The 224,863-nt window shown below is 65.8% G+C and carries 210 protein-coding genes and 3 tRNA genes (1 of these 213 running past the window's edge); 114 read left to right on the top strand and 99 right to left on the bottom strand.

Annotated elements, in window-relative coordinates; translation table 11 throughout:
• Positions 1-188: 188 nt before the first annotated feature.
• From EYB42_RS01315 to EYB42_RS01305, 3 genes are all read left to right on the top strand, one after another.
• The gene (locus EYB42_RS01315) at positions 189-1,283 is read left to right on the top strand and encodes a hypothetical protein (RefSeq protein WP_135447328.1); all 1,095 of its coding nucleotides are present in this window, start codon (positions 189-191) and stop codon (positions 1,281-1,283) included.
• An 83-nt stretch (positions 1,284-1,366) separates the two neighbouring features.
• Positions 1,367-2,878, top strand: a complete 1,512-nt coding sequence (gatB, locus tag EYB42_RS01310; protein ID WP_135447326.1) for an Asp-tRNA(Asn)/Glu-tRNA(Gln) amidotransferase subunit GatB — start codon at positions 1,367-1,369, stop codon at positions 2,876-2,878.
• Positions 2,879-2,989: 111 nt separating this feature from the next.
• Complete coding sequence (locus EYB42_RS01305) at positions 2,990-3,376, top strand: DUF4177 domain-containing protein (protein WP_135447324.1); 387 nt, start codon at positions 2,990-2,992, stop codon at positions 3,374-3,376.
• On the opposite strand, the gene EYB42_RS01300 is transcribed toward EYB42_RS01305, so the two are convergent.
• The 4 genes from EYB42_RS01300 to EYB42_RS01280 all read right to left on the bottom strand — a co-directional run bounded on the left by EYB42_RS01300 (position 3,377) and on the right by EYB42_RS01280 (position 9,786).
• Entirely contained in the window at positions 3,377-4,477 is a 1,101-nt protein-coding gene (locus tag EYB42_RS01300; RefSeq protein ID WP_135447321.1) for a pyridoxal phosphate-dependent aminotransferase, read from the bottom strand.
• 40 nt (positions 4,478-4,517) lie between these two features.
• Positions 4,518-4,847, bottom strand: coding sequence for a DnaJ family domain-containing protein (locus EYB42_RS01295; protein ID WP_135447319.1), 330 nt, complete (start codon positions 4,845-4,847; stop codon positions 4,518-4,520).
• A 126-nt stretch (positions 4,848-4,973) separates the two neighbouring features.
• Positions 4,974-8,090, bottom strand: coding sequence for a valine--tRNA ligase (locus EYB42_RS01290; protein ID WP_135447317.1), 3,117 nt, complete (start codon positions 8,088-8,090; stop codon positions 4,974-4,976).
• A gap of 1,264 nt (positions 8,091-9,354) precedes the next feature.
• On the bottom strand, positions 9,355-9,786 hold the full coding sequence (locus tag EYB42_RS01280; RefSeq protein WP_135447315.1) for an Lrp/AsnC family transcriptional regulator: 432 nt from the start codon (positions 9,784-9,786) through the stop codon (positions 9,355-9,357).
• 214 nt (positions 9,787-10,000) lie between these two features.
• Between EYB42_RS01280 and EYB42_RS01275 the strand changes: the two genes are divergently transcribed.
• The 4 genes from EYB42_RS01275 (at position 10,001) to aguB (ending at position 15,514) form a co-directional block, all read left to right on the top strand.
• Positions 10,001-11,146, top strand: coding sequence for a type III PLP-dependent enzyme (locus EYB42_RS01275; RefSeq protein ID WP_135447313.1), 1,146 nt, complete (start codon positions 10,001-10,003; stop codon positions 11,144-11,146).
• An 83-nt stretch (positions 11,147-11,229) separates the two neighbouring features.
• Positions 11,230-13,515: a xanthine dehydrogenase family protein molybdopterin-binding subunit gene (locus EYB42_RS01270; protein WP_135447311.1), complete on the top strand. Its 2,286-nt coding sequence runs from the start codon at positions 11,230-11,232 to the stop codon at positions 13,513-13,515.
• Positions 13,487-14,605 carry a DUF2235 domain-containing protein gene (locus EYB42_RS01265; protein ID WP_135447309.1) on the top strand — a complete coding sequence of 373 codons (1,119 nt, stop codon included), beginning with the start codon at positions 13,487-13,489 and terminating at the stop codon, positions 14,603-14,605. The genes EYB42_RS01270 and EYB42_RS01265 overlap by 29 nt, the downstream gene beginning before the upstream one ends.
• Before the next feature lie 36 nt (positions 14,606-14,641).
• The gene (gene aguB / locus EYB42_RS01260; RefSeq protein ID WP_135447307.1) at positions 14,642-15,514 is read left to right on the top strand and encodes an N-carbamoylputrescine amidase; all 873 of its coding nucleotides are present in this window, start codon (positions 14,642-14,644) and stop codon (positions 15,512-15,514) included.
• A 54-nt stretch (positions 15,515-15,568) separates the two neighbouring features.
• Here aguB and EYB42_RS01255 read toward each other — a convergent pair whose 3' ends face one another.
• Together EYB42_RS01255 and gltX are read right to left on the bottom strand one after the other, a co-directional pair.
• Positions 15,569-16,858 carry a citrate synthase gene (locus tag EYB42_RS01255; protein ID WP_135447305.1) on the bottom strand — a complete coding sequence of 430 codons (1,290 nt, stop codon included), beginning with the start codon at positions 16,856-16,858 and terminating at the stop codon, positions 15,569-15,571.
• Between the two features lie 96 nt (positions 16,859-16,954).
• Positions 16,955-18,355, bottom strand: coding sequence for a glutamate--tRNA ligase (gltX, locus tag EYB42_RS01250; protein ID WP_135447303.1), 1,401 nt, complete (start codon positions 18,353-18,355; stop codon positions 16,955-16,957).
• A gap of 77 nt (positions 18,356-18,432) precedes the next feature.
• Between gltX and EYB42_RS01245 the strand changes: the two genes are divergently transcribed.
• Positions 18,433-20,508: a ComEC/Rec2 family competence protein gene (locus EYB42_RS01245; protein ID WP_346763294.1), complete on the top strand. Its 2,076-nt coding sequence runs from the start codon at positions 18,433-18,435 to the stop codon at positions 20,506-20,508.
• Here the strand turns inward: EYB42_RS01245 and lexA are convergent.
• The 12 genes from lexA to fabI all read right to left on the bottom strand — a co-directional run bounded on the left by lexA (position 20,502) and on the right by fabI (position 31,791).
• Entirely contained in the window at positions 20,502-21,188 is a 687-nt protein-coding gene (lexA, locus tag EYB42_RS01240) for a transcriptional repressor LexA (RefSeq protein ID WP_135447300.1), read from the bottom strand. The genes EYB42_RS01245 and lexA overlap by 7 nt on opposite strands.
• Positions 21,189-21,266: 78 nt before the next feature.
• Positions 21,267-22,433 (bottom strand): molybdopterin molybdotransferase MoeA, encoded by a 1,167-nt coding sequence (locus EYB42_RS01235; RefSeq protein WP_135447298.1) that lies wholly within the window; start codon positions 22,431-22,433, stop codon positions 21,267-21,269.
• Positions 22,430-22,909, bottom strand: coding sequence for a cyclic pyranopterin monophosphate synthase MoaC (moaC, locus tag EYB42_RS01230; RefSeq protein ID WP_135447296.1), 480 nt, complete (start codon positions 22,907-22,909; stop codon positions 22,430-22,432). The genes EYB42_RS01235 and moaC overlap by 4 nt, the downstream gene beginning before the upstream one ends.
• Positions 22,906-23,718 carry an indole-3-glycerol phosphate synthase TrpC gene (gene trpC / locus EYB42_RS01225; RefSeq protein WP_135447294.1) on the bottom strand — a complete coding sequence of 271 codons (813 nt, stop codon included), beginning with the start codon at positions 23,716-23,718 and terminating at the stop codon, positions 22,906-22,908. The genes moaC and trpC overlap by 4 nt, the downstream gene beginning before the upstream one ends.
• Before the next feature lie 13 nt (positions 23,719-23,731).
• Positions 23,732-24,745 (bottom strand): anthranilate phosphoribosyltransferase, encoded by a 1,014-nt coding sequence (gene trpD / locus EYB42_RS01220; RefSeq protein ID WP_135447292.1) that lies wholly within the window; start codon positions 24,743-24,745, stop codon positions 23,732-23,734.
• Positions 24,742-25,329, bottom strand: coding sequence for an anthranilate synthase component II (locus EYB42_RS01215; RefSeq protein ID WP_135447290.1), 588 nt, complete (start codon positions 25,327-25,329; stop codon positions 24,742-24,744). Before EYB42_RS01215 ends, trpD begins: the two co-directional genes overlap by 4 nt.
• A 193-nt stretch (positions 25,330-25,522) precedes the next feature.
• Entirely contained in the window at positions 25,523-27,031 is a 1,509-nt protein-coding gene (gene trpE, locus EYB42_RS01210) for an anthranilate synthase component I (RefSeq protein WP_135447288.1), read from the bottom strand.
• On the bottom strand, positions 27,031-28,902 hold the full coding sequence (locus EYB42_RS01205; RefSeq protein WP_135447286.1) for a peptidylprolyl isomerase: 1,872 nt from the start codon (positions 28,900-28,902) through the stop codon (positions 27,031-27,033). Before EYB42_RS01205 ends, trpE begins: the two co-directional genes overlap by 1 nt.
• Before the next feature lie 66 nt (positions 28,903-28,968).
• The gene (locus EYB42_RS01200; protein ID WP_135447284.1) at positions 28,969-30,162 is read right to left on the bottom strand and encodes an aminotransferase; all 1,194 of its coding nucleotides are present in this window, start codon (positions 30,160-30,162) and stop codon (positions 28,969-28,971) included.
• A 79-nt stretch (positions 30,163-30,241) separates the two neighbouring features.
• The gene (gene gpt, locus EYB42_RS01195; RefSeq protein ID WP_135447281.1) at positions 30,242-30,766 is read right to left on the bottom strand and encodes a xanthine phosphoribosyltransferase; all 525 of its coding nucleotides are present in this window, start codon (positions 30,764-30,766) and stop codon (positions 30,242-30,244) included.
• Positions 30,767-30,775: 9 nt separating this feature from the next.
• The gene (locus EYB42_RS01190; RefSeq protein ID WP_135447279.1) at positions 30,776-30,964 is read right to left on the bottom strand and encodes a hypothetical protein; all 189 of its coding nucleotides are present in this window, start codon (positions 30,962-30,964) and stop codon (positions 30,776-30,778) included.
• Complete coding sequence (gene fabI / locus EYB42_RS01185; protein ID WP_135447277.1) at positions 30,961-31,791, bottom strand: enoyl-ACP reductase FabI; 831 nt, start codon at positions 31,789-31,791, stop codon at positions 30,961-30,963. Before fabI ends, EYB42_RS01190 begins: the two co-directional genes overlap by 4 nt.
• 96 nt (positions 31,792-31,887) lie before the next feature.
• Here fabI and pdxH point away from each other — a divergent pair, with 96 nt between their 5' ends.
• The 9 genes from pdxH to EYB42_RS01140 all read left to right on the top strand — a co-directional run bounded on the left by pdxH (position 31,888) and on the right by EYB42_RS01140 (position 39,935).
• On the top strand, positions 31,888-32,490 hold the full coding sequence (gene pdxH / locus EYB42_RS01180; RefSeq protein ID WP_135447275.1) for a pyridoxamine 5'-phosphate oxidase: 603 nt from the start codon (positions 31,888-31,890) through the stop codon (positions 32,488-32,490).
• A 116-nt stretch (positions 32,491-32,606) separates the two neighbouring features.
• Positions 32,607-33,140: a cold-shock protein gene (locus EYB42_RS01175; RefSeq protein WP_135447273.1), complete on the top strand. Its 534-nt coding sequence runs from the start codon at positions 32,607-32,609 to the stop codon at positions 33,138-33,140.
• A complete protein-coding gene (locus EYB42_RS01170) occupies positions 33,137-33,622 on the top strand; it encodes a DUF192 domain-containing protein (protein WP_135447270.1) in 486 nt (161 codons plus the stop codon). Before EYB42_RS01175 ends, EYB42_RS01170 begins: the two co-directional genes overlap by 4 nt.
• Positions 33,623-33,664: 42 nt before the next feature.
• A tRNA-Pro gene (locus tag EYB42_RS01165) sits at positions 33,665-33,741 on the top strand.
• A gap of 83 nt (positions 33,742-33,824) precedes the next feature.
• The gene (locus tag EYB42_RS01160; protein WP_135447268.1) at positions 33,825-35,231 is read left to right on the top strand and encodes a protein adenylyltransferase SelO; all 1,407 of its coding nucleotides are present in this window, start codon (positions 33,825-33,827) and stop codon (positions 35,229-35,231) included.
• 99 nt (positions 35,232-35,330) lie between these two features.
• The gene (locus EYB42_RS01155; protein WP_240783914.1) at positions 35,331-35,888 is read left to right on the top strand and encodes a helix-turn-helix domain-containing protein; all 558 of its coding nucleotides are present in this window, start codon (positions 35,331-35,333) and stop codon (positions 35,886-35,888) included.
• Between the two features lie 151 nt (positions 35,889-36,039).
• Positions 36,040-37,233: a glycine C-acetyltransferase gene (locus EYB42_RS01150; RefSeq protein ID WP_135447265.1), complete on the top strand. Its 1,194-nt coding sequence runs from the start codon at positions 36,040-36,042 to the stop codon at positions 37,231-37,233.
• Between the two features lie 8 nt (positions 37,234-37,241).
• A complete protein-coding gene (gene tdh, locus EYB42_RS01145; RefSeq protein WP_135447468.1) occupies positions 37,242-38,273 on the top strand; it encodes an L-threonine 3-dehydrogenase in 1,032 nt (343 codons plus the stop codon).
• A gap of 249 nt (positions 38,274-38,522) precedes the next feature.
• Positions 38,523-39,935 carry a mannose-1-phosphate guanylyltransferase/mannose-6-phosphate isomerase gene (locus EYB42_RS01140; RefSeq protein WP_135447466.1) on the top strand — a complete coding sequence of 471 codons (1,413 nt, stop codon included), beginning with the start codon at positions 38,523-38,525 and terminating at the stop codon, positions 39,933-39,935.
• A gap of 56 nt (positions 39,936-39,991) precedes the next feature.
• Here the strand turns inward: EYB42_RS01140 and EYB42_RS01135 are convergent, their stop codons facing one another.
• Positions 39,992-41,590: a divergent polysaccharide deacetylase family protein gene (locus tag EYB42_RS01135; RefSeq protein ID WP_205909938.1), complete on the bottom strand. Its 1,599-nt coding sequence runs from the start codon at positions 41,588-41,590 to the stop codon at positions 39,992-39,994.
• Positions 41,591-42,107: 517 nt separating this feature from the next.
• Between EYB42_RS01135 and EYB42_RS01130 the strand changes: the two genes are divergently transcribed.
• Complete coding sequence (locus tag EYB42_RS01130) at positions 42,108-42,647, top strand: hypothetical protein (protein WP_135447261.1); 540 nt, start codon at positions 42,108-42,110, stop codon at positions 42,645-42,647.
• A 15-nt stretch (positions 42,648-42,662) separates the two neighbouring features.
• Here the strand turns inward: EYB42_RS01130 and EYB42_RS01125 are convergent, their stop codons facing one another.
• The 14 genes from EYB42_RS01125 to EYB42_RS01060 all read right to left on the bottom strand — a co-directional run bounded on the left by EYB42_RS01125 (position 42,663) and on the right by EYB42_RS01060 (position 60,681).
• Entirely contained in the window at positions 42,663-46,001 is a 3,339-nt protein-coding gene (locus EYB42_RS01125) for a glycosyltransferase (protein WP_135447259.1), read from the bottom strand.
• 128 nt (positions 46,002-46,129) lie between these two features.
• Positions 46,130-48,640, bottom strand: coding sequence for a DUF3131 domain-containing protein (locus tag EYB42_RS01120; RefSeq protein ID WP_135447257.1), 2,511 nt, complete (start codon positions 48,638-48,640; stop codon positions 46,130-46,132).
• A 37-nt stretch (positions 48,641-48,677) separates the two neighbouring features.
• On the bottom strand, positions 48,678-49,436 hold the full coding sequence (locus EYB42_RS01115; protein ID WP_167850873.1) for a polysaccharide deacetylase family protein: 759 nt from the start codon (positions 49,434-49,436) through the stop codon (positions 48,678-48,680).
• The gene (locus tag EYB42_RS01110; RefSeq protein WP_135447252.1) at positions 49,433-52,966 is read right to left on the bottom strand and encodes a sulfatase-like hydrolase/transferase; all 3,534 of its coding nucleotides are present in this window, start codon (positions 52,964-52,966) and stop codon (positions 49,433-49,435) included. Before EYB42_RS01110 ends, EYB42_RS01115 begins: the two co-directional genes overlap by 4 nt.
• A gap of 147 nt (positions 52,967-53,113) precedes the next feature.
• Positions 53,114-53,851 (bottom strand): polysaccharide deacetylase family protein, encoded by a 738-nt coding sequence (locus EYB42_RS01105; RefSeq protein ID WP_240783927.1) that lies wholly within the window; start codon positions 53,849-53,851, stop codon positions 53,114-53,116.
• Between the two features lie 56 nt (positions 53,852-53,907).
• On the bottom strand, positions 53,908-54,699 hold the full coding sequence (locus EYB42_RS01100) for a polysaccharide deacetylase family protein (RefSeq protein ID WP_205909937.1): 792 nt from the start codon (positions 54,697-54,699) through the stop codon (positions 53,908-53,910).
• The gene (locus EYB42_RS01095; protein WP_135447246.1) at positions 54,696-55,712 is read right to left on the bottom strand and encodes an ABC transporter ATP-binding protein; all 1,017 of its coding nucleotides are present in this window, start codon (positions 55,710-55,712) and stop codon (positions 54,696-54,698) included. Before EYB42_RS01095 ends, EYB42_RS01100 begins: the two co-directional genes overlap by 4 nt.
• Positions 55,713-55,815: 103 nt before the next feature.
• Positions 55,816-56,439, bottom strand: a complete 624-nt coding sequence (locus EYB42_RS01090) for a hypothetical protein (protein ID WP_135447244.1) — start codon at positions 56,437-56,439, stop codon at positions 55,816-55,818.
• A 216-nt stretch (positions 56,440-56,655) separates the two neighbouring features.
• A tRNA-Cys gene (locus EYB42_RS01085) sits at positions 56,656-56,729 on the bottom strand.
• Positions 56,730-56,779: 50 nt separating this feature from the next.
• Positions 56,780-57,394 (bottom strand): NAD(P)H-dependent oxidoreductase, encoded by a 615-nt coding sequence (locus tag EYB42_RS01080; RefSeq protein ID WP_135447242.1) that lies wholly within the window; start codon positions 57,392-57,394, stop codon positions 56,780-56,782.
• Positions 57,391-57,972, bottom strand: coding sequence for an NAD(P)H-dependent oxidoreductase (locus EYB42_RS01075; protein ID WP_135447240.1), 582 nt, complete (start codon positions 57,970-57,972; stop codon positions 57,391-57,393). Before EYB42_RS01075 ends, EYB42_RS01080 begins: the two co-directional genes overlap by 4 nt.
• Complete coding sequence (locus EYB42_RS01070; protein ID WP_135447238.1) at positions 57,972-58,826, bottom strand: ABC transporter permease; 855 nt, start codon at positions 58,824-58,826, stop codon at positions 57,972-57,974. The genes EYB42_RS01075 and EYB42_RS01070 overlap by 1 nt, the downstream gene beginning before the upstream one ends.
• Positions 58,823-59,620, bottom strand: a complete 798-nt coding sequence (locus EYB42_RS01065; RefSeq protein ID WP_135447236.1) for an ABC transporter ATP-binding protein — start codon at positions 59,618-59,620, stop codon at positions 58,823-58,825. The genes EYB42_RS01070 and EYB42_RS01065 overlap by 4 nt, the downstream gene beginning before the upstream one ends.
• A gap of 44 nt (positions 59,621-59,664) precedes the next feature.
• A complete protein-coding gene (locus EYB42_RS01060) occupies positions 59,665-60,681 on the bottom strand; it encodes an ABC transporter substrate-binding protein (RefSeq protein ID WP_240783913.1) in 1,017 nt (338 codons plus the stop codon).
• Positions 60,682-60,785: 104 nt separating this feature from the next.
• On the opposite strand from EYB42_RS01060, the gene EYB42_RS01055 reads away from it, so the two are divergent.
• Positions 60,786-61,298 carry a RidA family protein gene (locus EYB42_RS01055; RefSeq protein WP_394346477.1) on the top strand — a complete coding sequence of 171 codons (513 nt, stop codon included), beginning with the start codon at positions 60,786-60,788 and terminating at the stop codon, positions 61,296-61,298.
• A gap of 268 nt (positions 61,299-61,566) precedes the next feature.
• Here EYB42_RS01055 and EYB42_RS01050 read toward each other — a convergent pair whose 3' ends face one another.
• The 3 genes from EYB42_RS01050 to EYB42_RS01040 form a co-directional block, all read right to left on the bottom strand.
• Entirely contained in the window at positions 61,567-62,553 is a 987-nt protein-coding gene (locus tag EYB42_RS01050; RefSeq protein ID WP_240783912.1) for a lipocalin-like domain-containing protein, read from the bottom strand.
• 157 nt (positions 62,554-62,710) lie between these two features.
• Positions 62,711-65,098, bottom strand: a complete 2,388-nt coding sequence (locus EYB42_RS01045) for an ABC transporter permease (RefSeq protein ID WP_135447232.1) — start codon at positions 65,096-65,098, stop codon at positions 62,711-62,713.
• Entirely contained in the window at positions 65,095-65,751 is a 657-nt protein-coding gene (locus EYB42_RS01040) for an ABC transporter ATP-binding protein (protein WP_240783911.1), read from the bottom strand. The genes EYB42_RS01045 and EYB42_RS01040 overlap by 4 nt, the downstream gene beginning before the upstream one ends.
• A 166-nt stretch (positions 65,752-65,917) precedes the next feature.
• Between EYB42_RS01040 and tpa the strand changes: the two genes are divergently transcribed.
• From tpa to ureC, 13 genes are all read left to right on the top strand, one after another.
• Complete coding sequence (gene tpa / locus EYB42_RS01035) at positions 65,918-67,297, top strand: hypotaurine--pyruvate aminotransferase Tpa (RefSeq protein WP_135447228.1); 1,380 nt, start codon at positions 65,918-65,920, stop codon at positions 67,295-67,297.
• A gap of 356 nt (positions 67,298-67,653) precedes the next feature.
• Positions 67,654-69,108, top strand: coding sequence for a MocR-like pyridoxine biosynthesis transcription factor PdxR (gene pdxR, locus EYB42_RS01030; protein WP_135447226.1), 1,455 nt, complete (start codon positions 67,654-67,656; stop codon positions 69,106-69,108).
• 164 nt (positions 69,109-69,272) lie between these two features.
• A complete protein-coding gene (xsc, locus tag EYB42_RS01025; RefSeq protein WP_135447224.1) occupies positions 69,273-71,048 on the top strand; it encodes a sulfoacetaldehyde acetyltransferase in 1,776 nt (591 codons plus the stop codon).
• Entirely contained in the window at positions 71,048-71,788 is a 741-nt protein-coding gene (locus tag EYB42_RS01020) for a sulfite exporter TauE/SafE family protein (protein WP_135447222.1), read from the top strand. Before xsc ends, EYB42_RS01020 begins: the two co-directional genes overlap by 1 nt.
• Complete coding sequence (locus EYB42_RS01015; RefSeq protein WP_135447220.1) at positions 71,788-72,864, top strand: acetate/propionate family kinase; 1,077 nt, start codon at positions 71,788-71,790, stop codon at positions 72,862-72,864. Before EYB42_RS01020 ends, EYB42_RS01015 begins: the two co-directional genes overlap by 1 nt.
• Positions 72,861-75,716, top strand: coding sequence for a molybdopterin-dependent oxidoreductase (locus tag EYB42_RS01010; RefSeq protein ID WP_240783910.1), 2,856 nt, complete (start codon positions 72,861-72,863; stop codon positions 75,714-75,716). Before EYB42_RS01015 ends, EYB42_RS01010 begins: the two co-directional genes overlap by 4 nt.
• Entirely contained in the window at positions 75,713-76,441 is a 729-nt protein-coding gene (locus EYB42_RS01005; protein ID WP_135447218.1) for a 4Fe-4S dicluster domain-containing protein, read from the top strand. The genes EYB42_RS01010 and EYB42_RS01005 overlap by 4 nt, the downstream gene beginning before the upstream one ends.
• Position 76,442: 1 nt before the next feature.
• On the top strand, positions 76,443-77,315 hold the full coding sequence (locus EYB42_RS01000; protein WP_135447216.1) for a dimethyl sulfoxide reductase anchor subunit family protein: 873 nt from the start codon (positions 76,443-76,445) through the stop codon (positions 77,313-77,315).
• A gap of 12 nt (positions 77,316-77,327) precedes the next feature.
• Complete coding sequence (locus EYB42_RS00995; protein WP_135447214.1) at positions 77,328-78,671, top strand: phosphohexomutase domain-containing protein; 1,344 nt, start codon at positions 77,328-77,330, stop codon at positions 78,669-78,671.
• A gap of 146 nt (positions 78,672-78,817) precedes the next feature.
• A complete protein-coding gene (locus EYB42_RS00990; RefSeq protein WP_135447212.1) occupies positions 78,818-79,618 on the top strand; it encodes an urease accessory protein UreD in 801 nt (266 codons plus the stop codon).
• Positions 79,615-79,917 carry an urease subunit gamma gene (locus EYB42_RS00985; protein WP_135447210.1) on the top strand — a complete coding sequence of 101 codons (303 nt, stop codon included), beginning with the start codon at positions 79,615-79,617 and terminating at the stop codon, positions 79,915-79,917. Before EYB42_RS00990 ends, EYB42_RS00985 begins: the two co-directional genes overlap by 4 nt.
• A gap of 123 nt (positions 79,918-80,040) precedes the next feature.
• Positions 80,041-80,346, top strand: a complete 306-nt coding sequence (locus tag EYB42_RS00980) for an urease subunit beta (RefSeq protein WP_135447208.1) — start codon at positions 80,041-80,043, stop codon at positions 80,344-80,346.
• 21 nt (positions 80,347-80,367) lie between these two features.
• A complete protein-coding gene (gene ureC, locus EYB42_RS00975; protein WP_135447206.1) occupies positions 80,368-82,089 on the top strand; it encodes an urease subunit alpha in 1,722 nt (573 codons plus the stop codon).
• A gap of 4 nt (positions 82,090-82,093) precedes the next feature.
• Here the strand turns inward: ureC and EYB42_RS00970 are convergent, their stop codons facing one another.
• Positions 82,094-82,285: a hypothetical protein gene (locus tag EYB42_RS00970; RefSeq protein WP_135447204.1), complete on the bottom strand. Its 192-nt coding sequence runs from the start codon at positions 82,283-82,285 to the stop codon at positions 82,094-82,096.
• Between the two features lie 65 nt (positions 82,286-82,350).
• Between EYB42_RS00970 and EYB42_RS00965 the strand changes: the two genes are divergently transcribed.
• From EYB42_RS00965 to EYB42_RS00950, 4 genes are all read left to right on the top strand, one after another.
• Positions 82,351-82,803, top strand: a complete 453-nt coding sequence (locus tag EYB42_RS00965) for an urease accessory protein UreE (protein WP_135447202.1) — start codon at positions 82,351-82,353, stop codon at positions 82,801-82,803.
• The gene (locus tag EYB42_RS00960; RefSeq protein WP_135447199.1) at positions 82,793-83,422 is read left to right on the top strand and encodes an urease accessory protein UreF; all 630 of its coding nucleotides are present in this window, start codon (positions 82,793-82,795) and stop codon (positions 83,420-83,422) included. The genes EYB42_RS00965 and EYB42_RS00960 overlap by 11 nt, the downstream gene beginning before the upstream one ends.
• Positions 83,419-84,030, top strand: coding sequence for an urease accessory protein UreG (gene ureG, locus EYB42_RS00955; RefSeq protein WP_135447197.1), 612 nt, complete (start codon positions 83,419-83,421; stop codon positions 84,028-84,030). Before EYB42_RS00960 ends, ureG begins: the two co-directional genes overlap by 4 nt.
• 100 nt (positions 84,031-84,130) lie before the next feature.
• The gene (locus tag EYB42_RS00950; RefSeq protein WP_135447195.1) at positions 84,131-85,240 is read left to right on the top strand and encodes a hypothetical protein; all 1,110 of its coding nucleotides are present in this window, start codon (positions 84,131-84,133) and stop codon (positions 85,238-85,240) included.
• Between the two features lie 61 nt (positions 85,241-85,301).
• On the opposite strand, the gene EYB42_RS00945 is transcribed toward EYB42_RS00950, so the two are convergent.
• From EYB42_RS00945 to bchF, 15 genes are all read right to left on the bottom strand, one after another.
• On the bottom strand, positions 85,302-85,775 hold the full coding sequence (locus tag EYB42_RS00945) for a c-type cytochrome (protein ID WP_135447193.1): 474 nt from the start codon (positions 85,773-85,775) through the stop codon (positions 85,302-85,304).
• Positions 85,776-85,849: 74 nt separating this feature from the next.
• Positions 85,850-87,058, bottom strand: coding sequence for a 5-aminolevulinate synthase (hemA, locus tag EYB42_RS00940; RefSeq protein ID WP_135447190.1), 1,209 nt, complete (start codon positions 87,056-87,058; stop codon positions 85,850-85,852).
• A gap of 5 nt (positions 87,059-87,063) precedes the next feature.
• Positions 87,064-87,864, bottom strand: a complete 801-nt coding sequence (gene puhE, locus EYB42_RS00935; protein WP_135447188.1) for a putative photosynthetic complex assembly protein PuhE — start codon at positions 87,862-87,864, stop codon at positions 87,064-87,066.
• Between the two features lie 97 nt (positions 87,865-87,961).
• Positions 87,962-89,056, bottom strand: a complete 1,095-nt coding sequence (gene acsF / locus EYB42_RS00930; RefSeq protein ID WP_394346476.1) for a magnesium-protoporphyrin IX monomethyl ester (oxidative) cyclase — start codon at positions 89,054-89,056, stop codon at positions 87,962-87,964.
• Complete coding sequence (locus EYB42_RS00925; protein WP_135447186.1) at positions 89,053-89,349, bottom strand: hypothetical protein; 297 nt, start codon at positions 89,347-89,349, stop codon at positions 89,053-89,055. The genes acsF and EYB42_RS00925 overlap by 4 nt, the downstream gene beginning before the upstream one ends.
• A 12-nt stretch (positions 89,350-89,361) precedes the next feature.
• Positions 89,362-89,823: a photosynthetic complex assembly protein PuhC gene (gene puhC / locus EYB42_RS00920; protein ID WP_135447184.1), complete on the bottom strand. Its 462-nt coding sequence runs from the start codon at positions 89,821-89,823 to the stop codon at positions 89,362-89,364.
• 13 nt (positions 89,824-89,836) lie between these two features.
• Positions 89,837-90,472, bottom strand: a complete 636-nt coding sequence (puhB, locus tag EYB42_RS00915; RefSeq protein ID WP_135447182.1) for a photosynthetic complex putative assembly protein PuhB — start codon at positions 90,470-90,472, stop codon at positions 89,837-89,839.
• Positions 90,473-90,537: 65 nt separating this feature from the next.
• On the bottom strand, positions 90,538-91,308 hold the full coding sequence (gene puhA / locus EYB42_RS00910; protein WP_135447180.1) for a photosynthetic reaction center subunit H: 771 nt from the start codon (positions 91,306-91,308) through the stop codon (positions 90,538-90,540).
• Positions 91,309-91,326: 18 nt separating this feature from the next.
• Positions 91,327-92,760 (bottom strand): PucC family protein, encoded by a 1,434-nt coding sequence (locus EYB42_RS00905; protein WP_135447178.1) that lies wholly within the window; start codon positions 92,758-92,760, stop codon positions 91,327-91,329.
• The gene (gene bchM, locus EYB42_RS00900; protein WP_135447176.1) at positions 92,757-93,422 is read right to left on the bottom strand and encodes a magnesium protoporphyrin IX methyltransferase; all 666 of its coding nucleotides are present in this window, start codon (positions 93,420-93,422) and stop codon (positions 92,757-92,759) included. Before bchM ends, EYB42_RS00905 begins: the two co-directional genes overlap by 4 nt.
• Positions 93,422-94,324 carry a ferredoxin:protochlorophyllide reductase (ATP-dependent) iron-sulfur ATP-binding protein gene (gene bchL / locus EYB42_RS00895; RefSeq protein ID WP_135447174.1) on the bottom strand — a complete coding sequence of 301 codons (903 nt, stop codon included), beginning with the start codon at positions 94,322-94,324 and terminating at the stop codon, positions 93,422-93,424. The genes bchM and bchL overlap by 1 nt, the downstream gene beginning before the upstream one ends.
• A 79-nt stretch (positions 94,325-94,403) precedes the next feature.
• The gene (locus EYB42_RS00890) at positions 94,404-97,982 is read right to left on the bottom strand and encodes a magnesium chelatase subunit H (RefSeq protein WP_135447172.1); all 3,579 of its coding nucleotides are present in this window, start codon (positions 97,980-97,982) and stop codon (positions 94,404-94,406) included.
• Positions 97,972-99,510: a ferredoxin:protochlorophyllide reductase (ATP-dependent) subunit B gene (gene bchB / locus EYB42_RS00885; protein ID WP_135447170.1), complete on the bottom strand. Its 1,539-nt coding sequence runs from the start codon at positions 99,508-99,510 to the stop codon at positions 97,972-97,974. The genes EYB42_RS00890 and bchB overlap by 11 nt, the downstream gene beginning before the upstream one ends.
• Complete coding sequence (locus EYB42_RS00880; RefSeq protein WP_135447168.1) at positions 99,507-100,784, bottom strand: ferredoxin:protochlorophyllide reductase (ATP-dependent) subunit N; 1,278 nt, start codon at positions 100,782-100,784, stop codon at positions 99,507-99,509. Before EYB42_RS00880 ends, bchB begins: the two co-directional genes overlap by 4 nt.
• Positions 100,781-101,278 carry a 2-vinyl bacteriochlorophyllide hydratase gene (gene bchF / locus EYB42_RS00875; RefSeq protein ID WP_135447166.1) on the bottom strand — a complete coding sequence of 166 codons (498 nt, stop codon included), beginning with the start codon at positions 101,276-101,278 and terminating at the stop codon, positions 100,781-100,783. Before bchF ends, EYB42_RS00880 begins: the two co-directional genes overlap by 4 nt.
• Positions 101,279-101,609: 331 nt before the next feature.
• On the opposite strand from bchF, the gene EYB42_RS00870 reads away from it, so the two are divergent.
• From EYB42_RS00870 to idi, 8 genes are all read left to right on the top strand, one after another.
• A complete protein-coding gene (locus EYB42_RS00870; RefSeq protein WP_167850871.1) occupies positions 101,610-102,389 on the top strand; it encodes a cobalamin B12-binding domain-containing protein in 780 nt (259 codons plus the stop codon).
• Between the two features lie 70 nt (positions 102,390-102,459).
• Positions 102,460-103,851 (top strand): transcriptional regulator PpsR, encoded by a 1,392-nt coding sequence (gene ppsR / locus EYB42_RS00865; protein WP_135447456.1) that lies wholly within the window; start codon positions 102,460-102,462, stop codon positions 103,849-103,851.
• A gap of 83 nt (positions 103,852-103,934) precedes the next feature.
• Positions 103,935-105,605 carry a magnesium-protoporphyrin IX monomethyl ester anaerobic oxidative cyclase gene (gene bchE / locus EYB42_RS00860; RefSeq protein ID WP_135447162.1) on the top strand — a complete coding sequence of 557 codons (1,671 nt, stop codon included), beginning with the start codon at positions 103,935-103,937 and terminating at the stop codon, positions 105,603-105,605.
• Entirely contained in the window at positions 105,606-106,184 is a 579-nt protein-coding gene (bchJ, locus tag EYB42_RS00855) for a bacteriochlorophyll 4-vinyl reductase (RefSeq protein ID WP_135447160.1), read from the top strand.
• Between the two features lie 118 nt (positions 106,185-106,302).
• Entirely contained in the window at positions 106,303-107,202 is a 900-nt protein-coding gene (gene chlG, locus EYB42_RS00850) for a chlorophyll synthase ChlG (protein WP_135447158.1), read from the top strand.
• Complete coding sequence (locus tag EYB42_RS00845) at positions 107,199-108,485, top strand: BCD family MFS transporter (protein WP_135447156.1); 1,287 nt, start codon at positions 107,199-107,201, stop codon at positions 108,483-108,485. Before chlG ends, EYB42_RS00845 begins: the two co-directional genes overlap by 4 nt.
• A 2-nt stretch (positions 108,486-108,487) precedes the next feature.
• Complete coding sequence (locus EYB42_RS00840) at positions 108,488-109,669, top strand: geranylgeranyl diphosphate reductase (protein ID WP_135447154.1); 1,182 nt, start codon at positions 108,488-108,490, stop codon at positions 109,667-109,669.
• Positions 109,669-110,217 (top strand): isopentenyl-diphosphate delta-isomerase, encoded by a 549-nt coding sequence (gene idi / locus EYB42_RS00835; protein ID WP_135447152.1) that lies wholly within the window; start codon positions 109,669-109,671, stop codon positions 110,215-110,217. Before EYB42_RS00840 ends, idi begins: the two co-directional genes overlap by 1 nt.
• Here the strand turns inward: idi and tspO are convergent.
• The 3 genes from tspO to EYB42_RS00820 are packed head-to-tail and all read right to left on the bottom strand — an operon-like array spanning position 110,214 to position 113,281.
• Complete coding sequence (tspO, locus tag EYB42_RS00830; RefSeq protein WP_135447454.1) at positions 110,214-110,681, bottom strand: tryptophan-rich sensory protein TspO; 468 nt, start codon at positions 110,679-110,681, stop codon at positions 110,214-110,216. The two genes, idi and tspO, sit on opposite strands and share 4 nt — an antisense overlap.
• Positions 110,682-110,732: 51 nt before the next feature.
• Complete coding sequence (gene crtB, locus EYB42_RS00825) at positions 110,733-111,740, bottom strand: 15-cis-phytoene synthase (RefSeq protein ID WP_135447150.1); 1,008 nt, start codon at positions 111,738-111,740, stop codon at positions 110,733-110,735.
• A complete protein-coding gene (locus EYB42_RS00820; protein ID WP_135447149.1) occupies positions 111,737-113,281 on the bottom strand; it encodes a phytoene desaturase in 1,545 nt (514 codons plus the stop codon). The genes crtB and EYB42_RS00820 overlap by 4 nt, the downstream gene beginning before the upstream one ends.
• A 121-nt stretch (positions 113,282-113,402) precedes the next feature.
• Here EYB42_RS00820 and crtA point away from each other — a divergent pair, with 121 nt between their 5' ends.
• The 4 genes from crtA (at position 113,403) to bchO (ending at position 118,062) form a co-directional block, all read left to right on the top strand.
• Positions 113,403-114,167: a spheroidene monooxygenase gene (gene crtA, locus EYB42_RS00815; protein ID WP_135447147.1), complete on the top strand. Its 765-nt coding sequence runs from the start codon at positions 113,403-113,405 to the stop codon at positions 114,165-114,167.
• 8 nt (positions 114,168-114,175) lie between these two features.
• Complete coding sequence (gene bchI, locus EYB42_RS00810; protein WP_135447145.1) at positions 114,176-115,192, top strand: magnesium chelatase ATPase subunit I; 1,017 nt, start codon at positions 114,176-114,178, stop codon at positions 115,190-115,192.
• A 185-nt stretch (positions 115,193-115,377) separates the two neighbouring features.
• The gene (locus EYB42_RS00805; RefSeq protein WP_276605840.1) at positions 115,378-117,210 is read left to right on the top strand and encodes a magnesium chelatase subunit D; all 1,833 of its coding nucleotides are present in this window, start codon (positions 115,378-115,380) and stop codon (positions 117,208-117,210) included.
• Positions 117,211-118,062 carry an alpha/beta fold hydrolase BchO gene (gene bchO, locus EYB42_RS00800; protein ID WP_135447140.1) on the top strand — a complete coding sequence of 284 codons (852 nt, stop codon included), beginning with the start codon at positions 117,211-117,213 and terminating at the stop codon, positions 118,060-118,062. It begins immediately after the preceding gene.
• A 60-nt stretch (positions 118,063-118,122) separates the two neighbouring features.
• Here bchO and crtC read toward each other — a convergent pair whose 3' ends face one another.
• Positions 118,123-118,962, bottom strand: a complete 840-nt coding sequence (crtC, locus tag EYB42_RS00795) for a carotenoid 1,2-hydratase (protein ID WP_135447452.1) — start codon at positions 118,960-118,962, stop codon at positions 118,123-118,125.
• 2 nt (positions 118,963-118,964) lie between these two features.
• Positions 118,965-120,521 carry a 1-hydroxycarotenoid 3,4-desaturase CrtD gene (gene crtD / locus EYB42_RS00790; protein ID WP_135447138.1) on the bottom strand — a complete coding sequence of 519 codons (1,557 nt, stop codon included), beginning with the start codon at positions 120,519-120,521 and terminating at the stop codon, positions 118,965-118,967.
• A 140-nt stretch (positions 120,522-120,661) separates the two neighbouring features.
• Here crtD and EYB42_RS00785 point away from each other — a divergent pair, with 140 nt between their 5' ends.
• The 17 genes from EYB42_RS00785 to EYB42_RS00705 all read left to right on the top strand — a co-directional run bounded on the left by EYB42_RS00785 (position 120,662) and on the right by EYB42_RS00705 (position 137,045).
• Positions 120,662-121,555: a polyprenyl synthetase family protein gene (locus tag EYB42_RS00785; RefSeq protein WP_135447136.1), complete on the top strand. Its 894-nt coding sequence runs from the start codon at positions 120,662-120,664 to the stop codon at positions 121,553-121,555.
• Positions 121,552-122,670: a methyltransferase gene (locus EYB42_RS00780; protein ID WP_135447134.1), complete on the top strand. Its 1,119-nt coding sequence runs from the start codon at positions 121,552-121,554 to the stop codon at positions 122,668-122,670. Before EYB42_RS00785 ends, EYB42_RS00780 begins: the two co-directional genes overlap by 4 nt.
• A gap of 116 nt (positions 122,671-122,786) precedes the next feature.
• The gene (bchC, locus tag EYB42_RS00775; RefSeq protein WP_135447450.1) at positions 122,787-123,731 is read left to right on the top strand and encodes a chlorophyll synthesis pathway protein BchC; all 945 of its coding nucleotides are present in this window, start codon (positions 122,787-122,789) and stop codon (positions 123,729-123,731) included.
• Positions 123,728-124,729: a chlorophyllide a reductase iron protein subunit X gene (locus tag EYB42_RS00770; RefSeq protein WP_135447132.1), complete on the top strand. Its 1,002-nt coding sequence runs from the start codon at positions 123,728-123,730 to the stop codon at positions 124,727-124,729. The genes bchC and EYB42_RS00770 overlap by 4 nt, the downstream gene beginning before the upstream one ends.
• A 144-nt stretch (positions 124,730-124,873) precedes the next feature.
• The gene (bchY, locus tag EYB42_RS00765; protein WP_205909936.1) at positions 124,874-126,391 is read left to right on the top strand and encodes a chlorophyllide a reductase subunit Y; all 1,518 of its coding nucleotides are present in this window, start codon (positions 124,874-124,876) and stop codon (positions 126,389-126,391) included.
• Complete coding sequence (bchZ, locus tag EYB42_RS00760) at positions 126,391-127,866, top strand: chlorophyllide a reductase subunit Z (RefSeq protein WP_135447130.1); 1,476 nt, start codon at positions 126,391-126,393, stop codon at positions 127,864-127,866. The genes bchY and bchZ overlap by 1 nt, the downstream gene beginning before the upstream one ends.
• Complete coding sequence (gene pufQ, locus EYB42_RS00755; RefSeq protein ID WP_135447127.1) at positions 127,863-128,096, top strand: cytochrome PufQ; 234 nt, start codon at positions 127,863-127,865, stop codon at positions 128,094-128,096. Before bchZ ends, pufQ begins: the two co-directional genes overlap by 4 nt.
• Positions 128,097-128,327: 231 nt before the next feature.
• On the top strand, positions 128,328-128,477 hold the full coding sequence (gene pufB / locus EYB42_RS00750) for a light-harvesting antenna LH1, beta subunit (protein ID WP_135447125.1): 150 nt from the start codon (positions 128,328-128,330) through the stop codon (positions 128,475-128,477).
• A 13-nt stretch (positions 128,478-128,490) separates the two neighbouring features.
• Positions 128,491-128,664, top strand: a complete 174-nt coding sequence (gene pufA, locus EYB42_RS00745) for a light-harvesting antenna LH1, alpha subunit (protein ID WP_135447123.1) — start codon at positions 128,491-128,493, stop codon at positions 128,662-128,664.
• 122 nt (positions 128,665-128,786) lie between these two features.
• On the top strand, positions 128,787-129,635 hold the full coding sequence (pufL, locus tag EYB42_RS00740; protein ID WP_135447121.1) for a photosynthetic reaction center subunit L: 849 nt from the start codon (positions 128,787-128,789) through the stop codon (positions 129,633-129,635).
• Positions 129,628-130,551 carry a photosynthetic reaction center subunit M gene (gene pufM, locus EYB42_RS00735; RefSeq protein WP_135447119.1) on the top strand — a complete coding sequence of 308 codons (924 nt, stop codon included), beginning with the start codon at positions 129,628-129,630 and terminating at the stop codon, positions 130,549-130,551. Before pufL ends, pufM begins: the two co-directional genes overlap by 8 nt.
• A 15-nt stretch (positions 130,552-130,566) precedes the next feature.
• A complete protein-coding gene (gene pufX / locus EYB42_RS00730; protein ID WP_167850870.1) occupies positions 130,567-130,794 on the top strand; it encodes an RC-LH1 core complex protein PufX in 228 nt (75 codons plus the stop codon).
• Positions 130,795-130,961: 167 nt separating this feature from the next.
• The gene (gene dxs / locus EYB42_RS00725) at positions 130,962-132,896 is read left to right on the top strand and encodes a 1-deoxy-D-xylulose-5-phosphate synthase (protein ID WP_135447115.1); all 1,935 of its coding nucleotides are present in this window, start codon (positions 130,962-130,964) and stop codon (positions 132,894-132,896) included.
• Between the two features lie 59 nt (positions 132,897-132,955).
• Positions 132,956-133,933: a hypothetical protein gene (locus tag EYB42_RS00720; RefSeq protein ID WP_135447446.1), complete on the top strand. Its 978-nt coding sequence runs from the start codon at positions 132,956-132,958 to the stop codon at positions 133,931-133,933.
• A 115-nt stretch (positions 133,934-134,048) separates the two neighbouring features.
• Positions 134,049-134,702: a protein-L-isoaspartate O-methyltransferase family protein gene (locus tag EYB42_RS00715; protein ID WP_135447113.1), complete on the top strand. Its 654-nt coding sequence runs from the start codon at positions 134,049-134,051 to the stop codon at positions 134,700-134,702.
• A 93-nt stretch (positions 134,703-134,795) separates the two neighbouring features.
• On the top strand, positions 134,796-136,157 hold the full coding sequence (locus EYB42_RS00710; protein WP_135447444.1) for a TolC family outer membrane protein: 1,362 nt from the start codon (positions 134,796-134,798) through the stop codon (positions 136,155-136,157).
• 99 nt (positions 136,158-136,256) lie between these two features.
• On the top strand, positions 136,257-137,045 hold the full coding sequence (locus EYB42_RS00705) for a hypothetical protein (RefSeq protein WP_135447111.1): 789 nt from the start codon (positions 136,257-136,259) through the stop codon (positions 137,043-137,045).
• A gap of 65 nt (positions 137,046-137,110) precedes the next feature.
• Here EYB42_RS00705 and EYB42_RS00700 read toward each other — a convergent pair whose 3' ends face one another.
• From EYB42_RS00700 to EYB42_RS00690, 3 genes are all read right to left on the bottom strand, one after another.
• Positions 137,111-137,437, bottom strand: a complete 327-nt coding sequence (locus EYB42_RS00700; RefSeq protein ID WP_135447109.1) for a DUF6280 family protein — start codon at positions 137,435-137,437, stop codon at positions 137,111-137,113.
• A 237-nt stretch (positions 137,438-137,674) separates the two neighbouring features.
• Positions 137,675-138,442, bottom strand: a complete 768-nt coding sequence (gene ygfZ / locus EYB42_RS00695) for a CAF17-like 4Fe-4S cluster assembly/insertion protein YgfZ (RefSeq protein ID WP_135447107.1) — start codon at positions 138,440-138,442, stop codon at positions 137,675-137,677.
• A 144-nt stretch (positions 138,443-138,586) separates the two neighbouring features.
• Positions 138,587-140,257 (bottom strand): ABC transporter ATP-binding protein, encoded by a 1,671-nt coding sequence (locus EYB42_RS00690; RefSeq protein ID WP_240783924.1) that lies wholly within the window; start codon positions 140,255-140,257, stop codon positions 138,587-138,589.
• Positions 140,258-140,466: 209 nt separating this feature from the next.
• Here EYB42_RS00690 and EYB42_RS00685 point away from each other — a divergent pair, with 209 nt between their 5' ends.
• From EYB42_RS00685 to EYB42_RS00675, 3 genes are all read left to right on the top strand, one after another.
• Positions 140,467-141,669: a pyridoxal-phosphate-dependent aminotransferase family protein gene (locus EYB42_RS00685; RefSeq protein ID WP_135447103.1), complete on the top strand. Its 1,203-nt coding sequence runs from the start codon at positions 140,467-140,469 to the stop codon at positions 141,667-141,669.
• Positions 141,670-141,799: 130 nt separating this feature from the next.
• The gene (locus EYB42_RS00680; protein ID WP_240783907.1) at positions 141,800-142,597 is read left to right on the top strand and encodes a gamma-glutamyl-gamma-aminobutyrate hydrolase family protein; all 798 of its coding nucleotides are present in this window, start codon (positions 141,800-141,802) and stop codon (positions 142,595-142,597) included.
• 67 nt (positions 142,598-142,664) lie between these two features.
• On the top strand, positions 142,665-143,216 hold the full coding sequence (locus EYB42_RS00675) for a flavodoxin domain-containing protein (RefSeq protein ID WP_135447098.1): 552 nt from the start codon (positions 142,665-142,667) through the stop codon (positions 143,214-143,216).
• Here EYB42_RS00675 and EYB42_RS00670 read toward each other — a convergent pair.
• Genes EYB42_RS00670 through EYB42_RS17240 form a run of 4 tightly spaced genes read right to left on the bottom strand, consistent with a single transcriptional unit; the run spans position 143,203 to position 147,144 of the window.
• Complete coding sequence (locus EYB42_RS00670) at positions 143,203-144,507, bottom strand: HlyC/CorC family transporter (protein ID WP_135447097.1); 1,305 nt, start codon at positions 144,505-144,507, stop codon at positions 143,203-143,205. The genes EYB42_RS00675 and EYB42_RS00670 overlap by 14 nt on opposite strands.
• A gap of 18 nt (positions 144,508-144,525) precedes the next feature.
• Positions 144,526-145,464 (bottom strand): site-specific tyrosine recombinase XerD, encoded by a 939-nt coding sequence (locus tag EYB42_RS00665; RefSeq protein WP_135447095.1) that lies wholly within the window; start codon positions 145,462-145,464, stop codon positions 144,526-144,528.
• 2 nt (positions 145,465-145,466) lie between these two features.
• Positions 145,467-147,020, bottom strand: a complete 1,554-nt coding sequence (locus tag EYB42_RS00660; RefSeq protein ID WP_135447093.1) for a hypothetical protein — start codon at positions 147,018-147,020, stop codon at positions 145,467-145,469.
• A complete protein-coding gene (locus tag EYB42_RS17240) occupies positions 147,007-147,144 on the bottom strand; it encodes a hypothetical protein (protein WP_167850869.1) in 138 nt (45 codons plus the stop codon). The genes EYB42_RS00660 and EYB42_RS17240 overlap by 14 nt, the downstream gene beginning before the upstream one ends.
• A gap of 189 nt (positions 147,145-147,333) precedes the next feature.
• Between EYB42_RS17240 and EYB42_RS00655 the strand changes: the two genes are divergently transcribed.
• Both EYB42_RS00655 and aroB read left to right on the top strand, forming a co-directional pair.
• Complete coding sequence (locus tag EYB42_RS00655; RefSeq protein WP_135447090.1) at positions 147,334-147,882, top strand: shikimate kinase; 549 nt, start codon at positions 147,334-147,336, stop codon at positions 147,880-147,882.
• On the top strand, positions 147,879-148,988 hold the full coding sequence (gene aroB / locus EYB42_RS00650) for a 3-dehydroquinate synthase (RefSeq protein ID WP_135447088.1): 1,110 nt from the start codon (positions 147,879-147,881) through the stop codon (positions 148,986-148,988). Before EYB42_RS00655 ends, aroB begins: the two co-directional genes overlap by 4 nt.
• Here aroB and EYB42_RS00645 read toward each other — a convergent pair.
• The 3 genes from EYB42_RS00645 to EYB42_RS00635 all read right to left on the bottom strand — a co-directional run bounded on the left by EYB42_RS00645 (position 148,985) and on the right by EYB42_RS00635 (position 150,557).
• Positions 148,985-149,911 (bottom strand): alpha/beta fold hydrolase, encoded by a 927-nt coding sequence (locus EYB42_RS00645; RefSeq protein ID WP_240783905.1) that lies wholly within the window; start codon positions 149,909-149,911, stop codon positions 148,985-148,987. The genes aroB and EYB42_RS00645 overlap by 4 nt on opposite strands.
• Positions 149,912-149,992: 81 nt before the next feature.
• A complete protein-coding gene (locus EYB42_RS00640; RefSeq protein WP_135447084.1) occupies positions 149,993-150,445 on the bottom strand; it encodes a hypothetical protein in 453 nt (150 codons plus the stop codon).
• Positions 150,446-150,482: 37 nt separating this feature from the next.
• A tRNA-Gln gene (locus EYB42_RS00635) sits at positions 150,483-150,557 on the bottom strand.
• A gap of 112 nt (positions 150,558-150,669) precedes the next feature.
• On the opposite strand from EYB42_RS00635, the gene EYB42_RS00630 reads away from it, so the two are divergent.
• Both EYB42_RS00630 and EYB42_RS00625 read left to right on the top strand, forming a co-directional pair.
• Positions 150,670-151,845 carry a BaiN/RdsA family NAD(P)/FAD-dependent oxidoreductase gene (locus EYB42_RS00630; RefSeq protein WP_135447082.1) on the top strand — a complete coding sequence of 392 codons (1,176 nt, stop codon included), beginning with the start codon at positions 150,670-150,672 and terminating at the stop codon, positions 151,843-151,845.
• A 66-nt stretch (positions 151,846-151,911) separates the two neighbouring features.
• Positions 151,912-152,238: a DMT family transporter gene (locus EYB42_RS00625; RefSeq protein ID WP_135447080.1), complete on the top strand. Its 327-nt coding sequence runs from the start codon at positions 151,912-151,914 to the stop codon at positions 152,236-152,238.
• A gap of 3 nt (positions 152,239-152,241) precedes the next feature.
• Here EYB42_RS00625 and kdsA read toward each other — a convergent pair whose 3' ends face one another.
• The 4 genes from kdsA to EYB42_RS00605 form a co-directional block, all read right to left on the bottom strand.
• Positions 152,242-153,072, bottom strand: coding sequence for a 3-deoxy-8-phosphooctulonate synthase (kdsA, locus tag EYB42_RS00620; protein ID WP_135447078.1), 831 nt, complete (start codon positions 153,070-153,072; stop codon positions 152,242-152,244).
• Between the two features lie 16 nt (positions 153,073-153,088).
• Positions 153,089-154,726, bottom strand: coding sequence for a capsule biosynthesis protein (locus EYB42_RS00615; protein ID WP_135447076.1), 1,638 nt, complete (start codon positions 154,724-154,726; stop codon positions 153,089-153,091).
• Positions 154,710-155,363: an ABC transporter ATP-binding protein gene (locus EYB42_RS00610; RefSeq protein WP_135447074.1), complete on the bottom strand. Its 654-nt coding sequence runs from the start codon at positions 155,361-155,363 to the stop codon at positions 154,710-154,712. Before EYB42_RS00610 ends, EYB42_RS00615 begins: the two co-directional genes overlap by 17 nt.
• 133 nt (positions 155,364-155,496) lie before the next feature.
• Positions 155,497-156,723, bottom strand: coding sequence for a Na+/H+ antiporter NhaA (locus EYB42_RS00605; protein ID WP_135447072.1), 1,227 nt, complete (start codon positions 156,721-156,723; stop codon positions 155,497-155,499).
• Between the two features lie 98 nt (positions 156,724-156,821).
• Here EYB42_RS00605 and EYB42_RS00600 point away from each other — a divergent pair, with 98 nt between their 5' ends.
• From EYB42_RS00600 to rpsI, 4 genes are all read left to right on the top strand, one after another.
• Positions 156,822-157,406 carry a uracil-DNA glycosylase family protein gene (locus EYB42_RS00600; protein ID WP_135447070.1) on the top strand — a complete coding sequence of 195 codons (585 nt, stop codon included), beginning with the start codon at positions 156,822-156,824 and terminating at the stop codon, positions 157,404-157,406.
• A gap of 4 nt (positions 157,407-157,410) precedes the next feature.
• On the top strand, positions 157,411-158,184 hold the full coding sequence (locus EYB42_RS00595) for an SseB family protein (protein ID WP_167850885.1): 774 nt from the start codon (positions 157,411-157,413) through the stop codon (positions 158,182-158,184).
• 275 nt (positions 158,185-158,459) lie between these two features.
• The gene (gene rplM / locus EYB42_RS00590; RefSeq protein ID WP_135447066.1) at positions 158,460-158,924 is read left to right on the top strand and encodes a 50S ribosomal protein L13; all 465 of its coding nucleotides are present in this window, start codon (positions 158,460-158,462) and stop codon (positions 158,922-158,924) included.
• A gap of 2 nt (positions 158,925-158,926) precedes the next feature.
• Positions 158,927-159,409: a 30S ribosomal protein S9 gene (gene rpsI, locus EYB42_RS00585; protein WP_135447064.1), complete on the top strand. Its 483-nt coding sequence runs from the start codon at positions 158,927-158,929 to the stop codon at positions 159,407-159,409.
• A gap of 231 nt (positions 159,410-159,640) precedes the next feature.
• Here the strand turns inward: rpsI and EYB42_RS00580 are convergent, their stop codons facing one another.
• Both EYB42_RS00580 and EYB42_RS00575 read right to left on the bottom strand, forming a co-directional pair.
• Positions 159,641-160,615 (bottom strand): glycosyltransferase, encoded by a 975-nt coding sequence (locus EYB42_RS00580; protein ID WP_135447062.1) that lies wholly within the window; start codon positions 160,613-160,615, stop codon positions 159,641-159,643.
• 184 nt (positions 160,616-160,799) lie between these two features.
• Positions 160,800-161,003 (bottom strand): DUF1127 domain-containing protein, encoded by a 204-nt coding sequence (locus EYB42_RS00575; protein WP_135447059.1) that lies wholly within the window; start codon positions 161,001-161,003, stop codon positions 160,800-160,802.
• Between the two features lie 70 nt (positions 161,004-161,073).
• On the opposite strand from EYB42_RS00575, the gene EYB42_RS00570 reads away from it, so the two are divergent.
• The 5 genes from EYB42_RS00570 (at position 161,074) to EYB42_RS00550 (ending at position 165,830) form a co-directional block, all read left to right on the top strand.
• Positions 161,074-162,498 carry an aminotransferase-like domain-containing protein gene (locus EYB42_RS00570; RefSeq protein ID WP_240783903.1) on the top strand — a complete coding sequence of 475 codons (1,425 nt, stop codon included), beginning with the start codon at positions 161,074-161,076 and terminating at the stop codon, positions 162,496-162,498.
• A 126-nt stretch (positions 162,499-162,624) separates the two neighbouring features.
• Positions 162,625-162,885 (top strand): hypothetical protein, encoded by a 261-nt coding sequence (locus EYB42_RS00565; RefSeq protein ID WP_135447055.1) that lies wholly within the window; start codon positions 162,625-162,627, stop codon positions 162,883-162,885.
• A 172-nt stretch (positions 162,886-163,057) separates the two neighbouring features.
• Positions 163,058-163,927 carry an ABC transporter permease gene (locus EYB42_RS00560; RefSeq protein WP_135447053.1) on the top strand — a complete coding sequence of 290 codons (870 nt, stop codon included), beginning with the start codon at positions 163,058-163,060 and terminating at the stop codon, positions 163,925-163,927.
• The gene (locus EYB42_RS00555) at positions 163,924-164,733 is read left to right on the top strand and encodes an ABC transporter permease (protein ID WP_135447051.1); all 810 of its coding nucleotides are present in this window, start codon (positions 163,924-163,926) and stop codon (positions 164,731-164,733) included. Before EYB42_RS00560 ends, EYB42_RS00555 begins: the two co-directional genes overlap by 4 nt.
• Positions 164,734-164,756: 23 nt before the next feature.
• On the top strand, positions 164,757-165,830 hold the full coding sequence (locus tag EYB42_RS00550) for an ABC transporter ATP-binding protein (RefSeq protein ID WP_205909942.1): 1,074 nt from the start codon (positions 164,757-164,759) through the stop codon (positions 165,828-165,830).
• A 225-nt stretch (positions 165,831-166,055) separates the two neighbouring features.
• Here EYB42_RS00550 and EYB42_RS00545 read toward each other — a convergent pair whose 3' ends face one another.
• From EYB42_RS00545 to EYB42_RS00515, 7 genes are all read right to left on the bottom strand, one after another.
• Positions 166,056-166,703 carry a TetR/AcrR family transcriptional regulator gene (locus EYB42_RS00545; RefSeq protein WP_135447047.1) on the bottom strand — a complete coding sequence of 216 codons (648 nt, stop codon included), beginning with the start codon at positions 166,701-166,703 and terminating at the stop codon, positions 166,056-166,058.
• On the bottom strand, positions 166,670-167,542 hold the full coding sequence (gene ppk2 / locus EYB42_RS00540; RefSeq protein WP_135447045.1) for a polyphosphate kinase 2: 873 nt from the start codon (positions 167,540-167,542) through the stop codon (positions 166,670-166,672). The genes EYB42_RS00545 and ppk2 overlap by 34 nt, the downstream gene beginning before the upstream one ends.
• Before the next feature lie 41 nt (positions 167,543-167,583).
• Entirely contained in the window at positions 167,584-168,501 is a 918-nt protein-coding gene (locus EYB42_RS00535) for an alpha/beta fold hydrolase (RefSeq protein ID WP_135447043.1), read from the bottom strand.
• Positions 168,491-169,408, bottom strand: coding sequence for a homoserine O-acetyltransferase MetA (metA, locus tag EYB42_RS00530; protein ID WP_135447041.1), 918 nt, complete (start codon positions 169,406-169,408; stop codon positions 168,491-168,493). Before metA ends, EYB42_RS00535 begins: the two co-directional genes overlap by 11 nt.
• 36 nt (positions 169,409-169,444) lie before the next feature.
• The gene (locus EYB42_RS00525) at positions 169,445-170,305 is read right to left on the bottom strand and encodes an ATPase (protein ID WP_135447039.1); all 861 of its coding nucleotides are present in this window, start codon (positions 170,303-170,305) and stop codon (positions 169,445-169,447) included.
• A gap of 98 nt (positions 170,306-170,403) precedes the next feature.
• Positions 170,404-171,501, bottom strand: a complete 1,098-nt coding sequence (locus EYB42_RS00520; RefSeq protein ID WP_135447037.1) for an outer membrane beta-barrel protein — start codon at positions 171,499-171,501, stop codon at positions 170,404-170,406.
• Positions 171,502-171,581: 80 nt separating this feature from the next.
• Entirely contained in the window at positions 171,582-172,478 is an 897-nt protein-coding gene (locus EYB42_RS00515; protein ID WP_135447035.1) for a DMT family transporter, read from the bottom strand.
• A gap of 162 nt (positions 172,479-172,640) precedes the next feature.
• Here EYB42_RS00515 and EYB42_RS00510 point away from each other — a divergent pair, with 162 nt between their 5' ends.
• Both EYB42_RS00510 and EYB42_RS00505 read left to right on the top strand, forming a co-directional pair.
• Positions 172,641-172,874 (top strand): hypothetical protein, encoded by a 234-nt coding sequence (locus EYB42_RS00510; RefSeq protein ID WP_135447032.1) that lies wholly within the window; start codon positions 172,641-172,643, stop codon positions 172,872-172,874.
• On the top strand, positions 172,861-173,235 hold the full coding sequence (locus EYB42_RS00505) for an outer membrane protein (protein WP_240783901.1): 375 nt from the start codon (positions 172,861-172,863) through the stop codon (positions 173,233-173,235). The genes EYB42_RS00510 and EYB42_RS00505 overlap by 14 nt, the downstream gene beginning before the upstream one ends.
• Positions 173,236-173,358: 123 nt before the next feature.
• On the opposite strand, the gene guaA is transcribed toward EYB42_RS00505, so the two are convergent.
• Positions 173,359-174,933, bottom strand: a complete 1,575-nt coding sequence (gene guaA / locus EYB42_RS00500; RefSeq protein WP_135447028.1) for a glutamine-hydrolyzing GMP synthase — start codon at positions 174,931-174,933, stop codon at positions 173,359-173,361.
• Between the two features lie 216 nt (positions 174,934-175,149).
• On the opposite strand from guaA, the gene EYB42_RS00495 reads away from it, so the two are divergent.
• Positions 175,150-176,691, top strand: a complete 1,542-nt coding sequence (locus tag EYB42_RS00495) for a trimethylamine methyltransferase family protein (protein WP_135447026.1) — start codon at positions 175,150-175,152, stop codon at positions 176,689-176,691.
• 62 nt (positions 176,692-176,753) lie between these two features.
• Here the strand turns inward: EYB42_RS00495 and EYB42_RS00490 are convergent, their stop codons facing one another.
• Positions 176,754-177,038 carry a DUF6477 family protein gene (locus EYB42_RS00490; RefSeq protein ID WP_135447023.1) on the bottom strand — a complete coding sequence of 95 codons (285 nt, stop codon included), beginning with the start codon at positions 177,036-177,038 and terminating at the stop codon, positions 176,754-176,756.
• A gap of 193 nt (positions 177,039-177,231) precedes the next feature.
• Here EYB42_RS00490 and EYB42_RS00485 point away from each other — a divergent pair, with 193 nt between their 5' ends.
• The gene (locus EYB42_RS00485) at positions 177,232-178,383 is read left to right on the top strand and encodes a DUF6456 domain-containing protein (RefSeq protein ID WP_135447021.1); all 1,152 of its coding nucleotides are present in this window, start codon (positions 177,232-177,234) and stop codon (positions 178,381-178,383) included.
• A 6-nt stretch (positions 178,384-178,389) separates the two neighbouring features.
• On the opposite strand, the gene EYB42_RS00480 is transcribed toward EYB42_RS00485, so the two are convergent.
• The gene (locus tag EYB42_RS00480; protein ID WP_240783899.1) at positions 178,390-178,962 is read right to left on the bottom strand and encodes a hypothetical protein; all 573 of its coding nucleotides are present in this window, start codon (positions 178,960-178,962) and stop codon (positions 178,390-178,392) included.
• A gap of 172 nt (positions 178,963-179,134) precedes the next feature.
• Here EYB42_RS00480 and lipA point away from each other — a divergent pair, with 172 nt between their 5' ends.
• Positions 179,135-180,079: a lipoyl synthase gene (gene lipA / locus EYB42_RS00475; RefSeq protein ID WP_135447020.1), complete on the top strand. Its 945-nt coding sequence runs from the start codon at positions 179,135-179,137 to the stop codon at positions 180,077-180,079.
• Between the two features lie 300 nt (positions 180,080-180,379).
• Here lipA and EYB42_RS00470 read toward each other — a convergent pair whose 3' ends face one another.
• From EYB42_RS00470 to hpt, 3 genes are all read right to left on the bottom strand, one after another.
• On the bottom strand, positions 180,380-181,267 hold the full coding sequence (locus EYB42_RS00470) for a c-type cytochrome (protein WP_135447018.1): 888 nt from the start codon (positions 181,265-181,267) through the stop codon (positions 180,380-180,382).
• A gap of 66 nt (positions 181,268-181,333) precedes the next feature.
• A complete protein-coding gene (locus tag EYB42_RS17235; protein ID WP_167850868.1) occupies positions 181,334-181,510 on the bottom strand; it encodes a hypothetical protein in 177 nt (58 codons plus the stop codon).
• Positions 181,507-182,046 carry a hypoxanthine phosphoribosyltransferase gene (gene hpt / locus EYB42_RS00465; protein ID WP_135447016.1) on the bottom strand — a complete coding sequence of 180 codons (540 nt, stop codon included), beginning with the start codon at positions 182,044-182,046 and terminating at the stop codon, positions 181,507-181,509. The genes EYB42_RS17235 and hpt overlap by 4 nt, the downstream gene beginning before the upstream one ends.
• Before the next feature lie 152 nt (positions 182,047-182,198).
• Between hpt and EYB42_RS17790 the strand changes: the two genes are divergently transcribed.
• From EYB42_RS17790 to EYB42_RS00440, 5 genes are all read left to right on the top strand, one after another.
• Positions 182,199-182,594 carry a tetratricopeptide repeat protein gene (locus tag EYB42_RS17790; RefSeq protein ID WP_135447014.1) on the top strand — a complete coding sequence of 132 codons (396 nt, stop codon included), beginning with the start codon at positions 182,199-182,201 and terminating at the stop codon, positions 182,592-182,594.
• Between the two features lie 108 nt (positions 182,595-182,702).
• Positions 182,703-182,948, top strand: a complete 246-nt coding sequence (locus tag EYB42_RS00455; RefSeq protein WP_135447012.1) for a hypothetical protein — start codon at positions 182,703-182,705, stop codon at positions 182,946-182,948.
• 172 nt (positions 182,949-183,120) lie between these two features.
• On the top strand, positions 183,121-183,603 hold the full coding sequence (locus tag EYB42_RS00450) for a type II toxin-antitoxin system RatA family toxin (RefSeq protein WP_135447009.1): 483 nt from the start codon (positions 183,121-183,123) through the stop codon (positions 183,601-183,603).
• Positions 183,600-184,682 (top strand): AI-2E family transporter, encoded by a 1,083-nt coding sequence (locus tag EYB42_RS00445; RefSeq protein ID WP_135447007.1) that lies wholly within the window; start codon positions 183,600-183,602, stop codon positions 184,680-184,682. The genes EYB42_RS00450 and EYB42_RS00445 overlap by 4 nt, the downstream gene beginning before the upstream one ends.
• Before the next feature lie 61 nt (positions 184,683-184,743).
• The gene (locus EYB42_RS00440; RefSeq protein WP_167850866.1) at positions 184,744-185,622 is read left to right on the top strand and encodes an alpha/beta hydrolase family esterase; all 879 of its coding nucleotides are present in this window, start codon (positions 184,744-184,746) and stop codon (positions 185,620-185,622) included.
• 85 nt (positions 185,623-185,707) lie between these two features.
• Here EYB42_RS00440 and EYB42_RS00435 read toward each other — a convergent pair whose 3' ends face one another.
• Genes EYB42_RS00435 through EYB42_RS00425 form a run of 3 tightly spaced genes read right to left on the bottom strand, consistent with a single transcriptional unit; the run spans position 185,708 to position 187,805 of the window.
• Positions 185,708-186,175, bottom strand: a complete 468-nt coding sequence (locus tag EYB42_RS00435; protein WP_135447440.1) for a CinA family protein — start codon at positions 186,173-186,175, stop codon at positions 185,708-185,710.
• Positions 186,172-186,678: a phosphatidylglycerophosphatase A family protein gene (locus EYB42_RS00430; protein ID WP_135447003.1), complete on the bottom strand. Its 507-nt coding sequence runs from the start codon at positions 186,676-186,678 to the stop codon at positions 186,172-186,174. The genes EYB42_RS00435 and EYB42_RS00430 overlap by 4 nt, the downstream gene beginning before the upstream one ends.
• Entirely contained in the window at positions 186,675-187,805 is a 1,131-nt protein-coding gene (locus EYB42_RS00425) for a bifunctional 2-C-methyl-D-erythritol 4-phosphate cytidylyltransferase/2-C-methyl-D-erythritol 2,4-cyclodiphosphate synthase (RefSeq protein WP_135447001.1), read from the bottom strand. Before EYB42_RS00425 ends, EYB42_RS00430 begins: the two co-directional genes overlap by 4 nt.
• A gap of 184 nt (positions 187,806-187,989) precedes the next feature.
• Here EYB42_RS00425 and dusB point away from each other — a divergent pair, with 184 nt between their 5' ends.
• From dusB to hflX, 9 genes are all read left to right on the top strand, one after another.
• Complete coding sequence (gene dusB, locus EYB42_RS00420) at positions 187,990-188,967, top strand: tRNA dihydrouridine synthase DusB (RefSeq protein WP_371685707.1); 978 nt, start codon at positions 187,990-187,992, stop codon at positions 188,965-188,967.
• Positions 188,964-190,064 carry a two-component system sensor histidine kinase NtrB gene (locus EYB42_RS00415; RefSeq protein ID WP_240783898.1) on the top strand — a complete coding sequence of 367 codons (1,101 nt, stop codon included), beginning with the start codon at positions 188,964-188,966 and terminating at the stop codon, positions 190,062-190,064. Before dusB ends, EYB42_RS00415 begins: the two co-directional genes overlap by 4 nt.
• Complete coding sequence (locus tag EYB42_RS00410; RefSeq protein WP_135446998.1) at positions 190,065-191,429, top strand: response regulator; 1,365 nt, start codon at positions 190,065-190,067, stop codon at positions 191,427-191,429.
• Positions 191,430-191,527: 98 nt separating this feature from the next.
• The gene (locus EYB42_RS00405) at positions 191,528-193,801 is read left to right on the top strand and encodes a sensor histidine kinase NtrY-like (protein WP_135446996.1); all 2,274 of its coding nucleotides are present in this window, start codon (positions 191,528-191,530) and stop codon (positions 193,799-193,801) included.
• 4 nt (positions 193,802-193,805) lie between these two features.
• Positions 193,806-195,197: a nitrogen assimilation response regulator NtrX gene (ntrX, locus tag EYB42_RS00400; protein ID WP_135446994.1), complete on the top strand. Its 1,392-nt coding sequence runs from the start codon at positions 193,806-193,808 to the stop codon at positions 195,195-195,197.
• Between the two features lie 87 nt (positions 195,198-195,284).
• On the top strand, positions 195,285-196,661 hold the full coding sequence (gene trkA / locus EYB42_RS00395) for a Trk system potassium transporter TrkA (protein ID WP_135446992.1): 1,377 nt from the start codon (positions 195,285-195,287) through the stop codon (positions 196,659-196,661).
• On the top strand, positions 196,661-198,175 hold the full coding sequence (locus EYB42_RS00390; protein WP_135446990.1) for a TrkH family potassium uptake protein: 1,515 nt from the start codon (positions 196,661-196,663) through the stop codon (positions 198,173-198,175). The genes trkA and EYB42_RS00390 overlap by 1 nt, the downstream gene beginning before the upstream one ends.
• 155 nt (positions 198,176-198,330) lie before the next feature.
• On the top strand, positions 198,331-198,564 hold the full coding sequence (hfq, locus tag EYB42_RS00385) for an RNA chaperone Hfq (RefSeq protein WP_008028786.1): 234 nt from the start codon (positions 198,331-198,333) through the stop codon (positions 198,562-198,564).
• A 56-nt stretch (positions 198,565-198,620) separates the two neighbouring features.
• On the top strand, positions 198,621-199,895 hold the full coding sequence (gene hflX / locus EYB42_RS00380; RefSeq protein WP_240783897.1) for a GTPase HflX: 1,275 nt from the start codon (positions 198,621-198,623) through the stop codon (positions 199,893-199,895).
• Between the two features lie 19 nt (positions 199,896-199,914).
• Here the strand turns inward: hflX and EYB42_RS00375 are convergent, their stop codons facing one another.
• A complete protein-coding gene (locus tag EYB42_RS00375) occupies positions 199,915-202,377 on the bottom strand; it encodes a penicillin acylase family protein (protein WP_135446988.1) in 2,463 nt (820 codons plus the stop codon).
• Positions 202,378-202,439: 62 nt separating this feature from the next.
• On the opposite strand from EYB42_RS00375, the gene EYB42_RS00370 reads away from it, so the two are divergent.
• Entirely contained in the window at positions 202,440-203,321 is an 882-nt protein-coding gene (locus tag EYB42_RS00370) for an NAD(P)-dependent oxidoreductase (protein ID WP_276605841.1), read from the top strand.
• A 34-nt stretch (positions 203,322-203,355) separates the two neighbouring features.
• Here EYB42_RS00370 and EYB42_RS00365 read toward each other — a convergent pair whose 3' ends face one another.
• Both EYB42_RS00365 and EYB42_RS00360 read right to left on the bottom strand, forming a co-directional pair.
• On the bottom strand, positions 203,356-203,916 hold the full coding sequence (locus tag EYB42_RS00365) for a lipid-binding SYLF domain-containing protein (RefSeq protein ID WP_135446983.1): 561 nt from the start codon (positions 203,914-203,916) through the stop codon (positions 203,356-203,358).
• A 119-nt stretch (positions 203,917-204,035) separates the two neighbouring features.
• The gene (locus EYB42_RS00360) at positions 204,036-204,626 is read right to left on the bottom strand and encodes a sulfotransferase family 2 domain-containing protein (protein WP_135446981.1); all 591 of its coding nucleotides are present in this window, start codon (positions 204,624-204,626) and stop codon (positions 204,036-204,038) included.
• Between the two features lie 203 nt (positions 204,627-204,829).
• Here EYB42_RS00360 and recA point away from each other — a divergent pair, with 203 nt between their 5' ends.
• From recA to EYB42_RS00340, 4 genes are all read left to right on the top strand, one after another.
• Complete coding sequence (recA, locus tag EYB42_RS00355; RefSeq protein WP_135446979.1) at positions 204,830-205,900, top strand: recombinase RecA; 1,071 nt, start codon at positions 204,830-204,832, stop codon at positions 205,898-205,900.
• Positions 205,901-206,122: 222 nt separating this feature from the next.
• A complete protein-coding gene (gene alaS / locus EYB42_RS00350) occupies positions 206,123-208,777 on the top strand; it encodes an alanine--tRNA ligase (RefSeq protein WP_135446977.1) in 2,655 nt (884 codons plus the stop codon).
• A 3-nt stretch (positions 208,778-208,780) separates the two neighbouring features.
• Positions 208,781-209,071, top strand: a complete 291-nt coding sequence (locus tag EYB42_RS00345; protein WP_135446975.1) for a DUF1330 domain-containing protein — start codon at positions 208,781-208,783, stop codon at positions 209,069-209,071.
• A 111-nt stretch (positions 209,072-209,182) separates the two neighbouring features.
• Positions 209,183-209,977 carry a class II glutamine amidotransferase gene (locus EYB42_RS00340; RefSeq protein ID WP_135446973.1) on the top strand — a complete coding sequence of 265 codons (795 nt, stop codon included), beginning with the start codon at positions 209,183-209,185 and terminating at the stop codon, positions 209,975-209,977.
• A gap of 42 nt (positions 209,978-210,019) precedes the next feature.
• Here EYB42_RS00340 and typA read toward each other — a convergent pair whose 3' ends face one another.
• The 6 genes from typA to EYB42_RS00310 all read right to left on the bottom strand — a co-directional run bounded on the left by typA (position 210,020) and on the right by EYB42_RS00310 (position 215,579).
• The gene (gene typA, locus EYB42_RS00335; RefSeq protein WP_135447432.1) at positions 210,020-211,837 is read right to left on the bottom strand and encodes a translational GTPase TypA; all 1,818 of its coding nucleotides are present in this window, start codon (positions 211,835-211,837) and stop codon (positions 210,020-210,022) included.
• 72 nt (positions 211,838-211,909) lie between these two features.
• The gene (locus EYB42_RS00330) at positions 211,910-212,533 is read right to left on the bottom strand and encodes a YitT family protein (RefSeq protein ID WP_240783896.1); all 624 of its coding nucleotides are present in this window, start codon (positions 212,531-212,533) and stop codon (positions 211,910-211,912) included.
• A 169-nt stretch (positions 212,534-212,702) separates the two neighbouring features.
• A complete protein-coding gene (locus tag EYB42_RS00325) occupies positions 212,703-213,917 on the bottom strand; it encodes an NADP-dependent isocitrate dehydrogenase (RefSeq protein WP_135446971.1) in 1,215 nt (404 codons plus the stop codon).
• Positions 213,918-214,067: 150 nt separating this feature from the next.
• Positions 214,068-214,652: an HD domain-containing protein gene (locus EYB42_RS00320; RefSeq protein ID WP_135446969.1), complete on the bottom strand. Its 585-nt coding sequence runs from the start codon at positions 214,650-214,652 to the stop codon at positions 214,068-214,070.
• Positions 214,649-214,918, bottom strand: coding sequence for a dynein light chain family protein (locus tag EYB42_RS00315; protein ID WP_135446966.1), 270 nt, complete (start codon positions 214,916-214,918; stop codon positions 214,649-214,651). Before EYB42_RS00315 ends, EYB42_RS00320 begins: the two co-directional genes overlap by 4 nt.
• 1 nt (position 214,919) lies before the next feature.
• Positions 214,920-215,579 carry an alpha/beta hydrolase gene (locus EYB42_RS00310; protein ID WP_135446964.1) on the bottom strand — a complete coding sequence of 220 codons (660 nt, stop codon included), beginning with the start codon at positions 215,577-215,579 and terminating at the stop codon, positions 214,920-214,922.
• A 172-nt stretch (positions 215,580-215,751) separates the two neighbouring features.
• Between EYB42_RS00310 and EYB42_RS00305 the strand changes: the two genes are divergently transcribed.
• The 9 genes from EYB42_RS00305 (at position 215,752) to EYB42_RS00270 (ending at position 224,311) form a co-directional block, all read left to right on the top strand.
• Positions 215,752-216,225: a Fe-S cluster assembly transcriptional regulator IscR gene (locus tag EYB42_RS00305; RefSeq protein ID WP_135446962.1), complete on the top strand. Its 474-nt coding sequence runs from the start codon at positions 215,752-215,754 to the stop codon at positions 216,223-216,225.
• Between the two features lie 84 nt (positions 216,226-216,309).
• The gene (locus EYB42_RS00300; protein WP_135446960.1) at positions 216,310-217,353 is read left to right on the top strand and encodes a cysteine desulfurase family protein; all 1,044 of its coding nucleotides are present in this window, start codon (positions 216,310-216,312) and stop codon (positions 217,351-217,353) included.
• A gap of 15 nt (positions 217,354-217,368) precedes the next feature.
• Complete coding sequence (gene sufB, locus EYB42_RS00295; RefSeq protein WP_135446958.1) at positions 217,369-218,889, top strand: Fe-S cluster assembly protein SufB; 1,521 nt, start codon at positions 217,369-217,371, stop codon at positions 218,887-218,889.
• The gene (locus tag EYB42_RS00290; RefSeq protein ID WP_135446955.1) at positions 218,886-219,617 is read left to right on the top strand and encodes an FkbM family methyltransferase; all 732 of its coding nucleotides are present in this window, start codon (positions 218,886-218,888) and stop codon (positions 219,615-219,617) included. The genes sufB and EYB42_RS00290 overlap by 4 nt, the downstream gene beginning before the upstream one ends.
• 352 nt (positions 219,618-219,969) lie before the next feature.
• Positions 219,970-220,725, top strand: a complete 756-nt coding sequence (sufC, locus tag EYB42_RS00285) for a Fe-S cluster assembly ATPase SufC (RefSeq protein WP_135446953.1) — start codon at positions 219,970-219,972, stop codon at positions 220,723-220,725.
• A complete protein-coding gene (gene sufD / locus EYB42_RS00280; protein WP_135446950.1) occupies positions 220,725-222,026 on the top strand; it encodes a Fe-S cluster assembly protein SufD in 1,302 nt (433 codons plus the stop codon). The genes sufC and sufD overlap by 1 nt, the downstream gene beginning before the upstream one ends.
• The gene (locus tag EYB42_RS17230) at positions 222,023-222,502 is read left to right on the top strand and encodes a YIP1 family protein (RefSeq protein WP_167850865.1); all 480 of its coding nucleotides are present in this window, start codon (positions 222,023-222,025) and stop codon (positions 222,500-222,502) included. The genes sufD and EYB42_RS17230 overlap by 4 nt, the downstream gene beginning before the upstream one ends.
• Entirely contained in the window at positions 222,499-223,098 is a 600-nt protein-coding gene (locus tag EYB42_RS00275) for a YIP1 family protein (protein WP_167850864.1), read from the top strand. Before EYB42_RS17230 ends, EYB42_RS00275 begins: the two co-directional genes overlap by 4 nt.
• Positions 223,091-224,311: a cysteine desulfurase gene (locus EYB42_RS00270; RefSeq protein WP_135447428.1), complete on the top strand. Its 1,221-nt coding sequence runs from the start codon at positions 223,091-223,093 to the stop codon at positions 224,309-224,311. Before EYB42_RS00275 ends, EYB42_RS00270 begins: the two co-directional genes overlap by 8 nt.
• 48 nt (positions 224,312-224,359) lie before the next feature.
• On the opposite strand, the gene EYB42_RS00265 is transcribed toward EYB42_RS00270, so the two are convergent.
• Positions 224,360-224,863, bottom strand: partial view of a S8 family serine peptidase gene (locus EYB42_RS00265; protein WP_167850863.1) — the 3' portion only. 1,710 nt of this gene lie beyond the right edge of the window; the window shows 504 of its 2,214 coding nt (coding positions 1,711-2,214); the start codon falls outside the window, past its right edge; it ends in the stop codon at positions 224,360-224,362.

Here is a 224,863-nt window from a genome sequence, read left to right as displayed (position 1 = left end):
TTCATCATTCCGCCCTGATCTGGGACAAACCTGCGACAAATGCGACCGCACCGGGTCGCCCCGGAAACGAGTCGATGCTGATTACACCGTCACTTCTGCACGTGAAAACTCGGTCCGGCCGGCATCAGCAGGATCCTGCCAACCTGCTGCGGCCACGCGGCAAGGCTGCCGGGTTCGCGCCGGACGGAATGACCGCGGTCGAGATTCTGGCCCGACTTGATGTCGAGGTGATGGGACAAGGCCCGGAAGCGACCGAATGGCAATGTGTCCGCAACGACCACGCTGCGATGGCGGACGCAGGGGAATGGCATGATCTTCTAGACGCGCTGCGCTTTGCCGATCAGGACCGCACCATGGCCTCGGGCGGGCAGCGTGTTGCGCCGCTGATCAGCGAAGGCGTCAGGTCAACCCTGACCGCGGCGCTGGCGCGGAACGATTTTGCCCGTGCCGGTGACGAACTGGCCCGCTTCCAGGCGGTATTCGAACTTTCGCCGGGCGACCATGCCGCAGCTCATCTGCTGGCGCAGGCCCTTATCGACATTGGCGCCGCCAAGCGCGATGCCGCCGGTCGCGGGCAGATGTCGCAGGATCTCTGGGCCGAAAGCGCCGCTCACTATGCCGCGGCCGAGGAGATCCTGGATGACTTCGACCCGATCGAGCAGATGTCGCCCCTGCTGGCAGCGACCCGCTATCAGCTCATTGGCGGGATCGAGGCGGGTGTCGGACTTTGCCGCGACTGGTTCGAGGACTGGTGCGACCTTGACCCAGAGGACGCCCGCGCCCATGCCACGCATGCGATCCACATGCTGCCGGGCTGGCATGGCTCGCTGACCATGTTCGAGAAGGAGGCACGCCGCGCAGCCCACATCACCCACGGCGTCACCGGCAAGGCGGCCTATGCGATCTTCCATCTTTCGGCGCTGGACAGGCTGGGCGATCTTCTGCCGTCGCTGGATCTTGAATTCTTCATCGAAGCCCTCGCGGACTATCAGGCCGCGACCGGGTGCCAGCACCGCGCGAATGTCGCCGCCAACATCCTGACCGAACTGGTGCGCGACTACCGGTTGGCCGGGCCCGCGGCCAACTATCAGCTGACCAAGGCCCGCACGGCGCTGTCCGACATCTTCTGGAACCGGCTTCACGAGGTGCATCTGAATCGCTGGGAACACCGGGCCGATAGCCTGGCCTTTGCCCTGTGGGAGGTGTTCGGGCCGGCGCTGAAACGCGGGGCACGCATTGCGCGGCGCGGCCAAGGCCTTTACACGCGCGTGCCCCGCAGCTGACGGTCTTACCTTCCCGAACGCCCTTGCCCAGAAGCCGCGCGCGGCCTAAGACCGGCGCGCGACGATAGCCGTGAGGATGCGCCATGCTTGACCTGACCTATACCGCGCCTGCGCCCAAGGTGATCGCCGGGGCCAAGGCCGACTGGGAACTGGTGATCGGGATGGAAATCCACGCCCAGGTGTCCTCGAACGCCAAGCTGTTTTCCGGCGCTTCCACCGCCTTCGGGGCAGAGCCGAATTCCAACGTCTCCTTCGTCGATGCGGCGATGCCGGGCATGCTGCCCGTTATCAACGAATTCTGCGTCGAACAGGCGGTGCGCACCGGGCTGGGGCTGAAGGCGAAGATCAACCTGGTCTCGGCCTTCGACCGCAAGAACTATTTCTACCCCGATCTGCCGCAGGGCTACCAGATCAGCCAGCTCTACCACCCGATCGTGGGCGAGGGCGAGGTGATCGTCGAGATGGGCCCCGGCATCGCCCGCCGCGTGCGGATCGAGCGCATCCACCTGGAACAGGACGCGGGCAAGTCGATTCACGACATGGACCCGAACCTTTCGTTCGTCGATTTCAACCGGACCGGCGTCGCGCTGATGGAGATCGTCAGCCGCCCCGACATCCGCGGCCCCGAGGAGGCGGCGGCCTATGTGACCAAGCTGCGCCAGATCCTGCGATATCTCGGCACCTGTGACGGCAACATGCAGAACGGCAACCTGCGGGCGGACGTGAACGTCTCGGTCTGCCGGCCGGGGGCCTACGAAAAATATCAGGAAACCGGCGACCACCGTCATCTCGGCACCCGCTGCGAGATCAAGAACATGAACTCGATGCGCTTCATCCAGCAGGCGATCGAGTACGAGGCGCGTCGCCAGATTGCCATTCTTGAGGACGGCGGCGCGGTGGTGCAGGAGACCCGGCTCTATGACCCCGACAAGGGCGAGACCCGGTCGATGCGGTCGAAGGAAGAGGCGCATGACTACCGCTATTTCCCCGACCCCGACCTGCTGCCGCTGGAACTGGATCAGGTCTGGGTCGATGACATCGCCGCGCGGATGCCGGAACTGCCGGACGCCAAGAAGGCGCGGTTCATGGCGGATTACGGCCTGACCGACTATGACGCGAACGTGCTGACGGCCGAACTCGACGCGGCGAACTATTTCGACGCGGTGGCTCGTGGCCGCGACGGCAAGATGGCAGCGAACTGGGTCATCAACGAGCTGTTCGGCCGGCTGAAGAAGGAAGGCCACGAGATCGCGGAAAGCCCGGTCTCGGCCGCGCAGCTGGGCGGGATCATCGACCTGATCGCCGCCGGCACGATCAGCGGCAAGATTGCCAAGGATCTGTTCGAGATAGTCTATACCGAAGGCGGCGACCCGGCCGAGATCGTCGAGGCGCGCGGGATGAAGCAGGTCACCGACACCGCTGCCATCGAGAAGGCGGTAGACGAAATCATCGCTGCCAACCCTGACCAGGTGGCCAAGGCGAAGGTGAACCCCAAGCTTGCCGGTTGGTTCGTGGGCCAGGTGATCAAGGCTAGTGGCGGCAAGGCGAACCCGGCCACGGTCAATGCGCTGGTGTCGGCAAAGCTGGGGCTCTGACCGGCGGGCTGTTGCCCACAGGGCGCGGTCAGGCGGGAAAGATGGCCGTCGCGGTTTGCGGGACGGGGAGCAATCCCGTATCACTTCCGCGACAGAGGCGGGAGAAAGCCGATGCAACGTTACGAGTACAAGGTCATACCGGCGCCGAAACGGGGCGAAAAGGCGCGCGGGCTGAAAAGCACCGAAGAACGCTTTGCCCATGCGCTGACCCGGCTGATGAACGAGATGGGGGCAGAGGGGTGGGACTATGTGCGCGCCGACGCGCTGCCCTGCGAAGAGCGGGTAGGTCTGACCGGGACAAAGACCACCTTCCAGAATGTGCTGGTCTTCCGGCGCGTGTCGGCCGGTCTGGCAACCGAGCCGGGCCCGCTTGCGCCGCTGCGCCTGACCGCAGAGCAGCCGCCTGCCGCGCCGCCCCGTCTGGGCCCGGCCGAGGCGCCGCTGCCTGGCGCTGCTCCGGCCGTCGGTCCTGCGAAATCCGGCCTGGCTGCCGAGTGATCAGCCCGCGGCCTTCAGGGCCAGGGGCAGGGTTTCGGCAAGCATATCCAGCGCCGGTTCGTCGCCCAGGCTGATGCGGATGCAGCGGTCAAGCGGGGCCACGCCCGGCATTCGGATGAAGACGCCAAGCGCCCCAAGCTCGGCCAGCACCCGACGGGCAAAGTCGCCGTCGCGGCCGCAGTCGATGGTGACGAAATTGGTGGCCGAGGGCAGGGGCACAAGCCCGTTGTCGCAGGCAATGGCCGACAGGCGGGCGCGGGCGGCCAATGTCCTTTCCTGAACGCTGCGCAGCCAATCCTGGTCGGCCAGCGCGGCAAGCGCGCCGGCCTGGCTGATCCGGCTTATCCCGAAATGGTCGCGCACCTTGTCGAAGGCCAAAGCCAGGCCGGGACTGGTGATCGCATAGCCGACCCGCGCGCCCGCCAAGCCATAACCTTTTGAAAACGTGCGCAGCCGGATCACCTGCGGATGATCTGCCGGGATGGCGGGCACGCTGCCGGGCGGGGCGAGGTCGGCATAGGCCTCGTCCAGGATCAGAAGGCTGTGTCCGGGCAGGTTCGCCACCATGTCCTCGATCACGGCGGCGGGGTGGTGGCTGCCCATCGGATTGTCCGGGTTGGCCAGATAGATCAGCCGCGCCGCAGTGGACCGGGCGGCAGTCAGCAGGGCATCTGGATCTTCATGATCGCCCCGGTAGGGCACGCGCGTCAGCACCCCGCCGTAGCCAGCGACATGGAAGTTGAAGGTGGGATAGGCGCCAAGGCTGGTCACGACCGCAGTGCCCGGGGCCAGCGTAAGACGGCAGATCAGGCCCAGCAGGCCGTCGATGCCGGGGCCGACGGCAACGTGCGCGGGCGTAATGCCGTGATGCGCGGCAATAGCCTGTTTCAGATCGTGGTTTTCAGGATCGCCATACATCCAGGCGTCGCGCGCCGCTGCCTGCATTGCCGCGACGGCCCGGGGCGAAGGGCCGAAGAGGCTCTCGTTCGCCCCAAGCCGCGCGCGGAAGGAGATGCCGCTTCGCCGCTCCAGCGCCTCGGGACCGGTGAAGGGGACGGTAGAGGGCAGGGCGGCGGCATGGGGGGTGAGAAAGCGGTTCATGGCGCAGAGGCTGACACGGCTCGGGTGCCGCGCGCAAGCCTCAGCGCAGGAACTTCCGTCGCGACTCTTCCGCGATTGCTTGCAACATCTCCAGCCGGGCAAGCTCTGCCATTGAAGCCTTGCGCGCTGTTTCGTCGGTCAGTCCTGCCAGCAGTGCGCGCTGGGCGGCGACGTGCTTCTTCAGCACGATCTCCTCGGGCAGGACGCCGGTCTGTGCCATGATGCGGAAGCCCGCCGCGTCGCCAGGCGAGACGTAGACATCGCCCGGCCGGTCGGGCAGCGGCTTGCCTTCGCCTTCGAGGTTCCGAAGCTGGCCCTGCAAGCGGGCCTTCTGGATCTGGCGTTCGGCCAGGCGAGAGAGCCAGGACATGACTGCACGTCTTTCTACCTGAAGATGCGTCCGGCTGATGCTGCAGACAAGGGGGCTTTGCGCCCCCTTTGCCCCGGAGCAAGTCCGGGGCTCACCCCCCGCAGGATATTTTTCCAGAGAGGAAGATCAGGACAGGTCAGCGAGCCGTTTCAGCGCTTCAGTGATCTTCCGGGCTTCGTCTTGCCGGGCCTCGAGGTTCGCCTGTGCCTCCATCACCACGTCCTCGGGGGCGGACTTGACGAAGTTCGGGTTGTCGAGCCTGCCCTTCAGCCCGGCGATTTCCTTTGTCAGCTTGTCCAGCGCCTTCTGCAGGCGGGATTTTTCTTCGGTGATGTCGATAAGGCCTTCCAGCGGAATGGCGAAGGCCGCGCCTTCCGCCGTCACGGCGATCGACCCCTTCGGCGCTGCGCCCTCTGTGATGCTGTCCACACGGGCGAGGCGCTTGATCAGCGCCTCGTTCCGCTGGAAGGCGGCCCGCGCCTCGTCGGTCAGCGAAGTGGCCACGAGATCGGCCTTCAGTCCCACCGGCACATGCACCTGCGCCCGGGCCGAGCGGATGTCGTCGATCAGCGTGGTTACGAAGGTCATTTCGCGTTCGGCGTCGCGGTCGATCAGGGTTACGGGAAGGTCCGGCCAATCGGTGTGGACAAGGAGTTTCTCCCGTTTGCCGGTGGTGCCCCAGAGCTCTTCGGTGATGAAGGGCATGAAGGGGTGCAGCAGGATCATCGACTGGTCCAGCACCCAGGCCATGGTGGCACGGGTTTCGGCGGCATCAGGACCGTCGAACAGCGGCTTCGCGAATTCGACGTACCAGTCGCAGACCTTGCCCCAGACGAACTTGTAAAGCGCGTCCGCCGCCTGGTCGAAGCGGAAGTTTTCCAGCGCCTCGTTCACCTCGGTCAGGGTGCGGGCGGTTTCGCCGATGATCCAGCGGTTGGCGGTGGCCTTCGGTTGCGGAGCGGGGCCGGTCTCGTGGCCTTCCCAGACCCCGTTCATCTCGGCAAAGCGGCAGGCGTTCCAGAGCTTGGTGCCGAAGTTGCGGTAGCCGGCGATGCGCTGGGTATCGAGCTTCAGCACGCCCCCAAGGCTGGCCATCGCCGCATTGGCGAACCGCAGTGCGTCGGCGCCGTATTCGTCGATGATCTCGAGCGGGTCGATGACGTTGCCCAGCGACTTCGACATCTTCTTGCCCTTGGCGTCGCGGACAAGGCCATGCAGATAGACGGTGCGGAACGGGATGTCGTTCACCACCGCAAGCTGCATCATCATCATCCGGGCGACCCAGAAGAACAGGATGTCCTGGCCCGTCACCAGGACCGAGGTGGGGAAGTATTTCTTCAGCTCCGGCGTGTCTTCCGGCCAGCCCAGCGTGCCGATCGGCCAGAGGCCCGAAGAAAACCAGGTGTCCAGCACGTCCGGGTCGCGCCACACGGGATAGATCAGCCGGGTCGGATCCTGCGTCGTCTCGTATTCGGCAAGCGCGGCGGCCAGCATGTCCACCGCGGCGGCGCGGTCGGCGACTTCCACGACGCGGGCGGCATTCAGCGGCACCGGCAGGGCGGCAAGGTCGTCGCGGAAGCGTTCCGCGACCCCGGCGAAGTCGGCGGCGCAATGGAAGCGTGCGTCGCGCGTGACATAGCCGCCATCGCCCAGCAGGCGCAGCATCTCGACCGGGTCGAGCGCGCCGTCGCCTTCGTCGTCGGCAAAATCCGGGGCGGCAAGGTCGAGCCCGTACCAGACCGGGATCTGGTGACCCCACCAGAGCTGGCGCGAAATGCACCACGGCTCGATGTTCTCCAGCCAGTGGTAATAGGTCTTTTCGCCGCTTTGCGGGATGATCTTGGTCCGGCCCGTCCGCACCGCATCCAGCGCGGGCCCGACGATCTGCGCGGTATCGACAAACCACTGGTCGGTCAGCATGGGCTCGATCACCACCTTCGAGCGGTCGCCGAAGGGCTGCATGATCGGTTTGGACTCCACATAGGGCACCCGCTCCAGGTGTTCGGCGCCGGTTTCCTTGTCGATGCTCTTCCTCACCACGGTGACGGCAAGGCCCTCGGCCGTGATCTGTTCGACCAAGCGCTTGCGGGCCTCATACCGGTCAAGGCCGCGGAGGTCGTCGGGGACAAGGTTGATTGTGTCAACTTCCGCTTCGGTCAGGGTGGTCTCGCCCCTGGCGACGGCCATGGCGATGGCGGCCGCCTCGGCATAGGGCATGCCGTCGTCGCGCATCCGGGCGCGGGTGTCCATCAGTCGGTAGCAGGGGATGCCCGCGCGCCTTGCCACGGCATAGTCGTTGAAATCGTGCGCGCCGGTGATCTTTACGGCGCCTGACCCGAAGGTGGGGTCGGGGTATTCGTCGGCGATGATGGGGATCAGGCGGCGATGTTCCTTCGGACCGACAGGAATTTCACAGAACTTACCGATAATTGGCGCATAGCGTTCATCCGATGGGTGAACCGCAACCGCGCCATCACCAAGCATCGTTTCCGGCCGGGTGGTCGCGATGGAAATGTAATCCCGGACCTCACGGAAGGTCACGTTGCCTTCGGCGTCCTTCTCGACATATTCATAGGTTTCGCCCCCGGCCAGCGGGTACTTGAAGTGCCACATGTGGCCGGGCACCTCGATGTTCTCGACCTCGAGATCGGAAATCGCCGTCTCGAAATGCGGATCCCAGTTCACCAGCCGCTTGCCGCGGTAGATCAGGCCCTTGCGATACATGTCCACGAACACCTTGATGACGGCATCGTGGAAGTTGCCTTCCTCGCCCTCAGGCGCGCCGGGGGCGCCTGACATGGTGAAGGCTTCGCGATCCCAGTCGCAGGAACAGCCCAGACGCTGCAACTGACCGATGATGGTCCCGCGAGATTTCTTCTTCTGTTCCCAGACCCTTGCAACGAATTTCTCGCGTCCCATCTCGCGGCGGGTTGGTTCGCCGTTCGCGGCCATTTCGCGCTCGGTGACCATCTGGGTTGCGATGCCGGCATGGTCGGTCCCCGGCTGCCAGAGCGTGTCGAACCCGCGCATACGGTGCCAGCGGGTCAGGATGTCCTGCAGGGTGTTGTTGAACGCATGGCCCATGTGCAACGAGCCGGTCACGTTCGGCGGCGGGATCATGACGGAAAACGCGGGCGCGCCGGGTTTCGCATTGGCCCCCGCGCGGAAGGCGCCGGCATCGAGCCAGAGTTTCGAGATACGGGCTTCGGCCTCGGCGGCGTTGAAGGTCTTTTCCATCGGCATGCGCGTTCCCCCTGATCCGCGCGGGTTCTAGCGTGCCCCGCGCCGAAGGGAAAGACACAAGGGCGGTTGACCGGGGCGGGGCTGCACCCGACCGCTGAGGTCAAGGGGGCATCTGCCGGATGCCCCTTCCGAGGCCTCCCCGTCAGCCACTTGTTGCTGCCAGCCTTCCTGTGACGCGGCGGCAGACGGCTTTTACCAGCACGGAATGACTGCCACCTCCGAACCTTCCCAAGCTTGCCGCGCGGGATATCATCACGGTGCTCTGCGGGCTGCGCTTATGGCTGCCGGTGGGGCAGAGCTGACCTCGAAAGCTTCTCGCCGTGCTCGGTGGCCAAGCGGGCCGGCGTCAACCGTGCGGTCCCCGCGCACCACTTCGGCGATGTTCGGGGGCTTTTGACGGCGCTGGCGGCGGAAGGATTCCGGCGGTTACAGGCGACCCTTGACGATGCAGATGCAGGCGCCAGCGATCCGCGCGACCGGGCGATCCGCGCGGGCCTTGTCTGCATGCGATTTGCCGTCACGCGCCCGGCGCCTCTGCGCCATCGAAAGGCGTTCGTCGCCATACTGCCGGCCATGGCCGGTTTCCGGGGCGATGGCGGCCTGGTGACGACGACCCGCAAGGGGCTGGTGTTTCTGCGGGCGATCTGGTCAGGGGCGTTCGGGCCGGTGGGCGGACTCACCCGCACGCCCTTCCGGCCGGTCTTCTTTCCGGTGACGTGCGGCGAGGCAGGCATGCGCCTTGCCCGGCCGCGCGGGCTGCCCCTTTCCGCCGCTTTGCCGCGCTTTACGGCCATTCCGGCCAACCGGCGCCACGCTTTTCCATGCGCCCGAGGCGGGGCTAACTATTGTCGCCACGGTCAATCGGGTGGACCGGGCGGGTACGGATTGCGGCTGATGCTGCGGTAATTTGAAGAGGCGTCTGCCCCTGAACGTCATTGCAGGGGGCGGTGCCGGGCGCTACGTTCCCCATGCCTTGGCTGTTACCCTCGCCATGCGCAATGCCTTGATACGAAAGCAGAGCTGGCCGGTCTGGTGCAATTTCGGGTGCGGACCGGTTCCTGTTTCTCGACATGGACATGGTGATGATGCGGCCCGCCCTGATCCTGGCTGAAGCCGAGGACGGAAAGGTTGCGATGTGCCTTGATACCATCAATGGCTGGAGCGAGCGGCACTCGCATTGGCAAGTGCTGTTCGGTGCGTTCGTGCCGGACGAGGTGACAAGCTATCCGCACGAAAATACCGGGCCTCCCCGGTTCCTGGCGGCTCACACCGCACGGTCGATCTTGGTGGACAGGTGGATCAGGCTTTCGGATGCGCGGACCCCGGTCATTGCGCCGATCTGGTCGAGGACCTGATCCAGTACCTGGGTGTTGGGGCAGGCGACCTGCACGAGAAAGTCGAAGCGTCCGCTGGTGGTGAAGACCCGCTCGATCTCGGGGATGGACTTGAGGCGGGTCAGCACGGCGGCCTGGCTGCGCGGCTCGATCGTCAAGAGGACAGAAGCTCGCAGCCGCTCCTCGCGCGTGCCTTCCCCCAGTTTCAGCGTATAGCCTGCAATGACCCCGCTGGTCTCCAGCCGCTCCAGCCGGGCCTGGATGGTCGATCGCGCGACCTTCAGCCGGCGCGAGAGTGTGGCCACCGACATGCGCGCGTCGGCCCCCAGCAGTGCGATGATATTGCGATCGAGTTCGTCCATTCAATCTGCCGTCGTTTTCGTCATTATAACGAAGTTTCGCCGCATTTATACAGTTTTGTTCGGTGAGATTGTAACCCATATGCGGCATCCTCGATTGCAGGAAAAGGGCGGCTCATACGCACCTGGCCTGGTTCACTTGAAACCACGCTGGTGCCCGGTCCCACTGCTGCAATGGGAAGGGCGAAGCGTCTTGTTGGCAAAGGGAAATACGCCGATGGGACTCTCCAAGACGATCTGGACCAACCCCACTGAGTATCTGCGCACCCAGCAGCCGGAAAACCCGGTGCTGTTCTTCGCGCCGTCGGCCGCGCAGGCCGCGGCGCGCCGCTTCATCGACGGCTTTCCGGGAATGGTGACCTATGCGGTCAAGTCCAACCCCGGCGAGGCGATGATCGAGAATCTGGCCGCCGCCGGCATCCGCGGCTATGACTGCGCCAGCCCCTTCGAGATCGACCTGATCCGGCGCCTGGCCCCGGACGCGGCGATCCATTACAACAACCCGGTGCGCTCGCGCGCCGAGATCGCCCATGCGGTCGAACGTGGCGTCAAGTCCTACAGCGTTGATTCCAAATCAGAACTGGCCAAGCTGATCGAGATGGTCCCGACCGAGGGCACGGAAATCTCGGTCCGCTACAAGTTGCCGGTCGCGGGCGCGGCATACAACTTCGGGGCCAAGTTCGGCGCCACGGTGGAACTGGCGGTGGAGCTGCTGAAAGAAGTGGCGGCGGCGGGGTTCATCCCCTCGCTGACCTTCCACCCCGGCACGCAATGCACCGACCCCCACGCCTGGGAGGCCTACATTCGCGAAGGCGCCAACATTGCGCGGGCGGCCGGCGTGACGATTGCCCGGCTGAATGTCGGCGGCGGCTTTCCCAGCCACAGGCTGAATGCTGTCGTGCCGCAGCTTGAGGAAACCTTCCGGCTGATCGACCGGGTCACGACCGAAGCGTTCGGCACCGACCGCCCGCTTCTGGTCTGCGAACCTGGCCGGGCGCTGTGTGGCGATGCCTACGCGCTGGCCGCGCGCGTCAAGGCGCTGCGCGACGGGACGCATGTGTTCCTGAACGACGGTGTCTATGGCTCGCTGACCGAACTGCCGATGATCGGCGTGATCGACCGGATCGAGGTGCTGTCGCCTGAAGGCGACAAGCGCAAGGGCGAACCGGTTCCGCGCATCGTCTTCGGTCCGACCTGCGATTCGGTCGATCGGCTGCCCGGTGAGATCCCGCTGCCAGCTGATCTGGCGGAAGGCGACTTCATCATTTGGCAGGGGATGGGTTCCTATTCCACCGTCACCAACACCCGGTTCAACGGGTTCGGTGACGTGCAGATGGCCACTGTCCTGTCGCTGAAAGTCTGACCAACGGAAATTGCAGGAAAATCGGGCGCCCGGCTGGACAAATCCGGTCGGGCGTTCAAGCATGTGGGCGGAGGTGCCTGCCCATGGAACAGCTCAAGTTCGGTCTCGCCCAGCCCCTGAAGCGGCGCGAGGATCTGCGGTTTCTGACAGGAAATGGCCGCTATGTCTCTGACATCGTGCCTGCCGGTGCGCTCTGGGCGGTGTTCCTGCGGTCGGACCATGCGCATGGCGAGATCGCCTCGCTGGACGTGTCAGAGGCCAGGGCGATGCCCGGTGTTCATCTGGTCCTGACGGCGGATGATCTGCTGGCCCGTGGCGTGAAGCTGGGCATGAAGGGCGAGCGGATCGACACCCGTGACGGGGGGAAAGGCGCCGGGCCGGAACGCCCGGTTCTGGCGCACGGCCGGGTGCGCTTCGTTGGCGAGGCGCTGGCCGTGGTGGTGGCCGAAACGCCCGATCAGGCGCGTGACGCGCTTGAGGTGATTTCCATTGATATCAATTCCCTGGAACCTGCACTTCAACTGGACTGCAAAGAGCCGTCAATCCACCCCGAGGCACCAGCAAACCGCGCTTTCGACTTTCTGTTCGGCGACCAGCCGGGGACCGACGCGGCATTGGCCGCCTCGGCCCACCGCATCGCGCTGGAGGTGATCCACAACCGCGTCACCGCCGCGCCCATGGAGCCCCGCGCGTGCTTTGCCGAATGGGACGGCGAACGGCTGCATTTCTGCGTCAACGGCCAGGGCGTGTGGGTGCAGCGCAACGAGCTTTCCCGCATGCTGGGCCTGCCGCGCGAACGCATCCGGGTGACGAACCCCGACGTCGGCGGCGGCTTCGGAATGAAGGCGATGACCTATCCCGAATATGTGGCCATTGCCGAGGCCGCCCGGGCCCTGGGTCGCCCGGTTGCCTGGGTCTCGACCCGGACCGAAGGGATGCTGACCGACAATGCCGGGCGCGATCTTGTGGCGCGGGTCGATCTGGGGTTCGATACCGATCATCGGATCACTGGCTACAAGGTCAATCTGGTGACGAACCTTGGCGCCTACAACAGCCAGTATGGCCAGGCGATCCAGACAGAGCTTTTCGCCAAGGTGTTGACCGGGGTGTACAAGGTGCCGAGGGCTGCCCTGTTTGCAACCGGTGTATACACGAACAGCGTGCCGATTGACGCCTACCGCGGTGCGGGTCGGCCCGAGGCGATCCTGACCATCGAACGTGCGCTGGACCACGCCGCCAGGATTCTGGGCGTTGATCCGGTCGAGCTGCGGCTGAAGAATGTGATCCGCGACTTTCCCCATACCACGATTGAAGGGGAAATCATCGATGCAGGAGATTTTGCCGGCCTGCTGGAAACGGTGGCTGGGCGCTCTGCGGGCTATGCCGAGCGTCTGGCTTCCAGCCGGGCGAAAGGACTGCTGCGCGGGATGGGCGTGGCCGCCTATATCGAGGCGATCCTTGGCGACCCGGACGAGATCGCGCGCCTGGTGCTGGATGAAGACGGGGGCGCGACGCTTTTCGTCGGCACCCAGTCGAACGGCCAAGGGCATGAAAGCGTCTATTCCCGGATGGTGGCCGAGGCGACCGGCATCCCGCAGGACATGGTGCGTATTGTCGAAGGTGACAGCGACCGCATTGCCAAGGGTGGCGGCACGGGCGGATCGCGCTCGGTCACTGTGCAGGGCACGGCGACGCGGGCGACGGTCATGGGCATGATTTCCGCCTTCGAAAGCTTTCTGGCCGCAGAATGGGGGGTAGAGGCGGTCAACTTCGCCGACCATCGTTTTGGTGCCCCGGGGACCAACCACCGCCTGACCCTGGCCGAGGCGGCGGCGCTGGCGCGGGCGCGGGGGCGGCTGGATCTGGTCGACCGCAGCGAAAAGATCGTGCTGGACGGGCGATCTTTCCCGAACGGAGTGCATCTGGCCGAGGTCGAGATCGACCCCGAAACCGGCGCCCTGCGGCTGGACCGCTATTCGGTGGTCGATGACTTCGGTGTGCTGGTGGCACCGAACCTGGTCGAGGGGCAGGTGCATGGGGGCGTGGCGCAGGGCTTTGGCCAGGCGGTAACCGAATGGCTGGTGCAGGATGAAGGCGGGCAGGTGCTGACCGCCAGCTTCATGGATTACGCCCTGCCGCGCGCCACGGACCTGCCGTTCATCTCTTTCGCCGAACGGGGCGTGCCTACCCGAACCAACCCCCTCGGCATGAAGGGCTGCGGCGAGGCCGGTACGGTCGGGGCCCTTGGCGCGATCTCGAACGCCGTCCGCGATGCGCTGGCGCCGCTGGGCGTGACGCGGGTCGATATGCCCTTCACCCCCTGCAGGATCTGGACCTGGATTGAGGAGGCCCGCCACGCGACTGCTTGAGCGCCTGCGCAGCTTTTTCCGCCGGCCCCCCGAGGTCACGGCAGAACCGGCTCCCGCGCCCGAACCGGGACGGGTGCGGGGACGGGTCGATCATGTCGTGATCCTTGACGGCACCATGTCCAGTCTGGAACCGGGGCACCGCGGCAATTGCGGGATACTTTTCCAGCTGCTGCGCGAGATGGGCCATCACGCGAACCGGCGGCTTTATTACGAGCCGGGGATGCAATGGGAAGGATGGCTGCGAAGCCTGGCCATTCTGGAAGGACGCGGAATTGCGCCGCAGATCCGCCGGGCTTATGGCTGGCTGGCCTCGGGCTACCGCGAGGGCGACCGGATCTTCCTGTTCGGCTTTTCGCGTGGTGCCTATGCGGTGCGATCCCTGGGCGGGATGATCGACCGGGTCGGGCTGTTGCGGCGGGAACATGCGACTGAGCGTGCAGTCACGCTGGCCTGGCGGCATTACGAACGCGGGGGCGAAAGTGGGCCTGCCCGTGCCTTCACGCAGCGATTCTGCCATGATCGCGCCCCGATCGAGATGGTCGGGGTGTGGGACACGGTGAAAGCCCTTGGCCTGCGGCTGCCGTTCTTCTGGATGTTCACGCCTGACCGTCACGCCTTTCACAGTCACCAGCTTGGCCCCTCGATCCGGCACGGCTTTCACGCGCTGGCGCTGGACGAGACACGGATGGCCTTTGCCCCCGTGATGTGGGAATGCCCGCCGGGCTGGGAAGGGAACGTGGAACAGGTGTGGTTCCGCGGGGCGCATGGTGACATCGGCGGTCAGATCGGCGGGTTCCGCCTGGCGCGGCCCTTGGCCAACATTCCCCTTGTCTGGATGCTGGAACGGGCCGAGACGCTGGGCCTGGCCCTGCCGGAAGGCTGGCGCGCGCGCTTCCCCTGCGACCCCGACGCCCCCATGGTTGGCACTTGGCGCAGCTGGGGCAAGGCCTTCCTCTGGCGCCGCCGCCGCGTCGTCGGGCACGACCGGTCGGAACGCTTGCACGCCACGGCCGTCAAGGCTGCGGCAGGGCGCTGGCCGAACGCGCTGTCGGCTGAACAGGGCTTTTCGTCGTCCGGCCCGCGCGTATAACCTTCTGCCCGACCCGCAATCTGCCCGAGGCCAGCCATGAGACATCTCACCGTTGCCGCAACCCAATTCGCATGCACCTGGGATCTGCCCGCCAATGCCGACCGTGCCGAGGCGCTGGTGCGCCAGGCCGCAGGGCAGGGGGCGCAGGTGGTGCTGATCCAGGAACTTTTCGCAGCGCCGTATTTCTGCATCGAGCAGCACGCCCGCTATTTCGACCTCGCGCAACCTGCCGAGGGGCACCCGCTGATCGCGCAGTTCCAGTCCCTCGCGCGTGAACTGGGTGTGGTCATCCCGGTCAGTTTCTTCGAACGCGCGGGGCCTGCCTTCTTCAACTCGGTCGCCATGGTCGATGCCGATGGACGGATGCTTGGGATCTATCGCAAGAGCCACATTCCACAGGGCCCGGGTTATGAAGAGAAATACTACTTCTCGCCTGGTGATACCGGCTTTCGCGCCTGGGACACGGCCTACGGCCGGATCGGTGTCGGCATCTGCTGGGACCAGTGGTTCCCGGAATGCGCGCGCGCCATGGCGCTGCTGGGGGCAGAGGTGCTGCTTTATCCCACCGCCATCGGGTCGGAACCCCAGGCGCCCGGCTATGACAGTCAGCCACACTGGGAAATGGTAATGCGCGGGCATGCCGCGGCAAACATCGTGCCGGTCGTGGCCTCGAACCGGATCGGCACGGAAGTCGCGCCCGAGGGGCGCGAGGTTACCTTCTACGGGTCCAGCTTCATCGCCGATCACACCGGGCAGTTGCTGGCAAAGGCGGACAGGACGACAGAGGCCGTGCTGCTGCACCGCTTCGATCTTGACACCATCGCCGCATTGCGGGCGAGCTGGGGCCTTTTCCGCGACCGGCGGGTGGATCTTTATGGTCCGGTCGCCACACTCGACGGCCGCGGCTGACCTGCTTTCCGTGCGCGGCGTGTGCCGGGCTCTGCCCAGAGCCCGGCGCCGGTGTCAGCGGTGGCGCAGGTCGACGTAGTCGCGTTTCTGCGGACCGATGTAAAGCTGCCGTGGACGGCCGATCTTCTGGTTCTTGTCGGCGATCATCTCCTTCCACTGGCTGATCCAGCCAACGGTGCGCGAAATCGCGAAGATCGGCGTGAACATCGAAGTCGGGAAGCCCATCGCCTCGAGGATGATGCCCGAATAGAAATCGACGTTCGGATAAAGCTTCTTAGAGACGAAATAATCGTCTTCAAGCGCGATGCGCTCCAGCTCCTTGGCGACCTGAAGGGTTGGGTTGTCCTCGATGCCGAGAAGGCCCAGCACCTCGTCGGCCGATTCCTTCATCACCTTGGCGCGCGGGTCGAAATTCTTGTAGACCCGGTGGCCGAAGCCCATTAGCCGGAAGCCGGAATTCTTGTCCTTTGCCTTGGCGATGTATTCCGGGATACGGTCGACGGTGCCGATTTCCTTCAGCATTTCCAGGCAGGCCTGGTTCGCCCCGCCATGGGCCGGCCCCCAAAGGCAGGCGATGCCGGCGGCGATGCAGGCGAAGGGGTTGGCGCCCGAAGAGCCCGCCAGCCGCACCGTGGAGGTCGAGGCGTTCTGTTCGTGGTCCGCATGCAGCATCATGATGCGGTCCATCGCCTTTTCCAGGATCGGCGAGACGACATATTCCTCGGCCGGAACGGCAAAGCACATGTGCAGGAAATTGCCTGCATAGCTGAGCGCGTTCTTCGGATAGACGAAGGGCTGGCCCAACGAATACTTGTAGGCCATAGCGGCGATGGTCGGCAGCTTGGCGATCATGCGGATCGCGGCAACCTCGCGCTGCCAGGGATCATTGATGTCGAGGCTGTCGTGATAGAAGGCCGACATCGCGCCGACCACGCCGACCATTGTCGCCATCGGGTGGCTGTCGCGCCGGAAGCCGCGGAAGAAATAGTGCATCTGTTCATGCACCATCGTGTGCCGCGTCACGCGCTGGGTGAAATCGGCCAACTGGGAAGCGGTCGGCAGTTCGCCGTAAAGCAGCAGATAGCAGACCTCGAGATGGGTCGATTTCTCGGCCAGCTGCTCGATCGGATAGCCGCGATACAGCAGTTCACCCTTGTCGCCGTCGATGTAGGTGATCGCGCTTTCGCAGGAAGCGGTCGAGGTGAACCCGGGGTCGAAGGTGAAGACATCCGCCTCGGTGTAGAGCTTGCGGATGTCTACAACTTCGGGGCCGATGGTGGGTTTCAGGACGGGAAGCGCATAGGTCTTTCCATCCAGTTCAAGCTTGGCGACTTTGTCCGACATGGTTCTCCCCGGTCATGGCGGTCGCACCCCGGGTGGGGCGCGGCCATTTGCTATCCTGCACCCCGGTCGGGGCGGCTTCAAGGCCGGGGGCGGGGGTCAGCCCGCCGCATCTTCCAGCCGTCGAACGGTTTCATCGCGACCGATGACCAGCATCATGTCGTAAACCGAAGGTGTAACAGTCCTGCCCGCGAGCGCGGCCCTCAGAGGTGCGGCCAGTTTCCCGAAACCGATGCCGGCTTCGGCGGCTACCTCGTTGAGGATCGGCTCCAGCGAGTCCTTTGTCCAGCTAGCATTTCGCAGGCGCGGCGTCAACGATTTCAGTATACCACGGGATACCGAATCCAGCGCCTCGGCAGCTTTCGCCTCGGGCGCTATGGGCCTGTCAATCAGCAGAAAATGCGCCTTTTCCATCAGTTCCGGGAAAGTCTTCACAGACTTTTTCAGGAAGGGCAGGGCGGCCTTCATCCGCGTTTCCTGCACATCGGTCAAGGGTTCGCGCCCCGCCGCCGCAAGGAAGGCCTTCAGTTCTTGCAGCAGTGCGGCGTCGTCTGCCATGGCCATGTGATGGCCGCAGGTATTTTCCAGCTTCTTGAAATCCAGCCGCGCCGGGGCCCGCCCGATGCCGGAGAGGTCGAACATCTTCATCGCCTCCTCGCTGGTGAATATCTCGGCATCGCCATGCGCCCAGCCCAGCCGGGTCAGATAGTTACGCATCCCCGCCGCCGGATAGCCCATGGCCTGGTATTCCTCGACCCCCGTGGCCCCGTGGCGCTTCGACAGCTTCTTGCCGTCCGGGCCATGGATCAGCGGGATATGCGCCCAGACTGGCACCTGCCAGCCCATCGCATCATAGACCATCTGCTGGCGCGCCGCGTTGTTCAGGTGGTCGTCGCCGCGGATGACGTGGGTCACGCCCATGTCGTGATCGTCCACCACCACCGCCAGCATGTAGGTGGGGGTTCCGTCACTGCGCAGCACGATCATGTCGTCCAGCGTTTCATTGCGGATCACGACGCGGCCCTGCACCTTGTCGTCGATCACGGTTTCGCCGGTCCTCGGCGCCTTCATGCGGATGACATAGGGCGCGTCTGGGTGGGTTGCGGGGTCTGCGTCGCGCCAGGGCGACAGGAAAACGGGATAACGCCCCTCGGCCTCTTCCGCGGCGCGGAAGGCAGCGATTTCTTCCTGCGTGGAAAAGCACTTGTAGGCCGTTCCTCTTGCAAGCATCTGATGCGCAACCTCTGCATGACGGTCGCGCCGGGCGAACTGGCTGACCACCTCGCCGTCCCAGTCCAGCCCCAGCCATGTCAGGCCCCGCAGGATCGCCGCCGTCGCCTCGGGTGTCGATCGTTCGCGGTCGGTGTCCTCGATCCGCAGCAGGAACTTGCCCCCGCGTCCCCGCGCGTAAAGCCAGTTGAACAGCGCCGTCCGCCCGCCGCCGATATGCAGATACCCGGTAGGTGAGGGTGCGAAGCGGGTGACGACCTGAGTGGACATCTGAAGTTAACCTTTCGGAAACCATGGCGGGCTTAGGCTTGGGGCAGGGTTTAGGCAATCGCGGGGCGGGAAACAAGGTGGCGGCGCGGGCGGTCCATGCGGCGCTGGCGGGGTTGCAGGCAGAACCGGGGGCGCTGTTTCCCTGGATACCGGTGATGATAGGCTGCGGCATCGGCGCCTGGTTCTCGTTGACCGAAGAGCCGGTGGCGGGCAGCTACGCGCTGGCCGCGATGCTGCTGGCCGGGGGGGCTGCACTGGCCTTGGTGCATGATCTTGCACGGCCGGTCGGGGTGGCGGTGGCGGCACTGGCAGCGGGATGGCTTGCCGCAGGCATCCGCGCGCACATCCTTGACGCGCCAATGCTGGAATTCCGCTATCACGGCCCTGTCGAAGGGCGCATCGTGGGCATCGACCGGTCGCAGTCCGATGCGCTGCGCCTGACGCTGGACCGGGTGGTGCTGCGCGATCTGCCGCCCGCCCGGACCCCCGCGCGGGTCCGTGTTTCGCTGCAAGGGGACCAGCCCTGGTTGCAGCCGGCCCCCGGCCAGGTAGTCATCCTGACGGCTAGCCTTGCCGCGCCCGACGGCCCGGTGGAACCCGGCGCCTTCGATTTCCGGCGAATGGCCTATTTCGACCAGCTTGGTGCCGTGGGCTACACGCGCACGCCCGTCCTGCTGCTGGCGGAACCAGAGGGCGGCGCGCTGCCGATCGACCGGCTGCGTCGCAATCTGACGCAGGCCATGCTGGCGCGGATGGACGGGCAGGCCGGCGCCTTTGCCGCCGGCGCGATGACCGGTGACCGGTCCGCCATCACGGAAGAGACGGTCAGGGCGCTGCGCGACTCTTCCCTGGCGCATCTGCTGGCGATCTCGGGGATGAACATGGCCTTCCTCACCGGCTTCGTCTTTGCGCTGATCCGCTACGGGCTGGCCTTGGTGCCGTTCGTGGCGCTGCGGCTGAATTCGAAGAAGGCGGCTGCGCTGGCCAGCCTCGGGGTGGCCTTCTTCTACCTGCTGCTGTCCGGGGCCAATGTCGCGACCGAGCGCGCCTTCATCATGATTTCCGTCTTTCTGGGCGCGATCCTGCTGGACCGTCGCGCGCTGACGCTGCGTTCTGTGGCCGTGGCGGGTGCGATCCTGCTGCTGCTGAAGCCGGAAAGCCTGCTTGAGCCGGGGTTCCAGATGTCCTTCGCAGCGACTGTGGCGCTGATCGCGGGATTTGCCGCGATCGACCGCGGCCTCTATCGCGAAGCGCTGCCGGGCTGGGTGCGGCCCGTCTTTGCGCTGGTCCTGTCCTCGCTGATCGGCGGGTTGGCGACTGCGCCCTACGCAGCAGCCCATTTCAACCGGTTCGCCGACTTGGGCCTCTTGGCCAACCTGCTGACCGTGCCGGTCATGGGGGCGGTGGTGATGCCGGCCGGTGCCGTCGCCGCATTGCTCGCGCCCTTCGGACTGTCGGGCGTCGCACTGCATGTGATGGAACTGGGCGCGCGCTGGATTCTGATCGTGGCTCACTGGATCGCAGGGCTGGAGGGATCGGTGACGGCGGTTCCCGCACCCGGGCCCTGGGTGCTACCAGTATTCACGCTGGGGGCGATCTGGCTGATCCTTTGGCGGGGGCCCATCCGCTGGGCAGGGTCGGCAGCGATTCTGGTGGCCCTGGTGCTTTGGGCCATGGCGGATCGGCCGGATCTGCTGATCTCGGCCGACGGCAAGCTGGCGGGGCTGGTCGGGCCCGGTGGGCGGGCCTTGTCGGCAGCGACGGGCGGCGGGTTTGCCGCTGAAAGCTGGCTGGAGAATGATGGCGATCTGGTCAGTCAGGCGCAGGCGGCGGCCCGGCCAGGCTTTACCGGGCCCAAAGGCGAACGCTGGTTCGATCTGGGCGGTGTGAAAGGGGTGATCCTGTCGGGAGGGGCGGCAGAAAGCAGGCTGGCGCCAGCCTGCGCAGGGGCCGGGCTGGTCGTTCTGGCCGCGAAGGCCACAGATCCGCCCCAAGGGTGCCCGCTGATCGACGCAACGGTTCTTTCGGTGACTGGTGCCTTGGCCGTCTGGGCCGGGAAGGAAGGGCTTCGACTGGTGCCGGCACGCGGCACCCGCAGGCTCTGGTCGCCGCCCCAGCGCGCAATGGCCCTGCCGAACCTGTCGCCTCAGTAGCTGCGGATCAGGCCAACAAGCCGACCCTGCACCTTGACCAGATGCTCGGGGAACACCCGCGTCTCGTAGGCAGGGTTCGCGGCTTCCAGTGCAATCATGTTGCCACGGCGGCGGAAGCGTTTCAGCGTGGCCTCGTGATCCTCGACCAGAGCCACGACAATATCGCCATTCTCGGCAGTGGACTGTTCGCGGATCACCACGATGTCGCCATCGTTGATCCCGGCCTCGATCATGGAATCGCCTTTGACTTCAAGCGCGTAGTGTTGACCTTTGCCCGACAGCATCGAGCCGGGCACGGCCACATGATGCGAGACCTCGGAAATCGCCTCGATCGGGACGCCAGCGGCGATCCGGCCCATTACGGGAAGTTCAAGCGCGTGAACCGGTGAAACCGCCATTGCGCCTCTGGGCGGATCGGTCCGGTCGCCCCGGATGAGCTTTGGCGAGAAACCTGGCTTTTCCATCGCCTCGGGCAACTTGACGATTTCCAGAGCGCGGGCTCGGTGCGCAAGGCGGCGGATGAAGCCGCGTTCCTCCAGCGCCGTGATGAGGCGATGGATCCCCGACTTCGACCGCAGGTCCAACGCATCCTTCATCTCGTCGAACGAGGGGGGCACGCCGTCCCGGTCCATCCGCATCTTGATGAAGTCGAGGAGTTCCAACTGTTTGCGCGTCAGCACGTGCCCGCCCCCACATCATGAGTTAGCATAATGTTCTGCCCGTGTTCCCTTTTTGTGTCAAGGCTTATCCACAGGGCGTCACAGTGGCAGATAGGGCACCGTGTCCCCGACGCGACAGGGCGGGGCATCCACCGGTCGGATCAGCAGCGCGTCGGCCTGGCCGAGGATCGAAAGAAGTGCAGAATCCTGCCGGTCGAAGGGGGTGATGCCGGGGGGCTCGCCAGGGGTCAGCCTCGCGCGCATGTAATGTGCACGGGGTCCGTTTGCGGGCAGGTCCACCGCCAGCCGGGCCTGCCGCGGCTGCGGCGCTGGCGCGGGCTGCCCTAGCATGGCCCGCACCATCGGCAACAGGAACAGGTGACCGCAGACGATGGCCGAAACCGGATTGCCCGGCAGACCGAGAAGCGGCACCCCGTTCAGCCTGCCCGCCATCAGCGGTTTGCCTGGGCGAAGGGCCAGCTTCCAGAAGCTGTGTTCCAGCCCCGCGACGCGGCCGACAAGATCGTGGTCGCCGACCGAGGCACCGCCGATGGTCACGATAAGATCGGCATCCGCCGCAAGGTCCAGCACGGTTTGCAGCTCTGCGGCATCATCCCGCGCGATGGGTAACATCCTTGCCACCCCGCCCTCGGCCTCGATCATCGCCTTCAGGGCAAAACCATTCGAGGCGATGATCTGGTCGGGGCGCGGGTTCTCGCCAGGCATCACCAGCTCGTCGCCGGTCGCAACCAGGGCAACCACGGGCCTGCGGGTCGCCTGAACGGCAGGAATGTTCATCGCGGCAAGCAGCGCCAGATCGGCAGGGCGCAGGCGGCGCGGGCCAAGGCTGTCGCCGGCGCGGAAGTCCTGACCCTGCGGGCGGATGTTGGTGCCGTCCTCGGCGCTGCACTTCAGGGTGATCCGGTCACCGTCGCGGATCACGTCTTCCTGGATCACCACGCGGGTCGCACCTTCCGGCACCGGCGCGCCGGTGAAGATGCGCACCGCCTGGCCGGGGCAGATCTGGCCGGAAAACGCATGGCCGGCCCCGGCCTCGCCGATCACGCGGAAGCTTTCGCCTGCAAGGGGGGCGCCCTGAATGGCATAGCCATCCATCGCCGAGGCATCGAAGGGCGGCTGGTCGCGGGTTGCCAGCGCCGGCACGCACATCCAGCGGCCCGCAGCTTGCGCCAAGGCAACGCTTTCCGGCGGAAGCGGCGCGACCAAAGCCAGGCAGCGGGCAAGCGCTTCTTCGACCGAAATCATCGCTTCGCCTCGTAAAGTCTGGATTTTCCGCCATCTTTCAGGATCAAGCGGATCCCGTCGATCACCATGGCCTTTTCGACTGCCTTCACCATGTCGTAGACGGTCAGCGCCGCGACGGAGACGGCGGTCAGCGCCTCCATCTCGACCCCGGTCTGGCCCGAGGTCTTGACCGTGGCCTCGATCCGCACACCGGGAAGCGCAGGGTCGGGGGTCAGCTCCAGCGCGACCCTGGTGATCGGCAGCGGGTGGCAGAGCGGGATCAGATCGGCGGTCTTCTTCGCCGCCATGATCCCGGCAAGTCGTGCCACCGAAAGGACGTCGCCTTTCTTCGCCCGGCCCTCGGTGATCAGAGCCAGCGTCTCGGCCGTCATGCGCACCAGGCCTTCGGCCACCGCCACGCGGTCGGTCACGGGCTTGTCCGAGACATCGACCATGTGGGCCTGGCCCCGGTCGTCGAAGTGCGAAAGGCCGCTCACAGCCCGCCCTGTGCGGTGAAGGGGCGCGAAAGGATCGCCCGTGTCGCGGCGGCCACGTCAGCCTGCCGCATCAGGCTTTCGCCGATCAGGAAGCAGCGCGCTCCGTATTGCGCCAGGTCTGCCAAGTCGTCGGGCGTGTACAGCCCGCTTTCGGCGACGATCAGGCGGTCCTCGGGCACACGACGTGCAAGCTGTCGGGTCGTGTCCAGCGTCACCTCGAATGTGTGCAGGTTGCGGTTGTTGATGCCGATCAGCGGCGATTTCAGCCGGGCAGCGCGGTCAAGCTCGGCCTGGTCATGCACCTCGATCAGCACATCCATCCCCAGGTCGAAGGCTGCCGCCTCTAGTTCGGCCGCCTGCACATCGTCAAGCGAGGCCATGATCAGAAGGATGCAGTCTGCCTTCAGCGCGCGCGACTGCACCACTTGCCAGGGATCATAAAGGAAATCCTTGCGCAGGCAGGGCAGGTCTACCGCGTCATGCGCCGCCACCAGATAGTCATCTGCGCCTTGAAAGCTCGGCCCGTCGGTCAGGACCGAAAGGCAGGTGGCGCCACCTGCCGCATAGGCGCGGGCCAGCGCCGGCGGGTCGAAATCGGCGCGGATCAGGCCTTTTGAGGGGCTGGCCTTCTTGATCTCGGCAATCAGGCCATAGCCGGTGGAGGCGGCTTCGTGCAGCGCGCGGGCAAAGCCGCGCGGGGCAGGGGCGGCGCGGGCGGCGGCTTCCAGATCGGCCAGCGGCGTGGCGGCCTTGGCCCTGGCCACCTCTTCCAGCTTGTAGGCCTTGATGCGGTCGAGGATCGTGGTCATGGTGCCCCCCTGCTCAGGCATTGGTCAGGCGGGCCAGCGCCTGGACCTTGGCGCGCGCCGCGCCGGAATCGATCGATTCGCGGGCCAGTGCAACGCCCTCTGCCAGGCTATTCGCGCGATCGGCAACCATCAGCGCGGCGGCGGCATTCAGCAGAACTGCATCGCGGTAGGCGCCCGTAGCCCCGTCAAGAAGCGCGCGGAAGGCGGCGGCATTATCGGCCGGGCTGCCGCCGAGGATCGCCTCGAACGGTTGGGGGGAAAGGCCGGCATCCTCGGGGTGGATGGTGAAGTCGCGCACGGCGCCGTTCTCGACCGCGGAAACCGAGGTCGCCCCGCAAATGCTGATTTCGTCGGTGCCGTCTGCGCCGTGGACCAGCCAGGCCTTTTCGGTACCCAGCGTCAGCAGCGTTTCCGCCATCGGGCGGATCAGGGCATCCGAGAAGGCGCCGGTCAGCTGACGCCTGACCCCGGCGGGGTTGGTCAGGGGGCCGAGGATGTTGAAGATCGTGCGCGTTCCCAGTTCGGCCCGCACCGGCATGACGTGCCGGATCGCAGGGTGGTGCATTGGCGCCATCATGAAGCCGATCCCGGCCTCGGCCAGGCAGCGTTCCACCACCTCGGGCCCGATCATGACATTCAGGCCCAGTTCGGTCAGCGCATCCGCCGCGCCGGATTTCGACGACAGATTGCGGTTGCCGTGCTTGGCCACGGTCACGCCGGCACCTGCGACGACGAAGGCCGTGGCGGTAGAGATGTTGAGCGTGCCCTTGCCGTCTCCCCCCGTGCCCACGATGTCCATGGCACCCTCGGGGGCCTTCACCGGGTTGCACTTGGCGCGCATGACGCTGGCTGCGGCGGCGTATTCATCCACAGTCTCGCCGCGGGTGCGAAGCGCCATCAGGAAGCCACCCATCTGCGCAGGCGTGCCTTCCCCCTCGAACAGGGCCTCGAAGGCGGTCTCGGCTTCTGCGCGGGTCAGCGGGCGGGCGGCTGCGATGCCGATCAGGGGTTTCAGCCGGTCGCTCATGCGGGAACCCTTGCGCGGGCTTCGTCAAGGAAGTTCCGCAGAAGCTGGTGGCCGTGTTCGCTGGCGATGGATTCCGGGTGGAACTGGACGCCCTCGATCAGGTGTTGCCTGTGCCGCAGACCCATGATTGTTCCGTCTTCCAGCCAGGCGGTGACTTCCAGCTCGGTGGGAAGGGTGTCGCGCTCAACCACAAGCGAATGATAGCGCGTTGCCTGGAAGGGCGAAGGAAGTCCGCGGAACACACCCTTTCCGGCATGGTGCATCGTGCCCATCTTGCCGTGCACGATCTCGTGGCAGCGCACGACCCTGCCGCCGAAGGCCTCGCCGATGGTCTGGTGGCCAAGACAGACGCCCAACAGGGGAATGCCGGCAGTGGCCGCAGCGCGTGTCAGGGGTAGGCATATCCCGGCGGCGGCGGGATCGCAGGGGCCGGGCGAAAGGACGATGACCTCGGGTGCCATGGCAATCACATCCTGCACCTCTAGCGCGTCGTTGCGTTTCACGACCACATCGGCGCCAAGCTCGCCCAGATAATGGACAAGGTTGTAGGTAAAGCTGTCGTAGTTGTCGATCAGAAGCAGCATGACGGCGGGTTCCAGGGGCGGTTGCAGTGGTTATCGCCGATGCTTCGGGCGGTGTAAACCGGGGGATATGCGGCGCGGCCGTGCCCCGGTGGCTGCGGCTGCTGCAAAATCAACAAGTTGGCTGTTGACCCGCTTACGATGCCTTTCGTTGGCCGACGGCAGGCCGCGCCGGTCCAGACGCTGCCGCCGCAGGTTAGCCGTTGCTGCGGCGGACGAAGAGGCCCGCATCCTCGGCCGCGCGGCGCAGAGCGTTGGATTTGTTGACTGTTTCCTGATATTCCGCCTCGGGGTCGCTGTCGTAGACCACACCGCCGCCGGCCTGGATGTACAGGGTGTTGTCCTTGACCACTGCCGTGCGCAGCGCGATGCAGAAATCCATCTCTCCGTTCGCGGCAAAATAGCCCACACCGCCGCCATAGATGCCGCGCTTTTCGGGCTCCAGCTCGTCGATGATCTCCATGGCACGGACCTTGGGTGCCCCGGAAACGGTGCCTGCCGGCAACCCCGCAAGCAGCGCTGAAAGCGCATCCTCGCCTTCGGCCAGTTCGCCCACTACGTTCGAGACGATGTGCATGACGTGGCTGTAGCGTTCGATGACGAAGGTTTCGGTCGGCCGCACGGTGCCGACCTTTGCGACCCGGCCCACATCGTTGCGGCCCAGATCCAGCAGCATCAGGTGTTCGGCCCGTTCCTTCGGGTCGGCCAGAAGGTCGGCTTCCAGCGCGCGATCCTCTTCCGGTGTCGCGCCGCGCTTGCGGGTGCCGGCGATGGGGCGGACGGTGACCTCGCCTTCGCGCAGACGAACAAGGATTTCGGGGCTGGCCCCGACAACCTGGAAGCCGCCGAAATTGAAGAAGAACATGAAAGGCGACGGATTGGTGCGCCGCAACGAGCGGTAAAGCGCGAAGGGCGGCAGGGGGAAATCCATCGCCCAGCGCTGCGAGGGCACGACCTGAAAGATGTCGCCCGCGCGGATGTATTCCTTCGCCTTCTCGACCGCGGCCTTGTAGCCGGCATGCGTGAAATTCGACCGTGGCTCGCCCACGCTTGCCACCTCGCCCAGATCGCGCGGGGCAGAGGGTGCGCGGTCAAGATCGCGCAGCGCGTCCATCACACGTTCCGCCGCTTGCGCATAGGCTGCCCGTGCCGTGAGACCCGAGCCGACCCAGGCCGGCGCCACCAGCGTGACATCGCCCTTTACACCATCCAGCACCGCCACGACCGAAGGCCGCATGAGAACCGCATCCGGCACGCCGATCGGGTCGGGGTTTCCACCCGGCAGCCGTTCGACCAGTCGGATCATGTCGTAGCCGAGATAGCCGAACAGCCCCGCCGATACCGCGGGAAGCCCCTCGGGCATGTCGATGCGGCATTCGGCCAGAAGTTCACGCAGCGTTTGCAGCGGGTGGCCGGAAAGGGCCCTGAAGGCCTGCGGGTCGAAGCGCGCCTCGCGGTTGATCTCGCTTTCGGTGCCGCGGCAGCGCCAGATCAGGTCGGGCTTCATGCCGACAATGGAATAGCGGCCCCGCACTTCGCCCCCGGTCACCGATTCCAGCATGAAGGTGTCGGCCCGCGCGTCGCCCAGCTTCAGCATCAGACTGACCGGCGTATCCAGGTCGGCCGCCAGGCGTGCCCAGACAAGCTGGTTCTCGCCCCGGTTCCAGGCGGCCTCGAAGGCCTCGAAGGACGGCAAAAGCTGCATCAGGGCAGGCTCGCGTGGACGGCGTTGATGGCAGACTGGTCCAGCGTGATCCCGGCCTCGGCAGTCAGCGCGTTGGTATAGGCGGTGAAGGCGTCGGTCGAGATCGCCTGAACCGCCTGCGCGTCGATCGCGGCCTTCAGGGCCTCGGCCTCCGGGCCTTCGGTCTTGGCGGGCTGGATGCGGTCCAGCCGGACAACGGCGACGAAATCGCCATCCTCGATCACGCGGACATCGCCTTCGGCCATCTCGAATACGGCTGGCAGAAGCGACTGCGGCGTGTCCGCAATGAAACCGTCGCGCGCAATTTCCGGCGTCACATCGACGATTCCGAAGCTGCCGATGCCGGCTCCACCCTCGATGGCGGCCTTGATCTCCATCGCCCGGTCCGACAGCGCCTTGCGCAGGGCATCGGCTCGCCACGCGGTCTCGACGGCGTCGCGCGCCTCTTCGAACGGAATGGGGGCAGCGGGTACCACCTCGTCAAGGCGCAGGGTGACAAGGCCGCCATCCTCCAGCACGATCGCCTCGGGGAAGTCGTCGGCCTTCGCTGCATCCGCTGCGTTGCGGAAGGCGGGATATCCTTCGATCACGGCTTCGCCCTGCTGGCCCTGCACATGGTCCACCGTGCCAAGTTCAAGTCCCGCCTCCTTCGCAACATCCTCGAGGGTGGCGCCGCCGGCCAGCAGGTCGTCGACCAGTTCCACCTTGTCCGCGATCATCCGGCGCGCGGCATCGGTCTGGATCTCGACAGCCAGTGTCTCGCGCGCCTCGTCGAAGGTGGTCTCTTCCGCGGCCAGAACCGTGACCACCCGGAAGAGCGCAGGTCCAAGGTCGGTGTCCAGCGGGCCGACGACCTCTCCCTCGTTCGCCGCGAACACGGGCCCTGCCGCCGTGCCCAGGTCTCTGGCGGTCACATCCCCCAGATCGACTGCATCCAGCGTCAGCCCGCGCGCAGCGACCAAAGCCTCGAACGTGGTGCCGGCGTCCAGCTCGGCCCGTGCAGCATCTGCAGCCGCCTGGTCGGGATAGACCAGCCGCTCGACGATCCGGCGTTCGGGGATCACGAATTCGTCGATCCGTGCCTGATACAGATCGCGCAGCACCTTTTCGTCCACCGGCTGGTCCTTGGCGATGGCGTCGGGCAGAAGGGCAGCATAGGTGATGCGCTTCGCCTCGGGCCGGGTGAAGCGGGCAATGTTGCCCTCGTAGTAGGCGCGCAGCTCCTCCTCGGTCGGGTCGGGAACGGGCGTGACAAGATCGGCCTCGCCCAGCCGCAGCATCGAAAAACCGCGGCGTTCGGCAATCCAGGCATAGAGCGTATCGGTCAGCGCCTTCGGCGCGACAAAACCGCCCGCGACCATGCCCTGCAGCAGTTCCCGGGTGATGTCGCCGCGCAGGGCTTCTTCGAATTCGGCCTCGGTCTGGCGATTGCGGTCAAGCACGAAGCGATAGGCTTCGCGGTCGAACGCGCCGGAGATGCCCTTGAAGGCATCGATCTTCAGGATCTCGGAGGCCACCGTCTCATCCCCGACCGACAGTCCGATCCGCGCAGCCTCGTTGTCCAGGGCAGCGCGGGTGACCAGGCCCTGAAGCACCTGCCGATCAAGGCCGAAGGCCAGCGCCTCTTGCGCGGTCACCTGGCGGCCAAGCTGCTGCGACAGCGCATTCTGCTGGGCCCGGAAGGCCCGGGCGTAGGCATCGGTGGTGATCTCGGTCGAACCCACCTTGCCGATCGTGGTCACCCCGCCGCCGAAGTTCGTGACGCCGAAGCCGCCAAGACCCAGGATCAGCATCCCCATCATCACCCAGACTGCGGCTTCCTTCGCCTTGCTTTTCGGGCGCTTCACGTCGTCGTCCGGGGTCTTGGCCATGGGTCCGCCTTCGGGTTGATCTGGCAAGGGTGAATAGTGGCTGGCGCCGGGGCCGGCAAGACCGGATCAGGGGCGGAAAGCGGCCAGCCTGCGGAACATTTCCGCGATTCCCCGTGCATCGACATTGGCAAAGGCGATGCGGATCTGGCGCTTGCCGGCTTCCGAGCCCGCGGGCTGGAACATCGTGCCGGGCAACATCAGAAGCGAGGCCTCTGTTACCAGCCGCTTGCACAACGTGTCGCTGGCCATGTCGAACGGGTGTTCGACATAGGCGAAATAGGCGCCGCAGCCGAGCAGTTTCCATCCCGCAAGCGCACCGAACCCATCGACCATGGCGCGGCGGCGGGCAAGGATCTCGTCGCGTTCGCCTGCCACCCATTGCGTCAGGTTCTGCATCCCCCACAGCGCGCCGATCTGGCCCAGTTGCGACGGGCAGATGGCCACGGTATCGAGGAATTTCTCCACCTCGGCCAGCCGCGCGGCCCCTGCGACGATGGAGCCGACGCGATGCCCGGTCAGCCGATAGGCCTTGGAAAAGCTGTAAAGCTGGATCACCGTTTCCGCCCAGTCAGGATCGGTGAAAAGGTCATGCGGGCGCCCGCCCAGTTCGACGGAATGACGGCTGTCAAAGTCGCGGTAGGTCTCGTCGATGATCAAGGCAAGACCGTGCGCGCGGGCCAGGTCGCGGAAGGCGGCGACGGTTTCGGCCGGATATTCCACACCGCCGGGATTGTTCGGCGTGACAAGGACAATGGCGCGGGTGCGGGCGGTGATCAGTGCCTCGGCGGCCTTGGCGTCGGGGATCAGCGTCGGTCCGGTATCCAGGGGCACCGTGCGCACTCCGGTCATGTCCAGCCACATCCTGTGGTTGAAATACCAGGGTGTCGGCAGGATCACCTCATCCCCCGCGCCTGCCAGCGTGGCCATGACGGCGCAGAAGGCCTGGTTGCAACCTTGCGTGATGGCGACCTGGGTCGGCGCGATGGCCCCGCCATAGGCGGCCGAGAACTGGAGGGCGATCTCCCCGCGCAGCGCGGGCATGCCGAGGACTGGGCCGTAAAGATGGGCGTCGGGGTTGTTCAGTGCGGCATCGGCCAGCGCCTCGCGCAGGCCAAGTGGCGGGCTGTCCACTGGCGCGGCTTGGCTGACGTTGATCAGCGGACGGTCGGCGGGGAAGGTCACGCCCTGGATCCAGCGCCGGGCCTCCATCACGGGCGGCGGTTCGGTCGCGGCGAAGGCGGGGTTCAGGGGCAGGGTCAAGGCAAAACTCCTCGTGCGCTTCGCATCTGGCCGTTGGCCGTGGGCCCGACGACGGGCACAGGAAGACGGCCGGAAGCGTTCAGTCCGCCCCGCGCATGGGCTGGACATATTGCAGCGCCATGTCCCAGGGAAAGAAGATCCAGGTGTCCTGGCTGACCTCGGTGATGTAGCTGTCGACCTGCGGCTTGCCATGCGGCTTGGCGTAGACGGTCGCGAAATGCGCCTTGGGGTAAAGGCTGCGGATCAGTTCCAGCGTCTTGCCGCTGTCCACCAGATCGTCGATGACCAGGATGCCGCTGCCGTCGCCCATCAGCTCGGCGTTCGGCGCCTTGATCACCTGCGCCTCGCGCCGTTGGTCGGCCTTGCCGCCGCCGGAATGATAGGACTTGACGCTGATCGTATCCACGACACGGATATCCAGTTCGCGGCTGACGATCATCGCCGGCACCAGCCCGCCCCGCGTGATTCCGACGATGGCACGCCATGTGCCGCCCTCGCCCGGGCCCTTGCCGTCCAGCCGCCAGGCCAGCGCCCGCGCGTCGCGGTGGATCTGGTCCCAGCTGACATGAAACCCTTTTTCGTATGGCAGACGTTCGGCGGACATGGCGACCTCTCAGGTGGCGATGATCTTCACGCCCGACAGGGCCGGCCCGGCCCCGAAACGGCGATGGATCGCGGGTTTCCAGCTGGAAAGCAGCTCCCGCCCGTAGGCGGGCAGGCAGATATGGCTGGTGGCAATGGCGCGGGCGGTCGGTGCAAGGGGCACCGTTCCGGCACAGGCGGGAAGGGCCACAGGCGTCACTGCCCGCCGTCCTTCCTGCCGGTCACGATGTCGATGTCGGGCGCGTCGATCGCCTTCATGCCGACGACATGATAGCCCGCATCGACATGCAGGTTCTCGCCAGTCGTGCCCGAGCCGAGGTCCGACAGAAGGTAAAGCGCGGCCTTGCCGACCTCTTCCTGCGTCACGTTCCGCCGCAGGGGCGAGTTCAGCTCGTTCCAGCGCATGATGTAGCGGAAGTCGCCGATGCCGCTGGCGGCCAGCGTCTTTATCGGCCCCGCGCTGATCGCATTCACCCGGATGCCGTCCTTGCCCAGATCCTCGGCCAGGTACTTGACCGAAGCCTCGAGTCCGGCCTTTGCCACGCCCATCACGTTGTAATGCGGCATGACCTTTTCGGCACCGTAGTAGGTCAGCGTCAGAAGGCTGCCGCCCGGCCCCATCATCGCGCTGGCCCGCTGGCAGACTGCGGTGAAGGAATAGACCGAAATGTCCATCGCCAGCAGAAAGCCGGCACGCGAGGTGTCGACATAGCGGCCGCGCAACTCGTTCTTGTCGGCGAAGCCGATGGCGTGGACCACGAAATCCAGTTGCCCCCATTCGGCCTTGAGCGCGGTGAACAGGGCATCGATGCTTTCGTCACTGGCCACATCGCATTCGTAAAGCAGCGGCTTGCCCAACGAGGCCGCCAGCGGCTCGACCCGTTTCTTCAGGGCCTCGCCCTGATAGGAAAAAGCCAGGTCTGCCCCCTGGGCCGCGACGGCCTGGGCGATGCCCCAGGCTATGGACTTGTCGTTCGCAAGCCCCATGATCAGCCCGCGCTTGCCCTGCATCAGTCCGGTTGACATTCCCGTCCCCTTGGCCACCTTTTCGTTGACCAAGACGTGTAGGCGAAGAGGCGCGGCCCTTCAAGGCGCGTCCTTCCGCCGGGGCAAGGAGACATCATGGACCGCAGCGGCATCTTCGCGGGCGATGACCCGTTCCAGCTGGCGCGCGACTGGCTGAGCGAGGCCGAGCCGAAGGAACCTAACGATCCGAACGCCATCGCGCTGGCCACCGTCGATGCCGATGGCATGCCGAATGTCCGCATGGTGCTGTTGAAGGAGATCGAGGCGGATGCCTTCGTCTTCTACACCAACTACGGCTCGAAGAAGGCGCAGGAGATTGCAGCCTCGGGCAAGGCTGCCTTCGTGCTGCACTGGAAGTCGCTGCGCCGCCAGATCAGGGTCCGGGGCTTCACCGAGCGCGAGGAAGGCCCCCAGGCCGATGCCTATTTTGCAAGCCGCAGCCTGAAATCGCGCCTTGGCGCCTGGGCAAGTCGGCAGTCTCAACCCCTGTCCTCGCGCGAAGCGCTGATGGCCGAGGCGGCGAAGGTCGGGCTGACCAAGGGGCCGAATCCACCCCGCCCGCCCTTCTGGGGCGGCATCCGCATCAGGCCGGTCGAGATCGAATTCTGGGCCGACGGGGCCTTCCGGTTGCATGACCGCTTCCGCTGGTCGCGCGACCGGGTGGACGGGGCCTGGAAAATTCAGCGCCTTTATCCCTAGTTTTGACACAGTTCGACCCGAGGGTGCCGCCGCGCTGCGGATTCGTACTTGAACCCGGCACAATATTGGCGGCATCTGGTCGCCTAGGGGCTCATTCTGGGGAGAAGGCTCTGCTTATGACTGACGAAGATGAGGTCATGCAGCTCGTGCATGGTCGCGTTAAGTGGTTTGATCCTTCCAAGGGTTTCGGTTTCATCGTCTCGGAAGAGACGAATGCGGATATCCTGCTGCATGCCAATGTTCTGCGGAACTTTGGTCAGGGATCGGTGGCCGATGGCGCCGGCATCGTGGTGAAGGTCCAGAAGACCCAGCGCGGCGTCCAGGCGACCGAGGTGATGCGAATCGACCCGCCCGAAGGTGTGGTCTTTCCGCTGTCCGACGAGGCGGGCCAGCTGGTGGGCGACGACATCCTTGCCCTGCCGCTGGAGCCGTCGCGGGTCAAATGGTTCGACAAGGGCAAGGGGTTCGGTTTCGCCAATGTCTTCGGCCGCTGCGAGGACGTGTTCATCCATGCCGAGGTGCTGCGCGTGTCTGGCTTTGCCGACCTTGCCGCGGGCGAGGCCGTGGCCCTGCGGATCATCCGGGGGCGGCGTGGGCGGATGGCGGTCCAGGTCGTGTCGTGGGAAACTGCAGCGCGCGGGGTGGCATGAGGTCTGTTCTTCTGATCGCCCTTGCCCTGTCGGCGGGGCCGGTTGCATCGGCGCCGGCCCTTGCCGAGGCGGCCTGTGCCCCCGATCGGGTCGATCTGCGCTGGGCAGGTGGCAGCGCAAGCTTCACGGTAGAGCTTGCCGATGACCCGGCCGAACGCGCACGGGGCCTGATGTTCCGCGAAAGGCTTGATCCCGCGGCGGGGATGCTGTTCGTCTATGAAACCCCGCTGCGGGCGCAGTTCTGGATGAAGAACACGCTGATCCCGCTGGACATGATCTTTGCCGATGCAGCCGGGCGCGTGACCCGCGTTCACGCCAACGCCATTCCGGGCGACCTGACGCCGATCGACGGTGGCGAGGGCGTGGTCTATGTGCTGGAGATCAACGGCGGCCTGGCCGCGCGTCTTGGTATCGCTCCCGGCGCCGAGTTGCGCCATCCGGCTATTGCGGCGGCAACCGCCGCCTGGCGCTGCGACGGATAACGGCTTTTCAACCCGCGGCGTTCCCGCTAAGGAAGGTCGCGTCGGGGCGTAGCGCAGCCTGGTAGCGCGACGGTTTTGGGTACCGTAGGTCGCGAGTTCGAATCCCGCCGCCCCGACCATCCCTTCGCTCCCTGCAGACCGAGCGGCCGGAAGTTGCGCATCCGCCATTGCCGCGCCCGCCTGCGGGGCGCATATCTTCGGCATGACCATAATCTTCGACCATTCCTATGCACGAGACCTGCCCGGAACCTATCTGCGGGTCACGCCGGACCCTGCGCCCGCGCCACGCCTGCTGATCCTGAACGAGGCCCTTGCCCGTGATCTTGGTCTCGACCTCGATCCGGGGCAGGCAGAAGCCTGGTTTTCCGGCGCGGCGCTGCCGCCCGGTGCAGATCCCATCGCCCAGGCCTACGCGGGCCACCAGTTCGGCGGCTTTTCCCCCCAGCTTGGCGATGGTCGCGCGCACCTTCTTGGCGAAGTCATCTCTCCCGACGGTCGCCGATTCGACATCCAGCTGAAGGGATCCGGCCGCACCCCGTTTTCCCGCGGCGGCGACGGCAAGGCTGCGGTCGGGCCAATGCTGCGCGAATACCTGATTTCGGAATTCATGGCCGCCGTGGGTGTGCCCACCACCCGGTCGCTGGCCGTGGTTGCCACGGGCGAAGAGATCTGGCGCGAGACGAAGCTGCCTGGCGCCGTCCTTGCCCGGGTGGCAGCCAGCCATCTGCGCGTCGGCACGTTCCAGTTCTTCGCCGCACGCGGTGACCAGGCACGGGTCAGGGCCTTGGCCGATCATGCCACGGCCCGACACTATCCCGACATTGCGCAGGCCGACCGGCCGGCGCTTGCTCTGCTGGATGCGGTGATCGCGGCCCAGGCAAGGCTGGTCGCGGAATGGATGGGCCTGGGCTTCGTGCATGGGGTGATGAACACCGACAACATGGCGATTTCCGGCGAAACCATCGACTATGGCCCCTGCGCCTTCATGGAAGGGTATGCGCCGGGCACGGTATTCTCGTCCATCGACCATCAGGGCCGCTATGCCTATGCCAATCAGCCTCTGATCCTGGGCTGGAACCTCGCACGCCTGGCCGAGACGCTGGTGCCGTTGATCGACCCCGATCAGGATCGCGCGATCGAGATCGCCAATGACCGGTTGTCCGGCATAGCCGGCCGCTACCGGGCGGAATGGCTTTCCGTGATGCGGCGGAAGCTGGGTCTGGTCGGCGAGGAAGCCGGGGATGCCGCACTGGCGGACGACCTGTTGGCCGCACTGGTGGGGGCTGACTGGACGCTGACCTTTCGCCGCCTCGCCGACGAAGCGGCACTGCGCCCGCTGTTCGATGATTTCCGAACGATGGAGGCCTGGCTGCCGCGCTGGCGCGCCCGGGCGGGCGAGGGGGCAGCCGAGCGGCTTGCAAGGGCCAACCCTGCGGTCATACCGCGCAACCACAAGGTCGAAGAGGCGCTGGCTGCGGCCACGGCCGGAGACATGGCGCCGTTCCATGCGCTGCTGGCCGCCGTGCAGCACCCCTTCGTCGAGGCCGAGCCCTACATGCTGCCCGCGCCCTCGGGTTTCGGCAGCTACATCACCTATTGCGGCACCTGAGCCCGCCGGTTGGCCGCGTCTGTGCGGCGCTGGAAGGGATCCTCTGGGATGCGGCGGCCCGGTGATTGACGCCCGCGCCAAGGCCCGCCACCATGGATCATGATGGCTGACCGCTCCGACATCCACGACCGACTGGCTGCATCCCTGCGCGCCGCGCGCAAGGCGCGAGGCCTGTCGCTGGATGCCATCGCGAAGCTTTCGGGCGTCAGCCGGTCGATGGTCAGCCAGATCGAGCGGGGCGAATCCTCGCCCACTGTTGCCACGCTTTGGGCGCTCACCCAAGCCTTGCAGCTGGATTTTGCCGGTCTGCTGGAAGGGCGCCCCGCACCGGGGATCGAAGTCACCCGCGCAGGCACCACCCCGGTGATCCAGCGCAGCGGCGTCACGATCCGCATCCTGTCGGCGCCGGAAAGCGTCGGCCGCCACGAAGTCTATGATCTGACCTTCGCACCGGCTGCGCGTCTGCTATCGGAGGCCCATTCTCCCGGATGCCGGGAACACCTGACGGTTCTGGAGGGTCGGCTCTCGGTGCGGTCGGGCGATGCGGTCGAAACGATGGGTGCCGGCGATGTGGCCCGCTATCCGGCCGACCGACCGCACGAGATCGCGGCGGAGGACGCAGCGGCCCGCGCCATCCTGATCGTGCAGGACAGTTGACCCGCAGGAGCGGGGGTCATACCCCCGCGCCCCCGCGGGATATTTGGGCAGAGAGGAAGACGGAATATTCCGTCATTACGGATATGGTTCCGGCATGTTGACATGGGCCGGGCGCCCTGTCAGCATCCGGCAAGTTGGAAGGGGATCTGGCATGACGGACAAGGCCGCCTTTCTTGCCCATATCACGGCGACGCTGGCCGGGATCGAGGCCGAGGGTCTGATGAAACATGAGAGGCCGATCTCGGGCGCGCAGGGCACGCGCGTGATGATGGAGGGGCGCGAGGTGCTGAACCTCTGTGCCAACAACTATCTGGGTCTTGCCGACGATCCCCGTCTGATCGCTGCGGCAAAGGCCGCGATGGACAGCCACGGCTACGGCATGGCCTCGGTCCGCTTCATCTGCGGCACCCAGGATCTGCATCGCAGGCTGGAGGCCCGGCTTGCCGGTTATCTGGGGCAGGAGGATGCCATTCTTTTCGCCGCCTGTTTCGATGCGAACGGCGGGCTGTTCGAGCCGCTTCTCGGCCCAGAGGACGCGGTCATCTCCGACGCGCTCAACCATGCTTCGATCATCGACGGCATCCGGCTCTGCAAGGCGAAACGTTACCGCTATGCCAACAGCGACATGGCCGATCTGGAAGCCCAGCTGAAGGCGGCGAAGGCCGAGGGCGCACGGTTCATCCTGATCGCGACGGACGGCGTCTTCTCGATGGACGGCTACTACGCGAAACTGCCGGAAATCCGTGCCCTGGCAGACGCTTATGGGGCACTGGTCATGGTCGATGACTGCCATGCCACCGGCGTCACCGGCCCGAAGGGCGCCGGCACGCCGGCCCGGGCGGGGGTTCGCGTCGATATCGTGACCGGCACGCTCGGCAAGGCGCTTGGCGGCGCGCTCGGCGGCTATATCGCCGGGCCGCAGCCCGTGATCGACCTCCTCCGCCAGCGGGCGCGGCCCTATCTCTTCTCGAACGCCCTGCCCCCCGCAGTGGTCGGCGCGGCGCTTGCCGCGCTCGACATCGTGGAGCAGGCGGACGACCTGCGCGCGCGCCTTGCCGAGAACGCCCGCTACTGGCGCGCCGGCCTCACCGCCGCCGGTTTCTCCCTTCTCCCCGGCGACCACCCGATCATCCCCGTCATGCTGGGCGAGGCCAGTCTCGCCCAGGCCATGGCCGCCGACCTCAACACCCGCGGCGTCCATGTCGCGCCCTTCTTCTTCCCCGTCGTCCCGAAAGGCGCCGCCCGCATCCGCACCCAGATGAATGCGGCCCTCACCCGCGAGGATCTCGACTTCGCACTGGACGCCTTCACCGCCGCCGGAAAAGCCACGGGAGTGCTGAAATGACCAATGAAATGAAAGCCCTCGTCAAGGCCCGCCCCGAACCTGGCCTCTGGATGGAAACCCGGCCCGTGCCCGAGATCGGCCCCGAAGATGTGCTCATCAGGATCCACAAGACCGGGATCTGCGGCACCGACATCCATATCTGGAACTGGGACGACTGGGCGCAAAGGACCGTCGCGGTGCCGCTGGTGACGGGCCACGAATTCGCCGGCGTCATCGTGGACAAGGGCCGCAACGTCGAAGGGCTGGAGATCGGGCAGCGCTGCTCGGGCGAGGGGCACCTGATCGGCAGGACCTCGCGGCAAAGCCGCTCGGGGCGATTTCACCTCGACCCCGAGACGCGCGGGATCGGCGTCAACGAGCCGGGCGCCTTCGCGCAATACCTGCGGCTTCCGGCCTTCAACGTCGTGCCCCTCCCCGACACGATCGACGACGAGATCGGCGCGATCCTCGATCCCCTGGGCAATGCCGTGCACACCGCGCTGAGCTTCGACCTGATCGGCGAGGATGTGCTGATAACCGGCGCAGGCCCCATCGGCATCATGGCCGCCGCCGTCGCCCGGCATGTGGGCGCGCGGCATGTGGTGATCACCGACATCAACCAGGCCCGCCTGGACCTTGCCGCACAGGTCGCCGACGTGGTGCCGGTCAACGTCGCCACCACCGAGCTGAAATCGGTCTATGCCAGCCTGCACATGACGCAGGGCTTCGATGTGGGGATGGAGATGTCGGGCAGCCAGCAGGCCCTCGACCAGATGGTCGAGCACATGGTGATGGGCGGGCGCATCGCCATGCTGGGCATCCCGCCCGGCAAATCCCCGGTGGACTGGTCGCGGATCGTATTCAAGGCCATCACCATCAAGGGCGTCTATGGCCGCGAGATCTTCGAGACCTGGTACAAGATGATCGCCATGCTGGAGAACGGGCTGGACATCCGTCGCGTCATCACCCACCGCTTTCCGGTTGACCGCTTCGAGGAAGGTTTCGCAGCCATGCGGTCAGGCCTGTCGGGCAAGGTGGTGCTGGACTGGGACTGGGGCTGATGCGCCCCGTCAGCGGCATCGACCAAGGCGCCGGCGATCGGGACGTTGACCTTCAGGGCCGCGCCATGGTGAAGGGCCGGTGACAGACACGGACAGGCCTTTGAAAGACCGCGGAAAGATCGCCGCGTCTTTACCATTTGGTAACCGTCTCGTCACCAGTCTGGGACATGGCAGACGGATGAGGCTGACGTGGACGGAAGCATCAGCGAAGTGCGTGCGGCGCCGGCGGGCGGCAGGTTGGGGGCCGGACTGATCACGCCGGTGCTGCTGGCTGGCGGGTCGGGAACGCGGCTCTGGCCGGTCTCTCGCGCGCGGTTTCCCAAGCAGTTTGCCGCCCTTGTCGGCGAGGAAAGCCTGTTCCAGGCTGCGGCTCGGCGTTTCGATGCGCCGGGGTTCACCGCGCCTTTGGTCGTCACGGCAGAAGAGTTCCGCTTCATCGCCGCCGAACAGCTGGATCGGGCGGGCGTTCCCGCCCAGGGCCTGATCCTGGAACCCTTCCCCAGGAATACCGCAGGGGCCGCGCTGGCCGCGGCCCTGTATCTTTCGCGGGGCGGGCCTGAGGGCCTGATCCTTGTGGTACCGTCCGACCAGCTGATCCCCGACGCGGCAGCCTTTCGTGCGGCCGTCGAACTGGGCATTCCCGCCGCGAGCGATGGCAGGATCGTCACCTTCGGCATCACTCCGACGCGGGCCGAAACCGGCTATGGCTGGCTGGAATGCGGCGAGCCAAGCCATCCGGGGGTGGAGACCCTCGTCCGTTTCATCGAAAAGCCGGCGGCCGATCTTGCCGGCCGCCTGCTGGCCAATCCCCGATGCCTTTGGAATTCGGGGCTGTTTCTGGTGCGCGCCGATGTGCTGCTGGGCGCGGCAGCGCGGCATGTGCCCGAGTTGCTCGCCGCGGCACGGGAGGCTGTCACCGAGGCCTCGGCCGACCTTGGCTTCATCCGTCTGTCTGCGGGACCCTGGTCACGTGTTGCGGACATCTCCATCGATCATGCGATCATGGAAAGGGTGTCGAACCTGTCGGTGGTGCGCCATGACGGCGTATGGGCCGACCTGGGCTCGTGGGCGGCGGTCCTTGAACAGGCGCCTCGCGACCGCACGGGAACGGCGCTGCAGGGTCATGCGACTGCGGTGGAGTGCGAGAATACCCTGCTGCGTTCCGACAGCGACGGGATAGAGCTTGTCGGGATCGGCCTGAAGAACGTGGTCGCCGTGGCCACCCGCGACGCGGTTCTTGTGGCCGATATCGGGTGTTCCCAGGCGGTCAGGCTTGCCGTCGAGACACTGCGTGCGCGCGCAGTCCCGCAGGCAACTGCCTTTGCCCGCGAGCTGCGGCCTTGGGGCTGGTATGAAACGATCGGTGCGGGCGAACGCTTTCAGGTCAAGCGGATCCATGTCCATCCGGGCGCCGCGCTGTCGCTGCAATCCCATCTGCACCGGTCGGAACACTGGGTCGTGGTGCAGGGCACCGCACGGGTGACTGTAGGCGACAGGGTCTGCCTGGTCAGTGAGAACCAGTCGATCTACGTCCCCCTGGGCGAAGTTCACCGGCTGGAAAATCCCGGACGGGTGCCGATGGTCCTGATCGAGGTACAGACCGGCAGCTATCTGGGCGAAGACGACATCGTTCGCTACGAGGACCGCTACGCCCGTGAGTGAACGGCTGGGCAGGACAGATCGGGCAGGGCCGGAAGCCAGGCCGCCGTCCGACCCTGTCAGTCCACCGCAAGTACAGCCGTCAGGGGCGCCATCGCCACGGTTGCGCCACGCCCTTCGACCGACCATTCCAGCAATGCCGCGACCGTCTCGGGCAATGCCTCGCCTGCGACGACGACGCGGCCATCCTGCCCCGCCTTGAACACGGCCCGGTCGAGAATTCGGCGGATCGCGGTCCGGTCGTTCCCCGCAGATGTCAGGTCGCGGAACACGACTGCGGCGGGAACATCGTCGCGCCGGGCGACCTGATCGGCGGCGTTCAGCCCGTGGTCCCAAGTCAGAAGGCCGCGCCCTTGCGCCCCGATCACGGGCACGACCAGGCTTGCCAGCGGGCGCCGCTGCTGGAACACCGGCTGCGCCAGATCCATCACGGCGACGGCTTCCGGCAGACCCTGCTCCATCGACTGGAACGCCACCTCGATGTCCGCGGCGGTGGCCCCCTCGGCTATGCCGGTGGCCAGCATCACCACCTCCTTGCCCGCCGCACGATAGATCGCGGCACGTTCGGGCGTTCGCGGGTCGAGCGGGTCGAGCGCGAAGGTCAGCGGCATGGGCAGAGCGGCCAGCGCGGCGCGGTCCAGATCGTCGCGGCCCGAGTCGATCAGCACCACCGACATCAGCGGCCGGCCGTCCGGGTTCTCGAACGTGGCAGCAAAGCGCATGATCGGCCGGTCGTCGCCAGGGTTTTCTGCCATACCGGCTGCACCCGCCCCCGCTTCGCCCGCACCTGCTTCGACGGGCGGGGGATCGCCAACCTGCGGCAGGCGGCGCACGATCACGCCCTCGGCCCCGCTGCCAAGGCCCGGCGCAGGCCTGAGCGTCGGGGCCTCGGGCTCTTCGGGCGCGGCCTCGGGCAGTTCGGCCACCTCCGGCAAGGGGGCGTCCTGTTTTGGCTCGATCAGCCTTTCGGGCTGCTCGCCGGGCATTTCGGCCATCTCGTCCTGATCCGAAGCGGGAATCGGCGCGGCCGAGGCCGCGGGGGGTACGGTTTCCGCAGGAGTGTCCGCAGTGGCCGCTTCAGAGGTGGCTCCGGCATCGGGCAGGGGCTCGGCCACCTTGTCCTGCGCGGCAATCACGGTGTCGGTGTCCAGTTGGGGCAGCCCCAGCGGTGCCGATGGCAGCGTCGGCTGAACGACCTCTGCCAGGCCTTTGGCCTGCGGGCCGGGCTCAAGCTGGTTTTCCTCGGTGTTCGGCACCCCCGGCGCAATATCGGCGCCGGACAGGGAGGGCCAGGCATCGGCCTGCGGCTGGGGGGCAGCAGGCGGCTTGGCTTCGGCTGCCGTGTCCTGACCCGTCGGCTCGGGGGCCACTGCGGCGGCAACGGCGGTGTCGGTCGTCACCGGCGCTGCCACGGCATCGGTCTTGGTTCTGGCTTCCGGCAGCGGAGCGGCTGCGGGCGCGGGTTCGGGGGCGGGTTCCGGCGTGGGCTTCGGCGCAGGTTCCTGGGCCGACTGGGCGGGTGTTTCCGGGGCCGGTTCGGGCACGGCAGGCTGTGACGCGGGCGCGGGCTCTGTTGGGGCGGGTGTCTGCGGCGGAAACAGGACGGATCCCACCATCAGCCCGCCGACCACCAGCACCCCGCCGGTGAATGCGCCCATTAGGAACCTGCCGTTCACTGCCGCCTCCGTCGTTGCGCCTCTGCCGTCCGGGAACCGGGCTGCTCCGAAGCCGGCTTGCGGAAGCCTGGCCGCCGGTTGGCCGGCCGACGCTCTTGCATCTGTCTGTGGCACTATAACGTGCCTCCTGGCAGGCGACACCCGGTTTTTGCGCCACTGTCAACAAGTTGGCCGGAAGTTGCGCCCGGGCCATCCCCGCGCACCGAGGTGCGATCCGCCCGATCGGCAACAAGAGGCCGACTGCCCGCGCAGGGATTTGTCCTGCCTTGCTGTGTCGGCTAGGGCTGATGCACCCGCGAAGAACAAGGGGCAGTCGGGCAGTACCGAACCACGTCGGCCCTTGGGCCAATCCTGACGCCATGCGGGCATGGAAAGGCCACAATTCTCGCGCAGATTGCGCGCGAGCGTTGTGGTCAGGCGCGGGGTTTCGACCATCGATCCCCGGAAGATACGGGTTTCAAAGGCCTGTCCGCGCAATGCCCGGACGGAAGGAGGCAAGGTGCAGACTCTCAACGCGTTCCTCGTCGCCCTGCGGATGATGGAATCCGGCGGTGACTATCAGGCCGTAAACACGCTGAATTTTCTGGGGGCTTACCAGTTCGGCGAAGCGGCGCTGATCGACCTTGGCTATGTCCGCCACGACGGCGACCCCTATGACAACAATTTCTCTGGTGGATGGACCGGAAAGAACGGCATCGACTCGAAGCAGGAATTCCTGTCCAACCGGGCCGTGCAGGACAAGGCGGCCGAGGCTTGGGTCAAGCTGATGTGGCACTATATCGAGGCGGAGAACCTGCACCGCCATGCCTGGACAGAGGTAGGCGGGGTCGAGCTGACCCCCAGCGGCATGCTGGCGGCAACACACCTTCTGGGGACCTATGCGCTTCAGGAATACATCCAGACCGGTGGAAAGGCCGATCTGCGCGATCCCTATGGCATGCCGATCACCAGCTACATGAAGCGGATGGCCCACGTCGAGGTGCCCTTCGGGCCGAAACAGCGGCGCACGGCTTCATCCAGTGCGGGGTCGGGCGGCTGATCTGCCGACGCGGTCTCAGTCGGCGCTTTCCGTTGCCCGCTGACCAGCGGCCCGCAGGCGGGTGCCAGTCCGGTCGATCTTGTACCAGCCGGTCGGATGACCGGTGACTGCGCGGAACAGGCCGCGGATCGCGGTGATGTATAGCAGCTGCCGGTAGCCAAAGCGCAGCAGCGGGATCAGGAACAGCGTCTTCCATTCCCAGCGTCGTTCGAACCAGAAGGCGGTCAGCGTGCGCAGAACCTCGATCCCGGTCATGATGAAATAACTGGTGAACAGAAGGATCGGTAACGACCCGCCCGGCAGAGCCTCGCGCAGGACGATGGAATATACGGCAGTGCCGACAACGGTGACCAGCAGGATGTCATCGAGCAGGGCCAAGAGCAGCGACACCGGGCCGAACCAGATCGAATCGACCACCGAAAAGCCCACCGGCAGGCCCGAGGGGATGACTCCGCGATGTTTCCAGCTGACTTGCAGCATTCCGAGCTGCCAGCGCAGCCGCTGGCGCAGGAAGGCACGCACGGTGACCGGGACTTCGGTGATCGAGCGGGCACGCTCTTCGAAGCGGACGCGATAGCCCGCGCGATGGACGGCCACGGTCAGGTCGGCATCTTCGGTGATCGTCTCGCCGGAAAAGCCGCCGCCGGCGCGCACCGCCTGCGTCCGCCAGGCCCCGACCGCACCGGGCACCACCAGGATGCCGTCGAAGAACTCGTGTGCCCGGCGCAGCACATTCTGCGTTACCATGTATTCCTGGTGCTGGAAGTCGGTGAGCAGGTTCACGCGGTTGCCGACCTCGACCAGCCCGGCAACTGCGCCGACACGTGCATCCTTGAAAGGCTGCACCAGCCAGCGGATCGTATCGGGCAGGAAGATCGAGTCGGCGTCGGCCGCAATGAAGATCGGCGTGTCGATGTGGGCAAGCGCCAGATTGGCCGCGTGCCATTTTCCGGCATTCTCTTCGCGCAGAAGATGCAGGCGCGGATGATCGGCCACCAGCTGCCGCACAACGTCGAATGTATGGTCGGTCGATCCGTCATCCACGATGAAGACCTGGAAATCCGGGTAGTCGGACCGCATGACCGATGCGACGCAGGCGGCAATGACCTTTTCCTCGTTGAAGGCGGGAATGATGACAGCGACGGGGGGCGTGAAGTCCGGGTCGATTCCGGGGTTCCGCCGACGGATCAGCGACAGGAAGATGTAGATCAGCGAGAACGCGGCCGAAATCACCAGCATAACGAAGAACAGGACCGTCACCCCGTTCATCAGAAAGTTGGCCAGCGAGAAGGCAAGGCCGTCGCCCGGCTTCGGTTCGGGCAGGGCTGCGGCCGTAGGGAGCGTGCCATCTGCCCGTGCGGCCATGTCCGGGGCGAGAAACCGGAATCCGTCGGCGATCAGCCGTGACAGAAGTTTCGGCAGCGCAGCCAGCTGGTCGGGGCCGGATTCGCGCAGGTCCAGGGTCACGACCTGGGTCTGATCGAAGCCACCCTCACGCAGGATGCGGTCGGTGAATTCGTCCGGGTCGATCGGGCCAAAGGGCGCATCGAAACTGGAGCGGATGGGGATGAGCCCGCGCTCCAGCAGATCCGCTTCGGCCACAAAGGCATCGCGGCTGAAGTGTGGCGGGCCGGCGCCGGGGCGCAGCAGCACCAGCCGCGCGGGCTGACCGAATGTTTCCGTAAGGTAGAGCTGGGCGAAGTTCAGCAACATCCGCGCCGCGATACGGGATTCCTCGCGGTCGGGCAGGGGGGGCAGAAGGCGCAGGCCAAGAACATGCCCTGCAGCCACAAGCTTGCGGGCCGAGGCCCCGCGCAACAGCAACATTCGTAGGTCGGCAAAGAAGGCAGCCTTCACCCCGCTTTGCGAAAGTGTTTTCAGAAGCCCATCAACATCGCCCAGGCTTGGCAGGCCGTCGAAGGCCAGGACCAGTCCGCCCTGCACCTGGACCCCGCGTCGAAGCACGCGGTTGGGCAGGGGCAGGGGGGCGTAATCCTGCGCCGTGATCCGCAAGGCTGAGGCATCCGCCGCGACCCGCCGCTCGCCCGGCACGGCGGGTAGGATGGCACCGACGGCCGGGCCACCGGTTTCCGTCAGGACCTGATGCGACAGATCCACCGGGCCTGTCAGACGCTCGGCAGGTCCGCGCCCCGCAGGGTCAGGCTGAAGCAGTGACCACAGGGCCGGATCCTCATAGCCCAAGGGCCAGATTGCAACGCTCTGGTCCTGGGCCAACCCGGCCAGCTGGTTGGCGGCAGTGGCCGCGTCGAGAAGCCAGATGTCGTTGACCCGGCGGCCGGAATCAAGGTAGCGGATCGCCGTTGCCCCCCGGGCCGGGTCGAAGCGTGGAGAGAGGTCCGCACGGTCGGCACGGGCGAGGGCCTCGGCATAGCTGATCCGCTGGCTTCGCGCCTGCCCGCTTTGCCAGGACTGTCCGAAGCTTCCCAGCGCCACAACCAGTTTCGGCCCGGGAACCAGCGCCTTAACCTCAGCCATTTTCACGTTGAACCAATCCGGCGGGGCTGGCGCCACCAGAGGCGAGGACGTTTCGCGGAAGGCCTTTACCACCGCAAGGTCCAGCAGATTGACAAGCCGGGCGTCGCGCCAGAACCCCGCTTCGGGCCCCGCGATCAGGCACAGCGCGGGCGGCAATTGCCCCGGTCGCCCGGCGGCCAGCGACAGACGCGACAGGGCCTCGCGCAGAAGGCGCGGGTCCAGATCGGGATGCGCGGTCAGGTCGATGCAAAGGCCTGGCAGCGGCTGTTCGCGCAGGAAGCCGGCCAGTTCCTCTGTCATCCGATCCAGCGCCGGTCCGTCTGACAGCAGGTGCGCCAGTTCGTCCGTGCGGGTGCTGGCGGTGATCTGCGCCACGGTCAGGGCCGACCCGCCGGGCATCCCCATCTGATCGGCAAGGTCTTGCAGCGCGCGGTTGCGCCCAGCCCATAGCGGCACCACCGCGCCATTCGGTGCGCCCAGCAGGAAGGCATCAGCCAGAACCCGGTCCAGCCGGTCGCACCGGCTGCGCAGCCCGGTCAGCGCGGTGTTGTCGGCCGCAGGCAGATAGCCCAGGACCAGCCGCTGCCGCCCCCCTACTGTCTCGGGTCTGCGTTCGCAGGGTCGGGCGGCATTCGCTTGCAGGGTAATGAAGGCATCGGGGGGGCGGGCCGTTCCCTCGGGCTGGGCTGCCGCGGTGTTCAGAGGCAGGTCGATCAGCAGACGGCGCCCCAGATCCCAAAGCCAGACCACCGTCATAACGGCCAGCACGGCAAGCAGCACGACCACCACCTTGCCGCGGATGCCGCTTCGATCCTCGAATACGTGATCCGGTTCTTCTTCTTCCGGGATCCTTGTCAAACGCCTGCTTCTTTCGCTTTGTCGCCCAGCGGGCCCCGGGTCGTCATAACCGGCGGCAGCGGCATGACAAGGGCCGAACCGTGCCGAGCCTGCCGCAGTCGGGGCAGGTATGTGGCCCGGTCAGGATCCTATGCATGGCGCAACGCATGCCCGATCGCCGTCAGGATCACGCCGTTGGTGTTCAGATCGGTGTAGTCCCGCATGGCCTCCATCGTCCGGGTGAATACCCCGACCGAAAAGCCCAGGCCTTCGATCCGTGTCCTGTCCCGCATTACCTCAAGCAGCCGGTCGCACCAGTCATGCGCGCGCACCGCGCCCCAGAGATAGGCGGACTTGGTGCTGAGAAGCTCGGCCTTCGCGCGGAATTCCGGCGTGTCGTATTGTGCGGCGCCGCCGAGGCCACGCACGACCCAGGCTGCATCGCCCAGATGCCCTAACCGAAGGCCCTGATAGGAAAACCAGGGTGGAAAGTTCAATGGTGCCTCGGAGGCGCATTTGAACTGGCCGGTCGTCTCCCACCAGTCGAGTTGCGCGTCGAACAGCACCTCTGCGATCAGGGCGGAATCGCGGTCGGCCCCAAGCTCGATGATCTCCAGCAGCACCGGCTCGATGCCGACCTGACCGATGGCGGCCACGTCGTAAAGGAAGGCGATGTCGCGATCGGACTGCGTGCCGCCCGCAAGCCCCGGATAGGGCGAGACGAGGGTAAAGCCCCAGGCCGCCATGCCGCGGCGGCTGTAGGGGGTGCAATGCGACTGGGTGGTGTCGATCCACCGGCCCTGAAGGTGGCTGCGCGGTCGACCCTCCGGCAGGGCCACTGCAAGATCCCAACCCGCAACCACCGCTTCTGCGGCCGTGCGATCCAGCAACCCCGCTTCGACCACGTGGTCGAGCGCGATCAGGAAACGGCCCGCGTCGCAGACATCGAAGCCGGGCGCGACCACGCTGCCGGTGTCGGTGCGGAACATGGCGGGCGGCAGGCGCGCGCCCTCGACCTCGCCGATGGGCAGGTTCGCCACAAGCAGGCGGATGCGGTCCCTTGCGTCGTCACGGCCGATCAGACCCAGTTCATGCGCAGCACGGATGCCGTGCAACTGGCTGGCCAGATCCCACAGCGTTGCCTCGCGGTTGATGACCATCATGGAACCGCCCCGCACCGTACCGGCGCACATGCCGGTCCTGGCATCGGTGAACCGCTCGATGTAGGTCCAGGCGAGGCGTGCGTCTGCCAGAAGGCCGGAGCGCGCGGCAGCATCGGGGGAGGGCGGGCGCAGCGGGTCGGTCACCTTGCGTCGGCGCACGGACCACAGTCGTGCCAGCACCGGCTCGGTTTCGACCAGGTGGGCGGCAAGGCCCGGGATGGTGTGGAAATAGGCCTCGCCCGACAGCGCCGCATCGACAAGGCGCTGGACAATCTGCGTGCGGCGCACCGGCTGAGCCACATCCTCTGGTCGGATGAGGATGACATGGTCTTCCAGCGGCGAAAGGTCCAGCACCCCGTCCAGCCCGGGTGCCGATAACTGGCGCGGGGTCAGCCGCAGCCGGCCATCGGGGTCGATGCCCTGCACGGGCCAGACGGCGGGAGCGGAACCCACATGCACGGCGACGGGATCCGCACCGCCCGGTGCGGGCAGGTCGCCGTCGCGCTGGCAGGCGGGCGGTGGCAGGGTGGGCGACGCGGCGGCCGGGGCGCAGAACAGCACGGTCCCGGGAAGTTCACCGTAGGTCTCGGCCTGGCCGGTCAGCGTCAGCGGCACGCCCTGGCCGGCCAGCTCGCGGACAAAGGCAAGGATTGCATCGTCTTCCTCGAGGGTGGTCCCCGCTTCGACCAGCAGCGCCAGGTCGATCGGCAGAGGCCGGCCTTGGTATAGCCGAAGCTGCGCCGGGCTGGCCATGTGGATGCGTCCCGCAGCATTGGAAGCCGCCAGGAGTGCGGCCACCTCGCTGGCCCGCGCCACCGGATCTGCGGCCCCCTCAAGCGACAGCGACAGCAGCAGATCGCCGCCCCCGGACAGGGCCTGCGCCAGCCGGGTCGGCAGGCCGGGCGCATCAAGCGCCGTCCACAGCCCGCCCGTTCCGACCAGTTCCCCGCGCCCGGCCACAACCATCGACACCGGGCCGTCTGCGGCCCGCAGGTGGATGCGGAACCCCGCCCCGCGAAAGGCGGTGTGGTCGATGTTCGGATCCTCTCCGCGGTCGATCAAGGTGACCACAGGGAAGGCGCGGTCGCCTGCCGGACCATCGCGGAACGCACGCACCACCGCCTCACGCAGCTGTCCGGCCCGGCGCAATTGGAAATAGCGCTCAGTCCGCGGAAGCTTGCCGATGGGCAGGGCCAGGTCGAACAGCCCGGGATCGCGCAGCGCAAGGCGCGCCAGCAGGTCGCAGAGCTGCCGACCACCGGCCTCGAGAGCGGTCAGTGCGACCAGATCGGCCACGCAGGTCACGGGCAGACCAGCCGACAGGAAGGTGGCAACGGTTGATTCCAGCCTGTCCGGGTCCGTCCCTGGCCCGATCCCGTCCAGCAGCAGCGACACCTGCGCGGCGCGGGCCTGACCACGCAGCACGCCGGGCAGGGCAAGACCCGGCAACGCGGCAGCGCCGCCCTGCATGACGTGACGACGGGTCAGCCGCATCATCGGCAGCCCCCGTTTCCGCCCCTGTTCCGACCGGTCCTCATGGCGCGGTCTCCAGACTGGCCAAGGCGTCGCGGACGGTGGCGACCTCGATCACGCCACGGTCGCGCAGGAAGGCTGCGCAGGAAAATATCTCGTCCATCATCGCTGCCGACACCTCGTAATCGCCGGGCGGGCCTTCGGTGATGCCGTGGAACAACAGCACCAGCCAGGTTCCATCCCGGGCGCTGGCGACCATTTCGCCGCAGACCTGGGCCGCTGTCATGGTGTTGACCACCTCCAGCCGCCCGATGAACCGCGGCTCGATGGCGTCCCGTGGATTGCGACCGCCGTGGCCTTTCCAGGACAGATGCGCCCGGTAGCTGGCCATGATCCGGTCAACCGTGGCATCGGTGAAGGCACCGAAGGGCGAGGAGAACGACACCGGTGCCACGCCGACCTTTTCGGCAATTTCGTCCACCGGATCGTCGATCTCGGCCGACAGCGCCGCGGGCGGAAGGTCGGGCAGGCGGACGTGGGTCCGGCCATGCGCGCCGATTTCCCAGCCTGCGGCGTTGAAGGCGCGGACCTCGTCCCAGGTCATGGTCCAGGCGGCAGGGTCAGGCGTGTCGCCGACCAGTCCCGTCGGCACGAAAAGCGTCCCCGGCAGCCCGTGCGCACGGGCCAGTCGTAGCCCGTGGTCGAACTGCGCGCGCGAGGCATCGTCGAAAGTGATGGTCAAGAGGCCTTTCGTGGGTTCGGCGGTGCCGGGGCCCGCAAGCAGAACGGCTAGGATGACAAGCAGCGCTCGGACGGTCACGGCGCAGCCTCCACGGCAAGGGTCTCGCGCAGGCGCCCCCCCTCGGGGCCGAGGAATTCCATGATGCGGCCATCGGCGCGGATCAGGCCGATGTAGGGCTGCCGGAACCCGATTTCCGGCGCCGCGGTCAGCGGGCTGCCATCGAAAAGTGGTGCGATGGCGGTATCTTCGCAGAAGGCGCTGTCGTGAACGATCACAGCCACCGGGCGTCGGTCGGCCAGGGCCGTCGTCAGGGCGACTTTGAAGGGGGCGGGGTCCGGGGGCGTGCCGGTATCCAGTGCCGCGCATCCGTCGAAGCGGGCGATCAGGGCGGGTTCCGGGGTCAGGCCAACCAGATTGACCCCGCGCGCAAGCGGCAGGGAAGGTCCTCCCACGGGACCGAGGCCGGATTCACCCTGATCGAAGCCCGCGACCGAGACTGCCTCGAACCGCTGCATCGGGGTTGGGGTCAGCGTGTCGGTGAAGATCTCGGCAGCGCCCGCCTTGAGGGCTGCGTCCAGCTCTGCCACGGTGTTGATCGTATGCACCCACGACAGGACGCCGGTCGCCGCCCGCGCCTCGCGGGCCAGGCCAGTGGCCAGGCGTTCCGGCGGCATGGCCAGTCCGAACAGATCCATCCCCCGCAGCGCCGCCAGCACCGAGGCATCGTCGCCGGAATACTGGTAAAGTGTCCAGATCAGGTCATCATAGCCCATGTCGCGCAGGCGGCCGTATTGATCGGGCTGGTAGAACTGCGGGATCAGCCGGGCACGAAGCTCGGGGTAGGTTTCGGCGATGTAGCGATAGGCATCCATGGCGCCGGACTTTAGGTCCAGCACAACCCGCACACCCGGCGTCGCGGCAAGCCAGCCGATCAGGGTCTGAAGCGTGCAGGGCGTGAAGCCCGCCTGTGCCTTTGCCCGGGCCATGACCTCGTCAAAGGGCAGTGGGCCGGGGGGTGGGACACCATCCACCGCAAGGAAGGGCGCGTCCCAGTCGTGCAGGCAGACCAAGCGTTCGTCGGCGGTCCAGGCAAGATCGATCTCGACCAGTTCATAGGATGCGCCGTTCGCCTCCAGCGCCTCCATCGCATTGGTATAGGTCTGACCCTGCCAGGCACCCCCGGAATGGGCGATGCGCGGCAGCCAGTCCAGCCGGCGCTGGGCATCGTTGCGCACGGGACGCATGATGTTGGTCAGGTTCAACCCCAGCGCAGTCTGGCGCGGCCCGGTGAATTCCTGCACCTCCCCATTTCCGGCGATAAGCGCGACATAGGGTTCCTCGTACCACAGGTCGCGCCATTTCGTCAGCCCGGTGCCGGCAAACAGCGGTTCAAGACCCGGATCGACCTCGTAGCAGACCACGCTGTTATGCGCGACGATCACGAATGCGCCGAATCGGTCGGCATTGGCCTTGATCGCGTCCTGGAACCCGGTTTCCAGAGGCACCCGGTCGGGCTGGCGTCCGCCATAACCGCAGGTGTCCACATGCCCCAGCTTCTGTGGCGTGCCGTCCGGCGTCAGCCCCAGCAGCGTCAGTCCGCGCATCAGACTTACCTTGTCGCCCGTGGCCGGGTTCTTCACCCATGACTCTCCGGTCAGGTATCCGGCCGACCGGATTGCGACCGCCCCGGTCAATCCGTTGGGCGGGGTGTAGTCGATCACGTTTGCCGTGGCGAACTGGCGGCGGCGGGCAAGGTCGGCCATCAGGGCATCATGGAAGGCAACCTCTTCCCTGCCAAGGGTGAAGGGGGCCTTCAGAACCTCGGGCGCAACGGTGACCCCGTCCTCGACCACGATCTGTCGCAGGTCGGGGCTGGCAAGGCTGCCCACCAGCAGGCAGAGTTCGGCCCCCCCGGGTGGCGGTGCGGCGGCAAAGGCGGCGGTGCGGGCGCACCGATCCAGCCAGACGAAGCGCCGGTCAAGCGCCAGGTTCGACACACGCTCGATCAGGGTGATGTCGTCGCTGGCGTCGAAGTCGATTCCGGTGACGGCCAGAGCCTCGTCCAGCAAGAGAAGCACAGGGAATTTCAGCCGCCGGTCGCCCAGCGCCACCTCGCCCGCCGCGGCATCCACCGTCAGCCCGCGGTCGATCTGCGGGTAGGACCACATCGCCGCCAGCCAGGCGCGCCCTTCGGAGATCAGCGCTTCCAGCCCGGGCTCGCTCGTGCGCAGGGTGGGTGCGGCCGCAAGAAGATCGCGGCCATAGCCCAGCGCCGGGGTTGGCGCGCCGATCAGGCCCAGAAGCGTGGGGCCGATGTCCAGCGTGGTGCCAGGCTTGTCGATCCGGGCGGGGGGCAGGTCGGGTGCGAAGATCATCAGCAGGTTTCGTCGCGGGCCCGCCTGAAGCCGGTCTTCGGCAAGGTTCGGCATTGCCAGATGGTCCGAGGCGACGACCAGCACCGTGTCGGCAAAGGCCGGGCTGGACCGGATCTTGCGGATGAAGTCGGCTGCCAGCCAATCGGCGCAATGCACGGCGTTCAGGAACTGGTTCGTTCCGTCGCCATACGGCCGATCCGCGCAGGACCGCGAGGCGAATCCGAAGGGATGGTGTGTGTCCAGCGTCAGCGTTACCAGGCCAAATGGCCGACCGCCGGCCGCCAGCGCGTTGAAGCGTGCCATTACCTCGGGATACAGGCTGTCATCAAAAAGGCCCCATTCGTTGACGTAGCTCGGATCGGGAAGTCGAGGCTCCAGCTGGGTCCGCCCCTCTACCAGGTCAAAGCCGTGGCTGTCATAGAAAGTGCCCTTGCCGGCAAAGTCCAGGTCCGCCCCGCCCAGATAGGCCAGATCATAGCCTTCGCGGGCAAGAAGGTCGCCAAGGCAGGTGGCGCCGGGCAGGAAGCGGTCCACCCCCGCGCCAGAACCGACCAGCGGCATACCGCACTGGCTGGCCACCATGCCTGCGATGGTCCATCCGGCTTCTTCGACCTCGGTCAGGTCTGTGAAGCTGACCGCCTCGGCCTCGAGCGCGGAAAGGTTCGGCATCAGGCCGGGAAAGCGGGTTTCATCCAGATAGCTGCGTTCAACCGATTCCAGATAGAGCAGGACCAGGTTCCTTTTCGGCCCGGTGAACCTGGCCTGCTCTACCGGCACGAAGCCGGCCGGGACGGGGCCGACCGGGGCGGCGGACTGCCGGGTGCTTGCAGCCAGACGGGTCAGGTCGTCCGTGGCGGGGTTTACCCAGACGGCAGCGGCCAGCAGCGCAAGGCCTGCGATCAGGCGCGGGCGGGCATACGGCAGGGGACTGTCGCTGCGGATCAGCCGGTAAGCCAGGCCGGCCGCAGCAAGGCAGGCCAGCACTGCCGCTGCCGACCAGGCGGCCAGCCCGGCGAATGCGCGCAGTCCTGCCCCCTCGAAGCCCGCGCGCAGGTGATAGATGACCGAGGCATCGATCCCCGATCCGGTCAGCTGGTCGATGCCCACATAGGCCGGAGAAAGCAGAAGTACTGCCAGCAGACCCACCGCTGCCAGAACCGCCAACGGCCGCGAGGTCGCCGCCTTTCGCCACAAGACCAGCGCGCCGACGACAAGTGCAAGGCTAGTCCACATGGCTGCCCCCTCTTCCGCGACGCCGCACGCGCACCCGTCCCATCTTCCCCGGGCCCATCCCCGACCTTCCGGGTCCGGCGAAGCCGCCGAAAGCCCGCCTTCAGACCTAAGCGTTCCAAGCCGACCGGGCAAGCGCGGTCGCCCGCATCACCTCGGTTGATGCGGAACCACTTTCAGCGCTTCGCCCGCCGTCATCAGCCGGACGAGCCCCGCGTCCCGCAGCCGATCGGCACAGTCCAGCACACCCAGGAACTGCTCGACTGAATTCTGGTAGGGGGTCGCCGGGGTTTCTCGTATCTCATGCCAGATGTAGACCAGCCAGTACCCCTCGCGCCCGGCCCGTTCGATCTCGGCGCAGACCATTTCGACGGGCATGCTGCTTCTTACCTGACTGCGATTGACACGGAAATGATCAGTCGCGCCGGGCTGGTGCACCCCCTCGTTGCCCCAGGCACGGAAGTTCGCGTCGTAATAGATGCGTGCCCGGTCCAGAACCCGGTCGTCATAGGCGCCATAGGGCGAGGCCAACATGATCGGATAGACCCCGGTTTCGCGATAGATCCGGGCCGCGGGCAGGCCCAGTTCGGCCTCAAGTTCGTCGTCCGTGGCCTCGGTCAGGCGCAGATGCCTGTGGCCATGCGCGCCGAAATCCCAGCCATGCCCCGGAAGGCTTTGCAGGTCGTCCCAGGAAATTCGGTTTGGCGCGCTGCCGATAGCGCCGGTCTGGGCAAAGAGCGTGCCGGGAATGTCGCGCCGAAAGAATTCGGGCATGTAGCGGTTGAAGAAATCCGCATAGGCGGTGTCCACGGTGAAGGTTACTATCCCGACTTCGGGCTCCGCCCGGGCAGGGTGCGCAAGCGTCAGAAGATCGGCAACCAGAAGCACCAATGCAGAACCCAGGACTGCCGAGGCCCGTATTCGCGTGCAAGGGCGTCGGGTCCTCATGGTTGAACCGGAAACGGCTCGGGCGAACGGGGCGTGTGCGGCACCACCTCCAGCGCGTCGCGGGCGGTCACCAGGCGGATGATGCCCTCGTCCCGCAGGCGGTCGGCGCAGTCAAGCACGCCCTCGAATTGCGCGACCGAGTTTTCGTATTCGTAGGTCGGCTCGTCCACGACCCGGTGCCACATGTAAACCAGCCAGTAGCCCTCGCGCCCGGCACGTTCAATGTCGGCGCAGACCTCCTCGACCGATTTCGTGTTCGGAACCTGTTCGCGGTAGATGTGCCAGTGGTCTGTCTGGTCGAACCGGTTTATCCCGTCGTTTCCCCAGCCCCGGAAATGCGCCTTGTAATAGAACCGCGCCCGTTCCAGCACCCGGGCGTCATAGTCGCCATTGGGCGAAGCGAAGGTGATTGGGTAGATGCCGGTCTGCACATAAATCTGCGCGGCCGGAACGCCCAGTTCCATTTCCAGAACCTCGTCGCTGGCCTTGGACAGGGCATAGGCATGGGTATAGCCGTGCGCACCGAATTCCCAGCCGTGGGCGGCAAGGTTGCGCACATCGTCCCAGGTCATGTCGCCGGGTGCACCGGTGATCGGCTGGGTCTGGCCGAAGATCGTTCCGGGGATTTCGCGCGCGAAGAAGGCTGGCATCCTTTGGTCGAAGAAGGCTTCGGTAACGTTGTCCACGGTGAACGTGACGATCCCGACCTGCGGTTCGGCACCGGCCGCCGCCGCCATGAAGGCAAGCAGGCAGGCCCCTTCTGCGATGCGCTTCATGTGGTGGTTCAAGATCCCCTCCCTGGCTGTCTGATGCGCCTGCCCGCAGTGTCGAAGAACAGTTCCCGGCTCCGGTCGAAGTCCAGGAACACCACCTCGTCCGTCCTGAAAACCTGATGTCCGAAAAGTCTGGCGACCACAGGGCCCAGCCCTTCCGTGCGCAGGATCAGGTTCGTCTCGCAACCCAGCGTCTCGACATGCTCGACGATTGCGCGCAAGGCGCCCTCTGCGCGGCTTACCGTGATGTGCTCGGGCCGGATGCCCAGCATATGACCGGGCCGGCCAAGAGGTCCGGCGGCAAGAAAGTTCATCTTCGGCGAGCCGATGAAGCCTGCGACGAACAGGTTGTCCGGGTCGTGGTACAGGTCCATCGGGCGGCCCTGCTGTTCGATCCGACCCTGATTCATTACCACGATCCGGTCTGCCAGCGTCATCGCCTCGACCTGGTCATGCGTGACATAGATCGTCGTCGTGCCAAGGCGGCGGTGCAGGTCCGCCATCTCGATCCGCATGTGGACGCGCAGCGCCGCGTCCAGGTTCGACAGCGGCTCGTCGAAAAGGAACAGGCTCGGCTTGCGCGAGATCGCCCGACCGATAGCCACCCGCTGCCGTTCGCCCCCCGACAGTTCCTGCGGCAGACGGTGCAGAAGCGGCGTCAGGCCCAAGATGGCGGCTACGCGATCGACCTCTCGCCGGGTATCGGCGCGCGACATGCCGGCCTGGCGCAGGCCGATGCCCAGGTTGCCCGCCACGGACAGATGCGGATATAGCGCGTAGCTCTGGAACACCATGGCGATGTCGCGCTGGGCCGGCTGCAGGGCGGTGATGTCGCGTCCTCCCAGGTGGATCGTGCCGCTTTCGGGGCGCAGAAGCCCCGCGATGGTCCGCAGAAGCACCGACTTGCCGCAACCGGAAGGTCCGACCAACGCCCAGAATTCGCCCGAGCTCACGGCCAGATCCAGCCCGTGCAGCACTTCTTGGCCGTCGAAGCTTTTGGTCAGTCCGGCGATGTCGAGGGATGCCATGTCGCTCTGGGCCTTGTCTTGCTTTGATCTAGGCCCGGATTACGCAAGCGTGCAACAGTCTTTTGCGCCGCGCCTCATGCGCAAGCGATGCCCCCGAGAGATATCAGTCGGCTGTCGCAACGCCCTTGACGATCGAGACGGGCTCTGCAGCGGCAATCGGCGTGTCCCATTCGTTTTCGCCTATGTAAACGGCCGCGTCGAGGTCGGGGATGAACATGTAGACCTGGGCGCGGCCGTCATCGCTGCCGAAGATGCTTACCTCGACCGGCAGCACGCGGTAGGTGCAGCCGCCCCAGCTTCGTTCAGCATATTCGCGAGTCCTGAACATCACGCGTTCCTCCGTGCTGAAGCCGTCGCCATAGGTGACGGTGCGCTCTACGCTGTATCTTCTTGTCTCGCCTTCCGGCCTTTCGATGAACGACAATCCGGCGCCGCCATATTCATAGACGGCATGGCGCTCACGGATGACCTCGCCGTTTTGGGTGTCAGAGGCTTCGACATGGGCAAAGCCGAATCTGGATCGTGAAACAAAGCCCCACTGGTCCTGGTCGTTATATTCGGTGCGCTCGATGATCATGCCGTCAGCATCCCGGCTGAGCTGGGTGACCGAGCCATCGTCGAAGGTGATGGTAACGCCTGTTTCCAGATCCTCTGGTGTGGACGGGCAGTCGGCAAGAGCGTGGGGCGCAGAGGCGGCAAGAAAGGCGGCGGCAACAGTCAGTTTCATCGCAAACACCTCGGCGGAAAGAAAGGAAGGCTGCCTTCAAGGATTGCGATCAAAGGCCCGCAAAGCAAGAGTTTCGTCGGCCCTGGCGCGACGTCACGCATTGTCCCGGGCGCAAAGGACCGGCGTTTGCCACTGCCGCGCAGATTGCGCGGAACGGGCGCAACCGTTTCTGCCACCGCCGTATGGCCGCGCAAAGTGTCTCTGAAACGGAAAAGCTGGAGGCGGGTACCGGAATCGAACCGGTCTACACGGATTTGCAATCCGCTGCGTAACCTCTCCGCCAACCCGCCGCAGAAGGTGGCATGGGGATAGCGGATCGGGTGCGGGGCTGCAAGGGGCCTCAGCGCAGAAGGCGGTCCATCTGCCTGGCGACCTTCGCCAGATGGCGGGCACGGGTTTGAGGGGTAGAGCTGTCCATCAGGTAGTGCGCGGCAAAGACCTTTCGGGTGCGCGGCGCGCAGAGCAGTCCGATCCCGCGCAGAAGTATCCGCTTGCCGGGGCTGCCTACGAAGGCGGTCAGCCACCAACTGGCGCCGCAGGTGGTGAAGACGCCAAGGCGGCGGATGTTGGTCAGGCCGGGGCGGATGGTCTGGTTCTCTCCCGCCGGCATCAGAAAGGCGACATCGGGCAGGAACACCCGGTCGAGCCAGCCTTTCAGCACGGCAGGCAGCGCATACCACCAGGTCGGATAGACGAAGATCAGCGTATCCGCCCATTGCAGCGCCTGGACATCCCCGGCCACCGGCTCCCGGTTCGCGGGTGTGTCGAGATAGCCCTCCCAGTCGGCCAGGCGAAGGGCGGGGTCGAAGCCGCGGGCGTAAAGGTCGATCAGGCGGACCGCGGCGCCCCTTGCCGCCAGCCGCTCCAGCACCACGTCGCGCACCGCGCCGGTGAAGCTGTCGGGCTTCGGGTGGCAGAAGACGACAAGGGCTTTTGCGGCGGGGGCGTGGGTCACAGGCGGTCCATCTCTCGGGCGATGCGGGTCAGGAAGGCGCGGCGCTGCGCTTCCGTCGCGCGGTTCATGTCGTAAAGTGCCAGATAGCGCAGCCGCGCGGGCCGGCAGATATAGCGCAGGACGCGGGTGACGAACCGCTTCGGCGGGTTCCCGGCGAGAAAGGCGCGCAAAGGAGTGGCGCCATAGCTCGTGACCACGGCCAGCTTGCGGACATGGGTCAGGCCGGGGGCGACGAGACCGTCCTTCAGCACGAAGGACACGCCGGGCAGGAAGACCCGGTCGATATAGCCCTTGAGGATCGCGGGCATCCCGAAATTCCAGGTCGGATAGACCAGGACCAGCGCCTCGGCCGCGCGCAGCCTCTCGACATGGGCCCGGACGGGCGCGGTGTTGCGGCCGGTGTCGAGATAGGCTCGGCGTTCCTCGGCCGTCAGCACCGGGTCGAACCCCTCGGCGTAAAGGTCGCAGAGGTCCACCTCCCAGCCGCGCCCGCGCAGCCGGTCCACCACCACGCCGCAGAGCGCGGCGGAATAGCTGTCCGCGCAGGGGTGGGCGTAAAGGACAAGCGCGCGGGGCATCAGCTGTCCCGCTTCAGGGCACTTTCGTGCCACTTGCGCAGAAGCATGTGCGACAGGAACGACAGGCCCGCGAAGACCACCACCCCCGTCACCGCGATCAGGAGAAGGGCCGCGAACATCCGGGGGATGTTCAGCCGATAGCCCGCTTCCAGGATGCGGAAGGCAAGACCCGACCCGATCCCCCCGGTGCCGGCCACATATTCCGCCACGATGGCGCCGATCAGCGACAGCCCCCCCGCGATGCGCAGACCGCCGAGGAAATAGGGCAGGGCAGAGGGCAGTTGCAGATAGCGCAGCCGTTGCCAGCGGCTGGCACCATAGATGCGGAACAGGTCGCGCAGGTTGTGGTCAGTGGAGTTGAGGCCAAGGGTCGTGTTCGACAGGATCGGGAAGAAGGCCACGATCCAGGCACAGAGCAGCAGGCCCACAGTGCGGTTGTCGACATAGATGAAGATCAGCGGCGCTATGGCCACAACCGGGGTGACCTGAAGGATCACCGCGTAGGGGTAGAAGGACATCTCGGCAAAGCGGCTCTGGTTGAACAGGACCGCGAGGCCCACGCCACCGATCACCGCCACGGCCAGCGCCAGCAGCGTGATTTGCAGCGTGACGAGGAAAGCCTCGAACAGCATCGGCCAGTCCTTGACCAGTGTCTCAAGCACCTTGGCCGGGCCGGGCAGCAGATAGGGCGGGATGTCATTCCAGACGATCACCCGGTCCCACAGGACAAGCAGGATCACCAGCACTACCCCCGGCAGCGCCCATTTGGCCACGGCTTCGACGCGCTTCATCCGGGCGCGCCGGGCCTCTTCGGGGTCGAGCACCCCGGCCTGAGTCTGCGGCAGGTCGGTCATGCGGCTTCTCCCATCGCGCGGTGCAGCGCCTGGCTGGCTACCTTGCAATGAGCCGCATAGCCGGCCGAGGTGCGGAAGGCCTCGTCACGTGGGTAGGGGGCGGTGACCAGAACCTCCTCGATCACCCGGCCGGGGCGGGCGGCCATCACCACTATGCGGTCGGACAGGAACACGCTTTCAAAGACCGAATGGGTCACGAAGATCACCGTGCAGCCGATCTTTTCGCGCAAGGCCAGGAGGTCGGTGTTCAGCCGGTGCCGGGTGATCTCGTCCAGCGCGGCAAAGGGCTCGTCCATCAGGATCAGGCGCGGGTTGGTCACCAGCGCCCGCGCGATCGAGACGCGCATCTTCATGCCGCCCGACAACTCGCGCGGATATGCCCCGGCAAAGGCCGAAAGGCCGACCAGCGCAAGTGCCTCGTCGATCTCGCCCTTGACGGAGGCCAGGGACTGCCCGCGCAGCCGGAAGGGCAGGTAGACATTCTGCACCACCGTCGCCCAGGGCATCAGCGTGGGTTCCTGGAACACCACGCCCAGATCGCCCGCCTTCTGACCGCCTTCCCAGCGGATGCGGCCCTGCGTGGGCGTGGACAGGCCCGCGATCAGCCGCAGCGCCGTGGACTTGCCGCAACCCGACGGGCCGAGGAGCGAGATGAAATCGCCTTCGTGCACGGTCAGCGACATGCCGCGAAGCGCGGTGACCTGGCCGTTGAAGACCTTGCCGACCTCGGCAAGCTCCAGAAGGGGGGCGCGCTGGCCCAGCGGCAGGATGGGGCGGTGGAGGAGATCGGTCATGTTATCGCGGAGGGTGGGCACTGGTGCCCACCCTGCCTGTCCAGTCACATCTTCGGCTTCAGCTCCATCCCCACGCCCTTGTTGACGAAGCTGGTGTTGATCGTCTTGGTCCAGTCCACATCTGCCGAAACGACCCCCGCCGCGACCATCTTGTCGAAGAAATCCTTCACATGCGCCTCGGTCATCGCCCCGATCCCCATGGTCTCGGCATCGCCCGAATCGACGATCCCTGCCTCCTTCATCTTCTCGATGGCGTAGGCGATGGCCTCGTCGGTCATCTCGGGATTATCCTTCTTGATCAGCTCGTTGGCGGCGGTGTTGTCGTTGTAGAGATAGTTGTACCAGCCCTTGATCGAGCCCTCGACGAAACACTGCACCTGCTCGGGCTTGCTGGCGATGGTGTCTGCCATCGTCTCGATCAGCGTCGAATAGGTCGAATAGCCCGCATCCGCGATCAGGAAGACGTCCGGCTCCCATCCGGTTTCCTTGGCGACGAAATAGGGTTCGGAGGAAAGATAGCCCTGCATGCCCCAGTTCTCGTTGGCGATGAACGGTGCGGGGTTGAAGGTGTAGACCTCGCGCTGCTCGTCGGTGAAGCCATAGGCCGCCTTCATCCACTGGTAGAAGCTGGCATATCCCTGGTCGCCGATCAGGATCTTCTCGAGGTTCTTCAGATCCTCGAAGGTCTTGGCCTTGCCGGGATGGGTGACGATGACCTGCGGTTCCTTCTGGAAGGCGGCGGCGACAGCCACGATCGGGATGCCTTCCTGCGCGGCGCTGAAGGCTTCCAGGAGGTTCCCGCCCATGTGGAAGTCGACCTTGCCCGCGATCATCAGTGCGCGGTTGTTCACCTGGGGGCCGCCCGGCTGGATCGTCACGTCCAGGCCGCAGGCGGCATAGGTTCCATCGGCGACCGCCTGATAGAAGCCACCGTGTTCGGCCTGGGCAAGCCAGTTCGTCCCGAAGACGACCTTGGCGTTCTTTGCCAGTGCCGGGGCGGCAAGCCCGAGCACGGCAGCCAGCACGGCCATGCCGGAGATGGGGGCGTTGGCAGACATCATGCGATCCTCCTGTCGGGTGTGATGACTTCCCACAGCCTGGGCTGCAGGCAACGCTAGACAAGGGGGCTGGGAAGGCTGCCCCTGAATTCCGGTGGAAAAGCCGCATGATCGTGCAGATACTGGCCTTCCCTGCCGAAAGCTTATGCAGAAGCTTCGGCAAGGCAAGGAAATCCTCGGGGCACCACCTGCGACCGCTGCCCCTGCCACCGGAACGCCAGGAGAACGAGATGCGCAGCCTGAATCCCCCCTCCATCGCGCGGCCTTTCGCGGCCTATGCCCATGGCGTGGAGCTGCCCGCGGGCGCACGGTTGGTGGTGACATCGGGGCAACTCGCTCTTGCGCCGGATGGCAGCGTGCCCGAGGGCGCCGAGGCGCAGGCGCGGCTCTGCTTCGCGAATTGCGCCGCGATCCTTGCCGAGGCTGGGATGGGACCGGCGGATGTAGTTCGCATCAACGCCTTTGTCACCGACCGAGCGCATATGGCAGGCTACATGGCCGCGCGTGATGCATGGCTTTCCGGCGTGACGCGCCTGCCGGCCTCCACCCTCGTGATTGTCGCGGGTTTCACCCGGCCGGAATTCCTTGTTGAGGTCGAGGTCACCGCCGCCAGACCCTGACCCAGGCGAATCTAGCGGCCAGGGCCGCACACCTTTCCTCTTGTCGTCGGCCCTCGCCTCTTCCTCGGCGATGGGGGCATCCTGCCGCCGGAACGCCGGGGAGTAATCGGGAAGAAGCAAGTAGATTTGCTCCTTCCCAGATACTCTGGGGGTGCGGAGGTGAAAACCCCGCGGCTTAAGCAGGTTGCGCCGCTGGCACAGAGGCGAAACACGGGCTTGCGCCTTGGGCGCTGGCTTTTCCGACGACCGACCGGCACGCGTGGCCGTGTCAGTAGCCGGTCATCTCAAGATACCCCCTGCCACGGTGGCTGCCCTCGATCCGGACCGGACCTTCCCAGTAGGGGACCGAGGTCGTCATCCAGGCCTTCGGGTTCAGGGCCCGCAGGGTGATGTCGAGGCCGCGCTCGGGCAGGGTCAGCCGCCAGGTCGTGGGCACCGCCCGGCCCGCCACCCGGGTGCGTTGCTGTGGCTCGGCCCGCAATGCGTCGGGGGAAAGCGGAAGGCGGGTGCCGTCGGCCATGATCCAGGTGCCCGAGGTGAACCCCGCACCCCCGTCGCGCAGCATGAAACCCATCAGTTTCTCGCCCGTATCGAACGACAGCGAGAACCAGTCCCACCCCGTCTGATCCGGCGCCAGGGGCTGGGAGGACCATTCGCGGTCAAGCCAGGCCTGGCCCGTCACCGCGATCGCACCTTCGGGCAGGTCGAGCTGTCCCGTCACCCGGTAGAAGGGCTGCGAATAGTAATGGCTTGCCTGGCCTTCTCGAGATTTCACCGAATAGCCGCCCGCGCCGTGGGCCACCAGCGGGCCTTCGGCGATCAGGTCAAGGACATAGCCGAAATCCGCGCCTCGCGCCGCAAGAAACAGGCGGGACAGCGCGTCCTCGTCCGGGCCGGACAGGGACCGCATCTGCCAGTCGTCGATCCAGGCCCCGAAGCCGCCCTCCAGCGACACGCCGGCCTGCCCGATCCCGCCACGCGCAAGCCGTTCGGCGACATGATGCGCCGCTGGCGTGGTGACTGCTGCATGACCCATCCACAGTTGCGGACTTTGCCAGCCCGCGCCTTCCTGCGGTGCAAGGGCCGAGCGGAACAGCGTCCATTGCGCGCCGTAGTCGGTGCCGTCCGGTCCGGTCAACGTCGCCGTCAGATACCACCATTCGATGCGGAAGGCCGGATGTGCCCCGTGGTCGGCGGGAAACTGCAGCGTATGGGCGGGGTCGGGCAGGGCGAAGCCATCGGCCGGGGCCCCCATGCCGGCGAAACCCTGCGCCTGGGCGGGGGCGGTCAGGACGGTCAGCAGCGCTGCAAGCCAGGCCAGGGCACGGAAGGAGCGGGGCGGCTCTCTTACCCCTCCGTTTGGGAGAGACGGAGTCGGGGGGCGCGGGCTGGGAAGGGGCGGAGAAGGTGGACTAGCGTTCATGGGCAAAGATCCGCAACAGATCGGACGGTTGCCGCCGCATCAGGCGCAGCGCGGGCAGCAAGCCCGCGAGAACTGCCGCCATGAAGGCAGCCGCAGCAAGCCACAGCCAGTCGACCGGAAAGACCTGCATCGGCAGGCGCCAGCCGAAGGCCTCGACGTTGACCACCGCCAGCAGCACCCAGGCCAGCGCCAGACCGAGCGGCAGGGAAAGGATAGCCGTCATCAGAGCCAGCAGCAGTGTCCGGCCCAGATCGAGCCGCGCAAGCCGCGCCTGGGTCAGGCCCAGCGCCCACACGGGTGCCAGCTGCACCAGTCGCTGGTCGGCCAGGGTCAGCAGGCTTGCCAGCATGGCGATCGCCGCCACCCCGAGGGTCAGCGTGTTCAGCGCCCCGGTCACCGCAAAGGTGCGCTCGAAGATGCGCAGCGAGAAGGCCTTGAGGCCCGCCTGATCGACCAGCGCGGTTTCCACCAACCCGAATTCCGCCCGCAACGCGGCCGACAGCGCCGCGACATCTTCCGGCGGAAGCCGCAGGGCGAATCGGCGGGTTTCGGCCTGCGGGAAGCGGGTCTGGAAGCTTGTCAGCCCGAGGATCGCCTGCGGCGAGGGGTTGCCATAGTCCGAGTAGACACCGACTACCGGAAGGTCGCCCCCCGGCAGGGGCAGGGGATCACCAAGCGCCAGCCTCGCACGGCGGTAAAGCTGTTCGTTGACCAGCACGCCCTCGCCGCGTGCCACCTGGTCCCAGACCTCTGGAATGGCGGTCAGCAGGGGCCAGTGGTCGCGGTAGGTGGCATGGTCAGCCACGCCGTAGATCTCTCCCGGCTGGCCGGCCAGCCGTGCTTCGGCGTCGACGATGGGCAGCATCGCATCGACCTGCGGTTCCAGCCAGGCGCGTATCTCGACTGCCTGGGCCGGGGTTTCGACGGTCAGGTAAAGCTCGGACGCAAGGCGCTGGTCCAGCCAGCCCGTGAAGGTGGCGCGAAAGCTTGCCACCATCGTGCCTACGCCCACGTTGGCTGAAAGCGCCAGCAACAGCGCCATCAGCGCAAGCGACAGGCCGGGCAGCTGGTGGCGCGTATCGGCCCAGAACCATTCGGCCAGCGGACCCCGTGCCAGGCGCACCCCCAGCCGCAGCAGCCCTGCCAGCGCAGCGGGCAACAGCAGCGCCGCACCCAGAAGCAACGCGGCCAGCACCGCAAACCCCGCCCACAGACCCTGACCAGCCATCAGCATCACACCTGCTGTCGCCAACAGGGCCATCCCGGCCAGCGCCTGTGCCCGTCGCAAGGCGGTCGCCGATCCGGCATGGGCCTGAGACTGAGCCGTGGCCAGCGGTGGCAGCCGGAAGGTCTGCCAGGTGCCCCCTGCACCGGCGGCCAGCGTGCCGGCTACGGCCATCGCCAGCCCGCCCGCCACCCAGCCGGGGCGCAGGGCCAGTGCTCCGGGAACCGTCGCGCCGTAAAGACCGCCCAGCGTTGCCGCAACATCCGGCAGCAGCGCCGCCGCCAGCAGATAGCCCAGTGCAATGCCGACGCCCCCGGCGATCAGTGCCAGTGTCAGCAGCTCTGTCAGGATCAGCGCCCCCAGCGCCCGCGCCGGCACTCCCAGCGCCCGCAAGGTGCGCAGCATCGGGCGGCGCTGTTCGAAGGCAAGGCCGATCGCGGAATGGACGATGAAGATGCCGACCGCGAAGGCCAGCACACCGAAGGCTGTCAGGTTCAGGTGGAAACTGTCGGTCAGCCGGGCAAGGCCATCGTCCGGGGCCGCCGTGCGCAACTCCAGCCCGGCGGGGATCGGGCCGGGCAGGGGACGGGCGGGGTCGATCAGCAGGGCCGTTATCTCGCCCGGCCGTTCCAGCAGGCGCTCGGCAAGGCCGATATCTGCCAGGACGGTCATCGGCGGCAGGTCGGGGGCGGGTAGGGGCTCAAGGCCCCGCAGCGCCGCCGCGACCCCAGGACGATCCAGCGTTTCTGGCGCGGCCACTACCACCTGCCCGGTCAGAAAGTCCTGAAAATCGCCTTCGGCGGGGCCGGGCAGCCCCCGGATTGCGGCCTCGCGCGGCAGGGTCAGCGGTTCGATGCCCAGAACGCGCAATCCTTGGCGCGTACGCCCTTCCAGCACCGGTGAGACTGGCCATCCGCCCCGGCGCAGCCCGGCGTAATCGGCCGGCGCCAACACGCCGGAGACAGGCACCAGCCGGTCCATCCGGTCCTGTCCCAGCACCGCCGCCGCCTTGGCATAGGCCGCCCGCGCTTCGGCGTTTATCGCCTGCACGCCCGACCAAAGCGCCGTCGCCACCGCCAGACCGATCACCAGCATCGCCAGCTGCAGGGGATGCCGTCGCCAGTGCGACAGAAGTGCGACCAGCACCGTCATGCCAACTTGCCTGCCCGCAGACGCAGCCGCCGGTCCAGCCGCGCCGCCAGACGTTCCGAATGGGTGACCATCAACAGCGCTGCGCCCGTCTGGGCCACCAGATCCAGCATCAGCCCCATGACAGCATCGCCTGTCGCCTCGTCCAGGTTCCCCGTCGGCTCATCGGCAAGGATCAGCGAGGGCCGGACCGCCAGGGCCCGGCCGATCGCCACCCGCTGCTGCTGCCCGCCCGAGAGTTGGTCGGGATAACGGCCGAGCAGGCCCGTCAGCCCAAGCACCCGGGCCAGATGCACACACCAGTCCCGATCGTGCCGCGCGGCCAGCCGCGCCTGAAAGGCCAGATTCGTGCTGACATCCAGCGAGGGGATCAGGTTGAACTGCTGAAACACAAGGCCGACCCGGTCGCGCCGCAGCCGCGCGCGGCCGGCGTCGTCCAGCCCCGACAGCGCGGTGCCGCAGACCTCGATCTCGCCCGCGTCTGGTCTGTCCAGGCCGCCTGCCAGATGCAGGAGCGTGGACTTGCCCGAGCCCGACTCTCCCGTCAGCGCCAGGCTTTCCCCGGCAGACAGCGCAAGGCTGACGCCTTCCAGCACCGCCACGCGCCCCTCGGCCGAGGGGTAGGACTTGACCACATTCTTGACCTTCAGAACCACGACCGTCCCGCCTGCCGCACCTTTCCCAGCATCTAGCGCGCGCACCGCAGGCTCAACCCGCAATCTGCCGCAGGCTGGCCCTAGCGGGCGGTCGGTTCTGGACATAAGGTGATGCGGCAAACTGCCGGATGATACCGCGCAATTCTGAATCGAAAGGACGCCCCTCATGGAAGGCTTTGCAGGCTTGAACGACATCGGCGCAGTGGTCGAGGCCGACCGCGCCCATGTCTGGCACCATCTGTCGCAGCACAAGCAGTATGAAACCGTCGATCCCCGCGTCATCGTGGAAGGCAAGGGGATGCGCGTGTGGGATGCCAAGGGCAAGGAACACATCGACGCGGTATCGGGCGGGGTCTGGACGGTGAACGTAGGCTACGGCCGCACCTCGATTGCCGATGCCGTACGCGACCAGCTGGTGCGCATGAACTATTTCGCCGGCGCCGCGGGGTCGATCCCCGGCTCGGTCTTCGCCAAGCGGCTGATCGAAAAGATGCCGGGCATGTCCCGCGTCTATTACTCGAACTCCGGCTCCGAGGCTAACGAGAAGGTCTACAAGATGGTGCGCCAGATCGCGCACCGGCACCACGGCGGCAGGAAGTGGAAGATCCTGTATCGCGACCGCGACTATCACGGCACCACCATTGCCGCGCTGGCCAGCGCCGGGCAGGACCAGCGCGCGATGCAGTACGGGCCGTTCCCGGATGGCTTCGTGCGCGTGCCGCACTGCCTGGAATACCGCAAGCAGTGGGATGTGGAAAATTATGGCGAACGCGCGGCTGACGCCATCGAGGAAGTCATCCTGCGCGAAGGGCCCGACACCGTGGGCTGCCTGATCCTGGAACCCGTCACTGCCGGCGGCGGCGTGATCGTTCCGCCCAAGGGCTATTGGGAGCGGGTGCAGGAAATCTGCAAGAAATACGACATCCTGCTGGCCATCGACGAGGTCGTCTGCGGTGTGGGCCGCACCGGCACCTGGTTCGGCTATCAGCACTACGGCATCAAGCCCGACTTCGTGACGATGGCGAAGGGCGTGGCCTCGGGCTATGCCGCGATCAGCTGCACGGTGACGACGGAAGCCGTCTTCGAGATGTTCAAGGACGATCCGAATGACCCGCTGAGCTATTTCCGCGACATCTCGACCTTCGGTGGCTGCACCTCGGGCCCGGCCGCTGCGCTGGAGAACATGCGGATCATCGAGGACGAGGGTCTTCTTGAGAACACGCTGAAGATGGGCGACTACTGCCTGTCGCGTCTGCACGAGCTGATGGACAAGCACAAGGTCATCGGCGATGTGCGCGGAAAGGGCCTGTTCCTCGGCGCCGAACTGGTGGCGGATCGGGTGACCAAGGAACCGATGGACGAAAAGAAGGTCCAGGCCGTCGTCGCCGACTGCATGGCACAGGGGGTGATCATCGGCGCGACCAACCGCAGCCTGCCGGGCCTGAACAACACGCTGTGCCTGTCGCCGGCGCTGATCGCGACGAAGGATGACATCGACGAGATCATCACGGCCATCGACGGCGCGCTGGGCCGGGTGTTCGGGTAAGCTGCCCGCTGCTTGCACAGGAAAAGCCTTTGCCCGGGTCTGCGGTGACCAAGGGCAGCAAGGGACCGGGCAGCACAGCCCGGTCCGTCATGTCGTGTTGCATCACATGGTGCAGTCCGGCGCACCATTCTGCCTGTGCTGTCTTGTGATCAACCCTGTCGCCGTTTCCAGTGGTCACAGACGCAAGACGCAGATCCTCGGAACACGCCAAATCTTGCAGTGAGGCCCACGTTGCCGATGGTATTAACCGCCCCGCCCCCGTGCCTTGGTCTCCTGTTTCGTGCAGAGATCCCCGATCATATCCATGTCGACGGCTGGCTTGACTTGGCCGCCCCAAAGTCCCCTCATCTGGACTCATGGCCACCATTCCGCCCGAAGCCTTCTACCTGACCCCCGGCGCGACCGGCTCGCTGCAACAGCAGATCCGTGCCATGGTCACGCAAGGCATCCTTTCCGGCCGCTTCCGCCCCGGTGCGCGGATGCCGTCTTCCCGCGGTCTGGCCGAACACCTCGGCGTCAGCCGGATCACCGTGACGCTGGCCTATGCGGACCTTGTCTCTTCTGACTACCTCATGGCGCGGGGGCGGTCTGGCTATTTCGTTTCGGAAAATGCACCCCTTGCCCCCGAATTCCCGGCGGGCCCGCCGCGGGCCGAAGCCGTTGATTTCAGGGCGCTGACCCGTGGCCGCTTCACCCGGACACCCAGGGTCGAACGGCCTGAGGATTGGGACCGTTACCCGTGGCCCTTCATCTACGGTCAGGCAGACCCCACGCTGTTCGACCACCAGAACTGGCGACAGTGCGCGCTGCGCGCGCTTGGCAAGCGCGACTTTGCAGCCCTCACGACAGACTACTATGAACGTGACGACCCGCTGCTCATTCAGGAGCTTCTGCGCACGATCCTTCCCCGCCGCGGCATTGCCGCGCGCGAGGATGAGGTGCTTCTGACCGTCGGCGCCCAGAACGCGCTGTTCATTGCTGCCTCGGTCGTGCTGGGGCCGGGCCGCCGCGCCGTGGTAGAGAACCCGGGCTATCCTGCCTGGCGTGCAATCGTCGCCGCGACCGGGGCCGAGGCTGTGCCGGTTGATGTGGATTCAGATGGCCTTCCGACGCAAACCCTTGAGGGTGAAGTGGTTTTCACCACCCCTTCGCACCAGTGCCCCACGAACGCAACAATGCCGGTGGATCGTCGCGTGGCGCTGCTGGAGGCGGCCGAAGCCCGCGGTTTCGTCATCATCGAAGACGATTACGAATTCGAGATGTCCTTTCTGAAACCCGTCGCCCCGGCGCTGAAGTCGCTCGACCGCGGCGGCAGGGTGATCTACGCCGGCAGCTTCTCGAAATCCGTCTTTCCCGGCCTGCGCCTTGGTTACCTTGTTGGTCCGCCGGGCTTCATCGCCGAGGCACGGGCACTGCGCGGGCTGATGCTGAAACATCCGCCTGGCCATATTCAGCGGACCATGGCCTATTTCCTGGGTCTGGGGCATTACGACGCGCTTGTGAACCGGATGAAGAACGCCTACCGCCGCCGCCGTCAGGTCATGGCCGAGGCCATCGCCGTCGAGGGGCTTGCCGTCGCCGGGCAGGGCGGCTTTGGCGGATCCAGCTTCTGGATGCGTGCGCCCGACGGGGTTGACACCGAGGTGCTCGCCCTGTCCTTGCGTGCGGACGGGGTTCTCATCGAACCCGGGCGGGCCTTCTTTGCCGGTGACGGCCCCCGCAACTTCTATCGTCTCGCCTATTCCTCCATCGCCCCGCAGCGTATCCCCGAGGGCATTGCCCGCATCGCCCGGGCCCTGGGTCGTAGATGACTGCCATAATGCGTTGCGGCCGGCGTGGCGACGCAGAGACGCAGCGGAAAGAGAAGCAGCCTCTGGCCATAGCGGGCCGCCAAAACTGGCCCTAAGGCTGGACTCATCCTGGCGCTAAGGTGCAGCAAAGGGCGGCTGTGCCCGGCAAGTCATGGGGTGATGCGATGAGGATGACGACCGAGGAAGCCTTCGTAAAGGTTCTGCAGATGCATGGGATCGAGCATGCCTTCGGGATCATCGGCTCGGCCTTCATGCCGATCTCGGACCTCTTTCCCAAGGCGGGCATCACCTTCTGGGACTGCGCGCATGAAGGCTCGGGCGGGATGATGGCCGATGGCTTCACCCGGGCTTCGGGCAGGATGTGCATGATGATCGCCCAGAACGGTCCGGGCATCACCAACTTCGTCACTGCCGTCAAGACCGCCTACTGGAACCACACGCCGCTGCTGCTGGTCACGCCGCAGGCTGCCAACAAGACCATCGGGCAGGGCGGCTTCCAGGAAGTCGAGCAGATGGCGCTGTTCCGCGACATGGTCTGCTATCAGGAAGAGGTCCGCGACCCTTCTCGCATGGCTGAGGTGCTGAACCGGGTGATCCTGCAGGCGAAACGCCAGTCTGCCCCGGCGCAGATCAATGTGCCGCGCGATTACTGGACCCAGGTCATCGACATCGCCCTGCCAGCGATCGTGGAGTTCGAGCGCCCCTCGGGCGGCGAGGAGGCGATCGCCCAGGCGGCGCAGCTTCTGTCCAGCGCGAAGTTCCCGGTGATCCTGAACGGCGCCGGCGTGGTGATCGGCGGCGCGATCCCGGCCTCGATGGTGCTGGCCGAACGGCTGAGCGCGCCGGTCTGCGTCGGCTACCAGCACAACGATGCCTTTCCCGGCAGCCATCCCCTGTTCGCGGGGCCGCTCGGCTACAACGGGTCGAAGGCGGCGATGGAGCTGATTGCCCATGCCGATGTGGTGCTGGCGCTGGGGACGCGGCTGAACCCGTTCTCGACCCTACCGGGCTATGGCATCGACTATTGGCCGAAGGCGGCCAAGGTGATCCAGGTCGACATCAACCCGAACCGGATCGGGCTGACGAAGCCGGTGACCGTGGGGATCGTGGGCGATGCGAAGAAGGTGGCCGAGGGGATCCTCGCGCGTCTATCCAAGACCGCCGGAGATGCAGGGCGGGAAGAGCGCAAGGCCCTGATCGCGCAAAAGAAATCGGCTTGGGCCCAGGAGCTTGCCTCGATGGATCACGAACAGGACGATCCCGGCACCACCTGGAACGAACGCGCCCGCAAGGCCAAGCCCGACTGCATGAGCCCCCGCATGGCTTGGCGCGCGATCCAGGCCGCGCTGCCGAAAGAGGCGATCATCTCGTCCGACATCGGCAACAACTGCGCCATCGGCAATGCCTATCCGTCCTTCGAGGCGGGGCGGAAATACCTGGCGCCGGGCCTGTTCGGCCCCTGCGGTTACGGGCTGCCCTCGATCGTCGGGGCCAAGATTGCTTGCCCGGATACTCCCGTGGTGGGCTTTGCCGGCGACGGCGCCTTCGGTATCGCGGTCACGGAACTGACGGCCATCGGCCGCCCGGAATGGCCCGCAATCACCATGGTCGTCTTCCGCAACTACCAGTGGGGGGCGGAAAAGCGCAACTCGACGCTGTGGTATGACGACAATTTCGTCGGCACCGAACTGGACACCGATGTCAGCTATGCCGGGATCGCGCGCGCCTGCGGATTGCAGGGCGTGGTCGCGCGGACGATGGAGGAGCTGACGGCCGCCCTGCGCAAGGCGATCGAGGATCAGATGCAGAACGGCAAGACCACCCTGATCGAGGCCATGATCAACCAGGAACTGGGCGAGCCCTTCCGTCGCGACGCGATGAAGAAGCCGGTCGAGGTCGCTGGCATCCGACGCGAGGACATGCGGCCGCAGGTTGTCTGATGCCTTATGACCTTGGCCCCGGCGCGCTGGCCTGGCTGGCGGTTGCCTGTCTGGTTGCCGGCTTCGTGCGCGGCTATTCGGGGTTCGGCTTCTCGGCTCTGCTGATTGCAGCATCCAGTCTGGTGACCAATCCTCTGAACTTCGTGGCGGTTGTGGTCATTCTGGAAACGGTCATGTCGCTGCAACATGCCCGCGGGGCCGGGCCGGATGTTGACTGGCACCGGGTCGGCTGGCTGCTGGGCGGGGCGGCGATCGGCCTGCCACTGGGCCTGTGGATCCTGACCGGAGTTTCCGAGGATACGGCGCGGGCAGTGATTTCGGCCTATGTCCTTCTGATGTGCGTGGTGCTGCTGGCGGGCTGGCGGCTGAGGTCCGAGGTCCGCGGCGCGCCGAACGGGCTGGCCGGGGTAATCTCGGGGCTGGCCAATGCGCCCGGCATGGGGGGGCTGCCGGTTGCGGCCTTCTTCGCGGCGCAACCGATGCCCGCGGCGGTGTTCCGGGCCACGCTTATCGCCTATTTCCCGCTGCTCGACCTTTACTCCGCGCCGCTCTATTGGCTGGCGGGGCTGGTGACGTGGGACACGCTCTGGGCCTCGCTGATCGCGCTACCGGTCACGCTGTTCGGCAACTGGCTGGGCGGGCGGCATTTCTTCGGCACTGACCCGCAGGAGTTCCGCCGCTTTGCCATCGTGCTTCTCGCCGGTCTTGCCACCCTTGGGTTGGGGAAGGCGCTGCTCTGATGTGGTTGATTGTGAACGCGGGTTCGTCTTCGCTGAAGCTGAAGCTTTTTGAAGGCGAGCGCGAGGTTGCCCGGTCGGCGGTCACCGAGATCGGCCCGGACGGCCATCGGGCGGCGATGATCGACGCCCTGGCTCAGGCCGGGGTGGCGGTGGACCGGCTAACTGCGGCAGCGCATCGGGTGGTTCACGGCGGGGCCTACCTGACCGCGACCTGCCGGGTGACGCCCGAGGTGCTGCGCGGGATCGAGGCCTGCGTGCCGCTCGCGCCCTTGCATAATCCGGCAAATCTGGTGGGAATCCAAGCGGTTCACGACATCGCGCCCGATCTGCCGCAATATGCCGCCTTCGACACGGCCTTTCATGCGACCAACCCCGATGTGGCCGTGACCTATGCCCTGCCGGCGTCTGAACGCGCCCGGGGATTGCGCCGCTATGGCTTTCACGGGCTGAGCTATGCCGCGCTGGTGCGCATCCTGCGTGACCGCGGCGAGCTGCCGGAGCGTCTGCTTGCCTGCCACCTCGGCAACGGTTGCTCGATGGCTGCGATTGTGAACGGATGTTCCGTTGCAACGACCATGGGCTATTCGCCGCTGGACGGGCTGACCATGGGCACGCGGACGGGCAACATCGACGGCAATGCAGTGTTGCGGCTGGCCCAGCTGCACGGGATCGACGGCGCGACCCGCATCCTGAACCGGGAAAGCGGGCTTCTGGGCCTTGGCGGTCACAGCGATCTGCGCGCGCTCCATGCGGCGGGGACGGCCGAGGCACGGTTCGCGCTGGAGCATTTCGCCTATTGGGCGGTCCGCCATGCCGGGTCGATGGTGGCCGCCATGGGCGGGCTCGACGGGGTGGTCTTCACCGGCGGCATCGGCGAGAATGACCCCTGGATGCGGAAGGAAATCCTGTCTGGTCTCGCCTATCTGGAAGTATCTCCCGACCTTGCCGCGAACGAGCGGAACGAAAGCGTCCTGCACACTGCGACATCGCGTGCCGTCATCCTTCTTGTGCCAGCCGACGAGGAACGGCAGATTGCACTGGAAGCGCAGGCCGTCATGGCCGGGGAGGGGGCGTGAACCAGCCGAGGGTCGAGACGCAGCGCGTGGTCGGCGACGAGGTCCGCAAGACCACCTGCTACATGTGCGCCTGCCGCTGCGGGATCAACGTGCATCTGAAATCGGGTAAGGTCGTCTATATCGAGGGCAACCGGAACCATCCGATCAACAAGGGCGTCCTTTGCGCCAAGGGGGCAAGCGGGATCATGCAGGTCACCGCCCCCAGCCGCCTGCGCGCTCCCCTGCGTCGGGTTGGCCCGCGGGGATCGGGGGCCTTCGAGGAGATTTCCTGGGAAGAGGCGCTGCAAACCGCCGTCGCCTGGATGAAACCCCTGCGGGAGAACGCGCCCGAGAAGCTGGCCTTCTTCACCGGCCGTGACCAGTCGCAAAGCCTGACCGGCTGGTGGGCGCAACAGTTCGGCACGCCGAACTATGCGGCCCACGGCGGTTTCTGTTCGGTCAACATGGCGGCGGGCGGCATCTACACCATCGGCGGGGCCTTCTGGGAGTTCGGCCAGCCGGACTGGGACCGCACGAAGCTGTTCGTCATGTTCGGGGTGGCCGAGGACCATGACTCGAACCCCATCAAGATCGGTATCGGCAAGCTGAAGGCCCGCGGCGCGCGGGTCATCAGCGTGAACCCGGTCCGCACCGGCTATTCGGCAGTGGCCGACGACTGGATCGGGATCACCCCCGGCACCGATGGCCTGCTGATCCTGTCGCTGATCCACTGCCTTCTGGAAGCGGGGAAGATCGACCTCGATTACCTTGCGCAATGGACCAACGCGCCCCTTCTGGTGACCGAGGCAGAGGGGCCGGAGAAGGGCCTGTTCGTCAGGAATGCCGAAAGTCAGCCCTTCGTGATCGACCGCCGCACCGGCCAGCCCGCGCCCTGGGACGGCAAGGACGTGCAGCCCGACCTCGGCGCCGAATGGCAGGGCAACCGCACCGTCTTTCGCCACATGGTCGAGGAATACCTCAAGCCCGATTACGCGCCCGAGGCGGTGGCCGCGCGCTGCGGCGTCCCGGCAGCCCGCATCCGGCAGCTGGCCGCCGAACTCGCCGACGTGGCCTTCAACCAGGCCATCAAGCTGGATCGCCCATGGACCGACTTCCGCGGCAACGAACATGCCGCCATGCCCGGCCGCCCGGTCAGCTTTCATGCCATGCGCGGGATATCGGCCCATTCCAACGGCTTCCAGACCGCCCGGGCGCTGCATCTTCTCCAGATCCTGCTGGGCGCGGTGGAAACCCCCGGCGGCTACCGGCTGAAGCCGCCATACCCCAAGCCGGTGGAGGCGCATCCGACCCCGCATTTCGTGACCTCGCCCGGCAAGCCGCTGACCGGCCCGCATCTGGGCTATGTCCGCAGCCCCGACGACCTGTGCCTGCTGCCCAACGGCCAGCCCGCGCGGATCGACAAGGGGTTCTCCTGGGAAAACCCGTTCTCGGCCCATGGGCTGATGCACATGGTCATCCCCAATGCCCATGCCGGGGATCCCTACAAGATCGACACCCTGTTCCTCTACATGGCGAACATGTCGTGGAACTCCAGCATGAACTCCGCCCGCGTGATGGAGATGCTGACGGAACAGAGGGACGGCGAGTATGTGATCCCCCGGATCATCTATTCCGACGCCTATGCCAGCGAGATGGTGGCCTATGCCGACCTGATCCTGCCCGACACGACCTACCTCGAACGCCACGACTGCATCAGCCTGCTCGACCGCCCCATCAGCGAACCGGATGCCGCAGGCGACGCGATCCGCTGGCCGGTGCTGGAGCCCGACCGCGAGGTGCGCTGCTTCCAGTCGGTGCTTCTGGACCTCGGCGCGCGGCTTGGCCTGCCCGGAATGGTGAACGAGGACGGCAGCCCGAAGTTCAGGGACTATGCCGACTATATCGTCCACCATCAGCGCCGCCCCGATATCGGGCCGCTGATGGGCTTCCGCGGCAATGGCGAGGCCGAGGGGCGCGGCGCGCCGAACCCCGACCAGCTGAACCGCTATATCGAGAACGGCGCCTTCTACCAGGCGCATGTGCCGGAAGAGGCCGCCTTTTATAAACCCTGGAACGCGGCCTACCAGGACTGGGCGGTGCGTCTTGGCCTTTACGAGACGCCGCAGCCCTACCTCTTCAACATCTGGTCCGAACCCATGCGCCGCTTCCAGCTTGCGGCCGAGGGCTTCGGCCCGCGCCAGCCGCCCGACCATCTGCGCGCGCGCCTTAAACAGGCCATGCACCCGCTGCCCGTCTGGTATCCGCCCTATGGAGACGAGGACGCGGCCTTCGGCTATCCGGTCCACGCGCTGACCCAGCGCCCGATGGACATGTATCACTCCTGGGGCAGCCAGAACGCCTGGCTGCGGCAGATCAAGGGGCACAACTACCTGTATCTGCCGACGAAACTCTGGGAGGCGCAGGGGTTCCGGGACGGCGACTGGGCGCGGGTCTCCTCCCGCGCCGGGACCATCGTCGTGCCGGTCGCGCACATGGCCGCGCTGAACGAGAACACGGTCTGGACCTGGAATGCCATCGGCAAGCGCCGGGGCGCCTGGGCGCTGCACGAGGACGCGCCCGAAGCGACGACCGGCTTCCTGCTCAATCACCTGATCTCGGAACTGCTGCCCGACCGCGACGGGGTGCGGCTGTCGAACTCCGACCCGGTGACCGGCCAGGCGGCCTGGTTCGATCAGCGCGTGCGGGTGGAACGGGTTGCCGCCGAAGACCATCCGCGCGGCACGGTGGAGCCGCTGTTCGAGCGCCTGCCAGACCCCCCGCGCGCCGGTGGCGGGCGGGCGCAAAATTCTTCGAAGAATTTTGCCAAAAGCTTTCGAAAACTTTTGGTTCCCGGTGGGGAGGCGGAGCGATGACGGCCCTGCCGCAGAGCACCGAAAAACGCCTGGGCCTGGTGATCGACCTTGACACCTGCGTCGGTTGCCAGGCCTGCGTCACCGCCTGCAAGGGTTGGAATGACGCCGGCATCGGCCTTTCCGACCAGGATCCCTACGGCGCCAACCCCTCGGGCACCTTCCTGAACCGGGTCCATTCCTATCAGGTCGCCATCCCGGACGGCCCGGCCCAGGTGGTGACCTTCCCGCGCTCCTGCCTGCACTGCGACAACGCGCCCTGCGTCACCGTCTGCCCCACGGGGGCCAGCTACAAGCGGGCCGAGGACGGGATCGTGCTGGTCAACGAGGACGCCTGCATCGGTTGCGGCCTCTGCGCCTGGGCCTGCCCCTACGGCGCACGCGAGATGGACGCCGCGCAAGGCGTGATGAAGAAATGCACGCTCTGCGTCGACCGGATCTACAACGAGACCCTGCCCGAGGAGGACCGCGAGCCCGCCTGCGTCCGCACCTGCCCGACCAACGCCCGCCACTTCGGCGACCTCGCCGACCCCGACAGCGCGGTGTCCCGGCTGGTCGCCGAACGCGGCGGCTATGACCTGATGCCCGACATGGGGACGCGGCCCACCAACAAGTATCTCCCTCCGCGCAGGAAGGGGCCGGGGGCCGCCAGCCCCTTGGAGCCCCTGCTGGACGTACAGGCCAGCGGCATCGCGGGCTGGCTCGACCGGATGCTGGGGAAGCTCTGAGATGCATCCCGCGCCGTCGGTCATCCTGTTTTCCGTGCTGTCGGGGCTTGGCTTCGGCTTCCTCGCCTTCCTTGGCTGGGGGGCGCTCATGCCCTCGGGCTGGCTGGCCTTCCTGCTCTGGGGCCTCGGCTACGGGCTGGCGGTGGCGGGGCTTCTGGCCGCGACCTTCCACCTCGGTAATCCGAAGAACGCGCTGAAGGCCTTTACCCAGTGGCGCACCAGCTGGCTCAGCCGTGAGGCCTGGGCCTCGGTCGCCACGCTGATCCTGCTGGCGCCGGTGGCGCTGTCCGACATCTTTGGCCTCGGCCTGCCGCGCATCCTGGGCCAGGTCGGCGGCGCGCTTGCGATCCTCACCGTCTTCACCACCGCGATGATCTACACCCAGATCAAGGCGGTCCCGCGCTGGCACCACTGGCTGACGCCAGTGATGTTCTTGACCTTCGCGCTGGCCGGGGGCGCGATGCTCTCCGGCCGCGCCTGGGCGCCGGTGCTGCTCCTCGCCGTGGGTGCGGTCCTGCTGGCCGTCTGGCGGGTTGGCGACGGGGCTTTCGCCGCGGCTGGGCAGAGCCTCGGCACCGCGACCGGCCTCGACCGCCTTGGCGTACCGTCCGTCCTCGACCCCGCGCATACGGCGGGGAACTACCTCAAACGCGAGATGATCTTCGTCGTCGGCCGCAAGCATGCCGCCAGGCTGCGCAAGATTGCGCTGGTGCTGGCGTCGGTCGCCCCGGCGCTGGTCCTCCTCCTGCCGCTTGGCCTATTCGGCATTGCGCTGGCCACCGTCCTGCACCTGGCCGGGGCGCTGGCCGCCCGCTGGCTGTTCTTCGCCGAGGCCGAGCACGTCGTAGGCCTTTACTACGGCGCGCGGGGGTGATCCCCTGCCGAGATGAGCCCGTTCAAGCGCTATGACATCCGCGGCCGGCTGGGGATTGACCTCGACGAAGCTGTCGCCCATCGCATCGCCCGCGCCTTTGCCCGGGTTACCGGGGCCGATTCCGTGGTGCTGGCGCGCGACTGCCGCGAAAGCTCTCCCGCGCTGGCCGATGCGGTGGCGGCGGGGCTGATGGCCCATGGGGTGCGGGTGCTGGACCTGGGCCTTGCCGGAACCGAAGAGATGTATTTCGCCACCGCCCATCTGGGCACGGGCGGCGGGATCATGGTCACCGCCTCGCACAATCCCCGCGATTACAACGGGATGAAGCTGGTCGGGCGCGGAGCGGTGCCTCTGACCGATGCGGCCTTTGCCCAGGTCAGGGCGTTGGCTGACGCGAACCCCGACCCTCTGCCAGGCGGCAGCCGAGAGGATGCAAGTGCCGTCCGCCAGGCCTATGTCGCCCATGTCGCCGGGCTTGTCGGTCCGGTCGGGCGGCTGCGGGTGCTGGTCAATTCCGGCAACGGGGCGGCCGGGCCGACACTGGATGCCCTGGCCGACGGCCTGGAAAGTCGGGGCGCGCATCTTGACCTGTTGCGGATGCATCATCACCCCGATGGACGTTTCCCGCACGGCGTTCCGAACCCGCTTCTGCCGGAAAACCGCCCGCAGACCGAGGCCGCCGTGCGCGCCGCCGGGGCCGATATGGCTGTTGCTTTCGATGGCGACTTCGACCGTTGCTTTCTGTTTGACGGGTCGGGCCGGTTCCTTGACGGCGAACATGTGGTGGCGCTGCTGGCCCGTGCGCGGTTGGCCCGGCACCCTGGGGCGGCCATCGTGCATGATCCGCGCGTGCTCTGGGCAGTGCAGGACACCATTGCGCAGGCGGGGGGGCGGTCGGTGCTGGCACCCACTGGGCATGTGTTCCTCAAGGCCGCGATGCGGGCAGAGGGTGCCGTCTATGGCGGCGAGATGTCGGCCCATCATTACTTCCGTGATTTCATGTGTTGCGACAGCGGCATGATCCCCTGGCTTCTGATCGCGGGTCTGATCGACCGGACGGGTCAGAGCCTGGCCGAGATGGCCTCGGCGCTGCGCCGCAACTATCCGTCCTCGGGCGAGATCAACTTTGCCGTCCCGGATCCCGGGGCCATCGTCGCGCGGGTGCAGGCGGCGCTGGCTTCGCAGGCGCTGGGTCTGGACCGGACGGACGGTCTGTCGCTGGATTTCGGCGACTGGCGGCTGAACCTGCGCGCCTCGAACACCGAACCCCTCTTGCGCCTGAATGTCGAGGCAAGGGGCGATGCCGGGTTGGTTGCCGCGGGCGTGGCCAGGGTTCGGGCGCTGATCGAGGGCTGATTTCATCACCTGCCCGGAAATGGGGCGATTTGCCTGGAAAATGGGCGAAAGTGATCGCGGATCCCCCCACCGCAGGTTTGCCGCCGGCTGCGGCGTTGCCATCGGCGATTTGGCCATCCGACAGTGCCGCGCAACGGGGGGACCGGATGACGGCATTACAGGCCATCGAGACCATGCAGCGCGCCAGGGGCGAGGCGCTGGTCAGGCTTGGCCCGGAGCGGCTGATGAGGCTGCGCACCGAGGGCAGTGCCAAGGCGATCCTGCCTGGTGGGCACATGGGCCGCGAGGTTGTTTTCCTGAATACCGCCGGCGGGTTGACCTCGGGCGATTATCTGTGCTTCGGGCTTGAGATCGCTGGTCGGGCCGTCGCAACGACCCAGACTGCCGAACGTGCCTATCGCGCCAATTACGGCCCGGCGCGCATGGATGTGCGTCTGTCGGTTGGACCCGGCGGCTGGCTTGACTGGCTGCCGCAGGAGACCATCCTGTTCGATCGCGCCGCGCTGGACCGCCGCACCGTCATCGAACTGGCCCCCGGTGCCGGATGCCTTGCGCTGGAGGCGGTCGTGCTGGGCCGCGCCGCGATGGGGGAAACGGTGCGCGACATCCGTTTCCGCGACCGGCGCGAGATCAGGCGCCAGGGTGTGCCGCTCTGGCTGGACCCGCTGGCGATTGATGCATCGGCCCTTTCGGGGGCGGCGACGCTGAACGCGGCGCGGGCGCTGGCAAGTATCGTGATTACCGAAGAGGTTGCTCTGACCCCGCTGCGTGCCGTGCTGGATGAACCCGGTGTCGCGGCCGGGTCCAGTGCCTTCGCCGGGCGGACAGTGGTGCGGCTGCTTGCCGCCGACGGCTTGCCGCTGCGGCGCCAGATCGCCCGCGTCCTGCACATCCTGCGGCGGGGCCAGCCCCTGCCGCGCGTCTGGCAACATCAGGGACCGCCATGAACCTGACACCCCGCGAAAAGGACAAGCTTCTGGTCAGCCTTGCCGCAATGGTCGCCCGGGCGCGCCTGGCCCGGGGTGTCAAGCTGAACCACCCCGAGGCGGTAGCCCTGATCACCGATTTCGTCATCGAGGGTGCGCGCGACGGGCGTAGCGTGGCCGATCTGATGGAAGCCGGCGCCCATGTCGTCTCTGCCGGGCAATGCATGGCTGGCGTGCCCGAGATGATCCACTCCGTCCAGGTCGAGGCGACCTTCCCCGATGGCACCAAGCTTGTCACTGTCCACCATCCGATCCGATAGGAGGCCATGATGAACCCGGACCACGTCGCTGTCATTGCCCTGCCGTTGCCCCGCAGCTGCGGCGCCGAGTGGCTGGTCGCCCTGGCGATCCTTGCCGCGCTGCCTGTCCTGCCGGTGTAGAAGATGATCCCGGGCGAGATCATCCCCGCGCCGGGCGATCTGGTGCTGAACGCCGGTGCCGAGGTCACCGTATTGACCGTGGCAAATACCGGCGACAGGCCGGTGCAGGTCGGCAGCCATTACCATTTCGCCGAAACCAATGCGGGACTTGCCTTCGACCGCGCCGCCGCGCGGGGCAGGCGGCTGGACATTCCCGCCGGAACGGCGGTGCGCTTCGAACCAGGCCAGACCCGCGAGGTGCGCCTTGTGCCCCTGTCGGGCGCGCGGGTGGTTCATGGATTCAATCAGCAGGTGATGGGGCCCTTGTGACCGCCCCGCCAAGGATTTGACATGCCCTTCACGATCAGCCGCCGAACCTATGCCGACATGTATGGCCCCACTCTGGGCGACAGGGTGCGGCTGGGCGACACCGAGCTTGTCATCGAAGTCGAACGCGATCTGATCGCCGAACGCGGCGGGTACGGTGAAGAGGTCAAGTTTGGCGGCGGCAAGGTGATCCGCGATGGTATGGGACAGTCGCAGCTGACGCGGGCGCAGGGGGCGATGGACACGGTCATCACCAATGCCCTGATCGTGGACTGGACGGGCATCCTGAAGGCCGACGTCGGCCTGCGTGACGGCCGGATTGCCAGGATCGGCAAGGCCGGCAACCCCGATACCCAGCCCGGCGTCGATGTCATCATCGGACCGGGGACCGAGATCATCGCGGGCGAGGGCCGCATCCTGACGGCAGGCGGTATCGACGTGCATGTCCACTTCATCGCGCCACAGCAGATCGACGATGCGCTGCATTCCGTCATCACCACCATGCTGGGCGGCGGCACGGGCCCGGCGCATGGCACGTTGGCCACGACCTGCACGCCGGGGCCCTGGCACATCACGCGCATGTTGCAGGCCGCGGATGCCTTTCCGATGAACCTGGCCTTTGCGGGAAAGGGCAATGCCTCGCTTCCCGCCGCACTGGAGGAACAGGTGCGGGCGGGCGCATCCTGCCTGAAGCTGCACGAGGACTGGGGCACCACCCCCGGCGCCATCGACTGCTGCCTGACCGTGGTCGATGCGATGGACGTCCAGGTGATGATCCATACCGACACGCTGAACGAAAGCGGCTTCGTGGAAAACACGCTCAAGGCCATTGCGGGCCGCACGATCCATGCCTTCCACACAGAAGGTGCGGGCGGTGGTCATGCGCCCGACATCATCAAGGTGGTGGGGTCGCAGAACATCCTGCCCAGTTCCACAAACCCGACGATGCCCTACACGGTCAACACGATCGAGGAACATCTCGACATGCTGATGGTCTGTCACCATCTGGACCGCCGGGTGCCCGAGGATGTGGCCTTTGCCGAAAGCCGCATCCGTCGCGAGACGATTGCGGCCGAGGACATCCTGCACGACATGGGCGCCTTTTCCGTCATGGCATCGGACAGCCAGGCCATGGGCCGGGTGGGCGAGGTCATCACCCGCACCTGGCAGACAGCGCACAAGATGAAGGTCCAGCGCGGGCGTCTGGAAGGTGAGACGGGCGACAACGACAACCTGCGCGTCAGGCGCTATGTGGCGAAATACACGATCAATCCGGCCATCGTGCATGGGCTGTCGGCTCATATAGGCAGCGTCGAGGCAGGCAAGCGCGCCGATCTGGTCCTCTGGTCGCCGGCCTTCTTCGGGGCCAAACCCGAGATGGTGCTGATCGGCGGCTGCATCGTCGTGGCCCAGATGGGCGATCCAAATGCCTCGATCCCCACGCCGCAGCCTGTACACACCCGCCCCATGTTCGGGGCCTTTGGCGGCAGCCTGGCCCGTAACGCGGTGACCTTCGTCAGCCGGGCCGCCCAGCAGGCGGATGTCCGCTCGACCTATGGCCTTGTCAAGGAAACCCTGGCCGTCGAACATACCCGGGGCATCGGCAAGCGCGACATGAAGCTGAACGATGCGACGCCTACAATCGAGGTGGACCCCGAAACCTATGAGGTCCGGGCGGATGGCGTCCTTCTGACCTGTGAACCAGCACGGGAGTTGCCCCTTGCGCAGCGCTACTTCCTGTATTGATCTGTCAGGCATGCGCCGATGCAGCGCAATTCGCCCCTTGCAGGGTGCGCTCCGCCGACCGTTGCCGACGGAAGACGGGCACCTTGGGAAAACAGTGTTCCAGCGAGGCAAGCGCGGTTTCCCGCTGCTTCAGGCGGGCGATTTCGGCCCGGATTTCGGCCAGTTCGTCAGCAAGTGCAAGCCGGGAAGCGGTCATGCGATCCTCCTTCGTTATGTGGGCCGCAGACTGCACCCCGAATCTGAAGGAATCGCTAAGGACAGATGATGACCCTTCCCGTTGCCCGGACCCTGCACCGTTCAGGCCACTGGCCGCGTCTGGCCACGGAGCGCGTTGTGCTGGACTATGACAACCGCTTCCTGCGGCGCAGGCGGCTGCTGACGGCAGCAGGCGAGCCGTTTCTTGTGGATCTGCCTGAAACGATGAACCTGCTGGCCGGCGATGCCTTCGAGCTGTTGGACGGTCGTCTGGTGGAGATCGCTGCGGCGGCAGAGCCGGTGCTGGTCATCCGGGGCGACCTGGTGCGCCTGGCCTGGCACATCGGCAACCGGCACACCCCCTGCCAGATCGAGCCCGACCGCCTCGTGATCCGTGCCGATCATATGCTTTCCGACATGCTGCGCGGCCTGGATGCCACCGTGACCGAGGCGCTCGAGCCCTTCAGCCCGGAAGGCGGGGCCTACGGGATGGGCCGCACGATGGGACATGCGCACTGACCTCCTGGTCATTCTGCAATGGCTGTCCCCGGCGTTCCCGACCGGCAGCTTCGCTTATTCGCATGGGCTGGAGGCAGTGATCGGCGTCGGAGAACGCTCTGCCTCGGGGATCGGGGCCTGGATCGAGGGGGTGCTGCGGCATGGAGCCGGGCAGTCTGATGCGGTGCTGCTGGCGGCGGTTCTGCGCGGCGGCGACGCAGCGGGGATCGACATGCTGGCGCGCGCCATGGCCGGAACGAAAGAGCGTCTTGCCGAGACGGTCGAGCAGGGCGCGGCTTTCGCGCGGACCGTCGCGGCCCTGACTGGACGCGACCTTCCTCCGCGCTGCCTGCCGGTGGCGGTGGGCGAGGCGGCCTGCGTGCTGAAGCTGCCTGTGGAGCAGGTGGTTGGGGTGTACCTGCACGCCTTCGCGGCAAATCTGGTGACCTGCGCGACGCGCTTTGCCCCCCTAGGCCAGACCGAAGGGCAGGCGGTGCTGGCCAGGTTGCATCCGGCCGTAGCCGAACTTGCAGCCTGGGCTTCGGTTTCGGAAGTTGACGATATCGGGACGGCTGCGCTGGCGGCAGAGATGTCGGCCATCCGGCACGAGGAAATGGACGTAAGGATTTTCAAGACATGAACGGACCGCTCAAGGTGGGCATCGGTGGACCGGTCGGTGTGGGCAAGACCAGCCTGACCGAGGCCCTTTGCCGCGCACTGGCGCAGCGCTGCTCCATGGCGGTGATCACCAACGACATCTACACCCGGGAAGATGCCGAATACCTGATGCGGGCCCAGGTGCTGCCCCTGGACCGGATCCGGGGGGTGGAAACCGGCGGCTGCCCGCATACCGCGATCCGCGAGGACGCCAGCATCAACCTGGCCGCAGTCGCCGATCTGCGCGCGGCACATCCTGACCTCGACCTGATCCTGATCGAAAGCGGCGGCGACAACCTTGCGGCCACCTTCAGCCCCGAACTGGCGGACCTGTCGATCTATGTGATCGATGCTGCTGCGGGCCAGGATATTCCACGCAAGCGCGGCCCCGGTGTCACGCGGTCGGACCTGCTGGTGGTGAACAAGACCGACCTTGCCCCGCATGTCGGCGTGGACCTAGCCCTGCTCGAGGCTGACACCAGGCGCGCCCGGGGCGACCGGCCCTATGTCATGGCCCGTGTCCGCCAGGGCGTGGGGATCGATGCTGTCGTGCAGTTCCTGCAAACCGAGGGCGGCCTGACGCTGCGCTGAACGGACACGAGGGCGTTGACATGGCCCGGCGCTGCCCTAGCATCGAAGGCATTTTTCAGCGGCGCCCCGGCGCCGATGTCTTTGCCGAAAGGAATTGCCGATGCTGCACAGGCCCATTTTCGCCCCGCTTGCCTTTCTTGTCGCAAACCTGATGGTCGCGGTTCCGGCGCTGGCCGGTCCACCCGCCTGTACCTGCACGCATCTGGAAAGTCTTCAACAGGAATACCGGAACGCAATCTACCTGGAAGGGTTCATGCGCCAGATGGCCGAAGTGCTGAAGGCAGAAGAACAGCGCCTGCGCAACCTGAAGCTTACGTCCAACGCCGATCCGGACGGCAATCTGGATATCCAGAGCACGGTTCTGGCAATGCGGGACCGCTATGTGGCGCAGAAGATGAGACTGCCCTTTCCCAAGGTCAAAGGCTACATGGGCCCTGACGAGGTTACCATGCCTCACGGCAGCTGCCAGCAGCCGGAGACCCAGCTCAAAGCAATGGTGGCAGGAGCGCCCTGCGACGCCATTGCCGACGCCACGGCTGCGCACGAGTTGATGCATCGTGACCTGTGCAGGGCCATGGGTGCTCATGCCTATTGGAGCCGGCTGCCCAGCGTCATGACCCTGGAAGAGGCAGAGCGCTACCGGGCGCAGGCGGCCAACCTGAAAAGCGAGATCGGCCGGGTGCTGGAAAGGTCCGAACTACGGCTGCACGGGGAATGGCATTACACCATCACCGGTCCCGACGTGGAGATTTCCTATAGCAACATCTTCGAAAGCGATAATCTCTCAAGGCTTCTGCAAGGGTCGGAAATCCTCAGCTTCTTCGGCCAGGGCAAGCATACGGCGGCCCTGGAACGCATGAAGGCCGCCGACATGACCTGCACAAGCGACAGCGTCATAAGCAACGACTTCCGCGTGACGGTCCAAACGGATGGTCTCAGTTTCGATCTGGACTACGAGGCCGGGGACCAGAAGTTTGGAATGACTGTCCAATGCAAATCGCCCTATGGCGAAGGCTTCGGCATGTCGCTGCCAATCGAGGGGGCTGGCATCGGCTCGGGGCGGCTGGCCTCGTCGCAACCTCTGGTCGTCGGCGACAACGTGGTTGCGAACGACTGGGTGGATGGCGTTCGGGCAATTATCGAGGGTGGCGGCATGCGGCTGACAGGCGATCCCAGGACGGTGCTCAGCCTGACCTGCAATCGCAGCTGAAAACCCAAAGGCCCCCGCCCCGGCTGGGGACGGGGGCCTGGTCCGCGCGGGGCGGATCAGATCATTCGGTTGCCGGGGCCGCCTCTCCTTCGGCCGGAGCAGCCTCGGTCGGCGCCGGGGCCGGCGACAGCGATGCGATGAAGGCCCAGACATTCGCCGCGTCTTCCGGCTTCTTCAGCTGGAAGGCCATCTTCGACTTGGCCTTGTCGTCGCCCAGCCGCTCTTTCAGGAACTTGGCCGGGTTCTGGACGTATTCGACGAAGCTCGCCTCGTCCCAGACCGCGCCGGTCTGGCCCAGAGCGACAATGGAGTCTCCGTACTTGAACCCCTCATAGCTGCCGATCACGCGGCCGGGCAGTCCGTAGAGGTTCGGCCCGGTCTTGGCATTCTTGCCCGCCAGCGTTTCGCCCGCCTCGTTCTGGATGACGTGGCATGTCTGGCACTGGTTGAAGGTCTTGGCCCCGGCCTCGATGTCCTGGGCCAAGGCTGGAACGGACAGGCTGGCGAAGACAAGGGCAGTCATAGTGAAACGCATGGGATCCTCCCGTTTCGGTTTCGGCTGCATTGTGATCCGCCCATCAGGCTTGACAAGGGGCCATCCACCCAAATTCACGCAACTGCGTGTGATATTGCGCAACGGCTCCACAGCGCGGTAAGCGCGGCGATCAGGTGATCGATGTCGGCATCGGTGTGATGGGGCCCCGGCGTGATGCGCAGACGTTCGGTGCCCTTCGGGACCGTGGGGTAGTTGATCGGCTGGACGTAGATTCCCCAGTCGGCCATCAGGATGTCGGAAATCATCCTGCATTTCACCGGATCGCCGATCATCACCGGAATGATGTGGCTTTCGTTGGCCATGTGCGGGATGCCCGCGCGGTCCAGCCGGGCGCGGACCTTGGCGACATTCGCCTTCTGGCGCGCGCGTTCCTCGCCCGACACTTTCAGGTGGCGGATCGAGGTGGTGGCCGCAGCGGCGACGGCCGGGGGAAGTGCTGTGGTGAAGATGAAGCCGCTGGCGAAGCTGCGGACGAAATCGACCAGGGCGGCGGTTCCGGTGATGTAGCCGCCGACGCAGCCAAAGGCCTTGCCGAGCGTGCCCTCGATAACGTCGATCCGGTGCGCGAGCCCCTCGCGTTCCGAGACCCCGCCGCCATGGTCGCCATACATGCCGACGGCGTGCACCTCGTCGATGTAGGACAGTGCGCCATGCGCTTCGCATACCTCGACGATTTCGCGGATGGGGGCGATGTCGCCGTCCATGGAATAGACGCTCTCGAAGGCCACGATCTTGGGCCGGTCGCCCACGGCGTTCAGCTTGCGGTCCAGATCGCGCCAGTCGTTGTGCTTCCAGATCACCTTGTCGGCGCGGGAATGGCGCACGCCCTCGATCATGCTCGCGTGGTTCTTCTCGTCAGACAGGATGACCGCGTTCGGGATGCGCGCCCCAAGCGTGGACAACGCCGCCCAGTTCGAGACATAGCCCGAAGTGAACAAAAGCGCCGCCTCCTTGCCGTGCAGATCGGCCAATTCCGCCTCGAGCGCACGGTGTTGCACCGAATTGCCGCCGATGTTGCGCGTGCCGCCGGCCCCTGTGCCGCAGGCCCGGACCGTCTCGATCATGCTGGCCACCACCTCCGGATGCTGGCCCATGCCGAGATAGTCGTTCGAGCACCAGACGGTGACCTCTTCCACCGTGTCGCCATGGCGGTTCGCGCGGGGGAATGCGCCGCAGCGGCGTTCCAGATCGGCGAAGGTGCGATAGTTGCCTTCGGCTTTCAGGGCGTCGAGCTGGCTTTGGAAGTGGCTGGCGAAATCCATGGGCGTCACTTTCTTGCAGGGATCGAGGTGTCGGTGCCGGGGCTGTCGGGCAGCATCCAGCGCCAGAGCTTCTGGTCGGGCAAGGGCAGGACCATGAACCAGTGTTCCAGAAGGGCGAGGGCGGTCAGGACGGCCAGCAGGATGTGGCCGATCATGATGGCATCGGTCGGGGCGGCGTAAGCGCGCTCCAGCCAGCAGCCGGTGGCGAAGGTCAGCCCGGTGACCGAGAACGGGAACAGCCAGTTCATCCGGGCATGGCAGAAGTGGCTGGCAAGATGTGCCAGCGGGCGCGGCAGGAATTCGACGTTGATCCGGGGCACCCCGAGGTAAAGGTTCAGCTTGGCCGAGGCGCGGGCGAAGAACAGCAGCGCGAAGGTGTACAGGCCGAATGGATTTGCAGCGTTCCAGGCGGCGTAGGTCAGAAGGGCAAGGGCGGCCACCAGCGTCGCCTCATGCCAGATCAGCGTGAGGGTCGCGCGCCAGAACCGGTCCCAGCCGCGCGCGAAGGGGGGGCAGGGGTCGGTGTTCGGGCCGGTGATGACGCCGGACAGGAAGGCAAGCTCGATCCAGCCCCAGACGGCCAAGGCCGACAGGAAGGCGATGTAGGTGCCGATGGAACTGTCTTCGTCCAGCGACGTGCCAAGACCCCAGATTCCGCCGAGCAGCAGCGGCAGGCCCAGCAGGACAGAGGTCTGGTGAGCAGTGCCGCCCGCGCGGTCGGCATGGCGCACCCGCCACAGGATCACGCCGGTGGAGAACCACCACAGGAACAGAGTCACCAGCGCGGCGATCCAGGGATTTGTCATGTGCGGCCCCCCCGCAAGGAGGGGCCGCACAGGCCTGCGGACCGCGCCCAGTCCGCAAGGCCACCCGCTGCCGGAACAGCGGTATGGGGGGTGGCAGTCAATAGCTTGGCTCCAGCCGCACGCTGGCAGGCAGCGCGTGACGCTTGACCGGGATCGTATAAAGCGCGGCAAAGGCCAGCGTCGCCCGTGCACCCGCGGCCCAGCCCTTCAGCCTGCCCACGATGCCACCCTGCCGTTTGGCCGCATCCATGTCGCGGAAGGCGGCCTCCATCGCCCTCAGGCGGGGCTTCCAGCGCGGGTGGTCAATGTCCAGTTCGATCGGGAAAATCTGGCGGCTGATCGTCGAGGTCTTGCGGAACACCTCCTGGTCATACCATTCGATGTCCACCCCCAGCGCCTTGTGGAATTCGGGCCGGGCATGGTCGCGGACCCACATGGTGGAATAGACCGCGGTCAGGAAGAACTTGATCCACAGCTTGTTGACGAAGCTTTGCGTCAGCTTCGGGTCGGTCTTCATCAGCAGGGCGAAGGCCTCGCCATGGCTGAACTCGTCGTTGCACCATTCCTTGAACCACTTGAAGATCGGGTGGAACCGATGCTCGGGGTGCGCTTCGAGGTGGCGGTAGATCGTGATGTAACGGGCGTAGCCGATCTTTTCCGACAGATAGGTGGCGTAGTAGATGAACTTCGGCCGGAAGTAGGTGTATTTCTTGGCCTTAGTCAGGAAGCCGAGGTTCACCGCCACCCCGGCCTCGCGCAGCGCGTCGTTGATGAAGCCCGCATGCCGTGCCTCATCCCGCGACATGTAGCTGAACAGCTCGCAGATGTCGGGGTTGTTACCGCGGCGCTTCATCTCCTTGTAAAGGACGCAGCCCGAAAACTCGGCGGTGCAGGAACTGACCAGAAAATCGATGAACTCGCGCTTCAGGCCCGGTTCCATCCCCTCCCAGTCGATCTGGTTCCAGTCGGCTGTCTTCTTGAAATGGCCCTTGTTCGGGTCGGACTTCATCTGTGCCAGAAGCGCGTCCCATTCCTTGCGGACCGGGGTCACGTCGATGCGGTCTATTTCATCGAAATCCGTGGTGTAAAAGCGCGGGTTCAATAGCGTGGTTTCCGTCGCCATCGCGGTGGTGTCGAACTGGCCCGCCACCTCGGCATGCAGTTCGTCATGTGCGCTGTTGTGCATGTTCATAGCCGGATCTCCTCGGAGAAGGAAAACTCGCACAGTTCCATGAAGCCGAAATCGCCGGTCAGCCGGGTCCACAGGCGTTCGATCGGCGTGGCGCGGGTGATGGTGGCGGTGCGGTCCTCGACGATGACCTCGCCGAAGGCGGCCATGATCGGTGCCCCGTGTACCAGCACCTCATCCCCCGGATGGACGACGGCGCCATTGTTGAAACGGACGTGGGCGTGCAGGCTTTCGAAACGGTGGCTGACCTCGACGGTGCAGGGCACCCTTTCCTTGGTTCGCGTAAAAAGTCCCATGAGCGTGGTTCCCTATTTCTGATCCAGAAGCCGTTCGAACGCGGCCTTGTTGTCGGCCCCGAAGGCGTAAAGCTCGATGCTCCAGCCGGTCAGGGGGTCTTCGGCGGCAAGTCTGCCGTTGGCGTATTCCACGATCCGCAAGGGAGAGAGCGGGTCGAGCCTGTGCTTGCGCCTTTCGGTCGCAAGCCCGTTCTGGATGACCGTGACGAATCCGCCGTGCGCCAGGTCCAGAAGCACCGAACCATCGGGGTTGCGCACGGTGACAGCCTGGGCATCGCGGCCTTCAAGCACGATCCAGCGTTCGCGGATGACCTCGGCCTGGGCAGGCTTGGCGACGGGCTCGCGCCCGGTGACGACCGCGAAGGTGGTGATGGCAAGAGAGGCCATGGCAAGCCCGAACATCGCCCAAAGAAGCGTGCGCGGGACCATTTCCTTGTCACTGTTGCGGAATGAGGGGCTGGGGGATTGCGTCATGATCCGCCTCTCTCTATTCCGCTGCGACCGGCGACAGCGCCGGTTCGCGGACGATTGCCGGCTGGGTCAGACGTGCCTCAGCGGCCTCGGCCAGCATGCGCGCAACATTCCCCGCATCGGGGATGGAACGCAGCGCAGGCTGGGTCTTCTTCCAGTGTCCAGGGCGAAGGTGCGGCCAGGCTACCAGAACGGAGATCCGCGTCTCGCCAATGGTTTCGAGCGCGATGGTCCCGGTGCCGTCGCGACGCAGATCGAGGCTGGCTGTGCCCACCTGCCTGAAGGGGATGTTGAAGGTCACGGGCAGGGCCGCGCCGATCCGCATCACCACGCGAGCGGTCGTCAGCGTGTAGGTTGTCGCCCGCGCCTGAGCCCATGCGAGGGCATAGATCACTGCGAGGCCCAGAAGGCCGAGCGCCAGATAGGGCAGCCCGACGGCAACTGAAAGCGACAGCCCGCCATCGGCCCACGCCGCGCCTGCGCGCCAGATCACGATCAGCGCGAAATAGACGGCGAACCAGCGGATCTTGTAGGCGTCCCGCGCCAGTGCCCAGGGGTCGGGGCGCCCTTGCCACAGGATCAGCTCGCCTCGCGGAGGCCGTTCCGGCAGCCCTGGTAGCGCGTCGAAGGCGAAATCGTCATGGCCTGACATGTCAGACCCTCCGTATCTGGGGTGAAAGCCGGGGGCCCGGGCGCGGGTCCCCGGCTGTCAGCGTGTCAGAAGCCCCGCTTGCGCTTGGGGGCGTCATACATCCAGCCGCCGGCAATGAAGCCCGATATCTTGTCTTCCTCGAGCTTGGTCACCTCGGTCGAGGACCGGGTGGCGGGAATGTTCTCGAAGCTGTCCGATGCGATGAAGTTGATGCGCACCCGGTCTTCCCAGATGCGGGCCATCGTCATCGGCACCAGCCGCTTCTTGCCGGAGTTCAGTTCGATCTCCAGATAGCGGACCAGCTGTTCCGGCGCGTCGACCCAAAGGTCGGAGACGCGGCCCACCACCTCCAGGTCGGCGGCCTGCACCGGCAGCCCGCGCGGGTCGCGCCCGGCGCTGATGGCAAAGCCTTCCAGCCTCGACATGGGCACGATCTTGTTGTGGCCGTGGCCGTCCAGTTCCGGTTCGTCCCGGCGCGGCACCCACGAGGCGGGGCCCACGCCATCCAGCATCGGGTTGCCGGTCGGTGCATGTGGGAAACCTTCGCTGATGGCGGTGCGGGCCAGCGCCAGGTTCTCGCGGCGGTGGGCGGCTTCGTTTTCGGCCGACGGCACGGTGACCTCGCCGCGTCCGTGTGGCAGGCGGAAGGTCTTGGGTTTGGGCACGGGGAAGGGGCCCTGGTTCGGGGCGGGCGAGCCATCCTCAAGTTCCAGCGGATAGCCTTCGCGCATGTTCTCGGTCTGCAGGTAATAGATCAGCAGGGCGAAGAAGCCCCAGAACAGCCAGATTGCCAGACTGGCCAGGTCGAAGTTGCCGAAGAAGTTGACACCTACCATTGGGTGGTCCTCCGTGGGTCAGGTGGGAAATTCGGCGATGCCGAAGCGGTCGCCGGAGTTCGGGGTTGCGGTCAGGGGCTGCACGCGGACCAGCGGGCCGAGTGCGACGAGGGTCAGGAACAGAAGGGCTATCTCGGCGTGATACACGAAACTGTAGCCGAGGGTCGGGTCGGTCAGGGCGGGGCCGAGATAGCCATTCTCGGCCAGATGGCCGACGATGTCGCGCATGGCGCCACCAAGGAAGATCGAAAGCCCCGCCGCCGTCGCCTGCGCCGCGCCCCAGGCGCCCAGCGCAATACCCGCGCCCGTGCCCGAGGTTTGCAGCGTCATGGCGGCGGTCAGGGTAGAGACGGCGAAAAGCCCGGCACCCAGGCCGATCAGGAAGGCCCCGCCATAAAACAGCGCCGTGCTGCCCAGAGGCCCCGCGAAAATGACGGCCGAAAAGGCCGCCAGCCCGACCAGCAGACCGCGCGCCGCAGTACGGTGCGGATCGCGGCCCTGCGCCAGCCAGCGCGCGGCCAGCAGGAAGCCGACCAGGGCGCCGAAGGCATAGGTGCCTGTCAGCAGCGTGGTCATGCCGACCGAAAGGCCCAGCACCTCGCCGCCATAAGGCTCCAGCAGCACGTCCTGCATGTTGAAGGCAAGCGTGCCCAGCACCACAACCGCAAGAAGCCGCCCGGCCCGCCCACCCGCCATCAGGTCGGCCCAGGCATCGCGGAAGCGGGGCCGGGGGGCCTCGCGTTCCTCGCGGGTCATCGGGCGGACCTTCTCCTGCTTCCACAATGCGATCAGGTTCAGCGCCAGTGTGGCCAGGGCGCAGCCCTGAACAACCCGGATCAGACGGATCGGTTCATAATCCCGCAGAAGCCAGCCGACGATGATTGCCGACAGACCCATGCCCAACAGGAACATGACGTAAAGCAGCGCGACGACGCGGGGGCGTGTCTCGTCCGTGGCACGATCGCTGGCCAGCGCCAGACCCGCGGTCTGGGTCATGTGCAGGCCAAGGCCGGTCATCAGGAAGGCCAGGGCTGCCAGAACCTCGCCAGCCCAGGCGGGGCCGTGGAACTGGTCACCCGACAGCACGATCAGTGCGAAGGGCATGACCGCAAGGCCCCCCATCTGCCATAGCGATCCGAACCACAGATAGGGAATCCGTTTCCAGCCGATCGCCGACCTGTGGGTGTCGCTGCGGTGACCCAAGAGCGCGCGGAACGGGGCCACAAGCACGGGAATCGCGATCATCAGTGCCACGACGATGGCGGGCACCGACAGTTCGACGATCATCACCCGGTTCAGCGTGCCCAGAAGCAGCACGGTGGCCATCCCGACCGAGACCTGGAACAGCGACAGCCGCAAGAGCTGGCCCAGGCGAAGCCCCTCGGACGTGGCCTCGGCAAAGGGCATCCAGGCAGGCGACAGGGCCTTGATATGCTTCTGCCGAAGGATCATGGCACATACTCCAGGCAGTCCGAGATGTAGAAGCCGCGTGCCACGCGGCCGACGCGCGACAGGCCGGGGCCGGCGGCACGGGTCAGATCCTTCAACCCGTGCGGGATCATCACGGGCGATCGGTCCGATCGCGGGAAAAGCTTGCCTGCTTGCCACATGATCATCAGCAGGGGTGTGCGCGGCGCGACGGTGAAGACCACCTGATCGGCCCGTTTGCCCAGCGATCCAAGCGTGCTGGCGATGTCGTGGGCGGTGTAATAGATCAGGCTGTCCATCGCCATCACGGCATCGAAGACCCCGAGCGCCGGATCGGTCATGTCGCCGGCGTGGAAGGTCACCTGCTGCCTCAGGGCCGCAGCCAGCCGGTCATGAGCGATCTGCACCAGCCTGGGCGAGATGTCAGCCGCGACCACTTTTGCGCCGCGTCTGGCCAGCTCTTCGGTCATCGTCCCCGTGCCGCAGCCGGCATCCAGCACCCTAGCGCCGCGCAGGTCGGCCGGCAGGCGCGACAGCATCAGCGCGCGCATCCGGTCGCGCCCCTCGCGCACCGTCTGGCGGATGCGGGACACGGGCGCGTCCGAGGTCAGCCGCTCCCATGCCTTGGTGGCGGTGCGGTCGAAATAGGTTTCGACCCGGTCGCGCGTGGTGGCGTAGTCGGCCATCAGTCGAACCCCAGCAGTTCAAAGATCTCGCGGTCGGGCAGCGGTTCGGGGAAGGTCTCGGGCAGGTTGACCGAGGCCCACAGCGTTTCCGCAAGCCGCAGGTATTCGGCGCGGGCGATCAGGATGTCTTCCTCGTCCGGCATTTCGAAAAGCGTCTTCTTCTTCAGGCGCGAGCGGCGGATCGCGTCGATGTCGGGCATATGGGCCAGGCGGTTGAAGCCGACCCTTTCGCAATAGCGGTCCACCTCGTCGGTGGCGCGGCTGCGGTTGGCCACACAGCCCGCAAGCCTGACCTTGTAGTTCGACGATTTCGCCTGCACGGCGGCGATGATGCGGTTCATCGCGTAGATCGAGTCGAAGTCGTTCGCGGTCACGATCACCGCGCGGTCGGCATGTTGCAGGGGCGCGGCAAACCCGCCGCAGACCACGTCGCCGAGGACGTCGAATATCACCACGTCGGTGTCATCCAGCAGGTGATGCTGCTTCAGAAGCTTGACCGTCTGCCCCACGACATAGCCGCCGCAGCCGGTGCCGGCCGGGGGCCCGCCGGCCTCGACGCATTTCACGCCGCCGAAGCCTTCGGTCACGAAATCCTCGGGCCGCAATTCCTCGGCGTGGAAATCGACCTCTTTCAGGATGTCGATCACCGTGGGCTGCAACCGCCCCGTCAGGGTGAAGGTGCTGTCGTGCTTCGGGTCGCAGCCGATCTGCAACACGCGCTTGCCCAGCATGGCAAAGGCCGCCGACAGGTTCGACGAGGTGGTCGATTTCCCGATGCCCCCCTTGCCGTAGACTGAAAACACCTTGGCCCCCTCGATCCTCTGCGTCGGGTCCAGATGCACCTGCACCGACCCCTCGCCGTCCAGGCCCCGAAGGCTGGGAATGTCGTCTCTCGGGCTCATGGCGCGATCCTTTGCGATAGGGGATCCCCGCCCCGGATCAGGTCCGGGACGCAGAGGGCAAATGGGAAACGGACCTGCATCATTCCGCCGCGATCCCTTCCATTCGATCCTCAAGCTCGTCGGCAGCGCGTTGCAGTGCGGCGAGGGTCGCGGGATCGGGTTGCCAGTAGTTGCGGTTCGAGGCTTCCAGAAGCTTCGACGCCATGCGGCTGGAGGCTTCGGGGTTCAGCGCCGCAAGGCGCCGGCGCATTGCCTCGTCCAGCACGAAGGTCTCTGACAGGCGCTGATAGACCCAGGGGTCCACATGTCCCGTGGTGGCCGACCAGCCCAGAGTGTTGGACACCTGCGCCTCGATCTGGCGGACGCCTTCCGCCCCGTGGCGCAGAAGGCCCTCGTAGAACCTGGGGTTCAGGCTGCGCGAGCGTGTTTCCAGCGCGATCTGGTCCTGAAGCGTGCGCACCTTGCCGCCGCCCCGCGTCTGGTCGCCGATGTAGACCGGGGTCGCCTGTCCGCCGCGCGCGCGCTTCACCGCGCGGGCGATGCCGCCCAGAGTGTCGAAATAGTGGTCGACCGTGGTCACGCCGAGTTCGACCGACTCGAGGTTCTGATAGGCCAGGTCCACATCGCGCAGCGCCTTTTGCAACAGCGCGGGCTGCTTCCCGGGCTTGCCGTTCACGCCATAGGCAAAGCTCTTGCGCGCCTCGTAGGCGTCGGCCAGCTCGTCCTCGTCGCCGAAGGCGGACGAGCCGACCAGCACATTCACGTTCGCCCCGTAGGCGCCTTCGGCGTTCGAGAACACCCGCAACGCGGCGGTTTGCAGATCAACGCCCATCTCCTCGGCATAGGCCAGCGAATGAGCGCGGATGAAGTTCTGCGCCGGCGGCTCGTCGGCGCTGGCGCATTTCCATGCGGCTTCGGCCAGCATCCGGGTCTGCAGGGGCAGAAGGTCGCGGAAGATGCCCGACAGCGTCATCACCACGTCGATCCTCGGGCGGCCAAGCTGGGCCAGGGGGATCAGGTCGGCACCCGACAGGCGACCGTAATGGTCGAAGCGCGGCCTTGCCCCCATCAGCGCCAGTGCCTGGGCGATCGGCCCACCGTCCGACTTGATGTTGTCCGATCCCCAGAGGACCAGAGCCACGGTTTGCGGCAGGCGGTCATGCGCATCGAGCAGACGCTGCGCCTGCGCCGCGCCATCGGCCAGCGCAAAGGCCGTGGGCATGCGGAAAGGGTCGAAGGCGTGGATGTTGCGGCCCGTGGGCAGGATCGCCGGGCTGCGGATCAGGTCGCCGCCGGGGACGGGCGGGATGTAGTGCCCGCCAAGCGCGCGCATCAGCGCGGGGATTTCCGTGTCCTGCGTCAGATCCCGCGCGGCCTCGGCCCGGGCCTCCTCTGGGATCAGCGACAGAAGCTCTTCCAGCGCCGCCGGATCGGGCTTCTTGCCCAGGACATGCAGCCCGTCGGTGATCAGCGCGCCTTCGGTTTCCAGCACCTTCAGCCACAGCGTCTCGGGGTCGCCCGACAGGTCGACCACGGCCGCCTGTTCGGCTGCCAGTAGGGCCAGCTCCTCGCGCTCGGGCGCATCGGGGGCCACAGCGCGCAGTCGGGTCAGCGTGTCCTTGAGGTCGGCGAGCCCCTTGTACAGGCCGGCGCGGGCCAAGGGCGGGGTCAGATGCGTGACCGTGATCGCATTCGACCGGCGCTTGGCCAGCGTCGCCTCGGACGGGTTGTTGGCCGCATAAAGATAGACGTTGGGCAGGTTGCCGATCAGCCGGTCAGGCCAGCAGGAACCGCCGACCCCCGCCTGTTTGCCTGGCATGAACTCCAGCGCGCCATGCATCCCGAAGTGCAAAAGCGCATCGGCCCCGAAATCCTCGCGCAGCCAGCGGTAGAAGGTGGTGAAGGCATGGGTCGGCGCGAAACCCTTCTCGAACAGAAGGCGCATCGGGTCGCCCTCGTAGCCGAAGACAGGCTGCAACCCGACAAAGACCTTGCCGAACTGCGCCCCCAGAACGTGCACACCGCGCCCGTCGGTCTGGATACGGCCGGGGGCGGGGCCCCAGGCAGCTTCGGTTTCCTGCAGCCAGCGGCTGCGGGCGACGATCTCGGAGGCCGGGATCGTGACATGCACGTTCGCTGGCTGGCCGTAACGGGCGGCGTTGCCGTGCAGTACGGCCTCGCGCAGCGCCTCGACGCTGGCAGGCGGGGTCAGATCGTAGCCCTCCCGCGCCATGGCGTGCAGGACGTTGTAAAGGCTTTCGAAGACCCCAAGATAGGCGGCGGTTCCGGCAGCCCCGGCATTTGGCGGAAAGCCGTACAGGATGACGGCGATCCTGCGGTCCCTGGCTTGTGATGCCCGCAGCCGCGCCAGCCGGGCCACCTTGTCGGCAAGCGCATCTACCCGTTCAGGGCAGGCCGCCATGACGCGCGTTTCCAGCGCCTCGGCGCTGACGGCACGACAGGTCCGGCCGCAGCCGTTGCACCCCTCGGCCCCGTGGCGGCCGGCAAAGACGGTTGGATTCGACGCCCCGTCGATTTCCGGCAGGGCCACAAGCATGGTGGTTTCCACCGGGCCGAGGCCGCCCGAGGAGGCCTGCCACTGCCCAAGCGTCTGGAACTCCAGCGGATGCGCGGCGATATAAGGCACATCAAGCGCCGTCAGGGCCGCGACTGCCGCCGGACTGTCGTTGTAGGCCGGGCCACCGACCAGGCTGAAGCCGGTCAGCGACACCAGCGCTTCGACGCGGCCCTGAAGGTAGGCGTCAATCGCGGGGCGGCCATCCAGTCCCCCGGCGAAGGCGGGCAGGCAGGCGATGCCCTTCGCCTCGAAGGCACGGATCACGGCGTCATAGTGCGCGGTGTCGCCCGCCAGGATGTAGGAGCGCAGCATCAGAAGGCCGACCGTGGCCGTCGCCCCCTTGGGTTGGGGCAGATCGCGCGGGTCGGTGGTGATGCGGGCCTTGAGGTCCGGATGGTAAAGTCCGACCTCCGGGTAGTCGATGGGCTCTGCCGCCTTGACTTTGCGCCACTCCGGGTTCGCGGCATAGCGCGAGACGAGAAAGCGGATCATTGCCTCCAGATTGTCGTCCGAGCCGCCCAGCCAGTATTGCATCGACAGGAACCAGGCGCGCATGTCCTGTGCCTTGCCCGGGATCCAGCGCAGGATCTTCGGCAGGCGGCGCAAGAGCGCCATCTGCTTCTGCCCGGACGAGGCGGAGGGGGCCGAGTTCCCGCGCAGCTTCTTCAGAAAGGCCATGGCGCCGGAGGCGGGCCTGGACATGTCCAGATCGCCCATCCTCGTCAGCTTGACGATCTGCGGATCGGCGATCACGCCCACCATGGCATCGAGGCGCGGCCGCGCCTCCTGCAAGGCAGGCAGGATTGCAGTGATGTGCTCCTCGATGAACAGAAGGTTCGCGACGACGATGTTCGCCTCGGCCACGGCGGCGCGCGCCCGGGCGAGGGCCGAGGGGTTTTCGGCCCATTCGGCGGCCGCGTGGACGCTGACCTCGATCCCGGGAAAGACCTTCGTAAGTCGTGGGGCGATGCGGGCGGCGGGGCCGGCGGCATGGGCATCAAGCGTCAGGATCACGAAGCGATAGGACACCCGTTCCTTCGCCGTAACCCTTTCGGCCTGGATGTGCCGGTCATCGCGCATAATGGGCCTTCGCCTCGTAGAGAGTGTCGATCGAAATCGCAGTGACCCCGCGCTCGACAGCGAATTTCTCGGTGTTGCGCTTGGCCTTGCCCCGCACGAAGAAGGGGATCTTCTTCAACTCGCGTTCGGCATCGGCCAGCCAGATGACCTCGCCCGAAGCGGCCTCGACAGGCGCTTCGCGCTCCAGAATCTCAACCTCGGCCTCTGCTTCGCGAGCCACGGCCTTGGCCCCGTGGTGGCTGGGGCCGGCGGCGTCGTGGAATTCGAAATCCTCGCGGAACATGGTCAGGAGGTGTTCCTCCAGCCCCATGACCAGGGGGTGAACCCAGGTGTCGAAGATCACGTTCGCGCCCTCGAACCCCATCTGGGGGCTGTAGCGGGCCGGGAAGTCCTGCACATGCACCGGCGCGCTGATCACGGCGCAGGGGATGCCCAGCCGCTTGGCGATGTGACGCTCCATCTGCGTGCCGAGGATGAGTTCTGGTTGCAGGCGGGCGATCTCGGCCTCGACCTCCAGATAGTCGTCGGTGATCAGCGCCTCCAGGCCATAGGTCTTGGCGGCGGCGCGGACCGGGCGGGCCTGTTCGCGGTTGTAGCAGCCAAGGCCGACAACCTCGAACCCGATTTCGCGCGCGGCAATGCGGGCGGCGGCGATGGCGTGGGTGCCGTCGCCGAAGATGAAGACGCGCTTGCCGGTGAGGTAGGTCGAGTCCACGCTGGCCGCATACCAGGGCTGGCTGAGGCCGGTCTCTGGCGGCAGCGGCAGGCCGGAAAGCTGGGCGACCTCGGCCAGGAAGTCGCGGGTGGCATGGGTGCCGATCGGGACTAGCCGCGTGAAGGGTTGGTTCAGCGTCTTTTCCAGATGACGGGCGGCGGTCTCGGCGGTCTCGGGATACATCAGCACGTTGAAATGCGCCGCGCCGAGGCGCGTGATGGCGGCGGGCGTGGCATCCAGCGGCGCGCAGACGTTGACCGCGATGCCCATGGAGCCGAGGAGTTTCGTCAGTTCCGCCACATCGTCACGGTGGCGGAAGCCAAGCGCGGTTGGCCCAAGAAGGTTGCAGGTCACGGCCTCGGTCCGCTCCACCGGCCGGGCCAGCGCCTTGACGATCTGGAAGAAGGTCTCGTCCGCGCCGAAGTTTTCCTTGCGGCTGTAGGAGGGCAGCTCCAACGTGATGACCGGGACGGGCAGGGCCAGCGCCTCGGCGAGGCCGCCGGGGTCGTCCTGGATCAGTTCGGCCGTGCAGGAGGCTCCGACGATCATCGCCTGCGGGGCAAAGCGCTGGAAAGCATCGCGCGCCGCATCCTTGAACAGGTTCGCGGTATCGGCGCCAAGGTCGCGGGCCTGAAAGGTGGTGTAGGTGACCGGCGGGCGATGATTGCGCCGCTCGATCATCGTGAACAGAAGGTCGGCGTAGGTATCGCCCTGCGGCGCGTGCAGGACATAGTGCAGGCCCTTCATCGCCGTGGCGACGCGCATCGCGCCAACATGGGGCGGGCCTTCATATGTCCAGAGCGTCAGCTTCATACCGCGACCTCCGGCGCAAGCAGCGCGCGACGGCGCAGCGGGCGGGCGAAAAGGCCGGCAAGATCGGCGGCCTGTTCGTAGAAGTGGACCGGGGTGAACACCAGTTCGATGGCCCATTTCGTGGCCAGCCCCTCGGCCTCAAGCGGGTTGGCAAGGCCAAGGCCGCAGACCGTGAGGTTCGGCCGCGCCGCACGGACCCGGTCGAGCTGGCGTTCGACGTCCTGGCCTTCCGACAGGACCGGCCCTTCCGGCAAGAGGTCCAGCTCTGGTTCCATCAGCTCGCGGTGCAGGTAGGGCGTGCCGACCTCGACCGGGACCATGCCGCATTCGCGGGCGAGGAACCGGGCCAGCGGAATTTCCAGCTGGCTGTCGGGGAAGAAGAAGATGCGTTTGCCGCGCAGGGTCTCGCTGACCGAGGCGAGTGCCCGTTCCGCCCTGGCACGCGGGGCGGCGATCACCGCCTCCACCCGCGCGCGCGGGATGCCGAAGGCGGCGGCCACGGCATGAAGCCAGAGCGTCGTGCCCTCGGCGCCGAAGGGGAAGGGGGCCGAGATATGCTGCGCCCCGCGCTTCACCAGCGCCGCATGGGTCGCGCCAAGGAAGGGCTGAACCAACGCGACACGGGTATTCGGACCGACTGCCGGCAGATCGGCCGAACGGCGCGCAGGCAGGCAGCGGACGTTCGGTACGCCGATTGCGGTCAAAAGGCCAAGCATCTGGTCTTCAACCACATCCGGCAGGGCGCCCACCACCAGAAGCCCCTGATCCTGCGTGGCGGGCAGGCCGGGCACCATCGCCTCCAGACAGGCATCCTCGCCTTCGGTGAAGGTCGTCTCGATGCCCGAGCCGGAGTAGTTCAGCACCCGCACATGCGGGGCATGCGTCGCGTTCAGCCGTTCCGCCGCGCGGGCCAGATCCAGCTTGATGACCTCGGAGGGGCAGGAGCCGACCAGGAACAGCTGCCGGATGTCAGGGCGGCGTGACAGAAGGCGGGCAACCTCGCGGTCAAGCTCGGCATTGGCGTCCGCAAGACCGGCAAGATCCTTCTCTTCGAGAATCGCCGTGCCGAAGCGCGGCTCGGCAAAGATCATCACCCCTGCGGCCGCCTGCAGGAGATGCGCGCAGGTGCGCGACCCCACGACCAGGAAGAAGGCGTCCTGCATCTTGCGATGCAGCCAGACGATCCCGGTCAGCCCGCAGAACACCTCGCGCTGGCCCCTTTCCTTCAGGACGGGGGTGTCGCGGCAGGACCGGATCGGGGTGTCGAGGCTCATGCCCGCGCCCCCTCTGCCGGGGCCATGTCCAGCCGGGCGCGGCGCAGCTTCCACAGGAACTGCCCGGCATTGACGACATAGGCAAGATAGGCGGCAAGGGCGATGAACATCAGCCCGTGCGGCGTGAAGCGTTCGCCCAGCAGTGCGTAAAGATACAGCGTGTGCAGGGCGATGACGGCAAAGCTGAACACGTCTTCCCAGAAAAAGGCTGGGGCAAAGAGATACTGGCCGAAGACCTCCTTCTCCCATATCGCGCCGGTCACCATGATCAGATACAGGAACCCGGTCTTGACCAGGATCGAGACTGTCGCCGCGCCATAGCCTTCGCCGGTCCAGAGAAACCGCAGCACCAGCGCCAGCGAAATCAGGAAGACCAGAAACTGCGCCGGAGCGAGGATTGCCTGCACCACTGTCCAGCGCGAGGCATCGCGGCGCGCGCGCTCTTCGGGCGTGTAGAGCAGTTGCCTTGAGCCGTTGACTTGGGTCGTCCGCATCGCCTGCATGCCCCTCCCCAGGGCCGGTTCCGATACTGAGCCTAGATCAGCAGGACAGTGTGTCAACTAAAACTTACATAGATGACCCTGACATGTCGTGCAGCATTTTGGTGGCGCGGGGAAAGACAGATGTAAACATACTCAATTAAAAACAAGCAGTTGATGCAATAACTTGCAGTGATTTCGCAAAATGCGGCTGTCAGTGTCAATTTGCTTTGACAATACGAGCGCCATGCATGACAGTGAAAGGCAGAGTGCGGGATGCAGAACTGCCCGCACACAACCCCGCATCAGGGCCGACCGGGCACTTGCGGCAGGCGAGGGTGGCGAAATGCGCGACAGCCAGCATGGCAGGCAAGGCGATCGCAACGGTGACGGTTTGTCGGCCCTAGCAAGGACTGTGGTGGCGCGGCTGGTGTCCCGCGAGGCTGATGGGGCAAAATCGCCGGACCCGGCAATGGTTGCCGCGCTGGCACGCGCTGTCGCCTCGCCCGACTTTTCCCTTTTCGAGGCGCTGCGCCCCGAATTGCGCCGTGCCCGGATCGGCGAGACCGAACTTGTGGACAGCTACTTTCCGGCCGTGGCCCGCCATCTTGGCTGCGAATGGTCCGAGGACCGCGCGGCATTCACCGACGTAAGCATGGGCCTTGCCCGGATGCAGTCTATCCTGCGCCAGGTTGGCCGGGACTGGGCCAGCAATGCAACCGCGGGCCCCGACAGCGCGACCGTGCTGATGGTTCTGCCAGAGGGCGAACAGCACAGTTTCGGCATTATGCTGCTGACAGGGCAGTTGCGCCGGAAGGGAATCTCGGTCCAGTTGCAGATCGGGGCAAGCGCCGACTTTCTGTTCTCTCTGGTCCGCAATAGCGATTTCGATTGTGCAATGATTTCGATCGCCTGCGAAGAGAGGCTTGAACTTTGTCGCAGAGTGGTGAAAGCACTCAAGGACGGTTCGGCTGGACGGCTTTGGGTGGCGGTTGGCGGGGCGGTGCTCGCGCGGGCGGTCGATGTGCAGGCTGCAACCGGTGCAGATATCGCCACGAACGACCCGATGGTCGCTATTCAGGGTGCGCGCGTCCGTAACGGGCTTCCGGTCCGCGAATTCGGTTGAAGCGATGGTGGGCCGCGATGATGGCCGAACGAATATGGTTGGAAAAGACGTGACCACGGATGGACGCCATCTGCTGAACTCGGGCAAGTTGCCCGTCATTGCTCCGGATCTCATGACCGAGATCCTTGCAACGGCGGCCGATATCACCCTGCTGGTCACGCCGGGACAGCGCATCGTATCCGTCCTGGTCAATCCGGCGCATCGTTCCTTCGGCCAACTGACCGACTGGGAGGGGCTGCAGCTTTCAGAGATCCTAACCGAAGAGAGCCGTCGCAAGCTGGAGGCCCGCCTTGCCGATCTGCACCGTGGTCGGTCGGGGGTGGCGGTTGAACTGAACCACGTCAGCCAGCAGGCATGGGATTTCCCGGTGCGCTATTCGCTGCACCTCTTGGGGCCGGACGGGTCGCTGCTGATGCTGGGCCGCGATCTGCGGCCGCTTGCAGAGGTGCAGCAGCAGTTGGTCGCGGCGCAGCTCGCCCTTGAGCGCGATTATGAAACCCAGCGCGAGCTTGATACCCGTTATCGCGTGCTGATGGAGATGACCCGGGATCCCGTAATGCTTGTCTCCATGGCGACCGGGCGGATTGCCGATCTTAACCCTGCGGCTGCGCTGCTTCTGGGGGGTACGCGGGCCGAGCTGCTGGGCAGTGCGGTCGCGCAGGAATTCGACGGTCGCCGGCGGGGTGAGTTCCTGGATGCGCTGTCCAACGTGGCGGCGATGGATTCCTCGGCGCCGCTTGAGGTCACGGCGCGCCGGTCGCAGCGGCGGGTGCTGGTCACCCCGCGCCTGTTCCGCGCGGCCGGAGAGCGCCTGCTGCTATGCCTGATCGATCCGGGCGACCGGTTGACCCAGGCCTCTGACGAGCTGTCGGAAAACCTGCAGCGGCTTTACCACGAAGGGGTGGATGGCATCGTCTTTGCCGATGGCGAAGGTGTGATCCGCGCTGCGAACGAGGCGTTTCTGAACCTGACCGATGCCAGCGGAATCGCGGCCGTTCGCGGCCGTTCGATCGCCGACTATCTGGCGCGCGGGCAGGTGGATCTACGTGTCCTGCTGGACAATGTAAAGCGGACTGGACAGCTTCGGCTTTATGCCACCCGCCTGACCACGGACTTTTCCGGCCAGATCGCCGTGGAACTTTCGGCCAGCTGGCTGAACGACAGGCCAAACCCGGTTCTGGTGCTTGTGGTGCGCGATGCAAGCCGGGCCGATGCCCTGCGACGGTCCGGGGCGGTCATCCCGGACGAGGGCACGCGTTCGGTGATGGAACTGGTGGGGTCGTCCACGCTGAAGGATATCGTTGCCGAAACCACCGATGTCATTGAAAAGATGTGCATCGAAACCGCGCTGGAACTGACGCGCAACAACCGCGTGGCCGCAGCCGAGATGCTGGGCCTGTCGCGCCAGTCGCTTTATGTGAAGCTGCGCAAGTACGGGCTGCTTAACCGCGACGGCGAGTAGCGTCCTGCCGCAGGCTTGATCTGGATCAAGGAAGACCGGCCTTCGTGACTGTCAACATAAGTTGACATAAGGGGGGCTGTTCCATGCGCATCGTCTTCGTCCATCCGAACTATCATTCCGGAGGCGCCGAGATCGCGGGGAACTGGCCACCCGCCTGGGTGGCCTATCTGACCGGCTCTCTGAGGGCGGCGGGGTTCGACGACATCCATTTCATCGACGCGATGACGCATCACATCGACCATGTTGCGTTGCGGGCGCGGCTTGCGGCGTTGAAGCCCGATCTGGTGGGCGTGACCGCGATCACGCCGTCGATCTACGAGGCGGAAGAGGTTTTGAGGATCGCGCAAGAGGTCGCACCCAACGCCCTGCGCGTCCTGGGTGGCATTCATGCAACCTTCATGTTCCGGCAGGTGTTGTCCGAGGCCCCCTGGATCGACGTGATCGTTCGCGGCGAGGGCGAAGAGATCATGGTCACTCTTGCAGAAGCGCTCCGCGATGGCCGCTGGCCTGACGACAGGCGCCGCATCAAGGGTCTGGCTTTCCGCGACGGGGAGGAAATCGTCGCCACGCCGGCCGCCAGCACGGTGAAGAACCTGGACGGCATCAAACCCGACTGGTCGATCCTGGAATGGGACCGGTATATCTACATCCCCCTTGGCGTGAAGGTCGCGATCCCGAACATGGCGCGGGGCTGCCCGTTCACCTGTTCCTTCTGCAGTCAGTGGAAGTTTTGGCGCGACTACCGGGTGCGCGACCCGAAGAAGGTGGCCGACGAGATCGAGAATCTGGTGTCGAACCACGGCGTCGGCTTCTTCATCCTCGCCGACGAGGAGCCCACCATCAACCGAAAGAAGTTCGTCGAGTTCTGTCAGGAACTCATCGATCGCGGCCTCAACAAGCGGGTGAAATGGGGTATCAACACCCGCGTCACCGACATCTGGCGCGACCGGGACCTGTTGAAGTTCTACCGCAAGGCGGGGCTGGTGCATGTCAGCCTCGGCACCGAAGCGGCGGCGCAGCTCAAGCTCGATCTTTTCAACAAGGAAACCACCGTCGCGCAGAACAAGGAGGCGATCCGGCTTCTGCGCGAGGCGGACATCTTCACCGAGGCGCAGTTCATCGTCGGCCTCGACAACGAGACGCCGGAAACGCTGGAAGAAACCTATCGTATGGCCTGGGACTGGCAGCCGGACCTGGCCAACTGGTCGATGTATACGCCTTGGCCCTTCACGCCCCTGTTTCAGGAAATCCGCGATCAGGTGGAGGTGTTCGACTATTCGAAATATAATTTCGTGACCCCGATCATGAAACCCGCCGCGATGACGCGCGGGGCACTGCTGGAAGGGGTTCTGAAGAATTATCGCCCTTTCTACATGAAGAAGGCGCTGTTCCATTACCCTTGGCGGGGCACGGGTTTCCGGCGGCGCTATCTGCTGGGCTGTCTGAAGGCATTCCTCAAGGCCGGTGTACAGCGCAGCTTCTATGACCTTGGAAAGCATGGCTATTTCAAGCCCGTAAAGCGGGACAACCTGGAGTTCGGCTTCGATACTTCGCGGACCATCGCCGAGGCGCAGATGGCCGACTGGGAGGCCGCGGCTGACCGGGTCGTCCGGGCGGCCGAGCGGCGCGCCGCCGTCAGGGCCCAGATGAAGGAACGGGCGGCGGAACGGGCCGACGGGTTCCAGATGCCCGATGGTGCCCAGGTCATGGCCTGCGGCGGGGGGCGGGAACAGATGCAGGAACCGGCAGACTAGATGGACGGCGATGGTAAAGGGCAAGACACGGGCGCAAGGATCGGCCCCAACGCAATCCTGCAACTGGTGCCCGTTCTGGACCGGCTTCAGGGGCGGGCGGGGCGCGACCGTGTGCTGGGCGCCGCGGGCGTTGCGGTTCCGCCTGATGATGCCGGCATGTGGCCCGAGAGCCAGTGCCGCGCGGCCCATCTGGCGGTCTGGCAGGGCTGTGGCGACCGCGCGGCAGAGATCCTCGCCGCGGCGGGGCAGGGCACGGCGGACTATATCCTCGCCCACCGCATCCCCGGGGCTGCCAGGGCGGTGATCCGTGCCCTTCCGGCCCCCATGGGTGCGCGCCTGCTGAGCGCGGCCATTGCGCGCCATGCCTGGACCTTCGCCGGATCGGGCCGCTTCGGCATCGTCTCGCGCCGACCGCTGACCTTCCAGATCGAAGGCAACCCGCTGGCCTTTCCGGGCCTGCCCTGCCCCTGGCATGCGGCGGTGTTCGCGAGGCTTTTCCGCGCCCTGGTCTGGCCCTGCGCCCGGGTGGAAGACTGTCACAACGGTGCCGCCAGCCGTTTCATCATTCTTCCGCACTAGCGGCGGCTGATCCTCTGGCTGAGCTTGCTTTTGTGGGCGGCTGAAGAACGGACCGGGAATTGCGCGCCGCGATAAATGCGCACTTGCTCGACTCCCAAGTGTAATGTTTACTTGACACATGACTGTCAGCACCGCTTACCCCTCCCGCCAGTATCCCGAGCCGCGCGCCATGGTGCGGCTGATCAAGCCGATCACCTGGTTCCCGCCGATCTGGGCCTTTCTCTGCGGCGCCGTCTCGTCAGCCGTGCCGCTGGGCGAAAACTGGCCCATCGTCCTGCTGGGCATGATCCTTGCCGGCCCGATCGTCTGCGGGATGAGCCAGGCTGCGAACGACTGGTGTGACCGGCATGTGGATGCAATCAACGAGCCAGACCGCCCGATCCCCTCGGGCCGCATTCCGGGCCGCTGGGGCCTTTGGATTGCGCTGGCCATGACCGCGCTTTCGCTTGCTGTCGGCTGGTTGCTGGGCCCCTGGGGGTTCGCCGCGACCCTAGTGGGCGTGATTGCCGCCTGGGCCTACAGTGCCGAACCCGTCCGACTGAAGCGCTCGGGCTGGTGGGGTCCGGGCCTTGTGGGGCTGTCCTACGAAGGGTTGCCCTGGTTCACCGGTGCCGCTGTCCTGCTGAACGCAAGCCCCAAGTTCGAGGTCGTCACCATGGCCGCGCTTTACGCCTTCGGCGCGCACGGGATCATGACGCTGAACGATTTCAAGGCGCTGGAGGGCGACCGGCAGCATGGCGTGCGGTCGCTGCCGGTGGTTCTGGGGCCCGAGGTTGCGGCGAAGATCGCCTGCACGGTAATGGGCATGGCGCAGGCGCTGGTGATCGCCTTCCTTCTGGTCCTTGGCAAACCTTGGCACGCGCTGGCTGTCGCAGCACTGCTTGCCGCGCAGATCGCCGCGATGCGCGTTCTGTTCCGCGACCCGAAAGGCAAGGCGCCCTGGTATAACGGCACCGGCGTCGTGCTTTACGTAAGCGGCATGATGGTCACGGCCTTTGCCATGCGGGGGCTGGCGTGACGCTGTCCTGGCTCCAGATCGTCCGGCTGGGGCTGGTGCAGCTGTGTCTTGGCGCGGTGGTGGTGCTGACCACCTCGACGCTGAACCGGCTGATGGTGGTGGAACTGGCACTGCCTGCGATGCTGTCGGGCGCGCTGGTCGCGCTGCATTCCTTCGTCCAGATCACCCGGCCCAGCTGGGGCTTCTGGTCCGACGCCCAGGGCAAGCGGACGCGATTCATCATCGGCGGCATGGCGGTGCTATCCTGCGGGGCGGCGCTGGCCTCGCTTATGGTCGCGCTGGCGGTGGCGGGGCAGGGCTGGGGTCTTGCGGTATCGGTCCTTGCCTATGTCCTGATCGGGGTCGGGGCGGGGGCGTCGGGCACCTCGCTCTTGGCGCTTCTCGCAAGCGGCTGTGCGCCTGACCGCCGGGCCGCAGCGGCCACGATCACCTGGCTGATGATGATCTTCGGCATCGCCGTCACCAGCGGCGCGATCGGCACGCTGCTGGATCCCTATTCACCCCGGCGGCTGATGGTCATCGTTGCCATCGTCACCCTGGGCGCGGTGCTGATCACCGCCGCCGCCGTTGCCGGTATCGAGCGGAAGGTGATGCCGGCCCGCCTGCCAGACGAGACCCCGCTGCGCAAGGGTCTGGCCGAGGTCTGGGCAGAACGCCGCACGCGGATCTTCACGCTGTTCATCTTCCTGTCGATGACAGCTTTCTTTCTTCAGGAGTTGATCCTGGAACCTTACGCCGGCCTGGTTTTCCAATTTACCCCCGGCCAGTCCACCAGCCTGTCGGGGGCGCAACATGCGGGAATGTTCGTGGGCATGCTGGCGGTCGGCATCGCCGTGTCGGGGCTCAAGATCGGCTCGCTGCGCGGATGGGCGGCGGCCGGCTGCTTCGGTTCGGCCGCGATGCTGACGGTGATTGCAGGGCTTGGGCAGGTCGGCATCGGGCTTCTGACCCCGGCGGTCACGCTTCTGGGGGTGTTCTCGGGCATGTTCGCCATTGCCTCGATCGGGGCGATGATGCAACTGGCAGGGCAGGGCCGGGCGGGGCGCGAGGGCACGCGCATGGGGGTCTGGGGCGCAAGCCAGGCCATTGCGCAGGGCCTGGGCGGCTTTGCCGGGGCGGCCCTCGTCGATCTGCTCCGCCTGTCGCGCGACAGCGCCGATGCCTTCGGGATGGTGTTCCTGATCGAGGCTTTCCTCTTCGTTGCCGCTGGCCTGATGGCCTTGCGGATCATTGGCGGCGCCCGACTGCGGGCCGCCGCACCGCAACTGCTTCCGGGAGAATGAGCATGGCCTACGATGTCTTCGTTGTCGGGGGCGGTCCGGCAGGCGCGACTGCGGCCGAGGATCTGGCGCGCGCCGGCAAGCGCGTGGCGATGCTGGACCGCGCCGGCCGGATCAAGCCCTGCGGCGGCGCGATCCCGCCCCGCGCGATCGGCGACTTCGCCATTCCCGATGACCAGATCGTCGCCCGGATCGAGACCGCGCGCATGATCTCGCCCAGCGGGCGGTCGGTCGACATCCATATCGAGAACGGCTTCGTCGGCATGGTGGACCGCGAGCATTTTGACGAGTTCCTGCGGGTGCGCGCCGCGCAGGCCGGGGCCGATCGGCTTACCGGCACCTACCTGCGGATCGAGCGGGACGCGGAAGGGGCGCATGTCGTCTGGCGGGAAAAGGCCAGCGGGCAGGAACGCCGCAGCCTGACCAGGATCATCATCGGGGCCGACGGGGCGCGGTCGGATGTTGCGCGCGACGAGGTGCCGGGCGGCGACCGCATTCCCTACGTCATCGCCTATCACGAGATCATCAGGGCCCCCGCCGCCAATGCCGCCTATGACCCGAAGCGCTGCGATGTCGTCTATGACGGCCGCATTTCGCCAGACTTCTACGGCTGGGTCTTCCCGCACGGCGCGCAGGCAAGCGTGGGCATGGGCACCGGAAAGGACGGTGTGGACCTGAAGCGCGCCACGGCCGACCTGCGCGCGGCCAGCGGCCTTGCAGAATGCGAGACGATCCGCAAGGAGGGCGCACCGATCCCGCTGCAACCGCTTGACCGCTGGGACAACGGCCACGATGTGGTGTTGGCGGGCGATGCGGCCGGGGTGGTGGCGCCGTCCTCGGGTGAGGGGATCTATTACGCCATGCTTGGCGGTCGGGTCGCCGCGACGGCTGCACAGGCGGCGCTGGCCTCGGGCAAGACCGCCGACCTGAAGCTGGCGCGCAAGCTTTTCATGCGCGACAACAAGACCGTCTTCAAGGTCTTGCGGACGATGCAGGACGCCTACTACAAGTCCGACGAACGGCGAGAGCGCTTTGTCAGCCTCTGCCACGACATCGACGTGCAGAAGTTGACGTTCGAGGCCTACATGAACAAGAAACTGGTGGCCGCGCGGCCGTTGGCGCATCTGAAGATCGGCGTGAAAAACGTCGCGCATCTGCTGGGGCTGGTGAAGCCCGGGTGGGTGTGATGGACGGCGCCCTTGACGAGATGATCCCCGCCTGGGTCGAGGGGCGCCTGGCGCCAGTCGGCAAGCTGGAGGTGCATCAGCTCGGGCTGCGCCACAAGGCCGTTTCGGTCTTCGTGATGGAAGGCGCGCGCGTCCTGATCCAGAAACGCGCGGCAGGAAAGTATCATACGCCGGGCCTGTGGGCGAACACCTGCTGCACCCACCCCCGCTGGAACGAAGATGCCGCGACCTGCGCCGTCCGCCGGCTGCGCGAGGAACTGGGGATCACCGGGCTGTATCCGCATTATGCGGGCCGGGTGGAATACCGCGCCGAGGTGGGCGGCGGGCTGATCGAACACGAGCTTGTCGATATTTTCGTGGCCGAGGCCGCGCCAGGACTGATCGTGGTGCCAGCCCTCTCGGAAGTGGAAGATGTGCGCTGGGTCGATCTTTATGACCTGAAAGCCGAAGTCCTGCGCCAGCCCGAACGGTTCACGCCGTGGCTGCGCATCTATCTGACCGATCACATGGACCGCATCTTCGGCGCGCGGATGATGGGCACCCGCTAGGACGGCCGTGCCGCGTCCGGGTTCAGCCGGACCAGCGAAAGGTTCAGCGCGGCGGCGATGCTGACCCATACGAGGTACGGAACGAACATCAGCCCCGCCCAAAGGTCCAGCGTGAAGAACACGACCGTGGTCGCGGCAACCGACAGCCACAACCCCGCCATCGGCACCAGCGCAGCCTTCATGCGTCTGAGTCCGAAGAAGACCGGCGTCCATAGCGTGTTGAAGGCGATCTGCACCGACCAGAGCGCCAGCCCCAGCGACGAACCTTCGACCGTGGCAGCCCTGGCAGCGGCGGCCGACATCATCAGGTAAAGCGAAAACCACACCACCGGAAACATCCAGTTTGGCGGGGTCCAGTCCGGTTTGCGCAGCGCCGCATACCAGGGTCCGGTCGGAAACAGGGCCCCCGTGGCTGCGGCGGCACCGCAGGCAGCGAGATAGATGAGAAACAGGCCGAAATCCATGCAATCACCCCCCTTGCCGACATAGGCCAGATCGTCGGAAGTCACAACCGGTCAGGCCTTCAGCCCGCGGTCGCGAGCCTCCAGCTGGGCCAGAACGGCAAGAAGCGCTTCGCTGCGGGCTTTCTGAGGTGCAAGGCGCGCCGCGGCCTGGACCAGGAAGGCAACCTCGGGTTCCGGCGGGGCGTGCAGTGTGGCGGGGCGCGGCATCAGCACTGTGGCAATCGCGCGGATCATGGCCAGGGCCAGCCAACCCAGTTTCTGCGCCCGGCTGGTGCGGGCGCGCCATGCGATGTTGTCATGGCCGTTCCGCGCCACGACCCCGCCAATCCCTGCATAGATCGTGCGGGCAGCCAGTATGCCGGGGCGGCAGCCGAAGGGCAGGGCGGGAACCCCGGCTTCGGCCCGCACGTAAAGGCGGTCGGCACAGGCCAGGATACGTTCCGTGGCCATCCGGATCGCAGGGGCCGGTTTCGGGGCGGCAAGGAAGGTCTCCGGGTCCTGCCCGGCCTCGATCAGCCAGCCGGTCGGCAGATATAGCCGCCCCGCACGGGCATCCTCGCCCACATCGCGGGCGATGTTTGTCAGTTGCATTGCCAGGCCCAAGTCGCAGGCGCGGGCCAGCGCGTCGGCCTCGCGCACCCGCATCAGGACGCACATCATCGCCCCGACCGCCGCCGCAACCCGGGCGGAATAGGCCAGGACACCGGACAGATCCTCATACCGCCGACCAGCCGCGTCCCAGGCCATTCCTTCCAGCAGGGCATCCGGCAGCGCACGGGGCATCTCGAACGTCTCGACCACGCAGGCAAAGGCCCGGTCGGGCGCAGCATCGATCGGGCGGCCTTGATACAGCCGGTCCAGCCGGTCGCGCAGGCGCAGGACAGCCGCCGTCTTGTCGGTGCCATCGTCCACTGCATCGTCTGCCAGCCGGCAGAAGGCATACAGCGCCAGCGCCGGGTCGCGCACCCGCGCGGGCAAGAGCCGCGAGGCCGCATGGAACGACAGACTGCCTGTGCGGATCGCGGCCCGGCATGCCTCCATGTCGTCGGGGCGCATCATTCTGCGGCCAGGGGCAGGCGTGCCGGGCCTGCCCGAACGGCCGGCGGCGGCACCAGTTGATCCACGATCTCAGCCGTGCCGAGCACGCCCGGAACGCCGGCACCGGGATGCGTGCCCGCGCCGGCAAGATACAGGCCAGGCAGTTCCTCTGACACGTTGTGCGGACGGAACCAGGCCGATTGCAGGATGCGCGGCTCCAGCGAGAAGCCCGCGCCAAAGGGGGACAGATATCGCGTCCGGAAGGTTTCGGGGGTAAAGACACGCTCCACGGTGATCCTTTCGCGAAAGCCGGGCAACACGGGTTCCAGCATTCGTGCCACCCTTGCCTTGTAGCTGTCGGCCAGGCTTGCCCAGTCGGCGGCCCCGTGCCCCAGGTGCGGGACGGGGCTGAGCGCATAGAACGTGTCGTCGCCTTCCGGTGCCGCCGAGGGGTCGGTGACCGTCGGGCGGTGCACGTAAAGGCTCATGTCCTCGTCGATCCTGCCCGCGCGGAAGATGTCGCGGATATGCTCGCAGTAGCGGGGGCCGACAAGGATGGTGTGGTGCCCCGCATCGGGCCACATCCGGCGCGTGCCCTTCGTGCCGAAATACCAGACGAACAGGCCCATCGACCAGCGCGAGCGCGCCAGCCTCCGGTCTGTCCAGCGCCGTTTCGGATGGTTGCGCAAAAGCTGGCCGTAGGTAAAGCCCGGGTCGGCATTCGAGACGGTGACTTCCGCGGCGATTTCCTCGCCCGTTGCCAGCCGTGCGCCCGCGACACGGCCATTGCGTACCAGAATCTCGTCCGCCTCGGTCTCAAGCCGGACGGTGCCGCCCTGATCGCGGATCACACGCACCATGGCATCAGCAATCGCCTGCACGCCGCCCATCGCGTAGTGGACGCCGAATGCCGCCTCAAGATGGCTGACCAGCGCGTACATGCTGGTCACCCGGAACGGGTCTCCGCCAATGAACAGGGGATGGAACGACAAAGCAAAGCGCAGGGCCGGGTCCCGCACGCGGCGGGCGGCGTGGGCGTGAACGCTGCGATCGGCGCGCATCATGGCGAATTTCGGCAGAACCTTGATCAGATCGATCAGCCGGTGCATCGGGCGGCGGCCCAGGCCCTCGAACCCGAAAAGATAGCGGGCGGTCGCATCCTTCAGGAACCGCTCGAACCCCGGCAGGTCAGCCGGCGCGATCCGTGCGACCTCTTCTCGCATGGCCTTTGCGCCGGGCCGCATGGTGAAACGGCGGCCATCGTGGAAGCGGATTTCGTAGAATGGGTCCAGCGGGCGCAGGTCCACGTCGTGATCGAAGTCGCGGCCGCAGGCGGACCACAGGTCGCGCAAGGTCTGCGGCACGGTGACGATGGTGGGGCCAAGGTCGAAACGGTGGCCTTGTTCGGTGATCGACGATCCTCTCCCGCCGGGCCGGTCAAGCCGGTCGATCACCGTGACGCGCCAGCCCTTGGCGCCCAGGCGCATGGCGCTGGCAAGTCCCCCAAGCCCCGCACCGATGACGAGGGCCTGGCCTTGAGCGTTGGTGGTTATCCGGGTCATGCCATGGATGATAGGATGTCTAGCCAAATTTACAACTACGCATATACTGCGGCAAATGAACCCCTTCACGGGCCGCCATTTTGCGCTAGACTGTCAAGGTAAAGTTACATCGGAGGGGTCGATGCCCACCGCCACCCTGTCCCTTTTCCGCTTTCAGGGCCTGATGGCCAGGCTCTGGGTGATCGGGCAGATGGGGGCGGCGCGCCTTACTCTGCGACAAGAGCCGCATCTGATGTTCTGGAAGCTCTGCGGCTCTGGCACGGGCGAGGGGTTCACGCCGAAACCGAACTGGGGTGTCTGGGCGATTCTTGCCGTCTGGCCGAACGAGGCCGCAGCACGGCAAGGCGTGGCGCAAGGCCCGGTCTGGCGCCACTGGCGGGCAAGGGCGACAGAAAGCAGCACTGTCTACCTCTCGCCCCTGTCGGCGCGCGGCGTCTGGTCGGGCGTCAATCCCTTCGTTCCCGAACCGCGCCCGGCCGACCTGGACGGTCCCCTGGCCGTTCTCACCCGCGCCAGCGTCAAGCCGGCAATGGCCCTGCGCTTCTGGCGCCGGGTGCCCGACATCTCGGCGGTGATAGGGGCCGATCCCGACGTTCTGTTCAAGATCGGGATCGGCGAGGTACCGCTACTGCACCAGGTCACCTTCTCGATCTGGCCTGACATGACCAGCATGTCCCGCTTCGCCCGAGGGGACGGCCCGCATGGCCGCGCCATCAGGGCCGTGCGCGACGAGGGCTGGTTCATCGACGAGCTTTACGCACGCTTTCGCGTGCTGGGCGTGGAAGGCCAGTGGAACGGCGCGCCGCTTCTGCGTAGCCGTGCCCTGCCGGACAGGCCATCACGCGCCGCCGACCACCCCGCGCCCCACCCGACCCAAGCCGCATGAGGCCAGCGATGACCAGAACAGCCCGTCAGCCCTTCCCCTTCTCGGCCATCGTCGGTCAGGAAGACATGAAGACCGCGATGATCCTGACGGCCATCGACCCCGGGATCGGCGGGGTTCTGGTCTTCGGCGATCGGGGGACAGGCAAATCCACCGCCGTCCGCGCGCTTGCCGCGCTGCTGCCGTCGATCGACGTGGTCGAAGGGTGCCCCGTGAACTCTCCTCGCCGCGACCTGTGCCCGGACTGGGCGCAAGGTGTCGCCGACCGGATCGTGACCCGACCGACCCCGGTCGTGGATCTGCCTCTTGGCGTGACCGAGGACCGGGTCGTGGGTGCGCTGGACATTGAAAGGGCCCTGACCCGGGGCGAAAAGGCGTTCGAGCCCGGCCTGCTGGCCCGCGCCAACCGCGGATACCTGTACATCGACGAGGTCAACCTGCTGGAGGACCACATCGTCGATCTTCTTCTTGACGTTGCGCAATCTGGCGAGAACGTGGTCGAACGCGAGGGCCTGTCGATCCGCCACCCGGCGCGCTTCGTGCTGGTGGGTTCAGGCAACCCGGAAGAGGGCGAACTGCGTCCGCAACTGCTGGACCGTTTCGGCCTGTCGGTCGAGGTTGCCAGCCCGAAGGACATCGAAACGCGGGTCGAGGTGATCCGGCGGCGCGACGCCTATGAGAACCAGCATGACCGCTTCATGAAGACCTGGCGGCCGATGGATGCGGGGCTGCGCAACCAGATCCTCGCCGCTCGCGAGGCGCTGCAGAAACTGAAGACCCCGGGTGCGGTCCTGCACGACTGCGCGGCCCTGTGCCTGGCGCTTGGGTCTGACGGCCTTCGTGGCGAATTGACCCTGCTGCGCGCCGCCCGCGCCCTGGCTGCCTTCGAGGGTGAAGCCGCCGTTCACCGCCGCCACCTGAAGCGCGTGGCGCCGATGGCGCTGTCGCACCGTCTGCGCCGCGACCCGCTGGATGAGGCAGGGTCCGCCGCCCGCGTTGACCGCTCGCTTGCCGAGGTGCTGCCCTGACCGAGACGCTCTCATACGCGCCGCTATTCCGGTCCGAACCGGAGGCTGGTCCCGGTGGCCCCCTTCCCCCGCGCGGGGGAGGGACGGAGAGGGGCATGGTGCCGCCTTCCCCATCTGGGGTGGGAGCTGCGACAGTGCCTCGGTGCCAGATCACCCGTCCCGAACATGCAGGCGGGCGCGGGGACGTGCCTGACCGTCAGATCGCCCCTCTGGCGCCGTGGCAGCGCGTCGAGCTGGCGCTCATGGCGCTGGCGGTGGACCCGGCGGGGCTGAAGGGGCTTTGGCTGCGGTCCCGGGTCGGCCCGGTGCTCGACAGGGTCACGGCCGCCCTGTCCGCGCTGCCGCTGCCCCTGCGCCGTCTGCATCCCTTGATAGGGGACGAGGCGCTGTTCGGCGGGCTGGACCTGACGGCCACGCTTGCGGTGGGACGCCCCGTGCAGGCCGAGGGGCTGCTGGCACGGCCGGCGACGCTGGTCCTGACCATGGCGGAGCGCTGCCCGGCAGGGCTGGCCGCGCGGCTGGGCCAGGCGCTGGATGGCCCGGGCCATTGTCTGATCGCGCTTGACGAGGGTGCCGAAGCCGACGAAGCGTTGCCCCCTGCGCTTGCCGACCGGCTGGCCCTGTTCCTGACCCTTGATGGGATCGCCGACAGCGACAGCGCGCCCTTGCGCCTTGACGCCGAGGCGCTGTCTGCCGCCCGCGACCGCCTGCCCCGTGTGCGCATCCCGGCCAGGGCGGGCGAGCACCTGACCGCCGTCGCGCTGGCCCTTGGCATCCCGGGGCTGCGTGCTCCGCTTCTGGCGTTGCGGCTGGCCCGTGTGATCGCAGCGTTGCGTGGCCATCCCGGCGTGCGGCGCGGGGATGTGCTGACGGCGGCCGAACTTGCCTTTGCCCATCGTGCCCGGACCTGGCCCGAGGCCGCAGCACCCAATGTCCCCCCGCCGCTTCCTCCCGACCCCGGTGCAGATGCGGAGCAGGCCGACAGCCTGGATCTGCCGGAAGACCTGATCCTCGAGGCCGTCAGGGCTGCGCTGCCCGGCGATCTGCTTGAGCACCTGGCAGCCGCGCGCGCCGCCCGCGCGCTGACGGGGGGCACTGGCGCGGGCGAGGCGCGTTCCGGGCACCGGCGCGGACGCCCGCTGCCATCGCGCCCTGGCAAACCCGACGCAAACCACCGGCTCGACCTGATCGCCACGCTTCGCGCCGCCGCGCCCTGGCAGGCGGTGCGCCGACGGCAGGCGGCGCCGCCCATCCCCATCTCCTCTCCACCGGGGGAAGGGGAGCCTCCCCTGTTCGCGCGAACCGCGATTCCCCATTTGGCAACGCTTGCACAACCCGCGTCTCTCTCCCCCCTCGTGGGGGAGGGTGGGGGTGGGGCGGTATTCCAGAACCGCAGCCTGCATATTCGGCGGTCCGACCTGCGCATCCGCCGCCACCTGGAAAGGTCCGAACGGGTGCTCATCTTCGCCGTCGATGCGTCCGGTTCCGCTGCTCTTGCCAGGTTGGCCGAGGCGAAAGGTGCGGTGGAGCTGCTGCTTGCGCGCGCCTATGCCCGGCGCGACCATGTGGCGCTTATCGCCTTCCGGGGATCGGGGGCAGAACTTGTGCTGCCGCCCACACGGTCGCTGGTACAGGCGAAGCGCCGTCTTTCCGGTTTGCCTGGCGGCGGGGGCACGCCGCTGGCGGCAGCCCTGCGCCTTGCGGGCGAGACGGCTCTGCGTGTGCGCGCGCGCGGTCTGACGCCGGTTCTGGCACTTCTGACTGATGGGCGCGCCAATGTGGCGCTTGACGGTGCGCCGGGCCGCGACCGGGCCGAGGCCGAGGCCGTGCAGATGGCCCAGTCCTGGGCCGCGACCGGGTCCGCGTCTGTCGTGATCGACACGGCCAGCCGGCCAGAGGCCGGGCTGAAACGGCTTTCGCATTCGCTTGGTGGGGTCTATCTGCCATTGCCGCGGGCCGATGCGGCGCGGATGTCCCAGGCTCTTGAGGCGGCGTTGGCTCCGCTGAAGTCTGACTGAATGATCACCACGGCACATGACCCGCCAGCCGGCTGGCCCTTCCGCGCGCATGGCCGCCGCGTCCGGGCGCGGCACGACTGGTGGGTGGTCGAGACGGGTGAAGGGCCCGATATCCTGCTGCTGCATGGCGCCGGTGCCTCGGGCCATTCGTTCCGGCATCTGGCGCCAATTCTTTCAGGTTTCCGGTGCCTTATCCCCGATCTGCCCGGTCAGGGGTTCACGCGCGCCGGCACGCGGGGGCGGTTCGGGATCCCACCCATGGCTCAGGATCTGGAACAGCTTTGTCTGGTGGCGGGCTGGCGACCACGGCTGGTGATCGGCCATTCCGCCGGTGTGCCGCTTGCCTTGCAGTTGTCCACGCTGATGCCGCTGCGCTCGGTGATCGGTCTGAACGCTGCGCTGGGCCAGTTCGAAGGGGCGGCGGGCTTTCTGTTTCCGCTTCTGGCGCGGGCGCTGGCGGCCACGCCCTTCGTGCCTTCGGTCGTCAGCCACCTCTGGGGCAACGAGGCGAAGGTGCGCCAGCTGATCGAGGGCACGGGGTCGCACCTCGATGCCGCCGGGATCGCCCAGTATGTGACGCTGGTGCGCCGCCCGTCGCATGTCGATGGAACTCTGGGCATGATGGCGGCCTGGCGGGTTGACCGGCTGATGGCGGCAGCGGCGGGACTGTCGGTGCCGACCCTGCTGGTGACCAATGCGGGCGACCGGGTGGTGCCGCCGCAGGTCTCGCGCGAGGCGGCCGGGATGCTGCCCCGGGCCGAGGTACGCCAGATGCCGGCACTCGGGCATCTGGCGCATGAAGAGGACGCGGCCGCTGTCCTTGCAGAATTTTCGGACTGGTTGCGCGGCTGACCCCTTGTTCGGGGTCTGGATGGCCGTGCAACTGGCTGTCGAAGGACGCCTTGATTGCAGTCAGTCGAACCGCCAGCCGCTGCGTCTTGGCACCCGGACGGCGATCATCGGTTTCAGCCAGGGCTGGCGATAGCGCGTCAGGTCCAGCGCCTCGTGCACACCGATGCTGGATTCACCCATGATCCGGGTTTCCACCAGGCTGCGCGAATAGAAGGGCGCGTCCAGCAGGTTCATCCGCTGGCGCGGGACCACGCCGGGATCTGCCCGCGTTTCGCGTCTGACCGCCCATAGACTGCGGCGGAAGCGCACAAGAGGGGGCGGGGCGATTTCGCGCACCTCACCCTGCCGGGTCACCTCGACGCCAAGGGCAAGGGTGGTGCCGTCGCGTCGTGTGGCATCGTAGAAGCAGACCGTGCGATCACGCAACGGAAAGCGCCCCCAGGTCCAGAAGCGGAAGTCGGTCTCCAGCGCGGCAGTCCCGAAATTCGCGTCCCAGTAGCCGTGCCCTTCCCAGATGTGGCCCTGGCTGAGATCGACCTTCACCCGCGCGATGGGGGCGAAGGGGCGCCAGAGATGCGACCCGTCCGTGGTTAGCCGCGCCTCGACCCCGGTCATCACCTCGGGCGTCAGCGTGATGGTGCCCCGGACGCGGCAGATGACGGGCGGCGCCGATATCTCGTCAACCTCCACCACCAGCTCGCCGCCAGTCCAGTGCATGGCGGAGGGGCCGATCTGCAATCGTTCAGGACTTTGGCGCAGTGCGGAACGGCCGCGGTCGGTCATGGTGAAGCGACCGCCCGGGCCGTAGGTGGCCACGTTCAGGCAGACGTGGTTCTGCGGCTCGCGCCGCCCCGACCAGCGATACCAGGGTGAAAAGACCGAGCCAATGAAGCCGATCACGCTCAACGCGCGGGCCCCGTCGTCGGCGACGGCGTCGAGATACCACCAGGCATAGCCGTCCGGCCCGACATCGACGGAAAAGTCAGGTCTGCCATCACCGCCTCGGCCGCGTGCCTGCCGGAGAGCGCCGCCATCGGCACTCCAGCCCCCGGATGCGCCCCCCCGCCCGCCAGGTAGAGCCCCGGCACCTTCGTTCGCGCCGGCGGCCGGGCGAAGGCTGCGAAAGCTCCCTCCGGGCTGCGGCCATAGATCGCCCCGCCCGATCCCGGGAATAGCCGGTCCAGCATCGCCGGCGTCGTCAACGCCTGCGGTCCGGGTTCGGGCAGGAAGCGCAGGCCGAGCATCCGAAGTGTCTGGAAGGTGCGGGCGTGACATCGGGCGAAATCCTCTGGCTGGTCGGTGCGGCCGGGCGGGGCATTCACGATGATCTCGAACCGTTCGGGGCCCTGCGGGCGTCCGGTCGAACGATCCTCGGCACAGACGTAAAGCGTTGGTGTCTCGGGCATGTCGCCCCGGCCCAGCGGGCCGAACTCGCCGCTGGTGTCGGCGGGGAAGAAGACGTTGTGGTGAACCAGGTCGGGGGCAAGCGGGCCTTCGGGAATGGCTGCAAAGGACCAGACCCAGGCCGAAAGGCTGCGGGGCTGCGTGGCTGATGGGGGAAGGGCGTCGCCCAGCCCCGGACCCAGATGACCCGCGACCAGTGCGGCCGGATCGCCGGCAAAGATGCAGGCCGCGCAGGGTAGGGTGGCCCCGCTGGCCAGCTGCACCCCGCAAATGCGCCCGCCCTGCCGCACGACGCGCAGCGCCGGTGTCGAAAGGCGCAGGTCAACCCCCAGACGCCGCGCCAGATCGGCCAGGGCCAGGGCCAACCGGTGCATCCCGCCCTCTACCGCCCACACGCCTGCAGCCTCCGCCCGCCAGATCAGCGCCAGCACGCCGGGCACATGGGCGGGCCGGCCGCCGACATAAGTGGCATAGCGGGCGAAAAGCTGCACAAGCCGACGGTCCCGGAACTGGCGGGCAAGCAGGCCGTGCAGCGACTGTCCCGGCAGAAGTGCGCGCCATAGCACGGGGCGGGTCAGCGTAGCCTTCAGGATCGCCGCCAGATCCGGGTGCGGGGCCTGCATCACCGGACCCTCAAAGGCGTCATGCAGGGCGCGCGCCAGCCGGTCGAAGCGGCGGAAGGCCAGCGCCTCGCCCGGGCCGGAAAAGGCGGCGACCGCGGCAGCGTCGGTCTCGGGGTCTCCGGTCAGGTCCAGCCGGCTGCCGTCCGGCCACCAGTGCCGGGCAAGAATCCGTTGCGGAAGAAGGGTAAGGTGATCCTCAAGCCGCGCGCCGGCCAGGGCGAACAGGTCGTCGAAGACCGCGCGCAGGGTCAGAACCGTAGGCCCGGCATCGAGTGGCCCTGCGGACGATGGCAGCGTGCGCATCTTGCCGCCGGGCATGTCCTGCGCTTCGACAAGGGTCACCGCGCAGCCCCGCGCCGCCAGGCGGATTGCCGCCGCGAGGCCCCCCATTCCGGCACCGATCACCACGACCCTGGTTGCGTTCCCGTCCATGGCGCCAGTCTAGCCGGGTGCGGCGAGTTGTAAACAATGACGAACGATCGACTGTAAATTTTGATTTACACAATCGGACGGCGGTGCCAGACTTGCTTAAGGGAGCCCACGGCGGCCGCGGCCAACAGAGAGGGTGTGCGATGGATCTTTTCCCCAGAATCGATGCCGCCCTGCGCGAGGCTGTGCGGCTGGCCCAGGGCCCGGACGGCGAAACGCCGCAACGCCTTGCCGCTGCGCTGGATCATGCCACCATGTCGGGGGGCGCGCGGGTCCGGCCGACGATCCTGCTTTCGGTTGCGCTGGCCTGCGGCGACGATCGGCCGGGTCTGTCCGATGCGGCGGCGGCGGCGCTGGAGCTTATCCACTGTGCAAGCCTCGTCCATGACGACCTTCCCGCCTTCGACAATGCCGACCTGCGGCGCGGCAAACCCTCGGTTCACCGCGCCTATGGCGAGCCCGTGGCCATTCTTGCCGGCGACAGCCTGATCGTCCTCGCATTCGAGGTGCTGGCCCGTGCGGGCATCATCGCGCCCGACCGGGGGCTGCGGCTGGTGTGCAACCTGGCACAGCGGACGGGCATGCCTGGCGGCATCTGTGCCGGCCAGGGCTGGGAATCCGAGCCGCTGGTCAACCTGGGCGCCTATCATCGGGCCAAGACCGGGTCGCTGTTCGTGGCTGCAACCCAGATGGGTGCCATAGCCGCAGGCCAGGAGCCCGAACCCTGGGAGGAGCTGGGCGCCCGCATCGGCGAGGCCTTCCAGGTCGCGGATGATCTGAAGGATGCTCTGCTGACCGAGGCCGAGACCGGCAAGCCCGCAGGGCAGGATGCCGTGCATGGCCGACCGAATGCCGTGGCGCTCATGGGCGTGCAGGGTGCGGTGCGGCACCTGAAGGACATCCTGGGCGGGGCGATCGCCTCGATTCCGGCCTGTCCGGGCGAGGCGCGGCTTGCCGGCATGGTGCGCGCCTATGCCGAACGGATGACGCCCGTCAATCTGGGCGCGCAGGCGGCGCGGGCCACGGGCGCGAAATGACAGAAACCGGCCTTGGCAGCGGACTGCCGCGGCGCCGCGGCGGTCCGGGCTGGGCGGCGCGGCTGGCAATGCAGCCGTGGTTCCACCGGTTCTGCGCCCGCATGCCCGGACTGCGCGGCATCGCCAGGGCCGAGGGAGAGGCGCTGTTTTCGGTCGTGTCGGGCTTTGTCCAGTCGCAGGCCCTGCTGGCGCTGGTCGAGTTGCGCGTGCTGCACCGTTTGGCCGAAGGGCCGCTGTCCACCGCCAGGCTTGCACATCTGTGCGGCCTGCCGCCCGAACGCATGGCGGTGCTGCTCCAGGCGGGGGCGGCCCTGCGCCTGCTGCGGCGCAGGGGCGAAGGTTGGGGCCTTGCGACCCGTGGTGCGGCCTTCCTGACCGTGCCGGGGCTGGAGGCGATGGTGCGCCACCATCCCGTTCTCTACCGTGACCTCAGCGATCCCCTGGCCTTCTTCAAGGGCGAGACGCAGCCAGAACTGGCAGGCTTCTGGCCCTATGTCTTTGGCGCAGGCGGTGCGGCCGATCCCGCACTGGCCGCGCGCTATTCACAGCTGATGGCCGACAGCCAGGCCCTGGTGGCCGAGGATACGCTGCGTCTGGTCGATTTCCGGGGAATCGGCACGCTGATGGACGTTGGGGGCGGCACAGGGGCCTTCCTGCAGGCGGTAGGCCGCGCGCATCCGCGCATCCGCCGCCGTCTTTTCGACCTGCCCGCGGTCGTCGCCGGGGCCGGCGCGCGGTTGGGTGCGGGGGTGCAGATCATTCCGGGTAGCTTCCGGGACGATCCGCTGCCGCAGGGTGCCGACGCGATCAGCCTGATCCGCGTGCTTTATGACCATGCCGATGCCACAGTCATGGCCCTGTTGCGCGCCTGCTTCGATGCCCTGCCGCCGGGTGGCCGCCTTGTCATCTCTGAGCCGATGTCGGGCGGTTTGCACCCCGATGCTGCGACCGACATCTATTTCGCGATCTACACGCTTGCCATGCAGACCGGCCGCACACGTTCGGGCCAGGAAATCGCCGCCATGGCCCGCGCAGCCGGCTTTGAGGTGCTCAAGCCGGCGAGATCGTTGAGACCTTTCGTGACCTCTGCCCTTGTCCTGGCCCGCAGCGCCTAGATTCTGCACCAGGACTGTCTAAGTTAATTGACAGGTAGCAATGTCACTCTAGACTTACATACAGGAAGGCAGGAGTGGCCGGACGGGTCGCTCGGCATGACCGGGGGGAATGGGGCGTGCAGACGACGGCGGTGATCCTCCATGGGGCAAGGGATCTAGGGCTGGAAAGCCTGGGCCTGACCGCGCCGGGACCAGAGGATCTGGTGGTCGAGGTTACGCATTCCGGCATTTCCACCGGCACGGAAAAGCTGTTCTGGACTGGCACGATGCCGCCCTTTCCGGGCATGGGTTATCCGCTGGTTCCGGGCTACGAGGCTGCAGGCCATGTGGTAGAGGCCGGTGCGCACAGCGGGTTTCGCGTTGGTGAGGCGGTCTTTGTGCCGGGCGCCAATTGCTTTGCCGGCAATGTGCGGGGTCTTTTCGGCGGGGCTGCGCGGCATCTGGTGACCAGGGCTGCGCGCGTGTCCCGGATCGACGCCGGGATGGGGCCCGAAGGTGCGCTTCTGGCCTTGGCCGCCACGGCCCGACATGCTCTGGCCGGATTCAATATCGCGCTGCCCGACCTGATCGTGGGGCACGGCACGCTGGGGCGTCTTCTGGCCCGGTTGACCATCGCCGCCGGCGGCAAGCCTCCGACCGTGTGGGAGACGAACCCGCAGCGCCGTTCCGGGGCGACGGGCTATGTTGTCATCTCACCCGAGGACGACCCCCGCCGCGACTATCGCGCCATCTATGACGCTTCGGGCGCCAAGGGCCTTCTGGACCAGCTTGTCATGCGGCTGGCCAAAGGCGGTGAGGTGGTGCTGGCCGGCTTCTACACCGAACCGGTGGCCTTTGCCTTCCCGCCCGCCTTCATGAAGGAGGCGCGCATCCGCATCGCTTCCGAATGGGCGCCCGAGGATCTGGTGGCCACCCGCGCGCTGATCGAAAGCGGGGCCCTATCGCTGGCGGGTCTCATCACCCACACCCGGCCCGCCGCTGACGCGGCACAGGCCTATCGGACGGCATTCACCGATGCGGGCTGTCTGAAAATGATCCTCGACTGGAAAGGTCAGGCATGAACGACGTTCCGAACCTCAAGGATTTCAACGCCCGCTTGCGGCGCGAAGCGGCCGAGGAACCATCCCTCGAAATTCCGCAGGATCCGCCGTCGAAAAAGACCCAGATCATCGCGATCTACGGCAAGGGGGGCATCGGCAAGTCCTTCACGCTGGCCAATCTCAGCCACATGATGGCCGAGATGGGCAAGCGCGTGCTGCTGATCGGCTGCGACCCGAAGTCGGACACGACGAGCCTGCTGTTCGGCGGCAAGGCATGTCCCACGATCATCGAGACCTCAACCCGCAAGAAGCTGGCGGGGGAAGAGGTCAAGATCGGCGATGTCTGCTTCAAGCGCGGCGGCGTCTTTGCGATGGAGCTGGGCGGGCCGGAAGTGGGGCGCGGCTGCGGCGGGCGCGGTATCATCCACGGCTTCGAACTCCTTGAAAAGCTTGGCTTCCATGATTGGGACTTCGACTATGTGCTGCTTGATTTCCTGGGCGACGTGGTCTGCGGCGGCTTTGGCCTGCCGATCGCGCGGGACATGGCGCAGAAGGTGATCCTGGTCGGGTCGAACGACCTGCAAAGCCTGTATGTCGCCAACAACGTCTGCTCGGCGGTGGAATACTTCCGCAAGCTCGGCGGCAATGTCGGCATCGCGGGGCTGGTCATCAACAAGGATGACGGCACCGGCGAGGCTGCGGCCTTTGCCCAGGCCGTGGGCATTCCGGTTCTGGCGGCGATCCCGGCGGACGAGGATCTGCGCCGGAAGTCGGCGAATTATCAGATTGTGGGCACGAAGGCGGGGCCGTGGGGCGATATGTTCGCTGCTCTTGCTTCCAATGTGGCCGACGCGCCACCCCTTCGTCCCAGGCCCCTGTCGCAGGATGGTCTGCTGAACCTGTTCTCGGCCTCCGAGACAGGGGCCGATTTCGTTCTGGATCCGGCAACCGACGCCGACATGCGTGGCAAGAACGCCGTAGGAAAACCCTCATTGGAAGTGATCTACGACAATGCTTGATCTTGACCGCCTCGCAGCATTTGACGCCGCGCTCGGTGATCTGGCACCGCGTATCCCTGGCTTGACCCGGAACCTGCGGTTGTCCCGCGAGGCCCCCGATCAGGTCCGGGGCGGGTGCGCCGCGAAACAGGAGGCGCGCGCAGCATGAACGACCAGGGCGATGACATTCGGGCGATGGCGGCCGTGGCCGACGGCCTTGGCTGTCACGCCGGGGCCGAGATGCAGGCCGCTGCCCGCGCCGCCGGCAATGCTGAGGTGTTGGACCGCTATGCCACCGACTATCCGCAAGGCCCGCACGACAAGCCGCAGTCGATGTGCCCGGCTTTTGGCAGCCTGCGCGTCGGCCTGAGGATGCGGCGGGTGGCCACGGTTCTGTCGGGCAGTGCCTGCTGTGTCTACGGACTGACCTTCGTCAGCCATTTCTACGGCGCGCGTCGATCGGTGGGTTATGTTCCTTTCAAAAGCGAGACGCTGGTCACCGGCAAGCTGTTCGAAGATATCCGCGATGCTGTTCACGAACTGGCAGACCCCGACCGGTATGACGCCGTTGTGGTGACAAACCTTTGCGTGCCAACGGCTTCCGGGGTGCCGTTGAAGCTTCTTCCCAGCGAGATCAACGGCGTGCGCATCGTCGGCATCGACGTTCCTGGCTTCGGCGTGCCGACCCATGCCGAGGCAAAGGATGTGTTGGCGGGTGCCATGCTGCGCTACGCGCGGGAAGAAATCCTGGCTGGCCCGGTCGCTGCACCCGCGCAAAGCCGGTCCGACCGCCCGACCGTTGCGCTTCTGGGCGAGATGTTCCCGGCCGACCCGATGATGATCGGTGCGTTGCTGGCACCCATGGGCCTGGCCGCCGGACCGGTGGTGCCCTGCCGCGACTGGCGCGAGCTTTACGCGGCGCTGGACTGTGGGGTCGCGGCGGCGATCCATCCATTCTACACGGCAGCAGTCCGCGAGTTCCAGGCCGCAGGCCGCGGCATCGTCGGCAGTGCCCCGGTGGGGCATGACGGGACGATGGACTGGCTGAAAAACATCTCGGAAGCCTATGGAATCGCTTCGGAAAAAGTGGCAGCAGCGCAGAATGCTTTTGGGCCTGCGATCAAGGGGGCGCTTTCGGCGAACCCGATCAAGGGGCGGATCACGCTGTCGGGCTACGAGGGATCAGAGCTGCTGGTCGCCCGTCTTCTGATCGAAAGCGGCGCCGAGGTGCCCTATGTCGGCACTGCCTGCGCGCGGACTGACTGGTCGGCAGCGGATCGTGACTGGCTGGAAGCCAAGGGGAGCGTAGTCAAGTTCCGCGCGAGCCTGGAGGATGACCTGGCCGCGATGGAGGCATTCGGGCCGGATCTGGCCATCGGGACGACGCCGGTGGTGCAGAAGGCGAAATCGCAAGGTATTCCAGGGCTTTACTTCACGAACCTCATCTCGGCTAGACCGCTGATGGGGCCCGCCGGAGCGGGGTCTCTGGCGCAGGTGGTGAATGCCGCGATTGCGGGGCGCGAGAAGATGGCCGGGATGAAGGCCTTCTTCGAGGGTGTGGGCGAAGGCGACACCGCAGGTATCTGGGAAGGCGCGCCGAACCTGCGGCCGGACTTCCGGGCGATCCATCAGAAGAAACTCGACAAGGCCGCGAAAGCCGCCAAGGCCGAGGAGATGATCTGATGCTGATCCAGGACCACGACCGGGCGGGCGGTTACTGGGGGGCGGTCTATGCCTTCTGCGCCGTGAAGGGCCTTCAGGTCGTCATCGACGGGCCCGTGGGCTGCGAGAACCTGCCGGTGACTTCCGTCCTGCACTACACCGACGCGCTGCCGCCGCATGAGCTGCCGATTGTCGTGACGGGCCTTGGCGAGGAAGAACTTGGCCGCGACGGCACCGAAGGGGCGATGAAGCGGGCGTGGAAGACGCTCGATCCGGCGCTGCCGGCGGTCGTCGTGACCGGCAGCATCGCCGAGATGATCGGCGGCGGGGTCACGCCGCAGGGCACCAACATCCAGCGCTTCCTGCCGCGCACCATAGATGAGGACCAGTGGCAGGCCGCCGACCGGGCAATGACCTGGATCTTCACCGAGTTCGGGATGACCAAGGGCCGGATGCCGCCCGAGACGCCGCGCCCGGAAGGCGCAAAGCCGCGCGTCAACATCCTGGGCCCGATGTATGGCACGTTCAACATGGCGTCGGACCTGCACGAGATCCGCCGTCTGGTCGAAGGCATCGGGGCAGAGGTCAACATGGTGATGCCGCTTGGCGCCCATCTGGCCGAGATGCGGAACCTGGTGAACGCAGACGCAAACATCGTCATGTATCGCGAATTCGGACGCGGCCTGGCCGAGGTTCTGGGCAAGCCCTACCTTCAGGCGCCGATCGGGCTGGAAAGCACAACGCTGTTCCTGTGCAAGCTGGGCGAGGTGCTGGGGCTGGACCCCGAACCTTTCATCGCCCGCGAGAAGCATTCGACGCTGAAGCCGCTGTGGGACTTGTGGCGGTCGGTCACGCAGGATTTCTTCGCAACTGCAAGCTTCGCGATCGTTTCGAACGAGACCTACACACGCGGCATCCGAAACTATCTGGAAGGCGACCTAGGGCTGCCCTGTGCCTTTGCCACGCCGCGCGTGGCGGGGGCCAAGACGAACAATGAGGGGGTGCGGGCAAGCTTGCGCCAGCACCGGCCGCTGATCGTGATGGGATCGATCAACGAAAAGATCTACATGGCCGAACTCAAGGCCGGCCACGGGCCGCAGCCGGTTTTCATCCCCGCAGGCTTCCCCGGTGCGGCAATCCGCAGGGCCACGGGCACGCCCTTCATGGGCTACGCTGGCGCGGTCTATCTGCTGCAAGAGGTCTGCAACGGCCTGTTCGACGCGCTGTTTCACATCCTGCCGCTGGGGTCCGATCTGGACAGTGCCGCCGCCACGCCAACGACCCTGCGCCGCGATTTCCCCTGGGATGCCGATGCTCAGGCCGAACTGGACCGCATCGTCAGCGAACACCCCGTTCTGACACGGATTTCCGCCGCGCGCACGCTGCGCGACGCTGCAGAGAAGGCCGCGCTTGACCATGGGGCCGAGCGGGTCGTGCTGGAATTCGTCGCGGCCCTGCGGGGCCCCGGCACTGGAACACAAGGGAGGGACGCATGATTGACCATACCGCGGGCCACGGGGCCGGGCAGGGCGCAGCCCATGTCCACCGGACACCGAAGGCCGAGTTCTACGTCTATTTCGCGCTGATCTTTCTGGTCGCGATCCCCTTTGCGACGCTGGCCTGGGTCTTTGCCCTGGTCCGCGACCGCCATCTGCCGGTGCATGGGCCCATGGCCCGCGCCTGGCGCGAGGCCGGGGCCATCACCCCGGCGATCTTCCGGCCCTGACGGACCGGACGCCATTGCCCTTCCCGCAGTTGTGGGCCGGGCAGCTTTCGCCGGGGGGCCGGAAACCCCACGGCGGCTCGATCTTTCCGGTGGGCGTGCGCCCGCCCCGCCGGACCAGCATTCACCGTATCCCGCGCGATCGGGGTGCGGAGAAACTCGGGGAGGCATGCCGCCGAACCGTGAACCCAGCCGCAGGGTATGCGGCGTCAGTCTGACCATCCGGAGGATCGAATGGCTGATAAAACCGACCTGAGTTTCACAGGTCTCACCGACGAGCAGGCGCAAGAGCTGCACTCCGTCTACATGAGCGGGCTTTGGCTGTTCGTGGCCATTGCCGTCGTCGCTCATCTGGCGGTGTTCATCTGGCGTCCGTGGTTCTGAGGAGGAGTGAGAGATGTCAAAGTTCTACAAGATCTGGCTGATCTTCGACCCCCGCAGAGTCTTCGTCGCCCAGGGCGTGTTCCTGTTCCTGCTGGCGGCGATGATCCACCTCGTGCTGCTCAGCACCCCCAGCTACAACTGGTTCAACATCGCGGCAGAGAAATACAACCGCGTTGCGAGCGAGTGAGCTGATGTCTCCGTTGCGGGCGGCGGTCGGATTGTCGCCGCCCGCAACAAACCAGGGAACGTCACATTCCGGGACAAGCGTCCCGCGCCCGATGCGGCCCCGGACCTAGCGGAGATAGAAGCATGGCACTGCTCAGCTTCGAACGAAAATACCGCGTGCCGGGCGGCACGCTGGTCGGCGGGAACCTGTTCGACTTCTGGGTGGGTCCCTTCTACGTCGGTTTCTTCGGCGTAACGACCTTCTTCTTTGCCGCCCTGGGCACCATCCTGATCTTCTACGGAACCGCGCTGGAAGGCGTCTGGAACCCGTGGCTGATCTCGATCGACCCGCCGCGGGTGGAATACGGGCTGGCTTTCGCGCCGCTGCGCGAGGGCGGGCTTTGGCAGCTGATCACGATCTGCGCCATCGGCGCCTTCGTCAGCTGGGCGCTGCGCGAGGTGGAAATCTGCCGCAAGCTGGGCATGGGTTACCATGTGCCCTTCGCGTTCGGCGTGGCCATCTTCGCCTATGTCACCCTGGTCGTGATCCGGCCGGTGCTGATGGGGGCCTGGGGCTATGCCTTCCCCTATGGCATCTGGACCCACCTCGACTGGGTGTCGAACACCGGCTACACCTATGGCAACTTCCACTACAACCCGGCGCACATGATCGCGGTGAGCTTCTTCTTCACCAACGCGCTGGCGCTTGCCCTGCATGGCGGCCTGATCCTTTCGGCGGCCAACCCCGAAAAGGGCAAGGAGATGCGGACGCCCGACCACGAGGACACCTTCTTCCGCGACTTCATCGGCTATTCGGTCGGCACGCTGGGCATCCACCGTCTGGGCCTGCTTCTGGCGCTGAACGCCGGCTTCTGGAGCGCGGTCTGCATCGTGATCTCGGGCACCATCTGGTTCGACCAGTGGGTCGTGTGGTGGGACTGGTGGCTTCAGCTGCCGTGGTGGGCCGACATTCCGGGAGGCGTCAATGGCTGAGTATCAGAACATCTTCAACCAGGTGCAGGTTCGCGGCGTCCCCGAAATGGGGATGGTCGAGGGCGTGGATCTGGCCAACCGGACGCGCAGCGCCAGCTTCTCGACGCTGGCCGGCTGGTTCGGCAATGCCCAGCTCGGGCCTGTCTATCTGGGAACGATGGGGGTGATCTCGCTGTTCTCCGGGGTCGTGTGGTTCACCATGGTGGGCGCATGGTTCTGGTATCAGGCGGGCTTCAACCCGGCGGTGTTCCTGCGCGACCTGTTCTGGCTGTCGCTCGATCCGCCGGCGCCGGAATACGGACTGGGCTTCCCGCCGCTTGCCGAGGGGGGATACTGGCTGATCGCTTCGTTCTTCCTTCTGATCAGCGTGCTGGCCTGGTGGGTGCGCAGCTATCTGCGGGCCCAGGCCCTGGGCATGGGCAAGCACATCTGCTGGGCCTTTGCCAGCGCCATTTGGCTGTTCCTGGTGCTGGGGCTGATCCGGCCGATCCTGATGGGATCGTGGAGCGAGGCGGTGCCCTATGGCATCTTCACCCATCTCGACTGGACCAACACCTTCAGCCTGACCTACGGCAACCTGTTCTACAACCCATTCCACGCCCTCAGCATCGTCTTCCTTTACGGGTCGGCGCTGCTGTTCGCGATGCACGGGGCGACGATCCTTGCAGTTTCCCGCTTCGGCGGTGACCGAGAGCTGGAGCAGATCGCCGACCGCGGTACCGCCGCGGAACGCGCGGCTCTGTTCTGGCGCTGGACCATGGGGTTCAACGCCACGATGGAGGGCATTCACCGCTGGGCCTGGTGGTTCGCGATCCTGGTCACGCTGACCGGGGGCATCGGGATCCTGCTGACCGGCACGGTCGTGGACAACTGGTATGTCTGGGCACAGGAACACGGCTACGCGCCGATGAACTGAGGAAAGGAACGGATGATGTCCGACGACTATTTCCGCGAAGGGCGCTTTGCCGGGCTGGCCTACTGGGGCCTTGGCCAGATGATGAAAGGGGCCGGAATGGCGGCCATATTCGTCTTCTCGGTCGGCCTGATCCTCTGGGCGATCTATGGCGTCAGCCTTCTTCTGCCTGACGAAAGCAAGCAGGCCCCCGACCCTAACACCTGGTCTAACCTTTTCGTGATCGAGAAAACCGTCCAGGTCTGACGCGATCGGGGGGCGGGCACATGACCCGCCCCCTGCAACACATCCGGGCAACTGCCAGCCCGGATCCGGGGCGCAACCACAGCCCGGTTCCCTTCCTGTTGGCGACAGGGACCTGGTGCCGTGTGGGCCACTTCCACACGGCACCTTTTTCCCGAACGGAGGCCACGATGGACCACGAAAGCCGTACTCCGACCCTTGACCGGGTGGCCAGCCCGGTGGACCTGAAGGCCTTGAGCGATGCAGAACTGGGCACTCTTGCGCGCGAGTTGCGGCAGGAGACGATCGAGATCGTGAGCCGCACCGGTGGGCATCTGGGCTCTTCGCTGGGGGTGGTGGAATTGACGGTGGCAATTCATGCCGTGTTCAACACGCCCTTCGACAAGCTGATCTGGGACGTGGGCCACCAGTGCTATCCGCACAAGATAATCACCGGGCGGCGTGACCGGATGGGAACGCTGCGACAGAAGGGCGGGCTATCAGGCTTTACCAAGCGCAGCGAAAGCGAGTACGACCCCTTCGGTGCGGCGCACAGTTCGACCTCGATCAGTGCCGCGCTGGGCTTTGCAATGGGCCGCAGGATGGGCATGGCGGTCGGCGACACCATTGCCGTCATCGGCGACGGGGCGATCACGGCGGGCATGGCCTATGAGGCGCTGAACCATGCCGGGCATCTGAAGGAACGGCTGTTCGTCATCCTGAACGACAACGACATGTCGATTGCCCCGCCTGTGGGCGCAATGTCGGCCTATCTGAACGCCATTGCCGAAAAGGGCCCCTTCGCCATGCTCAAGGCCGCGGCCGAAGGGCTGGAGGCGGCGCTGCCCGGCCCGGTCCGTGACGGCGCGCGGCGGGCGCGGTCGCTGGTGACAGGATTGCCGGGTGGGGGCACGCTGTTCGAGGAGTTCGGTTTCGAATACATCGGCCCGATCGACGGGCATGACATGGGCCATCTTCTGACCACGTTGCGGGCAGCCAAGGCGCGCGCCTCGGGGCCCGTGCTCATTCACTGCGTCACGGTCAAGGGGAAGGGCTATGCCCCGGCCGAGGGGGCAGACGACAAGTATCACGGGGTAGCCAGGTTCGACGTGGCGACTGGCCAGCAGGTCAAGGGCAAGTCGAACGCGCCAAGCTACACCCAGGTCTTCGGCGACAAGCTGACCGAAATGGCCGCGCGCGATCCGCGCATCGTGGCGATCACCGCCGCGATGCCGGGCGGCACGGGGCTGGACATCATGCAGCGCCGCTTCCCCGCGCGCGTCTTCGACGTGGGCATCGCCGAGCAGCACGGGGTGACCTTCGCGGCAGGCCTTGCCGCAAGCGGCATGCGGCCCTTCTGCGCGATCTATTCCAGCTTCCTGCAGCGCGGCTACGACCAGATCGTGCATGATGTGGCGTTGCAGAATCTGCCCGTCCGTTTTGCGATCGACCGCGCGGGTCTGGTGGGACAGGACGGCGCGACCCACGCCGGCGCGTTTGACATCGGCTTCCTGTCCAGCCTGCCGAACATGGTGGTGATGGCCGCCGGGGACGAGGCGGAACTCGTCCACATGCTGGCCACGGCGGTGGCGCATGACGCAGGCCCCATCGCCTTCCGCTATCCGCGGGGTGAAGGTGTGGGGGTGGACCTGCCCGCCACGGGCGAGGTGCTGAAGATCGGCAAGGGCCGCATGGTGCGCGAAGGCAAGGGGGTTGCGATCCTTTCCTTCGGGGCGCACCTGTCGGAGGCGCTGGCGGCGGCCGACCTGCTGGCGGAGGAAGGCATCGACATCACGGTGGCCGATGCCCGCTTTGCCAAGCCGCTGGATACGGGGCTGATAGACCGGCTGCTCGACACTCATGAGGTGCTGATGACGCTGGAACAGGGGGCAGAGGGCGGCTTCGGCGCACAGGTGCTGCACTACCTTGCGCGAACCGGCGGGCTGGACCGGGGGAAGGTGGTCCGCACGCTGACGCTGCCCGACCGTTTCATAGATCAGGCAAGCCCGTCCGAGATGTATGCCGAGGCCGGTCTCCGCGCCGGGGACATTGCCGCAAAATGCCGAGAATTGTTTACCAGAATGGAACCAGTCGTCGTGCCCATGTCGCGGCCAAGGCTGATCTGACGCTTGCATTCCGGCTGGTCCGACGCCACGCTTTGCGCCTGTGGATTTCAGGTGTGCAGATGTGGGATTTCAGCATTTCCAAGGCCTTTCGGATCATGCTGCGCACGGCCCCATTCCTGGTGTTCCGTGTCGTCGTCTATTTCGGCATGGCTGCGGCCCTGGTCATTGTCACCGGCACGGGCGCTGGTGTCGGCTACGGATTCGGGGCCTTCGGGGACGAGGATTTTCAGGCGTCCAGCGCGTTCTGGGGCGGTGCGGCGGGGCTCGCACTGACGGCCGGGGTGATCTTCTTCCTGCGTGATTACACCCTTTACATGGTCAAGGCCGGCCACATCGCCGTGATGGTCGAGCTGCTGGATGGCAGGTCCGTTCCCGGCGGCAGGGGGCAGATCGCCCATGCTCGCGAAGTGGTGAAAGCGCGCTTTGGTCAGGCCTCGGCGCTGTTTGCACTGGATGTGCTGGTGAAGGGCGTGATCAATGCGGTGACCGGCCTGCTGGGGGGGCTGATGTCATTTCTGCCGATCCCGGGGCTTGACCGGCTGATGGGCGGGCTTCAGGCATATCTGCGCCTGGCGGTCGGCCTGATCGACGGGGTGATCCTGGGCCACGCGATCCGCACCCGTTCGGAAAACGCGTGGGAGGCCGCGCATGACGGCCTGGTGCTTTATGCGCAGAATGCCCGGCCTATGCTGGCCAACGCGGCGTGGCTTGCGCTGATGACCTGGGTTCTGGCTACCCTGGTCTTTCTGGCCGTGCTTGGTCCGGCTGCGGCCCTTGCAGGGGTGATGCCGGGCGACGACATGGCGGGCACGTTCGTCCTTGCCCTGATCTTCGCATGGGCCGTCAAGGCCGCGCTGATCGAACCTTTTGCGGTGGCCTGCATGTTGCAGGTCTTCTTGCGGGTGACCGAGGGGCAGGAACCGATGCCGGAATGGAAGGGTCGTCTGACCCGGGCATCGGACAAGTTCCGCAAGCTTGGCGAACGCGCGTTGTCCGTCGCCCATTCGGCAGGATCAGGCGTGGGCATGCAGACATGACCGGCGGACGGTGCGCCCTTGGCCAAATCCATGATCCTGCGGCTTTCGCCCGTTGCGAGGTCCGGGGTTCTGTGGCAAGACTGCCCGACAGAGCCATGAAATCATCGAGTTCAGAATGAGCGATTTCGCCTCCCGCCGAGTGATGATGGTGGATACCCAGGTCCGCCCCTCGGATGTGACCAAGTTCCCCATCATCGACGCGATGCTGTCGGTCCCGCGCGAGGTCTATGTGCCCGCAGAGCGGCGCGAGGCAGCCTATGTCGGCGAAAACCTCGACATCGGCGGGGGCCGCGTGATGCTGGAGCCGCGGACGCTGGCAAAGCTTCTTGATGCGCTGGATATCCAGCCCGGAGAGATGGTGCTCGATATCGGCTGCGGTCTTGGTTATTCGGCCGCGGTCATCGCCAGGCTGGCAGGCACCGTCGTGGCCGTGGAAGAGGACGAGACCCTTGCTGCCGAGGCTGCGCGTCTTCTGTCGGCAGAGGGTGTGGACAACGCGCATGTGTTGCCCGGCGCCTTGGTCGCCGGGGCACCGAAGCATGCACCTTATGACGTGATCACCATCGAGGGTGGGGTGGAAACGGTGCCCGATGCGCTGCTGGCACAGCTCAAGGATGGGGGACGCATCGGGGCGATCTTCATGGACGGGCCGCTGGGAACGGCGAAGGTCGGCTTCAAGAGTGAGGGTGACATGAGCTGGCGTCCGGTGTTCAACGCCGCGGCCCCGGTGCTGAACGGCTTTGCCAGGAAGCGGGGCTTTGTGCTTTAGGCCCCTAGGGCCTTGTCCGGAGAGGGCCAAGCGTCCGTTCGGATCCTTGATCATACAACCGCAGGAGTGCGCGGGCAAAGGAAAGGCAGAATGATGCGGGCATGGATGAGGACGGTCGTGGTTGCGGTGGCCGGAGCGCTGGCCGCGCCGGTTGCAGGGGCCGAAACGCTGGCCGATGCGTTGATTGCGGCCTATCGCAACTCCAACCTGCTTGATCAGAACCGCGCGGTTCTGCGCGCCGCGGACGAGGATGTGGCGCAGGCGGTCTCCTCGCTGCGGCCGGTCATCGCCTACACCGCGCAGGCCGGCTGGGGCCGGACCGATAGCGGCGCGGCGGTCGTGGACGGCACCAGTGCCTCGCTGCAGCTGACGGCAGACCTGACGCTTCTGGACTTCGGACGCTCGCAAATCGGGATCGCGATAGCGCGGGAAAGCGTTCTGGCGACGCGCCAGGCGTTGGTCGAGGTCGAGCAGCAGGTGCTTTTGGCGGCGGTTCAGGCCTATGTCGATGTGCGCCTGGCGCAGGACGTGGTAGCGCTGCGGCAGTCGAACTTGCGGCTGATCACCCAGGAACTGCGCGCCGCAGAAGCGCGTTTCGAGGTGGGAGAGAACACCCGTACCGACGTGGCCATTGCCGAGGCGCGGCTTGCCGGGTCTCGCGCGGCGTTGGCGGCGGCTGAAGGGGATCTGATGGTGGCGCGCGAGGCCTACAAGGCCGCGACCGGTGCCTATCCGGGCCGTCTGGCCCCGCTGCCGAAGGCGCCGGCCCTGCCCAAGTCGCTGGAAGAGGCGCAAGGCGTCGCTCGCTCGACCAACCCGCTGATCCGACAGGCGCAGCATCTGGTGACTGTCAGCGACCTGCAGCTGCGTCTGGCCGAGGCCGGGCGCCTGCCAACGGTCGGCGCCCGGGCCACGGTCGAGACGGATGACAGGGGAGTGGACAAGCAGACCATCGGCCTGAACATGAGCCAGACGATCTATGCCGGCGGGCGGCTGTCGTCGTTGCAGCGTCAGGCGATCGCCGGGAAGGACCGTGCCCGCGCCGCGTTGCAGCAGACGGCGGTGAACGTGATCCAGAACGTGGGTGTCGCCTGGGCGAACCTTGCCGTTTCGGCGGCCTCGATCGAGGCATCGGACCGTCAGATCCGCGCCGCACAGACCGCATTTGACGGTGTGCGCGAAGAGGCGAATGCCGGAACGCGTACGACACTGGACGTGCTGGATGCCGAGCAGGAACTTCTGAACGCGCGCAACAGCCGTCTTCAGGCCGAAGCGCAGCGCTATGTCGGGGTCTACCGCGTGCTGGCCACGATGGGGCTTTTGACGGCGGAACATCTGAAGCTCGGCATTCCGACCTACGACCCCGAGGCCTATTACGACACGGTTCGCAGGGCGCCGTCGCACAGCGTTCAGGGCAAGAAGCTGGACCGCATTCTGGAAAAGATCGGCAACTGACGCGCCCCCCCGCATGCCGCGTGTAGAAATGCGTTGCCGGCTAGAGAGTTGGCAGGGTAACCTGATGTCGAGGTCGGCAGTCGGCTACGGAAACAAGTGATGTCAGGGCCACTCAGCAGCAATGAAATCGAGGATGTGGTCTCCTCCATCCGTCGCCTGGTCTCGGCCGAGATGCGCCCAAGACCAGCACCGCGCAGCCAGGGTGAGGACAAGCTGATCCTGACCCCGGCCCTGCGTGTTGTCACCGATGACGCTGAGGCGCCGATGGCGGCTCCCCCGTCTGCGGCCAAGGCAGAGCCGGACAGGCCCGCAGAGCCTGAATCGGAAGCTGTCTCTCAGATCGTCGATGCCGACTGGCAGGATCCGATCTGGCAGGAAGAGCCGACCCCGCTTGCGGAACTGGCGCTTGGTGCAGAAGAGGCCGAACTTGTCCTTCCCGCAGAGGAAGAAGGCCCCCCCTTGGTCGAGATGGCAGCAGAGCCGGTCTGGGAGGTGCCTTCGGAGTTCGAGGAGGACTTGCCGGAAGCCGTGATCCCAGAGCCGCAGATTGCGGAATTGGCGCCCGGACCCCGCGATGCCGAGGTTTGGGCGGGGGTTCAGGAAGACATCCCGGCAGACCCTGCCACCGTCGAACCCGAGGCGTTGGTGGGCCAGGCAGAACGCGGTAGGCCGACCGCATTCAGTTCGATCCTGGACGAAACGCAGACTCTGGTCGACAAGGACGGAAATCCCCTGACGGTCCTGGACGAAGAGGCCTTGCAGGAAATCGTGCGCAGCATCATCCGCGAGGAACTACAGGGCGTTCTTGGAGAGCGCATAACCCGCAATGTCCGCAAGCTGGTCCGCGCCGAGATCAACCGCGCCCTGGCCGCGCGGGCGCTGGACTGACGCAGCCCTGAAATGAAAAGCGCGCCCCGAAGGGCGCGCTGTCGTTTGATCGGCTGGTCGCCGCCTCAGGCGGCTTCGGCCTGTTCGGCCTCAAGCGCGTGGCGGCGTTCGGATTCCTCGCGGCTAAGGGCGACGGAGGTGCGCACACCCTTGGCGACAAATTCCATCAGACCCTTCACGACACGCTCGTTCGGGTCGATCCCGGCGCAGGACAGCACTTCGCGCCCGTCGCGCGACCGCGCCCAACGGGCGATCTGGTCGGGTCCGTTGCCGTACTTCTTGTCGTCCGCAATGGCATCATCCAGCGCAGCCAGAACCACGGCGGCAAACAGCTTGCGCGCGCGCTGGCCCTGCTCGAAGTTGTAGGCGGTGCTGTCGATGGAGTCGAACATCTGACGGTCCTTATTCTTGCTCTTGTCTTTCGCGGCGTTCGCGGGTTGTAACGGTTTGATATCGATTCGGTGCTTCCGGTTTGGAATGGCGGCCATGCAACCGGTGCATGGCTTTGCCGGGGCGGCTCAGTATCTTGTGCCGATCTGCCGGAGGCGTTCGCCACATTTAGCGAAGCCGCCGCGAAATTCAACTGTTTGGTAAGAAATTCTGACAAATCCCTGTGATCGGACGCCGGGTCAGGTGTCCAGCCTGATCTTTGCTGTTCCTGCGGTCATCGGGCCATCGGCCCGGTCAAAGCGCAGATACGCCAAGGCCCGGTCGCCGGCCTGGGTGAACAGGACCCCGGCCTGTCTGTCGCCGGCATGAATTGGGGTGCCGACCGGCGCGCTGCCGTCTATCACTACGCGGACAAGGCCCTTGGCCAGCTGGGTCTTGTGCTTCATCCTCGCAGTGACCTCCTGGCCGACATAGCATCCCTTGCGGAAATCTACCCCGTGCAGGCGTTCGAACCCGTGCTCCAGGATGTAGCTTTCGTTGGGGACGAGTTCGATGCCGCTTTCCGGGATCACATGTTCCACCCGGATCGCGTCCCAATCGATTGCGGGGGGGCTGCCGGCCTGATCCCCATAGGCACGCCAGCCTAGCGCAGGGTGGCGCGGGTCGGGCAGTGCGCCTTGCGGGGCGGGGCCAAGGCCGCGGCGCACATGCAGCGTCGAGGGCGAGATCCGCGCGTCGGCGCGCAGGCGGTAAAGGGTCAGCCGGTTCAGGGTGGCCGGTGCCAGCGGGGTGGCAATGTCGATCAGCAGGTCGCCCTCGGGCCGGCGGACGATGAAGAAGTCGGCCAGATACTTGCCCTGTGGTGTCAGCAGCGCGGCCCAGACTATGCCGGGGGCACCTTCCAGCGGGCGGACGTCGTTCGAGACAAGCCCTTGCAGGAAGCCCAGCGCGTCATTGCCGCTCAGGTTCCAGAGTGTGCGTTCGGGGATGGCTTCGCCTGTATTCATGCGCAGAAGATAGGCGGCGGCATGGCCGGGGGGAAGGGGCCTGCACGTGGGGGCCTTCTCGGGCGACTGTCTCTTCTCATCGGTGGGTCGCCATACGCCAGGTTGGTGCGGCATCGGGTCAGGGGCCGCGATCAGCAACAGGGGTCAGTCGCGCAGCTGGGCCTGTTGCAGCTGGGCATATAGCCCGCCCTTCTTCATCAGTTCGTCATGCGTGCCTTGTTCGACCACGCGGCCGCGGTCCAGCACGATGATCTTGTCGGCCCCCTTCACGGTGGACAGCCGGTGCGCGATGACCAGCGTCGTGCGCCCCGCCTGTGCACGGGCCAGGGCGGCAGAAACGGCCGCCTCGGTGCGCGTATCCAGCGCCGAGGTTGCCTCGTCCAAGAGCAGCACCGGCGCATCGGCAAGCAGCGCACGGGCTATGGCGATGCGCTGGCGCTGCCCGCCGGAGAGCGCCGAGCCGCGCGGACCGGCCGGCGTGTCCAGGCCATGCGGCAGGCTGGCAGCGAAGCCGGTAACTTCGGCATCTGCCAGTGCGGCAGCCAACCGGGTGTCGGGAATATCTGACCGGCCGAGCAGCAGGTTTTCGCGCAGCGTCTCGTCAAACAGCGCCGCATCCTGCGAGACCGAGGCCAGCAGTGCACGCTGGTCGGCAAGGCTCAGGTCGGTCACATCGACCCCGCCGATCATCACCCGGCCCGACTGGGGCTCGACCAGGGCGGCGATGATCTGGAAGACGGTGGATTTCCCCGCCCCCGAGGCGCCCACCAGCGCGGTGACCTTGCCCGCCTCGGCGCTAAAGGAAAGGTTGTCCAGCACTGGGCGGTCGGGATAGGCGAAGGTCACGTTCTCGAACCGGATCTCGGGCGCGCCGGGGACGGGGCGGGCGCGGCTGACGGCGGGCCGACTGGTCGAGGGGCGAGTGTCGAACAGGGTGAAGATCCGTTCCAGGCTGGCTTCCGCTACCTGCCACTGCCCCGCCAGATCGCCCAGCCGACGGATCGGCTGGAAGGTCAGCGCCATTGCGGTGAAGAAGGACATGAACTCGCCAGTGGTTCGCGTGCCTTCGGCGACCTCGCGTCCACCCAGCATCAGCACGGCAAAGAAACCGATGCCGGTGATCACGTCGACCAGCGCTGGCATAGCGGCACGGCCGAGCGCGGTCTTGACCTCGGCCCGGACGATCGCATCGACGATGCGACGGAAGCGCGTGGCCTGATAGCTTTCCATGCGGTTCAGTTTCACCGCCTGGATGCCGTGGAATATCTCGTCCAGGCGCGTGGCGCGCAGGCCGGCCTGTTCGCGGGTGTGCAGGGCCTTGCGCCGCAGATAGCGGCGCAGGATCAGGGTGGGCAGCAGCAGAAGCGGCGCCCCGATCAGCGCGGCCAGCGTCCAGATCGGGTCGATCCACAGGGCCACGGCAAAAAGCCCCACCAGCGACACCAGATCGCGGCCGATCCCCCCAATGACCAGCGTTGCCGCGCCCTGTGCGGCCAGCGTGTCGCCCTGGACCCGCTCGATCAGCTTGCCTGGGGAATGGGTCTGGAAGAAGCCGGCATCCAGCGTGAGCAGGTGCTGCACCAGATCGGCCTGCATTGCCCCGGCGCTGGACTGGTTCACCCTGGCCAGAAGCCAGCGGCCAAGGATAGAGGTCACGGCGCGAACCAGGAACAGTGCCAGGATCGCCGCCCCCACCCAGACCAGCGCGCCCCCGCCACCCGGAACAAAGACCAGATCGAAGAGCGGCTGGATCATGTAGCTGAGCAGACCCAGCGTCGAGCCTTCGATGACCATCATGGTGAAGGCCAGCGCCATCAGCCCGGCATAGGGCCGCAGATAGCTGCGCCAGTAGCGGGCAAAGAGCGTGCGGGACGAATAGGCGCGGGCGGTGGGCACGTGGCCTCGGGCTTTGGGGCGGGTCTGGCAGGGTTTAACGGGTAAGGGCCGCCGGCTCAAGCGAGGCGGGCGCATTGACGCGGGCGCCCTGCGGGCCTAGCCATGGCGGGCTGACAGAGGAGAGACGCATGAGCCTAGCCAACGGCCGCCCCTATCTGGCGATTCCCGGCCCATCGGTCATTCCCGACAGGGTGCTGCGCGCCATGCATCGCGGATCGCCCAACATCTACGAAGGCCCGCTGATCGAAATGGTGGCAAGCCTTTTCCCCGATCTGCGCATGGTGGCGGGCACCACCGGCCATGTCGCAATCTACATCGGCAACGGCCATGCCGGGTGGGAGGCAGCGAATGCCAACCTTTTCTCTAAGGGGCAGAAGGCGCTGGTCCTGGCCACGGGACAGTTCGGGCTGAGCTGGGCGAATTCGGCCCGGGCCATGGGGGTCGAGGTCGAGGTGCTGGATTTCGGCAAATCCTCGCCCGTTGACATGGGGCGGGTCGAGGCGGTGCTGCGTGCGGACGCCGCTCACCGGATCAAGGCGGTGCTGACCACGCATGTCGATACCGCCAGTTCGATCAAGACAGACATACCGGCGCTGCGGGCGGCGATGGATGCGGCGGGGCACCCGGCGCTTCTGGTGGTGGACTGCATTGCCAGCCTTGGCTGTGACGAGTTCCACATGGACGACTGGGGTGTCGATGTGATGGTCGCGGCCTGTCAGAAGGGGTTGATGACGCCGCCGGGAATGGCCTTCGTCTGGTTTTCGGAAGAGGCCCGTCAGCGCTGCGGCAAGTCGGATCTGGCCACACCCTACTGGGCCTGGGGGCCCCGCGCGGAACCCGAGGAGTTCTGGCAGATCTGGAACGGCACGGCGCCGACCTCGCATCTTTATGGCCTGCGCGAGGCGCTGGACATGATCCGCGAAGAGGGTCTGCCGAATGTCTGGCGTCGGCACCGGGTGCTGGCGGGGGCGGTCTGGGCGGCCTTTGACGCATGGTCCGCGGGCAACCCGGCGATCGGCATGAATGTCGCGGACCCGGCCCATCGCGGCTGGTCGGTGACAGCGGCGCGCTTCGGTGCGCCGCATGCCACACGGCTGCGCGAGTGGTGCGAGAATAACGCCGGGGTGACGCTGGGCATTGGCCTCGGCATGGCACCTTCGATCGATCCGGCCTATCATGGTTTCCTGCGGGTGGCGCATATGGGGCATGTGAATGCCCACATGACGCTGGGTGTGCTTGCAGTGATGGAAGCCGGCCTGCATTCCCTTGCCATTCCCTGTGGCCCGGGGGCGCTGGATGCGGCGATCCGGGCCGTGGCCGAGGGCGCCTGAAGCTGTCCGCCGCATTTCCGGGCATTGTGCGGGCGGCATGCCGATCTGTGCGGCAAAGCCAGGTTACTCCTCTTTCCGTGTCAGTCGGGGGGCGTTATCTTTCTGTGATGGAACGTGTCAGGTGACGGAAGTGAAAGAAGAACGCTGCGGGGCCCGGCGGCCCGTGGTCGGGATCATCGGCAACAGCTATCTGCTTAACGACCACTATCCCGTGCATTCCGGTGGCACGATGAATTCCGCAGCCGTGGCCGAGGTGGCCGGCTGCCTGCCGCTGATCATCCCCTCGGACCCGAGATTTGTCTGCGTCAACGAACTGCTTGATCTGTGTGACGGTTTTCTGTTGACCGGAGGACGACCGAACATCCACCCCAGCGAATACGGCGAGGAAGAGACCCCCGCCCATGGCACCTTTGATCGGTGCCGCGATGCGATCACCCTGCCGCTGGTGCGCGCCTGCGTTGAACGCGGCCAGCCCTTCATGGGCATCTGCCGCGGCTTTCAGGAGGTCAACGTGGCGCTTGGCGGCACGCTGCACCCCGAGATCCGCGACCTGCCGGGCCGGATGAACCACCGGATGCCGCCCGACGGCACGCTGGAGGAACAGTTCGCCCTGCGCCACAAGGTTACCTTCACCGAGGGCGGGCCATTTCATCGACTGCTTGGCGCGCGCGAGGTGATGACCAATACCCTGCATGGTCAGGGCATCGCGCGCCCGGCACCCCGGATCGTGATCGACGGGTATGCGCCCGACGGCACGCCCGAGGCGATCTATGTCAAGGATGCGCCTGGGTTCACGCTATCGGTCCAGTGGCACCCGGAATGGAACGCGGCCAATGATCCGGTGTCGCGTCCGCTGTTTCAGGCCTTCGGCGCGGCGGCGGCGGAATGGGCGGCACGCAGGGCTCCGGCAGTGCGGCGGTCGGCCTGATCCGGATCAAGGCGCCGCTGCGCGGGCCGTGCTGTCCTGACCGGGTTAGCCGTGAAAGGATTCGTCCATGCTGCTGCTTGTCGCCTATGCCACCACCGATGGCCAGACCCGCAAGATCGCCCGCTTTGCCGCCGACCGGTTGGCGGGGCAGGGGCATGGCGTCGAACTCCTGAATGTCGAGGACGCCGAAGGTCTGGACCTGTCCCGCTTCGATGGCGCGATCCTGGCGGGCTCGTTGCACGCCGGGGGCTACCAGAAGGCCCTGATACGCTTCGTTTCCAGCCAGCGCGCGGCCCTTTCGGAAATACCGACGCTGTTCCTTGCCGTGTCTCTGTCGGCGGCGGGGAATGATCCCGACGACTGGGCGGGGCTCAACCGCTGCCTGGCAGAGTTCCAGTCGGAAACCGGCTGGACCCCCGGCGGCACCGAACATGTCGCCGGCGCCTTCCGCTTTTCGGAATACGACTTCTTCCGTGCCTGGGCGATGCGCCGCATCGCCGACCAGAAGGGCGAGAAGGTCGAGCCCGGCAAGGACAAGGAATACACCGACTGGTCCGCGCTTGCCCTTGCGCTGGACGGCTGGGTCAAGGGGCTGGCACCGCGCGTCAGAGGGGCTTGACCTTCAGCTTTGTGATCCGGTTCTCGCGGCGTTCCACCACCTCGAAGCGGAAGCCGTGGAAGCTGAAGATCTGGCCCGTGTTCGGTATCATCTGCGCCTCGTGGATCACCAGACCGGCCACGGTGTTGGCCTCGTCATCGGGCAGCTGCCAGTCCATCGCCCGGTTGAGGTCGCGGATCGTCATGGCACCATCGACCAGCCAGGCGCCGTCCTCGGTCTTGGTCAGGCCGGAATCCTTTTTGACCGGGTCGAATTCGTCACTGATGTCGCCGACGATTTCCTCAAGAATGTCTTCCAGGGTGATCAAGCCCAAAAGCGCGCCGTATTCGTCCACCACCAGCGCGAAATGGGTGCGCCTGGCCAGAAACTCGCGCATCTGTTCGTCCAGCGTCGTGGTGTTGGGCACGAAATAGGGTTTCATCGCGATCTTCAGGATGTCGAGATTCTCGATCCCCCTGACCGATCCCTCTTCGCCCCGGATCAGACGATGGACCTCGCGCAGAAGATCCTTCGCATGGATCACGCCCAGGATGTTGTCGTCGGTGTCACGAAAGATCGGCAGGCGGGTGTGGGGCGAGGCAAGGACCTGGCTGATGATCTCGTCGGGCGGCAGATCGGCATCGATCATCTCGACCTGGCGGCGGTGGCGCATGATCTCGTCCACCGTGCGGTGCGCAAGATCCAGTGCGCCCAGAAGGCGGTCGCGGTCTTCCTTTTCCACCGCGCCTTCGGAATGGCCGAGCGCGATGGCACCGACAATTTCCTCGCGCAGGGCCAGCAGGGGATCGGCCGTGTCGGCACGCATGCCGAACAGCCGCAGGACAGCGTTGACCAGCGTGCGCACGACAAGGATGACGGGCGAGAACACCTGCGTCACCAGCCGGATCAGCGGGGCCACGCGGGTGGCCACCGGCTCGGGGTAGGTGATGGCGACGGTCTTCGGCATCACTTCGCCGAAGATCAGGACCAGCAGCGTCATGCCCAACGTTGCCAGCGCCACGCCGCTGTCACCGAAGATTCGGGTCAGAAGCGAGGTGGCCAGCGCGGCCGACAGGATGTTGACGATGTTGTTGCCCAGAAGGATCGCCCCGATCATCCGTTCGCGGTCCTCGGTCACCTTCAGCGCGGCCTTCGCTCCGCGCGAGCCACGATCGGCCTGGGCCTTCAGCTTCGCCCGGGACGATGCGGTAAGCGCGGTTTCCGAACCGGAAAAGAAGGCAGACAGGACCAGCAGCAACAGGATTGCAACAGTGGTCAGCCAGAAGGCGGTGTCTAGGGCTGTATCAGGCATGGCGTCCAGCGGGTCTGGTCAGCCCTTGCGGGCCAGGGGGTGCTTGGTCAGGACAAGATCCTTCAGATGGTCGTCAAGCACATGCGTGTAAATCTCGGTCGTGGCAACATCTGCATGGCCCAGAAGCGTCTGTATCACCCGCAGATCGGCGCCATGCGCCAGAAGATGGGTGGCAAAGGCGTGGCGCAGCACATGTGGCGTCACCCGCGACGGAGAGATTCCGGCCAGCACGGCGACATCCTTGACAAGGCTGTGGAAATGCTGCCGCGTGAGGTGTCCGTCACGCCCCTCGCCGGGGAAAAGATGGCGCGAGGTCGCCCGCCCCGCCTGCCGCGCGGCTTCGTCCTCGGCGGTGCGGTGGTCCAGCCATTCGGCCAGCGCCGCCCTGGCAGGGGTCGACAGTGGCACCATCCGCTCCTTCCCGCCCTTGCCGCGGATCAGGATCATGCGCGGATCGCCCCGGACAGCGGCCAGGGGCAGGCTGACCAGTTCGGTCACGCGAAGGCCGGTGGCATAAAGCAGTTCGAACAGGGCGGTGTCGCGCAACCGCTCTGCCGGGCTGCGGCCGCGCCTGCGCGCCGCCTCCAACAGCCGGGTGACCTCGGCCTCGGTCAGGGTCTTCGGCAGCGCCTGTGCCTTTCCCGGACCCGAAAGCCGCAGGGCCGGATTGTCAGCGCGCCAGCCCTCGTCGAAGGCAAAGCGATAAAGCTGGCGGATCGAGGACAGGCGGCGTGCCCGGGTTGCCTTTGACAGCCCCTGCGCATCGCAGTGGACGAGGTAGGCCTCGACCGCCAAGCGGTCAGCCCCGGCAAGCGTATGCCCTTTCCGGCCCAGCCAGTCGGCGAAATCCATCAGGTCGCGTCCGTAGGCCAGCAGGGTATTGCGCGCAGCGCCCTGATCGGCGGCACAGGCATCAAGGAAGGTGGAAATCCATCGGCTGGACTCTGCGTCGGGCATCGCTAGCCCCGCCGTTCCAGAATCATCAGTTCCAGCGCCGTGCGCCGTGCCACGCTGTCCAGCCCGGCGGCGCGCAGCAGCGACAACCCTTCGGTCACTCCGCGCAGGTCGCCCTTGACGCCCCGCCCGACGCTGCGGATAGCCAGCAGGACGGCCTCTCCCTTGCGGTTGCCGTCAAGGAGCGCCTGCCCCTCGGCAGGAAGCACGGGGGCCCGGAAGGCGGCGGCAATCGCCCGGCCCATGCTGTCGGGCGGCAACACGCCCGCCAGATCGCCTGCGACCAGTCTGGCAAGAAAGGTCTCTATCGGGCCATCGGGCTGCAACCGCTGCACGGCCAGTTCGCGGTATGGCGACAGAAGCGCCACGCGGAAGGCGATTTCGGCAGCATCCCCCTCTAGCGGCAGGTCGATCAGCGCCTTGCCGAACAGGACGGCAAACGGCACTTCCAGTTCGGCTTCCTGCATCCGCGCCCAGACTTCCGGCAGGGTCTGTTCCACACGACCGGCATCCCCCGAATTCAGCGCCGCCTCGAACCGCTGGAAGGCGCCGGCCCGGTCCCACACCCCGCCCGAGGCAGCAGGCTGGCGTTCCGTGTAGAGACCAAGGATCACGTTCGGGGGAATGGTCCCGCCGCGTGTCAGTCGCTCGGCCGCCTCGATCCGCGCCTTCCAGCCGGATTTCGGGCTCATCTCGGCATAGGAAAAGGCAACCGGCAGACCTTCGGTCGGAAGCGGCTCGCCGATGGCTTCGTACATCTTCCAGTCCAGCGGCGTGACCGGGTTGGGGGCGGGAGGCGGAGGTTCGCCTTCGAAGGGATCGGGGTCAAGGAACCGGGCAAGCAGGGTCGCCTGATCCGGTCCGATCTCGCCCAGGGCTTCGGCACTGTGCAGGGTCAGGGCGGCGGTGTCCCAGTCGCCCGCGCGGGCAAGGCAGAAGATCCGCGCCGGCACGGTGGGGGCCAGAAGCGGGGCCTCGGACATGCCATCGCAGGCGCGGTCTTCGGCCCCGGTCAGCAGGGCCACGTCGAAGGCACGGCGGAAAAGTTCGGGAGAGCTGACCCCAGCTGCCTGAATCAGGGAGGCGGCCTGTTCTAGGGCCCCCAACGCCAGAAGCTTGTCGATGCGCACCTGCAGCAGTTCGCCGCGGCCGCCGGCATCCGCCGGGGGGGCAAGTTCGGCCATCAGGATCGTCAGGAAAAGCTGGCGCAGCGCCGGCAGGTCGCCGTCAGGATGGGCAATGATCGCCTCGGCGATCTCGCGCGTCAGGCCCGCGCCCCAGAAGTCGTGCGGCAGGCCCGATGCTGCCGGCGGGATCAGGCCCACGGCATCGGGCTGAGGCCCGTCAAGCGCCGTGGTGGCCACCGGCTGCGGCAGTGCGCCGCCGTCGCTGGCCACCGGCGGTTCGTCGATGGCCACGGGCAGTCCGCCGGTGTCCTGCGCCGCCGGTGTCGCCACCGATTGCGACAGCCAGTCGATCGCCGACAGGGGCCCGTCCTGGGCCACCGCCGCCGATCCGGCACAGGCAAGGACCAGACTTGCAGCCCTAATTGGTCGCATTCAGCACCACAGGCTTCGTCACCTCGCCTTGCACGGGGGTCAGATCGCCAAGATAGGCATAGATCGTCAGACCGATGAACCCGAATACCACCAGCACCACCAAAGCCTTGACGATCCGACCCATGCGCTTGCACTTCCTCGTGTTCTGCCCGGACGGCTTGATCCGCCCGATCTTCTTGGCCTCAGCTTGGGCAGGCTGCGCCCGCTGAGGCTGTTCATAATGCGAATGTATATAGCATTCGCCGGAACTTCACGCCATTGAAGGAGAAAGTTTTCCCCGGGGCGGCGGAATGCCCCATGGGACGGGGGCAAGATGGTGCATCTGGCAAAGACCGTCGTGATGGTCGGGATGATGGGGGCGGGCAAGACCGCAGTGGGAACGGCTCTGGCCCGCCAGCTGGGTGTGGAGTTCAAGGATTCCGACGAGGAAATCGTCCGCGCTGCCAACATGACCATCGCCGAGATCTTCGAACGCGACGGTGAACCCTTCTTTCGCGCCCGCGAATCCGAGGTCATTGCCCGGCTGCTGCGCGGCGTCCCCTGCGTGCTGTCCACCGGGGGCGGGGCGTTCCTGTCCGAGGCGAATCGGCGGCTTATCCACGACATCGGCGTTTCAGTCTGGCTGCGCGCGGATCTTGACCTGCTGTGGCAGCGGGTCCGGCACAAGACGACGCGGCCGCTGTTGCGCACCCCGAACCCGCGCGAGACCCTGCGTGAGCTTTACGAGGCGCGGCTGCCCCATTACGCCAAGGCCGACCTTACGGTGGATTCCTCGCCCAACCTGTCGGTTGAAGAGATGGCCACCCGCGTGCGTCAGGCGCTTCTGACGCGGCCGGATGTTCTGGTGGAGGACCAAGCTTGAACCGGGTTTCTGTCGATCTGGGCGCGCGCTCGTACGAGGTGCGCATCGGTGCGGGGTTGCTCGCGCGGGCCGGGACCGAGATCCTGCCACTTCTGCGTCGCAAGCGCGTGGCGGTGGTGACGGACGAGACGGTGGCCGCCGTTCACCTTGCTAAGCTTACAGCCGCACTGGAGGCCGAAGGTATTGCCGTATCCGCCCTTGCCCTGCCGCCGGGCGAGGCCACGAAGGGTTGGGACCATCTGGCGCACTGCACCGAATGGCTGCTGGAACAGAAGGTAGAACGGAAGGATCTGGTCCTTGCGCTTGGCGGCGGCGTGATCGGCGATCTGGTCGGCTTTTCAGCTGCGATCCTGCGCCGTGGCGTGCGCTTCGTGCAGTTGCCGACAACGCTTCTGGCGCAGGTGGACAGCTCGGTGGGCGGCAAGACGGGGATCAATACGGCGCAGGGCAAGAACCTGGTTGGCGCCTTCCACCAGCCCAGCCTTGTCCTGGCGGACATCGATGCCCTGGCGACCCTGCCCGAGCGCGACTTCCTGTCGGGATATGGCGAGGTGGTGAAATACGGGCTTCTGGGCGATGCGGCCTTCTTCGAATGGCTGGAGATGCACGGCCTGGCGCTGAAGGCTGGCGACTGTGCCGCGCGTCTGCATGCGGTCACGCGGTCTGTCGAGATGAAGGCGGGAATCGTGTCGCGGGACGAGACCGAGGAAGGCGAGCGTGCGCTGCTGAACCTTGGCCACACCTTCTGCCATGCCCTTGAAAAGGCGACCGGATATTCCGACCGTCTGCTGCATGGCGAAGGCGTGGCCATAGGTTGCGGGCTGGCCTTCGAACTCTCGGCGCGTCTTGGCCTGTGCAGCCAGGAGGATCCCAGCCGCATCCGTGCGCATCTGGCGGCGATGGGAATGAAGGTCGATCTGCGCGACATCCCGGGCGATCTGCCGGGAACCGAGGCGCTTATCGCGCTGATGGGCCAGGACAAGAAGGTGCAGGACGGGCGCCTTCGGTTCATCCTTGCGCACGGCATCGGTCGGGCCTTCGTGGCCGAGGATGTGCCGGGCGATGCCGTCCGTGCCGTGCTGGACGAGGCACTGGCGCGGCGCTAGCCGTCCAGGAACTCGATCACCGGAACCAGGCTTTCTGCGGGCGCCTCTTCCTGCGGAACATGACCGAGGCCGGGCAGCACCACCAACGGCGCGTCGGGCAATTCGGCCAGATAGTCCCGTGCATTCGCGACGGGAATCATCGCATCCTTTTCGCCCCACATGAGCAGGACCGGCACAGGGATCCGCCGCAACAGGGGCCGGGGATCTACCAGCACCGTGTGACGCATCCGGTCGAGCATCGCCTTGCGGTTGCCGGAAGCCAGCAGCAGCGCGTGGTAGCGTTCCAGCACCGGCTCGCTCAGGCGGGCGGGGTCGCCATAGGCCGCCGCAATGCTTGGGCGCAGTGCCCATCTCGGCAGGAAGCACCGGATCAGGTTCAGCATCAGCGGCAGCTCGGGGGCCGTGCCGTAGGAAAAGCCTGGGCTTGCATAGCCGTCGGGCGCGATCAGGATCAGACGGTCCACCCGGTCGGGATGCACAGCGGCAAAGCGCCAGGCCAGCCGCCCGCCGATGGAATTGCCGGCAAGCGTGGCTGATTCAAGCTCAAGCCGGTCCAGGACGGCACAGAGCAGGGCAATGGATCGTTCGTTGGTATAAAGGCTGTCAGGATCCGGCCCCGACAGACCCGCGCCCGGCAGATCGAACCGGATCACCCGGTAGCGCGCCGACAGAGCTGCCGCCCAGCCATCGAAGGTGTGCAGGCTTGATCCCAGCCCGTGCAGCAGGATGATTGCGGGTGCCGCAGGTGGTCCCTCGTCGCGCAGATGCAGGTGGGTGTCGTTGATCCAGACCAGGTCGCCGGGGTGACGCAGGTAGGTTGCCTCCAGCTTGGCGCGCGGCAGGTCCGGGGTGTAGAACCAGGTCGCCGCGCCAGCCAGCAGGACCAGCAGGATCGCGATGCCCCGGGCCAGAAACCGTATCACCGCGATCCTCCGTTCCGCCTGCCAGCACCACGTTGGCATGTCGGATGGCGCAGGGGCAGCGTGTCGGCTTCAGGCGTGTTCCTAGAACAGCAGCTTGTAGACGTTGCCCAGCGTGTCGGTCGCGCTGCCGGTGCCGCTGGCGGTGCCAGATCCGATCATGAACGTCCCCTGCACCCGCCGCCCGTCGGAACAGACGGCATAAAGTTCGCCGTCGTTCACGCGGGCCACAGTCTTGGTTTCGGCCCCGACCTCCCCCCCTGTCTTCTTCCACGTCAGCGACAACCCGCGAGAGCGCGAGACGGTCTTGGGGGTTAGCGAGGTCCAGGTGCCCTCGCAGCGCACCCGGCCGGGCAGGCGAAAGGTCAGCGGGCCAGAGGTGCCGCTGACATTCTGCATCGTGGCCTCGATGACCAGGGTCGGGTCGGCTTCGGCAATGGCGCCTTGCAGCGGGTAGAACTGCATCGTCGTCGTGCCGCCGCCGCCACAGGCAGCCAGCGGCAGGAGGGCGGCGAGGACCAGAGGGCGAAGGGTCACGGGGCGCTGTCCTTTTGCTTCCGGGCTGTCGGGGGGTTGGCTGGGGCGCTAGGATTCGAACCTAGGTATGGCGGTACCAAAAACCGCTGCCTTACCACTTGGCGACGCCCCAACCGTGCGGCGGTGTTTAGCGAAGCGTCCGGGGGCGTGCAAGGGGCCTTCGGCGAAATTTCGTCGCCTTCGCGCGACTTGTCGCGCAGGTCCTTACGGGCTAGGTGCGCGGGATGATCTGGGATGCAGTGATCCTTGGTGCCGGGGCAGCCGGCATGATGGCCGCCATCGAGGCCGGGCGCCGCGGGCGCCGGGTGCTTGTGATCGACCACGCCAGCGCGCCCGGTGAGAAAATCCGCATCTCGGGCGGGGGGCGGTGCAATTTCACGAACCTTCACATCGCGCCCGAGCGATTCCTGTCGCAGAACCCGCGCTTTGCGCTTTCGGCGCTGAAGCGGTTCACGCAATGGGATTTCATCGCCCGGATTGATGCGGCCGGAATCGCCTGGCACGAAAAGTCGCTGGGCCAGCTGTTCTGCAACGGTTCGGCCACCCAGGTCGTGGACATGCTCGTGCGCGACATGGAACGGGCCGGTGTGACGCTGTGGCTTGGCTGTGCCCTGGGCGAGGTTCGGCGCGAGGCGGCGGGATTCGCGGTTGAAACCGCGCGTGGCATGCAGCTGGCCCGGGCGGTGGTGGTGGCGACCGGGGGCAAATCGATTCCGAAAATGGGGGCGACCGGCTTTGGCTACCGGGTGGCCGAAAGCTTCGGACTGCCAGTAGTGGAAACCCGGCCCGGACTGGTTCCGCTGACCTTCGCCGAACAGGAACTGACGTGGATGCGCCCGCTGGCGGGGGTCTCGCTGCCGGGGAGGGTGTCCTGCGAAAAGATCGGCTTTGACGAAGCGCTTCTGTTCACGCATCGCGGCCTGTCCGGGCCGGCGATTCTCCAGATATCCAGCTACTGGCGCGAAGGCGAGCCAATCCACCTTGACCTGCTTCCGGGGCGCGATGTGGCGGCGGATCTGCGTGCGGCCCGGCAGACGCAGGGCAGGGCGGCGCTGCGCACGGTTCTGGGCCATTGGCTGCCCGAACGTCTGGCCAGGCATCTGGAAGAGGCCACCGGCGTGACCTTGCCGGTGGGGGCGCTGTCATCGGCGACCCTGGATCGTGTCGCCGCGCTTCTGCGCGACTGGCGCCTGGTCCCCGTGGGATCCGAGGGCTACAGGACTGCCGAAGTCACCCTTGGCGGGGTCGATACCCGCGCCCTGGACGGGCGTACAATGCAGGCCGCGGGCGTTCCCGGCCTGTATTTCGTGGGTGAGGTGGTGGATGTGACCGGCTGGCTGGGCGGCTACAATTTCCAGTGGGCCTGGTCGTCGGGCTGGGCGGCCGGGCAGGCGGTCTGAGCCGGCGCTTGCCTGCAAGCTGCGATTGCGCCATGCAATTCAGGCGGAGCAACGGGGTCAACGCACATGGGCTGGATCTACCTTCTGCTGGCCGGCACGGCCGAGATCTTCTATGCCGCGGCCATGCCGAAAACCGACGGGTTCACCCGGCTGGGGCCAAGCCTGTTTGCCATATTCTTCATCGCGGCCAGCATGTATCTGCTGTCGCTGGCCACACGGACGATCCCGATCGGCACCGCCTACGCGGTCTGGGTCGGGATCGGTGCGGTGGGCACTGCGGCCTACGGCATGATCGCCCTGGGCGAGGACCGCAGCCTGCTGCGGATGCTGTGTTTCGTCCTGATTCTGGCCGGGATCGTGGGGCTGAAACTGCTGTCCAGCCCCGGAAAGTGATCTTCAGACCCGCAGCGGATCGGCCTTGGCCAGCCGGTCGAACTGCATCAGGCTGGCCACCAGCGCCGGCATGTCCCGCAGCGGAATCATGTTCGGCCCGTCCGAGGGCGCCCGGTCCGGGTCTTCGTGCGTTTCGATGAAGACCCCGGCAATGCCAAGGCTGACGGCAGCCCGCGCCATGACGGGGGCGAACTCGCGCTGGCCACCCGAGCTGGAGCCCTGGCCGCCCGGCTGTTGCACCGAATGGGTGGCGTCCATGATCACCGGATATCCCGTCCGTGCCATGATCGGCAGGCTGCGCATGTCGGCCACCAGCGTGTTGTAGCCGAAGCTGACGCCGCGTTCGGTCAGAAGAATACGCTCGTTTCCGGTGCTGGAAACCTTGGCCGCGACATTGGCCATGTCCCAGGGCGCAAGGAACTGGCCCTTCTTGATGTTCACCACGGCACCCGTTTCCCCCGCAGCCAGAAGCAGATCGGTCTGCCGGCAGAGGAAGGCGGGAATCTGGATCACATCCACCACCGCGGCCGCCTCGCGCGCCTGGCCAGCGTCGTGAACGTCGGTAAGCACAGGAAGCCCCATTGCGCGGACCGCGGCCAGAACTTTCAGCCCCGCCTCGATCCCCAGACCCCGGCGTCCCGACAGAGAGGTGCGGTTTGCCTTGTCGTAACTGGCCTTGAACACATACTGCGCCCCGGCGGCAGCGCAGGCCTCGGCCATGCGGCCCGCGATCATCTGGGCATGGTCCAGGCTTTCCAGCTGGCACGGGCCGGCAATCACGAGAAGCGGCCGGTCGTTGCCGACGGTCAGCCCGCCGATCGTCACATCATTCATTTCAGGTTTCACTTCCCTAGGCAGAGACCTGTTCGCGCAGGATCGCTATGGTCATCGAGACCATCAGATAGATGCCAAGCATGATCAAGAGGCTGACCAGAGTGTTCTCGAAGGCGCGGGGATAGGCTGGCGCATCCGTCGGGATCGGCCGTACGGACATAGACAGGTATCGCACCTGCCGGTTCGCCTCGATCCGGGCAGTCTCCATCGATTGCAGGGACTGCGCCAGGATCATCTGGCGCGTCTGAAGATCGGCCTGTGCGACAAGCAGCTCCCCCTGCACTTCGGCCAGGCTGGTCGCATTTTCACCACCCTCGGTCATGCGGGCCCGCAGGGCGGCAATTTCGTTCTCGAGGGTGGCGATCCTGCGGATCAAGGGCTCCATCCTGGCCTGATTGGGGTTCTCGTTCGCCTGCATCTGAGCCAGCGACAGGCGATCCTGTGTCAGCTGGCCCTCGAGCGACGCAATCTGCGAGGTCAGAAGCCCGACTTCGGTTTCGGAAGAAAGAACCTTGTACTTCTCCTGCAGCTCGATCAGCCGGCGTTGCGATGCCGCCAGATTTGCCTGCGCCTCATCATAGCCGATCTGGGCATCGCGCATCTGGTCGGCCCGCAGCCGCTGGGTCAGATGGTCCACCTGTTCCTCGGCGTAGGCAACCAGCTGCTCGGCCCAGGCGGTGGCCACCTTAGGGTCTGCCGCCATGACCTCCATCCGGACGATGCCTTCCGTCGGGTCGTAGGAAATCTTCACGAAACGCTTATAGACCTTGTAGGCCTCTTCCATCGTCGCGTCGGGGCCAAGCCTTTGCAGCGGGTCGATGTTTTCCGATTGGAAATGCGCGCGAAAGCCGACATCCGCCTCTAGCCGCGCCATGGCCTCGCGCGATTGCAGATAGCCCTGAACGGCGATTGAATCCTGCGAGGTTGCAAGCGCCGTACCCGAGAACAGCCCGCCTAGCGCGCCCGAGGCGCCGCCGGCCGGTCCGGCCTGCTGAATCTGGAACTCTGCCCGTGTGGCATACATGGGCGTGGCGATCATGTAGAAATACCAGCCGGCCAGGAAGGCGGGCAACAGGACGAACACCGCCATCCGTGCCGCCAGCAGCGCGAGCCTGCGCCTGCGGCGGCGTGCGATGTCCTGCTGCATCCGCAGGATTTCTGCTGCCTGGTTGACCTGGGCCCGCTGTTCGGGCGATGGCGCCGAAATCGGCTGGGCGCGATCGGGCAGTTGAACCTCGTCGCCGGGCAGGCGGGCAAGGCTGCGCCCAGTTTCCGGGGCCGGGGCAGACCGCGGGACCACCTCCAGCATCGATGAGCGAGAGAAAGGTTCGATCCCGGCCCTGCGCAGTTGCAGGACGGCATCAAGGTCCGAACGGTGGGGGATGCCGTGCTGCTGTGCGACCATGCGGGCGCGGCGCAGCTGCCGTCCGGTCAGCCCTTCGGCCGCGATGGCAGCGATGGCGGCGTCATCAGGATCCTCGGCCTTCGGCAAAGCGGGCGTGTCCGCGCCGCTAGCCGCCGTTTCGGGGCGCCGGAAGTCCTGGGTTCCGAACCCGTCCTCGTGGTTGTCGAACGGCAGGTCCGACGCCGGCGCCGGGGCCGGCCGTTCCATGCGACGCAGGTAGAACCGTGCTGCCTTAGGCCTCGTAGTCATAGAGCCGTTTCGCTTCCTCGAGGGTCTCGAACTGGTAGAGTCTGCCATTCTTCAGGACGGCGGCAGATCGGCAGAACTTCTGAAGCGTCTGCGGTGAATGCGACACGATGACGACCGTGGCCTTCTGCAAGCGTTCCTTCAGGATGTTTCCCGCCTTTCGGTTGAATTCGGCATCCGAAGTTGCGGGCATGCCTTCGTCGATGAGATAGATGTCGAATTCGATCGAAAGGAGAAGCGCAAAGGAAAAGCGTGACCGCATCCCAGAGGAATAGGTCGCAAGCGGCATGTCGAAATATTCGCCAAGGCCGCAGACCCAGCGGCAGAAGCTTTCCACATAGTCGGGGTCCAGCCCGTAAATGCGTGCGATGTGGCGACTGTTTTCCCTTGCCGAATGCCTGGCGTTCACCCCGCCCATGAAGCCCAGCGGAAAGGACACGCGCGACGTCTTGCGGATGATCCCTTCGTCAGGTTTTTCGAGGCCCGCCATCATGTTGATGATCGTGGTCTTGCCGGCCCCGTTCTCGGCAAGAATGCCGAGGGATCTGCCAAGGTTCACCCGGAACGAGGCGCGGTCGAGGATGACCTTGCGCTGCTTGCCCGTCCAGAACGATTTCGAGACATCCTGAAACTCGATCATTCCTGCCTCTGAGTTCCGTTCTTCTGCCCCGGTGCCGGTGCGGTCCCCCGGCCGGTCTACGAGCCTAGCGTTAACATTCCGTTTGTGGCGGTAAAAGGGCCTGGGCCTGGCATCGCCGCGTGTCGTCCTGCCATCACGGAGATTTTCCTGCCTTGCGCTGCGCCCCTGCAAGCACAAGGGCCACCGGCCCCGCCAGCAGGCTGATGGCCAGGCCAAGGCGGGCTGCCTCCTGCATCACGCCGCCCGGCAGGGCGGTTTCAATTGCCACCAGCGGCACGGTGAAACCCATCGTCATGATCACTGCAATGGCCATGATGTCGCGCAGGCTGACGCCAGCGGGCAGCCGCAGCCCAAGGGCGGCAGCAAGACCAAGGCCAACGATCAGCATTCCCAACGGACGACCGAGCCAGAGCCCCGCTAGGGTTACCAATGTCGTCGGCGTGAAGGCCGCAAGATCGACCCCGCCGCGTGTCAGGCCGAACAGGAACAGCACCACGGTCAGCGGCCGGACAAGGGCATGGGCCAGCCGGTTCAGCGGGTCGTGCAGCAGCTCTTCGACTTCCGCAAGCAGCCCGAAGCTGTGGTTGGCATGGGCAATGGCAGGGACAATCGGCAGAAGCCCCAGCGCAGGCGGCAGGCCAGAGGCTGCGACCCCCAGCCACGAAACCAGCCCCGCCAGCACATAGGGCCACAGAACCTGCCGGGCCCGCAGTGCCCGTTCGAAAGATGCGGCCAGCGGCGTCCGGCCCAGTGTCGCCCAGATGCACAGCGCAGCGCCGAGCGGCAGGCCCAGCCAGATCGGTTGCAGTGCCGCAAGGGGCCGGGTCAGCCCCAGGACAAGCAGCGCAAGAATGTCGGTGGCGATCGTCAGCACCAGAAGAAGATGCAGGGCCGGATGGCCTGGCCCGAACAGGCTGCGTCCGACCAGAAAGCAGATGACCACATCCGACCCCAGCGGCACCTGCCAGCCGCTGCCGAGGCTCGCCTTTTCGGCCGTCTCGAACAGGGTGGCGGCCAGCATCCAGACGCCGCCAGCGCCGAACATCCCGCCGAGAGACAGGCCGAGCGGCAGGATTGCCTGTCTGCCGTGCAACGCCCCGCGCGGAAGGGCCAGCGCCTCCCACAGCTCCTTTCCAATGAAGAAAAAGAACATCGCCATCAGCCCGTCAGAGACAACGGACATCGGGGTCAGGGCAAGGGGCAGCGGCCGGAGCCAGGCCGGCAGCGCAATGTCGGCAAGCCGGAATTCGATCGCATCGTAATAACTGGCCGGCGACAGGTTGACCCACACCGTGGCCAATATGGCACCCCCCAGAAGGGCACGGGCGAAGCGGGTGACAAAAGGCGATACGCGATACATGGCTCTGGCCGGTTTTGCGCTATCTGAGCGCGGATCACCGGGCGCTGCAATGGCTGTCTGGGCTTGCGTCCTGCCGCGAGAGGGGGCAGGTGTCCGGGATGGGGCTTGTCGAGGACATCCGTGATTGCAGGCTGTGTTCGGGCCGGTTCGCAGCCACGGCAACGGCGCACCAGCCGCGGCCAGTGGTGTGGTTTCGCACCGGTGCGCGCCTGTTGATCGCCGGTCAGGCGCCGGGTTCGCGCGTACACGCCAGCGGACGCCCGTTCACCGACCGCTCGGGTGACCGGCTGCGCGATTGGACGGGGCTGGCGGAAGACGAATTCTATGACTTGTCGCGCGTGGCGATCGTGCCCATGGCCTTCTGCTTTCCCGGCTATGACGCGAAAGGGGCCGACCTTCCGCCTCCGCCGATCTGTGCGGCGACCTGGCGTGCACGGACCATCGCGGCGCTTGGAACGGTGTCGCTGACGCTGCTGGTTGGCGGTGCGGCAATCCGTTGGCACCTTGGACTGCAGAAGGTGACGGCGGCCGTGGCACAGTGGCGCGCCTGGGCGGAAAGGGGCGTCTTCCCCTTGCCGCATCCCTCGTGGCGGAATACCGGGTGGCTCAGGCGCAATCCCTGGTTCGAGGCTGACCTGGTTCCCGAATTGCGTGCCCAGGTGCGGAGGCTGATGGATGAGTGAGATCGTGACCCTGCTCGATGCGGCCCATGCCGCCGTCTCGGCCGATCCGGAAAACGAGGCGCTGCGTCTGCGCTTTTTCGAGCGGCTGGCTGATGGCGAACTGGTGATCCTGCTGGAGCGCGAGGCAGTCGGCGAAAGCCTTGAACCCAAGGTCTTCGAGCTGGAGGCGGGACCGGTAGTGCTGGCTTTCGATCGCGAGGAACGGCTTGCCGCCTTTACCGGCGGCATCGCGCCCTATGCCGCGCTGCCGGGGCGGGTGGTCGCAGGCCTGCTGAAAGGGCAGGGGATCGGGCTGGGGGTGAACCTGGGTGTTGCGCCGTCCTCGATGCTGCTGCCGCCCGAGGCAATGGATTGGCTGGCTGAGGCACTGGATGGCGGACCGGAAGAAGCCGAGGCGGTGCCGGAGGAATTCCTGCCCCCATCGGTGCCCGAATCTGTGCTGGCGGGCCTGGACGCCAAGCTTGCCCGAGCTGGCGGTCTTGCGGTGGCCGCAGTGCTGGCCGGGGTGCGCTACCGTGACGGTCGGTGGGGGCATCTTCTGGCGCTGCTCGATGCGGTGCCCGGAGCAGAGGAGGCATTGGCGCGCGCGATCCGCGAAGCGCTGGTCTTTTCCGGAATCGAGGCGGGCGAACTGGATGTGACCTTCCTGCCGGCATCAGACCCCGTCGCCCTGGCGATGGCACGGGTGGGCCTGCGCTTCGACCTTCCCGCACCGGAACGTGCCGAAGCGCCGCCCGCGCCCGGACTTGACCCGTCGCGCCCGCCGAAACTGCGGTAATCGAAAGGAGCGGCTGCCGCCGCAGGCCTTGCGTCTCGCCTCTGGCCGTTCCGGCCAACCGGCTCGGGATGTGGTGGTTTTCTACCCCCACGCCCCCGGAGGATATTTGGGCGGAGAGGAAGGCTATTTTGGGGTATTATATTACCCTAAATTCAAGGCATTGATTATACTGAATTAAATCTTCCACCAGGCGCTTGACGCAGAGTAGAGCTTCGGCGATAAGCCGGCATCCGAGATTCCGGGGCAGTCGTGCCCCCTATTCGTTGGGAACCACGATGAAAACCTTCACCGCTACTCCGGCGGACATCGAGAAGAAGTGGATCCTGATCGACGCCGAGGGCGTCGTTCTGGGCCGCCTCGCCACGATCGTCGCCAACATCCTGCGCGGCAAGAACAAGCCGACCTTCACCCCCCACATGGACATGGGTGACAACGTGATCGTCATCAACGCCGACAAGGTGCAGATGACCGGCAACAAGCGCAACGACAAGGTCTATTACTGGCACACCGGCCATCCGGGCGGCATCAAGCAGCGGACCGCGCGCCAGGTGCTGGAAGGCGCCCACCCCGAGCGCGTGGTGATCAAGGCGGTCGAGCGCATGATCACCCGCAATCGCCTTGGCCGTCAGCAGATGACAAATCTGCGCGTCTATGCCGGCCCGTCGCACCCGCACGAGGCGCAGCAGCCGACAGTTCTGGACGTCAAGTCCATGAACCCGAAGAACACCCGGAGCGCGTGATCATGGCCGACATCAAATCTCTCGACGACCTGAAATCGGCCGTGGGTTCGGCACCCGCCGCCGTCGAGGCCGCGCCGCGCCAGCCTGTCCGCGACAAGCTCGGCCGGTCCTATGCCACCGGCAAGCGCAAGGATGCGGTTGCCCGCGTCTGGGTCAAGCCGGGTTCGGGCAAGGTTGTGGTCAACGGCAAGGACATGGCGACCTATTTTGCCCGCCCGGTGCTGCAGATGATCCTGAAGCAGCCGTTCCAGGTGGCCAATGTCGAAGGCCAGTTCGACGTGTATGCCACCGTGGCTGGCGGCGGGCTGTCGGGCCAGGCCGGCGCCGTGAAGCACGGCATCTCGAAGGCGCTGCAGCTTTACGAACCCTCGCTGCGCCCGGCGCTGAAGGCGGCTGGCTTCCTGACCCGCGACAGCCGCGTGGTCGAACGGAAGAAGTACGGCAAGCCGAAGGCCCGCCGGTCGTTCCAGTTCTCGAAGCGCTGATCCGGTTCGTTCAGGCCGGATACACGATGCCAGCGGCCGCGGATTTCCGCGGCCGTTTCTTGTTGCTTCGCAGCAGAGGTGCGGGCGGTTTCTGCCGATGGCCGAGCCCTTCGTCACAGGCGGCAGACGCCGCCATGCGTTCGCGCTGCATCGAAGGCGTCACTGTCGCGACGGCGCTGTGGTGCAGGCAGGGTGGGACAATGACCGAATTCTGGCCGCCAGGCGCGCGCATCACCCCTGGAACAAGGTGTATTGCGGCTGCGCGGGAAGTGGCCTGACAAGGTGAAGCTTGTCCTGTGCCACCCGGGATCCGATTGTCCATACCCGCCCCGGCGGCCAAAGGGCAAAGGCTGCAGCGGCCAGCAAGCCGTTCTCCGACTTCCGGTCCAGAAAGTCGCGATACAGGAATTTTCCGCGCACTTGTCGGGCATGTCGCCGGATCATCGCAAACGCCGGGTCGGAAGGGTCGATCGCATCCAGATGTCGCCGGGATGCACGGTAGAGTTCCAGAAGATCTCTTGTCCGGTGCTGCCCGCTCAGCGATGCCGCCCGCACCTGTGCCGCATAGCCGATGCGTCGGGTCGCAAGGAACCGTGCTCCGCGCATCATCATGCGGACATAGAGATCGTAGTCTTCACCCAGTCGGATGGACTCATCGTAGCGCAGCCCTTGTCCGTCGAGGAACGCCCGCGACAGGACGGGCTTCAGAAATCCCAGCTCGCCGCGAGGACGTTTCCGGTGGGCGATGTTACCCTGCACGAATGTCGCCAGCGAAAGATCGGTAAAGTCTGCCGGCATGGTGACCGGGACAATTGGGGGCCACGGGGCGCGATCTGGGTCGACGAACAGGATGTTGTCGGCAACAAGCTCTGCCACGGGCGCAGCGGCAAGGGCGGCAAAGCGACCTGGCAGGATCAGGTCATCTGAATCCAGTATCGCGATCCGTGGGGCCCGGCTGATGGCGATTCCAAGGTTGCGGGCGGCCGAAGGCCCGGCGTTCCGTGACTGTCGGACGACCTTCAGCCGTCGTGACCCGTCATCTGCAGCCATGGCGGCCTGATCGCTGTCATCTGTGGACGCATCGTCCACGACCACGACCTCAGATACTTCCGGCTCTGCCAGGGCTGAAGCAACCGCAGAGCCGATCGTGCTTGCGGCATTGAATGCGGCAATGATGACACAGACCTCCGACCCGGAATTCTGCACCACAGTTCATCCTCGGGCTGCGAACAGCTTGCGAAAAAACGATAGATCAGTGCGGGATGCGGAACAAGGCCATAGCCGCGCCGTCAAAGACCTCTGCCTGCAACGTGGCCTTGCATCGCGGCACTTGGCAGAAAAAAAAGGCCGGGAAAGCCCGGCCCAGTCAGGGGTAGGAAGAGTGGGGACTTCAGGCTCGCCAGAACGGCTTGGCCGCCTCGATTCGCGCCTGTTCGGGCGAAAGTCCGATGTCGCGCAGCAGATGCGCATCAAGATGTCCGAGGGACTGGCGTTCGCGCTGCCGGATGATTGCTTCGGAAAGAGTACGGACCAAACGGCTGACCAGGCCGGACCGGCCGGCAAAGGGAAGGGTTCTGATGTCGCTGCGGTACATCGCAGCCTCCTGTGATTTGTATTGATACAATTGGAACATTTCTGTAGGAACACTGTAGCAAGGGTTTTCAATGAGTCGCCAGAGGATTATTGTGCCAGATACAAATTGGGTGCCGAATCTGAGTCAATTTCCCGGACCAAAGTATCTTGCCCTCTCGCGGGCCTTGCGCGAGGCGATCCGCAGCGGTGAACTTCCCCCGGATTCCCAATTGCCTACGGTGCGCGATCTGGCCTGGCGGCTGCATCTTACCCCAGGCACCGTTGCCCGGGCCTATCAGTTGGCAACCCAGGAAGGTCTGGCTGCCGCAACGGTGGGCCGCGGCACTTTTGTTGCGGCACAATCGCCACGCCTTGGGCCTACACAGCCTTTGTATACCGAACGGGTAACCGGCGGGGCGACCGGGCTTGTGGACCTGCGTCCGCCGCTGGTACCCGAGGTGGGCCAGGCCGAGGCGTTCCGCGCTGCCCTTCTGGAGATGGCGGAAGCGACGGGGCAGGGCTGGCTGGACTACACCAGCCAGCGGGGCGAGGCCGCCTTGCGGGCAGAGATCGTGGCCTGGATGGGCGACCGCATCCTGGGGCCGATCGGGCCGGATGACGTGGCGCTGACCCATGGCGGGCAGAATGCGATCTCGCTGATCTTCGACTGCTGCCTCCGCGGCGAGCGTCCGGTGGTGCTGATCGAGGAGCTGGCCTATCCCGGTTTCCGCTACGCGGCCCGCGCGGCGCGGGCCGAAGTGGTGGCTGTCGAGATAGACGAACACGGCATGGTGCCTGCCGCGCTCGAGGCTGCCTGCCGTCGGCATGGTGCCCAGGTGCTGTGTCTGACGACCGAGGCGCAGAACCCCACGACCGGACGGATGCCGGTGAGGCGGAGGCAGGAAATTGCCGATATTGCCAGAAGTTACGATCTTCAGGTGCTTGAGGATGACTGCTATTCGGTTGCCGAAAGTGATATCCCCTCGTTGCGTGCGCTGGCCCCGGAAAGGGTGTGGCTGGTGGGGTCTGTATCCAAGACCATCTCGGCCGCATTGCGCTTCGGCTATGTGATCTGTCCGTCCGGCATGGGCGAGGCCGGTCGGCTGACGGCGCAATACGGCTTCTTTGCCCTGTCTCGGCCGGTGGCCGACTTGATGCTGCATCTGTTCCGCAGTGGGGCGGCTGCGGACATCAAGTCGAAGGTTCAGGCCGAATTCGCCGCCCGCCAACAGATTCTGCTGAACCTTCTGGGCGGATATGACCTGTGCTGGCAGCCGGGTGTGCCCTTTGTCTGGCTGCGCATGCCACAGGGTTGGCGTGCTTCGACCTTCGTGCGCATGGCCGAAGCACGCGGAGTGCTGCTGCGTTCGGCCGACGAATATGCGCTGGTCCACGCGCGCGCACCGAATGCGATCCGCATCGCCATCGCCGCGAACCTGCCAAGGCATGATTTTGTCGCAGCCGTAACCACGCTGGCCGAATTGCTGGCGCGGCCCCCCGCAGATCTGACCGTCTGAGACCGGAATTTCCGACCTGTTGCAGGAATGACTCGCTCACGCCGCTGTGATTCGGCGGGGCAATTGACCGGATTGGCCTGCCTGACAGAAAGTCGGGTCACGAGCGGATATGGCGAGAGTCCGAAAATGGGCCTGCAATCGACCTTTCATGCGCCCCATGGGGGCGCAGATTTTCTTGGCTGGCGCAAGACGCGCAAGGGCACGACCGAGATTGTCTATGACGACGGCGTGGCGCGGCGCATGGTCTGGCGCGTGGCTGGCGACGACCCGTCCGAGGCACGGATTGCCGATGCGCTGCGCGTGGCGGTCAGCTCTGTCCGCGTCGTGCCGACGCTTTACGATGAGCTGAAGAAACGCGCCATTGCCATTGAACGCGTGGCAGGCTAGGTCCGCCCCCGGCCCGCGACCGGATGCCCGGAAGGCGCCCGCCTTCCGGCACCGGTTGTCGTGGCCTGCGATGGCCCTCTTGCCTTGGCGGGGTGCGTCGGGCTAGATTTGATCAAATAGCGGGGCCGGGTACCGCGCCGGGTAGAATGGCGTGGGCAGGACAGGGGGAAACATGGCTGCGACGCCTAAGTCCGAGGCCAGGGCGGGCCTCAAGCTCATCAGTCCGACGGCAATCTACGTCATCCTTCTTCTGGCTGTGCCTCTGGCGACCGTGCTGGTGTATTCGGTGATGACGGGCGGCCGCGGCGTGGTGGCGCTGCCGCTGACCATCGAGAACTATGCCCGGCTGTGGTCGCAGCCGGTCTACGGCTTCATCATGTTCAAGTCGTTGATGGTGGCGCTTACGGTGACGCTGATCACTGTCCTGCTGGCCTATCCTGTCGCCTACTACGTCAGCTTCCATGTCAGGCCGGAACGGAAAAGCCTGTGGCTGTTCCTGATCACCATTCCCTTCTGGACCAGCTACATCATCCGCGTAAGCCTGTGGTTCGTGATCCTGGGCTATGACGGTGTTCTGGACCGCGCGCTGATTTCGCTGGGGATCATGGATACCCAGTTGAACTTTGCCAGCTACGGGATCCCGGCGATCATCTTCGTTCTGGCCCACGCCTATGCGCCGTTTGCCGTTCTGCCTGTCTTCGTGAGCCTCGAGAAGGTCGATCGCAGCCTGTTGGAGGCCGGCCAGGACCTGGGCGAGACGCGCTGGCGCACCTTCCTGCGCGTGACCTTGCCGCTTTCGATGCCGGGCGTCATTGCTGCTGCGCTGATCGTCTTCATCCCGACAGTCGGCGACTATGTGACCCCGCGTCTGGTGGGCGACGGCAAGGAGCCGATGATCGCCAACTTCATCGAGACGCAGCTCCTGCGCCTGCAGAACATGCCGCAGGGGTCGGCCTTTGCCGTGGCCTCGATGACGATGGTGGGTATCGTCAGCATCGCCTTCGTCCTGTTGAACCGCCGTTTCCTGCGAGGGCAGAAATGAAGAAGGCTCCGATCCTGCGCGGCTTCACGCTGGCCTATCTGCTGTTTCTGTACAGCCCCATCATCCTGCTGCCGATCTTTGCCTTCAACGACAGCCGGGTGGTCGCCTTTCCACTCACCGGGTTCACACTGAACTGGTTTTCCGAGATGCTGGGCGACGTGAACCTGCGCAATGCGGCGAAGAACAGCCTGATCATCGCGCTTTCGGTTGCCTCCCTTTCCACCGTGCTGGGCATTTTCGCTGCCCGCGCCTCGGTTCGCTACAGCTTTCCGGGCAAGGCACCGCTGATGGGGCTGATCATGCTGCCCCTGGTGTTGCCCGAAATGATCGTGGCCATGGCGCTTCTGGTCGTGCTTCTGTCATTGAACATCACGCTGTCCCTGCTGACCGTGATCATCGGCCAGACGCTGATCTGCACTCCCTTTGCCGTGGCGATCCTGACCTCGGCCTTCCAGTCACTTGACCGCTCTCTGGAAGAGGCGGCGATGGATCTGGGCGAAACGCAGTGGTCGACCTTCCGGCTGATCATCCTGCCACTGGTCATGCCCGGGATTCTGGTCAGCTTCCTGATCTGTTTCACCATCTCGTTCGATGAGTTCATCATCGCGAACTTCCTGGGTTCGGGCCAGCCGATCCTGTCGGTCTATATCTTCGGCCAGTTCCGCTTTCCGGCCAAGGTTCCGTCCATGCTGGCGCTGGGGACGGTGCTGGTCCTGTTCTCGATCATCCTGCTCGGCGTGGCCGAGTATTTCCGTCGCCGTGGCATCGCCAAGGCCGGCGGCAAAGATACCGGAGGCTTCCTGTGACCTTTTCCGACGACCGCCCGACGATGATCGAGTTCCGGGATGTCCACAAGTACTACGGCGACTACCACGCGCTGCGGGGGATCAACGGCACGATCAAGGCCGGGGAGTTCTTCTCGCTGCTCGGGCCTTCGGGCTGTGGCAAGACCACGCTTCTGCGCACCATCGCCGGGTTCGAGGATATATCCTCGGGCGTCGTGATGATAGACGGCAAGGACATGGCCGGCGTGCCGCCGAACGTGCGCCCCACGAACATGGTGTTCCAGTCCTATGCGATCTTTCCGCACATGACGGTCGCTGAAAACGTGGGCTTCGGGCTGCGCAAGGATCCACGCTCTAAGCAGGAAAAGGCCCGCGCCGTGGCCGAGGCGCTTGAGATGGTGGGGCTGAAGGGCTTCGGCAATCGTGCGGCGCATGCGCTGTCTGGTGGGCAGCGCCAGCGGGTGGCGCTGGCGCGCGCGCTGATCCTGAAGCCCAAGGTCCTGCTTCTGGACGAGCCGCTGTCGGCACTCGACAAGAAGATGCGCGAACACATGCAGGTTGAGCTGATCAAGCTGCAACGCCAGGTCGGCATCACCTTCATCCTGGTGACGCACGACCAGGAGGAGGCGCTGGTCATGTCCGACCGCATTGCCGTCATGTTCGAAGGCGAGATTGCCCAGCTTGCCGATCCCGAAACCCTTTATCGCCGGCCCAATTCGAAGAAGGTCGCCGATTTCATCGGCACGATGAACTTCATCCCGGCCGAGGTGCTTTCGGAAAGCGGTGACAAGGTGGAGGTAGAGGCCAAGGGGCTTGGTCGGGTCACCATCGACGCTTCGGCGGCGCCAGCCGCGAAAGGGGAAAGCCCGGTCGTGGGTCTTCGACCAGAGACGATGACCTTGCTCTATGACGACCAGAAGGCGATCGAGCGCGAGACTGCCGGGGTCATCGACGAGGTGATCTATTTCGGCGACATGACCTATTACGATGTCTATCTTGGCGGCACTGATGTCGAGGTGCGTCTGTCCATGCGAAACGTTCCCGGACGTCCGGTTCTGGATGTGGGAGAGAAGGTGCGCGTGGCCTGGAGTCCCTCGGCGCTGGTGCTGTTCCGCTAGGGCTGCACCCCTGCATCACGCCTCTGGCCGTTCCGGCCAACCGGCTCGACCAAGCGGGGGTCTGATACCCCCGCGCACCCGTGGAGTGTTTCGGAAGAAGCAAGCACACTTGCTCTTTTCCAAATGCTCTCAGGGGGCTTGGGGGCAGAATGCCCCCATCGCCGAGGAGGAGCGCGCAGGCGCGACGACGAGTGGAAAGCTGTGCGGCCGCACGGCCGCGCCGCATCAGAGGTCGGGGGCCAGCAGGCCCAGGCCACGCAGATAGATGCCGATGGCCGTTTCCAGCAGATCCTCGGGCGGCCAGGGCTGCGGGCCGCCATTGCCGCGCAGGAACAGTTCCACCACCCCATGGCTGACGGCCCAGACGTGGGCCGAGATCATGCTGGCCGGCGGGCGCCGGTCTGCGGGCAGGCCGCGCGCCAGGTTGTCTGCGGCCCGGTCCATCGTTGCCCGCGCCTTGGCGGCAACCTGCGCAAGGTCGGGATGTTTTCCCGGCTGCAGCCCGCTTTCGAACATGGCCTGATAATGGCCGGGATATTTGCGTGCGAAGGCCAGATAGGCGCGACCTGTTGCCTCGAAGGCAGCAATCGGCGAGGGGCGGCCTTCGTCAAAAGCGTATTCCAGAAGTGCCGCGAAAATGTCGAAGCCTTGCCTCGCGACCTCGGCCAGAAGGTCGTCGCGCCCCGCGAAATGCCGATAGACGGCCGCCGGTGTCACGTCCGCCGCCTTTGCGGCCTCGGACAGGGTAAAGCCCTGCGGCCCCTTTGCGACGATCAGCGTCAGCGCGGCCTCGACAAGGGCCTGCCGCAGGTTTCCGTGATGATAGCCGCGCTTCAAGGTCAGTCCTTCGGCCGAAGCTTCGGCCCGCCGCATATGCTGCTATCGACCTTGCCGATGGCCTTCGCGTCCTTGCCCGCATAGTCCACCGCGCCCAGGATCGTCTGGATCGCGGCGATGCGGGCACGCTTCTTGTCGTCGGACAGGATCACCGTCCAGGGTGCATTGCTGAAATGGGTGCGCTTCATCGTCTCGTCGATGGCGGCGCAGTAGTCGTCCCACTTCGCCAGGCCGTCCACGTCGATCTTCGAGAGTTTCCACTGCTTCAGAAGATCCTGTTCCCGCGCAAGGAAGCGGCGCAGCTGCTCTGCGCGCCCGACCTCCAGCCAGAGCTTGAGGAAGATGATGCCCTCATCGACGATCATCTGTTCGAATTCCGGCAGTTGGCGGAAGAACTTTTCGCGCTGGTCCGGCGTGCAGAAGCCGAAGACATGTTCGATCATCGCTCGGTTGTACCAACTGCGGTCGTAAAGTGCGATTTCGCCCTGTGCCGGGAACCAGTCGACATAGCGCTGGAAATACCACTGCTGGCTTTCGCGTTCGGTCGGTTTCGGCAGGGCCACGACATAGGCCTGCCGCGGGTTCAGGTTCTCGGTCGCCACCTTGATGGTCCCGCCCTTGCCGGCGGCGTCGCGCCCCTCGAAGATCACGATCATCCGCTGGCCCGAGGCCTTGATACCGGCCTGCATCTTGGCCAGTTCGATCTGAAGCGCGCTCATGTGGGTGTCATAGTCCTTGCGCTTCATCTCTTCCCGATAGGGGTAGGATCTTGTCAGGATCTCGTCCTTGCCGCCCTGTTCGATGGCCTTGCGCACGGCTTCGGGTGCGCCTTCGCGGAAATAGCGGCTGATTGCACCGTCGAATGGCAGGGTCATGTTGGGCCTCCCGTTTTGCCGCAGTATGGCGAATGGTCCGGTCAGCGCAATGCGGCGCGGTCGATGGCTGTGATCACCGTTTCGGGGTGCGAATGATGTGGCATGTGGCCGGCGCCCTTGATCACGGTCAGCCGCGCGTCGGGCAGCAGCCGCGAAAGCGGGCGTGAGTGGATGTCGATCGGAACGATCCTGTCCGCGCTGCCATGGATAAGCTCGACCGGCAGGGTCAGATCCCGGTAGCGGTGCTGCATCCCGACCAGTTCGGCGCGCAGAGCATTGACTTGGGCGGCATTCGCGGCCAGGGACTGACGCCGAAGGATCAGCGGCATGCCCAGGTGTTCTTCATAACCGGGTGGAACAGGGTCCGGCGCAAAGACATCGGCAGTGGCAGACCGGATATAGGCCCGCGGCACGAAGGCCGAGGCCAGCGGGACGGCCAGCGCCCGGCCGGGTTTCGTCGCGGTGACCCTGTACCAGGGGTCAAGCGTGCCGGGCCAGGGCAGCGAGGGCGAGCCAACCAGAACCAGCGACCGCGGTCCGCCCTCCAGCGCCCAGGCCAGCGCAACCGCGCCGCCGTAGCTTTGTCCAAGAACCACGGGATTGCGGACGCCAAGCCGCGCCAGCCCCGCCGCGATGTGCCGTGCCTGCGCGCGCAGCGACACCTCGTCAAGCGGGTCGGAATGGCCAAGGCCGGGGCGGTCAACCACTGTCACGCGGAACCGGTCGGTCAGCCGGTCGCGCAAGGCATGGGTGAGGTCGCGCAGGGAACCGGAGGCCCCGTGAATCATCACCAGATCGGGGCCGCTGCCGACCATTTCGTAATGCAGCTTCCGACCTTCGACAGGGATGAAATCGCCCGACGGGGGATAGGCTGCCAGAGCCGCCGCCTCGCGTGCCGAGGCGCGCCAGTGCGTGGCGCCGGCAATGGTCAAGGCTGCGATGAGGAGGCTAGCGGCCAATCTCGTTCAGGTCATATGGCGTGGTCTGGTAGATCTCGTTGATCCAGTTGCCATATAGAAGATGGGCGTGGCTTCTCCACCGGTTCAGGGGCGGCATCGCGGGGTTGTCATCGGGGTAGTAGTTCACCGGCACGTTGATCGGCGTGCCATTGGCCACGTCGCGGTCGTATTCCTGTTTCAGCGTGTCGCTGTCGTATTCGAAGTGGTTGAAGATGTAGAGCGCCCGATGCGCTGCATCCTCGACCAGACAGGGGCCGACTTCGTCGGAGCCAAGCAGTGTCTTCAGGCCCGGAACGGCGTCGATCTCGGCCTGTTTCATCTCGGTCCAGCGGCTGACCGGGATCACGAAGTCATCCGAGAAACCGCGCAGATAGGGCGATGTCGGGCAAAGGTTCCTGTGCCGGAAGCAACCGAAGGCCTTGGCCGGCAGCATGTGTTTCTGGACCCGGTGGAAATGGTAGATCATCGCCATCCCCCCCCAGCAGACGCCGAAGGTGGAATGCACGTTGGTCTGGGTCCAGTCGAAGACTTCGCACAGTTCGCCCCAATAGGTGACTTCCTCGAAGGGCAGGTGCTCGACCGGTGCGCCGGTAATGATGAGGCCGTCGAACTTTTCTTCCTTCACCTCCTGGAAGGGTCGGTAGAAGGTTGCCATGTGTTCGGCCGCGGTGTTCTTCGTCTGATGCTCCGTCATGCGGATCAGTTGCAGGTCGATCTGCAGGGGCGTGGCGCCAATCAGGCGGGCGAACTGGTTCTCTGTCTGGATCTTCTTCGGCATCAGGTTCAGAAGCCCGATGCGCAGCGGGCGGATGTCCTGCCGCGCCGCGCGTTCGGGCGTCATGACCATGACGCCCTCGTTCCGCAGAACTTCAAAGGCGGGCAGGGTCTCGGGCAGGGTGATGGGCATCTTTCGCGTCCTTCTGGAGCGGTGGATGTAGAGGGATCAGACCTGACGATCAAGCGCGCGGGCGATCAGAGCGTCGAAGTCTGTGGCGGTGCGCACGGCTGACACCTCTTCCGCCGTCACGGTGACGCCCCAGCGCGCCATGGCGGCATAGCGCGGCTGGCGGTGTGCCAGCGCGCGGGCATAGGTCCAGCGCACGAAATGATCTGGATCGCAGGATTCTTCAGTAACATCGTGGGTTGCGCGGTATTCTTCCCACATCGCATGAAGAAAGTCCGGCTGGTAATACATCGGCTTGGGCGCGCGATCGAAGCGGCGGACCAGTTCTGCCGTATGCGCCTCGGACCCCTTGATCCAGACCAGAAGCAGCGTGTCGGACAGCTGCCGCATCACCGGGTCGCCGGGATCGTCCGGCTCCACAACCTCGCAGATCGAGCCGGAGGTGTCGCAGACGAAATTCGGATAGCCGTAGATCTCCTCGGCCCGTTCGATGAAGCGGGCGGTGTCAAGGGTAGCTGCGATTTCGGCCTGGCGGTGCTGTTCCTGCCGCTTCATGTATTCGGCAAAGGGCACGCCGCCTCGTGCCGGGTCGCCGGGCTTTCCCAGATAGGTGGACAGGGGCGCAAGGTTGTCGAAGGTGATGTTCGACGCGATGTAGACGCTGTCGGTCATCAGCAATTCCCGAAGCAGCGGCACCTTCATCGCCTCGCGCTTGAAATTGTCGGCGATGTATTCGCCCATGTAGCGGGTGCCGATCCGGTAATCGACCGAGTAGTGGAACCACGACCCCTGGTCGCGCAGCATGTTGGCAAGATGGGTCTTGCCCAGGCCCGACATGCCGAACAGCATCACCCGCTTGCGTGGGGCGGCCAGATAGTCCTTGCCGGAAGCATATATCATCGCGTCACCTCTTCGCGGCCTGTGTTAGCCGCGTGCCTTTGGCTTCACAACGAAAAACCCCGCCAGAAGGCGGGGTTTGCAGCGGCAGTACGCAAGGCTCAGAAGGTGTAGCCGACGCGGATCCCGACACCAAGCCCATGGTTTCCGCTGAAGCTTGCGCTGACCGGCGGGTTCGTCGTCGCATCACCGATATCGACATACCGGATGCCGCCGGTGATCTTGAGGCTGTCCATCGTATAGGTGACGGCAAGGCCCGCGCTTCTGAACCCGTCGGTTGGGCCGAGGTTGCCCGTCAGTTCGCCATCGGCCGGCTCATAGCCAAGGATCACCGCGCCGGACCAGTTTTCGCTGAAGCGTCTTCCGATGCCAAGATTGTAGGTCACCCGATCGTTCGGATAATCGACCAACGCTTGCCCCGAGGTGGCGAGCAGATAGGCAGGCGGTGCGATCACGAATTCCGACCAGTCCACCCAGCGGATCGAACCGAACAGCAGTGTGTCCTTGGCGATGCCCGTCTGGAATTCCAGGTTGAGAGATTGCGGCACCTCTGTCTCGAAGCCGGCGGCCACCACGCCGAATTCAAGCGACTCCAGTTGATGCGTGATCGCCGAATTGTAGGTCAGCGCCACCCGCGCGGCAATCTCGGGCTTTTCCCAAGCGACACCAACGACATAGCCGAATTCGGAATCGTCATTTGTGTCGAGCGTGTAGCCCCCCAATACCGGATGCGACACCAGCGGTATCGACACCTCGCCGTGCACGGTCTGATACCGCAGGCCGCCATAGAGCGAGACGTTGCTTTCGAACCTGTAGCGCAGCAGGGCGGTGACGGCGCTGGACGTCAGCGTCGCGGTTGTTCCGGCAAGCGGATAGGACAGCGGTCCGAATGTGCCGGGGTAGGCCACATCGGCGCCGATCGGCTGGTCCACGATGACGGCAAGGGCCATCCGGTCGCCGATGTCCATCTTGTAGCCGAGACTCCAGGAATTGAAGCTTGACGACATGTCGCCCGAAGGAAGCAGCCCGCCCAGAACCGAGCCTGTGACCGTCGGATCGAAATGCCCGAAGCTCAGTTCCGCGTAGCGGCCCTTCTCCAACAGGATCGCGACTGATTGTGTCGAACGCTCGACACCCCCGGCCTGCGCCCCGGATGCAGCGGCCGCCAGCGCGGCGGCCGAGCAGAGAATACGTTTCATTTCCCCCATCCCATTTGCGAGATTTCCCCTGACCGAAACGCTAAGCGCAGGTTGAAAACCGGTCAATTGATGACGCCGCGTCACGGATTCGTGACCTTGCGCTGTTGCCTGTCCGCACGGGTTTCGGCGTTCAGATTGATCCATATGCCCAGAAAGATCAGGCCGGCGCCCAGGAACAGGCTGGCCTCGACCGGTTCGGCGTAGAACACCGCGCCAATGGCCGCGATGATCGGCAGGCGGGCGAAATCGACCGGCACCACCACATTGGCCGGCGCCAGCGACAGGGCCGTGGTCAGGCAGAGATGCGCAGTCACGCCCGCAACTGCGATGACGCAAAGCCACGGCAGGGTGGCCAGTGATGGCAGTGCAACCCTGCCGTCCCACAGCACCATGACGCCACCCAGAACCGCCTGCATCAGCGTCAGCCAGAACAGGATCGCGATGATGGGCTCGTTCCGGGTCAGCCGCTTGGTCATCAGCGTCGTCGAGGCGAAGAAGAAGGCGGCGCCGGCGGCGGCCATGATGCCCGGGTCAAGGGCGGCGAAGTCGGGGCGGGCGACCACCAGGATGCCGGCAAAACCCAGGGCCGCCGCCAGAAGCCGCGATCGGGTAAGCCGTTCGCCAAGGACCAGCGGCGCCAGCAGCATGACCCAGATCGGCGAGGTGAACTCCAACGCGAAGACCTGGGCCAGCGGAATCAGGGTGATTGACCAGAACCACAGCGACTGGCCGGTGAAATGGAACAGGTTGCGCAGAACGTGGCTGCCCAGCCGGTCAGCCGTGATCTGACCCTGCCGCCCCAAGGCAAGCGCCGCGCCGACGACGATCAGCCAGCCGATCACCGACCGGTAGGCCAGGATTTCAAAGGTGTCATGCTCGCCCCCGATCTCGCGCGTGGCAATGGCCATCGAGGTGAAGGCCGCGATGGAACCCGTCATCCAGAGCGCGGCGGCAAGGGGGTGGTGGGTCTGAGTCATGAGGCCGGACCCTCGCTGCGCCGGGCGGCAATGTCCAGAGGCGCCGGGATCGATGTTGATTTCGCGCCACATCCCGAAAGTTGCGGTCTCTCGGGCTGATGCAAGGCCAACAGACATCTGTTAACCTGTTTTCAATTTCAAGTGAACTTGGAGGAGCGAGTAGTGCGTTATCTCATCTCTGTCGCTGCGGCGCTTGCGCTTTCATCTGCCGCGGGATCGGCGTCGGCCCAAGGCGCCGACTGGTCGGGCCTTTATGGTGGTCTGTCGATGGCCACACATGACGGGGGAAACTACTACGACGGAAGCGACACGGTAACCTACGATCTGGAGGGGCGCCGCGTTCGGCGCCTTCATCGGGTACAACTGGGGCAACGGACCGCTTGTGTACGGGGCTGAACTGGCCGCATCGAAGGGTGGGGTATACGAGGTCGAACCGGACGGTGGCACCAGCTACAAGGACGAGTATGAATATACCCGCTTCCTCGACCTGAAAGGGCGTGTCGGATACACCTTCCACAATGTTCTGCTGTACGGCACGCTTGGAGTTTCGCGTGCATCCTTCCTGTCGGATGAAACGGTGACAATCGACAAGACAGGCACGGTTTTTGGCCTGGGCGCCGATTACCAGTTCGGTGGGCGCTATTTCGTGGGCGCGGAATATCTGCGCCGGCAGTATGACTTCTACGACTTCAATCAGGGGTCTGATATCGAGGGTGATATCAATACCTTCACCCTGCGCGGCGGATTCAGGTTCTGAACGCGGGCGACGGATCCACGCTTTGACCGACGGTTTCCGGGTCACAAAGGGCCGCCCCATGGGGCGGCCCTGTCGTATTTCGGCGTTCCGACCGTGGGCAAAGCCCGGCCGGGGGCAACCGGGCTATTCCAGCTCGATCGTTCCCGGCGGCTTTGATGTGCAGTCGTAGAAGACCCGGTTGATGCCCTTGACCTCGTTGATGATCCGCGTCGCGGTTTCCGACAGGAATTCGTGGCTGAACGGGTAGTAGTCCGCGGTCATCCCGTCCACGCTGGTCACCGCGCGCAGGGCCAGCGCATAGTCATAGGTCCGCCCGTCGCCCATCACCCCCACGGTGCGCATCGGCAGGATCGCGGCGAAGGCCTGCCAGATCTCGTCGTAAAGCCCGTGGCGGCGGATCTGGTCGATATAGACCGCATCGGCCCGGCGCAGGATGTCTAGCTTTTCCCGCGTGATCTCACCCGGGCAACGGATCGCAAGGCCCGGTCCGGGGAAGGGGTGGCGGCCGATGAAGGCCTCGGGCAGGCCGAGCTCGCGGCCAAGCGCGCGCACCTCGTCCTTGAACAGTTCGCGCAGCGGTTCGACCAGCTTCAGCCCCATCTTCTCGGGCAGGCCGCCGACGTTGTGGTGGCTCTTGATCGTGACCGAGGGCCCGCCCGAGAAGCTGACCGATTCGATCACGTCCGGGTAAAGCGTGCCCTGGGCAAGGAAGGTCGCCCCGCCGACCTCGGCCGCGTGTTTCTGAAAAACGTCGATGAAGAGCTTGCCGATGGTCTTTCGCTTCACCTCGGGGTCGCTGACGCCCTCCAGCGCAGAGAGGAACAGATCGCTTTCGTCGGCATGGATCAGGCGCATGTTGTAATGGTCGCGGAACATGGAGACGACCTGTTCCGCCTCGCCCAGCCGCAGAAGCCCGTGATCGACGAAGACGCAGGTGAGCTGGTCGCCGATCGCCTCGTGAATCAGGACGGCGGCGACGGACGAATCCACCCCGCCCGACAGTCCGCAGATCACCTTGGCCTCGCCCACCTGTTCCCGGATCTTGCGGATCGCCTCTTCCCTATAGGCGCCCATGGTCCAGTCGCCCCTGAACCCGGCGAGGCGCACGAAATTCTCGAACAGCTTCGCGCCCTTGGGGGTATGGTGTACCTCGGGGTGGAACTGGACGGCGTAAAAATGGCGTTCGGGGTCGGCGGTTATGGCGAAGGGCGCGTTGGGCGAGGTGCCCAGCACCTGGAAACCGGGGGCGAGCTTCGAGACATGGTCGCCGTGGCTCATCCAGACCTGTTCGCGGGCCAGAGGGCCGTCCTCGGGCGGGAACCAGCCGGCAAGGATCGGATGGGTCAGCTCGGTGGGGCTGACATAGGCCTTGCCGAATTCGGCCGTGCCGTGCCCACCTTCGACCTGGCCGCCGAGGCAGTGCATCATCACCTGCTGGCCGTAGCAGATGCCAAGGATCGGCACGCCCAGATCAAAGAGGCCCGCAGGGGGCATTGGGGCGCTCTCCCAATACACACTGGCCGGACCGCCCGAAAGGATCACCGCCTTCGGCGCGAAGTCGCGCAGGAAGGCCTGGTCCACCCGATTGTAGGGGTGGATTTCGCAATAGACCTTCAGTTCGCGCAGGCGGCGGGCGATCAGCTGCGTCACCTGGCTACCGAAGTCGATGATCAGAAGGCGGTCATGGGCTTGGGTCATGCGCCCGCGTAGCGCGAGGTTTCGGCCGAAGCAAGGGGGTGGCGGGGCCCGGAGCCGGGGTTACGCCCCGCGGACCCGGTCGGAGGGGTCGGTCGCTGCAGGCAAAGGTCGGAATCCCCGCCGGCTCTTGTCGCTTTTGGTTGGCAGGTGACGGAAACGGGGGACGGCACGGCAAGGTTTGGCGGCATAAGGGCGGCAAACTGACGGAGGTCTTAGATGAACGAAGTGGCAGGGCGCCGGGCGCGCAGTGGGGGCGGCGCAAGCCGCCGGGCGGAACGCACCGCGATCAGCTTCGAGACCGCGCGCTTCATCCAGCGCAACATCCCGAACTTCGAGATCCTGAACGAGGAAGCGCTTCAGATCATCGAGCACAACGCCGAGACGGTGCTGGAAGAGATCGGGGTCAACTTCGTCGAAAACCCCGAGGCGCTGGAGCGTTGGCGCCAGGCGGGTGCCGACGTGAAGGGCGAACGTGTGCACATCCCGCGAGGTCTGGCCCGCAAGCTGTGCGCAACTGCGCCGTCCAGCTTCACCCAGCACGCCCGAAACCCGGAGCGCAATGTCGAGATCGGGGGACGCAATCTGGTTCTGGCGCCGGTCTATGGCCCCCCCTTCGTGCGCGACATGGAAGGCGGTCGCCGCTATGCGACGCTGGAGGACTTCCGCAATTTCGTGAAGCTGGGCTACATGTCGAAATGGCTGCACCATTCCGGCGGCACGGTCTGCGAACCTACCGACATTCCCGTGAACAAGCGGCACCTGGACATGCTGCTGGCGCACATGACGCTGTCGGACAAGCCTTACATGGGGTCCGTCACCGAACCCTCGCGTGCCGCAGATTCCGTGGCGATGTCGAAGATCCTGTTCGGAGATGACTTCGTTGACCGCAACACGGTGATGACGTCGCTTATCAACATCAACTCGCCGCTCACCTTCGACGGCATCATGATGGGCGCGCTGGAGGTCTATGCCAAGGCCAACCAGGCAGCGATCATCAGCCCGTTCATCGTCGGCGGCGCCATGGCCCCGGTGACGGTGGCGGGGACGCTGACGCAGGTGCTGGCCGAGGTGCTGGCAGGTGTGGCCTATTCGCAGCTGATCCGTCCGGGCGCACCGGTGATCTTCGGCGCCTTCGTGACCTCGATCGACATGAACTCGGGCGCGCCCACCTTCGGCACGCCCGAGGCCGCGCACATCACCTACGGCGCGGGGCAGCTGGCGCGGCGGATGAACCTGCCCTACCGGTCGGGCGGGGCATTCTGCGGCTCGAAGCTTCCGGATGCGCAGGCGGCTTACGAGACGGCGAACAGCCTGAACATGGCGCTGCTGGCTGGGGTGAACTTCATGCTGCACGCCTGCGGCTGGCTGGAGGGTGGGCTGGTATCGTCCTACGAGAAGTTCGTGATGGACGCCGACCAGCTGGGCACGCTGCACCATCTGGCACAAGGCATCAGCATGGACGAGAACGGCCAGGCCATGGACGCGATCCGCGAGGTGGGGCCGGGCGGCCATTACCTGGGATGCTCGCATACCCAGGCCAACTTCAAGACAGCCTTCTGGCGGTCGGACCTGCTGGATTACAAGCCATTCGAGACCTGGGCCGAGGAAGGCAGCCGCGACACGCAGACGCTGGCCGCCGAACGGGTGAAGAAGCTGCTTGGCGATTACCAGCCCCCGGCGCTGGACGAAGGCATCCGCGAGGCGCTGGAGGCCTTCGTGGCGACCCGCAAGGCCGAGATGCCGGACGCCTTCATCTAAGCGTCGGCTAAACCGGGCGAAGGGGCGGCGCAAGGGCCGCCCCCTTTCTATTTCAGACCATCTCAGACCATCGCGTTGCGCCGCAGCAGCTGTGCTTCAGCCAGAAGGGCAATCAGCACTTCGATGTGGCGCGCCGCCGAATAGCGCGCATCACCCTGCTGGCGCGTTGCCTCCAGTTGTGCTTCTGCCTCGATCAGGCGCGGCACGGTTTCTTCAGGTGACCCGACCGACCGGACCAGGCGGCGCAGATCGCGGTCGCGGTGGTATTCTGCCAGACCGAACCGCGCCGCGCGCATGAGAAGCCGCGGGCGACGCAGGGTGGCAAGCAGGATCCAGACATCCGACATGGGGCACTCCATCCTTTGGTGGAGGTGACTATGCAGTAGAACAACCCAGCGTTGCGCGCTGAGCCAGGCAGCGCGCGGAGGTTACCGAAAAGTTTAGGATTTCGGATCAAGGGTTAAGGCCGGCCGAACGCTTAACAAACAGGTAACCATTTCCACCCAAGGTTGCGGATGTCCCTGGCCGGACTTCGCCTGAATGCTCGGGGTGGACAAAGACGGGACGATCGACTTGCCAGACCTGGCTGCTGCCAGCCTGCCTTCCTGGCTGCCCGCTGCCGTGCGCCACTACCTTGACCATACGGAGGAGGGCACGTCCCTTCGCGCGCTTGCGCGGCGCGAGGGGATGCATGCTTCCACGATCCTGCGCCAGGTGCGCCGCTTCGAAGGCCGGCGCGAGGATCCTCTGATGGACGAGGCGCTTGATGCGATTGCCCGACTGGCCCAGCGACCGGCCGACGACCCAGCCCGAAAGGAAGACGTACCCATGTCAGCTGCCATGCGTCACACCGCAAAGACTGTCCTTTGTGACGAAGCCGCCCTTGCCCGCGAAGGCCGCCGGGTCTTGCGCCGACTGGTCGAGCCGGGAGCGGTCCTGGCCATTGCCCCGGAGATGGAGAAGGCGGCCGTGCTGCGCGAACTGCCCGATGGCCGCAGCCTGCGCACCGCAGTGCTGGACCGTGCGGTGGCGCAAGCTTTCATCCTCAAGGACTGGATCGCCTGCCGCAAGGCGGGCCGGGTTTCGGCCTACGAGATCACGGCGGCGGGCCGTGCCGCGTTGAGGCGGATGACCGAGGAGGAAGAGCGGCGGCGTCGGGGTCTGGCCGAGGCAGGCGCAGAGTTCGGCGATCAGCACCGGCATTGGGATGAGCGTGAGGTGATCGACGACGACGGGCCGCGCAAGGTGCGCTACAATGTTGCGGAAAGCCCGGTCGCGCTTCTGGGTCGCAGACTGGACCGGGACGGCAAGCCCTTTCTCGAGCCCGATCTGGTGGACGCAGCCGAACGGCTGCGCGAGGATTTCGAGCTGGCGCAGATGGGTCCGCGCGTGGCGCAGAACTGGGACAGGTTTCTGACCGGCGGTGACCGGGGCACGTTCAGGCCCGACAGCGGTCTTGCCGAGGGGCCTTCGCAGGCCAGGGCGCGGGTGGCTGCGGCACTGCGCGATCTGGGGCCTGGGCTGGGTGATGTCGCATTGCGCTGCTGCTGCTTCCTGGAAGGGCTGGAGGTCGCCGAAAGGCGTCTGGGCTGGGCAGCGCGTTCGGGCAAGATCGTCCTCAGGATCGCGCTGATGCGTCTGAGACGGCATTACGACGAAACCTATGGCAAGGCCGGCCCGCTGATAGGCTAGGGCGGATCAGGCCCCCGCGCCGCGCAGGATCAGCACAAGCGAAACCGCCCCCAGCCAGACCGAGGCCAGCCGCCGCAGCAGTTGCAGCGCGCGCGGCTGGCCGCGCGACCCGCCCCGCAGCGCGGCACCTGTTGTTGCCCAAAGCAGGGCCACTGCCACGACCAGCCCCGCGAAGATGGTCAGATTTGTGCCCAGCCGTTCGGGCGAAGGCAGGATTGCCAGCCCGAAGATCAGCGCCTTGGGATTGAGCGCCGTGGTCACGAACACTGCGCGGGCATCGACAGGGCCCACCTCTCCCGTGGCGGGCAGACCCCACAATCGAACCGCCAGCACCGCCACCCACATCCCTGCTGTCAGCGTGACGGCAGCATGCAGCCCTGGCCAGGCGGCCAGCACCGTCGCGCCGACCAGCGCCAACGGCAGGATTGTCGTCAGATAGCCCGCCAGTTCCGCCGGGATGAGCCGTGCCGCGCCGGCAAGGCCGCGTTCGGCCCCCGCGACCAGCATCAGCGTGTTTGTCGGCCCCGGTGTCACCAGCAGCGCAATCACGGCTAGGGTCAGTTCCGGCAATGTCATCATTTTCTCCTCATGGCGCCTGTCTGCCCCGTCGGCAAGTTCCGGTCCTTGACCCGGATCAAGTCTTGTCCCTTTCGCAAGGGGGGTGAGCAGCGTTGTGGGGGCTCTTCGCGTTGCCTTGGCGGCCGTTTGGCCTTATCTGGCAGGAAGGACGGTCCGTCAGGGGGGAACTTTCGTGCGCGACCTCAAGCTTTCCGAACAGCGCCACCCCGAAAAGGCGCATCGGCCGGACAATGCCCAGCCAAAGAAACCGTCCTGGATCCGGGTAAAGGCGCCGACGTCGGAAGGCTACAGGCAGACCCGCAACATCCTGCGCGAAAAGAAGCTGGTCACCGTCTGCGAAGAGGCCGGTTGCCCCAACGTGGGCGAGTGCTGGTCCCAGGGCCACGCCACCATGATGATCATGGGCGAAATCTGCACGCGCGGCTGCACCTTCTGCAATGTGGCGACCGGCAAGCCGCAGGCGCTTGATCCCTTCGAGCCAGGCCGCGTGGCCCATGCCGTGGCCGAGCTTGGCCTGAACCATGTCGTTGTCACCTCGGTCGATCGTGACGACCTGCCCGATGGCGGGGCAGAGCATTTCGCACAGACGATCCGGGCGATCCGACACCGCCGGCCCGAGACGACGATCGAGGTGCTGATTCCCGATTTCCTGCGATGCGGGCCCGAGGCGCTGGAAGTCGTGGTCGCTGCGCGACCGGACGTGCTGAACCACAACCTTGAAACAGTGCCGGGGCTTTATCCCGAGGTGCGCCCCGGTGCGCGCTATTTCCACAGCCTGCGGCTTCTGCAGCGGGTAAAGGAGCTTGACCCGCTGATGTTCACCAAGTCGGGCATCATGGTCGGTCTGGGCGAGGATCGGCAGGCCGTGCTGCAGGTGATGGATGACATGCGGTCGGCCGGTGTCGATTTCCTGACCATCGGCCAGTATCTGCAACCGACGCCAAAACACCACGCCGTGGCCCGCTTCGTCACGCCCGAGGAGTTCAAGGCCTATGAGACTGCCGCCTGGGGCAAGGGGTTCCTCATGGTCTCGGCCACGCCGCTGACGCGGTCCTCGTACCATGCGGGCGACGATTTCGCCCGCATGCGGACGGCCCGGCAGGCGGGGCGAGGCTGAGGCGATTTTTCACAAAAAATCAGAAACGCATGCGTATCGGGCCGCTGTTGCAGACCACGATGCACCAAGTGTGGGTCAGCAGCAGGTGAATCCCGCGTCTTCTGGCCTCGGCAATGAAGCGGTCATGGCCGGCTTCGGCAGCAACCCAAGCCGATGGCGCGAAGCACGAAACCCCCTTGGGCGGATCTGGCGGAGAGGACTTGATCGATCCAGGCATCAGGATCTGTGGTTCGGTGACGGCAACAGGAAACGCACATTCCGCCAGCATCGCCGCGGCAGATTGAGGACAGTTTTCCCCCGTCATGGAACCCCGGGCACGGCCATAAGGTATTCTGCGACGGCCACCCGATCGCCTTCCGGCAGGCGGGCCATGTTTTCCACCACATGCACCATGTGCCCGCCAACGCTGTCGAAGTCCGGGGTGAAGCCGGTTGTCAGGTATTGCACGATTTCTGCTGCGCTCCAGCCCAGCGCGGTGGGCGTGATGTTCGGAATGTGGCCCTGACCCGAGGGGTTCGGCGCCCCGGCCAGCCAGCGCGAGGTATCCATGCCGCCCAGCGCGTCGCGGGGCGTGTGGCATTCGCCGCAATGGGCCAGCGCCTCGACGATATAGCGGCCGCGGTCTGCGGTGGGTGTCAGGTTGCCGTCCCGTGCCCAGCCTTCGTTCAGATACAGCAGCTTCCAGATGCCCAACATCCCGCGGATCGAGAAGGGGAAGCCGATCTCGTGCGGCTTGCTGGGCGTGGGATCGGCCGGCAGTGTCCTGAGAAAGGCGTAAAGATCCGCCACGTCCTGCATCCGCATCCTGGCATAGGAGGTGTAGGGCAGTGCAGGGTAGTAATGTTCGCCGCCCGGGCTGACGCCGCGTTTCAGTGCATTGGCGAGGTCCAGAAGGCTCCAACCGCCGATGCCGTGAACCGGATCTTGGCTTATGTTCGGTGCGATGAACGTGCCGAAGTCCGATGGAAAGCGCTGCCCCCCGGAAAGCACCAGTTGCGCCTCGCCCCTGGCGCCCTCGGCCATGTGGCACGAAGCGCAGCCGGCTGCCCAGAACACCTGCTCGCCGCGCGCGGCGTCGCCGCTCAGGCCCGCCACGGCAGAGGCAGGTAGTGGCTTCGGCCGCGCCAGATACCACAAGCCCCCCGCGCCCATAACCGCAAGCACTATCAGCCAGCGCAAGACCCGCATTGCTCGCCCTTTCCTTTGTCGCTTTGCGTCGCTGTCCAGCCTAGGGGGCCGGACGGGCCTGTCCAGTCACGGTTTCGCGGACAGGCGGTTCACCGTCAGCCATTCGGGCCAGCCGAAGGCCCATTCCCAGGCGCCGATCGCGATGCACACTGCGATCACGCCGAGGACCAGCTTCACCCGGCCTTCCGAGGGTGGATTCTGTGCCCAGCGCTTGGCGCGGACCAGCCAGTGAATGATGTTCATGCCGATTCCACGAAGCGCACCTTGCCAATATAAGGCAGGTTGCGGTTCCTTTGCGCGAAGTCGATGCCGTAACCGACGACAAACTCGTCGGGAATTTCGAAGCCCGTCCAGTCGGCCCTGACCGGCACCTCCCGCCGCGAGGGTTTGTCAAGCAGTGCGCAGGTCTTTAGCCGCGCGGGTTCGCGCGCCTTCAAGAGGTGCAGGACATGGGACAGGGTAAAGCCCGTGTCGATGATGTCCTCGACCACCAGCACGTCGCGCCCTGCAATCTCTCCTCTCAGATCCTTCAGGATGCGCACCTCGCGGCTGGAATGCATAGCATCGCCGTAGCTGGAGGCTTCCAGGAAATCCACCTCTACCGGCAGGTCGATCTCGCGCACGAGATCGGCGATGAAGACGAAGGATCCGCGCAGAAGGCCCACCACCACCAGCTTGTCGGTGCCCCGGAAATGCTGGGTGATCTCGCGCGCAAGGGTCTCGACCCGGGCGGCAATGGCCTTGGCGCTGATCATCTGGTCGATGACATATTCGGACATGTGCCTTCCCCGCGCGTCATCCGGCTTTAACCCTCCCTTCCTTGCGCCAAGCTGGCACGGTTTCAAGAGGAGTATTGCGATGCAACGGTTGCTGATGGCCATCCGTGCGGTCGGGCCTGCCGCGCCGCTGCCGATTTCGGCGCAGCCGGAAGATGACATCAAGCGCTTTGGGTCCGGCTGATGTTCGCGCGCGAGGACAAGACGCGATGGTTCCGAAGCTTGAGGTTCCGGTCTCGCGTGGGCATGCGCGGGCACAGGCGGATCTCGGATACCTTCACGAAAAGGGCCCTGGTCGCCCCAGGGACAAGGTGCGTGGCCAGGAACTTGCGCTGGCATCGGCAGAGCAGGGCTTTGCCACCGCCAGGCAAGACGTGGGCAGTCGCCATCAGGATGGCTTGGCCGGCGTGCCGGTTGATGAGGTGAAGGCGCGTGAATGGTACCGGAAGGCCGTGGCAGAGGACTGTCTGCCATCGTTGACGGCGCCCGGACACATGCTGTTGAACGGGAAGGGGGGCGGCGGATCGGACCACGTTGCTGGCCTTTCTTGAGCATGCGGTCTACCTTGGAGATCCGATCGCAACCGGTGAACTGCCCTGCAAGACGAGGGCGGCCACGGTGTCGATCATTAAGAGGAACATGCCCGCAGACCGTGCGGGGTGGCGGCGGCCCACCGCCTTGACCGGGCGGAAGGCGACTGTGGCAAGATGCTGGAACAGGGCGATTCCGGGCTGTCAAACATGCTTCGGGCCGATGCCTTCCATCAGCGATCGGCCGGGCAGGAATACTCGATGGCGGGAATGGACCCTGCCGAGATGATCAGGGCCGACCCTGATGCCGACGATGACCAGCAGGTTGAGCCGCTGGCCTGGTGCCACTGGGCCGCGGTGAAACCACCCATTTAGTTTGTCACCGGTCAGGACGGCCGCTGCATCCAGTTCGAGGCCGAACAGTCAGCCGACGCCCTGGCACGCGCACACGCCCTTGCCGACTTGCCGAAACCTTCTGACCCCGCGACAGGGCGGCGCTTGATCTTCGGGGCCGGGCAGGCCACATGTCGGAAAAAGCCCGACTGCAATGCCAACCCATTCCGAGACCAAGCGCCTGCCCTACACGGCACGCCAGATGTACGATCTGGTGGCCGATGTCGCATCCTATCCGAAATTCCTGCCCTGGAACTCGGCCGCCCGCATCCGGTCGCGCCGCCCGATCCCCGGTGGCGGCGAGGTAATGGAGGCCGATCTGGTGATCAGCTTCAAGGTGTTCCGTGAACGCTTCGGCAGCCGAGTGACGCTTTGGCCGGATGCGCTGAAGATAGACACCGAATACATAGACGGCCCTTTCCGCCACATGAAATCCAACTGGGCCTTCCGCGACGTGCCCGGTGGCTGCGAGGTGGATTTCCACGTCGATTTCGAGTTCCGCAATGCTATCCTTCAGGGCATCATCGGCGTGGTGTTCAACGATGCCATGTTGCGGATCGTGCGCGCCTTCGAACGCCGCGCGGCAGAGCTTTACGGGCCTGTCGCGGCACCCGGCAAGGAACAGGGACAGGGATGAGCAACCGCACGGAAACCCGCCCGATGGGGATCATAACTGCCGCGGCGGGGATGCTGATGCTGATCCTGGTCGTCTGGGTGCTTTACGTCGCGCAGAACGTGCTGATCCCTATCGCCTTTGCCGTGGTCGTGGCCTTCGTCCTCTGGACGGTGGTCGACTGGATGGGGCGGGTGCCGGGGCTCAGGCACATGCCGCTTTTCCTGCGCCATGCGCTCGTGCTGGGGCTTTTCGTCTGGGCCATCGTGCTGCTGATCGGCACGCTGCGCAGCAACGGCGAAGTGCTGGTGCAGCGCCTGCCGCAATATACCGCGAACATTCTGGGTCTCGTTAAGCGGCTGGACGACGCCTACCGGATCGACGAATTCATTCCCGGCGGGCTGTCCTCGGTCGTCGCTTCGAACATCGACGTGACCGGGGTCGCGCGGCAGGCGCTTGGCGCGATGGGCAGCCTTGGCGGGCTGATCGTGCTGATCCTTCTCTATACCGCCTTCCTGATGATTGAATACACCGGTTTCGTGCGCAAGCTGCACCTTGCCTTTCCGACCGGCAAGAAGGCCGATCAGCTGATCGCCTTGTCATCTGACATAAACAGCAGGATCGGCGGCTTCCTTGCGGTCAAGACGCTGATCAACATCGTCCTGGGGGCGCTGAGCTATGTCGCGCTGAAATGGATGGGGGTAGAGCTTGCGGGTTTCTGGGCGATCTACATCGGGGTGCTGAACTATACGCCCTACCTGGGATCGGTGGCGGGCGTCGTGGCCCCGACGCTTATGGTCCTGGCCCAGACCGGCGAGATCAAGGCAACCCTCATCGCCATGGCGGTGCTGTCGGCGCTGCAATTCGTCATCGGCTCGCTCATCGAGCCTCAGGTCATGGGGCGCCGGATCAACCTGTCGCCGATGATGGTGCTGGTGGCGTTGGCCTCGTGGTATGCGCTCTGGGGCCTGCCGGGGGCGGTCCTGGCCGTGCCGATGACGGTGATCATCCTGGCCGTGCTGGGCGCGGTTTCCTTCACCCGGCCGATTGCGGTGCTTCTGTCGAACGACGGCAAGATCGGAGATCCGAGACGAAGCGATTGATCTGACGCAACGGAAAGCCGCCTGGCGGACGTTAATGGGAAATTCAGCGAACGAGGGTTCCATGCGTATCGTCGCCGTGTTCCTGTCCCTGCTGCTTTCCGCCTTGCCCGCCTCCGCCGAGACCGTGCGGCTTGGCGATCGCTCCTACGAAATACAGCTGCCCGCCGAGCCGCGCGGCGCACCGCTGATCCTGGCGCTGCATGGCGGGGGTGGCAATCCTGGCCAGTTCGCCCGCAGTTCCGGCTTTGGCCGGGCTGCGGTCAAGGCAGGATACGCCGTAGTCTTTCCGGCCGGCACCGGCCGGCGGGGCGACCGACTGCTGACCTGGAACGCCGGCTACTGCTGCGCGTCGGCCGCCCGGAATCGGGAGGACGACCTCGGGTTCCTGGCCCGTGTTGTCAAGGACGCACAGGGCCGCTTCGGTCTTGGCGCTTCGGTCTACCTTACGGGCATGTCTAATGGCGCGATGATGGCCGAGACCTTCGCTGCCCGGCACCCCGCGCTGGTGACGGCCGTCGCGGCCGTGTCGGGCACGATGGACACAGGCTCGATCCGGGTTCGCGAGCCGGTGCCGGCGCTGATCATCCATGGCACGGCCGACGCCATGGTGCCCTATGCTGGCGGCAAGGGCGCTTCCTCGCTGACGCGCACCGAGTTTGCCTCGGTCGCCTCGGTGGTGCGGGCATTCCTCGCCCCCTGGGGCAGCGGTCTGGAGCAAACCGACCGGCAGATCGACCGTCGCGACGACGGCACCTCGGTCACGGTGACGGACTACCAGAAGCAGGGTCGCGTGATCTTGCGGCTGATCACGATCGAGGGCGGCGGCCACAACTGGCCCGGTGGACGCAAGGCAGGGCGTTTGCCCGCCAATGACGGTGCCGTGACACAGGAAATCGACGCCAACGCAGAAATCCTGCGCTTTTTCGCGACGCATCCGTGATTTCCCGGTCAGACAGCCCGTTTCATGCAGTCATCGCCTGCGGCCCTGCTGGCGTGGTGACGCAATCGACGTGGAGGGGGGGAACCTAAGCCAAGGCCATTGCCAGCAGGCGCAGAGCATGCGCCGTCGCGGCCTCGCGCACTTTCGGGCGGCCAAGTGCCCCGAACTCCACCGTCTCGCACAATGTCGGCCGGCCACGGCGGGCCAGAGCAAAGCAGACCCGGCCCTCGGGCTTGAACTCCGATCCGCCGGGGCCCGCTATTCCGGTGATCGATACGGCCAGATCGGCGGCTGAGCGCGCCAGCGCGCCATCGGCCATTTCTCGCGCCACCGGTTCGGATACCGCGCCATGGGCCGACAGGGTCTCGGGCCGGACGCCCAGCATTTCGACCTTGGCGGCGTTGGAATAGGTGACGAAGCCGCGGTCGAAAACGTCGGATGATCCTGGAACATCGGTCAGGGCCGCCGCCACCATGCCGCCTGTGCAGCTTTCCGCCGTGGCGATCCGCAGACCCCAGTAGCGCGCCTGCGCCAGAAGCTCGGCCACCTTCACCCCAGCCATGGCTGCACCACGCCATGCCAGAGGCCAGCCAGCACGACCGAGACGATCCCGGCGAAAAGCCCCGCCCAGATGTCATCGAGCATCACCCCCGTCGTGCCCCCCATCCGGTCGGCCCGGCCCGCAAGCCACGGCTTCCAGATGTCGAACAGGCGGAACAGAAGGAAGGGCACCAGCCAGCCCGGCCATGCCCCAAGCGCCAGTCCCGCGACCCCGTGCCACCACAGGGGCAGGACGGTGAAGCACAGCGCCAGAAGCTGACCCGCCACCTCGTCGATCACCACTTCCGAGGGGTCCTCGCCTCCCGTGGCCCGCAGATAGGGCGGCACCGCCCAGAACCCGGCCAGCACGGCCAGCACGAACCCCGCCGGCACCAGAAGCGCCAGCCCCGCCTCATAGGCCACGACCGCCAGCGCGACGGTGACCGCGCTGGCCCAGGTCCCGCTGGCGGGCCGCAGGTAGCCCACACCGAAGAAGGTGGCGATGGTCGTGCTCATGGTCTCACCAGGGTTGCCGTGGCAAGGGCGGCGATGCCTTCCTCGCGGCCGGTGAAGCCCAGCCGTTCCGAAGTGGTCGCCTTGACCGAGACGCGGCCCGGCCCGACGCCCATGATCCGCGCCAGTTCCGCTTGCATCTCAAGGGCATGCGGGCCGATCTTCGGGCGCTCGCAGACCAGCGTCACGTCGCAGTTGCCCAGCTCATACCCCCGCGAACGGGCCAGGCCCATGGCATGGGACAGGAAGATGTGGCTGGGCGCGCCCTTCCATTGCGGATCGCTGGGCGGGAAGTGACGGCCTATGTCGCCCTCGGCCAGGGCACCGTAGATCGCGTCGGTCAGTGCGTGCATGCCCACATCTGCGTCGGAATGACCCAGAAGGCCCTTGTCATGCGGCACCCGCACCCCGCACAGCCACACATGATCACCTGCGCAGAAGGCATGCACGTCATAGCCGTGGCCCAGCCGCACATCCATGTTGCGCCCCTTCAGGATTGCCTCGGCCCGTGCGAAATCGCCCGGCCAGGTCAGTTTCAGATTGCTTTCCTCGCCCTCGACGATGGTCACGTCAAGACCTGCGGCGCGGGCGACCTCGACATCGTCGGCCGCCCCACCCGGATGCGCAAGATGTGCCGCCAGGATCGCCGCAAAGCGGAAGGCCTGGGGCGTCTGTGCGCGGTAGAGGCCCGCCCGGTCCAGCGTGCCGGTCACCCGCCCCCCCGCGCCGCGCCAGAGCGCATCCGAGATCGCCAACGCAGGGGCCGCGCCCTCGCTGTCGTCCAGCGCTGCCACCAGCCGGTCGATAAGTGCCGGCGAAACCAGCGGCCGGGCCCCATCATGGATCAGCACCTTGTCGATCCCCGACCCCTGAAGCGCCCGCAGCCCTGCCAGAACCGAGGCATCGCGCGTTGCCCCGCCCTCGACCAGCCGGACCGAGGGCGGCAGGTCAAGCGCCTCGGCCCTGCCGCGGTCGTCGGGATGGATCACCAGCACCACTGGCAAACCGGCAAATGCCGCCAGCGTATGTGCCAGCACCTGGCGGCCGGCGAGCATCTGCCATTGCTTCGGCACCTCGCCCCCCACGCGGCTGCCGCGCCCGGCGGCAACGATGATGACAGCTGTCTGCATGCGACATTCCTTTTCCTGAACCTCCCTAATCTCTCTGTCCGCGCCTGACAATCTGGCGTGAGGTGATGAGGATCTGCCTAATATTTGTGCATCGCATGTTTTTCAGCCATTATGGAGGCGTCGTTGCCTTGGACCTGATCACCGGGCGGGGTAACACAGTGCAAACTGCACAAGGAAAAGGCTGTTGCCGCTGCCCCTAGGCTCACTGACGCTGGATCCTCCCATATTCCTGGCCCCGCTGGCCGGGATCACCGACCTGCCGTTTCGCCGGCTTGTCGCGCGTTTTGGCGCGGGCCTCGTGGTCAGCGAGATGGTGGCCAGTGCCGAAGTGGTCCGCGCCCAGCCCGAGGCGCGGGCGCGGGCGGAACTGGGGTTCGGCGAACAGGCGACCTCGGTGCAGCTTGCAGGGCGGGATCCGCACTGGATGGCCGAGGGCGCGAAGTTCGTCGAAGGGCAGGGCGCACGGATCATCGACATCAACATGGGCTGCCCCTCGAAACGGGTGACCACGGGGCTTTGCGGCTCGGCGTTGCTGCGCGACCTCGATCTGGCGCTGCGGCTGATCGAGGCGGTGGTGAAGGCGGTCAAGGTGCCGGTCACGCTGAAGACGCGCCTGGGCTGGGACGACAGCCTGCACAACGCGCCAGAGCTTGCGCGTCGCGCGGAAGAGGCGGGGGTGCAGATGATCACGATCCACGGTCGCACCCGCTGCCAGTTCTACAAGGGCAGTGCCAACTGGGCGGCCATTCGCGCCGTGAAGCAGGCCGTCCGCATCCCCGTCATCGCCAATGGTGACATCACCGATACCGCGACCGCGCGCGAGGCCCTGCGCCTTTCCGGTGCCGACGGCATCATGATTGGCCGCGGGGCGCAGGGCGCGCCCTGGCGGCTGGCGCAGGTTGCGCACGACCTTTACGGCACGCCGGCCCCGAATATCCCTGACGGGGGGCAGCTTGGCCGCATGATCCTTGATCATTACGACGACATGCTCACCTTCTATGGGCGCGAGCTTGGCCTGCGGATGGCGCGCAAGCACCTTGGCTGGTATCTGGAAGAGGCGGGCCTGCCCCATGCACGCGAGGCGATCCTGACCTCGACCGACCCGGCCGAGGTGATCCGGCTGATCGAACTGGCCTTCGCCGATCTGGAGTTGGCCGCATGACCCCCGCCTACCGGATGCCCTATCCGGTGCCCGGCGTGGTCTGGGCCTCGCTGCCCTTGCCGGCGCTGCTTCTGGACCGCGACGCAAGGATCCTGGAGGTCAACCCCGCGGCCGAGACCTTTCTGAACACCTCGGACAAGGCGCTGCGCGGCCAGCCCGCCTTTGACCGGTTGGCGATCGACGCGCCAATGGAAGAGGCGCTGGCCCGCGCCCGCGCCAACCAGTCGCCGCTGAACATCAATGATGTTGACGTGACCTCGGGCGAACGCCCGCCGGTGCAGTGCACGATCCATTTGGCGCCGATGCACGACAACCCCGACGTGGTCATGCTGATCCTGTCCCCGCGCGAGATCGCCGACCGGCTGGGCCGGTCGATGGGGGTCAAGACGGCCGCGCGGTCCGCGATCGGCATGGCCGAGATGCTGGCGCACGAGATCAAGAACCCGCTTGCCGGCATTTCCGGCGCGGCGCAGCTGTTGTCGATGAGCCTTGCGCCCGAGGATCAGGAACTGACCGATCTGATCGTCGAGGAGACCCGTCGCATCGTCAAGCTTCTGGAGCAGGTCGAACAGTTCGGCAACCTGCGGCCCCCTGACCGCAAGGCGGTGAACATCCACGACGCGCTGGACCGGGCGCGACGCTCGGCGCTCGTCGGCTTTGCCGCGCACATGACCATCGTCGAGGATTACGACCCCTCGCTTCCGCCTACCTTTGCCGACAGCGACCAGCTGATGCAGGTGTTCCTGAACCTGATCAAGAACGCCGCCGAAGCCTGCAAGGATGGCGGCACGATCCGGTTGCACACCTTCTATGACCTTTCGCTGCGCCTGCGCCGCAAGGATGGCGCCTCGGCCGCCTTGCCGCTGAACGTGGAAATCATCGACGACGGCCCGGGAATCCCCCCCGATATCGCTGCGAACATCTTCGAGCCCTTCGTTTCGGGCCGCGAGAACGGCACGGGGCTCGGGCTGGCGCTCGTCTCCAAGATCATTTCCGACCACGAGGGCTGGATCAGCGTCGATTCCGTCCCCGGTCGCACAGTGTTCCGCGTGTCGCTGCCCATGGCGCCACGCGACAGAAGGAAGGAAGCTGAATAGATGGATGGCACCGTCCTTGTCGCAGACGACGACCGCACGATCCGCACGGTCCTTACCCAGGCCCTGACCCGCGCGGGATGCAAGGTCCATGCAACTTCTTCGCTGATGACCCTGATGCGTTGGGTGGAAGAAGGGAAGGGTGATCTGGTGATCAGCGACGTGATCATGCCCGATGGCAACGGGCTGGATGCGTTGCCGCGCATATCAAAGATGCGTCCGGGGCTGCCGGTGATCGTCATCTCTGCCCAGAACACGATCATGACCGCGATCCAGGCCGCCGAGGCCGAAGCCTTCGATTATCTGCCGAAGCCCTTCGACCTGCCGGACCTGATGAAACGGTCCTCCAAGGCACTTGAACAGCGACGCCGGGTGCCCAAGGTAGTGGTCCAGCCGCGCGAGGAGGGCGACGACCTGCCGCTGGTGGGCCGCACCCCGGCGATGCAGGCGCTGTATCGTCTGGTCGCGCGTGTAATGAACACCGACCTGGCCGTGCTGATCACGGGCGAATCCGGCACGGGTAAATCATTGATCGCAAAAGCGATTCATGATTTCTCCGACCGTCGGACACTGCCCTTCGTCGTGGCCCAGGCCGCCGATCTTGCCGGGATCGACGGCCCCTCGGCCCTGCTGGCCCGGGCGCGGGGCGGTTCGATCGTTTTCGACGAGGTCGCCGATTATGACGATGACACCCAGGCCCGCGTGGTGCGGATGCTTGATCTGCTGGGCGACAATGCCCCGCGCGTCATGGCGACCAGCCAGTCGGACCTTGCCGCGAAGATGGAGGCCGGCCAGTTCCGCCAGGATTTGTTCTATCGTCTGGGCGGCGTGACCCTGCATGTGCCCAGCCTTCGGGAAAGGGTGGACGACATTCCGCTGCTGGCCGAACACTTCCTTGCGCGTGGCGAGCGTGATCTGGGCGCGATGCGGCGCCTTTCGCCCGAGGCGACCGACCTGATCCGCGCCTATTCCTGGCCGGGCAACGTTCGACAGCTGGAAAACACCATCCGCCGCCTGCTTGTCACCGCCTCCGAGGCAGAGATCGCCCGCAGCGAAGTGGAACAGATCCTGGGCAACCAGCCCGGCCCGGAGCCCCGGTCCGAAGGCGTGGCGGGGGAAAAGCTCTCGGCCTCGGTGGCGCGGCATCTGAAGCGCTATTTCGATCTGCACGGCGGGCAGCTGCCGCCGCCCGGCGTCTATCAGCGCATTCTGCGCGAGGTGGAACTGCCCCTGATCGAGATCGCTCTGGACGCCACCGCGGGCAATCAGGCGAAATGTGCCGATCTTCTGGGCATAAATCGCAACACGCTGCGCAAGAAGATCACCGATCTGGACATTCGTGTGACCCGTCGCCGGAAGTTGATGTAAGGACGCAACGGTGCGTGTGTCTTTCGGGTTTCATAGATCGCACCGACTAGATATAGTGGCGAAAGGCGGAAAAACCGTCGGCCAACGGGCAGATTCGGGTGGATCGCGCAATCCAGAACGACGTTTGGGCACGCTTCTCGCGCTTGCGGCGGCAGCGCCGGGTGCAGACTGCGGTCACACTCGGAGTGGTTTTCCTGGGTCCGGTGCTGGCGGTGGCCACCTTCCTGGCGCTGGGCCCCTTCAACCAGGACGCCGCCTCTCCGACCCTGCGGCTGATATTGCTGTCGGATCTGATCTACGTCCTTCTGGTCGCCGCGCTGGTGCTGGCCCGTGTCGTGCGGCTGATCGCCGACCGCCGCACGCGTTCGGCGGGGTCGCGGCTGCACATGCGGCTGTCGGGCGTCTTCATGCTGATTGCACTGATCCCGACCGTTCTTGTCGCGGTCTTTGCCGTTCTGTCGATCAACATCGGGCTTGAGGGCTGGTTTTCGGAAAGGGTCCGCTCGGTCGTCGGATCCTCGCTTTCGGCCGCACAGGCTTATGAAGCGGTCCAGCGCGAGGATCTTGCCGCGGACGCGAACGCACTTGCCGGCTATCTGAACCGGGCAAAGCAGCAAAGCGTGTTTCTGCGCGACGACCAGCTGCGCCCGCTGCTTTCTCAGGCGCAGCAGGTGATCCAGCGCGGCCTGAAGGAAGCTTATCTGGTCGATGGTACAGGCGCGCTTAAGACGCGGGGTGAACGATCCTACCTGTTCGGGTTCGAGCCGCTGACAGCGGAACAGCTGCGCCTTGCGCGCGAAGGCAACACCGTCCTTATCCCCGACTGGGCCAACAACGAATTCCGGGCCCTGGTCTTTCTGCCTGCATATACGGACCGTTACCTTTATGTGACGCGCGAGGTGGATGGCTCGATCCTCTCGCTGCTGGACGAAACGCAGGAAACCGTTCAGCTCTACAACCAGCTGGAAAGCGAACGCGGGCGGCTTCTGTTCAATTTCGGTCTGATCTATCTGGGCTTTGCGCTGATCCTGATCCTGGCCGCCGTCTGGCTTGGCCTCTGGTTTGCCGAAAGGCTGTCGCGCCCGGTGGGCCGGCTGGCCGGTGCTGCGGAACGGGTGGGCGGCGGCGATCTGGACGTGCAGGTGACTGAAGAAGAGAGCGACGACGAGATCGCCTCGCTGGGGCGCCTCTTCAACCAGATGACCCGGCAGCTCAAGGGGCAACGCGAGGCGCTGGTCGAAAGCCACCGCCAGACCGAAGCCCGGCGCCGCCTGTTCGATTCGGTGCTGTCCAACGTCACGGCCGGGGTGATCGGGCTGGATGCGGATGGCGACATCGACTTCGTGAACCGCGCGGCGGAACGGTTGCTTGATCTGTCCGACGGCCAGTCCGACATGCCCCTTGCGGCTGCTGTCCCGGAATTTGCCGCTCTCTTCGACCGGCTGCGCGAAAGCGGCAGCAATGCCGTGCAGGAGGAAGTGCGCCTGACCCGCAAGGGCAAGCTGGAAAGCCTGCTGGTGCGGATGAGCACGCGACGCAGCGATCAAGGCGGTCTCGAGGGGTATGTGGTCGCCTTTGACGACGTGACCGACCTGGTCAGCGCCCAGCGCATGGCGGCCTGGGGCGATGTGGCACGCCGCATCGCGCACGAGATCAAGAACCCGCTGACCCCGATCCAGCTTTCGGCCGAACGGATCAGGCGCAAGTTTTCCACCCAGGTTCGCGACCATGAGGATCTGGAACAATATACCGATGTCATCGTCCGGCAGACGAACGACCTGCGCCGGATCGTGGACGAATTCTCGAAATTCGCGCGCATGCCGGAACCCGACCGCCGCGACTGTGACCTGGTGGAACTGCTGAAGGGCGCTGTCCTGTTGCAGGAAAACGGCCAGCCTGGGGTCCGCTTTGTCAAAAGCATCCCGAATACCCCGCTGCCGATGGAACTGGATGCGACCATGATCGGCCAGGCATTGACGAACCTGATCAAGAACGCGGGTGAAGCAATTGAAACCTATCAGGAAAAGGGCGCATCGACCGGCTTTGTCCCGGAAATCCGTGTCACGTTGATGGTTGACGACGGCGAAGCGGTGATCCGCATCATGGACAACGGTATCGGCCTGCCGCCCGACCGGGCGCGCCTGTTCGAGCCCTACGTCACCACGCGCGAAAAGGGCACCGGCCTGGGCCTGCCCATCGTCAAGAAGATCATCGAGGAACATGGCGGGACACTGGCGCTTCTGGACGCACCGGTGTTCGACGGGTGCGACCACGCCGGCGCCATGGCCGAAATCCGCCTGCCGCGCACCACGCGTCGCAAGGCACGAACGTATGTCCCGCCCGAGGTTGCCGCGGCAGGACAGGGAGGGTGAGTACATGAGCATTCTGATCGTCGATGATGAACAGGACATCCGCGAACTGATCGGCGACATCCTGCGCGATGAAGGCTATGCCGTTCGGCTTGCAGCCAATTCCGACCAGTGCATGGCGGAAATCAATGTTGACCCGCCCTCGCTGATGATCCTCGACATCTGGCTGAAGGACAGCCGGATGGACGGGATCGACATCCTGAAGGCTGTGAAGCGCGACAATCCCGATATTCCGGTGGTGATCATCTCGGGCCACGGCAACATCGAGATCGCGGTCGCCGCAATCAAGCAGGGGGCCTATGACTTCATCGAAAAGCCGTTCAACATCGACCAGCTGATGGTCGTCGTGGGGCGCGCGATGGAGACGTCGCGCCTGCGGCGCGAAAACCAGGAACTGCGCCGCCGCGATGTCGCTTCGGCCGAGATGCTGGGCAGCTCTGCCGCGTTCAAGGCCCTGAAGGCGAACCTCGACAAGGTCACCAAGTCGAATGGCCGGGTGATGCTGACGGGCGAACCGGGGTCAGGCAAGGAAATGGCGGCCCGTTACATCCACAGCAATTCCAGTCGGGCCTCGGCTCCCTTCGTGGTCGTATCTTCGGCCACCATCGAACCCGAGCGCATGGAAGAGGTGCTGTTTGGTCGCGAAACCCCTGAACGGGGCGTAGAGCCCGGTCTGCTGGAGCAGGCGCACGGTGGTGTCATCTATTTCGACGAGGTCGCCGACATGCCGCTGGGCACGCAGTCGAAGATCCTGCGCGTGCTGACCGAACAACAGTTCACCCGGGTGGGCGGCGCCGACAAGGTGCGGGTAGATCTGCGCGTGATTTCCTCGACCTGCCGCGACCTGCGGGCGGAAATCGGCATGGGCCGGTTCCGCCAGGAACTTTACGACCGGCTGAATGTGGTGCCGATCACGGTTCCGTCGCTTGCGGACAGGCGCGAAGACATTCCCGAACTTGCCCGTCACTACATCGACTGGTTCCACAAGACGCAGGGGCTGCCTGCTCGCGACCTGACGCCCGAGGCCGAAACCATGCTTCAGACCATGGCTTGGCCCGGCAACATCCGCCAGCTGCGCAATGTCATCGAGCGGGTGCTGATCCTTGGCGACAGCACCGGCCCGATCGAGGCGCACGAGTTGCCCGGCAACGAGCCCCGGCCCGAGGCCGAAACAGGAATCCTGTTGTCCGGCGCGGTTGCAGCACTGCCTCTGCGCGAGGCGCGCGAACTGTTCGAACGCGAATACCTGCTGACGCAGATCAACCGGTTTGGTGGCAATATCAGCCGCACGGCCAGTTTCGTCGGCATGGAACGCTCGGCGCTGCACCGCAAGCTGAAATCGCTTGGTGTGGTGGGTGCAAACCGCGGCGGGCGCGGCCTTGGCGACTACGACGAATGACGGGGCGCAGGGGCCAGGCGGGCTTTGGTTGACCCCTGTCGGCCGATCTGACATGCAGAGATCCGACGACGGCGCGCGGAGAGACTCATGAAGGTGATCATCTGCGGGGCAGGCCAGGTCGGCTGGCAGATCGCCCGCCACCTGTCCGGGGAAAAGAACGACGTCACCCTTGTCGATATCAATACCGATCTGGTCCGCCGCGCGACCGATACGCTGGACGTGCAGGGCGTGGTGGGCTTTGCCAGCCACCCTGACGTTCTGGAAAAGGCAGGCGCGCGCGATGCCGACATGCTTATTGCCGCAACCCATTCCGACGAGGTGAACATGGTCACCTGTCAGGTGGCCCATTCGGTCTTCAACATCACCCGCAAGATCGCCCGCATCCGCGCGCAGAACTATCTGTCGGCCCTGTACAGCGACCTGACCAACCAGGATCGCCTGGCCATCGACGTAGTCATCAGCCCGGAACGCGAAGTCGCCGAGGCGGCGCTGCAACGGCTTGCGGCGCCAGCGACGTTCGATACCGAAAGCTTCATGGGCGGCCGCGCCCAGCTTCTGGGTCTTGCGCTGGACGCCGAGTGCCCGGTGCTGAACACGCCGCTGCGCCAGCTGAACGAACTGTTCTCGACCCTGCGCGCGATCGTCGTGGGGATCCGCCGCGAAGGCAGGCTCTTTGCCCCCGATCCTGGCGACCAGCTTTATGCCGAGGATCAGATCTACGTCTTCACCCATGTCGAGGACGTGAACCGCGCACTGGAAATCTTCGGCAAGAAGACGAAGAAACAGGAACGCATCGTCATCATCGGTGGCGGCAACGTGGGTCTTGCCGTGGCCCGCGCGCTGGAAACCCGCACCGACCGGATTCGTGCCAAGGTGATCGAGAAGGACCGTGCCACCGCCGAGCACGCCGCCGACACGCTGGAGCGCACGATCGTCCTGCACGGCGACGGGATGGACATCGACTTGCTGATGGAGGCTTCGATCGACCGGGCCGACGCGATCCTGGCGGTGACCGACGACGACAAGACGAACCTTCTGGTATCGGTCCGGGCCAAGCAGGCGGGTTGCCAGATGACCATTGCGCTGGTGAACGACCCCACGCTTGCGCCGCTGATGGCGCCGCTGGATATCGACGCCTACATCAACCCGCGCGCTACCACCGTTTCCTCGATCCTGCGCCATATCCGGCACGGTCGGGTCCGTGCGGTCTATTCCATCGGTGATGCCGAAGCCGAGATGATCGAGGCGCAGGTCCTGACAACATCGCCCTTGGCCGGGCGGCTGATCCGCGACATCGAATTTCCGGAGGGGGTTCTGGTCGGGGCGGTGATGAAGGGCGAGAAGGTTCTGAAGCCCACGGGTGATCTGCGGATCGAGGCGGGCGATGTTATCGCGCTATTCGCAATGGCTGGCGACGTGCCTGAGGTGGAGCGCCTGTTGCAGGTCTCCATCGACTTCTTCTGATGTGGACGCGCCTGTCGGAGCTTCCGCTGCTGGTCGTGCTGATCGGCCTGACCGGCCTGCTGGCCCTCTTGCCGGCAGGATATGCCGTGGCGGTTGACCAGACCGCTCTTGGGAGAAGCTTCCTTTACCCGGCTCTGATCATCCTGATCGGAACGACGATGCTGGGTATTGCCACCGCGGCCTTCACCCCGCGCGACCCGGCACGCAGCCATCTGGCCGCCTTGGTCGGGGCCTATGTCGTCCTTCCGGTTGTCATGGCGCTGCCGATGAAGGAGGCCGTGCCCGACACCCGGTTCCTGAACGCCTGGTTCGAGATGGTCTCGTCCTTCACGACGACCGGGGCTACGGTCTATCCGCCAGCGCGCCTGCCGGACGCCGTGCATCTGTGGCGCGCCACGGTAGGATGGTTCGGCGGTTTCCTGACCCTGCTTGCCGGCTATGCGATCCTGGCGCCGCTGAACCTGGGTGGGGCCGAGGTCGCCACCGGCCGGGTTCCGGGGCGGGGTGTGCTGGGCGCGTGGCAGATGGGCCGCGGTGCCGATCCTTCCGACCGGCTGACCCGTTTCGCCCTTCAGCTTTTCCCGATCTATGCGGCGCTTACGCTGGCGCTGTGGGTGCTGCTAATGATCGCAGGCGCCTCGGGCGTGACCGCGCTGATCCACGCGATGGGAACACTGTCCACTTCCGGCATCTCGGGGCAGACAACGCTGGCTGCCAGTGGCGCAGGTTACGTTGGCGAGGCGCTGATCTTCCTGTTCCTCATCTTCGCGATCACGCGCCGGGCCATGCCCGGCACCGGCCTCGCCGAGAACCGCCGCCCGTTGTCCGGCGACCCCGAACTTCGTCTTGCCGGGCTGGTCCTGGGGACCGTGACACTGATCCTGTTCCTGCGCCATTGGGTCATTGCCGACGAGGCCGGTTTTGCCGTGGACGAAGATCAAGCGGTGGCCTCGCTTTGGGGTATCCTGTTCACGACGGCCTCCTTCCTGACCACGACGGGCTATGTCGGTGCCGACTGGCAGACGGGCGCGGCGTGGTCCGGCATCGGCACGCCCGGCCTTGTGCTGATGGCGCTGGCCATCGTCGGCGGCGGCACGATCACCACGGCTGGCGGCGTCAAGCTGCTTAGGGTCTACGCGCTTTTGCGCCATGGCGAACGCGAACTGGAACGGATCATTCATCCCAATTCCCTGGGCCATGGCGGTCCCGAGGCACGACGGTTGCGGCGCGAGGGGGCACAGCTTGCCTGGGTCTTCTTCATGCTGTTCGCAGTCTCCATCGCGGTCACGGTGACCATTCTGTCCATCCTTCGCGTCGGGTTCGAGCCTGCCCTTGTCCTGGCGTTGTCGGGCCTGACCACGACGGGGCAACTGGCCAGTCTGGGCGCCCCGCAGCCGATTGCCTATGGCGATCTGTCTGACGCGGTGAAGGCCGTGCTTTGCCTTGCGATGATCGTTGGCAGGCTTGAGACGCTGGCTCTGCTTGCGCTGATTCTGCCTGTCCGGGGGCGATGATCCCACCGCTGCGTAACAGCCTGATTTTTGCGCTGGAATCTCCTTGCAAGGCGATTCATACTCTGGTCTGACCGTCTCTGGCGGTGCCGACAGGGGGGATCGGTCAGAACGCCCCACGCGACAGTGAAGCGACAGAAAAACAAGGCAAAAAAGCAATGGCCGCCGACAAGCAAAATCTGCAGGACGCCTTTCTCAATCATGTGCGGAAGGCGAAGGTTCCCGTGACGATCTTCCTGATCAACGGGGTCAAGTTGCAAGGCGTGATAACCTGGTTCGACAACTTCTGCGTGCTTCTGCGCCGCGATGGCCAGTCGCAGCTTGTCTACAAGCATGCGATCTCGACCATCATGCCGGGCGCGCCGATCAGCCTTTATGAAGGGGAAGACTGATCGCACAAGAACCAAAGGATGATGACGATCTCCTCGCCGCGCGCGAGGGTGGGCGGTTGCGTGACACGGCTGCAAGGCCGACGCGGGCCTGGGTGCTTCATCCGGCGCTTAAGTCCGCTGGTGGGCGCCGCCTGCCGGAACACGGGCTGGCCGAGGCCGTGGCACTTGCCAGCGCACTGCCGGAGCTGCAGGTCGTCGGCTCCGAAGTCGTGCGCCTTGCGCGCATCCATCCGGGCACGCTGCTTGGTTCGGGCAAGGGGCAGGAGCTGAAACAGAAGTTCAGGGATCAGAAGATCGACCTGGTGCTGGTCGATGGCACCGTCTCGCCCATCCAGCAGCGGAACCTGGAAAAGGAATGGGGCGTCAAGCTTCTGGACCGCACCTCGCTGATCCTGGAAATCTTCGCCGACCGCGCCCGGACGCGCGAAGGGGTACTTCAGGTCGAACTTGCCGCGCTGTCCTACCAGCGCACCCGCCTTGTCCGCGCCTGGACCCACCTGGAACGGCAGAGGGGCGGCTTCGGCTTCGTCGGCGGTCCGGGTGAGACGCAGATCGAAAGCGACCGCCGGGCGATCGACGATCAGGTGGTCCGTCTGAAGCGCCAGCTTGATCAGGTGGTCAAGACGCGCGAACTGCATCGCGCAGCCCGCGCCAAGGTGCCTTTTCCCATCGTCGCGCTGGTCGGTTACACGAACGCCGGGAAGTCCACGCTGTTCAACCGGATCACCGGGGCGCAGGTCATGGCCAAGGACATGCTCTTCGCCACGCTCGACCCCACGATGCGCGGCGTGACGCTGCCTTCGGGGGCCAAGATCATCCTTTCGGACACCGTGGGCTTCATCTCGGACTTGCCCACGCAACTTGTCGCCGCCTTCCGCGCGACGCTGGAAGAGGTGCTTTCAGCCGACCTGATCCTGCATGTGCGCGACATAAGCCACCCCGAGAACGTGGAACAGGCTGCCGATGTGACCGACATCCTCGCCAGCCTGGGCGTGAAGGAGGACACCCCGATCATCGAGGTCTGGAACAAGCTTGACCTTGTTGATGCTTCGCAGCGCGAGGCACTGGTTGCACAGGCGGCGCAAAGGCCGATGGTGCTGCCGGTATCGGCCCTGACCGGCGAGGGGGTGGATGCCCTGCTTGCGCTGATCGCGCGCACCCTGGACGAGGACCGGAGCGAGGCTGTCCTGACGGTCCCCTTCGATCAGGGCCGCAAGCGCGCCTGGCTGCATGAGCAGAACATTGTTCAGTCCGAGACCGAGACCGATGATGGCTGGCGGATTACCGTCCGCTGGACGGCACGGCAGGAAAACCGCTGGCAGCGACTTTAGCGCCGTGATCGGCCCAGACTCATTCGGCGGGCGTCAGCATCATGACGCCTGCTGCCGCTGCGCGGGCAAGGTCGGGATCCAGCGACATCGGGATGTATTCGCCGCGCCGCCACAGTTCGCCCAGGTCGTCGTAGTGCCTGCTGAGGGGATGGCCCGACTGGCCGGTGGCCGTGATGAACACCGAACTGTCGGGATCGGCAAAGTCATAGACCCCGCGATAGCCGGCTGAATGCACGTTCTGATAGGGCTCGGGCCCGGTGCCGCGCGTGACGCCGCGCATCAGCGTATCGTCGCCGCCGCTGGTGGATTGCCGGATGTTGACGAAATATTTCAGGATCGGCACCTCGCCCAGCACAGGGTGGTCGTGGGTCGCCTGATGCGCATCGCCCCAGCGCCAGCTTTCCAGATTCGGGCCATAGCGTTCCGTCAGCCGCAGCAGGGCCTCGTCCAGCGCGATGCGGGCAATGTCGGTGCAGGTTTCGATCGCCGCCGACTGGATCACGTCGCACCAGACACTGGCGCCGCCCACGTTGCGGTAGACCCGTTCGATGAAGACCGGAGAGATATGGGTGAAACTGTCGGCCATGGCGCCCAGTTCGTCCCGGATCAGCCGGTCCATCAGGGCGCGCAGCCAGGCTTCGGCAATCAGGGGTTCTGGCAGATGCTCGTTCATCTCACCATTCCATTCCGCCAGCAGAATCAGGGCGCGTTGGCGCAGCCGTTCCGGCGTGCCCTCGGGTGCGGGTTCGCCTGTGAACCACAGGTCCGCCCCGATCAGCGGCAAAAGGGCGCGCGCCGTCGGGTTCACGGTGTCAAGCTGCGCCTCGATGAAGCTTTCCCGTGTATGGACGCCCCGCGCGCGCATCAGCGTCAGCCAGCGCTGGATGCGCTGGGTGTCACCCCAGTCGAAACTGACGTGCTCGGGAAAGGGCCGATCCACGGTCTTGTTGTTGGTGTTGCCCAGAAGGCCCGAGTCTGGGTTCACGAAGCGCGGATTGTCCTCGTACGGCAGGACGCCGCGGAACCCGGCGGCCGGGTTCGCGCCCAGTACCGGCAAGCGGCCCTGCGACGGGTGTGCGGGGTCGCGCGCGGGCATCGCACCAACAAGCTGCATCGCGATCCCGTCCGTGTCGGCCAGCATCAGGTTTTGCGCCGGGGCGACATGCAGCCGCCCGGCCTCCAGCGCCTCGGCGACCGAGCCCGCGCGCATCAGCCGGATCGCGGCAGTCATCGAGGTATCGGCCCCGTTCAGTGCCGTCCAGGCCAGGGCAGCCACATGGCCCGGAGGCGTAACTGTTCCCAGGTTGAACTGCCCGCCGGTCATGATGGGCCCGTTGCGCGACCAGCGCAGCGTCAGGGTGACCGGTTCGGCATCCTTGACCGTGATGATCGTCTGCCGGCTGTCGAACCGGGCCCAGCCATCGGGTGTGCGGTATTCCTCGGGGTTGGCCGGGTTCACTTCCTCGATCAGTACGTCCTGGTCGTCCAGGTAGGCGGTGGTCAGGCCCCAGCCCAGCCGGTCGGACCGGCCGACGATCACTGCGGGAACGCCCGGAATCGTGCCGCCGATGACGCCGCCGGTCGAAAGTTCCAGCCGCGCCAGATACCACAGCGTCGGTGCGGTCAGCCCAAGATGGGGGTCGTTGGCCAGCAGGCTGCCGCCTGCCGCCGATCGTCCCGGCATCGCGGCCCAGGCGTTCGAGGCCCCCGCCTGGCCCGGCGCTGCGACCGGCGAGAAGGGCCCAAGTGCAAAATCGAGAGGATCTGACAGTGGCGCGACACCCGGCACCAGATCGGCATAGTCGGGCAGGGCGGCAACGCCTTGTCCCGGATCGTCGGGCAATATGTCCGCCAGCCTGTCAGGTGGCAGCAGCAGCGAGACCCGCGCGCGCAGAACCTCTTTCTGGGCCGCGTCGGTCAGCTGAAGGGCCATCAGCTTAAGGATTGCGATCGAATCGGCGGGGGCCCAGGCCGATATCTCTGGCGAGAACAGAAAGAATTCGGGCGCGCCGCGGCCACGGGCACCCTTGTTCACCTCGTTGATCCAGGCGTTCACGCCGGCGGAATAGGCCTCGAGCGCGGCCAGTGTCTCGGCGTCCTGCGCCTCTACCGACTGAAGAGCCAGCTGGTAAAGGTCCAGCCGTCGCATCAGTTCGTCCACCGCCAGCGTCGCGGGGCCGAAAAGTTCCGACAATCGCCCCTGCGCCGTGCGACGCAGCATCGTCATCTGCCAAAGCCGATCCTGCGCATGGACAAATCCCAGCGCAAAATAGATGTCGCGGTCGGTCTGCCCGAAGATGTGCGGCACGTTGTCGTTGTTGCGGACGATCTCGACCGGGGCAGAAATCCCGCGCAGGGTGAAGTCCTCGTTATAGTCCACTAGCGAACGCGACAGGATCCAGTAGGCCAGCAGAACGGCGACGACGCCCAGGACGATCCCCCCGGTGACGAATCTCATCAGCCAGCGAAAAGCGGTCAGCATCGGGCCCTGTCCTTGACGGCGGAAGCGTGATCGGTTCCTAGTCGATCACCCTGGCAAGGGCAATCAGCGGGGAATCGGACATGGCGAAAGTTGCGTTTCTTGGCCTTGGCACCATGGGCTTTCCGATGGCGGGGCATCTGGCGGCCAGGGGGCACGACGTTGCCGTCTGGAACCGCACCGCCGCGAAGGCAGAGGCCTGGCTGCAGCGCCACAAGGGCCGGCACGCCGCCACCCCTGCCGAGGCCGCCCGCGGGGCCGAGTTCGTGATGGCATGCGTGGGCAACGACGACGACCTGCGTGCTGTCTGCTCGGGGCCGGACGGCGCCTTTGCCGGAATGACGCCTGGGGCAATCTTCATCGACCACACCACCGTTTCGGCCACGATCACCCGCAAGCTTGCCGCTCAGGCGGCGACCGGTGGGATTGCATTCGTGGATGCCCCTGTCTCGGGCGGACAGGCGGGGGCCGAGAATGGCCAGCTTTCCATCATGTGCGGAGGCGATCCGGCAGACTATGCCCGGGTTGAGCCGGTTCTGGCCACCTATGCCCGCATCTGCCGTCTGATCGGGCCTTCCGGGTCGGGCCAACTGGCCAAGATGGTCAATCAGATCTGCATCGCCGTGTTGTTGCAGGGCCTGTCCGAGGCCCTGGCCTTCGGCGAAAAGGCGGGCCTCGATGGTGAGAAGGTGGTCGAGGTGATCTCTCAGGGCGCGGCCGGGTCGTGGCAGATGGTCAACAGGCACAAGACCATGCTGAAAGGCGAATTCGACTTCGGCTTCGCCGTGGACTGGATGCGGAAGGATCTGGCCATCTGCCTTGCAACCGCCGACGAGATCGGTGCACGGCTTCCGGTGACCGCGCTGGTGGACCAGTTCTACAAGGACGTGCAACTGATGGGTGGGGGGCGCAACGACACCTCCAGCCTGATCCGGCGCCTGAGATAGTCTCAGGCCCGGCGGCGCGCGGGGACCGCACGCCTTACGGAATGATACGGGTGTATTTCGTTCCGCCCAGCGTCGCACCCGCGATCAGGCCCTGCTGGCCGAAGACCAGTGCAATGACGGGTTCAAGCTCGGTTGTTTCCTTGCCGATCGAGGCGCCCTGTTCCGGGGTGGCATAGCGCACATCCGCCCCCACTGCCCAGCCCGACGAGCGGCGGAAGGTTTCCAGTGCATCCTGGGTCATGAAAAACAGGGCATGGGCATATTGCTGTGCGCCGATCTGGAGCCCGATCGTCCCCTTTGCGGCAGCATAGTAATCGACGGTCACGCCCTGAATGCGCAGCGCGCCGCGGCCATAGGCCCCGCCGATGCCGAAACCGGCCTCGGTCACGAGCGGCATGTAAAGCACCCCTGCGGCGCGCGCAGCAAGATCCTGCGTTCCCGGATAGCGCTGGAACAGGAAGCGTTGCGTCGCATCCACCCGAGCATCGATCTGCGCAGCGCCGTTCGATCCCACGCCATTCGCGCAGGCTGCAAGGCCCAGTGCGCCTGCGCCCAACACCAGACCACGTCGCGTCATGCCGTTTCCGATGGTCATTTGTCCGCCCTTTCTGCCTCACGGGGTCTGAAGGCCCCATTGCCCAATATCTAGCCGCTCACGGCCCGTTTGTCACTGTCTTACCACAAGATGGGCGGCGGGATGCCGAAACTTGCGCTTCAGGGCAGAAGCGTCCGGTAAAGGGCGAAATCCTCGGCCGCAGCCCTGTGCAGCATGGCTTCGGTCTCGGGGGAAAGTTCGGTCAAGCCGGGGGGAGAGACGTTCAGGCGAGGCAGGATGATTTCGCAGTTCAGCCGATCCTCGAGGTACTGGACGAAACTGTCGATCTCCTCGTAGCGGAACAGCCGGTCCACCCCCTGGCCCTGTCGCGGACGCAGAAAGCGGGCCTGGCTGCCCACATCGGCGAAGGCGGGGCGCGGATCCTGGCACCAGGCGCGCACGAAATCGTCGAAGCTCATGCCCGCCGTCGACTTGTCCTCGGCCGTTTCCTCGCGCTGGCGGAACCTGTACCACGACCCCAGCCAGTCACGCGGCTCGCGCATCAGGGCGACCAGGGTAAAGTTGTCCTTTGAGGCTGCCTCGAGAAAGGGCCCGATGAAGCGGCGATAGCGGTGGACGGTCGTGTGCTTCAGAAGCGGTGGCCGCTGGATCGAGACAGCCGCAAGCGATTCGAGCGCGGCCGAAATCGCCGTAGAACCCGTCTTGGGCGTGGCCAGAAAGACCAGCCGCTGATCCCAGAACACAAGCACTTTCTTCCCTCGCACAAGAAAGCCAGTCGCTGCCCCGGTTTCGGGCGGCGGCATAAACTATCCGTTAACCAGACCGCGCAAAAGCTGTGTTTGAAGAGAAATTGATTGAAATGTTCCCGATTTGATCTCATAAGGACGAGAACACTTGGGGAACATGTGGCAGGATTGCCGCCCACACGCGGCTATGGAATAAGGAGACGGAAATGGCGGTGGCAAACCTTCTCGACCTCGGGGGCAAGCGGGACATGGACAAGGCGAAGGCGCTGGAAAGCGCGCTGGCGCAGATCGAACGGCAGTTCGGCAAGGGCTCGATCATGCGGCTGGGGGCCGACAGCCCGGCGATGGAGATCGAGGCCACCTCGACCGGGTCGCTTGGTCTGGACATCGCGCTGGGGATCGGGGGGCTGCCCAAGGGCCGGATCATCGAGATCTACGGGCCGGAATCCTCGGGCAAGACGACGCTGACGCTGCATGTCGTAGCCGAGGAACAGAAGAAGGGCGGGGTCTGCGCCTTTGTCGATGCCGAACATGCGCTTGACCCGCAATATGCCAGGAAGCTGGGGGTCAATCTGGACGAGCTGCTGATCAGCCAGCCCGACACCGGCGAACAGGCGCTGGAGATCGTGGATACCCTGGTCCGTTCGGGTGCCGTCAGCCTGGTCGTGGTCGACTCGGTCGCGGCCCTCGTGCCGAAGTCCGAGATCGAGGGCGACATGGGCGACATGCAGATGGGCAGCCAGGCCCGCCTGATGAGCCAGGCGATGCGTAAGCTTACGGCCTCGATTGGCCGGTCGAACTGCATGGTGATCTTCATCAACCAGATCCGCCAGAAGATCGGGGTGATGTTCGGCAACCCGGAAACCACCACCGGCGGCAATGCGCTGAAGTTCTACGCCTCGGTCCGGCTGGACATCCGCCGCATCGGCGCGATCAAGGACCGGGACGAGGTCGTGGGCAACACCACGCGGGTCAAGGTGGTGAAGAACAAGGTCGCGCCGCCCTTCAAGCAGGTCGAATTTGACATCATGTATGGCGAAGGCATCTCGAAGACCGGGGAACTGATTGACATCGGCGTCAAGGCCGGGGTCGTGGAAAAGTCGGGCGCCTGGTATTCGTTCAAGGACGAACGCATCGGCCAGGGGCGCGAGAATGCAAAGGCCTTCCTGAAGCAGAACCCGAGCGTCGCGATGGAGATCGAGGACAAGATCCGCGCTGCGAACGGGCTGGATTTCGCCATAGCCGGCGGGGATGACGCCGATGTTCTGGACGAATGACCCGGCAAGCCAAGCGGGGCAGTCCGTGACCTTTCTGCCTGTCTGACCTGTTTGGGGCGTGAACTGCGGCGGAAGCCGGTCCTGCATCCGGAACCGCAAGGTCGGCCGGAAGCCCAGCTTCCGGCCTTTTATGTGTATGTCTCGGGCGGATAGTGGACAGGCCCGGTGCATGGGGCTACATGGGAGGCCGAATTCACGTTTCCGCCGCCCGAAAGGCCAGACATGGCATCGCTGAACGACATCCGATCGACCTTCCTCGACTATTTCCGCCGCAACGGCCACACGGTTGTGGACAGTTCCCCCCTGGTGCCGCGGAACGACCCGACACTCATGTTCGCCAACAGCGGCATGGTGCAGTTCAAGAACCTGTTCACCGGGATCGAGCGCCGCGACTACGTGCGCGCCACCACTGCCCAGAAATGCGTGCGGGCAGGGGGCAAGCACAACGACCTCGACAACGTGGGCTACACTGCGCGCCACCACACCTTTTTCGAAATGCTGGGGAATTTCTCTTTCGGCGACTATTTCAAGGAAGGTGCCATCCCCTTCGCCTGGGAACTGCTGACAAAGGATTTCGCCATTCCGAAGGATAAGCTGCTGGTCACCGTCTATCACACCGATGACGAAGCAGCAGCAATCTGGAAGAAGGTGGCGGGCCTGCCGGACGAGCGGATCATCCGCATTCCGACCGATGACAACTTCTGGCGCATGGGTCCGACCGGACCCTGCGGCCCCTGCACGGAAATCTTCTATGACCACGGGCCCAGCATCTGGGGCGGCCCCCCGGGCAGCCCCGAGGCAGACGGTGACCGTTTCATCGAGATCTGGAACCTCGTCTTCATGCAGAACGAGCAGCTTCCCGACGGGTCGCTTCGCGTTCTTGACATGCAGTCGATCGACACTGGCATGGGGCTGGAACGGATCGGGGCGCTGCTGCAGGGCAAGCACGACAACTACGACACCGACCTGATGCGCAGCCTGATCGAGGCCAGTGCGAATGTCACCTCGCAAGATCCTGACGGGCCGGGAAAAATTCATCATCGGGTGATCGCGGATCACCTGCGCTCGACCAGTTTCCTGATCGCCGACGGGGTGATGCCGTCGAACGAAGGCCGGGGCTATGTGCTGCGGCGGATCATGCGCCGCGCGATGCGGCATGCGCACATGCTGGGGGCGCAGGATCCGGTCATGCACCGTCTGGTCCCGGCGCTGGTGCGCCAGATGGGCGCGGCATATCCCGAACTTGTGCGGGCCCAGGCGCTGATCGAAGAGACGCTGCGACTGGAGGAAACCCGGTTCCGCCAGACGCTTGAGCGCGGCCTGCGCCTGCTGGACGAAGAACTGGCAAGGCTGCCAGAGGGAAGCCCGCTTCCCGGCGCGGCCGCCTTCCGCCTGTATGACACCTATGGTTTTCCGCTTGACCTGACGCAGGATGCCCTGCGCGAGAAGGGGCGCGAGGTCGATGTCCAGGGCTTCGATGCCGCCATGGCCGAACAGAAAGCCAAGGCCCGCGCGGCCTGGGCGGGAACGGGCGAGGCGAAGGACGCAAGGATCTGGTTCGAGATCGCCGAGGAACACGGCACCACGGAATTCCTGGGCTATGATACCGAGACTGCCGAAGGCGTGATTTCCGCGCTGGTCCGCGACGGGGTGACAGTCGGTCAGGCGGCAGCCGGTGAACAGGTGCAGATCGTGGTGAACCAGACCCCCTTCTATGCCGAATCTGGCGGTCAGGTGGGGGATGCCGGTTTCATCCGCACCGATACCGGGATGGCCGAGGTTACCGACACGAAGAAGGCTGCAGGGGTATTCATCCACATTGCCACGGTCACCGAAGGGACCGTGATCAAGGGACAGCCGGCGAAGCTGGAGGTCGCCCATGCCCGCCGCTCTGCAATCCGCGCCAATCATTCGGCGACGCACCTTCTGCACGAGGCTTTGCGCCGGCGGCTGGGCGAACATGTCGCCCAGAAGGGCAGCCTGAACGCTGCCGACCGCCTGCGCTTCGACTTCAGCCATTCCTCGGCGATTCCGGCTGCGGACCTTACCGCGATCGAGGCTGAGGTGAACGCCTTCATCCGTCAGAATGCGCCGGTGGAAACCCGGATCATGACCCCCGACGACGCCAGGGCCATCGGCGCTCAGGCCCTTTTTGGCGAGAAGTACGGTGACGAGGTCCGGGTTGTGTCGATGGGCGTGCTGGAAGGTTCGGGCAAGGGCGCCGAGGGGCGGACCTACAGCATCGAACTGTGCGGCGGCACTCATGTGCAGCGCACCGGCGACATCGGGGCGATGGTAATCCTTTCGGAAAGCGCCTCCTCTGCCGGCGTGCGCCGGATCGAGGCGCTGACCGGGCAGGCAGCACTGGACCATCTGCATCAGCAGGAGGCACGGCTGAACGAAATCGCCGCGATCATCAAGGCCCCGCCGGCAGAGCTGGCCGACCGCATCCGCGCGCTGTTCGAGGAACGCAAGGCGCTGGCGAACGAGGTTGCGCAGCTGCGCCGCGAACTGGCAATGGGCGGTAAGGCCTCTGGCCCGGAGGTCAGGGATATCAACGGGGTGAAGTTCATTGCTCAGGTGCTTTCAGGCGTTTCAGGCAAGGATCTTCCAGCGCTGATTGACGAGATGAAGGCTCGAATCGGCTCGGGCGCTGTTCTGCTGATCGCGGATACCGGTGGCAAACCTGCGGTTGCGGCGGGTGTCACCCAGGATCTGACTTCGGGGTTGTCGGCCGTGACGCTGGTCAAGGCCGCGGCCGAGGCGATGGGCGGCAAGGGCGGTGGTGGCCGGCCCGATCTTGCCCAGGCGGGCGGCGCCGACATCACCCTTGCCGACGCGGCAATCAAGGCGGCTGAAGCCGTGATCGGAGGATAACCCATGCCCAGCGCACTCTGGATCGCCCATGTCGAAGTGACCGACGCCGAGGCCTATGGCCGCTATGCAAAGGAAGCCGGCCCCGCCATCGCGGCGCACGGCGGGGTCTTTCTTGCCCGCGGCGGCCGCTATGTGCAGCTGGAAGGCAACGACCGGGCCCGTAACGTGGTTGCCCGCTTTCCCAGCCTGGAGGCCGCGGTGGCGTGCTACAACTCGGCCGCCTATCAGGCCGCGCTGGCCCATGCGAAGGGCGCTTCCGTTCGCGACCTGGTTGTGGTGGAGGAAATCGAGTAGGGCTTTCAGACAATTGAATGGACCAACCCTGCCGGTCGGCGAATTTTCTGCTAGACTTGCAGAAAAACAAAGGTTCGGGCAGATGATCCTTTCAGCCACGGGGGCACGCTGATGTGCCGTTGGGCCGCCTACATTGGGGCGCCGATCTTTCTTGAAGAGATCGTCAGCCGCCCCGGCCACAGTCTGATCCACCAAAGTCACTGCGCCACGCAGTGCCACACCGCGATAAATGCCGACGGGTTCGGGATAGCCTGGTATGGGGCCAGGCCGGAACCCGGCCTGTTCCGCGATGTTCTGCCGGCCTGGTCCGACCCGAACCTGCGCAGCCTTACGGCACAGGTGCAGTCGCATCTGTTCCTTGCGCATGTCCGCGCTTCGACCGGCACGGCCACCAGCCGCAACAACTGCCACCCCTTCACCCATGGGCGGTGGAGTTTCATGCACAATGGCCAGGTCGGCGGATACGAGGCGTTTCGGCGCGATGCCGACATGATGATCCCCGAGGCGCTGTACCCGCATCGCAAGGGGGCGACCGACAGCGAGGCGCTGTTTCTTGTGGCGTTGGCCGAAGGGTTGGATGATGACCCGCGCAGCGCGCTGGAGCGTGCGGCGGCCCGGTTCATCCGGCTGTCCCGGCAAAAGGGCCAGGCGCCGCATTTGCGGATGACGGCAGCTCTGGCGGATGGGCAGCGGCTCTATGCCGTGCGCTACGCCACCGACGATGCCGCACCCTCGCTCTGGCACCGATGGTCGGACACGCGGCAGGGCAGGGCAGTCGTTTCCGAACCGCTCGAGGCCGAAGAACACGGCTGGGAGGAAGTGCCCCCCGCCAGTTTCTGCACCTTCGAAGGAGACAAGGTTCGCATCGAGCCGTTCCTGCCCTGCCGGCTTGCCGCCGCCGCCTGAGCAGGGTGGGCGGGTGCGGCATCGCCCGCCCGATGCCGGGCCTCAATCCTTGCGTGAAGCCCTCTTGCGTTCGTTTGGGTCCAGCAGGCGCTTGCGCAGGCGGATGATCTTGGGCGTGACTTCCACCAGTTCGTCATCGTCGATATAGGCGATAGCCTCTTCCAGGCTCATCTTCACGTGCGGGGTCAGCCGCACCGCTTCGTCCGAGCCCGAGGCGCGGATGTTGGTCAGCTTCTTGCCCTTCAGGGGGTTTACCTCAAGGTCGTTGTCGCGGCTGTGTTCACCGATGATCATGCCGACGTAGACCTGTTCCTGCGGCCCGATGAACAGGCGGCCGCGCTCTTCCAGGTTCCACAGCGCATAGGCAACCGAGACGCCATTCTCGGTGGAAATCAGCACGCCCTGCCGGCGGCCCTGGATCGGGCCCTTGTGCGGCGCCCAGCCGTGGAAGATGCGGTTCAGCACGCCCGTGCCGCGCGTGTCGGTCAGGAACTGACCCTGATAGCCGATCAGCCCGCGCGAGGGCACATGCGCCACGATCCGCGTCTTGCCAGTGCCGGCGGGCTTCATCTCGACCAGGTCGCCCCTGCGTTCACCCGTCAGCTTGTCGATCACGGCGCCGGTGTATTCGTCGTCCACGTCGATGATGACTTCCTCGATCGGCTCGTGCCGGACGCCGTCGATGTCGCGCATGATCACGCGCGGGCGCGAGATCGACAGTTCGAACCCCTCGCGCCGCATGTTCTCGATCAGGACGCCCATCTGCAGTTCGCCCCGGCCGGAGACCTCGAAGGCCTCGCCGCCGGGCGTGTCGGCGACCTTGATTGCGACGTTCTGTTCGGCCTCCTTCATCAGCCGGTCGCGGATGACGCGGGACTGCACCTTGGTTCCGTCGCGGCCCGCAAGCGGGCTGTCGTTGATGCCGAAGGTCACGGTGATCGTCGGTGGGTCGATGGGCTGGGCGGGAAGTGGGGTGTCCACCTCCAGCGCGCAAAGCGTGTCGGCCACGGTGGCCTTGGTCATCCCCGCAAGCGTCACGATGTCGCCCGCTACCGCCTCGTCGATCGGCTGCTGCGACAGGCCGCGGAAGGCGAGGATCTTGGTCACGCGGAACTGCTCCAGCCGCTCGCCGATGCGCGACAGGGCCTTCAGCGTCGCGCCGGTGCTGATCCGGCCCGATTCCACCCGGCCGGTCAGGATGCGGCCCAGGTAGGGGTCGGCCGACAGCGTGGTCGCCAGCATCGAGAAGGGTTCGTCCTGCCGTGCCAGCTGCTTCGGCGCCGGCACATGGCGCACGATCAGGTCGAAGAGCGCCGAGAGATCCTTGCGCGGCCCGTCCAGTTCCAGATCCGCCCAGCCCGACCGGCCCGAGGCATAGACATGCGGGAAATCCAGCTGCTCGTCGGTCGCGCCGAGATTGGCGAAAAGGTCGAACACCTCGTTCAGCGCGCGGTCGGGTTCGGCATCGGGCTTGTCCACCTTGTTCAGCACCACGATCGGGCGCAGGCCAAGGGCCAGCGCCTTGGTCAGCACGAACTTGGTCTGCGGCATCGGGCCTTCGGCGGCGTCGACCAGGAGGCAGACGCCATCCACCATGCTGAGGATCCGCTCCACCTCGCCGCCGAAATCGGCGTGGCCGGGGGTGTCGACGATGTTGATCCGGGTGCCCTGCCATTCGACACTGGTGCATTTCGCCAGGATGGTGATGCCGCGTTCTCGTTCGATGTCGTTGGAATCCATCGCCCTTTCGGTGACGGCCTGATTGTCGCGGAAGGCGCCGGACTGTTTCAGCAGCTCGTCCACCAGCGTGGTCTTGCCATGATCGACATGCGCGATGATGGCGATGTTGCGAAGCTCCATCGAAGAAATCACTTTCGTTCTTGCGGTTTGGGGCGGCGATAGCGCAGGCCGCCCGGAAAGGCCAGAGGAACCTTACGCCGCGATATAGCGGTCGCGCCGGTGGTTCACGGCGAGGAACAGCGAAAAGACCGCAGCGCCAAGGAAGCTGTAGGCGAGCGTGTCGAAGGGCAGAATCAGCGCGGCCAGGCCAAAGATCGCCGCGTCCGACAGAAGTTGCGCATGGCCTGCCGGAAAGCCGGTGCGGTCCTGCAGCTCGATCCAAAGGACCGAAAGTCCGCCGAAGCTGCCGCCATGCCGGATCGCCGCCAGCGCCGCGATGCCGAAGAGCAGGCCGAAGAGGATGGCGGCCACCGCAGGCTCGATCCGGCCCAACTCGACCCAGCCTGGCAGGAGAGCCACCAGAGCCGAAAGCGCCGCGGTCGTCACCAGCGTCTTGATCGCAAAGGCCGCGCCCATCCGCCGCCAGGCGATTCCGAGGAAGGGCAGGGTGACCGCGAAATAGACCGGCGGGAAAGGAAGGCCGGTCCAGTGCGCGATCAGTACCGCAAGGCCGGTGGTCTGGCCGGTGACAAAGCCCATATGGGTCAGGATGTGCATCCCCAGCGCGGCCATGGTGACGCCGAAGGCAATGCCCTGTGCGTCATCTGCCGCGCTGTGGCGCGGGCGGTCGGCGATCTGGTCAGGCCGGTCGGGCATGGCGGAGTCCTTGTCGTGGATCCGATGTGGCGCAAGGCGTGATGAAAGTCAATAATGCTGACCTAATTTGTCGGGCGCACGAAGAAGGGCCAGAGGTTGGCCTCCGGCCCCGGTGTCGTCGTGGCGGGCATGCGGTGCGCGGCAGCGCACCCTACGCCAGCAACAGGTTTCAGCCCTTCAGCGCCTTGTTCAGGTATTCGTCCACCTTTTCCAGATAACCCATGGTGGTCAGCCATTTCTGGTCGGGTCCGACCAGAAGCGCCAGGTCCTTCGTCATATAGCCGTCCTCGACCGTCTGCACGGTCACCTTTTCCAGCGTGGTGGCAAAGTTCATCAAGGCATCGTTGCCATCCAGCTTGGCGCGGTGCTTCAGCCCGCCGGTCCAGGCGAAGACCGAGGCAATGGAGTTGGTCGAGGTCTCGCGGCCCTTCTGGTGTTCGCGGTAGTGGCGGGTGACGGTGCCGTGGGCTGCCTCTGCCTCGACCACCTTGCCGTCGGGCGTCATCAGGACGCTGGTCATCAGGCCAAGGCTGCCGAAGCCCTGCGCAACGGTGTCGGACTGCACGTCGCCGTCATAATTCTTGCAGGCCCACACATAGCCGCCCGACCACTTCAGCGCGCTGGCCACCATGTCGTCGATCAGCCGATGTTCATAGTGGATGCCTGCGGCCTTGAACCGGTCCTCGAACTCTTCCTCGTAAACCTTCTGGAACAGATCCTTGAACCGCCCGTCATAGGCCTTGAGGATCGTGTTCTTTGTGGACAGGTAGACCGGCCAGCCCTTCATCAGGCCGTAGTTGAACGATGAACGGGCGAAGTCGATGATCGACTGGTCAAGGTTATACATCCCCATGACCACCCCGGCGCCGGGGGCATCGAAGACCTCGCGCTCGATCACCTCGCCATCCTGGCCCACGAATTTCAGGGTCAGCTTGCCGGGGCCAGGGAAGCGGAAGTCGGTCGCGCGATACTGATCGCCGAAGGCGTGGCGTCCGACAACGATGGGCTTGGTCCATCCGGGCACGAGACGCGGAACATTCCGGCAGATGATCGGCTCGCGGAAGATGACGCCGCCCAGGATGTTGCGGATCGTGCCGTTCGGCGACTTCCACATCTGTTTCAGGCCGAACTCCTGGACCCGCGCCTCGTCCGGCGTGATCGTCGCGCATTTGACCCCCACCCCGTACTTGAGGATCGCATGGGCGGCATCGACGGTGACCTGGTCATTCGTCCGGTCACGTTCCATGATCCCCAGATCATAGTATTTCAGGTCGATGTCGAGATAGGGCAGGATCAGCTTCTTCTTGATGAAATCCCAGATGATCCGGGTCATCTCGTCGCCGTCGAGCTCGACGACGGGGTTTTCAACCTTGATCTTCGACATCGGGACCTCCTGTGGATTCGGTTGCGCGCTGCATAGCGGAAAATCGGACGCATGGGAAGGGCGGTATGCGATTGTATACCGATTTGTCGCGGGTGCCTGCCGCCCTCGCCGGAACGGTGGCCGACGAATGGCTGCCGTCTCCTTGATCGGTCAGGTGAACCAGGGACGCGCCTTCGCCTTCACCCATTCCCAAAGGCCGGGTGCTCCTTTTGCGATCTTGCTGCCGACCCGTGTTTCCAGCTGGTCGTAGGTGACGTTGTAGGTCGCCCAGGTGCCACCGCCCGACATCAGATTCGCCATCACCGGCTGCACGCGGTCGAGACTTTTGGCAAAGCGGGCGTCCGGGGTTTCGGCGGCTTCGAATTCTTCCCACAGGCTGCGAAGGGCGGTCGCCAGGTCGTCGGGAAGCAGCCCGAAGATCCGCTCGGCAGCCTTTGCCTCGGCCGCCTGTGTCTGCGGGCTGGCATGGGCCTGACCGTTCTGGGCATGGATTGGTACGTCGCCCACGTCGATCTCGACCAGATCGTGGATGAGCAGCATCCGGATGACCCGGTCGACCGACACGCCCGGCCCGGCCTGATCGGCCAGGACCAGCGCATAAAGCGCAAGATGCCAGGAATGTTCTGCGGAATTCTCGGGACGCGAGCCATCGACCAGCGTGGTGGCGCGCATGACGTGTTTCAGCCGGTCGGCCTCGTTCAGAAAGGCGAACTGCTGCTCAAGCCGCTGCGTCAATGGCCCATGCCACCGAAATCAACCGGGGCGACGGGTTCTTCCTCGACCTCTCCGCGCCTTGCCGCGAGGGCCTGGTTCAGGAATTCCCGGCCCCGTCTCTCGGCCAGGCGAACGCGGATCGAGGTCATGAAGGCCTCCTGAAACGTGGGCGAGGCGGCCATCAGCACCTTGGCGATCTTTTCGTAGAACCGGTCGTCCCCAAGCTCGGCCTCGGCGGCCAGGACGTCTTCGGCCAGCTTGTCGGCAAGATCCTGAAGCTTGGTCATGCTAGCGCGTCACCTCGGTCATCCGCCGGCGGACATATTCGGTCACCGTGTCGATCATCGGCTTCATGTGGGCTTCTTCGTCCTTGAAGAAGTGATCCGCCCCCTCGATCTCGGCATGGGTGATGGTGATCCCCTTCTGCTCGTGCAGCTTGGACACCAGCGCGCGGATGTCCTTGGGTGGGGCAACCTTGTCGGCGGTGCCATTGATGATCAGGCCCGAAGAGGGGCAGGGCGCAAGGAACGAGAAGTCGTACAGGTTCGCAGGAGGCGCGACCGAGACGAAGCCGGTGATCTCGGGCCGGCGCATCAGCAGCTGCATGCCGATCCACGCGCCGAAGCTGAAGCCGGCGACCCAGCAGTGCTTGGCGTTCTGGTTCATCGACTGCAGATAGTCCAGCGCCGCGGCCGCATCCGACAGCTCGCCAATGCCCTGGTCATACTCTCCCTGGCTGCGCCCGACACCGCGGAAATTGAATCGCAGCACCGTGAAGCCAAGGTTGTAGAAGGCGTAGTGCAGGTTGTAGACCACCTTGTTGTTCATCGTGCCGCCATAGGCCGGGTGCGGGTGCAGAACGATGGCGATGGGTGCGTCGCGGTCTTTCTGCGGGTGGTAGCGGCCTTCCAGACGACCGTCGGGGCCGGCGAATATTACCTCGGGCATGGGCCTCTTCTCATGCAGGAGCGCGCGGTTTCTTGACGCTTTCGCTCGACTAATTTAGAACCGTTCTAAAGGGCGCCTGGGTGCCTGTTCATCGGGTCCGGACTGAGGTAATGCGCGCAAGGCGTGGCGTCAATCGGCTTGGCACCAGCATTTTTCGCGCCAGGAGGTGGCGATGAAACTTTCGACCAAGGGACGCTATGCCATGGTCGCGCTTGCCGACCTGGCGCTGGTCGAGGCACAGTCTGGCGGCAATGAACTGGTGTCGCTGGCCGCCATCTCGAAGCGGCAGGACATATCGCTGGCCTATCTCGAGCAGCTTTTCGTCAAGCTGCGTCGGGCAGGCCTGGTCGAGGCGGTGCGTGGCCCCGGCGGCGGCTACAAGCTGGCGAAAAGCCCCGACCAGATCCGCATCTCGGAAGTCATGCAGGCGGTCGAGGAAACTGTCGATGCCATGCACACCGGGGCAGGGGCCAGCGGGGCGGTTTCGGGTACACGGGCGCAATCGTTGACCAACCGGCTGTGGGAGAGCCTGTCGGCGAACGTCTATGTCTTCCTGCATCAGGTGCGGCTGTCTGACGTGGTGAACAACGACCTGACGCCCTGTCCTGCGGTGCCCTCGCTTTTCCGCGTGGTGGACGAGGAATGAGACCCTTGTGCCCGTGGCGGCCGCCGGGGGTTTCACACCCCCGGACCCCCGTGGGATATTTGGGCAGAGAGGAAGGACCGGGTCGTGACCAGACTTTATCTTGACTGGAATGCAACCGCACCGCTGCGGCCCGAGGCGAAGGCCGCGATGGTCGCGGCGATGGAGGTGGTGGGCAACCCCTCGTCTGTCCACGCCGAGGGGCGGGCCGCCAAGGCGCTGATGGAAAGGGCCCGCGCGAAGATTGCGGCTGCGCTGGGGGCGGACGGGTCGGATATCGTTTTCACCTCGGGGGCGACCGAGGCCGCGGCCTTGGCATGTGCCGGGCGCGGGCTGGTTTGTGCGGGGATCGAGCATGACGCAGTGGCCGCCTGGTGTGATGTCAGCCTGCCGACGGACGCGCAGGGTCGGGTGGCCGTGGCCGACGCGGGGCGCACGGCACTGCAATTTGCCAACAGCGAGACCGGGGTGCTTCAGGATCTGCCGCCCGGCCTTGCGGTCAGCGACCTCACACAGGCATTCGGAAAGATTCCCCTGTCTTTCAACTGGCTGGGTTGCGACATGGGCCTGGTTTCGGCGCACAAGCTGGGCGGTCCGAAGGGAATCGGCGCCCTTGTGGTGCGACACGGGGTCGAGGTGCCGGCCCTCCTGAAAGGCGGCGGGCAGGAAATGGGCCGCCGTGCGGGAACCGAGAACCTGATCGGCATCGCGGGCTTTGCCGCCGCGGCCGAAGCTGCGCAGCGCGACCTTGCAAACGGACTGTGGGACGAGGTTGCCGAAATTAGAAATATTCTAGAATCAGAGTTGTCGGCGGCAGGAAATGGGACTATTTCTGTCGGGAATGCCGCGCCCCGGCTGCCGAACACACTTTGCCTGATCGCGCCCGGATGGAAGGGCGAGACCCAGGTCATGACGATGGATCTGGCGGGTTTCGCAGTCTCGGCGGGATCGGCCTGTTCCAGCGGCAAGGTGCGCGCAAGCCGCGTGCTGACCGCGATGGGCCTTGACGAGGCGCTGGCGGCGCAGGCGATCCGGGTCTCGATCGGCCCGGGGGTGACGAAGGATGACGTGGGGCGGTTCGCGAAAGCCTGGACCGCCGGCTATGCCAAGGCCCGCGCGCGGGCCGCATGAGGGAGAGACGGGTCGATGAACGCGATTGTTGAAACTGCCGCCCAGGACATCCGTGAAGGGGTGGACCGCGAGACGATCGAAACCGTCCAGGCGATGGCCGGCAAGTACAAGTACGGCTGGGAAACCGAGATCGAGACGGAATATGCGCCGAAGGGCCTGAACGAGGACATCGTGCGCCTGATCAGCGAAAAGAACGGCGAGCCCGAATGGCTGCTGGACTGGCGTCTGGCGGCCTACCGGCGCTGGGTCAAGATGGAAGAACCCCGCTGGGCGATGCTGCATTACCCGGAAATCGACTATCAGGATCAGTATTACTACGCCAAACCCAAGAGCATGGCGCAGAAGCCCAAGTCCCTGGACGAGGTGGATCCGAAGCTTCTGGCCACCTACGCAAAGCTGGGGATTCCGCTGAAGGAACAGATGCTTCTGGCCGGGGTCGAAGGGGCGGATGAACCGCGCAAGGTGGCGGTGGATGCCGTGTTCGACTCGGTCTCGGTCGGCACGACCTTCAAGGCGGAACTGGCGAAGGCCGGCGTGATCTTCTGTTCCATCTCCGAGGCCGTGCGCGAACACCCCGAGCTGGTGAAACAGTATCTGGGCAGCGTCGTGCCGCCGACGGACAACTTCTTCGCCACGCTGAACAGCGCCGTGTTTAGTGACGGGTCGTTCGTCTATGTGCCCAAGGGCGTGCGCTGCCCGATGGAACTTTCGACCTATTTCCGCATAAACGCGGAAAACACCGGCCAGTTCGAACGGACGCTGATCATCGCAGACGAGGGGTCTTACGTCAGTTATCTGGAAGGCTGCACTGCGCCCAAGCGTGACACGCATCAGCTGCACGCGGCGGTGGTGGAGATCGTGATCCTGAAGGATGCCGAGGTGAAATATTCCACCGTCCAGAACTGGTATCCGGGCGACGAGCAGGGCCGGGGCGGGATCTACAACTTCGTCACCAAGCGCGCCGATTGCCGCGGCGACCGCGCCAAGGTGATGTGGACACAGGTGGAAACCGGATCGGCGATCACCTGGAAATACCCCTCGTGCATCCTGCGCGGCGATGACAGCCAGGGCGAGTTCTATTCCATCGCCATCGCCAACAACGCCCAGCAGGCCGATACCGGAACCAAGATGGTGCATCTGGGCAAGCGCACGAAGTCGCGCATCGTGTCCAAGGGCATCAGCGCGGGCCGGGCGCAGAACACCTATCGCGGGCTTGTCTCGATGCATCCGAAGGCCAAGGACAGCCGCAACTATACGCAGTGCGACAGTCTTCTTATTGGCGACAAATGCGGGGCGCATACTGTGCCCTATATCGAAGTGCGCAACAATTCCTCGCGCGTGGAACATGAAGCGACCACCTCGAAGGTGGACGACGACCAGCTGTTCTACTGCCGTTCTCGAGGGATGGACGAAGAGGAAGCCGTTGCCCTGGTGGTGAACGGCTTCTGCAAGGAGGTGCTCCAGGCCCTGCCGATGGAATTCGCCATGGAGGCGCAAAGCCTGGTCGCGATCAGCCTGGAAGGAAGCGTGGGGTGAACGTCACGGTGCAGACCGGGCGGCAGCGCAGGGGCACGTTCGTATCGCCCCTTGCTCATGTCGTGCGGACGGTCATCCATGGCGAGCCGATCTTCTTTACCGTCGGCAACCCGTTCGACGCGATCCAGCGTTGTCACATGGAAGGTCGGTTCTATGAGCAGGAAGAACTTGCCATCATCGCCAGGCATTTTCCCATAGGCGGAACCTTCCTTGACGTCGGGGCCAATGTCGCGAACCACACCGTCTATGTTGCGAAGTTCCTTCACGCGTCGCGGATCGTCTGCATCGAGCCGAACCCTCCGGCAATTGCGCTGCTGGAAAGCAACGTCTGGCTGAACGGCCTTGCGAAGGTGGTCGATGGGTCTTTTCTTGGTGTCGGCCTGTCGGACCAGCGGAAAGAAAATGTGGGCTTCCGATACTCCGGCAGAAATCTGGGAGGGGCGCGGGCCGTCGAAGGGGAAGGAGCGATCCGGCTTGAGCGCGCGGACACGCTGCTTGCCGGGCAGCGCTTCGATTTTATAAAGATCGACGTGGAAGGCATGGAATTGGCAGTGCTTTCCGGCATGAGCGGCATGCTGGCCACGCATCGGCCGAAGATGTTCATCGAAGTGGACAACGCCAATGCGCAGGGCTTTGCCGCCTGGCTGGAAGGTTCCGGCTATCGCGTGGTCGAGCAGTTCCGGCGCTATTCGGCAAACATCAACTACCTTGTTGCACCGGTGCCATGACACGTCCGTGCATGATATCGAAGCTGAAAGGCAACCGGCCGGCGCGTGTCTTTCGTGCCTGGCCGGGCCCAGTGGTGCAATCCGCTGCTTTGGCGGATCCGCGGGCGTCACTGCGCGGCGGGCCTGGCGGAACGGCTGCGGGCCAGGTGGTCGATCGTGGTGCCTTTCGACAAAGACGTTTGGAGGCCGGCTGCCAAGACGTCAAAAGGCGGGCCCGCAAGGACGCGCTGGCGGGCCGGATGGCGCGTTGGCCCGTCTTGCCCGGCCCGATAGCTCCCGGATTGCCGATCCGGGTGATCGCATGTTTTCCGACCCGATCTGCTGGTCGCCCGACATTCACAGGATGAGAAAGATGCTGGAAATCAAGAATCTGCACGTCAAACTTGAGGAAGAGGACAAGGTCATCCTCCGTGGTATCGATCTGAAGATCGGCCCCGGTGAGGTGCATGCGATCATGGGGCCCAACGGGTCGGGCAAGTCGACGCTGTCCTACGTGCTTGCCGGGCGCGAAGGCTATGAGGTTACCGAAGGGTCGGCCATGCTGGAGGGGCAGGAACTTCTGGAGATGGAGCCAGAGGAACGCGCCGCGGCGGGGCTGTTTCTGGCGTTCCAGTATCCGGTGGAGATCCCCGGCGTCGGCAACATGACCTTCCTGCGCACCGCCGTGAACGCCCAGCGCAAGGCGCGCGGGGAAGAGGAACTGTCGGCGGCCGATTTCCTGAAGGTCGTGCGCGAAAAGGCCAAGGGGCTGAAGATCGATGCCGACATGCTGAAGCGTCCGGTGAATGTCGGATTTTCGGGTGGTGAGAAGAAGCGCAACGAAATCCTTCAGATGGCCATGCTGGAGCCCCGCATGTGCATCCTGGACGAAACCGACAGCGGCCTTGACGTGGATGCGATGAAGCTGGTTTCGGACGGGGTGAATGCGCTGCGTGACGGCAAGCGGTCGTTCCTCGTGATCACCCACTACCAGCGGCTTCTGGACCATATCAGGCCTGATGTCGTGCACATCATGGCAGGTGGCCGGATCATCCGGACCGGTGGGCCTGAACTGGCGCTGGAGGTGGAAACCAACGGCTATGCCGACATCCTGGGCGAGGTGGGTTGATGGCTCTGGCGGCTGCGAAGGAAACGGCGCTGGCGGCGCGCGAGGCGGCCCTGCGGTTGCCCGAGTGCTCAGGCTGGCTGGGCGCGGCGCGGATCTCGGCCCGGGCCCGGCTGGCTGCCATGGGCCTGCCGGCCAGGCGTGACGAATACTGGCGCTATACCGATCCGGCGAGCCTGAATGCGCCCCAGGCCCCTGTGGCGGCAGTGTTCCGGCCCGGCGACGAGGCCCCCGCCTTCGACGGGATCGACCGGTTTAGGATTGTCTTCGTCGATGGTGTCTTCGATGCCGCAGCTTCGGACGACCTGTCGCTTGCGGGGGTGGAGATCGAGCGCCTCTCGCAGGCGGGTGGCTCCGACATCCATTGGGCTCAGGGGATCTATGGCGTGCTTGAGGCCCGGGGCCAGTCCCCCGTGCAGCGGCCCTATGCGGCGCTGAACACGGCCTACGCGACCGACGGCGTACTGATCCGGGCCACCGGCCGGGCGACAAGGCCGATCGCACTGGTTTATGTTCATAATTCAGAGACATCCGATGCGATCCTGCATCACTGCATAAAGGTCGAGGCCGGTGCCGAACTGACAGTGCTTGAAAGCGGCCCGGCCGCGGCGCGGTTTTGCAAGGTAATGGAGGTGGACATCGCGGATGGCGGGCGTTTCCACCACATCCGCGTACAGGGACGCGATCACGAACGCCGGGCGGTGACGCATGTCTTCGCCCGTCTTGGGGCGGAAGCACTGTTCAAGTCCTTCACGCTGACCGCGAACGGGCGGCTCACGCGGAACGAGGCGGTGATCGAGCTTTGCGGGCCAGACTCGGTCGCCCATGTTGCCGGTGCGGCGGTGGGCGACGGCGACTTCCATCATGACGACACGGTGTTCATCACCCATGCGGCCGAACATTGCGAAAGCCGGCAGGTGTTCAAGAAGGTGCTGATGAATGGCGCGACCGGCGTGTTCCAGGGCAAGATCCTGGTGAAGCCCGGTGCACAGAAGACGGATGGCTACCAGATCAGCCAGAGCCTGCTTCTGGATGAGGACAGCCAGTTCCTTGCCAAGCCCGAACTGGAAATCTACGCCGACGACGTGAAGTGCAGCCACGGATCCACCTCGGGCGCGATCGACGAGACCGCGCTGTTCTACCTTCAATCGCGTGGCGTGCCGCGCGTGGTGGCACAGTCGCTTCTGGTTCAGGCCTTCCTGGCCGAAGCCATCGACGAGGTGGCTGACGAGGCCATTGCCGAGGACATCCGTGGTCGGCTGGAAGCCTGGCTGGCACGGCACGCGGCCAAGGCGGGCGCATGACGGTCACCACCGATCTTGTCGCCACCTGGCGGTCGCCCAGGGCGGCCGTGCGTCGGCATCTGGCGCGGGGGGTGTCAGAGCCCTTCGCATTTTCGCTGCTGCTAGTCTTCCTGATCCTTGCCTTCATCGGCCAGTGGCCGGTTGCGGCGCGCGAAGCCTTTCTTGCGGGCGAACCATCGGCCGCGCCGCGCATCCTGGCGCGGGCTTTCGCGGTTCTGGCCACCATTCCGCTGTGGTATGGTCTGGCCGCGCTCAGCCGGCTGGTCTCGGGCGCGCTTGGCGGGCGGGGAACATGGTATGGTGCACGCATCGCACTGTTCTGGGCGCTGGCGACGGTGGGGCCGCTGATGCTGCTGCAAGGCATGGTCGGCGGGATGATCGGGCCGGGGCCGGGGCTTTACGCGGTGACGACGGCAGTGGGACTGGCGTTCCTGTGGCTCTGGTTCACCATGCTGCACGAGGTGGAACGCGGATGACGGGCCTGCGCGATCAGATCATTTCCCTGGCGCGGCTGTCGGTGCAGGACCCGCGCCGTGGCGCACGCACGCTTCTGTCGCTGGACGTGCCGCTTCCCGCGCGCACCGCGGGCCTTCTGCTGATGGCGGTGGCTTCGGCGGTGCTGATGCATCTGGGGTTCCTGCTTCTTCCACCCGCAAATGACCAGATGAGCCAGTTCCTGATGCAAAGCCCGATCCGCACAGCGGTGATCCAGTGGCTGATCCTGGTTATTTCGGTCTTTCTGATCTTCCAGATCGGTCGCGCCTGGGGCGGTCACGGCAGCCTGCCTGACACGCTGCTGATCGTCGTCTGGTTGCAGGTCATCATGCTGGGGGTGCAGGTGGTGCAGCTTCTGGCACTGATCCTTGCGCCGCCTCTGGCGGGCATTGTCAACATCGCCGGCCTGATCCTGTTCTTCTGGCTGCTGTCCAGCTTCATCGCCGAACTTCACGGCTTTGCTTCGCGCGGGAAGGTTCTGGCCGGGATTTTCGCCACCACCTTCGCCGTGGCGCTGATCGTGGTCTTTGTCCTGTCGCTGTTCATCGGCCCGGAGGCTTTGCAAGGTGGTGTATGACGTCCGGAAAATCCGCGCCGACTTTCCGATCCTCGGCCGCGAGGTGAACGGCAAGCCGCTTGTCTATCTGGACAACGGCGCAAGCGCACAGAAGCCTCAGGTGGTCATCGATGCGGTGACACGGGCCTATTCGATGGAATATGCCAATGTTCACCGTGGCTTGCACTATCTTTCGAACCTCGCCACCGACAAGTACGAGGCGACGCGCGGCAAGATTGCCCGCTTCCTGAATGCCGGATCCGAGGACGAGATCATCTTTACCACCGGCACGACGGAAGGGATCAATCTTGTCTCCTATGCCTGGGCCGCGCCCCGGCTGCAGGCGGGTGACGAGATCGTGCTCACCATCATGGAGCATCATGCCAACATCGTTCCCTGGCACTTCCTGCGCGAACGGCAGGGCGTGGTGCTGAAATGGATCGAGGTAGACGGCAAGGGCGACCTTGATCCGCAGGCGGTGATCGATGCCATCGGTCCGAAGACGAAGCTGGTTGCCGTTACCCACATGTCGAACGTGCTGGGCACGGTGGTCGATGTCGCGGCAATCTGCCGTGGCGCGCGGGAAAAGGGCGTACCGGTCCTGGTGGACGGGTCGCAGGCCGCCGTCCACATGCCGGTCGATGTGCAGGCCATTGGCTGCGACTTCTACGCCATCACCGGACACAAGCTATATGGGCCAAGTGGTTCCGGGGCGATCTTCATCTGCAGCGACCGTCAGGCCGAGATGCGCCCCTTCCTGGGCGGCGGCGACATGATCCGCGAGGTGACGCGCGACACCGTCACCTGGAACGACCCGCCGATGAAGTTCGAGGCCGGCACCCCCGGTATCGTGCAGCAGATCGGGCTGGGCGTCGCACTTGACTATCTGATGGACTTGGGAATGGCGAATATCGCCGCGCATGAGCGCAGCCTTCGCGATTACGCCCGCGACAGGCTGGCGGGGCTGAACTGGCTGAACGTTCAGGGTCAGTCGGCCACGAAGGGGGCGATCTTCTCGTTCACGTTGGACGGCGCGGCGCATGCGCACGACATCTCGACCATCCTGGACAAGCGGGGCATCGCCGTGCGCGCTGGCACCCATTGCGCCATGCCTCTGATGGAACATCTGGGAATTACCGCCTCGTGCCGGGCGTCGTTCGGGCTTTACAACACTACCGAGGAAGTGGACGCCCTTGTCAGTGCGCTGGAACTGGCGCACGAGTTATTTGCCTGACCGGGCAAGCGCCCACGGATTTCACGAGTGATCCGTGGGCCTTTCAGGTCAGAAGCGGAAGGCGAAGGCAAGTGCTCCGCTGGTGTCGCGTTCCCCGGCGCGGTTGCCGAAATTGTCGGATCGGATCAGCGACAGTTTCATCTCTAGCCCGTCGGTCAACGCTGTCTGGTAAGTCATTTCCAGATCCAGCTGGCGGTCCTGCGGGGCAAGGTCCAGCGCCACGCTTTCGAATCCGGTCGAGGCGCCATTGCGAACCACTGGCAGCTCCAGCATGGTGCGGCCCGCAGAAATGGCCAGCGGCATGCCGATCCCCACGGACAGCCGGTCGCCGGCTGAAAAGATCCCGCCTTGCCCTGCCGTCAGCTTGACTGCATCAAACCGGGCAGAGCCGGTCGCCCCGAAGGCGGTTTCGCCGCCAAGGTCGGTGACGCCCACTTCGCCCGACAGCGCCAGGAAGGCGCCTGCGCCCAGATCCTGCGTGATGTCGAGTGTGACCGACGCCATGGTCGCGGTATTCCTGCTGTCCATGCTTGTCAGGTCGCCGTCGTCGCG

Origin of the sequence: Tabrizicola caldifontis (genome assembly GCF_004762095.1) — a bacterium.
Classification (GTDB): domain Bacteria; phylum Pseudomonadota; class Alphaproteobacteria; order Rhodobacterales; family Rhodobacteraceae; genus Tabrizicola; species Tabrizicola caldifontis.
The sequence above is the reverse complement of the archived record's forward strand: the minus strand, read 5'-3'. Positions and strand labels throughout refer to the sequence as shown.

What these genes read in the sequence shown, in the direction of transcription:
- EYB42_RS01315 (WP_135447328.1), top strand. Translation starts at nt 189, where the DNA reads ATGACCGCGGTCGAGATTCTGGCCCGACTTGATGTCGAGGTGATGGGA.
- gatB (WP_135447326.1), top strand. Translation starts at nt 1,367, where the DNA reads ATGCTTGACCTGACCTATACCGCGCCTGCGCCCAAGGTGATCGCCGGG.
- EYB42_RS01305 (WP_135447324.1), top strand. Translation starts at nt 2,990, where the DNA reads ATGCAACGTTACGAGTACAAGGTCATACCGGCGCCGAAACGGGGCGAA.
- EYB42_RS01300 (WP_135447321.1), bottom strand. Translation starts at nt 4,477, where the DNA reads ATGAACCGCTTTCTCACCCCCCATGCCGCCGCCCTGCCCTCTACCGTC.
- EYB42_RS01295 (WP_135447319.1), bottom strand. Translation starts at nt 4,847, where the DNA reads ATGTCCTGGCTCTCTCGCCTGGCCGAACGCCAGATCCAGAAGGCCCGC.
- EYB42_RS01290 (WP_135447317.1), bottom strand. Translation starts at nt 8,090, where the DNA reads ATGCCGATGGAAAAGACCTTCAACGCCGCCGAGGCCGAAGCCCGTATC.
- EYB42_RS01280 (WP_135447315.1), bottom strand. Translation starts at nt 9,786, where the DNA reads ATGGACGAACTCGATCGCAATATCATCGCACTGCTGGGGGCCGACGCG.
- EYB42_RS01275 (WP_135447313.1), top strand. Translation starts at nt 10,001, where the DNA reads ATGGGACTCTCCAAGACGATCTGGACCAACCCCACTGAGTATCTGCGC.
- EYB42_RS01270 (WP_135447311.1), top strand. Translation starts at nt 11,230, where the DNA reads ATGGAACAGCTCAAGTTCGGTCTCGCCCAGCCCCTGAAGCGGCGCGAG.
- aguB (WP_135447307.1), top strand. Translation starts at nt 14,642, where the DNA reads ATGAGACATCTCACCGTTGCCGCAACCCAATTCGCATGCACCTGGGAT.
- EYB42_RS01255 (WP_135447305.1), bottom strand. Translation starts at nt 16,858, where the DNA reads ATGTCGGACAAAGTCGCCAAGCTTGAACTGGATGGAAAGACCTATGCG.
- gltX (WP_135447303.1), bottom strand. Translation starts at nt 18,355, where the DNA reads ATGTCCACTCAGGTCGTCACCCGCTTCGCACCCTCACCTACCGGGTAT.
- EYB42_RS01235 (WP_135447298.1), bottom strand. Translation starts at nt 22,433, where the DNA reads ATGATTTCGGTCGAAGAAGCGCTTGCCCGCTGCCTGGCTTTGGTCGCG.
- trpC (WP_135447294.1), bottom strand. Translation starts at nt 23,718, where the DNA reads ATGACCACGATCCTCGACCGCATCAAGGCCTACAAGCTGGAAGAGGTG.
- trpD (WP_135447292.1), bottom strand. Translation starts at nt 24,745, where the DNA reads ATGAGCGACCGGCTGAAACCCCTGATCGGCATCGCAGCCGCCCGCCCG.
- EYB42_RS01215 (WP_135447290.1), bottom strand. Translation starts at nt 25,329, where the DNA reads ATGCTGCTTCTGATCGACAACTACGACAGCTTTACCTACAACCTTGTC.
- trpE (WP_135447288.1), bottom strand. Translation starts at nt 27,031, where the DNA reads ATGCAGCTTTTGCCGTCCTTCGAGGCCTTCGAGGCCGCCTGGAACCGG.
- EYB42_RS01205 (WP_135447286.1), bottom strand. Translation starts at nt 28,902, where the DNA reads ATGGCCAAGACCCCGGACGACGACGTGAAGCGCCCGAAAAGCAAGGCG.
- gpt (WP_135447281.1), bottom strand. Translation starts at nt 30,766, where the DNA reads ATGTCCGCCGAACGTCTGCCATACGAAAAAGGGTTTCATGTCAGCTGG.
- fabI (WP_135447277.1), bottom strand. Translation starts at nt 31,791, where the DNA reads ATGTCAACCGGACTGATGCAGGGCAAGCGCGGGCTGATCATGGGGCTT.
- pdxH (WP_135447275.1), top strand. Translation starts at nt 31,888, where the DNA reads ATGGACCGCAGCGGCATCTTCGCGGGCGATGACCCGTTCCAGCTGGCG.
- EYB42_RS01175 (WP_135447273.1), top strand. Translation starts at nt 32,607, where the DNA reads ATGACTGACGAAGATGAGGTCATGCAGCTCGTGCATGGTCGCGTTAAG.
- EYB42_RS01170 (WP_135447270.1), top strand. Translation starts at nt 33,137, where the DNA reads ATGAGGTCTGTTCTTCTGATCGCCCTTGCCCTGTCGGCGGGGCCGGTT.
- EYB42_RS01160 (WP_135447268.1), top strand. Translation starts at nt 33,825, where the DNA reads ATGACCATAATCTTCGACCATTCCTATGCACGAGACCTGCCCGGAACC.
- EYB42_RS01155 (WP_240783914.1), top strand. Translation starts at nt 35,331, where the DNA reads ATGATGGCTGACCGCTCCGACATCCACGACCGACTGGCTGCATCCCTG.
- EYB42_RS01150 (WP_135447265.1), top strand. Translation starts at nt 36,040, where the DNA reads ATGACGGACAAGGCCGCCTTTCTTGCCCATATCACGGCGACGCTGGCC.
- tdh (WP_135447468.1), top strand. Translation starts at nt 37,242, where the DNA reads ATGAAAGCCCTCGTCAAGGCCCGCCCCGAACCTGGCCTCTGGATGGAA.
- EYB42_RS01135 (WP_205909938.1), bottom strand. Translation starts at nt 41,590, where the DNA reads ATGGGCGCATTCACCGGCGGGGTGCTGGTGGTCGGCGGGCTGATGGTG.
- EYB42_RS01120 (WP_135447257.1), bottom strand. Translation starts at nt 48,640, where the DNA reads ATGATGCGGCTGACCCGTCGTCACGTCATGCAGGGCGGCGCTGCCGCG.
- EYB42_RS01110 (WP_135447252.1), bottom strand. Translation starts at nt 52,966, where the DNA reads ATGTGGACTAGCCTTGCACTTGTCGTCGGCGCGCTGGTCTTGTGGCGA.
- EYB42_RS01095 (WP_135447246.1), bottom strand. Translation starts at nt 55,712, where the DNA reads ATGGCATCCCTCGACATCGCCGGACTGACCAAAAGCTTCGACGGCCAA.
- EYB42_RS01090 (WP_135447244.1), bottom strand. Translation starts at nt 56,439, where the DNA reads ATGAAACTGACTGTTGCCGCCGCCTTTCTTGCCGCCTCTGCGCCCCAC.
- EYB42_RS01075 (WP_135447240.1), bottom strand. Translation starts at nt 57,972, where the DNA reads ATGCCCCGCGCGCTTGTCCTTTACGCCCACCCCTGCGCGGACAGCTAT.
- EYB42_RS01070 (WP_135447238.1), bottom strand. Translation starts at nt 58,826, where the DNA reads ATGACCGACCTGCCGCAGACTCAGGCCGGGGTGCTCGACCCCGAAGAG.
- EYB42_RS01065 (WP_135447236.1), bottom strand. Translation starts at nt 59,620, where the DNA reads ATGACCGATCTCCTCCACCGCCCCATCCTGCCGCTGGGCCAGCGCGCC.
- EYB42_RS01060 (WP_240783913.1), bottom strand. Translation starts at nt 60,681, where the DNA reads ATGATGTCTGCCAACGCCCCCATCTCCGGCATGGCCGTGCTGGCTGCC.
- EYB42_RS01055 (WP_394346477.1), top strand. Translation starts at nt 60,786, where the DNA reads ATGATCGTGCAGATACTGGCCTTCCCTGCCGAAAGCTTATGCAGAAGC.
- EYB42_RS01050 (WP_240783912.1), bottom strand. Translation starts at nt 62,553, where the DNA reads ATGGGGGCCCCGGCCGATGGCTTCGCCCTGCCCGACCCCGCCCATACG.
- EYB42_RS01045 (WP_135447232.1), bottom strand. Translation starts at nt 65,098, where the DNA reads ATGACGGTGCTGGTCGCACTTCTGTCGCACTGGCGACGGCATCCCCTG.
- tpa (WP_135447228.1), top strand. Translation starts at nt 65,918, where the DNA reads ATGGAAGGCTTTGCAGGCTTGAACGACATCGGCGCAGTGGTCGAGGCC.
- pdxR (WP_135447226.1), top strand. Translation starts at nt 67,654, where the DNA reads ATGGCCACCATTCCGCCCGAAGCCTTCTACCTGACCCCCGGCGCGACC.
- xsc (WP_135447224.1), top strand. Translation starts at nt 69,273, where the DNA reads ATGAGGATGACGACCGAGGAAGCCTTCGTAAAGGTTCTGCAGATGCAT.
- EYB42_RS01020 (WP_135447222.1), top strand. Translation starts at nt 71,048, where the DNA reads ATGCCTTATGACCTTGGCCCCGGCGCGCTGGCCTGGCTGGCGGTTGCC.
- EYB42_RS01015 (WP_135447220.1), top strand. Translation starts at nt 71,788, where the DNA reads ATGTGGTTGATTGTGAACGCGGGTTCGTCTTCGCTGAAGCTGAAGCTT.
- EYB42_RS01005 (WP_135447218.1), top strand. Translation starts at nt 75,713, where the DNA reads ATGACGGCCCTGCCGCAGAGCACCGAAAAACGCCTGGGCCTGGTGATC.
- EYB42_RS01000 (WP_135447216.1), top strand. Translation starts at nt 76,443, where the DNA reads ATGCATCCCGCGCCGTCGGTCATCCTGTTTTCCGTGCTGTCGGGGCTT.
- EYB42_RS00995 (WP_135447214.1), top strand. Translation starts at nt 77,328, where the DNA reads ATGAGCCCGTTCAAGCGCTATGACATCCGCGGCCGGCTGGGGATTGAC.
- EYB42_RS00990 (WP_135447212.1), top strand. Translation starts at nt 78,818, where the DNA reads ATGACGGCATTACAGGCCATCGAGACCATGCAGCGCGCCAGGGGCGAG.
- EYB42_RS00985 (WP_135447210.1), top strand. Translation starts at nt 79,615, where the DNA reads ATGAACCTGACACCCCGCGAAAAGGACAAGCTTCTGGTCAGCCTTGCC.
- EYB42_RS00980 (WP_135447208.1), top strand. Translation starts at nt 80,041, where the DNA reads ATGATCCCGGGCGAGATCATCCCCGCGCCGGGCGATCTGGTGCTGAAC.
- ureC (WP_135447206.1), top strand. Translation starts at nt 80,368, where the DNA reads ATGCCCTTCACGATCAGCCGCCGAACCTATGCCGACATGTATGGCCCC.
- EYB42_RS00970 (WP_135447204.1), bottom strand. Translation starts at nt 82,285, where the DNA reads ATGACCGCTTCCCGGCTTGCACTTGCTGACGAACTGGCCGAAATCCGG.
- EYB42_RS00965 (WP_135447202.1), top strand. Translation starts at nt 82,351, where the DNA reads ATGATGACCCTTCCCGTTGCCCGGACCCTGCACCGTTCAGGCCACTGG.
- EYB42_RS00960 (WP_135447199.1), top strand. Translation starts at nt 82,793, where the DNA reads ATGCGCACTGACCTCCTGGTCATTCTGCAATGGCTGTCCCCGGCGTTC.
- ureG (WP_135447197.1), top strand. Translation starts at nt 83,419, where the DNA reads ATGAACGGACCGCTCAAGGTGGGCATCGGTGGACCGGTCGGTGTGGGC.
- EYB42_RS00950 (WP_135447195.1), top strand. Translation starts at nt 84,131, where the DNA reads ATGCTGCACAGGCCCATTTTCGCCCCGCTTGCCTTTCTTGTCGCAAAC.
- EYB42_RS00945 (WP_135447193.1), bottom strand. Translation starts at nt 85,775, where the DNA reads ATGCGTTTCACTATGACTGCCCTTGTCTTCGCCAGCCTGTCCGTTCCA.
- hemA (WP_135447190.1), bottom strand. Translation starts at nt 87,058, where the DNA reads ATGGATTTCGCCAGCCACTTCCAAAGCCAGCTCGACGCCCTGAAAGCC.
- puhE (WP_135447188.1), bottom strand. Translation starts at nt 87,864, where the DNA reads ATGACAAATCCCTGGATCGCCGCGCTGGTGACTCTGTTCCTGTGGTGG.
- acsF (WP_394346476.1), bottom strand. Translation starts at nt 89,056, where the DNA reads ATGAACATGCACAACAGCGCACATGACGAACTGCATGCCGAGGTGGCG.
- EYB42_RS00925 (WP_135447186.1), bottom strand. Translation starts at nt 89,349, where the DNA reads ATGGGACTTTTTACGCGAACCAAGGAAAGGGTGCCCTGCACCGTCGAG.
- puhC (WP_135447184.1), bottom strand. Translation starts at nt 89,823, where the DNA reads ATGACGCAATCCCCCAGCCCCTCATTCCGCAACAGTGACAAGGAAATG.
- puhB (WP_135447182.1), bottom strand. Translation starts at nt 90,472, where the DNA reads ATGTCAGGCCATGACGATTTCGCCTTCGACGCGCTACCAGGGCTGCCG.
- puhA (WP_135447180.1), bottom strand. Translation starts at nt 91,308, where the DNA reads ATGGTAGGTGTCAACTTCTTCGGCAACTTCGACCTGGCCAGTCTGGCA.
- EYB42_RS00905 (WP_135447178.1), bottom strand. Translation starts at nt 92,760, where the DNA reads ATGATCCTTCGGCAGAAGCATATCAAGGCCCTGTCGCCTGCCTGGATG.
- bchM (WP_135447176.1), bottom strand. Translation starts at nt 93,422, where the DNA reads ATGGCCGACTACGCCACCACGCGCGACCGGGTCGAAACCTATTTCGAC.
- bchL (WP_135447174.1), bottom strand. Translation starts at nt 94,324, where the DNA reads ATGAGCCCGAGAGACGACATTCCCAGCCTTCGGGGCCTGGACGGCGAG.
- EYB42_RS00890 (WP_135447172.1), bottom strand. Translation starts at nt 97,982, where the DNA reads ATGCGCGATGACCGGCACATCCAGGCCGAAAGGGTTACGGCGAAGGAA.
- bchB (WP_135447170.1), bottom strand. Translation starts at nt 99,510, where the DNA reads ATGAAGCTGACGCTCTGGACATATGAAGGCCCGCCCCATGTTGGCGCG.
- EYB42_RS00880 (WP_135447168.1), bottom strand. Translation starts at nt 100,784, where the DNA reads ATGAGCCTCGACACCCCGATCCGGTCCTGCCGCGACACCCCCGTCCTG.
- bchF (WP_135447166.1), bottom strand. Translation starts at nt 101,278, where the DNA reads ATGCGGACGACCCAAGTCAACGGCTCAAGGCAACTGCTCTACACGCCC.
- EYB42_RS00870 (WP_167850871.1), top strand. Translation starts at nt 101,610, where the DNA reads ATGCGCGACAGCCAGCATGGCAGGCAAGGCGATCGCAACGGTGACGGT.
- bchE (WP_135447162.1), top strand. Translation starts at nt 103,935, where the DNA reads ATGCGCATCGTCTTCGTCCATCCGAACTATCATTCCGGAGGCGCCGAG.
- bchJ (WP_135447160.1), top strand. Translation starts at nt 105,606, where the DNA reads ATGGACGGCGATGGTAAAGGGCAAGACACGGGCGCAAGGATCGGCCCC.
- chlG (WP_135447158.1), top strand. Translation starts at nt 106,303, where the DNA reads ATGACTGTCAGCACCGCTTACCCCTCCCGCCAGTATCCCGAGCCGCGC.
- EYB42_RS00840 (WP_135447154.1), top strand. Translation starts at nt 108,488, where the DNA reads ATGGCCTACGATGTCTTCGTTGTCGGGGGCGGTCCGGCAGGCGCGACT.
- idi (WP_135447152.1), top strand. Translation starts at nt 109,669, where the DNA reads ATGGACGGCGCCCTTGACGAGATGATCCCCGCCTGGGTCGAGGGGCGC.
- tspO (WP_135447454.1), bottom strand. Translation starts at nt 110,681, where the DNA reads ATGGATTTCGGCCTGTTTCTCATCTATCTCGCTGCCTGCGGTGCCGCC.
- crtB (WP_135447150.1), bottom strand. Translation starts at nt 111,740, where the DNA reads ATGATGCGCCCCGACGACATGGAGGCATGCCGGGCCGCGATCCGCACA.
- EYB42_RS00820 (WP_135447149.1), bottom strand. Translation starts at nt 113,281, where the DNA reads ATGACCCGGATAACCACCAACGCTCAAGGCCAGGCCCTCGTCATCGGT.
- crtA (WP_135447147.1), top strand. Translation starts at nt 113,403, where the DNA reads ATGCCCACCGCCACCCTGTCCCTTTTCCGCTTTCAGGGCCTGATGGCC.
- bchI (WP_135447145.1), top strand. Translation starts at nt 114,176, where the DNA reads ATGACCAGAACAGCCCGTCAGCCCTTCCCCTTCTCGGCCATCGTCGGT.
- bchO (WP_135447140.1), top strand. Translation starts at nt 117,211, where the DNA reads ATGATCACCACGGCACATGACCCGCCAGCCGGCTGGCCCTTCCGCGCG.
- crtD (WP_135447138.1), bottom strand. Translation starts at nt 120,521, where the DNA reads ATGGACGGGAACGCAACCAGGGTCGTGGTGATCGGTGCCGGAATGGGG.
- EYB42_RS00785 (WP_135447136.1), top strand. Translation starts at nt 120,662, where the DNA reads ATGGATCTTTTCCCCAGAATCGATGCCGCCCTGCGCGAGGCTGTGCGG.
- EYB42_RS00780 (WP_135447134.1), top strand. Translation starts at nt 121,552, where the DNA reads ATGACAGAAACCGGCCTTGGCAGCGGACTGCCGCGGCGCCGCGGCGGT.
- EYB42_RS00770 (WP_135447132.1), top strand. Translation starts at nt 123,728, where the DNA reads ATGAACGACGTTCCGAACCTCAAGGATTTCAACGCCCGCTTGCGGCGC.
- bchY (WP_205909936.1), top strand. Translation starts at nt 124,874, where the DNA reads ATGAACGACCAGGGCGATGACATTCGGGCGATGGCGGCCGTGGCCGAC.
- bchZ (WP_135447130.1), top strand. Translation starts at nt 126,391, where the DNA reads ATGCTGATCCAGGACCACGACCGGGCGGGCGGTTACTGGGGGGCGGTC.
- pufQ (WP_135447127.1), top strand. Translation starts at nt 127,863, where the DNA reads ATGATTGACCATACCGCGGGCCACGGGGCCGGGCAGGGCGCAGCCCAT.
- pufB (WP_135447125.1), top strand. Translation starts at nt 128,328, where the DNA reads ATGGCTGATAAAACCGACCTGAGTTTCACAGGTCTCACCGACGAGCAG.
- pufA (WP_135447123.1), top strand. Translation starts at nt 128,491, where the DNA reads ATGTCAAAGTTCTACAAGATCTGGCTGATCTTCGACCCCCGCAGAGTC.
- pufL (WP_135447121.1), top strand. Translation starts at nt 128,787, where the DNA reads ATGGCACTGCTCAGCTTCGAACGAAAATACCGCGTGCCGGGCGGCACG.
- pufM (WP_135447119.1), top strand. Translation starts at nt 129,628, where the DNA reads ATGGCTGAGTATCAGAACATCTTCAACCAGGTGCAGGTTCGCGGCGTC.
- pufX (WP_167850870.1), top strand. Translation starts at nt 130,567, where the DNA reads ATGTCCGACGACTATTTCCGCGAAGGGCGCTTTGCCGGGCTGGCCTAC.
- dxs (WP_135447115.1), top strand. Translation starts at nt 130,962, where the DNA reads ATGGACCACGAAAGCCGTACTCCGACCCTTGACCGGGTGGCCAGCCCG.
- EYB42_RS00720 (WP_135447446.1), top strand. Translation starts at nt 132,956, where the DNA reads ATGTGGGATTTCAGCATTTCCAAGGCCTTTCGGATCATGCTGCGCACG.
- EYB42_RS00715 (WP_135447113.1), top strand. Translation starts at nt 134,049, where the DNA reads ATGAGCGATTTCGCCTCCCGCCGAGTGATGATGGTGGATACCCAGGTC.
- EYB42_RS00710 (WP_135447444.1), top strand. Translation starts at nt 134,796, where the DNA reads ATGCGGGCATGGATGAGGACGGTCGTGGTTGCGGTGGCCGGAGCGCTG.
- EYB42_RS00705 (WP_135447111.1), top strand. Translation starts at nt 136,257, where the DNA reads ATGTCAGGGCCACTCAGCAGCAATGAAATCGAGGATGTGGTCTCCTCC.
- EYB42_RS00700 (WP_135447109.1), bottom strand. Translation starts at nt 137,437, where the DNA reads ATGTTCGACTCCATCGACAGCACCGCCTACAACTTCGAGCAGGGCCAG.
- ygfZ (WP_135447107.1), bottom strand. Translation starts at nt 138,442, where the DNA reads ATGAATACAGGCGAAGCCATCCCCGAACGCACACTCTGGAACCTGAGC.
- EYB42_RS00690 (WP_240783924.1), bottom strand. Translation starts at nt 140,257, where the DNA reads ATGGCGCTGGCCTTCACCATGATGGTCATCGAAGGCTCGACGCTGGGT.
- EYB42_RS00685 (WP_135447103.1), top strand. Translation starts at nt 140,467, where the DNA reads ATGAGCCTAGCCAACGGCCGCCCCTATCTGGCGATTCCCGGCCCATCG.
- EYB42_RS00675 (WP_135447098.1), top strand. Translation starts at nt 142,665, where the DNA reads ATGCTGCTGCTTGTCGCCTATGCCACCACCGATGGCCAGACCCGCAAG.
- EYB42_RS00670 (WP_135447097.1), bottom strand. Translation starts at nt 144,507, where the DNA reads ATGCCTGATACAGCCCTAGACACCGCCTTCTGGCTGACCACTGTTGCA.
- EYB42_RS00665 (WP_135447095.1), bottom strand. Translation starts at nt 145,464, where the DNA reads ATGCCCGACGCAGAGTCCAGCCGATGGATTTCCACCTTCCTTGATGCC.
- EYB42_RS00660 (WP_135447093.1), bottom strand. Translation starts at nt 147,020, where the DNA reads ATGCGACCAATTAGGGCTGCAAGTCTGGTCCTTGCCTGTGCCGGATCG.
- EYB42_RS17240 (WP_167850869.1), bottom strand. Translation starts at nt 147,144, where the DNA reads ATGGGTCGGATCGTCAAGGCTTTGGTGGTGCTGGTGGTATTCGGGTTC.
- EYB42_RS00655 (WP_135447090.1), top strand. Translation starts at nt 147,334, where the DNA reads ATGGTGCATCTGGCAAAGACCGTCGTGATGGTCGGGATGATGGGGGCG.
- EYB42_RS00630 (WP_135447082.1), top strand. Translation starts at nt 150,670, where the DNA reads ATGATCTGGGATGCAGTGATCCTTGGTGCCGGGGCAGCCGGCATGATG.
- EYB42_RS00625 (WP_135447080.1), top strand. Translation starts at nt 151,912, where the DNA reads ATGGGCTGGATCTACCTTCTGCTGGCCGGCACGGCCGAGATCTTCTAT.
- kdsA (WP_135447078.1), bottom strand. Translation starts at nt 153,072, where the DNA reads ATGAATGATGTGACGATCGGCGGGCTGACCGTCGGCAACGACCGGCCG.
- EYB42_RS00615 (WP_135447076.1), bottom strand. Translation starts at nt 154,726, where the DNA reads ATGACTACGAGGCCTAAGGCAGCACGGTTCTACCTGCGTCGCATGGAA.
- EYB42_RS00610 (WP_135447074.1), bottom strand. Translation starts at nt 155,363, where the DNA reads ATGATCGAGTTTCAGGATGTCTCGAAATCGTTCTGGACGGGCAAGCAG.
- EYB42_RS00605 (WP_135447072.1), bottom strand. Translation starts at nt 156,723, where the DNA reads ATGTATCGCGTATCGCCTTTTGTCACCCGCTTCGCCCGTGCCCTTCTG.
- EYB42_RS00600 (WP_135447070.1), top strand. Translation starts at nt 156,822, where the DNA reads ATGGGGCTTGTCGAGGACATCCGTGATTGCAGGCTGTGTTCGGGCCGG.
- rplM (WP_135447066.1), top strand. Translation starts at nt 158,460, where the DNA reads ATGAAAACCTTCACCGCTACTCCGGCGGACATCGAGAAGAAGTGGATC.
- rpsI (WP_135447064.1), top strand. Translation starts at nt 158,927, where the DNA reads ATGGCCGACATCAAATCTCTCGACGACCTGAAATCGGCCGTGGGTTCG.
- EYB42_RS00575 (WP_135447059.1), bottom strand. Translation starts at nt 161,003, where the DNA reads ATGTACCGCAGCGACATCAGAACCCTTCCCTTTGCCGGCCGGTCCGGC.
- EYB42_RS00570 (WP_240783903.1), top strand. Translation starts at nt 161,074, where the DNA reads ATGAGTCGCCAGAGGATTATTGTGCCAGATACAAATTGGGTGCCGAAT.
- EYB42_RS00565 (WP_135447055.1), top strand. Translation starts at nt 162,625, where the DNA reads ATGGGCCTGCAATCGACCTTTCATGCGCCCCATGGGGGCGCAGATTTT.
- EYB42_RS00560 (WP_135447053.1), top strand. Translation starts at nt 163,058, where the DNA reads ATGGCTGCGACGCCTAAGTCCGAGGCCAGGGCGGGCCTCAAGCTCATC.
- EYB42_RS00555 (WP_135447051.1), top strand. Translation starts at nt 163,924, where the DNA reads ATGAAGAAGGCTCCGATCCTGCGCGGCTTCACGCTGGCCTATCTGCTG.
- EYB42_RS00550 (WP_205909942.1), top strand. Translation starts at nt 164,757, where the DNA reads ATGATCGAGTTCCGGGATGTCCACAAGTACTACGGCGACTACCACGCG.
- EYB42_RS00545 (WP_135447047.1), bottom strand. Translation starts at nt 166,703, where the DNA reads ATGCGGCGGGCCGAAGCTTCGGCCGAAGGACTGACCTTGAAGCGCGGC.
- ppk2 (WP_135447045.1), bottom strand. Translation starts at nt 167,542, where the DNA reads ATGACCCTGCCATTCGACGGTGCAATCAGCCGCTATTTCCGCGAAGGC.
- metA (WP_135447041.1), bottom strand. Translation starts at nt 169,408, where the DNA reads ATGCCCATCACCCTGCCCGAGACCCTGCCCGCCTTTGAAGTTCTGCGG.
- EYB42_RS00525 (WP_135447039.1), bottom strand. Translation starts at nt 170,305, where the DNA reads ATGATATATGCTTCCGGCAAGGACTATCTGGCCGCCCCACGCAAGCGG.
- EYB42_RS00520 (WP_135447037.1), bottom strand. Translation starts at nt 171,501, where the DNA reads ATGAAACGTATTCTCTGCTCGGCCGCCGCGCTGGCGGCCGCTGCATCC.
- EYB42_RS00515 (WP_135447035.1), bottom strand. Translation starts at nt 172,478, where the DNA reads ATGACTCAGACCCACCACCCCCTTGCCGCCGCGCTCTGGATGACGGGT.
- guaA (WP_135447028.1), bottom strand. Translation starts at nt 174,933, where the DNA reads ATGACCCAAGCCCATGACCGCCTTCTGATCATCGACTTCGGTAGCCAG.
- EYB42_RS00495 (WP_135447026.1), top strand. Translation starts at nt 175,150, where the DNA reads ATGAACGAAGTGGCAGGGCGCCGGGCGCGCAGTGGGGGCGGCGCAAGC.
- EYB42_RS00490 (WP_135447023.1), bottom strand. Translation starts at nt 177,038, where the DNA reads ATGTCGGATGTCTGGATCCTGCTTGCCACCCTGCGTCGCCCGCGGCTT.
- EYB42_RS00485 (WP_135447021.1), top strand. Translation starts at nt 177,232, where the DNA reads ATGCTCGGGGTGGACAAAGACGGGACGATCGACTTGCCAGACCTGGCT.
- EYB42_RS00480 (WP_240783899.1), bottom strand. Translation starts at nt 178,962, where the DNA reads ATGATGACATTGCCGGAACTGACCCTAGCCGTGATTGCGCTGCTGGTG.
- EYB42_RS00470 (WP_135447018.1), bottom strand. Translation starts at nt 181,267, where the DNA reads ATGCGGGTCTTGCGCTGGCTGATAGTGCTTGCGGTTATGGGCGCGGGG.
- EYB42_RS17235 (WP_167850868.1), bottom strand. Translation starts at nt 181,510, where the DNA reads ATGAACATCATTCACTGGCTGGTCCGCGCCAAGCGCTGGGCACAGAAT.
- hpt (WP_135447016.1), bottom strand. Translation starts at nt 182,046, where the DNA reads ATGTCCGAATATGTCATCGACCAGATGATCAGCGCCAAGGCCATTGCC.
- EYB42_RS17790 (WP_135447014.1), top strand. Translation starts at nt 182,199, where the DNA reads ATGACATCAAGCGCTTTGGGTCCGGCTGATGTTCGCGCGCGAGGACAA.
- EYB42_RS00450 (WP_135447009.1), top strand. Translation starts at nt 183,121, where the DNA reads ATGCCAACCCATTCCGAGACCAAGCGCCTGCCCTACACGGCACGCCAG.
- EYB42_RS00445 (WP_135447007.1), top strand. Translation starts at nt 183,600, where the DNA reads ATGAGCAACCGCACGGAAACCCGCCCGATGGGGATCATAACTGCCGCG.
- EYB42_RS00440 (WP_167850866.1), top strand. Translation starts at nt 184,744, where the DNA reads ATGCGTATCGTCGCCGTGTTCCTGTCCCTGCTGCTTTCCGCCTTGCCC.
- EYB42_RS00430 (WP_135447003.1), bottom strand. Translation starts at nt 186,678, where the DNA reads ATGAGCACGACCATCGCCACCTTCTTCGGTGTGGGCTACCTGCGGCCC.
- EYB42_RS00425 (WP_135447001.1), bottom strand. Translation starts at nt 187,805, where the DNA reads ATGCAGACAGCTGTCATCATCGTTGCCGCCGGGCGCGGCAGCCGCGTG.
- EYB42_RS00415 (WP_240783898.1), top strand. Translation starts at nt 188,964, where the DNA reads ATGACCCCCGCCTACCGGATGCCCTATCCGGTGCCCGGCGTGGTCTGG.
- EYB42_RS00410 (WP_135446998.1), top strand. Translation starts at nt 190,065, where the DNA reads ATGGATGGCACCGTCCTTGTCGCAGACGACGACCGCACGATCCGCACG.
- ntrX (WP_135446994.1), top strand. Translation starts at nt 193,806, where the DNA reads ATGAGCATTCTGATCGTCGATGATGAACAGGACATCCGCGAACTGATC.
- trkA (WP_135446992.1), top strand. Translation starts at nt 195,285, where the DNA reads ATGAAGGTGATCATCTGCGGGGCAGGCCAGGTCGGCTGGCAGATCGCC.
- EYB42_RS00390 (WP_135446990.1), top strand. Translation starts at nt 196,661, where the DNA reads ATGTGGACGCGCCTGTCGGAGCTTCCGCTGCTGGTCGTGCTGATCGGC.
- hfq (WP_008028786.1), top strand. Translation starts at nt 198,331, where the DNA reads ATGGCCGCCGACAAGCAAAATCTGCAGGACGCCTTTCTCAATCATGTG.
- EYB42_RS00375 (WP_135446988.1), bottom strand. Translation starts at nt 202,377, where the DNA reads ATGCTGACCGCTTTTCGCTGGCTGATGAGATTCGTCACCGGGGGGATC.
- EYB42_RS00365 (WP_135446983.1), bottom strand. Translation starts at nt 203,916, where the DNA reads ATGACCATCGGAAACGGCATGACGCGACGTGGTCTGGTGTTGGGCGCA.
- recA (WP_135446979.1), top strand. Translation starts at nt 204,830, where the DNA reads ATGGCGGTGGCAAACCTTCTCGACCTCGGGGGCAAGCGGGACATGGAC.
- alaS (WP_135446977.1), top strand. Translation starts at nt 206,123, where the DNA reads ATGGCATCGCTGAACGACATCCGATCGACCTTCCTCGACTATTTCCGC.
- EYB42_RS00345 (WP_135446975.1), top strand. Translation starts at nt 208,781, where the DNA reads ATGCCCAGCGCACTCTGGATCGCCCATGTCGAAGTGACCGACGCCGAG.
- EYB42_RS00340 (WP_135446973.1), top strand. Translation starts at nt 209,183, where the DNA reads ATGTGCCGTTGGGCCGCCTACATTGGGGCGCCGATCTTTCTTGAAGAG.
- typA (WP_135447432.1), bottom strand. Translation starts at nt 211,837, where the DNA reads ATGGAGCTTCGCAACATCGCCATCATCGCGCATGTCGATCATGGCAAG.
- EYB42_RS00330 (WP_240783896.1), bottom strand. Translation starts at nt 212,533, where the DNA reads ATGCCCGACCGGCCTGACCAGATCGCCGACCGCCCGCGCCACAGCGCG.
- EYB42_RS00325 (WP_135446971.1), bottom strand. Translation starts at nt 213,917, where the DNA reads ATGTCGAAGATCAAGGTTGAAAACCCCGTCGTCGAGCTCGACGGCGAC.
- EYB42_RS00315 (WP_135446966.1), bottom strand. Translation starts at nt 214,918, where the DNA reads ATGACCAAGCTTCAGGATCTTGCCGACAAGCTGGCCGAAGACGTCCTG.
- EYB42_RS00310 (WP_135446964.1), bottom strand. Translation starts at nt 215,579, where the DNA reads ATGCCCGAGGTAATATTCGCCGGCCCCGACGGTCGTCTGGAAGGCCGC.
- EYB42_RS00305 (WP_135446962.1), top strand. Translation starts at nt 215,752, where the DNA reads ATGAAACTTTCGACCAAGGGACGCTATGCCATGGTCGCGCTTGCCGAC.
- sufB (WP_135446958.1), top strand. Translation starts at nt 217,369, where the DNA reads ATGAACGCGATTGTTGAAACTGCCGCCCAGGACATCCGTGAAGGGGTG.
- sufC (WP_135446953.1), top strand. Translation starts at nt 219,970, where the DNA reads ATGCTGGAAATCAAGAATCTGCACGTCAAACTTGAGGAAGAGGACAAG.
- sufD (WP_135446950.1), top strand. Translation starts at nt 220,725, where the DNA reads ATGGCTCTGGCGGCTGCGAAGGAAACGGCGCTGGCGGCGCGCGAGGCG.
- EYB42_RS17230 (WP_167850865.1), top strand. Translation starts at nt 222,023, where the DNA reads ATGACGGTCACCACCGATCTTGTCGCCACCTGGCGGTCGCCCAGGGCG.
- EYB42_RS00275 (WP_167850864.1), top strand. Translation starts at nt 222,499, where the DNA reads ATGACGGGCCTGCGCGATCAGATCATTTCCCTGGCGCGGCTGTCGGTG.